Annotated in this window: 183 protein-coding genes, 6 tRNA genes, 1 other RNA gene, 2 pseudogenes and 1 riboswitch (1 of these 193 cut by a window edge); of the genes and pseudogenes, 69 read left to right on the forward strand and 123 right to left on the reverse strand. The window is 71.9% G+C overall.

Annotation, left to right across the window (positions count from 1 at the left end):
* Window positions 1–1,406 carry the 3' portion of an IucA/IucC family protein gene (locus ACIQU4_RS28925; RefSeq protein WP_403736684.1) on the forward strand. The gene continues 397 nt to the left of window position 1, outside the view, so 1,406 of the gene's 1,803 nt are visible here — the last part of the coding sequence; the start codon falls outside the window, past its left edge; its stop codon occupies window positions 1,404–1,406.
* Window positions 1,407–1,464: 58 nt separating this feature from the next.
* Here the strand turns inward: ACIQU4_RS28925 and ACIQU4_RS28930 are convergent, their stop codons facing one another.
* Complete coding sequence (locus ACIQU4_RS28930) at window positions 1,465–3,048, reverse strand: beta-N-acetylhexosaminidase (protein WP_403736687.1); 1,584 nt, start codon at window positions 3,046–3,048, stop codon at window positions 1,465–1,467.
* Between the two features lie 51 nt (window positions 3,049–3,099).
* Here ACIQU4_RS28930 and ACIQU4_RS28935 point away from each other — a divergent pair, with 51 nt between their 5' ends.
* From ACIQU4_RS28935 to glmS, 3 genes are all read left to right on the forward strand, one after another.
* Window positions 3,100–4,005 carry a DUF4429 domain-containing protein gene (locus ACIQU4_RS28935; protein WP_403736690.1) on the forward strand — a complete coding sequence of 302 codons (906 nt, stop codon included), beginning with the start codon at window positions 3,100–3,102 and terminating at the stop codon, window positions 4,003–4,005.
* A 120-nt stretch (window positions 4,006–4,125) separates the two neighbouring features.
* On the forward strand, window positions 4,126–4,401 hold the full coding sequence (locus tag ACIQU4_RS28940) for a hypothetical protein (protein WP_030008735.1): 276 nt from the start codon (window positions 4,126–4,128) through the stop codon (window positions 4,399–4,401).
* A 77-nt stretch (window positions 4,402–4,478) separates the two neighbouring features.
* Window positions 4,479–6,296 carry a glutamine--fructose-6-phosphate transaminase (isomerizing) gene (gene glmS, locus ACIQU4_RS28945; protein ID WP_403736693.1) on the forward strand — a complete coding sequence of 606 codons (1,818 nt, stop codon included), beginning with the start codon at window positions 4,479–4,481 and terminating at the stop codon, window positions 6,294–6,296.
* Window positions 6,297–6,400: 104 nt separating this feature from the next.
* Here the strand turns inward: glmS and ACIQU4_RS28950 are convergent, their stop codons facing one another.
* Together ACIQU4_RS28950 and ACIQU4_RS28955 are read right to left on the reverse strand one after the other, a co-directional pair.
* On the reverse strand, window positions 6,401–6,970 hold the full coding sequence (locus ACIQU4_RS28950) for a GPR1/FUN34/YaaH family transporter (RefSeq protein WP_403736695.1): 570 nt from the start codon (window positions 6,968–6,970) through the stop codon (window positions 6,401–6,403).
* A 99-nt stretch (window positions 6,971–7,069) separates the two neighbouring features.
* Window positions 7,070–7,600, reverse strand: coding sequence for a universal stress protein (locus ACIQU4_RS28955; RefSeq protein ID WP_385579478.1), 531 nt, complete (start codon window positions 7,598–7,600; stop codon window positions 7,070–7,072).
* A gap of 366 nt (window positions 7,601–7,966) precedes the next feature.
* Between ACIQU4_RS28955 and ACIQU4_RS28960 the strand changes: the two genes are divergently transcribed.
* The 4 genes from ACIQU4_RS28960 (at window position 7,967) to ACIQU4_RS28975 (ending at window position 10,766) form a co-directional block, all read left to right on the forward strand.
* Window positions 7,967–8,344 carry a hypothetical protein gene (locus ACIQU4_RS28960; RefSeq protein WP_403736697.1) on the forward strand — a complete coding sequence of 126 codons (378 nt, stop codon included), beginning with the start codon at window positions 7,967–7,969 and terminating at the stop codon, window positions 8,342–8,344.
* 374 nt (window positions 8,345–8,718) lie between these two features.
* Entirely contained in the window at window positions 8,719–9,891 is a 1,173-nt protein-coding gene (locus ACIQU4_RS28965; protein ID WP_403736699.1) for a helix-turn-helix domain-containing protein, read from the forward strand.
* 93 nt (window positions 9,892–9,984) lie between these two features.
* The gene (orn, locus tag ACIQU4_RS28970; protein WP_053690441.1) at window positions 9,985–10,587 is read left to right on the forward strand and encodes an oligoribonuclease; all 603 of its coding nucleotides are present in this window, start codon (window positions 9,985–9,987) and stop codon (window positions 10,585–10,587) included.
* 106 nt (window positions 10,588–10,693) lie between these two features.
* Window positions 10,694–10,766 (forward strand) — tRNA-His (locus ACIQU4_RS28975).
* A gap of 104 nt (window positions 10,767–10,870) precedes the next feature.
* On the opposite strand, the gene ACIQU4_RS28980 is transcribed toward ACIQU4_RS28975, so the two are convergent.
* Window positions 10,871–11,494: a hypothetical protein gene (locus ACIQU4_RS28980; protein ID WP_403736701.1), complete on the reverse strand. Its 624-nt coding sequence runs from the start codon at window positions 11,492–11,494 to the stop codon at window positions 10,871–10,873.
* A 9-nt stretch (window positions 11,495–11,503) separates the two neighbouring features.
* Window positions 11,504–12,361 carry an NAD(P)H-binding protein gene (locus tag ACIQU4_RS28985; RefSeq protein ID WP_403736704.1) on the reverse strand — a complete coding sequence of 286 codons (858 nt, stop codon included), beginning with the start codon at window positions 12,359–12,361 and terminating at the stop codon, window positions 11,504–11,506.
* An 80-nt stretch (window positions 12,362–12,441) separates the two neighbouring features.
* Here ACIQU4_RS28985 and ACIQU4_RS28990 point away from each other — a divergent pair, with 80 nt between their 5' ends.
* The gene (locus ACIQU4_RS28990; protein ID WP_403736707.1) at window positions 12,442–12,948 is read left to right on the forward strand and encodes a MarR family winged helix-turn-helix transcriptional regulator; all 507 of its coding nucleotides are present in this window, start codon (window positions 12,442–12,444) and stop codon (window positions 12,946–12,948) included.
* A 79-nt stretch (window positions 12,949–13,027) separates the two neighbouring features.
* Here ACIQU4_RS28990 and ACIQU4_RS28995 read toward each other — a convergent pair whose 3' ends face one another.
* The 4 genes from ACIQU4_RS28995 to ACIQU4_RS29010 all read right to left on the reverse strand — a co-directional run bounded on the left by ACIQU4_RS28995 (window position 13,028) and on the right by ACIQU4_RS29010 (window position 16,339).
* Window positions 13,028–13,324, reverse strand: a complete 297-nt coding sequence (locus ACIQU4_RS28995; protein ID WP_403736710.1) for a hypothetical protein — start codon at window positions 13,322–13,324, stop codon at window positions 13,028–13,030.
* A 90-nt stretch (window positions 13,325–13,414) separates the two neighbouring features.
* Window positions 13,415–14,089, reverse strand: coding sequence for an NADPH-dependent F420 reductase (locus ACIQU4_RS29000; RefSeq protein WP_403736713.1), 675 nt, complete (start codon window positions 14,087–14,089; stop codon window positions 13,415–13,417).
* Window positions 14,090–14,151: 62 nt separating this feature from the next.
* Window positions 14,152–15,540 (reverse strand): sensor histidine kinase, encoded by a 1,389-nt coding sequence (locus ACIQU4_RS29005; RefSeq protein WP_403736715.1) that lies wholly within the window; start codon window positions 15,538–15,540, stop codon window positions 14,152–14,154.
* A 109-nt stretch (window positions 15,541–15,649) separates the two neighbouring features.
* Entirely contained in the window at window positions 15,650–16,339 is a 690-nt protein-coding gene (locus ACIQU4_RS29010; protein ID WP_134075592.1) for a response regulator transcription factor, read from the reverse strand.
* Window positions 16,340–16,418: 79 nt separating this feature from the next.
* On the opposite strand from ACIQU4_RS29010, the gene ACIQU4_RS29015 reads away from it, so the two are divergent.
* The gene (locus tag ACIQU4_RS29015) at window positions 16,419–16,964 is read left to right on the forward strand and encodes a hypothetical protein (RefSeq protein WP_403736718.1); all 546 of its coding nucleotides are present in this window, start codon (window positions 16,419–16,421) and stop codon (window positions 16,962–16,964) included.
* 10 nt (window positions 16,965–16,974) lie between these two features.
* Here the strand turns inward: ACIQU4_RS29015 and ACIQU4_RS29020 are convergent, their stop codons facing one another.
* From ACIQU4_RS29020 to ACIQU4_RS29030, 3 genes are all read right to left on the reverse strand, one after another.
* Entirely contained in the window at window positions 16,975–17,181 is a 207-nt protein-coding gene (locus tag ACIQU4_RS29020) for a cold-shock protein (protein WP_403736720.1), read from the reverse strand.
* A gap of 133 nt (window positions 17,182–17,314) precedes the next feature.
* Entirely contained in the window at window positions 17,315–18,220 is a 906-nt protein-coding gene (locus ACIQU4_RS29025) for a spermidine synthase (protein ID WP_403736722.1), read from the reverse strand.
* Between the two features lie 17 nt (window positions 18,221–18,237).
* A complete protein-coding gene (locus tag ACIQU4_RS29030) occupies window positions 18,238–18,678 on the reverse strand; it encodes a hypothetical protein (RefSeq protein ID WP_403736725.1) in 441 nt (146 codons plus the stop codon).
* 275 nt (window positions 18,679–18,953) lie between these two features.
* On the opposite strand from ACIQU4_RS29030, the gene ACIQU4_RS29035 reads away from it, so the two are divergent.
* On the forward strand, window positions 18,954–20,249 hold the full coding sequence (locus tag ACIQU4_RS29035) for a tetratricopeptide repeat protein (RefSeq protein WP_403736729.1): 1,296 nt from the start codon (window positions 18,954–18,956) through the stop codon (window positions 20,247–20,249).
* Window positions 20,250–20,298: 49 nt separating this feature from the next.
* Here ACIQU4_RS29035 and ACIQU4_RS29040 read toward each other — a convergent pair whose 3' ends face one another.
* Both ACIQU4_RS29040 and ACIQU4_RS29045 read right to left on the reverse strand, forming a co-directional pair.
* On the reverse strand, window positions 20,299–20,640 hold the full coding sequence (locus ACIQU4_RS29040; RefSeq protein WP_403736732.1) for a VOC family protein: 342 nt from the start codon (window positions 20,638–20,640) through the stop codon (window positions 20,299–20,301).
* Window positions 20,641–20,712: 72 nt separating this feature from the next.
* Entirely contained in the window at window positions 20,713–21,309 is a 597-nt protein-coding gene (locus ACIQU4_RS29045) for a histidine phosphatase family protein (protein ID WP_403736735.1), read from the reverse strand.
* 117 nt (window positions 21,310–21,426) lie between these two features.
* On the opposite strand from ACIQU4_RS29045, the gene ACIQU4_RS29050 reads away from it, so the two are divergent.
* The 7 genes and pseudogenes from ACIQU4_RS29050 (at window position 21,427) to ACIQU4_RS29080 (ending at window position 27,584) form a co-directional block, all read left to right on the forward strand.
* Window positions 21,427–22,284, forward strand: coding sequence for a phosphatase PAP2 family protein (locus ACIQU4_RS29050; protein WP_403736738.1), 858 nt, complete (start codon window positions 21,427–21,429; stop codon window positions 22,282–22,284).
* Window positions 22,223–23,380, forward strand: a complete 1,158-nt coding sequence (locus ACIQU4_RS29055) for a hypothetical protein (protein ID WP_403736740.1) — start codon at window positions 22,223–22,225, stop codon at window positions 23,378–23,380. The genes ACIQU4_RS29050 and ACIQU4_RS29055 overlap by 62 nt, the downstream gene beginning before the upstream one ends.
* Window positions 23,368–24,933 (forward strand): hypothetical protein, encoded by a 1,566-nt coding sequence (locus tag ACIQU4_RS29060; protein WP_403736742.1) that lies wholly within the window; start codon window positions 23,368–23,370, stop codon window positions 24,931–24,933. The genes ACIQU4_RS29055 and ACIQU4_RS29060 overlap by 13 nt, the downstream gene beginning before the upstream one ends.
* Window positions 24,930–26,276 (forward strand): AAA domain-containing protein, encoded by a 1,347-nt coding sequence (locus ACIQU4_RS29065; RefSeq protein ID WP_403736745.1) that lies wholly within the window; start codon window positions 24,930–24,932, stop codon window positions 26,274–26,276. The genes ACIQU4_RS29060 and ACIQU4_RS29065 overlap by 4 nt, the downstream gene beginning before the upstream one ends.
* Before the next feature lie 168 nt (window positions 26,277–26,444).
* A complete protein-coding gene (locus ACIQU4_RS29070; RefSeq protein WP_403736747.1) occupies window positions 26,445–26,795 on the forward strand; it encodes a hypothetical protein in 351 nt (116 codons plus the stop codon).
* Window positions 26,796–26,940: 145 nt separating this feature from the next.
* Window positions 26,941–27,520: pseudogene (locus ACIQU4_RS29075) on the forward strand (hypothetical protein).
* Window positions 27,511–27,584, forward strand: a tRNA-Lys gene (locus tag ACIQU4_RS29080). The pseudogene ACIQU4_RS29075 and the gene ACIQU4_RS29080 overlap by 10 nt, the downstream one beginning before the upstream one ends.
* 54 nt (window positions 27,585–27,638) lie before the next feature.
* Here the strand turns inward: ACIQU4_RS29080 and ACIQU4_RS29085 are convergent.
* Window positions 27,639–28,874 (reverse strand): M6 family metalloprotease domain-containing protein, encoded by a 1,236-nt coding sequence (locus ACIQU4_RS29085; RefSeq protein ID WP_403736749.1) that lies wholly within the window; start codon window positions 28,872–28,874, stop codon window positions 27,639–27,641.
* Between the two features lie 429 nt (window positions 28,875–29,303).
* On the opposite strand from ACIQU4_RS29085, the gene ACIQU4_RS29090 reads away from it, so the two are divergent.
* Window positions 29,304–31,049, forward strand: a complete 1,746-nt coding sequence (locus ACIQU4_RS29090; protein ID WP_403736751.1) for a putative bifunctional diguanylate cyclase/phosphodiesterase — start codon at window positions 29,304–29,306, stop codon at window positions 31,047–31,049.
* A 112-nt stretch (window positions 31,050–31,161) separates the two neighbouring features.
* Here the strand turns inward: ACIQU4_RS29090 and ACIQU4_RS29095 are convergent, their stop codons facing one another.
* The 5 genes from ACIQU4_RS29095 to ACIQU4_RS29115 form a co-directional block, all read right to left on the reverse strand.
* Window positions 31,162–31,422: a DUF397 domain-containing protein gene (locus ACIQU4_RS29095; protein ID WP_403736754.1), complete on the reverse strand. Its 261-nt coding sequence runs from the start codon at window positions 31,420–31,422 to the stop codon at window positions 31,162–31,164.
* Window positions 31,382–32,230: a Scr1 family TA system antitoxin-like transcriptional regulator gene (locus tag ACIQU4_RS29100; protein ID WP_403736757.1), complete on the reverse strand. Its 849-nt coding sequence runs from the start codon at window positions 32,228–32,230 to the stop codon at window positions 31,382–31,384. The genes ACIQU4_RS29095 and ACIQU4_RS29100 overlap by 41 nt, the downstream gene beginning before the upstream one ends.
* A gap of 167 nt (window positions 32,231–32,397) precedes the next feature.
* Window positions 32,398–34,095, reverse strand: coding sequence for a glycosyl hydrolase family 18 protein (locus tag ACIQU4_RS29105; RefSeq protein ID WP_403736760.1), 1,698 nt, complete (start codon window positions 34,093–34,095; stop codon window positions 32,398–32,400).
* A gap of 254 nt (window positions 34,096–34,349) precedes the next feature.
* Window positions 34,350–35,462, reverse strand: coding sequence for an LLM class flavin-dependent oxidoreductase (locus ACIQU4_RS29110; protein WP_403736762.1), 1,113 nt, complete (start codon window positions 35,460–35,462; stop codon window positions 34,350–34,352).
* A gap of 175 nt (window positions 35,463–35,637) precedes the next feature.
* A complete protein-coding gene (locus ACIQU4_RS29115; RefSeq protein WP_403736765.1) occupies window positions 35,638–36,051 on the reverse strand; it encodes a hypothetical protein in 414 nt (137 codons plus the stop codon).
* A 294-nt stretch (window positions 36,052–36,345) separates the two neighbouring features.
* Here ACIQU4_RS29115 and ACIQU4_RS29120 point away from each other — a divergent pair, with 294 nt between their 5' ends.
* Window positions 36,346–37,104 carry an IclR family transcriptional regulator gene (locus ACIQU4_RS29120; RefSeq protein ID WP_403736767.1) on the forward strand — a complete coding sequence of 253 codons (759 nt, stop codon included), beginning with the start codon at window positions 36,346–36,348 and terminating at the stop codon, window positions 37,102–37,104.
* A 74-nt stretch (window positions 37,105–37,178) separates the two neighbouring features.
* Here ACIQU4_RS29120 and ACIQU4_RS29125 read toward each other — a convergent pair.
* The 5 genes from ACIQU4_RS29125 to ACIQU4_RS29145 all read right to left on the reverse strand — a co-directional run bounded on the left by ACIQU4_RS29125 (window position 37,179) and on the right by ACIQU4_RS29145 (window position 44,018).
* Window positions 37,179–37,252 (reverse strand) — tRNA-Lys (locus ACIQU4_RS29125).
* A gap of 72 nt (window positions 37,253–37,324) precedes the next feature.
* On the reverse strand, window positions 37,325–39,010 hold the full coding sequence (locus tag ACIQU4_RS29130) for an AMP-binding protein (protein ID WP_403736770.1): 1,686 nt from the start codon (window positions 39,008–39,010) through the stop codon (window positions 37,325–37,327).
* 26 nt (window positions 39,011–39,036) lie between these two features.
* On the reverse strand, window positions 39,037–39,642 hold the full coding sequence (locus ACIQU4_RS29135; RefSeq protein WP_403737115.1) for a lytic polysaccharide monooxygenase: 606 nt from the start codon (window positions 39,640–39,642) through the stop codon (window positions 39,037–39,039).
* Between the two features lie 180 nt (window positions 39,643–39,822).
* Window positions 39,823–42,600, reverse strand: coding sequence for an SPFH domain-containing protein (locus ACIQU4_RS29140; RefSeq protein WP_403736773.1), 2,778 nt, complete (start codon window positions 42,598–42,600; stop codon window positions 39,823–39,825).
* 11 nt (window positions 42,601–42,611) lie between these two features.
* Window positions 42,612–44,018: a peptidoglycan-binding protein gene (locus ACIQU4_RS29145; protein ID WP_403737117.1), complete on the reverse strand. Its 1,407-nt coding sequence runs from the start codon at window positions 44,016–44,018 to the stop codon at window positions 42,612–42,614.
* Window positions 44,019–44,267: 249 nt separating this feature from the next.
* Between ACIQU4_RS29145 and ACIQU4_RS29150 the strand changes: the two genes are divergently transcribed.
* Window positions 44,268–44,341, forward strand: a tRNA-Lys gene (locus tag ACIQU4_RS29150).
* A 58-nt stretch (window positions 44,342–44,399) separates the two neighbouring features.
* Here ACIQU4_RS29150 and ACIQU4_RS29155 read toward each other — a convergent pair.
* The 14 genes from ACIQU4_RS29155 to ACIQU4_RS29220 all read right to left on the reverse strand — a co-directional run bounded on the left by ACIQU4_RS29155 (window position 44,400) and on the right by ACIQU4_RS29220 (window position 58,422).
* Window positions 44,400–45,074 (reverse strand): class F sortase, encoded by a 675-nt coding sequence (locus ACIQU4_RS29155; protein ID WP_403736775.1) that lies wholly within the window; start codon window positions 45,072–45,074, stop codon window positions 44,400–44,402.
* A gap of 10 nt (window positions 45,075–45,084) precedes the next feature.
* Window positions 45,085–45,747, reverse strand: a complete 663-nt coding sequence (locus ACIQU4_RS29160) for a hypothetical protein (RefSeq protein WP_403736777.1) — start codon at window positions 45,745–45,747, stop codon at window positions 45,085–45,087.
* A gap of 79 nt (window positions 45,748–45,826) precedes the next feature.
* The gene (locus ACIQU4_RS29165) at window positions 45,827–46,606 is read right to left on the reverse strand and encodes an HAD-IIA family hydrolase (RefSeq protein WP_030866406.1); all 780 of its coding nucleotides are present in this window, start codon (window positions 46,604–46,606) and stop codon (window positions 45,827–45,829) included.
* Between the two features lie 140 nt (window positions 46,607–46,746).
* The gene (locus ACIQU4_RS29170) at window positions 46,747–48,288 is read right to left on the reverse strand and encodes an alkaline phosphatase family protein (protein WP_403736780.1); all 1,542 of its coding nucleotides are present in this window, start codon (window positions 48,286–48,288) and stop codon (window positions 46,747–46,749) included.
* A 170-nt stretch (window positions 48,289–48,458) separates the two neighbouring features.
* On the reverse strand, window positions 48,459–49,553 hold the full coding sequence (locus ACIQU4_RS29175; protein WP_403736783.1) for a 2-aminoethylphosphonate ABC transporter substrate-binding protein: 1,095 nt from the start codon (window positions 49,551–49,553) through the stop codon (window positions 48,459–48,461).
* A gap of 31 nt (window positions 49,554–49,584) precedes the next feature.
* The gene (locus ACIQU4_RS29180) at window positions 49,585–50,382 is read right to left on the reverse strand and encodes an ABC transporter permease (protein ID WP_403736786.1); all 798 of its coding nucleotides are present in this window, start codon (window positions 50,380–50,382) and stop codon (window positions 49,585–49,587) included.
* Window positions 50,369–51,370: a 2-aminoethylphosphonate ABC transporter permease subunit gene (locus tag ACIQU4_RS29185; RefSeq protein WP_403736789.1), complete on the reverse strand. Its 1,002-nt coding sequence runs from the start codon at window positions 51,368–51,370 to the stop codon at window positions 50,369–50,371. The genes ACIQU4_RS29180 and ACIQU4_RS29185 overlap by 14 nt, the downstream gene beginning before the upstream one ends.
* Entirely contained in the window at window positions 51,363–52,412 is a 1,050-nt protein-coding gene (locus ACIQU4_RS29190; protein ID WP_403736792.1) for an ABC transporter ATP-binding protein, read from the reverse strand. The genes ACIQU4_RS29185 and ACIQU4_RS29190 overlap by 8 nt, the downstream gene beginning before the upstream one ends.
* Window positions 52,409–53,104, reverse strand: a complete 696-nt coding sequence (locus ACIQU4_RS29195; RefSeq protein WP_403736794.1) for a phosphonatase-like hydrolase — start codon at window positions 53,102–53,104, stop codon at window positions 52,409–52,411. Before ACIQU4_RS29195 ends, ACIQU4_RS29190 begins: the two co-directional genes overlap by 4 nt.
* Window positions 53,105–53,118: 14 nt before the next feature.
* On the reverse strand, window positions 53,119–54,240 hold the full coding sequence (locus ACIQU4_RS29200; protein ID WP_403736797.1) for a TIGR03364 family FAD-dependent oxidoreductase: 1,122 nt from the start codon (window positions 54,238–54,240) through the stop codon (window positions 53,119–53,121).
* Window positions 54,241–54,387: 147 nt separating this feature from the next.
* Complete coding sequence (locus ACIQU4_RS29205; RefSeq protein WP_403736799.1) at window positions 54,388–55,152, reverse strand: GntR family transcriptional regulator; 765 nt, start codon at window positions 55,150–55,152, stop codon at window positions 54,388–54,390.
* A 33-nt stretch (window positions 55,153–55,185) separates the two neighbouring features.
* On the reverse strand, window positions 55,186–55,989 hold the full coding sequence (locus tag ACIQU4_RS29210; RefSeq protein ID WP_403736801.1) for a hypothetical protein: 804 nt from the start codon (window positions 55,987–55,989) through the stop codon (window positions 55,186–55,188).
* Window positions 55,990–56,199: 210 nt separating this feature from the next.
* Window positions 56,200–56,856, reverse strand: coding sequence for a maleylpyruvate isomerase N-terminal domain-containing protein (locus ACIQU4_RS29215; protein WP_403736804.1), 657 nt, complete (start codon window positions 56,854–56,856; stop codon window positions 56,200–56,202).
* Window positions 56,857–57,231: 375 nt separating this feature from the next.
* A complete protein-coding gene (locus ACIQU4_RS29220; protein ID WP_403736806.1) occupies window positions 57,232–58,422 on the reverse strand; it encodes an ROK family protein in 1,191 nt (396 codons plus the stop codon).
* Here ACIQU4_RS29220 and ACIQU4_RS29225 point away from each other — a divergent pair.
* Entirely contained in the window at window positions 58,412–59,509 is a 1,098-nt protein-coding gene (locus tag ACIQU4_RS29225; protein ID WP_403736809.1) for a Gfo/Idh/MocA family oxidoreductase, read from the forward strand. The two genes, ACIQU4_RS29220 and ACIQU4_RS29225, sit on opposite strands and share 11 nt — an antisense overlap.
* Before the next feature lie 81 nt (window positions 59,510–59,590).
* A complete protein-coding gene (locus tag ACIQU4_RS29230; protein WP_403736811.1) occupies window positions 59,591–60,811 on the forward strand; it encodes a hypothetical protein in 1,221 nt (406 codons plus the stop codon).
* Between the two features lie 75 nt (window positions 60,812–60,886).
* Here the strand turns inward: ACIQU4_RS29230 and ACIQU4_RS29235 are convergent, their stop codons facing one another.
* The 4 genes from ACIQU4_RS29235 to ACIQU4_RS29250 all read right to left on the reverse strand — a co-directional run bounded on the left by ACIQU4_RS29235 (window position 60,887) and on the right by ACIQU4_RS29250 (window position 63,716).
* Entirely contained in the window at window positions 60,887–61,744 is an 858-nt protein-coding gene (locus ACIQU4_RS29235; protein WP_403736814.1) for a fumarylacetoacetate hydrolase family protein, read from the reverse strand.
* A gap of 121 nt (window positions 61,745–61,865) precedes the next feature.
* Entirely contained in the window at window positions 61,866–62,477 is a 612-nt protein-coding gene (locus tag ACIQU4_RS29240; RefSeq protein ID WP_403736817.1) for a YidC/Oxa1 family membrane protein insertase, read from the reverse strand.
* Window positions 62,478–62,585: 108 nt separating this feature from the next.
* The gene (locus ACIQU4_RS29245) at window positions 62,586–62,891 is read right to left on the reverse strand and encodes a DUF6412 domain-containing protein (RefSeq protein WP_403736820.1); all 306 of its coding nucleotides are present in this window, start codon (window positions 62,889–62,891) and stop codon (window positions 62,586–62,588) included.
* A 54-nt stretch (window positions 62,892–62,945) separates the two neighbouring features.
* On the reverse strand, window positions 62,946–63,716 hold the full coding sequence (locus ACIQU4_RS29250; RefSeq protein ID WP_403737119.1) for a class E sortase: 771 nt from the start codon (window positions 63,714–63,716) through the stop codon (window positions 62,946–62,948).
* Between the two features lie 67 nt (window positions 63,717–63,783).
* Here ACIQU4_RS29250 and ACIQU4_RS29255 point away from each other — a divergent pair, with 67 nt between their 5' ends.
* Entirely contained in the window at window positions 63,784–64,788 is a 1,005-nt protein-coding gene (locus tag ACIQU4_RS29255; RefSeq protein WP_403736822.1) for an SEC-C domain-containing protein, read from the forward strand.
* Window positions 64,789–64,826: 38 nt separating this feature from the next.
* Here the strand turns inward: ACIQU4_RS29255 and ACIQU4_RS29260 are convergent, their stop codons facing one another.
* The 3 genes from ACIQU4_RS29260 to ACIQU4_RS29270 form a co-directional block, all read right to left on the reverse strand.
* Window positions 64,827–66,662, reverse strand: a complete 1,836-nt coding sequence (locus tag ACIQU4_RS29260) for a DEAD/DEAH box helicase (protein WP_403736825.1) — start codon at window positions 66,660–66,662, stop codon at window positions 64,827–64,829.
* Window positions 66,663–66,664: 2 nt separating this feature from the next.
* Window positions 66,665–68,071: a transcriptional regulator gene (locus ACIQU4_RS29265; protein ID WP_403737122.1), complete on the reverse strand. Its 1,407-nt coding sequence runs from the start codon at window positions 68,069–68,071 to the stop codon at window positions 66,665–66,667.
* Window positions 68,072–68,133: 62 nt separating this feature from the next.
* The gene (locus ACIQU4_RS29270; RefSeq protein WP_403736827.1) at window positions 68,134–68,820 is read right to left on the reverse strand and encodes a hypothetical protein; all 687 of its coding nucleotides are present in this window, start codon (window positions 68,818–68,820) and stop codon (window positions 68,134–68,136) included.
* A gap of 382 nt (window positions 68,821–69,202) precedes the next feature.
* Between ACIQU4_RS29270 and ACIQU4_RS29275 the strand changes: the two genes are divergently transcribed.
* The 4 genes from ACIQU4_RS29275 to ACIQU4_RS29290 all read left to right on the forward strand — a co-directional run bounded on the left by ACIQU4_RS29275 (window position 69,203) and on the right by ACIQU4_RS29290 (window position 71,772).
* Window positions 69,203–69,865, forward strand: a complete 663-nt coding sequence (locus tag ACIQU4_RS29275; protein ID WP_403736830.1) for a hypothetical protein — start codon at window positions 69,203–69,205, stop codon at window positions 69,863–69,865.
* Between the two features lie 148 nt (window positions 69,866–70,013).
* On the forward strand, window positions 70,014–70,220 hold the full coding sequence (locus tag ACIQU4_RS29280; RefSeq protein ID WP_403736833.1) for a hypothetical protein: 207 nt from the start codon (window positions 70,014–70,016) through the stop codon (window positions 70,218–70,220).
* A gap of 132 nt (window positions 70,221–70,352) precedes the next feature.
* Complete coding sequence (locus tag ACIQU4_RS29285) at window positions 70,353–71,303, forward strand: NaeI family type II restriction endonuclease (protein WP_403736836.1); 951 nt, start codon at window positions 70,353–70,355, stop codon at window positions 71,301–71,303.
* 67 nt (window positions 71,304–71,370) lie between these two features.
* On the forward strand, window positions 71,371–71,772 hold the full coding sequence (locus ACIQU4_RS29290) for a very short patch repair endonuclease (RefSeq protein WP_403736839.1): 402 nt from the start codon (window positions 71,371–71,373) through the stop codon (window positions 71,770–71,772).
* Window position 71,773: 1 nt separating this feature from the next.
* On the opposite strand, the gene ACIQU4_RS29295 is transcribed toward ACIQU4_RS29290, so the two are convergent.
* From ACIQU4_RS29295 to ACIQU4_RS29305, 3 genes are all read right to left on the reverse strand, one after another.
* The gene (locus ACIQU4_RS29295) at window positions 71,774–72,964 is read right to left on the reverse strand and encodes a DNA cytosine methyltransferase (RefSeq protein WP_403736841.1); all 1,191 of its coding nucleotides are present in this window, start codon (window positions 72,962–72,964) and stop codon (window positions 71,774–71,776) included.
* Between the two features lie 136 nt (window positions 72,965–73,100).
* The gene (locus tag ACIQU4_RS29300) at window positions 73,101–74,189 is read right to left on the reverse strand and encodes a hypothetical protein (protein ID WP_403736844.1); all 1,089 of its coding nucleotides are present in this window, start codon (window positions 74,187–74,189) and stop codon (window positions 73,101–73,103) included.
* Window positions 74,190–74,413: 224 nt separating this feature from the next.
* Entirely contained in the window at window positions 74,414–74,950 is a 537-nt protein-coding gene (locus ACIQU4_RS29305; protein ID WP_403736847.1) for a GNAT family N-acetyltransferase, read from the reverse strand.
* 164 nt (window positions 74,951–75,114) lie between these two features.
* Here ACIQU4_RS29305 and ACIQU4_RS29310 point away from each other — a divergent pair, with 164 nt between their 5' ends.
* Window positions 75,115–75,291, forward strand: coding sequence for a hypothetical protein (locus ACIQU4_RS29310; RefSeq protein WP_403736849.1), 177 nt, complete (start codon window positions 75,115–75,117; stop codon window positions 75,289–75,291).
* A gap of 54 nt (window positions 75,292–75,345) precedes the next feature.
* A complete protein-coding gene (locus tag ACIQU4_RS29315; protein WP_030297991.1) occupies window positions 75,346–75,645 on the forward strand; it encodes a hypothetical protein in 300 nt (99 codons plus the stop codon).
* Between the two features lie 118 nt (window positions 75,646–75,763).
* On the opposite strand, the gene ACIQU4_RS29320 is transcribed toward ACIQU4_RS29315, so the two are convergent.
* From ACIQU4_RS29320 to ACIQU4_RS29340, 5 genes are all read right to left on the reverse strand, one after another.
* Window positions 75,764–77,083: a DUF445 domain-containing protein gene (locus ACIQU4_RS29320; RefSeq protein ID WP_403736852.1), complete on the reverse strand. Its 1,320-nt coding sequence runs from the start codon at window positions 77,081–77,083 to the stop codon at window positions 75,764–75,766.
* Between the two features lie 132 nt (window positions 77,084–77,215).
* Complete coding sequence (locus ACIQU4_RS29325) at window positions 77,216–77,905, reverse strand: DUF1707 domain-containing protein (protein WP_403736855.1); 690 nt, start codon at window positions 77,903–77,905, stop codon at window positions 77,216–77,218.
* Window positions 77,906–77,979: 74 nt separating this feature from the next.
* Window positions 77,980–78,951, reverse strand: a complete 972-nt coding sequence (locus tag ACIQU4_RS29330) for an ATP-binding cassette domain-containing protein (RefSeq protein WP_403736857.1) — start codon at window positions 78,949–78,951, stop codon at window positions 77,980–77,982.
* A 5-nt stretch (window positions 78,952–78,956) separates the two neighbouring features.
* Window positions 78,957–79,880 carry an ABC transporter permease gene (locus tag ACIQU4_RS29335; protein WP_403736860.1) on the reverse strand — a complete coding sequence of 308 codons (924 nt, stop codon included), beginning with the start codon at window positions 79,878–79,880 and terminating at the stop codon, window positions 78,957–78,959.
* Window positions 79,873–80,709 (reverse strand): ABC transporter permease, encoded by an 837-nt coding sequence (locus ACIQU4_RS29340; RefSeq protein WP_403736863.1) that lies wholly within the window; start codon window positions 80,707–80,709, stop codon window positions 79,873–79,875. The genes ACIQU4_RS29335 and ACIQU4_RS29340 overlap by 8 nt, the downstream gene beginning before the upstream one ends.
* Before the next feature lie 214 nt (window positions 80,710–80,923).
* On the opposite strand from ACIQU4_RS29340, the gene ACIQU4_RS29345 reads away from it, so the two are divergent.
* Window positions 80,924–83,365 (forward strand): transglycosylase domain-containing protein, encoded by a 2,442-nt coding sequence (locus ACIQU4_RS29345; protein WP_403736866.1) that lies wholly within the window; start codon window positions 80,924–80,926, stop codon window positions 83,363–83,365.
* A gap of 25 nt (window positions 83,366–83,390) precedes the next feature.
* Here the strand turns inward: ACIQU4_RS29345 and ACIQU4_RS29350 are convergent, their stop codons facing one another.
* The 3 genes from ACIQU4_RS29350 to ACIQU4_RS29360 all read right to left on the reverse strand — a co-directional run bounded on the left by ACIQU4_RS29350 (window position 83,391) and on the right by ACIQU4_RS29360 (window position 84,603).
* Complete coding sequence (locus ACIQU4_RS29350) at window positions 83,391–83,711, reverse strand: multidrug efflux SMR transporter (RefSeq protein WP_030158619.1); 321 nt, start codon at window positions 83,709–83,711, stop codon at window positions 83,391–83,393.
* Window positions 83,712–83,741: 30 nt separating this feature from the next.
* A riboswitch (guanidine-III (ykkC-III) riboswitch) is annotated at window positions 83,742–83,819 on the reverse strand.
* A 69-nt stretch (window positions 83,820–83,888) separates the two neighbouring features.
* Window positions 83,889–84,191 (reverse strand): co-chaperone GroES, encoded by a 303-nt coding sequence (locus ACIQU4_RS29355; RefSeq protein WP_124289437.1) that lies wholly within the window; start codon window positions 84,189–84,191, stop codon window positions 83,889–83,891.
* A 94-nt stretch (window positions 84,192–84,285) separates the two neighbouring features.
* Window positions 84,286–84,603, reverse strand: a complete 318-nt coding sequence (locus ACIQU4_RS29360) for a DUF3618 domain-containing protein (protein ID WP_385579753.1) — start codon at window positions 84,601–84,603, stop codon at window positions 84,286–84,288.
* A gap of 114 nt (window positions 84,604–84,717) precedes the next feature.
* On the opposite strand from ACIQU4_RS29360, the gene bcp reads away from it, so the two are divergent.
* From bcp to ACIQU4_RS29380, 4 genes are all read left to right on the forward strand, one after another.
* The gene (gene bcp, locus ACIQU4_RS29365; RefSeq protein WP_030158622.1) at window positions 84,718–85,185 is read left to right on the forward strand and encodes a thioredoxin-dependent thiol peroxidase; all 468 of its coding nucleotides are present in this window, start codon (window positions 84,718–84,720) and stop codon (window positions 85,183–85,185) included.
* A 146-nt stretch (window positions 85,186–85,331) separates the two neighbouring features.
* Window positions 85,332–85,976 (forward strand): HNH endonuclease, encoded by a 645-nt coding sequence (locus ACIQU4_RS29370; RefSeq protein ID WP_403736868.1) that lies wholly within the window; start codon window positions 85,332–85,334, stop codon window positions 85,974–85,976.
* A complete protein-coding gene (locus tag ACIQU4_RS29375; protein WP_403736871.1) occupies window positions 85,973–86,629 on the forward strand; it encodes an HNH endonuclease in 657 nt (218 codons plus the stop codon). Before ACIQU4_RS29370 ends, ACIQU4_RS29375 begins: the two co-directional genes overlap by 4 nt.
* A gap of 52 nt (window positions 86,630–86,681) precedes the next feature.
* Window positions 86,682–86,764 (forward strand) — tRNA-Leu (locus ACIQU4_RS29380).
* Between the two features lie 63 nt (window positions 86,765–86,827).
* On the opposite strand, the gene rdgB is transcribed toward ACIQU4_RS29380, so the two are convergent.
* The 4 genes from rdgB to ACIQU4_RS29400 form a co-directional block, all read right to left on the reverse strand.
* The gene (gene rdgB / locus ACIQU4_RS29385; protein ID WP_403736874.1) at window positions 86,828–87,433 is read right to left on the reverse strand and encodes an RdgB/HAM1 family non-canonical purine NTP pyrophosphatase; all 606 of its coding nucleotides are present in this window, start codon (window positions 87,431–87,433) and stop codon (window positions 86,828–86,830) included.
* Window positions 87,434–87,471: 38 nt separating this feature from the next.
* A complete protein-coding gene (locus ACIQU4_RS29390; RefSeq protein WP_229339386.1) occupies window positions 87,472–87,858 on the reverse strand; it encodes a hypothetical protein in 387 nt (128 codons plus the stop codon).
* Between the two features lie 126 nt (window positions 87,859–87,984).
* On the reverse strand, window positions 87,985–88,710 hold the full coding sequence (rph, locus tag ACIQU4_RS29395; RefSeq protein ID WP_352215000.1) for a ribonuclease PH: 726 nt from the start codon (window positions 88,708–88,710) through the stop codon (window positions 87,985–87,987).
* 107 nt (window positions 88,711–88,817) lie between these two features.
* On the reverse strand, window positions 88,818–89,102 hold the full coding sequence (locus tag ACIQU4_RS29400) for a glucose PTS transporter subunit EIIB (protein ID WP_403737125.1): 285 nt from the start codon (window positions 89,100–89,102) through the stop codon (window positions 88,818–88,820).
* 195 nt (window positions 89,103–89,297) lie between these two features.
* Here ACIQU4_RS29400 and ACIQU4_RS29405 point away from each other — a divergent pair, with 195 nt between their 5' ends.
* Complete coding sequence (locus tag ACIQU4_RS29405) at window positions 89,298–90,599, forward strand: PTS transporter subunit EIIC (RefSeq protein WP_403736878.1); 1,302 nt, start codon at window positions 89,298–89,300, stop codon at window positions 90,597–90,599.
* Between the two features lie 294 nt (window positions 90,600–90,893).
* Window positions 90,894–92,150, forward strand: coding sequence for a PTS transporter subunit EIIC (locus ACIQU4_RS29410; protein WP_403736880.1), 1,257 nt, complete (start codon window positions 90,894–90,896; stop codon window positions 92,148–92,150).
* Between the two features lie 81 nt (window positions 92,151–92,231).
* Here the strand turns inward: ACIQU4_RS29410 and ACIQU4_RS29415 are convergent, their stop codons facing one another.
* A complete protein-coding gene (locus ACIQU4_RS29415; protein ID WP_403736883.1) occupies window positions 92,232–92,984 on the reverse strand; it encodes an MBL fold metallo-hydrolase in 753 nt (250 codons plus the stop codon).
* Window positions 92,985–93,189: 205 nt separating this feature from the next.
* Between ACIQU4_RS29415 and ACIQU4_RS29420 the strand changes: the two genes are divergently transcribed.
* Complete coding sequence (locus tag ACIQU4_RS29420) at window positions 93,190–93,609, forward strand: hypothetical protein (RefSeq protein WP_403736886.1); 420 nt, start codon at window positions 93,190–93,192, stop codon at window positions 93,607–93,609.
* Window positions 93,606–93,985: pseudogene (locus ACIQU4_RS29425) on the forward strand (DUF488 domain-containing protein). The gene ACIQU4_RS29420 and the pseudogene ACIQU4_RS29425 overlap by 4 nt, the downstream one beginning before the upstream one ends.
* A 93-nt stretch (window positions 93,986–94,078) precedes the next feature.
* Here the strand turns inward: ACIQU4_RS29425 and ACIQU4_RS29430 are convergent.
* The 7 genes from ACIQU4_RS29430 to clpS form a co-directional block, all read right to left on the reverse strand.
* Window positions 94,079–95,029, reverse strand: coding sequence for a PLP-dependent cysteine synthase family protein (locus ACIQU4_RS29430; RefSeq protein WP_403736889.1), 951 nt, complete (start codon window positions 95,027–95,029; stop codon window positions 94,079–94,081).
* Window positions 95,029–95,307: a MoaD/ThiS family protein gene (locus tag ACIQU4_RS29435; RefSeq protein WP_403736892.1), complete on the reverse strand. Its 279-nt coding sequence runs from the start codon at window positions 95,305–95,307 to the stop codon at window positions 95,029–95,031. The genes ACIQU4_RS29430 and ACIQU4_RS29435 overlap by 1 nt, the downstream gene beginning before the upstream one ends.
* A gap of 81 nt (window positions 95,308–95,388) precedes the next feature.
* Window positions 95,389–95,496, reverse strand: coding sequence for a putative leader peptide (locus tag ACIQU4_RS29440; protein ID WP_324603773.1), 108 nt, complete (start codon window positions 95,494–95,496; stop codon window positions 95,389–95,391).
* Window positions 95,497–95,573: 77 nt separating this feature from the next.
* A complete protein-coding gene (locus tag ACIQU4_RS29445; RefSeq protein ID WP_403736894.1) occupies window positions 95,574–95,996 on the reverse strand; it encodes a Mov34/MPN/PAD-1 family protein in 423 nt (140 codons plus the stop codon).
* Window positions 95,997–96,097: 101 nt separating this feature from the next.
* Window positions 96,098–97,558 (reverse strand): amino acid permease, encoded by a 1,461-nt coding sequence (locus ACIQU4_RS29450; protein ID WP_403736897.1) that lies wholly within the window; start codon window positions 97,556–97,558, stop codon window positions 96,098–96,100.
* A gap of 340 nt (window positions 97,559–97,898) precedes the next feature.
* Window positions 97,899–98,516, reverse strand: a complete 618-nt coding sequence (locus ACIQU4_RS29455; protein WP_403736900.1) for a DUF2017 domain-containing protein — start codon at window positions 98,514–98,516, stop codon at window positions 97,899–97,901.
* Window positions 98,516–98,830: an ATP-dependent Clp protease adapter ClpS gene (gene clpS, locus ACIQU4_RS29460; RefSeq protein ID WP_078622182.1), complete on the reverse strand. Its 315-nt coding sequence runs from the start codon at window positions 98,828–98,830 to the stop codon at window positions 98,516–98,518. Before clpS ends, ACIQU4_RS29455 begins: the two co-directional genes overlap by 1 nt.
* Before the next feature lie 81 nt (window positions 98,831–98,911).
* On the opposite strand from clpS, the gene ACIQU4_RS29465 reads away from it, so the two are divergent.
* Complete coding sequence (locus ACIQU4_RS29465; RefSeq protein ID WP_403736903.1) at window positions 98,912–100,240, forward strand: nicotinate phosphoribosyltransferase; 1,329 nt, start codon at window positions 98,912–98,914, stop codon at window positions 100,238–100,240.
* 109 nt (window positions 100,241–100,349) lie between these two features.
* On the forward strand, window positions 100,350–100,943 hold the full coding sequence (locus tag ACIQU4_RS29470) for a nicotinamidase (protein ID WP_403736906.1): 594 nt from the start codon (window positions 100,350–100,352) through the stop codon (window positions 100,941–100,943).
* A gap of 18 nt (window positions 100,944–100,961) precedes the next feature.
* On the opposite strand, the gene ACIQU4_RS29475 is transcribed toward ACIQU4_RS29470, so the two are convergent.
* The gene (locus tag ACIQU4_RS29475) at window positions 100,962–101,264 is read right to left on the reverse strand and encodes a hypothetical protein (protein WP_030158646.1); all 303 of its coding nucleotides are present in this window, start codon (window positions 101,262–101,264) and stop codon (window positions 100,962–100,964) included.
* 113 nt (window positions 101,265–101,377) lie between these two features.
* Window positions 101,378–103,738, reverse strand: a complete 2,361-nt coding sequence (locus tag ACIQU4_RS29480) for an immune inhibitor A domain-containing protein (protein ID WP_403736910.1) — start codon at window positions 103,736–103,738, stop codon at window positions 101,378–101,380.
* Between the two features lie 436 nt (window positions 103,739–104,174).
* Here ACIQU4_RS29480 and ACIQU4_RS29485 point away from each other — a divergent pair, with 436 nt between their 5' ends.
* A complete protein-coding gene (locus ACIQU4_RS29485) occupies window positions 104,175–104,564 on the forward strand; it encodes a hypothetical protein (RefSeq protein ID WP_403736913.1) in 390 nt (129 codons plus the stop codon).
* A gap of 39 nt (window positions 104,565–104,603) precedes the next feature.
* Here ACIQU4_RS29485 and ACIQU4_RS29490 read toward each other — a convergent pair whose 3' ends face one another.
* A complete protein-coding gene (locus ACIQU4_RS29490) occupies window positions 104,604–105,266 on the reverse strand; it encodes an RDD family protein (RefSeq protein WP_403736915.1) in 663 nt (220 codons plus the stop codon).
* 88 nt (window positions 105,267–105,354) lie between these two features.
* A complete protein-coding gene (locus tag ACIQU4_RS29495) occupies window positions 105,355–107,004 on the reverse strand; it encodes an RDD family protein (protein WP_403736917.1) in 1,650 nt (549 codons plus the stop codon).
* A 276-nt stretch (window positions 107,005–107,280) separates the two neighbouring features.
* Between ACIQU4_RS29495 and ACIQU4_RS29500 the strand changes: the two genes are divergently transcribed.
* On the forward strand, window positions 107,281–107,760 hold the full coding sequence (locus tag ACIQU4_RS29500; protein WP_403736919.1) for an SsgA family sporulation/cell division regulator: 480 nt from the start codon (window positions 107,281–107,283) through the stop codon (window positions 107,758–107,760).
* 59 nt (window positions 107,761–107,819) lie between these two features.
* On the opposite strand, the gene ACIQU4_RS29505 is transcribed toward ACIQU4_RS29500, so the two are convergent.
* Window positions 107,820–109,223, reverse strand: coding sequence for an FAD-binding oxidoreductase (locus ACIQU4_RS29505; RefSeq protein WP_403737128.1), 1,404 nt, complete (start codon window positions 109,221–109,223; stop codon window positions 107,820–107,822).
* A 114-nt stretch (window positions 109,224–109,337) separates the two neighbouring features.
* On the opposite strand from ACIQU4_RS29505, the gene ACIQU4_RS29510 reads away from it, so the two are divergent.
* Window positions 109,338–110,891 carry a hypothetical protein gene (locus tag ACIQU4_RS29510; RefSeq protein ID WP_403736922.1) on the forward strand — a complete coding sequence of 518 codons (1,554 nt, stop codon included), beginning with the start codon at window positions 109,338–109,340 and terminating at the stop codon, window positions 110,889–110,891.
* A 120-nt stretch (window positions 110,892–111,011) separates the two neighbouring features.
* Here the strand turns inward: ACIQU4_RS29510 and hppD are convergent, their stop codons facing one another.
* Entirely contained in the window at window positions 111,012–112,166 is a 1,155-nt protein-coding gene (gene hppD / locus ACIQU4_RS29515) for a 4-hydroxyphenylpyruvate dioxygenase (RefSeq protein WP_403736925.1), read from the reverse strand.
* A gap of 130 nt (window positions 112,167–112,296) precedes the next feature.
* Here hppD and ACIQU4_RS29520 point away from each other — a divergent pair, with 130 nt between their 5' ends.
* The 3 genes from ACIQU4_RS29520 to ACIQU4_RS29530 all read left to right on the forward strand — a co-directional run bounded on the left by ACIQU4_RS29520 (window position 112,297) and on the right by ACIQU4_RS29530 (window position 114,844).
* On the forward strand, window positions 112,297–112,767 hold the full coding sequence (locus tag ACIQU4_RS29520; RefSeq protein WP_383519709.1) for an Lrp/AsnC family transcriptional regulator: 471 nt from the start codon (window positions 112,297–112,299) through the stop codon (window positions 112,765–112,767).
* A gap of 113 nt (window positions 112,768–112,880) precedes the next feature.
* A complete protein-coding gene (locus ACIQU4_RS29525) occupies window positions 112,881–113,492 on the forward strand; it encodes an ArsR/SmtB family transcription factor (RefSeq protein ID WP_403736930.1) in 612 nt (203 codons plus the stop codon).
* Window positions 113,489–114,844: an MFS transporter gene (locus tag ACIQU4_RS29530; RefSeq protein ID WP_403736933.1), complete on the forward strand. Its 1,356-nt coding sequence runs from the start codon at window positions 113,489–113,491 to the stop codon at window positions 114,842–114,844. Before ACIQU4_RS29525 ends, ACIQU4_RS29530 begins: the two co-directional genes overlap by 4 nt.
* Here ACIQU4_RS29530 and ACIQU4_RS29535 read toward each other — a convergent pair.
* The 7 genes from ACIQU4_RS29535 to ACIQU4_RS29565 all read right to left on the reverse strand — a co-directional run bounded on the left by ACIQU4_RS29535 (window position 114,774) and on the right by ACIQU4_RS29565 (window position 120,981).
* Entirely contained in the window at window positions 114,774–115,571 is a 798-nt protein-coding gene (locus ACIQU4_RS29535) for a S16 family serine protease (RefSeq protein ID WP_403736936.1), read from the reverse strand. The genes ACIQU4_RS29530 and ACIQU4_RS29535 overlap by 71 nt on opposite strands.
* A 137-nt stretch (window positions 115,572–115,708) precedes the next feature.
* Window positions 115,709–116,350, reverse strand: coding sequence for an IclR family transcriptional regulator (locus ACIQU4_RS29540; RefSeq protein ID WP_030158675.1), 642 nt, complete (start codon window positions 116,348–116,350; stop codon window positions 115,709–115,711).
* A gap of 391 nt (window positions 116,351–116,741) precedes the next feature.
* Window positions 116,742–116,879: a hypothetical protein gene (locus ACIQU4_RS29545; RefSeq protein WP_403736939.1), complete on the reverse strand. Its 138-nt coding sequence runs from the start codon at window positions 116,877–116,879 to the stop codon at window positions 116,742–116,744.
* A complete protein-coding gene (locus ACIQU4_RS29550; protein WP_403736943.1) occupies window positions 116,858–118,642 on the reverse strand; it encodes a DEAD/DEAH box helicase in 1,785 nt (594 codons plus the stop codon). Before ACIQU4_RS29550 ends, ACIQU4_RS29545 begins: the two co-directional genes overlap by 22 nt.
* 117 nt (window positions 118,643–118,759) lie before the next feature.
* Window positions 118,760–119,131 carry a type II toxin-antitoxin system death-on-curing family toxin gene (locus ACIQU4_RS29555; RefSeq protein WP_403736946.1) on the reverse strand — a complete coding sequence of 124 codons (372 nt, stop codon included), beginning with the start codon at window positions 119,129–119,131 and terminating at the stop codon, window positions 118,760–118,762.
* Window positions 119,132–119,220: 89 nt separating this feature from the next.
* Window positions 119,221–119,421 (reverse strand): hypothetical protein, encoded by a 201-nt coding sequence (locus tag ACIQU4_RS29560; RefSeq protein ID WP_403736948.1) that lies wholly within the window; start codon window positions 119,419–119,421, stop codon window positions 119,221–119,223.
* An 81-nt stretch (window positions 119,422–119,502) separates the two neighbouring features.
* Window positions 119,503–120,981, reverse strand: a complete 1,479-nt coding sequence (locus ACIQU4_RS29565; RefSeq protein ID WP_403736950.1) for an MFS transporter — start codon at window positions 120,979–120,981, stop codon at window positions 119,503–119,505.
* Window positions 120,982–121,162: 181 nt separating this feature from the next.
* Between ACIQU4_RS29565 and ACIQU4_RS29570 the strand changes: the two genes are divergently transcribed.
* Window positions 121,163–121,234, forward strand: a tRNA-Cys gene (locus ACIQU4_RS29570).
* A 58-nt stretch (window positions 121,235–121,292) separates the two neighbouring features.
* Here the strand turns inward: ACIQU4_RS29570 and ACIQU4_RS29575 are convergent.
* The 13 genes from ACIQU4_RS29575 to ACIQU4_RS29635 all read right to left on the reverse strand — a co-directional run bounded on the left by ACIQU4_RS29575 (window position 121,293) and on the right by ACIQU4_RS29635 (window position 137,708).
* Window positions 121,293–121,838: a hypothetical protein gene (locus ACIQU4_RS29575; RefSeq protein WP_403736953.1), complete on the reverse strand. Its 546-nt coding sequence runs from the start codon at window positions 121,836–121,838 to the stop codon at window positions 121,293–121,295.
* The gene (locus ACIQU4_RS29580; RefSeq protein WP_403736956.1) at window positions 121,838–124,153 is read right to left on the reverse strand and encodes a hypothetical protein; all 2,316 of its coding nucleotides are present in this window, start codon (window positions 124,151–124,153) and stop codon (window positions 121,838–121,840) included. The genes ACIQU4_RS29575 and ACIQU4_RS29580 overlap by 1 nt, the downstream gene beginning before the upstream one ends.
* Before the next feature lie 11 nt (window positions 124,154–124,164).
* Window positions 124,165–124,599 (reverse strand): hypothetical protein, encoded by a 435-nt coding sequence (locus ACIQU4_RS29585; RefSeq protein ID WP_403736958.1) that lies wholly within the window; start codon window positions 124,597–124,599, stop codon window positions 124,165–124,167.
* A gap of 25 nt (window positions 124,600–124,624) precedes the next feature.
* The gene (gene mycP / locus ACIQU4_RS29590) at window positions 124,625–125,824 is read right to left on the reverse strand and encodes a type VII secretion-associated serine protease mycosin (RefSeq protein ID WP_403736961.1); all 1,200 of its coding nucleotides are present in this window, start codon (window positions 125,822–125,824) and stop codon (window positions 124,625–124,627) included.
* A gap of 9 nt (window positions 125,825–125,833) precedes the next feature.
* Window positions 125,834–127,003 (reverse strand): type VII secretion-associated serine protease mycosin, encoded by a 1,170-nt coding sequence (mycP, locus tag ACIQU4_RS29595; RefSeq protein ID WP_403736964.1) that lies wholly within the window; start codon window positions 127,001–127,003, stop codon window positions 125,834–125,836.
* A 20-nt stretch (window positions 127,004–127,023) separates the two neighbouring features.
* The gene (locus ACIQU4_RS29600) at window positions 127,024–128,475 is read right to left on the reverse strand and encodes a hypothetical protein (protein WP_403736966.1); all 1,452 of its coding nucleotides are present in this window, start codon (window positions 128,473–128,475) and stop codon (window positions 127,024–127,026) included.
* Entirely contained in the window at window positions 128,475–128,975 is a 501-nt protein-coding gene (locus tag ACIQU4_RS29605) for a DUF2563 family protein (protein WP_403736968.1), read from the reverse strand. Before ACIQU4_RS29605 ends, ACIQU4_RS29600 begins: the two co-directional genes overlap by 1 nt.
* Before the next feature lie 168 nt (window positions 128,976–129,143).
* Window positions 129,144–131,489: a xanthine dehydrogenase family protein molybdopterin-binding subunit gene (locus tag ACIQU4_RS29610; RefSeq protein WP_403736972.1), complete on the reverse strand. Its 2,346-nt coding sequence runs from the start codon at window positions 131,487–131,489 to the stop codon at window positions 129,144–129,146.
* Window positions 131,486–133,591 carry a 2Fe-2S iron-sulfur cluster-binding protein gene (locus ACIQU4_RS29615; RefSeq protein ID WP_403736975.1) on the reverse strand — a complete coding sequence of 702 codons (2,106 nt, stop codon included), beginning with the start codon at window positions 133,589–133,591 and terminating at the stop codon, window positions 131,486–131,488. The genes ACIQU4_RS29610 and ACIQU4_RS29615 overlap by 4 nt, the downstream gene beginning before the upstream one ends.
* Complete coding sequence (locus ACIQU4_RS29620; RefSeq protein WP_403736978.1) at window positions 133,588–134,490, reverse strand: FAD binding domain-containing protein; 903 nt, start codon at window positions 134,488–134,490, stop codon at window positions 133,588–133,590. The genes ACIQU4_RS29615 and ACIQU4_RS29620 overlap by 4 nt, the downstream gene beginning before the upstream one ends.
* 423 nt (window positions 134,491–134,913) lie before the next feature.
* The gene (locus ACIQU4_RS29625) at window positions 134,914–136,584 is read right to left on the reverse strand and encodes a beta-N-acetylhexosaminidase (RefSeq protein ID WP_403736981.1); all 1,671 of its coding nucleotides are present in this window, start codon (window positions 136,582–136,584) and stop codon (window positions 134,914–134,916) included.
* 249 nt (window positions 136,585–136,833) lie between these two features.
* On the reverse strand, window positions 136,834–137,118 hold the full coding sequence (locus tag ACIQU4_RS29630) for a DUF3039 domain-containing protein (protein ID WP_030161320.1): 285 nt from the start codon (window positions 137,116–137,118) through the stop codon (window positions 136,834–136,836).
* Between the two features lie 29 nt (window positions 137,119–137,147).
* Window positions 137,148–137,708: a YqgE/AlgH family protein gene (locus tag ACIQU4_RS29635; RefSeq protein ID WP_387285849.1), complete on the reverse strand. Its 561-nt coding sequence runs from the start codon at window positions 137,706–137,708 to the stop codon at window positions 137,148–137,150.
* 288 nt (window positions 137,709–137,996) lie between these two features.
* Between ACIQU4_RS29635 and murA the strand changes: the two genes are divergently transcribed.
* The gene (gene murA / locus ACIQU4_RS29640) at window positions 137,997–139,343 is read left to right on the forward strand and encodes a UDP-N-acetylglucosamine 1-carboxyvinyltransferase (RefSeq protein ID WP_403736984.1); all 1,347 of its coding nucleotides are present in this window, start codon (window positions 137,997–137,999) and stop codon (window positions 139,341–139,343) included.
* A gap of 303 nt (window positions 139,344–139,646) precedes the next feature.
* On the opposite strand, the gene ACIQU4_RS29645 is transcribed toward murA, so the two are convergent.
* From ACIQU4_RS29645 to ACIQU4_RS29680, 8 genes are all read right to left on the reverse strand, one after another.
* The gene (locus tag ACIQU4_RS29645) at window positions 139,647–139,928 is read right to left on the reverse strand and encodes an HU family DNA-binding protein (RefSeq protein ID WP_007264399.1); all 282 of its coding nucleotides are present in this window, start codon (window positions 139,926–139,928) and stop codon (window positions 139,647–139,649) included.
* A 363-nt stretch (window positions 139,929–140,291) separates the two neighbouring features.
* Entirely contained in the window at window positions 140,292–141,695 is a 1,404-nt protein-coding gene (locus ACIQU4_RS29650; RefSeq protein WP_403736987.1) for an NAD-dependent malic enzyme, read from the reverse strand.
* A 452-nt stretch (window positions 141,696–142,147) separates the two neighbouring features.
* Window positions 142,148–144,454 carry a HelD family protein gene (locus ACIQU4_RS29655; protein WP_403736990.1) on the reverse strand — a complete coding sequence of 769 codons (2,307 nt, stop codon included), beginning with the start codon at window positions 144,452–144,454 and terminating at the stop codon, window positions 142,148–142,150.
* A gap of 126 nt (window positions 144,455–144,580) precedes the next feature.
* Window positions 144,581–145,150 carry a CGNR zinc finger domain-containing protein gene (locus ACIQU4_RS29660; protein ID WP_403736992.1) on the reverse strand — a complete coding sequence of 190 codons (570 nt, stop codon included), beginning with the start codon at window positions 145,148–145,150 and terminating at the stop codon, window positions 144,581–144,583.
* A 99-nt stretch (window positions 145,151–145,249) separates the two neighbouring features.
* Window positions 145,250–145,774, reverse strand: a complete 525-nt coding sequence (locus tag ACIQU4_RS29665) for a GNAT family N-acetyltransferase (RefSeq protein WP_403737131.1) — start codon at window positions 145,772–145,774, stop codon at window positions 145,250–145,252.
* A gap of 168 nt (window positions 145,775–145,942) precedes the next feature.
* Window positions 145,943–147,112: a uroporphyrinogen-III synthase gene (locus tag ACIQU4_RS29670; protein WP_403736995.1), complete on the reverse strand. Its 1,170-nt coding sequence runs from the start codon at window positions 147,110–147,112 to the stop codon at window positions 145,943–145,945.
* Window positions 147,113–147,238: 126 nt separating this feature from the next.
* Window positions 147,239–148,609 (reverse strand): nitrate/nitrite transporter, encoded by a 1,371-nt coding sequence (locus tag ACIQU4_RS29675; protein ID WP_403736998.1) that lies wholly within the window; start codon window positions 148,607–148,609, stop codon window positions 147,239–147,241.
* A 97-nt stretch (window positions 148,610–148,706) separates the two neighbouring features.
* Window positions 148,707–149,678 (reverse strand): LysR family transcriptional regulator, encoded by a 972-nt coding sequence (locus tag ACIQU4_RS29680; RefSeq protein ID WP_403737001.1) that lies wholly within the window; start codon window positions 149,676–149,678, stop codon window positions 148,707–148,709.
* Between the two features lie 84 nt (window positions 149,679–149,762).
* Here ACIQU4_RS29680 and ACIQU4_RS29685 point away from each other — a divergent pair, with 84 nt between their 5' ends.
* Genes ACIQU4_RS29685 through ACIQU4_RS29695 form a run of 3 tightly spaced genes read left to right on the forward strand, consistent with a single transcriptional unit; the run spans window position 149,763 to window position 151,595 of the window.
* On the forward strand, window positions 149,763–151,037 hold the full coding sequence (locus ACIQU4_RS29685) for an MFS transporter (RefSeq protein ID WP_403737003.1): 1,275 nt from the start codon (window positions 149,763–149,765) through the stop codon (window positions 151,035–151,037).
* Between the two features lie 28 nt (window positions 151,038–151,065).
* Window positions 151,066–151,341, forward strand: coding sequence for a type II toxin-antitoxin system Phd/YefM family antitoxin (locus ACIQU4_RS29690; RefSeq protein WP_403737006.1), 276 nt, complete (start codon window positions 151,066–151,068; stop codon window positions 151,339–151,341).
* On the forward strand, window positions 151,338–151,595 hold the full coding sequence (locus ACIQU4_RS29695) for a Txe/YoeB family addiction module toxin (RefSeq protein ID WP_403737009.1): 258 nt from the start codon (window positions 151,338–151,340) through the stop codon (window positions 151,593–151,595). Before ACIQU4_RS29690 ends, ACIQU4_RS29695 begins: the two co-directional genes overlap by 4 nt.
* Before the next feature lie 73 nt (window positions 151,596–151,668).
* On the opposite strand, the gene ssrA is transcribed toward ACIQU4_RS29695, so the two are convergent.
* The 5 genes from ssrA to ftsE all read right to left on the reverse strand — a co-directional run bounded on the left by ssrA (window position 151,669) and on the right by ftsE (window position 155,573).
* Window positions 151,669–152,057, reverse strand: a transfer-messenger RNA (tmRNA) gene (gene ssrA, locus ACIQU4_RS29700).
* 84 nt (window positions 152,058–152,141) lie between these two features.
* Window positions 152,142–152,627, reverse strand: a complete 486-nt coding sequence (smpB, locus tag ACIQU4_RS29705) for an SsrA-binding protein SmpB (RefSeq protein ID WP_403737011.1) — start codon at window positions 152,625–152,627, stop codon at window positions 152,142–152,144.
* A gap of 18 nt (window positions 152,628–152,645) precedes the next feature.
* Complete coding sequence (locus ACIQU4_RS29710) at window positions 152,646–153,866, reverse strand: S41 family peptidase (protein WP_403737014.1); 1,221 nt, start codon at window positions 153,864–153,866, stop codon at window positions 152,646–152,648.
* Between the two features lie 67 nt (window positions 153,867–153,933).
* Entirely contained in the window at window positions 153,934–154,866 is a 933-nt protein-coding gene (gene ftsX / locus ACIQU4_RS29715; protein ID WP_403737018.1) for a permease-like cell division protein FtsX, read from the reverse strand.
* Window positions 154,867–154,883: 17 nt separating this feature from the next.
* Window positions 154,884–155,573: a cell division ATP-binding protein FtsE gene (ftsE, locus tag ACIQU4_RS29720; RefSeq protein ID WP_403737021.1), complete on the reverse strand. Its 690-nt coding sequence runs from the start codon at window positions 155,571–155,573 to the stop codon at window positions 154,884–154,886.
* 264 nt (window positions 155,574–155,837) lie between these two features.
* On the opposite strand from ftsE, the gene ACIQU4_RS29725 reads away from it, so the two are divergent.
* Window positions 155,838–156,032, forward strand: a complete 195-nt coding sequence (locus tag ACIQU4_RS29725) for a hypothetical protein (protein ID WP_030161346.1) — start codon at window positions 155,838–155,840, stop codon at window positions 156,030–156,032.
* A 121-nt stretch (window positions 156,033–156,153) separates the two neighbouring features.
* On the opposite strand, the gene prfB is transcribed toward ACIQU4_RS29725, so the two are convergent.
* Complete coding sequence (gene prfB, locus ACIQU4_RS29730; RefSeq protein WP_403737024.1) at window positions 156,154–157,263, reverse strand: peptide chain release factor 2; 1,110 nt, start codon at window positions 157,261–157,263, stop codon at window positions 156,154–156,156.
* A gap of 313 nt (window positions 157,264–157,576) precedes the next feature.
* On the opposite strand from prfB, the gene ACIQU4_RS29735 reads away from it, so the two are divergent.
* Complete coding sequence (locus tag ACIQU4_RS29735) at window positions 157,577–158,608, forward strand: isopenicillin N synthase family dioxygenase (protein WP_403737027.1); 1,032 nt, start codon at window positions 157,577–157,579, stop codon at window positions 158,606–158,608.
* Between the two features lie 74 nt (window positions 158,609–158,682).
* Here the strand turns inward: ACIQU4_RS29735 and ACIQU4_RS29740 are convergent, their stop codons facing one another.
* Together ACIQU4_RS29740 and ACIQU4_RS29745 are read right to left on the reverse strand one after the other, a co-directional pair.
* Window positions 158,683–159,939 (reverse strand): serine/threonine-protein kinase, encoded by a 1,257-nt coding sequence (locus ACIQU4_RS29740; RefSeq protein ID WP_403737030.1) that lies wholly within the window; start codon window positions 159,937–159,939, stop codon window positions 158,683–158,685.
* Window positions 159,940–160,125: 186 nt separating this feature from the next.
* Complete coding sequence (locus ACIQU4_RS29745) at window positions 160,126–161,865, reverse strand: serine/threonine-protein kinase (RefSeq protein ID WP_403737033.1); 1,740 nt, start codon at window positions 161,863–161,865, stop codon at window positions 160,126–160,128.
* Between the two features lie 473 nt (window positions 161,866–162,338).
* Here ACIQU4_RS29745 and ACIQU4_RS29750 point away from each other — a divergent pair, with 473 nt between their 5' ends.
* The 5 genes from ACIQU4_RS29750 (at window position 162,339) to ACIQU4_RS29770 (ending at window position 172,140) form a co-directional block, all read left to right on the forward strand.
* Window positions 162,339–165,953: an FtsK/SpoIIIE domain-containing protein gene (locus ACIQU4_RS29750; protein ID WP_403737036.1), complete on the forward strand. Its 3,615-nt coding sequence runs from the start codon at window positions 162,339–162,341 to the stop codon at window positions 165,951–165,953.
* A 117-nt stretch (window positions 165,954–166,070) separates the two neighbouring features.
* Window positions 166,071–167,480 carry an ABC transporter substrate-binding protein gene (locus ACIQU4_RS29755; RefSeq protein ID WP_403737039.1) on the forward strand — a complete coding sequence of 470 codons (1,410 nt, stop codon included), beginning with the start codon at window positions 166,071–166,073 and terminating at the stop codon, window positions 167,478–167,480.
* Between the two features lie 4 nt (window positions 167,481–167,484).
* The gene (locus ACIQU4_RS29760; RefSeq protein ID WP_403737042.1) at window positions 167,485–168,852 is read left to right on the forward strand and encodes a carbohydrate ABC transporter permease; all 1,368 of its coding nucleotides are present in this window, start codon (window positions 167,485–167,487) and stop codon (window positions 168,850–168,852) included.
* Window positions 168,849–169,763, forward strand: coding sequence for a carbohydrate ABC transporter permease (locus tag ACIQU4_RS29765; RefSeq protein WP_403737045.1), 915 nt, complete (start codon window positions 168,849–168,851; stop codon window positions 169,761–169,763). Before ACIQU4_RS29760 ends, ACIQU4_RS29765 begins: the two co-directional genes overlap by 4 nt.
* Window positions 169,764–169,890: 127 nt before the next feature.
* A complete protein-coding gene (locus ACIQU4_RS29770) occupies window positions 169,891–172,140 on the forward strand; it encodes a CDP-glycerol glycerophosphotransferase family protein (RefSeq protein ID WP_403737048.1) in 2,250 nt (749 codons plus the stop codon).
* A gap of 104 nt (window positions 172,141–172,244) precedes the next feature.
* Here the strand turns inward: ACIQU4_RS29770 and ACIQU4_RS29775 are convergent, their stop codons facing one another.
* Window positions 172,245–172,889: a TetR/AcrR family transcriptional regulator gene (locus ACIQU4_RS29775; protein WP_403737050.1), complete on the reverse strand. Its 645-nt coding sequence runs from the start codon at window positions 172,887–172,889 to the stop codon at window positions 172,245–172,247.
* A 147-nt stretch (window positions 172,890–173,036) separates the two neighbouring features.
* Here ACIQU4_RS29775 and ACIQU4_RS29780 point away from each other — a divergent pair, with 147 nt between their 5' ends.
* Both ACIQU4_RS29780 and ACIQU4_RS29785 read left to right on the forward strand, forming a co-directional pair.
* Window positions 173,037–173,945: an ABC transporter permease gene (locus ACIQU4_RS29780; RefSeq protein ID WP_403737053.1), complete on the forward strand. Its 909-nt coding sequence runs from the start codon at window positions 173,037–173,039 to the stop codon at window positions 173,943–173,945.
* Entirely contained in the window at window positions 173,938–174,765 is an 828-nt protein-coding gene (locus tag ACIQU4_RS29785; RefSeq protein WP_403737056.1) for an ABC transporter ATP-binding protein, read from the forward strand. The genes ACIQU4_RS29780 and ACIQU4_RS29785 overlap by 8 nt, the downstream gene beginning before the upstream one ends.
* Before the next feature lie 86 nt (window positions 174,766–174,851).
* On the opposite strand, the gene ACIQU4_RS29790 is transcribed toward ACIQU4_RS29785, so the two are convergent.
* The 3 genes from ACIQU4_RS29790 to ACIQU4_RS29800 form a co-directional block, all read right to left on the reverse strand.
* On the reverse strand, window positions 174,852–179,819 hold the full coding sequence (locus ACIQU4_RS29790) for an NAD-glutamate dehydrogenase (RefSeq protein WP_403737059.1): 4,968 nt from the start codon (window positions 179,817–179,819) through the stop codon (window positions 174,852–174,854).
* Between the two features lie 353 nt (window positions 179,820–180,172).
* Complete coding sequence (locus ACIQU4_RS29795; RefSeq protein ID WP_403737062.1) at window positions 180,173–180,856, reverse strand: HAD family hydrolase; 684 nt, start codon at window positions 180,854–180,856, stop codon at window positions 180,173–180,175.
* Window positions 180,853–181,353: a DUF6912 family protein gene (locus tag ACIQU4_RS29800; RefSeq protein WP_403737065.1), complete on the reverse strand. Its 501-nt coding sequence runs from the start codon at window positions 181,351–181,353 to the stop codon at window positions 180,853–180,855. The genes ACIQU4_RS29795 and ACIQU4_RS29800 overlap by 4 nt, the downstream gene beginning before the upstream one ends.
* Window positions 181,354–181,654: 301 nt before the next feature.
* On the opposite strand from ACIQU4_RS29800, the gene ACIQU4_RS29805 reads away from it, so the two are divergent.
* Window positions 181,655–182,038, forward strand: coding sequence for an Rv3235 family protein (locus ACIQU4_RS29805; RefSeq protein WP_403737068.1), 384 nt, complete (start codon window positions 181,655–181,657; stop codon window positions 182,036–182,038).
* 71 nt (window positions 182,039–182,109) lie between these two features.
* On the opposite strand, the gene secA is transcribed toward ACIQU4_RS29805, so the two are convergent.
* Window positions 182,110–184,899 (reverse strand): preprotein translocase subunit SecA, encoded by a 2,790-nt coding sequence (gene secA / locus ACIQU4_RS29810; protein ID WP_403737072.1) that lies wholly within the window; start codon window positions 184,897–184,899, stop codon window positions 182,110–182,112.
* A gap of 241 nt (window positions 184,900–185,140) precedes the next feature.
* Here secA and ACIQU4_RS29815 point away from each other — a divergent pair, with 241 nt between their 5' ends.
* Window positions 185,141–185,722, forward strand: coding sequence for a GNAT family N-acetyltransferase (locus ACIQU4_RS29815; RefSeq protein WP_403737074.1), 582 nt, complete (start codon window positions 185,141–185,143; stop codon window positions 185,720–185,722).
* Between the two features lie 9 nt (window positions 185,723–185,731).
* Window positions 185,732–186,901 carry a winged helix-turn-helix domain-containing protein gene (locus tag ACIQU4_RS29820; protein ID WP_403737077.1) on the forward strand — a complete coding sequence of 390 codons (1,170 nt, stop codon included), beginning with the start codon at window positions 185,732–185,734 and terminating at the stop codon, window positions 186,899–186,901.
* Window positions 186,902–186,932: 31 nt separating this feature from the next.
* Here the strand turns inward: ACIQU4_RS29820 and ACIQU4_RS29825 are convergent, their stop codons facing one another.
* From ACIQU4_RS29825 to mtrA, 6 genes are all read right to left on the reverse strand, one after another.
* A complete protein-coding gene (locus ACIQU4_RS29825; protein WP_403737080.1) occupies window positions 186,933–187,634 on the reverse strand; it encodes a response regulator in 702 nt (233 codons plus the stop codon).
* Between the two features lie 199 nt (window positions 187,635–187,833).
* Entirely contained in the window at window positions 187,834–188,529 is a 696-nt protein-coding gene (gene hpf / locus ACIQU4_RS29830) for a ribosome hibernation-promoting factor, HPF/YfiA family (RefSeq protein WP_403737133.1), read from the reverse strand.
* A gap of 262 nt (window positions 188,530–188,791) precedes the next feature.
* Window positions 188,792–189,556 (reverse strand): ComF family protein, encoded by a 765-nt coding sequence (locus ACIQU4_RS29835; RefSeq protein WP_403737083.1) that lies wholly within the window; start codon window positions 189,554–189,556, stop codon window positions 188,792–188,794.
* Between the two features lie 87 nt (window positions 189,557–189,643).
* Window positions 189,644–191,497: an LpqB family beta-propeller domain-containing protein gene (locus tag ACIQU4_RS29840; RefSeq protein WP_403737085.1), complete on the reverse strand. Its 1,854-nt coding sequence runs from the start codon at window positions 191,495–191,497 to the stop codon at window positions 189,644–189,646.
* Window positions 191,487–193,502 (reverse strand): MtrAB system histidine kinase MtrB, encoded by a 2,016-nt coding sequence (mtrB, locus tag ACIQU4_RS29845; RefSeq protein ID WP_403737088.1) that lies wholly within the window; start codon window positions 193,500–193,502, stop codon window positions 191,487–191,489. The genes ACIQU4_RS29840 and mtrB overlap by 11 nt, the downstream gene beginning before the upstream one ends.
* A gap of 70 nt (window positions 193,503–193,572) precedes the next feature.
* A complete protein-coding gene (mtrA, locus tag ACIQU4_RS29850) occupies window positions 193,573–194,262 on the reverse strand; it encodes a two-component system response regulator MtrA (protein ID WP_352217961.1) in 690 nt (229 codons plus the stop codon).
* Window positions 194,263–194,496: 234 nt separating this feature from the next.
* On the opposite strand from mtrA, the gene ACIQU4_RS29855 reads away from it, so the two are divergent.
* Genes ACIQU4_RS29855 through ACIQU4_RS29875 form a run of 5 tightly spaced genes read left to right on the forward strand, consistent with a single transcriptional unit; the run spans window position 194,497 to window position 199,954 of the window.
* Window positions 194,497–195,789, forward strand: a complete 1,293-nt coding sequence (locus ACIQU4_RS29855) for a hypothetical protein (protein ID WP_403737092.1) — start codon at window positions 194,497–194,499, stop codon at window positions 195,787–195,789.
* 7 nt (window positions 195,790–195,796) lie between these two features.
* The gene (locus ACIQU4_RS29860; protein WP_403737095.1) at window positions 195,797–196,477 is read left to right on the forward strand and encodes a DUF4129 domain-containing protein; all 681 of its coding nucleotides are present in this window, start codon (window positions 195,797–195,799) and stop codon (window positions 196,475–196,477) included.
* Window positions 196,474–197,685: a DUF4350 domain-containing protein gene (locus ACIQU4_RS29865; RefSeq protein ID WP_403737098.1), complete on the forward strand. Its 1,212-nt coding sequence runs from the start codon at window positions 196,474–196,476 to the stop codon at window positions 197,683–197,685. The genes ACIQU4_RS29860 and ACIQU4_RS29865 overlap by 4 nt, the downstream gene beginning before the upstream one ends.
* The gene (locus ACIQU4_RS29870; RefSeq protein ID WP_384712146.1) at window positions 197,682–198,644 is read left to right on the forward strand and encodes an AAA family ATPase; all 963 of its coding nucleotides are present in this window, start codon (window positions 197,682–197,684) and stop codon (window positions 198,642–198,644) included. Before ACIQU4_RS29865 ends, ACIQU4_RS29870 begins: the two co-directional genes overlap by 4 nt.
* Entirely contained in the window at window positions 198,644–199,954 is a 1,311-nt protein-coding gene (locus tag ACIQU4_RS29875; RefSeq protein WP_403737102.1) for a DUF58 domain-containing protein, read from the forward strand. The genes ACIQU4_RS29870 and ACIQU4_RS29875 overlap by 1 nt, the downstream gene beginning before the upstream one ends.
* 18 nt (window positions 199,955–199,972) lie before the next feature.
* Here ACIQU4_RS29875 and ACIQU4_RS29880 read toward each other — a convergent pair whose 3' ends face one another.
* Window positions 199,973–200,338 carry a nuclear transport factor 2 family protein gene (locus ACIQU4_RS29880; RefSeq protein ID WP_403737105.1) on the reverse strand — a complete coding sequence of 122 codons (366 nt, stop codon included), beginning with the start codon at window positions 200,336–200,338 and terminating at the stop codon, window positions 199,973–199,975.
* Window positions 200,339–200,865: the final 527 nt, after the last annotated feature.

Genomic DNA, 200,865 nt, shown 5'->3' on the forward strand with positions numbered 1-200,865 from the left:
AGCCGCAGGTCCCGTCCGCCGTGCTGGCGAAGTCCTCCTTCCAGGACATCGAGACGGGCATGACCGAGGGCCACCCCTGCTTCGTGGCCAACAACGGCCGGCTCGGCTTCGGCGTGCACGAGTACCTCTCGTACGCCCCGGAGACGGCGAGCCCGGTCCACCTGGTGTGGGTGGCGGCCCGCAAGGACGTCTCGACCTTCACGGCGGGCGCGGGCCTGGACCACGACGCGTTCATGCGCGCCGAGCTGGGCGAGGAGGCGATCGCGGGGTTCGCGGCGCAGCTCGACGCCCTGGGCCTGGACCTGGCGGACTACCACCTGCTGCCGATCCACCCCTGGCAGTGGTGGAACAAGACCACGGTCACCTTCGCGGCCGAGATCGCGAACCGCCGCCTGGTGCTGCTGGGCGAAGGCTCGGACGCGTACCTCGCGCAGCAGTCGATCCGTACGTTCTTCAACACCAGCGCCCCGAAGAAGCACTACGTCAAAACGGCGATCTCGGTGCTCAACATGGGCTTCATGCGCGGGCTGTCCGCCGCGTACATGGAGGCCACCCCGGCGATCAACGACTGGCTGCACCAGCTGATCGAGGGCGACGAGGTGCTGCGGTCGGTGGACTTCTCGATCATCCGCGAGCGCGCGGCGATCGGCTACCACCACCGCCAGTACGAGCGCGCCACCGACCGGTACTCCCCGTACCGCAAGATGCTGGCCGCCCTGTGGCGCGAGTCCCCCGTGGAGTCGCTGCAGGAGGGCGAGCGCCTGGCCACGATGGCCTCGCTGCTCCACGTGGACGCGGACGGCAGGTCCTTCGTCGGCGCGCTCATCGAGGAATCGGGCCTGACCCCGGCCGAGTGGCTGCGCCACTACCTGCGGGCCTACCTGGTGCCGCTGCTGCACTGCTTCTACCAGTACGACCTGGCGTACATGCCGCACGGCGAGAACACGATCCTCGTCATCGAGAACGGCGTGGTGAAGCGGGCGATCTTCAAGGACATCGCCGAGGAGATCGTGGTCATGGACCCGGACGCGGTCCTGCCGCCGGCGGTCGAGCGGGTCCGGGCGGACATCCCGCAGGACATGAAGCTGCTGTCCGTCTTCACGGACGTGTTCGACTGCTTCTTCCGCTTCCTGGGCTCGATCCTCGTCTCGGAGGGCATCTGCGAGGAGGACACCTTCTGGCGGGCGGTCGCGGACTGCGGCCACGACTACCAGGAGTCGATGCCGCAGCTCGCGGAGCGCTTCGAGCGGTACGACCTGTTCGCCGAGGAGTTCCAGCTGTCCTGCCTGAACCGGCTCCAGCTGCGCAACAACAAGCAGATGGTGGACCTCGCCGACCCGGCGGCCGCCCTCCAGCTGATCGGCACCCTCAAGAACCCCGTCGCGCCTTACGCATCGCGACGGTGATCAAGGGGGCGGGTGCGCTGCCGAATACGGTCCCTCGGCAGCGCACCCGCCCCTCCGGCTACGTCCAGGGGACGTCCGGCGCCCGGTAGTACGTGATGTCCTGGGCGTCCAGCCGCGGGCCCTGCGCCGCCACCCGCTGCCGGTACTCCGTCCAGTTCCGCGGGCCCGGGCTCCAGCCCAGTTCCGCGAGGCCCAGGACCCGCGGGAAGGCCATGAACTCCAGGTCGGCGCGGGTCGCGACCGTCTCCGTCCACAGCGGCGCCTCGACGCCGAGGACCGCGGACTCCGGGACACCGGCCGCGGCCAGGTACGTCCCCGGGTCCCAGTCGTAGGCCCTGCGCACCGGGACGAAGCCCGCCCACGCCAGACCCGGCTTCGTCGTCAGGTCGTACTTCATGTCCAGGTACAGCCGGTCCGCCGGCGACAGGATCAGCGGGTGGCCCGCCTTCGCCGCCGCGGCCACCGCCGCCTTCTCCGCGGCCGCCGTCCTGTCGTGGCCCCAGTACTGGAGCACCGCCCCCGGCGCCGGGCGGGCCGTGGCCAGCTGGTGCCAGGCCACCACCGTCTTGCCGTGGCGCCCGACGATCTGCTGGGCCCGGTCCATGAACGCCGCATAGTCCGCCGCCGGCGTCGAGTGCGCCTCGTCGCCGCCGATGTGCAGGTAGCGGCCCGGCGTCAGCTCGGCCAGCTCGCCGAGCACGTCGTCGACGAACTCGTACGTCCGCTCCTTGCCGACGCACAGCGAGCTGAAGCCGACCTTGACGCCGGTGTAGCGCTCGCGCGCCTTGCCGTCGCAGTTCAGCTCCGCGTAGGAGGCCTGGGCCGCGTTCACGTGCCCCGGCATGTCGATCTCCGGGAGCACGTCCACGTACCGCTCCCCCGCGTACGCCACCAGGTCCCGGTACTGGTCCTTCGTCCAGTACCCGCCCGGCCCGCCGCCGACCTCGCTGCCGCCGCCGTACTCCGCCAGCCGCGGCCAGGAGTCGATCGCGATCCGCCAGCCCTGGTCGTCGGTCAGGTGCAGGTGCAGCGTGTTGACCTTGTACTGGGCCAGCTGGTCCACGTACCGCTTGACCTGCTCCGCCGTGAAGTGGTGGCGGGCGATGTCCAGCATGGCCCCCCGGTAAGCGAACCGGGGCGCGTCGGTGATCTCGCCGCCGGGCACCGTGCCCGGACCGGCCACCGGCAGCAGCTGCCGCAGCGTCTGCCCCGCGTGGAAGAGTCCTGCCGGGGTCCGGGCGGTCAGCGTGACCCCGCTCGGGCCGGACTCCAGCCGGTACCCCTCGGCGCCGGTCCCCTGCGCGTGCTCGTCGAGCCGCAGCCGGATCCCGTCGCCGTCGGCCCCGTCGACCACCGGCAGCGGGAGCCCGCTGGGGCCCCTGAGCTGCTCCGCGAGGAGCTCGCCGACCCGCCTGACCTCCTCGCCGCCGCCCGGGCCGCTGCGGATGACCGTGCCCGCGCCGACGGCGTACCCGGGGCCTTCGGCGCGTGCGGAGGCCGGCGCCGGCAGGAGCTGTGCGTAGGGGGCGAGGGCGGCCGGGCGGCCGTCCCCGGGTCTGGCGTCGGCCTCGGGGGACGCGGCGCAGGAGACGGCCGCGCCGAGGACGAGGAGTGTGCCGAGCGTGCGTCGCAGGACTCTCATAGGGCAGGTATAGGCCAACTGGCGTGCCGGGGCCGGTGCGAGAATCGACGGATGGCGGAAATCATCCAGAAGGACGGCACATGGACCTTCGACGGGGACGCGGTGCGGATCGTGCCCGGCCGCGACAAGGGGGTGGGGCTGCTGCGCCAGACGCTGGGCGAGGTGGTCGTCCCGCTGCGCGCGCTCGCCGGGGTCAGCCACGAACCGGGCCGCAGGGCGGGCCGGTTGAGGCTGAGGCTGCGTGACGGCGCCGACCCGCTGCTCCAGGTGACGGGCGGGCGGCTGCCGGAGGCCTCCGACCCGTACCGGCTGACGGTGGACGCGGACCGGACCGGGGTGGCGGAGTACTTCGTGGACGAGGTCCGTAACGCGCTGCTGCTGGACCAGGTGGACCCCGGTCCGGCGGACGCGTACCTGCTGCCGGGGCCGGCCGTGCCGATCACGGTGGCCGCGGGGGACGGGACGGTGGCCTTCGACGGCGACCGGGTGGCGCTGGACTGGAACTGGACGACGGAGGAGGCCAAGTGCTCCGGCGGGCCGCGCGAGTTCCGGATCGCGGACCTGCGGGCGGTGGAGTGGTCCCCCTCGAAGGGCCTGGACAACGGATGGATCCGGTTCACGCTGGCGGGCGCCCCGGCGGCTCCCGCGCCCAAGTACGACCCGTACACGGTGGAGCTGTTCGGCTTCAAGAAGGATCCGCTGATGGCGCTGGTCGCGTCGGCCGTGGCGGTACGGATGCCCCATCCCCGGGGCGCCGCTGCCCCGGCCGAGCCCGCCCCGGCCCTGCCGAAGCCGCCGGTGCCGGAGCTCGCGGCCTCGGCCCCCGAGCCGGCGGCCCCGGAGGACCACGACGCCCTGCTGCGCCGGCTGCGCGAGCTCGGCGATCTGCACCAGGGCGGCATCCTCACGGCCGAGGAGTTCGCCGCGGCCAAGCAGGCCGTTTTGCGACGTTTCTGACCTTTACCTTCGCCCTTCGGTGAGCGGATTTACGCCTTCCGCTGGTCTGGACCAGAGGGATCCTGCCCGATTCCGGGCAGGATCTTTGCGTTCCCGGCCGTGGCCAGTCAGTATCTACGGGTGCTCGACCGCCGCCCGTCTCATGACGATCTCGTCGACCACCTGGTGCGCAGCACCGCGCTGCAGCGCGGCGAGGCCGCCCGGGTGGTGCTCGACGTACTCGCGTACTTCGACGAGACGACCGAGGAATTCGTGCGCCGCCGCCACCGTGAGCTCCAGTCCGGCGGCGCGGTCAACGCGGAGATCTTCGAACGGATCGCGGCCGAGCTGCCGCACCGCGCCGTGGCGCCGCCGGAGCTCTCGCTCCGGCAGCTGCGCCGCATCGTCTACGGCTGAGCGACAGGGCCGGCCGACGGCCAGGCGCGGCGACAACAGCGGCAAGGGCAACCGAACTTCAGGAGGGGCAAGACTTTATGTGCGGAATCGTGGGTTATATCGGCAAGCGTGACGTGGCACCGCTGCTGCTGGAAGGCCTGCAGCGACTGGAGTACCGCGGGTACGACTCCGCGGGCATCGTCGTCAACAACCCGAAGTCCCCCGCGCTCAAGGTGGTCAAGGCCAAGGGCCGCGTCCGCGAGCTGGAGTCCCGGGTGCCCAAGCGCTTCGCGGGCACCACCGGCATCGCCCACACGCGCTGGGCCACCCACGGCGCGCCGAGCGACATCAACTCGCACCCGCACCTCGACGCCGAGAACAAGGTCGCGGTCGTCCACAACGGCATCGTCGACAACGCCGCCGAGCTCCGCGTCAAGCTGGAGTCCGAGGGGGTCGTCTTCGTCTCGGAGACCGACACCGAGGTCATCGTCCACCTGATCGCGCGCTCCCAGGCCGACACCCTGGAGGAGAAGGTCCGCGAGGCCGTCAAGGCGATCGAGGGCACGTACGGCATCGCCGTCATGCACGCCGACTTCGCCGACCGCATCGTCGTGGCCCGCAACGGCTCGCCGGTCGTCCTCGGCATCGGCGAGAAGGAGATGTTCGTCGCCTCGGACGTCGCCGCGCTCGTCGCCCACACCCGCCAGGTCGTCACCCTCGACGACGGCGAGATGGCCACCCTCAAGGCCGACGACTTCCGCACCTACACCACCAGCGGCGCCACCACCACGGCCACGCCGGAGACCGTGGAGTGGGAGGCCGCCTCGTACGACATGGGCGGCCACGACACGTACATGCACAAGGAGATCTCCGAGCAGCCCGACGCGGTCGACCGCGTGCTGCGCGGCCGGATCGACGACCGCTTCAACACCGTGCACCTGGGCGGCCTGAACCTGGACCCGCGCGAGGCGCGCGGCATCCGCCGGGTCAAGATCCTGGGCTGCGGCACCTCGTACCACGCGGGCCTGATCGGCGCCGGCCTCATCGAGAGCATGGCCCGCATCCCCGCGGACGCCGAGCCGGCCTCCGAGTTCCGCTACCGCAACCCGGTCGTGGACCCCGACACCCTCTACATCGCCGTCTCGCAGTCCGGTGAGACGTACGACGTGCTGGCCGCCGTGCAGGAGCTCAAGCGCAAGGGCGCCCGCGTCCTCGGCGTCGTCAACGTGGTGGGCTCCGCGATCGCCCGCGAGGCCGACGGCGGCGTGTACGTGCACGCCGGCCCCGAGGTCTGCGTCGTCTCCACCAAGTGCTTCACCAACACGGTCGTGGCCTTCGCGCTGCTCGCCGTGCACCTGGGCCGGATCCGGGACCTGTCGGTCACCGACGGCAAGCGGATCATCGAGGGCCTGCGCAAGCTGCCCGCGCAGATCCAGGAGATCCTCGAAGGCGAAGAGGACATCAAGAAGCTGGCGGCCGAGTACGCCGAGGCCAAGTCGATGATGTTCATCGGCCGGGTCCGCGGCTACCCGGTGGCCCTGGAGGCCTCCCTCAAGCTCAAGGAGATCTCCTACATCCACGCCGAGGCCTACCCGGCCTCCGAGCTCAAGCACGGCCCGCTCGCGCTCATCGAGCCGGCGATGCCGACGGTCGCGATCGTCCCGGACGACGACCTGCTGGAGAAGAACCGCGCGGCGCTGGAGGAGATCAAGGCCCGCAGCGGCCGGATCCTCGCGGTCGCCCACCGCGAGCAGGAGAAGGCCGACCACACGATCCTCGTGCCCAAGAACGAGGACGAGCTGGACCCGATCCTGATGGGCATCCCGCTCCAGCTGCTGGCCTACCACACGGCCCTGGCCCTGGGCCGGGACATCGACAAGCCGCGCAACCTGGCGAAGTCCGTCACGGTCGAGTAGTCGCGGCGGGCGCGCAAGCGCACCAGGCACGCAGAACGGCCCCCGGGGATTCCCCCGGGGGCCGTTCCCGTACGTCCGCTTCCGACGTGCGCTTGCGCAGGACCTCAGCCCGCGGCCACCGCGCCGCGGCCGGAGGTCTTGCCCAGTGCGGTGGGCCAGTGGGCCAGCGCCGCGGTGGCGCCGTACCAGAACAGCAGCCCGGAGAGTGCGGCCGCCCAGCCGGCTGCCTTGGCGAGCCCGCCGCTGTCGGCGAAGGAGCCGACCGCGAGGAGCAGCAGGGAGAGGGTGAGCAGGGCGTACGCGCCCTGGCCGAACAGTCCGCTCGTGGCGCTCACGGTGAGGGTCAGCGCGAGCAGGGCGAAGAGGACCAGGAACAGTCCCGCTGCGTGTGCGGAAACCTTTCCGTCCGCCCCCGACGCCCAGGTGAACCAGAAGGCGCCGAGGCCCGCGAACGCCGTTCCGTTGAACCCGTTGCCGCCGCGGAATTCGAGGACTCCGAGGACGAACAGGGCGAGACCGCCGATGTAGGTCGCGAGTGACACGGAGTTGGCGACGGACACGCCGCTGACGACGGCGGTGTGGCCGATACCGAATGCGAGAAGGGTGAGACCCAGGGCTATGTTCCCGAGGGTCGAAGTCGAGGCCGTGCTTCCCGCAGAGACACCATTGTCCACGGCGGGCTCCCTTCGATCTGCAGTTGTTTGCTGCGTCCCAGCAGCATTTATCTACCCTTTACATGGGGGTTCACAACCGCACGAGCGACGTACAGTGGGTTACGGAATGACAACAACCGGTCGCTGCGCGCGCTTGGCCAGCCGGCCCGCCACGGAGCCGAAGATCCGGCCGACGATCCCGTGCGTCGAGCCCACCACGATGGCGTCCGCCGAGTACTCCCGGCCGACCTCCTCCAGCTCGTGGCAGATGTCCCCGCCCCGCTCCACCAGGATCCACGGCACCTCGGCGAGGTAGTCGGCGCAGGCGAGCTCCAGCCCCAGCACCTCGGTGCGGTGGTCCGGCACGTCCACGAAGACGGGTGGCTCGCAGCCGGCCCACACGGTGGTGGGCAGCCGGTTGGCCACGTGCACGATGATCAGGCCCGATCCGGAGCGGCGGGCCATCCCGATCGCGTACGCCAGGGCGCGCTCACTGGACGTGGAGCCGTCGAACCCCACCACGACCCCGTGCCGGAAGGCCGGATCGCAGGGATGACGTGTCTGTTCCGCCGCGCGCAGGTCGCTCGACGTGTGGTCGGCGAGCGGTTTGCGCTTGCGGTCCGCGGGTTCGGGAAATTCGTGACCGGCCATGGATGTCTCGGCGAAGAGGTCCTCGGGGGAAGGGACAAGGCGGCGGAGCGACGATGGGCGGAAGCAACGATTGAAAAAATGACGACTCAGGGTGACGGAGCTCTGTCCGGGAAGCATCTTCCCAAGCCCTTACCCACCAGGGTACGGCGACACTCCTGTCCTGCACAGGGCATGCCGCCCTTGGAGAGCGTCCCAGGGAGCATGCCGGAGACGGGGCTCCTTGGCAATGGCCGCTGTCCCCTACAGCCAGTGACGAGTTGCCGCACGTGCCACTCGTGCGCCACCCGTGCGCGCAGTGACCGAGCCCCGCCGCGCACCGTTGGACAGGCGTCCGACCGTCCAGGAAGAGCCCGCAGGGAGCACGCCGTGCCCGGCCATCCGGTTCACCCCGTCCAGCCCGCTCAGCCGACCGTTCACCCGTCCGTGCACCCGGCGAGACGCCCCCATGACGACCCCGCGGGTGACGTGGTCCGCTGGGCCGCCTTCAGCTGCCTGCTCGTGCCCGTGGTGCTCGTCGTGTACGGAACCTCCTTCGGCGGGGCCGCCGTCGCGACCCTCGGGCTGGTCGCGGTCACGGCGGCGTGCCGGGCGATGCTGCGCTACTCGGAGAAGGCGGAGCGGGCCGCCCTGGTTCTGGCGCAGGACCGGCTGCCGCCGGGCAGGCGCCCCCGGCATTCGCGCGCCGGGAACGGGTCCGGGGGCCGCGGCTGCCACACGTTCGGTGGAATCTCCCCAGAGGACTGACTGATTCGCACACCCACACCCGCATGTTTTCAGCCAAGTTCCCGGAACAGTGCCGGTCTTGCCGGAATGCCCCCTCAACCCCCCTACCACCAGCGACGACAGAGCGAGGGGGGCTCCGAGACCCTACGGGTACTGGCCATGGCCGGAGGGCGAGCTTCCCACTCCGGTAGCGGAGTGGAAGGCTTCCTGATCGAATGCTTTTCGCCAAGTTGCCAAGTCGACATAGCGCTGCGTGCTGAACTTGTCACGCCGACACCACGGGACGCAGTAGATTCGATCATGTATTTACGGCGGGGGATCCACGTGCAAGGCCGAGGGGAAACGTGCAGGTGCGACCAGACCAAGGAGTCGCGACACCCAAGGGGGGCTTAGCCATGAGCCAGGATTCCACCGCCGTCGTCGCGGACGCCGGCAGGAAGCTCGCGGGGCGTCGCCGCAGGGAGATCGTCGCGGTGCTGCTGTTCAGCGGCGGCCCGATCTTCGAGAGCTCCATTCCACTTTCCGTGTTCGGCATCGACCGGCAGGACGCGGGAGTTCCACGCTATCGACTGCTCGTCTGCGCCGGGGAGGACGGTCCGCTGCGGACCACCGGCGGACTCGAGCTCACCGCGCCGTACGGGTTGGAGGCGATCGCCCGGGCAGGCACGGTCGTCGTCCCGGCCTGGCGCTCGATCACTTCACCGCCGCCTCCGGAGGCGCTCGACGCACTGCGTCTGGCGCACGAGGAGGGCGCCCGGATCGTCGGACTGTGCACGGGAGCCTTCGTGCTCGCCGCCGCCGGTCTGCTGGACGGCAGGCCCGCCACGACGCACTGGATGTACGCGCCGACGCTGGCCAAGCGGTACCCGTCCGTCCATGTCGATCCGCGCGAGCTGTTCGTCGACGACGGTGACGTGCTCACGTCCGCGGGCACCGCGGCCGGAATCGACCTGTGCCTGCACATCGTGCGCACGGACCACGGCAGCGAGGCGGCCGGGGCACTGGCCCGTCGGCTCGTCGTCCCGCCGCGCCGCACGGGCGGCCAGGAGCGCTATCTCGACCGGTCGCTGCCGGAGGAGATCGGCGCCGACCCGCTGGCCGAGGTCGTCGCCTGGGCCCTGGAGCACCTCCACGAGCAGTTCGACGTGGAGACGCTCGCGGCCCGCGCGTACATGAGCCGGCGCACGTTCGACCGCCGGTTCCGCTCGCTGACCGGCAGCGCGCCGCTCCAGTGGCTGATCACCCAGCGGGTGCTCCAGGCCCAGCGGCTGCTGGAGACCTCCGACTACTCGGTCGACGAGGTCGCCGGGCGCTGCGGGTTCCGCTCGCCGGTCGCCCTGCGCGGGCACTTCCGGCGGCAGCTGGGGTCCTCCCCGGCGGCCTACCGCTCGGCCTACCGGGCGCGCCGGCCGCAGGCCGAAGTGTCCCAGGTCACGGAGATGCAGGGGGGCCCGGTGCCGCACCAGCGCACCCCGCAGCCCCAGCGGGCGGCGGCGGCCCTGGCCGCGGCCGGCCCGACGGTGACGGAGCTGTACGCCCCGAACCGGGTCCTGCGCGAGCACGCGTAGCTCCCGCCACGGGCACTGCCTGACGGAAGGTCCCCCGCATCGGTCACCACCGAAGCGGGGGACCTTCCGCGTAATCCGCATAAGCTGGGCCGCATGAACGATCGCATGGTGTGGATCGACTGCGAGATGACCGGGCTCTCGTTGACGGACGACGCACTTATCGAGGTGGCCGCACTGGTCACCGACTCGGAGCTCAACGTGCTCGGCGAAGGCGTGGACCTCGTGATCCGCCCGCCGGACGCGGCCCTGGAGACCATGCCTGACGTGGTGCGCGAGATGCACACCGCCTCCGGACTGCTCGACGAGCTGGCCGGCGGGATCACGCTCGCGGACGCCGAGGCGCAGGTCCTGGCGTACGTACGGGAACATGTGAAGGAGCCCCGCAAGGCGCCGCTCTGCGGAAACTCGGTCGGTACCGACCGCGGATTCCTGCTGCGCGACATGCCCGCGCTGGAGAGCCACCTGCACTACCGGATCGTGGACGTGTCCTCGGTCAAGGAGCTGGCGCGCCGCTGGTACCCGCGGGCGTATTTCAACAGTCCGCCGAAGAACGGCAACCATCGGGCGCTCGCGGACATCAAGGACTCCATCGCCGAGCTCCGGTACTACCGGGAGGCGGTCTTCGTCCCGCAGCCCGGGCCCGACTCGGACACCGCCCGGGCGATCGCCGCCAAGCACACCCTGTCCGCCGAATAGGACCCGGCGGGAGCCTCCGGAGGCGGGGCAGGGGAAAGGGGGGCGCGAGCACCCTCCCGGACCCTGTACCCTTTTCTTCGGCCGGTCGGTTTTCCGACCGGACATGGTGGGTGTAGCTCAGCTGGTAGAGCACCTGGTTGTGGTCCAGGTGGCCGCGGGTTCAAGTCCCGTCACTCACCCTGCGAGAGGGCCTCGGTCCGCGAAAGCGGACCGAGGCCCTCTGCATTTTCCTCTGACGCGGCTGCCCTCTCAGGCCGCACGCGTCGCCCACGCCGCCCCCTGACTAGCGGCGGCGTTGGCCCGCGTAGAGGAGGGTTGCGGCGGTCAGGGCGTAGAGGCCTGCGGTGATGCCCAGGCCGACGGGGTCGACGGCGCGGTTGTCCGCGGCCTCGATCCACGGGTCCAGGCCGCCCAGCCGGTCCTTGAAGAGGACGACGCGCCGCCCCGTCGCGAACTGGCCGTGGCAGTTCTGGATGTCGCCCAGCTCCGCGCGGCTTCCCGCGTCGTCGAGGACCCGGCAGAAGTGCCGTACGTCGCCCTTGCCGTTGACCCGCTCCCCCGCCTCCACGACCACCGCGCCCGTGCTTTCACCGAGCTGCTTGAGGTACGTCTCGTTGAGGTTGGACCCGGCGAACAGTCCCAGCGCGAACACTGCGAAGCCCACCAGGGTCGCGGCGCCCGCCCGCTTCCAGGCCGAGCCCGCCACGATCGGACCCGCCGCCGCGGCGGCGAGGACGATCAGGACTCCGACCCACAACATGCCGTAGGGGTACTGGCTGACGAAGCCGCCCACCGTGGCCGCCGTGGGAATCAGCGCGGCCCAGAACAACGTGTTCGCCGTCCGCCGCGGCCGCACGGCCGCTGCCGGTGCCCCCTCCGGACTCCCCGCCATAGCGATCTTCTGCATCCCGACACCCTAGGCGCGGAAGGCCTCCGCGTGGCCATGGGCCCAGGTTTCGAAGGAGCGGGCCGGGTGGCCGGTGAGGTGCTCGACGGCGTCGGTGATCTCGACCGGGAGCCCGTCACTGGCCGCCCAGTAGTCGAGGAGCGCGTCGGCGTAGGGGCCGGGTATGTACCCGTCGACCTCGGCCTTCCACTGCTCGGCGGTGACGGACTCGAACGGTATGGGGGCGCCCAGGACCCCGCCGAGTATCGCGAGTTGGGTCGCGAACGTCAGCGGCTGCGGTCCCGTCAGGTGGTACGCGCGGCCCGAGAGGGCCGGGTCGGTGAGGACGGCGAACGCGGCCTCGGCGAGGTCGGCCTCATGGACCGGGTCGCAGTACGCGCCCGGGTAGGGCAGGTGGACCGGGCGGCCGGACTTCAGCGACCAGGCCCAGCCGAGGGCGTTGCTCGCGAAGGAGCCGGGACGCAGCAGAGTGGTGCGCAGCGGGGAGGCCAGCAGGGCCTCCTCGACGGCGAGATGGGAGGCGGCCAGCGGGCTGCCGGCCGCGCCGGGGGCGAGCACCGAGGACGAGGACAGGAGTACGACGTGCTCGACTCCGGCGGTGACGGCCTCCTTGACGAAGGCGTCGACGGCGGAGGCCTCGGCATAGAGGAAGACGGACCGGACTCCGGCCAAGGCCCCCGGGAAGGTCGCGGGATCGCCGAGATCGCAGCGGACGGTATCTGGTGTGTCCGGCTCGCGGGAGGCGAGGCGGTGGGGGACGCCGTGAGCGGCGAGGAGGGAGACGAGACCGCGGGCGACGGAGCCGCGGGCACCGGTGACGAGGATCGACATGACGGGTTCCTGCTTCCTGTTCGTGTTCGTGTTCACGCTAGAATGAGTACCTGACACAGATTCTGCACCATAAATATTCTGCGTCACACAGATAAATTTCAGGCATGGAGAAGCCGATGTCAACCGATTCCCCTCGTTCGAGTGCGGGCGCCGGCGATGAGTGGAGCCGCGCCGAGCTGCTCGCGCGCATCGTCACCGAGAGCCAGCGGCACTACGCCGACTACTCGCTCTTCGCCCAGGCCATGGCCGACCACGTCGGCCTGCACCCCACCGACATGCAGTGCGTCGGGCTCCTCGACATGGAACCCGGCCCCGTCAGCACCGGGGACATCGCCCGCCTCACCGGCCTGACCTCGGGCTCCGCCACCCGCCTCGTCGACCGGCTGGTCAAGGCCGGCATCGTCGAGCGCCTCGCCGACCCCCACGACCGGCGCCGCTCCCTCGTCGCCCTCGCCCCCGAGGCCCGCCGGCGGATCGGCGAGGCCTGGGACACCCCCGGCCGGGCCTTCGGCGCCGTCCTGGAGAGCTACTCCGACTCCGAACTCGGCGTCATCGCCGACTACCTGCACCGCGCCGCCGAGGTCGGCCGGGCCCAGGCCCGGCGCCTGAACTCCGGCGACTGAGCCCCCGTACACGCGCCGGCGGCCGCCGCCGCGCCGCTCGCGGTGGCGGCCGCCGACCAGGCACGGGCGCGTACAGGCGCTACGCGCTCCGCATCTGCGAGAGCCCTCTCGCCAGATCGTCCGCGTTCATCACCGGGCTGATCTCGATCTCGGCGTTCAGCTCCATGAACAGGCCTTCGAGAAGCGGCGGCATCTCCGCGCTGTCCTGCATGTCGAAGACGATCCAGCAGCTCCGGACGCCCTCGGAGGGTCCGAAGTACGCGGCTTCCGGCTTTACCTTCTCCATGAGCGTCTTCATGGCCTGGGGCAGGGTGCCGGTCCTGGTGGCCTCATTGGCGGCCTGCGTGTCGATATGGGCCCGGAGCATGACTCTCATGCCTGACTCCTTCCGTCAGGCCCACACTCGGCGGGGCCACGGGCACCGGCAACATCTCCTCGGCCATCCGGCCCCGGCCCGGGGGTGTCCTCAGTCGCCCGCCGTCGCGCCCTGGATCTGGAAGTTGAAGTCGGCGTGCCCGAGCGTCCCCATCAGACGGAGCCAGATGGGCAGGAGCATCTCCGTCCCGCGGGCCGACTCGATGCCGCCGAGGTCGAGGACGCTCGCCTCCGACCAGCCGAAGGAGTAGAGCAGTTCGCGTACGGACTTCTTGGCGTCGGCGTCCTCGCCCGACAGGAACACGGTGTGCTCGCCCGGCACCCGCGCCGGTTCGACCATGACACGGCAGTTCATCGTGTTCAGCGTCTTGACCACCCGCAGCCCCGGGAACGTCCGCTGGAGCAGTTCGCCCAGGCTGTCGTCGTTCACCGGGTCGAGGGTGGGCGGGAACCCCCGCGAGAAATCGAGCGGGTTGGCGATGTCGATCAGCACCTTGCCGTCCAGGTGCGCGGCGTCCGCCTCCGTCAGGGCGGCCACGCTGACCTGCCCGCCGGTGGCGTTGACCAGGACGTCGCCCTGCCGGGCGGCATCGGGGAACGGGGCGAGGCCGACCCGCGGGTGGGCCTCCTGCCATTCGGCGTACTCGGTGCGGGCGAGGGTGGCCTCGGGGTCCCGGGTGCCGATGACCACCTCGTGCCCGAGCGAGACGAGGCGGGCGGCCACCGTACGGCCGACGATGCCGGTGCCGAGGACTGCGTAGCGCATGACCGGTTCCATTCCGTTGGGGGAAGGGACGAAGGACGACCAACAACCCCGTACGGTACGCGTCAGCCGCGCCGCTTGCGCCGGCTGACCCGACGCGTCCGTACGCCGCCCGACCCGCCCCGCGCCCGGTCGTCCAGGGCGATCCACACCCTGACCTCGGTCCCGCCGAGCATCGAGCGCCCGATCCGCACGTCGCCGCCCGTCGATTCCGCGACCCGGCGCACGATGTCCAGCCCGAGCCCCGTCGAACCGTCCCGTCCGCCGTCGTTGCCGCGCCGCAGTGCCGCGTCCGGATCGGCGATCCCGGGGCCCGCGTCCGAGACGAGCACGATGACCGCGTCCCCCGCGTCGTGGACGTCCACCGCGAACGGGGTGCCCTCCGGGGTGTGCCGGAACACGTTGCCGAGCAGGGCGTCGAGCGCGGCCGCGAGCTCCGGCCGGGCGACCGGGAGCCGTACCGTACGGTCCACGCCCGCGAGCCGGACCTCGCGGCCCTCGTCCTCCGCCAGCGCCGACCAGAAGGCCATCCGGTCGCGGATCACCTCCGAGGCGTCGCAGCCCGCTCCGGCCCCGCCGCCCGCCGCGGACGCCGGCGCGCGCTGTTCACGGGCGGTACGGATGATCGTGTCGACCTCCCGTTCCAGCTGCTCCACCGCCGCCCGGGTCTGCTCCGCGGCCGGCCCGTCGCCGAGCGAGGCCGCGTTGAGCCGCAGCACCGTCAGCGGCGTCCGCAGCCGGTGCGAGAGGTCGGCGGCCAGCTCCCGCTCGTTGGCGAGGAGTTCCACCACCTGGTCCGCCATCGAGTTGAACGCGACGGCCGCCGAACGGAGTTCCTTCGGCCCGTCCTCCGGCACGCGCGCCCCCAGCCGGCCCTCGCCCAGCTGGTGCGCGGCGTCCGCGAGCCGCTCGGCCGGCCGCACCAGCCGGGCGCCGAGCCGGTCGGCGACCGCCACCGAGCCCACGATCAGCGCCAGTCCCACGCCCGCGAGGACCACCCAGGCCGTCGCGACGCCGTTGCTGACCTCGCTCTCCGGTACGAAGATCTCCACGACGGCGATGTCCCCCGACCCCAGGGCGGTCGGCTGGAGCAGCGCCGAACCGCCCCCGGACAGCGGGGCCGTCATGGCCCGCCCCATCCGCCGGGTCTCCTCCACGGCGTGCGCCCCGGCCCGCGTGGTGCCGATCTCCACCGGCGCGCTGCCGCCGATCGCGGGCACGTGGACCGCCATCCGCCGGGCCGCGCCCATCTGCGTGGACTCGACGGCCTTGCGCAGCTGCCCCGGGTCGGTGGTGATGGACAGCGTCGGGCCGATCGTGGCGGCCTGCCGCTCGGCGTTGGAGAAGGCCCGGTCGCTGGCCATCTCCTGGACGACGAGCCCGAGCGGTACGGCGAAGGCCACGACCACCATGGCCGTGACCGCGAGGCACACCTTGACCAGTGCCCATCTCATCTCCGTCGGCTCGCTCCGCCGCGGCAGCGGCTGTTGCCACCGTCGACCGCGCGGCGCAACAGTGCGGCCACCGTCGCCGTCTGCGGCCCGGCGGCCACGCGTGCGCCGCTCACGCGGGCGGCTCCAGCTTGACGCCGACCCCCCGCAGGGTGTGCAGGTACCGCGGCCGCGCGGCCGTTTCGCCCAGTTTGCGGCGCAGCCAGGACAGGTGCACGTCGATCGTCTGGTCGTCCCCGTACGACTGCTGCCAGACCTCGGCGAGCAGCTCGCGCCGGGCCACGACCACCCCGGGCCGCCCGGCGAGGAAGGCCAGCAGGTCGAACTCCCGCCGCGTGAGGTCGAGTACGGCCCCGTCCAGCTCGGCCTGGCGCCGCAGCGGATCGATGGCCAGCCCGCCCACCCGCAGCACGCGCGAGGGCGGTTCGGCCCCGGCGGCCGCGCGGGCGCGGCGCAGGACGGCGGACATCCGGGCGGAGAGGTGCTCCACGGAGAAGGGCTTGGTCAGGTAGTCGTCGGCGCCGTCGTTGAGGAGCCGGACGATCTCGGCCTCGTCGTCGCGCGCGGTGGCGATGATCACCGGCACGTCGGTGATGCCTCGCAGCATCTTCAGTGCCTCCGACCCGTCGAGGTCGGGCAGCCCGAGGTCGAGGATGACCACGTCGAACCGGTGGTGGGCGACCTCGCGCAGCGCCTCCAGGGCCGTACCGACGCTCCGCACGGTGTGCGAGGCCTCGGTCAGGTGCCGGATCAGGGCGGAACGTACGAACTGGTCGTCCTCGACCACGAGCACACTTGCCATGGCCCGCACCGTAGTCCATTAGGGGGACCCTGCGGGGTGTCGGGCCGCCTCCCGGACCAGTGGTGCAGTATGTGCCCTGATGCACCGAGGACTTGTTCACGCACTTGCCTGGACGCTGGCGACCGGGGCGGCGGTGACGCTGTCCTGGTGGGGCGTGCACACGGTCATGTCCGGAACGGCCTACGATCCGCCGCTGGCGGTGCCGCTCACCACGCAGCCGCTGTCCTCCTCGACGCACCGCGCGGCGGCGTCCTCGCCTCCACCGGCCTCGGACACGCCGTCCCCGTCCGCCGCCTCCCCCTCGGCTTCGCCCTCCGCCGGCGCCTCCCCCGCGAAGCCCCCGCAGAAGGCGGCCCCGCCGAGCCCGCGCCAGGACGAGCAGCGGGGTGACGGCGGGGACCAGGGCAACGTGAAGGCCTATCCGGTCACGGGTGGCCGGGTGGTCTTCGACCTCGGTACGTCCTCGGCCGAGCTGGTCTCGGCGACGCCGGACGCCGGCTGGCAGATGCAGGTGTGGAAGCAGCCGTACTGGATCCGGGTCACCTTCACGAAGGCGGGCCGGGAGATGTCGGTCTTCTGCACCTGGAACGACCACCCGCCGATGGTGGAGACGTACGGGGGCTAGGGGGTGTCCGTCAGACCATGACGGTGATGTTCGTCGCCTGCGGCCCCTTCGAGCCCATGCTGACGTCGAACTGGACCCTCTGGTTCTCCTGGAGCTCCTTGAATCCGGCCCCCTGGATCTCGCTGTAGTGGGCGAAGACGTCCGCGCCGCCGTCCTCGGGTGCGATGAACCCGAAACCCTTCTCGGCGTTGAACCACTTGACGGTGCCGTTGGCCATGTTCGTGTCTCCCTTGCCTTGCGGATGCCCGCTCGCCCCGGCGGGGCGCTCGACTCGCAGACATACCCGCCCGCGGGGTGTTCGGAGCGCAAGGTCATCCGTACGAGGGCGTGTCGCGGAGGGTCGCTGCCGCTCAGCGAAAGACGGAGGGCGGGGGCTCCGGCGAGGCCACCGCCGAGGCGTCCGCGACCGGGGCCGCGCCGCCCGCGAAATCGGCGAGGGCCCGGCCGTGCTCGACCCGCCCGGGATGCGGGTCGCTCGCGACCCGGCGGGTGAACTCGCCGACCGGCAGCTCCCGGTCGGCTGCCACCAGCACCGCGTTGCCGAACCGTTTCCCCCGCCACACCACCGGGTCGGCGGCCAGCGCCAGGTGCTCGAAGCGTGACGCGGCCGTCGCGATCTGGCCCTTCAGGTGCGCGAGCGGCGGACCGTCCGCGAGGTTGGCCACGTACCACCCGCCCGGCGCGAGGGCCCGCCGTACGTCGTCCAGGAACTCGGCGCTCGTCAGGTGCGCCGGAGTGCGCGCGCCGCTGAACACGTCCGCGATCACCAGGTCGGCCCAGCCGTCCGGAACCTTCGCCAGGCCCGCCCGCGCGTCCACCGCCCGGACCCGGACCCGCGCCTGCGGGTCCAGCGGCAGGTGTTCCCGTACGAAGGCCACCAGGGCGGCGTCGATCTCCACGACCTGCTGGGTCGAGCGGGGCCGGGCGGCGGCCGTGTAGCGCGCGAGGGTGAAGGCGCCGCCGCCCAGGTGCACCACGTTCAGGGGCTGCCGGGCGGGCGCGACGAGGTCGATGAGGTGGCCGATCCGGCGCTGGTAGGCGAAGTCGAGGTACCCCGGATCGCCCAGGTCCACATGCGACTGCGGGGCTCCGTCGATGAGCAGCGTCCAGGCCTGCGCGCGCTCCCTGTCCGGAGCCAGCTCCGCCGTGCCGCCGCTCACCTGCCCGACGACCGCCTCGGAGCCCGCGCTCCCGCTTCCGCTTGCGCGCCCGCGCTGCCTACCGCCGCCGCTGCTGCCTTTGCCCTTGCCTGCCACCACCCCATTGTCGCCGGTCAGCGGCAGTTGTCCGCCGCCTCGATCAGGCGGGCGGCCTCGCCGAGCGCGGCCCGCAGCACCTCCGGGTCGGTGACCGGACCGACGGCTTCCGGGGGGAGCAGCCAGCCGGTGTCGCCGGCGGTGGGCGAGACGTCGCCGAAGCGCATGCCGCGCCCGTCGGTCTGGGTGCAGGCGCTGCCCGGCATGTCCCAGGCGTCGGCGGTGCCGGGCGGGACGAGGAAGCCGAGGGTGTCGTCGGAGCCGTCGTGCAGCACCGGGCCGACCCCGCCGGGCAGGCCGGCGGCGCGGCGGATGATGTCCACGGCCTCCAGGCCCTGCCGGGTGGGCACGGTCACCAGGTCCGGCGCCTCGGCCGGTGCGACCGCCACGGCGGTCGCGGCCGGGACGGGGATCGCACCCGAAGACGCGGGCGCGGTGTTCATTCCAGTGTTCTCCATGCCGCCCTCCACCAAGGGAACCCCTCCTCGATCCGCGTACGAGCGGGGCGGGAGTCAGCTCACACCCCGCACGGGCTCAACGCGCGAAAACGTCAACGGGTGCGGTGGCAAGACGCTGCAAAGGATGGCACTTCATGGCGGATCGCGGGTGAGATATCCCTTTTGTAGCCAAACATCGCATCAACCGTCCGCCTCTGGCGGTACGTTCATGCGCGCCGGACCCGGCTCCATCCCGCGGAACCGGCGGTGCGTCCCTTGCCAGAGAGGCCACGTCCATGGCGGCGTTCCCCCACTCACCCAATCAGACGTTCCGGCGGCTGCGCGGCCGGCACTCCCCGGCCGAGTTCGCGGCCATGGTGCGCCGGGCCGCGAAGGAGATCGGAGAAACGGTTTCCTGCGACGCCCGCTACATCGGGCGGGTCGAGTCCGGCGAGATCCGCTGCCCCAACTACGCGTACGAGCGGGTCTTCCTGCACATGTTCCCCGGCCGGACTCTGGCCGATCTGGGCTTCTCCCCGCGCGAGGCGGTCCGCGGCCGGTCCGCGCAGCGCTCCGCCCCTTTCACCCACAAGGAGAGCGACGTGCTGCGTCGCGCGTTCATGGCGGGCGGTTCCGCGACCGTGGCGGCCGCCACGATCGGCTTCACGCTGCTCGGCGACACCCGCCGGCCGCCCTCCCGGGCCGGCGAGTCCGAGGCGGCCGCGGTCGAGGAGGCCGTACGCCAGATCCGGCTGCTGGACGACCGGCACGGGGCCGACGCCCTGTACCGCAAGGCCGCCGAACCCCTGCGCACCGCCTACGCGCTACTGGACGCGGGGGCCTCCCGGCAGTCCACCGAGGACCGGCTGCACGCGGGCGCCGGTGAACTGGCCGTCTCCGTGGGCTGGCTGGCGCACGACTCCGGCCGCTTCGACGACGCCCGCTCGCACTACGCGGAGGCGCTGGCGACGGCCCGGGTCTCGGGGGACGCGGGCCTGGAGGCGCACGCCTTCAGCAACATGGCCTTCCTGGCCCGGGACTGCGGCCGGCCCCGGGAGTCCGTACGGGCGGCCCAGGCGGGCCGCCGCGCCGCCCGCTCCCTCGGTTCCCCGCGGCTGCTGTCGCTGCTCGCGCTGCGCGAGGCGGGCGGCTGGGCGGGGCTGGCCGACCGCAAGGCATGCGAGGAGGCGCTGACCCGGGCGCACACGGAGTTCTCCCGCGGCACGGCGGCCGCGGACCCGGAGTGGATGTCCTTCTTCGGCGAGGCCGAGCTGGAGTCGCTGGAGTCGCGGTGCTGGGCCGCCCTCGGGGAGTACGCCCGCGCGGCCCGGCACGCCCGCCGCGCGGCGGACCTCCAGGATCCGCACTTCGCCCGGAACGTGGCCCTCTACACGGCCGAGCTGGCCGACGACCTGGCCCGCGCGGGCGCCCCGGACGAGGCGGCCTGGGCGGGGGGACGGGTCCTGGACCTGCTCACCGAGGTGCAGTCCACCCGGATCCGGTCCATGCTCTCGGGCACGGCCCGCGTCCTGGTCCCGCACCAGCGCAGCCCCCGGGTGGCGGCCTTCCTGACCCGCCACGCGACGGTCTGACCACACGGCCACACGGCCACACGGCCACCCGACCGCGCGGCCGCTGCGCTCAGCCGCCGACGTACTCGTAGACCGCGCCGTCCGGGTGCCGGAGCACGGCCCGCCGCCCGTTCGGCGTGTCGGCGGGCGCCGCGACGAGCTCGGCGCCGGCCGCCTCGGCCGTCGCGACGGCCGCGTCCAGGTCGGTCACGCCCAGCGTCGCCGCCACCCCCTCGAACCGCTCCGCGACCGCGTCCGGTCCGGCGAAGAGGAGGAACGGGCCGACGGCCGCCAGCTGCAGACCGGCGAACGCGAACCGGTTCGCCGGCTCGCCGGTCAGCTCCTCGTAGAACGCCTGGGCCGCGTCGAGGTCGGGCACGCGCCGCCGGATCACCACGGATTCGATCGTCATGACCCCATCCTCGCAGCCGCGCCGATCACCCAACCAGCCACTCCGCCATGGGACTTCGGGCTGGGGCTTGGGCTACAGGTCCAGGTGACCCGTGTCGTTCCAGCGCTCCAGGGCGGGGGCCCCGTACGCCCAGCCCAGGACCGAGAGGGAGGTGGGCTCCAGGCGGATGCGAGCGCCGAAGGAGGCCTCCAGGCCGAGCCAGCGGGCGGCCAGGGTGCGCAGGATGTGCCCGTGGGCGAAGACCAGCACGTCTCGCTCCGCCGAGCGGGCCCAGGCGACGACCTCGTCGGCCCGGGCCGCGACGTCGGCCACGGACTCGCCGCCCGGGACCCCGTCGCGCCAGATCAGCCAGCCCGGACGGATCGCCTGGATCTCGGCCGGGGTCATTCCCTCGTAGTCCCCGTAGTCCCACTCCATCAGCACGTCCCACGGATCCGCCTGGGCGCCGAAGCCCGCCAGGTCACAGCTCTCGCTCGCGCGGACCAGCGGGCTGGTGCGGACCTCCACACCGGGCAGGCCGTTCCACGGGGCGCGGGCCAGCCGCTCGCCGAGCAGCTTCGCGCCGCGCCGGCCCTCCTCCAGCATGGGCACGTCGGTGCGTCCGGTGTGCTTGCCGAGCTGGGACCACGCCGTCTGGCCGTGCCGGGCCAGGAGGATGCGGGGGGCCATAGGGAACTCTCCCGGTAAGTAGCAGTTCATACGACTTTGGGCGATTGCGTCGTCCAACCATCATCCAACACATGAACACCAGGCAACCCATTCCGTCGTACAAGCGTCCTACAACGTATGACTAATCGGCAGAAGCCCACCCGCTGGTGGGCCGAACTGCTGCTCCTGGGGCTCGTCTACGGCGCGTACACCGGTGGCAGACTCCTCGCCCGGGGCGACGTGCACCTCGCCGTCACCCACGGACTCTCGATCCTCCGGGCCGAGGAACTGCTGGGGCTCGACTTCGAACGGCCGCTCAACCGGCTGTTCTCGCAGCAGGGGCTGCTCGGGATACCCGCCGACTTCGTCTACGCCTCCCTGCACTACCTCGTCACCCCTGCCGTGCTGGTCTGGCTGTACCTGCGCCGGCCGCAGCACTACCGCAGCGCGCGTACGTGGCTCGTCGTCTCCACCCTCCTCGGGCTCGTCGGCTTCACCCTGATGCCCACCTGCCCGCCCCGTCTGCTGGACGCCGCGCACGGGTTCACCGACACGATGGCCCAGTACAGCGCGTACGGCTGGTGGGGCGCCGAGGCCAGCGCGCCGCGCGGGCTCGGGGGCCTGACCAACCAGTACGCGGCCATGCCGAGCCTGCACGTCGGATGGGCCCTGTGGTGCGGGGTCCTGCTCTGGCGGCACGGACGCCACCCGCTGCTGCGGGCCCTCGGCATCGCCTATCCCGCCGTCACCACGCTCGTGGTCATGGGCACCGCCAACCACTACTTCCTGGACGCGGTCGCCGGAGCCGCCGTGATGGCCGCCGGGTACGCGATCACGCGCCGGCTGTCCGCGCGAGCGGCCCGGCCGGGAGCCCGAGCGGCCGGTTTCCCCGGTACCGCCCCGATTGTCAGTGGCGGATGGGACACTTCCGCCCGTGAGCTCCTACCCGCCCAGCGGCCCGCCCCCGACGACGACACTGCGGCAGCGGCTCGCTGACCTGCGCGGCCCCGCCGTGCCGCCCCGCCCGCTCGACGCCCGCGCGCTGGCGGCGCTCGCCGCCAACCCCGGATGCGGCAGACGAGCCCTGCTCGACGGCGCCGGTGTGGACAAGACCGCCCTGGCCGCCGCCCTCGGCTCACCCGCCCCCTTCGGCCAGTCGCAGTTCGCGATCGTCCGCGGGAACTCCTTCGAGGCCAGGGTCAAGGGCGACGGCGGAGCCGAGCTCCTGCGGCTCGTGCACGAGCACCTCGGCGCCGGCACCGAGCCCCCCGGCCCGGGCGCCCGCGTCCCCGACCTGACCGCCGCCGGGCCCGAGGGCCGCGCCGCCCGCACCGCGCTCGCGCTGCGCGAGGCGACCGCCGCCGGGGACGCCTCCGGGGCCGCCGCCGGAACGTGGACCCTGCTGGACCACCCGATGCTGGCCCTGGAGGTGGCGGGCTCCCCCGCCTATCTGGAGCCGGACGCCGTCGTGGTGCACCCCGACGGCCGCTGGACCGTCGTGGAGATCAAGTCGTTCCCGATGATCGACGGGGCGGCCGACGCCGCGAAGGTGGGCGCCGCCGCCCGGCAGGCCGCCGTGTACGTCCTGGCCCTGGAGAAGACCGCCGAGAAGCTGGCCTCCGCCGTGGTCGGGCACACCGTGCTGCTCGTCTGCCCCAAGGACTTCTCCAACCTGCCCGCCGCCGCGCCCGTCGACGTCCGCCGCGAGCGGGCCGTGACCCGCCGCCAGCTGGAGCGGCTGACCCGGGTCGAGGAGCTGGCCGCCGCCCTGCCCGAGGGGCTCAGCTTCGACCCGGAGCGTCCCGCCGAGGAGCTGACCGAGGCGGTCGCGGCCGTCACCGCCGCGTACGCCCCCGAATGCCTGGCCGCCTGCGAGCTGGCCTTCCACTGCCGGGAGCGGGCCCGCGCCGCCGACGCGGTGACCACGCTGGGCCGTTCCGTACGGGGGGAGCTCGGCGCGCTCACCACCGTCGAGGAGGCCCTCGCGGCCGCCGCCGGCTCCGGCAGTCCCGAGGACCCGACCGCGGCCTCCCTGCACCACGCGGCCCGGCTGCGCGCCGAGGCCCTGGAGGCGGCCGCATGTCCCTGCTGAACACCCTCGCGCGCCTGGAGGCCGTCCGGGCGGGCCGGGCCCGGCCGCTGGCGACCGTACGGCACCGGCATCTGAGCGGGCGCCCGCTGGTCCTCGTACTCCTGACGACGGCGGGCGAGGCCGGGGCCCCGCTCGGCGCACTGGTCGGCACGGACCCCGGGGAGCCGCGGCTGCTCGTGGTGCCGCAGCCGCGCGACCGGGACCTGCGCTGGGCCTTCCTGGCGGACCTGGCCGACGTGGTCCTGCCGTACGTGGACGGGTACGCCGACGACGTCGAGTACGTGGAGCGGACCGAGACCGACCCGGACACCGGCGCGAAGAGCAAGGTCGCCGCCGAGCTCTGCCTGGACGCACCGCAGCTGATCGTGCCGAGCCGGGCCGGCGTCGAGTACGTACGGCTGCTGGGGCGGTCGATGCGGTTCCGGCGGACGGCCGAGGAGGATCCGGAGAATCCGTATCCGGCGCCCACCCGGGTGCCGCTGCTGGGGCGCTGGTTCACGCACCTCGGTGAGCGCTCCCGGGTCCCGGGGGCCTCCATGCTGCTGTCGGCGACGGAGCTGCTGGGGCGGCACTGGGCCACCGGCCAGAGCAATCTGGAGGACCAGCACCTGGGCGCCCTGCTGTCGTGGATAGCCCCGCCGGAGGGGGAATCGGGCGCCGAGGCCGCCCTGCGGGCCGAACTGGGCCGCGACCGGGACGGGCAGTTGTCCGTCCCGCCCGCAGGGCCCGCCACCGACCCGGCCTTCGACAACAGGCTGCTGGCCCCGGCGATGGCCCGCTACGACGCGGCGCGCGCCGGGGACGACCCGAAGGCGGTGGACCGGGCCGAGGCGGCCGTCCGGGAGCTCGTCGCCGAGCAGATGCGGCCCACCTGGCGGGCGGTGTGGCAGTCGCTGGAGCTGCTGCGCGCGCTGCCGGCCGGGGAGCGGGCCGAGGAGCGCTGGACCCGCGACCGCTGGTCGTACACCGGCCACCGGGACCGGATCCGGGCGGGCGAGCCTCCGCAGCCGCGCCGCGACGACGCGGTGACGGCGGCGCAGAAGCTGGCGACGCGGGAGACCGAGCAGGTGCGGCTCGACGCCCAGGAGGCGCTGGACGATCCGCTGGTGATGGCGGGCCGGCGGCTGTCGGGCGAGGCCTTCGCGGGCGAGGTCACCGAGGTCGTGATGGAGTGGACGGAGTCGAAGCGTCCGAGTCCGCGCCCGCTGGTGACGGTGGCCACGGAGGACCGTCCGCAGCTCGCGGAGGGCGGCGGCGGCAAGGTGTTCCGCTCGCTGGACGGCCGCCCGCAGGCGGCGCAGTTCGTCCGCTTCGAGGAGGACGGGCGGCTCGTGCTGCGGCTGCTGGACAAGATGGGCCGCGGCCGGGAGCCGGAGCCGGGCTCGGTGCCGGAGAAGGGCGACCGGGTCTGCTGGACGCTGTTCGAGCACGACGCGCGCGGCGGCCCGAAGCTGCCGGACCCGGAGAAGACCCCGTGGACGCACGGCGGCCCGCCGGGATCCGCGACCGCCGCGCCGCCGCCCGACGCCGTGACCGATGAGGACATCCTGTGAGCACCGCATCCGACCGGGGATTCGATCCGGGTACGGCCGCCGCCGAGGCGACCGCCGCCATCCTGCGCGACACCCTGCACGGGAGCGCGCGCGGCGTGGTCGTCGACTCCCCGCCCGGGGCCGGCAAGTCCACGCTGGTGGTGCGGGCCGCCCGGGAGCTGGCCGCGGCCGGGCGCCGGCTGATGGTGGTCGCGCAGACCAACGCGCAGGTCGACGACCTGGTGCTGCGGCTCGCCGACAAGGACCCGGAGCTGAAGGTCGGCCGGCTGCACAGCAGCGACGGCGATGCGTACGATCCGGCGCTGCGCGAACTGCCCTCGGTCACCCTCTCGGCGAAGCCGGGGGACCTGGCCGAGCTGCCGATCACCATCTCGACGGCGGCGAAGTGGGCGTACGTGAAGGACGTGGAGCCCTGGGAGCACGCCATCGTCGACGAGGCGTACCAGATGCGCTCGGACGCGCTGCTGGCCGTGGCCGGGCTGTTCGACCGGGCGCTGTTCGTGGGCGACCCGGGGCAGCTGGACCCGTTCAGCGTCGTCGGCGCCGAGCAGTGGGCCGGGCTGTCGTACGACCCTTCGGCGAGCGCCGTCAGCACCCTCCTCGCGCACAACCCGCATCTTCCGCAGCACCGGCTGCCGGTGTCCTGGCGGCTCCCGGCATCGGCCGCGCCACTGGTCTCGCGGGCGTTCTACCCGTACACGCAGTTCCGCAGCGGTACGGGCCCGGGCGAGCGACGGCTGTCGTACGGGGTCGCGGGCGACGGCTCGGGCCCGGACCGGGTGCTGGACGAGGCCGCCGAGTCGGGCTGGGGCCTGCTGGAGCTGCCCGCGCGGCACACCCCGCGCACCGACCCGGAGGCCGTACGGGCGGTGGCCCTGGTGGTCCGGCGGGCGCTGGACCGGGGGGCGGTGACGGCGGACGAGCAGTCCGAGGCCCCGGCCCCGCTGACCGCCGACCGGATCGCGGTCGGCACGGCGCACCGGGACCAGGCGGCGGCCGTCCGGTCCGCCCTCGCGGACCTCGGCGTCACCGGGGTCACGGTGGACACCGCGAACCGGCTCCAGGGGCGGGAGTACGACCTCACGGTGGTGCTGCACCCGCTGTCGGGCCGCCCGGACGCGACGGCGTTCCACCTGGAGACGGGCCGCCTGTGCGTGCTGGCCTCGCGCCACCGGCACGCCTGCGTGGTGGTGGCCCGGGCGGGGATAGCGGAACTGCTGGACGACCACCCCTCCACGGAGCCGGTCCAGTTGGGCGTGACGGTGAAATTCCCCGATGGCTGGGAGGCGAACCACTCGGTCCTGGCCCACCTCGCGGAACACCGGGTCGCCTGGAGGCCCTGAGGCGCCGGGCCGACGGCGGCATGAACGCCGGACGGAGTCCGGCACGCCGCCGGAGGCGGCCAAGGGTCGCCTGGAGGCCCTGACGGGCCCGAAGGCGGCGCTCTTGCGCGGCGCTGGACAATGGAGGGTGGCCCGGAAGGATCCCGAACGCGCAGCAGGAGGACACGCATGGCAGAGCCCGAGCGGACGACCGAGCGGAAGCCGCGGCCCGCGCCGCTGCTCTTCGAGCCCTCGGAGGCCGCCACGGACCCGGAGCACTTCTTCGACCTGGAGTCGATCGAGGACCCGCGGGAGCTGCTGGCCCGCGCCACCGAGCTGACGCTCGCCTTCCGGGCGGCGCAGGAGCGGGCGGTGGAGTTCCAGGCGCTGGCCGCCGCGCAGCTCGCCGATCCGCGGCGGTTCGACCGGCTGCCGCCCGCGGAGATCGCCGCGCAGGCGGAGTGGACCGAGGACTACGCGCTCAAGATGATCGAGTTCGGCGAATCCCTCCAGCGCGAAGCGGGCCCGGACGCCCGGTAGCCGAGACCGCCGGTATGGGGCGGACATGACCTCCGGCGGCGCACCTGGCATATGCGGGGCGCAACATAGCCCACCATCCCCCGTCCTGTCCCGGTTTTCCGTAACTCCTGGAAACCGGTTCACTACGCCCGGTAGACCGGTCCGCATGACGACGCTCACGGCCGCACCCGCCCACCCCGCCCCGCACGCAGGCACCGCCACCCACGTCACCCCCCAGGGCGCCGCCTGGCTCGCCTCCGCGTCCGCGCACCCGCACAGCACCCTCGCGCGCTGGGAGGCCCGGGCCACCGCCCCCGCCGTGCTGCCCTGCGGGACCGCCTTCGACGTCGTCAACGTCCCGCTCGTCCTCGGCCGCCGCATGCTCGACCTGCTCTGGGCCGAGGGCCCCGGCTCCGGGCCCGTGGCGGTGCACCGCGGGCGGATGCTGCTGTTCACCTCCACCGGGACCGCGCACCGCCTCCCCGCGCTGCTCGCCTGGGAGGAGTGGGGCAGCTGCGTGCCCGCGCCGCTGTGCCACGGCCATGGCGACGCCGTCACCGTGCCGCCGCTCGACGCCACCCCCGGCCCGTCCCGCTGGGTCGTCGCCCCCGACACCCGCACCCCCTGGCTGCCCGGACCCGAGGCGCTCCTGTGGGCGTACCTCCGCGCCGCCCGAGCTGCGGATATCGATTTTTCCTTCCGGCCATCTCCCTGCTAATGTCTTCCTCGTCAGCAAGCGCCGCTAGCTCAGTTGGTTAGAGCAGCTGACTCTTAATCAGCGGGTCCGGGGTTCGAGTCCCTGGCGGCGCACAGACGGAAGAAGGCCCCCACGCGAGTGGGGGCCTTCTTCGTCGTGCCGAAGCGCTACGTCGTGATCTTGACCGTGTAAGCACCCGACGGGGTCCGGTCCGCCACCTCGATCCTGATCCGCTCCCCCGGCACCGTGAACGACTCCCCCACCTCCAGCGGGGCGTCCGCCAGCGGCGGGTACACCGAGCGGTCCCAGCAGGCCTCCGAGTCCGGATGCCCGTCGAGCACCTCGATCGGCCCGCCGCCCGAAGCCGCCTCGTTGCGCACCCGGTAGACCAGGACACCCTCCGTACAGGTGTCCCCGTCGTTGCCGGCGGAGCCCCGCGCCTCGACCGCGATCGCACTGCCGGGGCCCGTACGGATCACCGCGAGCCGGGTCCCGCCCGTGGCACCGGGGGCCGGGGCCTGGGCCAGCGGCAGCAGGGTGTGCAGCGAGGAGCCGGACTGCACGCAGTCCACCTGGGAGGAGGACAGCCAGCCGAGCTTCCACTTGTGCCAGGCGAACAGGTCCGGCGCCATCCCGAACTGGCTGCCCATGACGTCCCAGTCGCCGACGTACGTGTCCCAGTCACCCTTGCCGTCGGTCGGCCGGTGGTAGAGGTCGGGCAGGTCGAAGACGTGCCCGGTCTCGTGCGCGAGGACGTTGCGGTCCGGCGGGTGCCGCTCGAAGACGGTCACGATCCGCCGCAGGTCCGTCCCGTCCGCCCGGATCGGCCGGTCGAAGTTGACGACCTTGGTGGCGTCCGAGTCCACTCCGGGCGCGTCCGGGTCGGCGACGAAGTACACGACGTCGTACTGCGAGAAGTCCACCTCCCGGTCGGCGGCCGCGACCGCGTCCCGCAGGTACGCCGCCCGGTCCTGGGCCGCCCAGTCACGCTGTATCCCGTACGCCGTCGACGGCTTGGGCATCTGGGTCCACCGCTCCTGCGGGTGCGGTTCCAGACGGAACCTCCCGTACGAGGCCCGCTCGAAGAAGTCGCTGGTCGCGGGGAAGTAGTCGCCGGTCAGCTGCTCGGTCGTGAGGGTGGTCCGGTGGTCGGGGAAGGAGAGGAAGACCATGACCGCGTGGAGGGTGCGCTCCGGCTTGGGGTAGGAGCGGTTCCAGGTGTCCAGGCCCAGGGAGTGGTGCGCCGAGGTGCGGGCCAGGGCGCACGGCCCGGCCCCCGGATCGGCGACCGCGGGACCGGCGACGAGCGACATGGCGGCGAGTGCCGTCAGGGAGGTGAGCGCGGCCGCCGTGCTTCTGATGCGGGAGCGTTCCACTCCCCCGGGTGTCTGCTGTCGCGACACATCGACCTCCGGTGGTGGATTCGTACCATCTCGTCCCACCCTGAGGCGATTGTCTTACTAATGCCCTGTTCCGCTGCCCCACACGAGTGAGCGCTACGGCAAGTCGGTGACCCGGGGGTTCACCCACACGCCTACAGAACGTCACGACCGATCACGGGAGATCATCCAGGAGCTTTCGCTGCTCAGAGCCGTGCAGAAACGATCAGCCGGGATGTGGCCGGCGGGCCGTCAGCACACCGAAGTCCCGTGCCCCGCACGGCGACGCAGCTGGATAGGGCCGTACGGTGCCTCTATGATCGGCACACTTTCCTGCACGGACACTCACGAGCAATGCGGGAGCCAACGGTGAGCGGAACCTCAGAGGGAACCGGTTCGGCGGCCGACAGCACCCGATCGGCCATTACGGAGCGTCACCAAGCAGTGCCGGCCATGCCGACGACGCCGAGCTTCACCGCGTCCGAACTGCGCGATTACCGGGCCGCCTTCAACGCGGCCCACCTCGCGATGGCCGTCGTCGACCGCTCCGGCCACGTCGTCGCCGCCAACGAGGCCCTGGCTGGGCTCCTCGGGACCGAGCCGCACTCGCTCCTCGAACAGAACGCGGCCGACCTGGTCGACCTGGGCGCCGAGGCCCGCACCTGGCAGGCGTACCAGGAGGTGCTCCGCGGCCGGCAGGCCAGGCTGCGCTGCACCCGCCGCCTCAAACACCCCGACGGGCACTCCCTGTGGACCGAGGTCACCCTCGGCCCCGTGCCCGGCACCCGGGACGTGCTGCTGTCCGTCGCCGACATCAGCGACCGCCGCGACCTCCAGGCCCGGCTGCGCCACCTCCAGATGCACGATCCGGTGACCCGGCTGCCCAACCGGGCGCTGTTCTTCGAGCGGCTCTCCGCCGCCCTGGAGGCCTCCTCGTACGAGCAGGGCGGCACAGGGCGGATCGGCCTGTGCTACCTCGACCTCGACGGGTTCAAGGCCGTCAACGACACCCTGGGCCACCGGGTCGGCGACCGGCTGCTGACCGCCGTCGCGGCCCGGCTGACGCAGTGCGCCGACCAGTCCGGGTACGGGCGCACCGGCGGGCACCTCGTGGCCCGCCTGGGCGGCGACGAGTTCGCCCTGCTGGTCGAGGACTCCACCGGCACCGAGCAGCTCGCCGACCTGGCCCGGAGCGTACTGGCCGCCGTACAGGAGCCGTTCGACCTGGCCGGGCAGCGGCTGTCGGTCTCGGCGTCGATCGGCGTGGTGGAGCGGGCCGCGGCCGGGACCTCGGCGACCGGGCTGATGCAGGCCGCGGACACGACCCTGTACTGGGCGAAGGCGGACGGCAAGGCCCGCTGGACGCTGTTCGACCCGGAGCGCAACGCGCACCGCATGACCCGCCAGGCGCTGACCTCGACCCTGCGGCCGGCCGTGGAGCGGGGCGAGTTCGCTCTGGAGTACCAGCCGCTCGTGGACCTGGAGAGCGGGGCGGTGCGCGGGGTGGAGGCGCTGGTCCGCTGGAATCACCCCCAGTTCGGCACGCTGACGCCGAATCGGTTCATCGGGATCGCCGAAGAGGACGGCTCCATCGTCCAGTTGGGGCGGTGGGTGCTGCGGACCGCCTGCCGGCAGGCGCGGCGCTGGCAGATCGAACGGCCCAGCGACTCCCCGGTCTTCGTCTCCGTCAACGTGGCGGTCCGCCAGGTGTGGGACTCCGACCTCGTCGGCGACGTCGCGGGGATCCTGGCCGAGACCGGGCTGGCCCCGCAGCTGCTCCAGCTGGAGCTGACCGAGTCGGCGGTGATGGGCTCCGCGGGCCGCCCGCTCCAGGCCCTCCAGGCGCTGAGCGACATGGGGGTGCGGATCGCCATCGACGACTTCGGCACCGGGTACTCGAACCTGGCCTACCTGAGCCGGCTGCCGGTGTCCGTGCTGAAGCTGGACGGCTCCTTCGTACGGGGCTTCCGCTACGAGGAGGGCACCCACCCGAACCCGGCCGACGAGACCATCGTCGAGGCCCTGGTGCAGCTCGCGCACCGGCTCGGGCTGACGGTGACGGCGGAGTGCGTGGAGACGGCGGGCCAGGCGGCCCGGCTGCGCCGCGTCGGCTGCGACACGGGCCAGGGCTGGCTGTACTCGCGCGCGGTGGCCCCGGAGCTGATCGCCGAGATGATCGGCACCCGCCCCGGGGCGTAGGGCGCCGGGGCGGGGTCCGGGGCCGCTGCGCGGAGCTTCTCCCCGCCCCGCCCTTTCTCCGTTTCTCCCCCAGCTACCGCTGGGAGGTGCCCCCAGGGCTCCGCCCGGACCCTCAGAGGCTGCGCACGAAGGCTGAGAACGCCTCCGGGGCGACGGTGAAGGCGGGGCCTTCGGGATTCTTGGAGTCCCGGACGCGGACGAGACAGGGCTGGGCGGCCACCTCGACGCACTCGCCGCCGGTGTTACCGCTGTACGAGGCCTTGCGCCAGGCGATGGCACCGAGGGGAGCGCACTCGATGCACTCGCCGCCGGTTGTTCCGCTGTAGGACGACTTACGCCACAGCGCGCCCGCCAGGTTCTGGTTGCTTCCCATAGCGTTCCTCCATTACGCGAGCGATCAGCGTGGCCGAGCGCTCCGGGGGGAGCGCTGCGGCTTGCAGTCGAGCGTAGCCGAACGAACGTTCCTTGATCACTGACGGGTTAGCCGTCATGTGCCCCTGCGCGTAGCCCTCCTCATAAATCACTTCTGGATCGCTGTCGAAGCGGAGGAGGGTGAACGACCCGAGCATTCCAGTATGTTGTCCGGCTGAAAAGGGCAGCACTTGGATCTGCACCCATGGGTGTTCAAGGAAACCCAGCAGATGAGCGAGCTGCTTCCGCATCACGTCATGGCCGCCGACCTCCTGATGCAACACCGCCTCCGTGAGCACCACCCACAAGGCAGGCTGATGCTCACGCTTCAGGATGTGCTGCCTGTCCATGCGGGCGGCCAGAAGCTCGTCGACTTGGTCCGGTCGATCGACCCCGAGCAGGGCACGTGCGTAGCCCTCCGTCTGGAGGAGCCCATGCACCAACTGGCACTGGAACGTGGAGATGAAGGCCGCCCGGGCCTCCATCTCCGCGTACGCCTGGAACCACGTCGGCAACACGCTCCGCAGGACCAGGCCCACCAGGCGGGAGAAGTGCCCGTCCGTGCCCAGGGCGGCATCCAGCCGCTCCGAGAAGTCCCGGGTCGGTACCCGCTTCGTGCACTCCACCTGGCCGATCAGCGAGCCCGTGCAGTAGATGATGTCGCCCAACTGGGCCTGTTTCAGCCCTGCCCCTTCCCGGAGGCGGCGCAGTTCGTAGCCGTAGTAGTCCAGCGGCGAGGCGCTGGGATCGAGGTCGCGGACCTGGACCAAGGGACGGTCACCCCCATGAAGACGCGGGTCGGATTCACCTGTGGCCGAGCGTAGCGACACCGACACGGAGCGATGTCCGGAATCCGGCAACCATGTGACACACCTCCGCCCCGCACCCGGGATACGGGTGCGGGGCGGGGTGTCGCTCGGCGCGGGGTGGGGGGAGATCAGCAGGCGCCGAGGTCCTTCCAGACACCCCACTCACCCGTGGTGCCCGGGGTCTCGTTCTGCGTCCACCACTGGGCCTTGTACTTGCGGCCGTTGTAGGAGACCTCGTTGCCGCCGGTGTAGACCGTGCCCGCGACGTACGCCGGGGTCGAGCCGCAGCCCGTGGTCGGCGGGGTGGTCGGCGGCGTCGTGGGCGGGGTGGTCGGCGGAGTCGTCGGAGGCGTGGTGGGCGGGGTCGTCGGGGGCTGCGTGGTGCCGCCGAGGGAGTCCGAGATCTGGTTCAGCAGCGTGGTGTTGGCGTCCAGGCCGAGCAGGGAGTACATCATCGCGCCGGCCAGGCCGCGCTGCTTGCCGTAGTCGACCCGGGCCTGGATCGCCTTCTGGTTCAGGCCGGTGAAGAACTCGCCGTCCTTGTAGAAGTACGAGGCCTTGGCCTGGTCGTCCCAGAAGGTGGTCGCCGGGTTGTCGACGATCCCGCCGAGCTCCTTGTAGTTGGCGATGCCGGCCTGCTGGCTGGTGGGCCGGGCGCCGGAGGGGCCGGTCGCGGACTGCGCGAGGCCGTTGTTCGCCCCGGCGGGGACGCCCTTCCAGCCGCGGTAGTAGAACTCGTAGCCCAGCGTCAGCTTGTTGGCCGGGAAGCCGCCGGCGATGCCGTAGGCCGGCTTGCCGTCGATCCAGGAGTCGATGGCGTTGTCGATGCTGTACTTCTCGGTGCCCGGGGCGATCGGGTCGGTCGGGTCGCCGGCCGGGGAGTACAGCGGGGACTGGTGGTACGTCGGGCCGTCGCCGTCCCAGGCGCCGTGCATGTCGTACGTCATGATGTTCGCGTAGTCGAGGTACGAACCGATCTTGTCCGTCTCGATGTACTTGATCTTGTCCTGGCCGGCCGGGAGGGCCGCGGTCAGCAGGTACTTCTTGCCGCCGTTGGCCGCGCCGTAGGCGTCGAGCTGCTCGCGGAACTCCTTGAGCAGGAGCGTGAAGTTCTGCTTGTCCTCGGGGGCGTAGTGGTTGCCCAGGTGGCCGCCCGCGGAGCCGGGGTACTCCCAGTCGATGTCGATGCCGTCGAAGATGCCGGCCGCCGCGCCCGGACCGCCGTAGCCGCCGTCGACCGGCAGGTTGCCCTTGATGTACTGGTCGATGCAGGAGGAAACCAGCTTCTTGCGGGAGGCGTCGGTCTTGGCCGCGTCGCTGAAGTACTTCGAGTACGTCCAGCCGCCGATCGAAATATTGATCTTCAGGTTCGGGTACTTGGCCTTGAGCTGCTTGAACTGGTTGAAGACGCCGACGATCGGCTGGTCCCACTTGTCGGCGACGCCGCTGACGCTGTCCGCCGCGCCGAAGGACTTCTGGTAGTCGGCGTACGAGTCGCCCGCGCCGTCACCGGCGCTCGCGTTGTTGTCGTCGCCCGCCGCCTTGTTCGCCTCGAAACAGGTGAGGTTGGTGGGGTGGATGTTGCCGAACGAGTAGTTGATGACGTCCAGCTTGCCCGCTATGCCGCGGCTGTCGAGGTGCTTGGGGTAGAAGGCGTTCCCGTACACGCTCCACTGGTCGTAGTAAGCGATCTTGACGTTGCCGCCGCCCGCGGCGGTGGCGGAGTCTGCGGCCTGTGCGGTGCCGAGCCCCGCGAAGCCCGCCAGCGCTCCGGCTGCGAGCGCGGCCGTGGCGGCGGCCGCGATGAGGGGTTTACGGATGTGCATGAACTGCCTCCGGGGGGTGGGAGGGGGGAGCGAGAGGTTCGGGTGGGAGAAGTGATAGCGATCTCCCGAGGTCCGAGTCAATGGTTTGGACCAAAGAAGGACTAGACCACTCGCCGGGTAAATCCCCTCGTCAGAGCCCTGCACGCACGCGAAAAACCGCCCGCCACCCCGGGTGACGAGCGGTTTAAGACTGCCTTATGGCCATCTCCGCGCAAGGTTCCGGCAACAAACCAGCCGAACCGCGCTCCGTGCGGTCAGTCAGCTCGCGGAGCCTCCACCGGCATCCCGTATACATCTGCGACGAGCTCGTAGGAGCGCAACCGGGCCGCCCCGCTGTGGGCGTTGGCGGTCAGCATCAGCTCGTCGGCGCCCGTCCGCTTGGCCAGGTCGTCGAGGCCGGAGCGGACCTCGTCGGGCGTGCCGTGGACGACGTTCGCGAGCCAGCCGTCCACGAACTCCCGCTCCAGCGGGGAGAACCCGTACGCCGCCGCCTCCTCGGGCGTCGGGATCAGCCCGGGCCGCCCGCTGCGCAGCCGGAGCATCGACAGCGCGCCCGTGAGGACCTGCGCGCGGGCCTGCCCGTCGGTGTCGGCGGCGAGCGCCGAGACCCCGATCGCGGCGTACGGGGCGTCCAGTACGGCCGAGGGACGGAAGGTCTGCCGGTAGAGGTCCAGCGCGGGCAGGGTGCCGGCCGCCGAGAAGTGATGGGCGTACGCGAAGGGCAGGCCGAGCTCGGCGGCGAGGCGGGCGCTGAACCCGGAGGAGCCGAGCAGCCACAGCGGCGGCCTCCCGGCGGAACCCTGCACGGGACCCGGCACCGCGTGGACGCGGGCGTACGGGTGCCCGTCGGGGAAGTCGTCGTCGAGGAAGCGGGTGAGCTCCACGAGCTGCCGGGGGAACTCCTCGGCGGCCTCGTCGAGGCGGCCGCTTCCGCGCAGGGCGGCGGCCGTGCGGCCGTCGGTACCGGGCGCGCGGCCGAGCCCGAGGTCGATCCGGCCCGGGGCGAGCGCCTCCAGGGTGCCGAACTGCTCCGCGACGGCGAGCGGCGCATGGTTGGGCAGCATGACCCCGCCCGAGCCGAGCCGGATGCGGGAGGTATGGGCGGCGAGGTGGGCCAGGATCACCGCCGGGGAGGAGCTGGCCACCCCGGGCATGGAGTGGTGCTCGGCGACCCAGTGGCGGTGGTAGCCGCGGGACTCGGCGAGGCGGGCGATGTCGACGCTCGTACGCAGGGAGTCGTAGGCGCTGCTGCCGGCTCCCACGGTGACCAGGTCCAGGACGGAGAGCGGTACGGCCGCCCGGCCCTGCGCCACGCCGCGGATCCCGTTTCCGTACTCCTGGCCCCGCACGTCCCCGCCGTCACTCATCGCCGCTCCCGTTCCTCTTCCACGCGCGCACGACTTCCGCACGACACCGTACGAAGAACTCGAACCGTGGAGGGCCGCCGGGCATTCCCGAAGCGGGGGACCGAGGGCCCGGGACGGACCCGGGCCCCGGCTCCTCAGGCCGGACGGGCCGGCGTCGGATCGTCCGGCCGGAGCGTCAGCGCTTGCACGCCCGGGACTCGTCGCCGTCCTTGCAGATCGTGACCCACGGGCCGTCCCAGTAGTTCATGGGCCCGAGGACCGCGGTGATGTCCAGTGTGCCGGGGCCGCACTGCTTCTGCGGGGACTTGTGCCACACCTGGGGACCTCGCGGCTTGCCCATGTACGCGGCGCCGACGGAGATGGTGTAACAGGCCTTGGGGTCGGTGACGGTCAGCTTGCCCGTGGCCGTCACGGTGCCGCCGATCCCGTCCTTCCAGACGGTCGTCATCGTGCCGGAGCCGTACGCTCCGGCGACGCTCGCGTCCCAGGGCTTCGGATCGAATACGTCATCGGCGCTGGCGGTGCTCGCGGTGGCACCGATCATCAGTACGGCGCCGGCGGCCGCGGTGGCCGCCGTGAACTTGCGCATGGCGCAACGTCCCTTCGTAGTGGTGGTGTCGCGTTGGCGACACCACGCTAGGAAGGGGGCATATCGCCGCGATATCGAGGACGAACCCGCGGCCCGGGCACCCGCTCGGCGCGGTCGAGTGCCCGGAGGAAGCAAGCGGGCCGGCGCCGCGCATGACGTTGGCATATGCCGCCGGGATAGACGGAGGCAGGGGGACGTGATCGAGCCATCAATCTCATCAACAGGCGCTCCACGTGGGCCTCTTGATGGCTATCGTGGTAGGGCAAGCGGTAACAACCTGCTAGGGGGAAAACCGTGGCGCTGAAGCCCGAGCCGACCGCGCCGTTCCACTCGGTGCAGTACGCCCTGCGCGTACTCGAAACGATCGCCCGCCACACCGGCGGTGTGACCGATATACAGATCGCGCGTGAGACCGGCCTGCCCGCGGTCCATCTCGCCCCCATGCTCCTCATGCTGCGCCGCGAGGGGTACGTGCTCCAGGTGGCTGACGGCGCCTACGCCATAGGCGACTCGCTGGTGCTGCTCGGCTCCGGCATAGACCGGCAGCAGGCCCTCCAGAACAAGCTCCAGGACACCCTGGACCGGCTCCGGGACTCGGTGGGCGCGGCGGTCTACATCAGCCGGTACGTGGACGGCGAAGTGAAGATCACGCAGTTCGCGGACAGCCCGCGCACCCCGAAGGTGCACGAGTGGGTCGACTTCCGCTCCGCGGCGCACGCCAGCGCGGTCGGCAAGTGCCTGCTGACGCAGCTCGACCAGAACGGGCGGCGCGACCACCTCTCGCGGCACAAGATCGCCCGGCTCACGTCGAAGACGATCGTGAACGAGCGGATCCTCTTCTCCAAGCTGGACGCCCAGCCGGCCACGGTTCCGGTGCTGGACCTGCAGGAGTACGCGGTGGGCACCGTCTGCGCCGCGGTACCGATCACGGCCGGGGCCTCGGTGGGCTGCCTGGCCCTGTCGATGCCGGTCGAGCACGCGCACCGGCTGCGGGCCGCGGCGGACGCGCTGAACCGGAAGGCCGCTCCCCTGCTGCTGTCGCTCACGCTCTGAGGTGCGGTGGGCGGGGAAGCCCGGAAAACACTTCGGGCGGTTCCCGGTGAACCGGAAACCGCCCGAAGTACAGGTGCGCCGCCAGGGACTCGAACCCCGGACCCGCTGATTAAGAGTCAGCTGCTCTAACCAACTGAGCTAGCGGCGCCTGACAGAGAAAATACTACCTGCTCCTCAGGGGTGCTCAAAACCAATACCCGGCGGCGCCGCCGATCGCCGATCAGCGCTCCAGGAGCTCGCCCCGCCCGTGCGCCGCGTACGCCGCCAGCAGCCCGGCGAGGTCCTCCGGAGCCAGGAGGCGGTAGCCGGAGCCGCCCGGCGGGGACCACCAGACCGGGTCCGGGCAGCGGAAGCCGGAGCGGCGCAGGGCGGCCCGGTGGATCTTGTTGGTCGCCGTCGTCGGCATGGACCGAACGATCCGGACGTAGCGCGGGGACATCTTCGTGCCCAGGTCCGGCTGGGCGGCCAGGAACGCGGAGAAGGCCTCCGGCGAGAACCGCTCCCCCTCCTCCAGGGCGACCGCCGCCATCACCTGGTCGCCGGCCACCTCGTCCGGCACCGCGTAGACGGCGACCGCGGCCGCCGGGGACCAGCGCGCCAGGATGTTCTCGATCACCGCCGCGGCGAGGTTCTCGCTGTCGACGCGCAGCCGGTCGTCCGTACGGCCCGCGAAGTAGAGGAAGCCGTCCGCGTCGCGGAAGAAGAGGTCGCCCGTCCAGTACCAGCCGTCACGGGACCGCGCGGCCTGCGCCTCGGGGTTGCGCCAGTAGCCCTCGAACAGGCTTCGGCCGCGGTTGACCAGCTCGCCGATCGCCGCCGAGCCGTTGAGGAGGCGGCCCCGCCCGTCCAGGACGGCGGGCGGGCACTCCGTACCCGTCTCCGGATCGATCACCGCCAGGTCGTCGCCGGCCCCGGCCCGGCCCAGGGCGCCCGGCGGGGTGCCCGGGGTGCTCTGGACGGAGGCGCCGCCCTCGGTGGCCCCGTACCCCTCCACCAGCCGGACCCCGAACCGCTCGGCGAAGCGGGCCGCGTCCACGGCGCCGGCCTCGGTGCCGAAGCCGAGGCGCAGGCAGTGGTCGCGGTCGTCGGGGCGGGGCTCGGTGGCCAGCAGGTACTGCACGGCCCGGCCGACGTAGGTGAAGTACGTCGCCCCGTACGCGCGGACGTCGGCCAGGAACGCGGAGGCGGAGAAGCGGGGGCGCAGCGCCACGGACGCGCCCCCGGCGAGGGCGGGCAGCCAGTCGGCGATGACCGCGTTGCCGTGGAAGAGCGGCATGCAGACGTAGTGGACGTCGTCGGCGGTGACCGAGAACTGGCGGACCAGCGAGTCCGCGGCGGCGGCCAGCCGGCCCTGGCTGCACAGGGCGGCCTTGGGGGCGCCGGTGGAGCCGGAGGTGAAGTAGAGGAGGAAACGGGAGGCGGGGGCGGGGGCGGCGAGCACCGCCTCGCCCGGCTTCGCGGCCGCGTACGGGGCGAGCAGGGCGGCGTACTCCTCGGAGTCGGTCACGAGGATCCGTACGCCCGGCAGGTCGAGCCCGCGCAGCAGCGGCAGGTGGGCGCGCTCGGTGACCAGGATCCGGCAGTCGGTGTGCAGGATGTCGCGCGCCAGCTCGGGACCGCGCCGGGTGGGGTTGATCCCGGCGACGGCGGCCCCGGCGAGGGCCGCCGCGCCGAGCCAGAACGGGAACTCGGGGGTGTTGTCGAGCAGGACCCCGATGTGCGGTTCGGCGCCCTGGTCCGCCGGCAGGAGGTCGACGAGCAGCGCGGCGCGCGCGGCGGCCTCCTGGGCGGTCCGGTGGCGGCTGAGGACGGCGGTGTGCGTGCTGCCGCCGTACATCAGCCCCGGCCGATGGTCGCCCCATTGGCGCGCTATGAGCTCCGCGACTGTTCCGGATGTCGTCCGCATGCCGCCGGAGGGTAGCTGACGTACCGTCAGAACTGAACGTCGGAGCAGGAGTAGAAGGCCATGGCGGTGTCGTTGACCGTCCAGACGGCCAGGATCATGTGCCGGCCGGTCTTTCCGCCCGGCATGGTGCCCTGGTGGACCGTGGTCATGTCGGGCCGGGCGCCGTTGTAGGCGACGGTGAGGAAGGGCTGGGATTCGAGGGAGGCGCGGGTCAGGGGCTTGGTGGGGTCCCAGCCGTTCTTGGTGACGTAGTACTTGAAGTCGGTGGTGGAGTGGTTGGCGGTGAACTGCCACCGGAAGCCGTAGCTCTGCCCGCTGGTCACCTTGGTGGTGGGCCAGGTGCCGCCGCGCGGGTCGTCGAGCTGCGCGAACTCGCTGTGCCCGCCGGAACATATCTGGCCGTCGGCCGGACCGGCGGCGGGGAAGCCCTTGTAACCCTCGACGCTCTGCGGCTCCCACTGGATCGGGCCGCAGTCGGAGACGGTCTTGTTGGCGCAGAGCTTCTGGCGGCTGATGGGGGTGTCCGTGTAGCCGTGGCTGCTCGCGGTGGGGGCGGTGAGCAGCGCCAGGCCGGCGATGACGCCGAGGCCGAGCGTGGCGGCGCCGGCTCGTCCGGGCAGGTGAACGGGCATGCGGATGGGACGCATGATGCTCCTTGAACGTGGGGGGAGTCCGATGAGAGCGTGCGCATACGCGGGATTTAGGTCTAGACCAAGTACCAGGCTATTGACGGGAGTTGGCCATGTCCAGACCAATGGAAGAACGGGTGGTCCGGCAGATTCCGGCCACCCGTTCTTCGTCAGCTGCGACCGTTACTCGGGACGCCCCGTGTAGAAGGCGACGGTGAGGTCCTTCACGAGGGCCTTGCGCTCGTAGTCGTCGAGTTCGACGAGCCCGCGCGAGGTCAGCCGGTGGACGGTGTCGTCGACCGCGTCCACGACCGAGGTCAGCACCATGTCCCGGTGCTTGGCGTCGATCGCCGCGACCCGGCGCCGGCGCATGGCCTCGGCGACCTCCGGGGCGTACTCGATCCGGGTCGGCTGGGCCGAGTACACCTCGATCCCGACCGCCTCGGTCTCGGTCGCCAGCATCCGGGTCAGCGCGTCGCCGACGGCCTCGGAGTCGCGCAGCGTCGGGGCGTCCTCGTGGAAGGCGTCGGCGGGCAGCTGGGACAGGACCCGGGCCATGGCCGATTCGACCTGCTCGGCGAGGTACTCGGTGTGGTCCTCGACGGCGAGGGTGGCCCGGGCCGTGTCCTTGACCTGCCAGACGACCTGGACGACGACCCGCAGGGCCAGACCGCCGGAGTCCACGGCGGGCATGGGCTCGCTGCGCCAGTGCCGCAGCCGGACGTCGACGCGGCGGCGCAGCAGGAGGGGGCTGACCCAGGTGAGGCCGGTACGGCGGACCGTGCCGCGGTAGCGGCCGAAGAGGGTGAGCACCCAGGCGTGGCCGGCCTTGGCGCGGCCGAGTCCGCCGATCGCGAGCAGCGCGACGATGCCGAGGAAGGCGAGCGGGGGCCAGTGCGTGGCGCGGAGCCCCTGGTAGGCGCGGGGGGTCGCGCCGAAGGCCGCCACGAAGGCGGCGGGGACGGCCCCGGCCCGCCAGAGCACCGCCAGGCATCCGGTGAGGGCGAGCCCACCGACGCCGACGCCGACCCAGCCGGGCAGTACGGGCCCTCGGTGCTCCCGCAGCCGCTCGTCCCCGCGCGGCACCCGCCGCCCGGGCGCGGGCCGCGCCGCGCGGGGCGGCCCGGCGGGGGCCGGTTCCCGGGCGGGCGCCGGGGCCGGGGCCCCGACCGGGCGGGACTCCGCGGGGAACGGCAGGTGCACGGGCACCTCGGTGACGGCGGCCCCGCGCGCGGCCCCGAACCGCGGCAGATCCTCCGTGTCCCCCTCCGCCATTCCCCGCGCCACGGCCCGCGCGACGATGTCCCCCACGGCAGGCCCGGGCACGCGCCCGGCCTCGGCATCGTCCGCGATGTGCGGCTCCGGGACCCGGGGCCCGGCTTCGCCCTGCGGACCGGCGGACGGCCACGGCTCTGCGTGCCGGGTCTCAGGAGCGTCCGCCCCCTGCTCCGCCTCGGGACGGGCGGGCGGCCAAACGTGGCCGAGCGGAACCCGGCGCCCGGCCCGGGCCGAAGGCTCCGCGCCGACCTCGGCGTGCGGCTTCGCAACGTACGGGTCTTGCGCCGCGGGCTCGGACCCGCTCTCGCCGTGCCCCGCCCGACTGCCGGACTCCGCCTCGGTGTGCGGGTGCGGGGCCCGCTGCCCGGCTTCGCCCTGCGGGACGGCGGCCGGCCAGACCTGACCGAGCGGTGCCGGGGGCGCGGTCCGGGCTTCGCCCTGCAGGACGGCGAGCGGCCAGGGAGCGCCCTGCGTGGGCGCGGAACCGTCCGCCCCGGGCCCGCCGGGCGGCAAGGCCCGGGCGTGCGCGGGGTGGCCCGGCAGCGGCTGCGCCCCGGGGCCGGCCGGGGGCCAGAGCTGGGCGTGCGCGGCCATGGGCCCCGGCTGCGCCGCAGGCTCGGGGGCGGCCTCGGCGCGCACGAGGGCGGAACCGTCCGGCAGCGGCTGCGCCGCAGGCCCGGTCCCCGTACCGGTCCCGGCGTGCTGGGCGGTGGGCGTGCCGTACCGGTCCGCGGGGTGGCCCGGCAGCGGCTGCGCCCCGGGGCCGGCCGGGGGCCAGAGCTGGGCGTGCGGGGGCGGGGGTTCGGCGGGGCCGTCGAAGCCCCGCAGGCGCAGGGTGGACACCCCCGAGTGCGCCGCCGGGGCCGGTACGGAGACCGGCGGATCGGGCTCCTGGCCGTACTCGGCGCGGTCTCCGGCCCCGGCCAGCGCGTGCACCGGCTCGGGCTCGAACCGGATCCGGGCCGCCGGGACCTCGCTCACGGCGCTGTCCGCAGCCGGCCGCCCGTGCGGGAGGGCAACCCCGATCGGCCCGGCCACCATCCTGACGGGGACCCCGGCGACCCAGGCCGGCCCTGCCGGATCCACAGCGTCCCCGCCGGGAACTGCGGCCGCCACCGCGCCGAGGGCCCGCTCCGCCGGAAGCCCGGACTCGGAACGGACCTGAGCCCCGCTCGCCGCCGGAGCGGCGGCCCCGGCGGGAGCCTCGAACTCCGAACCGGACCGGGCCGCGTGCGCGAGCCGGTCCATGGCTGCGGCAGCGTCGGCAGGAGCCCCGAACGGGGCCGGGATCAGTGCCGCGGCCACCGGCTCCGCACCCGGCCGGGCCGGGTACGCACCCGGGATCGCGGCCGCGGCAGCCACCGCCGGAGGCGCCGCCTCGGGCCCGATCCGGGCCCCGGCCGAGGGGCCGGCCTCCGGCCCGGGCTGGGCCGCGTACGGGGCCGGGATCACGGCCGCGGCAGCGATCGGCTCGGCCTCCGGCCCCCACTGGGCCGCCTGCGGGAGGGGGCCGGCGGCGGCCTCGGCCGAAGACAGCGGTTCCGGAGCCGGCTGGGCCACCTGCGGTGCCGGGTGCCGGCGGAGGGCCGGGGCGTCGCCCGTGACTCGTACCGTCGGGGCCTGCGGGGGCGCGGGCGGTACACGGAAGGTGCCCGTCGTCGAGGTGGTGCGCGTGGGGTACATCGTTGCCTCCGTCATGCGAACAGCCGGCGCCAGGTTTCCGGGCCCGGGTAGCCGTCGGCCGCGGCTCCGCGCCAGCCCTGGGCGCGCTGGAAGGCCTCGACACTGCGACGGTCTGCCTCGCTCCAGCGGGGCCCCGGGCCGGACGTGTAGTTCTTGCCGAAGCCCTTCTTCACCAGCTGGCGGCCAAGGGCGGTGATCAGCGGGTTCGAGGACCCGGGGCGGAACACCGACAGCCCCGGATAGCCCGGCGGTCCGGCCGGGATGCCCGGCACCCCGGCCGGACTGCCCGGCACCCCGGCAGCGCCCGGTGCACCGGCCTGCCCCGGTCTGGGGGGAGAGCCCGGGGCGCCTTCCACCGTGGGGCGGATGTCCTTGCCCTTGTGCTCCACCAGCAGTTGCCAGGTGTGCGCGCCCGGGATGCCGTCGGCGTCCGTGCCCGTCCAGCCCTGCGCGCTCTGGAAGGCCTGCGTGGCCAGCCGGTCGGCGTCGCTCCACGCCGTGCTCGCGCCCTTCGGGTAGAAGCGCCGCCCGCCCCGCTCGATCAGCATCCGGGCCAGCTGGGCGACGTACTCGTTGTTCGCGCCCGGACCGAACTGCGTGGCGCCGGGGAAGACCGTCGGGACCGCCGGCTTCGGGTCCGTCGACGCCGGGTCCTCGGCGAGGCCGCCCGTCACCCCGTTGAACCGGTACGGGACGTACTTCGTCGCGTTGTTCCAGTAGCCGAACGGCGTGGCCCCCGTGCGCGTGTTCGGGCGGGTCTGCTCGTACGCGACGTAGTGCGTGCGCGTCTCGTCGACCCATCCCCCGAAGAGCACCACGTGCGAGCCGTTGGTCGGGTCCGAGGGGTTGTGGAAGAGCAGCATGTCCCCCGGCAGCAGCTCCTCCTTCGTGATCTTGGTGGCGAATTTGTCGAGGCTGCCGGTCCACTCGTTCGTACCAAGGTTCCAGGCCATCGAGACGTAGCCGGAGCAGTCCTGCCGGTAGCCGTCCGACCAGTACGTGGACATGCTGTACGGGACCTTCGCGTCCAGCCACAGCTTCGCCCGCGTGATGATCGACGTCCGGTCGGTCCGCTTGATGGCCGACGGCGCACCCGGCGCACCCGCCGGCTTCGCCGGGGCCGGGCGTCCGTGCAGCGGGGACCGGCCGCCCTGCGGGGATCCGGGGGTGTCGAGGGAGACCGGCCCCGGGCCGGGGACCGGGGTGGCCGCCGCCAGGGCCGCCGAGCCGCCACCGCCGAGGACCACGCCCGCCGCGGTGGCGAGCACCAACGCCCGGCGGGCGCCGCGCGCGGCCGGGTGGCCGCCGTCCCGGAGCGGTATGGCCCGCGCGCGGGCGAGGGCACGGCGGCGCTGCGCGCAGCCCAGGCAGACGCAGTCGCCTGCGGGCTCGTACTCCTCGAAAGCGGGCACCGGCATCGGCATCGCTGCCGGCTCCATCGGCGCAGGCATCTGCACATGCATCGGAGGCTGGATCGTCATGCGGTTCCGTCCACTCCCCTGCTCGTCGCTGGTCAGGCGGGCCCCACATCTGTCGGGGCATCAGATTCGGCTCGGCCCAGACATATCGTGCACGATAAACCCCTCAAACATGGGTTAATCGGACAAGGTGGGCGCGGCTGGTCACGAGCACCACTGGAGGTGGGGTAGAGTTTTCTCTGTCAGCAGGCGCCGCTAGCTCAGTTGGTTAGAGCAGCTGACTCTTAATCAGCGGGTCCGGGGTTCGAGTCCCTGGCGGCGCACAGACGAGAAGAAGCCCCCCGCAGCGAAAGCTGCGGGGGGCTTCTTCGTCATGTCCTCTCACGCCGCGGCGCCGGGCCGGACCCCTCCCGTCAGGTAGGCCGATACGACCACGTTCGCCGTGTACTCCTTGGCCGCCTTGTCGTACGTGCCCCCGCAGGTCACCAGGCGCAGCTCCGCCCGGCCCTTGATCCGCGAGCCGTACGCCCGGTGCGCGTCGAAGCGCGCCCGCTCGTAGACCCGTACGTCCTCGATCGTGAACTCGGCGACCGAACCGTCCGCCCGGACCACCCGCACCGTGTCGCCCGTCCGCGCCGTGCTCAGGCCGTAGAACACCGCCGGCTTCGACGCCGTGTCCACGTGCCCGACCAGCAGCGCGGCCCCGGCCTCGCCCGGCTTGGTCCCGCCGCCCCACCAGCCGACCGTGCCGGGACGGTCGTACGGCGGCGGCTCGATCGCGCCCTGGGCGTCGAGGCCCCGGGAGATCACCGGCGCCTGGATGCCCATCGACGGTACGTCGACCCGCGCGGGGAGGGACGCCGCCAGCGGGGTGTGCGCCGCGGGCAGCCCCGGGACCGGGAGCGCCGACCCGCCGGCCGGTGCGGACGACGGGCTCGGCGGGACGCCGGTGATCTCCCGGCCCCACAGCCACAGACCGAGCACCAGCACGGACCACGCGGCGAAGGTCAGCAGCCGCCCGCCGCCGGAGGACCTCGGCTCCCCCGAGCCCGTCACCGGCGTGCCCTCACTCGCCGCTGCGGCGCCGGCGCAGGGTCAGCGCCCGGAACGCGACGGCCAGCGTGGCCGCGGCGGCCAGCACGGCGCCGACCACGGTGTGCGGGAGGCCGGGGCCCTCGCCGCCGTGGTTCTTCCTCGCCGCCGCGGCCTGGTCCTGCGCCGCCTCGGCCGCCCGCACCGCCCGGTCCGTCGCCGCGAGCTCGGCGGACATCCCGCCGCCGCCCGCGTGGACGGGCCAGACGGGCGTCTGGTGGGGGTTCGGCCGGTCGCGGTCCCGGTCCTTTTCGCGGTCATCGCGGCGGCGGAGCACCTCGACGGTGCCGCGCAGGCGGTCCTCGCCCCCGTCGCACTTCACCTTGATGTCGTGCAGGCCGGGCTGTGCCTGCGAGCTGATCATCGCGTCACCCGAGAGCGACTTGTCCCCCTCGCGGCCGGAGGACAGGTGGACCTCCGACACGAACGCGGCGGACTTGGCGGTCGCCCATTTGTCCTCACAACCGTGGACGCGCAGCTTGACCTGCGCCCCCGGTTCGGCCTGGCGCGGATCGACCGAGACGCTGCCGCTTTTCTCCTCGCCGGCCGCCAGGGCGGTGGGCGAGGACACGGCGGTGAGCGCCGTCAGGGCGACGGCCACCCCGGTGACACGGAGAGCGAACAGAGCACTGCGCATGGTGAACCTCCTCAACAAGGAGATTCACGCGCGGCGCACCACTCCGCATCCGGAGCGCCGCGCGCTTGACCCGTTCGGATCAGACGAGATCGACCAGGTCGGCGATCGAGTCGACGGTCTTGGTCGGCCGGTACGGGAACTTCTCGGTGTCCGCGGCGGAGGTCAGTCCGGTCAGCACGAGGAAGGTCTGCATCCCGGCCTCCAGCCCGGCCAGGACGTCGGTGTCCATCCGGTCGCCGATCATCGCGCTGCTCTCGGAGTGCGCGCCGATGGCGTTCAGGCCGGTCCGCATCATCAGCGGGTTGGGCTTGCCGGCGAAGTACGGCTGCTTGCCGGTGGCCTTGGTGATCAGCGCGGCGACGGCGCCGGTGGCGGGCAGCGGGCCCTCGGTGGAGGGGCCGGTCTCGTCGGGGTTGGTGCAGATGAAGCGGGCGCCCGCGTTGATCAGGCGGACCGCCTTCGTCATCGCCTCGAAGCTGTACGTGCGGGTCTCGCCGAGGACCACGTAGTCGGGCTCGTGGTCGGTCAGGATGTAGCCGATGTCGTGCAGGGCGGTGGTCAGTCCGGCCTCGCCGATGACGTACGCGGTGCCGCCCGGGCGCTGGTCGTCGAGGAACTTGGCGGTGGCGAGCGCCGAGGTCCAGATGTTCTCGACGGGGACGTGGAGGCCCATGCGGGAGAGGCGGGCCTGGAGGTCGCGCGGGGTGTAGATGGAGTTGTTCGTCAGGACCAGGAAGGGCTTGCCGGATTCGCGCAGCCGCTTGATGAAGGCATCGGCGCCGGGGATCGGGGTGCCTTCGTGGATCAGGACCCCGTCCATGTCGGTGAGCCAGGATTCGATCGGCTTGCGCTCTGCCACTGGATTGTTCTCCGCTCTCGGTGGCCGTACCTCTGACCTGTGACCGCCGACCTGTGGCCTGTGGTCTCTACCACCCTATCGGGGCCGGGCCGCGGACGCCGAGGGCGTCCACAGCCCGGACCCCTGCCCGGTTCCGAGGATCAGCCGAGCTTGACGTTGTCGACGGTCCAGTACCAGTTGTTGGTGCCGGCGTAGCGGAAGCGGACCTGGACGTCGGTGGCGCCGGCCGGGACCTGGAGGGTCAGGGACTCCGCCTTGGCGACCGCGTCGGCGGTGTAGCTCTTGACGACCGTGGGCGCAGCGCCGTTGTAGGAGACCAGGACCTGGGCGGTCTGGCCGGCCTCGTGGTGGTAGTGGGTCTGGAAGGTCAGGTTCGCGGACGAACCCGCGGCGCCGCCCGTCACGGCCCACTTGGGGGTGATGAGGGTGGAGTCGTAGGAGCCGGTGTGGGACTTGTCGTCCCACTCGTCGGAGTCGGCGACGGCGAACACGTCACGGGAGCGGACGTTCAGCTCGCGCCACTGGTCGCGCTGGGACTGGCTCCAGAACTCGTCGGTCGCGAAGGCCCAGCCGGCCCACTCGGTGACACCGCCGGTGCCCATCTTGGAGTTGTCGATCGACCAGCCGGCCGGCGGGGTGTGCGTGAAGCCCTTCACGCCCGCCGGGATGCCCGTCTCGTCCACGCGGGCCTGGAGGTTCGGCCGCAGGGTGTCGAACGGGTCGTTGTCGTCGGGGGCGTTCAGCGCTATGCCGTCGATCGCCGGGCCGGGGTCGACCCCGACCTGCGTCATCGCGGTGGCCGCCACGTCGACGAGCTTGACGTCGCTGCGGACCGAACCGGCCGGGATGCCCGCTCCCTTGGCGATGACGAAGGTGCCGCGCTCCTGGATGGTGGAGCCGCCGTGGCCGCCCGCGTCGGTGTGCCCGTGGTCGGTGGTGACCAGGATCTTCCAGTTCTCCTGGGCGTACGTGGGGCGGTTCTGCACGGCGGTGAGCAGCTGGCCGACCATCACGTCGACGCGGCCGATCGCGTCGAGGTACTGCTGGCTGGCGGCGCCGTACGAATGCCCGGCGCCGTCGACCTGGCCGAAGTAGACGAACGCGGCGTCCGGGTTCTGGCCCTGCAGTTCGGCGGAGGCCGCGGCGGCGATCTTCGGGTCCTCGGTGCCGTAGCCGTCGCGGTCGCCCTTGAGGCTGAGGCGCTTGTCGACCTTGGCGGAGAAGACCGGGCCGCCCGCGTCGGTGGAGGTGATGGGCTCCCAGTCGGCGGCCGCGTACGTGTTGAGCGACGGCTTGGCGTTCTCGATGCGGGTCAGGAAGTCGGGGTGGGCCGTGTAGTTCTTGCCGGTGAAGGTGTTGTCCTTCACGCCGTGCTTGTCGGGCCAGACGCCGGTGGCGATGGTGGACCAGCCGGGGCCGGAGGAGGTGGCGGCCATCGGGTTCGCGTAGAGGGTGCTCTTCGCGGTGAGGCCCTGGGCCATCAGGCCCTGCAGGTTGGGGGCGTTGGCGGCCTTGACGCGGTCCAGGACCGTGCCGTCGATGCCGATGACGAGGACCTTGTCGGTGGTGGCGGCGGTGGCGGCGGTCTCGGCGGTGGCGGTGTGCGCGCCGAGGGCGGTGGCGAGCAGGGCCGTGGCGGTGGCGGTCACGGCGAGGGCGCGTCCTGACAGGACAGTGGGCACGTACTCCTCCGGGAGTAATCGTGGGGAAGGCGCGGGTGGACTTGCGTGCGGACGTGGGGGCACAGATGCGTGCGGACATGCGCGGGGTCCGGACCGAAGGCACGATCTTCGGTCCAGACCCGTTATGCAAGCGTCACTTTCCTGGTCGTGGGTGACCAGGAGGCGACCAATCAGCTGCCGGTTGCCGACTTCCACGCGTCGACGTAGCTCGCCAGGTTCTTGTCGATGTCCGCCCAGTCCGGCTCGAAGACCTCGACGCCGGTCATCAGCTTGGTGAGCTCGACGGCGTTGGCGTCGGTCGGCTTGACGTCGGTGCGCGCGGGGAAGCCGCCGCCGACCTCGCTGACCAGCTTCTGGGCTTCCTCGCTGAGCAGGAAGTCGAGGAGCTTCTTGCCGTTCTCGGTGTGCGGGGCCTTGTCCACCAGGCCGGCCGCGTACGGCAGGGCGAAGGTGGTCGGCTTGCCGCCGTCCTTGGCCGGGAACCAGATGCCCAGGTTCGGCATGGACTTCGACTGCGCGAAGTTCATCTGGACGTCGCCGTTGGCGACGAGCAGCTCGCCCTTGTCGGTCTTCGGCGCGAGCTTGCTGGTGGAGGAGGACGGGCCGACGTTGTTGGCCTGGAGCTTCTTCAGGTACTCCAGCGCCGGCTCCTTGCCGCCGAAGTCGTGCATCGCCTTGACGAGGACGGCCGTGCCGTCGCCCGCGACACCCGGGGTGGAGTACTGGAGCTTGCCCTTGTACTCCGCGTCCAGCAGCTCTTCCCAGGTCTTGGGCGCCTCCGTGAGCTCCTTCTTGTTGTAGACGAAGCCGAAGTAGTTGTTGACGACCGAGGTCCACTTGCCGTCGGCGGCCTTGTTGGTGCCGTTGACCTTGTCGGAGCCCTGCGGCTTGTAGGCCTGGAGCAGGCCCTTGCCGTCCGCCTGCTGGATGAACGGCGGGAGGGTGACGATCACGTCGGCCTGGGTGTTGGTCTTCTCGCGGACGGCGCGCTGCACCATCTCGCCCGAGCCGCCCTCGACGTACTTGACCTCGATGCCGGTCTTCTTCGTGAACTCGGCGAAGACCTTGTCGTACCAGCCGTCGCCCTTCTCGCTCTTGAGGCCGTCGGCGCTGTAGACGGTGACGACCTTCTCGCCGCCGTCCTTGGACTCGGCGGCGGTGGTCGAGCCGCCGCAGGCGGTGAGGCCGCCGGCGAGGGCGAGGCTGCCGGTGACGGCGGCGGTGACACGGAGGAGGCTGCGACGACCGTTGGGGTTTCTGTACATGGGGAAGAACTTCCTTACGGGGGAAAGGGAGTCAGCGGTACGAGGCTCTGGTGCGGACGCGGGAGACGGCCAGGAGGACCAGCAGGGTGGTGGCCATCAGGACCACGGCGACGGCGGACCCGCCGAAGAGCGAACCGCGGTCGGTGGCGGTGAAGATCCGGACCGGGAGGGGCATCCAGTCCGGCGGGTAGAGCATCATCGTGGCGCTCAGTTCGCCCATGGACAGGGCGAAGCAGAGTCCGGCGGCCGCCGTCAGGGACGGCAGCAGGAGGGGGAGCTTGACCCGCCACAGCACGTACGCGGGACGGGCGCCCAGGGAGGCCGCCGCCTGTTCGTACGCCGGGTCGAGACGAACGATGGCGGCCGAAACCGACTGATAGGCAAACGCCGTGACAAGAATCGTGTGCGCCAGGATCACGATTGAGCTGGTGCCGTTGAGCAGCAGCGGGGGCTTGCTGAACGCGACCAGGACGGCGAGACCGACGACCACGGACGGCACGGCGACCGGCAGCATGAACAGGGCGTCCAGGGAGCGCTTCCCGCGCCGCTTCAGCCGGGCGGCGGCCAGCGCGGCCCAGGTCCCGACTGTGAGCGCCAGCAGGCTCGCGGCGAGGGCGGTCACCAGCGAGGTGGTCAGCGCCTGGAGGGATTCGCCCTGCACGGCGGAAGCGTAGTTCTCGGTCGTCGGGCCGGAGGGGAAGGCCCCGGACCAGTGGGTGGAGAACGACGCGGTCACCACGACGAGCAGGGGCAGGGCGAAGAGGGGCAGGAAGAGGAGGCCGAACAGCCCCCAGGCGGCCCAGCGGCCGGTCTTGCTATGCACCAGCACGCTTGCTCACCACCCGGTAGAGGCCGAACAGGCCGACGGAAATCGCGATGTTGACGACGGCGACCACACAGGCGGCCGAGTAGTCGGACTCCAGGATCGCCTTGCCGTAGACGAGCATCGGGAGCGTCGTGACGTCCTTGGCCCCGGTGAACAGCACGATCCCGAACTCGTTGAGGCACATGACCAGGACGAGGCTGCCGCCGGCGGCGAGCGCCGGGAGGGCCTCGGGCAGGATCACGCGCCGGATGATCCGGGTGGGCTTCGCGCCGAGCGAGGAGGCCACCTCCAGCTGGGCGGTGTCCAGCTGGGAGAAGGCGGCGAGCAGCGGGCGCATCACGAAGGGCGTGAAGTACGTGATCTCCGCGAGCAGCACGCCCCACGGGGTGGTGAGGAAGTGGAACGGCCCCTCGGCGCCTGCGCTCACGTCGGTCCAGAGCCCGTTGGCCATGCCGACCGTGCCGTAGATGAAGAGGAGGGCGAGGGTGATGAGGAAGGAGGGGAAGGAGAGGAAGACGTCGATGAACTTCGCGACGGCCTTGGCCCCGGGGAAGGGGACGAAGGCGATGATCAGCGCGAGTACGAAGCCCAGGACGAGGCAGCCGACGGTGGCTCCGGCGGCCAGCCAGACCGTGGTCCCGAGCGCCTCGCGGAAGGAGTGCGAGCGGAAGACGGAGGCGTACGCGTCGAAGGCGCCGCCGCCGTTCTCGGGGCTGAAGGACTGCTGGACGACCAGGGCGAGCGGGTAGAGGAAGACCAGCGCGAGCGCGGCCACGGGCGGCAGGGACCAGAGCCAGCCGGGTACGGTACGGGGCCCGCGCGCGGCGTGGGCCGCGGAGCCGCCGGAGCCGCCGGGGGCTCCGGCCGGTCCGGCGGGCCCGCCCGGCGCGGAGCTCCGTACGGTCTGCTGCCGGGTCCGGGTCCGGTGCGGGGTCTGGTGCGGGGTCTGGTGCGGGACGGTCGTGGCGGCCGGTGCGGGGACCTCAGCCATCGGAGACTCCCGCCGACAGCAGGACCGCGTCCTGCGGCTCGAAGTGCAGGGTGACGTGGTCGCCCAGCGCCGGGGTCTCGCGCAGCTCCGGCAGGTCCGCCTTGACCCGGTGGCCCTCGATGTCCACGTACAGCCTGTGCGTGGAACCGCGCCACTGGACCTCGGTGATCGTCCCGCTCAGCGCGTTGGGACCGGCGCCGAGACCGAGCAGGTGCGGCCGTACGCACAGGGTGGCACTGGCGCCGGGGACGGCGCGCCCGCGGTCGAGCTCCAGGGCCCGCCCCGCGAAGAGCGCCCCGGACTCGGCGACGGTCACCGGGATCAGGTTCGCGTTGCCGACGAACGACGCGGTGAACTCGGTGCGCGGCGCCCGGTACAGCTCCTGCGGAGTGCCGCAGTCCTGGAGCCGGGCCTTGTCCATGACCGCGATCCGGTCGGCGAGCGTCAGCGCCTCCACCTGGTCGTGGGTGACGTACAGAATCGATACGTCGGGCAGTTCGCGGTGCAGCCGGGCCAGTTCGGCGAGCATCCCCGAGCGCAGCTGCGCGTCGAGCGCGGACAGCGGCTCGTCGAGCAGGAGCACCCCGGGCCGGATCGCCAGCGCGCGGGCGATCGCCACGCGCTGCTGCTGCCCGCCGGAGAGCTCGCGCGGGTAGCGCTTGGCGTACGCCGCCATGCCGGTCATCTCCAGGGCCTCGGCGACGCGCCCGGGTATCTCGGCCTTGGGGGCCTTCTGCGCCTTGAGGCCGAAGGCCACGTTGTCCTCGACCCGCATGTGCGGGAAGAGCGCGTACTGCTGGACGACCATGCCGATGCCGCGCTTGTGCGGCGGGAGCGCGGTGACGTCCCGGCCGCCGATCAGCACCCGGCCCGCGGCCGGCCGTACGAACCCGGCGACCGCGCGCAGCGCCGTGGTCTTGCCCGAGCCGGAGGGGCCGAGCAGCGCCATGACCTCGCCCGGCTCGACGGTCAGGTCGAGGCGGTCCAGCACGGTGTTGCCGCCGTACTCGACGCTGACCCCCTCGAAGCGGATGCCGCTCACGCCGACTCCAGCAGGACCGCGGGCAGGTCGGCGATCGACTCGATGACGTGGGTCGCGCCGTGCTCGGTGAGCGCCGCGCGGTCGTGGGCGCCGGTGAGGACGCCCGCCACGATCCCGGCGCCGGAGCGGCGGCCGCAGAGCATGTCGTACGCGGTGTCGCCCGCGACCACGACGTCCCGTACGTCGTCGGCGGCGCCGGTGCGCAGGAACGCGGCGAGCACCATGTCCGGGTAGGGGCGGCCGCGGCCGCCCGCGTCGGCGGGGCAGAGGGTGAGGTCTGCCAGGCCCTGCCAGCCGAGGGCGTCGAGGATGGCGTCCTGGGTGACGCGGGCGAAGCCGGTGGTCAGTACGACGGTGCGGCCGTCGGCGCGGAGCTTCTCGATGGTCCGGCGGGCGCCGGGGATCGGGGCGATGAGCCCGCCGTCGACGAGCTCGCCGTAGGCCTCCTCGAAGGCGGAGTTGGCGCGCTGGGCCATCTCCTCCGTGCCGAAGAGGTGGCGGAAGACGGAGATCTTCGACTCGCCCATGGTGTCGCGGACGTACTGGAGCTTGGCCTCGTGGTCGGCGGTGCCCGGCTCGACGCCGATGCGCTCGGCGGCGAGCTCGAAGGCCCGCTCGACGAGGCCGCCGTCTGCGACGGTGGTGCCGGCCATGTCGAGGACGACGAGGCCGTGGTTGTTCGTTGTGCTCACGTTGCTCATGTTCTCTACCAGCCCAGTTCGTTCGCGGTGGTCTCGGCTATGGCGGGCGAGCAGGTCATCCCGCGGCCGCCGGGTCCGGTCACCAGCCAGACGCCGTCGGCCACCTGCTGGCGGTGGACGACGCGGGTGGTGTCGGTGCATTGCGCGTACACGCCCGCCCAGCGGTGCCGGATCTTCGGCAGCGGGCGGCCCAGGAAGGACTCGACGACCTCGGTGAGGTACTCGTACGGGTCTTCGAGGGTGTCGAACGCGAAGGGGTGCTCGTACTCGTGGGTGTCGCCGATGGTCAGTCCGCCGTCCTGGCGCTGGACCATCAGCAGCTGCATCTTGTGCGCGGCGGCGACCGGCGCCTGCGCCTGCTCGGCGTTGAGGGCGTCGAGGGCGTCGCTCTTGTACGCGGGGTAGTAGCGGAAGCTGTCGGCGTCCGCGATGGAGGTGGTGAGCTTCTCGCCGAGCGGGGCGGTCTGCATCATCTGGAGCCGGACGCGGCGCACGGGCAGGTCGGGGACCAGCTCGCGGACCATGCCGGACAGCCAGGCGCCGGTGGCGAGGACGACGGCGTCGCCCTGGTGGACGTCACCGTGGTCGTCGCGGACGGCGCCGTTGCCGACGACCTCGCGCACCTCCCGTCCGGGCAGGAAGGTGTAGCGGCCGCTCGCCTTGAGGGCCTCGCGCAGGTGGAGCTGGGCGGTGCGCGGCTCGACGGCCGCGTCCCGCTCGCACCACAGGGCGGCCTCGAAGGTGCCGCGCAGGGCGGGGTTGATCTCCCGGGCCTCCGCGGTGGTGACCAGTTCGTAGCCCCGTGCGGCGGCGTCGGGGCGGGCGGCGGCCGCCTCGGCGACCGCGTACTCACGGGCGTTGCGCACCGGGGTGAGGGAGCCGATCGCACGGAAGCCCAGGCCGGGCACCTCCGCGCCGATCCGCTCCCAGAGCTCGCGGGCCCGCAGGGCGGTGTCGAGCTCCTCGCCCCCGGCCCGCCCACTGACCCAGATCTGGCCGAAATTGCGCAACGACGCGCCGCGGGCCTCTGCCTCTCGCTCGATCTGGACGACCTCGTGGCCGCGTTCGACTGCTTGCCAGGCGTGCATGGTGCCGACCACGCCGCCTCCGACGACTATGACTCTCACGTGCCCCACGGTGGCCGTGCCCCGTGGACCGGGGGGATCGCGACGGCAACGGGACGGTGAACAGACCTCGACGCTTGGACTAGACCCGTTACCTTCCCGTGACCTCCATACGCCCCTTTTTACCGCCTTGCACCGATCCGCTCGGGACTATTCGGGCCGCAGGTGGGTCGTGAAGCTGAACCGGTCACCACGGTAGAGCGAACGCACGCGCTCCAGCGGACGCCCGTCCTGGTCCCGCGAGAACCGGTGGATGAGCAGCATCGGAAGGGCCGGCGGGGTGCCGATCAGGAGGGCCTCGCGGGGGGTGGCGAGGACGGTCTCCAGCCTCTCGTCGGCGTCCCCGAAGGAGATCCCGAGCCGGTCGAGGAGGTATCCGTAGAAGGAGGAGTCGGGCGGGAACTCGCTGTCGAGGCGGGGCGCCCGCGCCACCCTGATGTACGTGCTCTCCAGGCCGACCCGCTCGTCGTCGGCGAGCAGCACGCGCTCCAGGTGCCAGACGGGCTCGCCGGGTTCGGCTCCGATGCCGGCGGCCAGCTCGGGCGGGCAGGGGAACTGCTCCAGCCCGATGAGGTTACGGCCGGGGCGGCGGCCCTGGCGGCGTACGCCCTCGGTGTAGCTCGCGAGGGAGAGGGGCTGTTCGAGCTTCGGGCCGGCGACGACGGTGCCGCGGCCGGAGCGGCGCAGCCGCCCCTCCAGGAGCAGTTCGCGCAGGGCCTGCCGTACGGTCTCGCGGGACACCTCGTACCGTTCGGCGAGATCCCGCTCGGTGGGCAGCAGGCCGCCCTCGCCGAGGTCGTCGAGAAGGTCCGCGATGAGGGCCTTGACGGCGTAGTACTTGGGGATGCGGCCGTGCTCCGGGATGCCGGAACGGACGGGCGAGCCGGGGCGGTGGTGCAGGTTCTGTTCTTCCACCCTGGGACTGTACGCGGGCCGGGTGTACGGAGATCAGCGCGCCGGAGTACCGGGGGTACCGGAGGCGCGGGGGGTGTCGGCGGAGGGCGGATCGGTCCGGGCGCGCAGGCGGCGGGCGGCCAGCAGGAGGCCGGCGCCGGCCGCGAGGGAGGCGACCCCGCCGATGCCGAGGAGCCGGTTGCGGGGGCCGGTGTCGGCGAGGGACCCGGCCTCGCCCGCCTCGCTCTCGGGGCCCTCGACGGAGAAGCGGTAGCCGTCCGCCTCGCCGACCCAGTCGCCGTCGTCGGCCTTGCGCTGCACGAGGGCGGCGTCGGCGAGGACCTCGCCGGCGGGCGTGCCGGGGGCGAACGCCAGCCTGACCTTGACCGTCAGGGAGCCGCCGGCCCGGACGGCGAAGCCGGAGAAGGCCTCGCCCCCGTCGAAGACGGCGATGATCTCGTCCCGGTCGCTCCGCTCCAGGCTGACGGGGAAGGTCCCGCCCGGGGCCTCGAACTCCATCCGGAAGTGGGCGGGGAGCAGGGCGCGGGCCTTGTCCGTGAACACCACGACGGGGTGGATGGCGGTGCACTCGGAGTTCGTGGTGTTGGTGAGGTCCAGGTACCAGGTCTGCGGCCCGCCGCCCGGCCGGTACACGGCCGGCCCGCCGCGGATCCGCGCGCCGATGGGGAAGGCGCTGCTCTTCCCGTCGCCGCAGGTGGCCTCGATCCGGGACGGCAGCGCGGGCGCGGGGCGGGCGCCGCCGCCGTTGCCGACCTCCGCGGCCGCGAGCGGCGCGGAGAGGGCGACGGCGGCCAGGACGGGGACGGCGGAGAGGGCAAGGGCTTTGCGCAGTCGCATGGAAGACCTTCGCTTCGCTGCTCGCCGGACGGGAGGACGGTGAACGGGCCGAACCGACTGAAGGCCGAACGGGCCGAACGAGCCGAACGAGCCGAACAGGCCGATCGTCGGACGAGGCGACAATCACCCCGGCCTCCCGGCACCCTCCCACGCGCCCGCGCCCCCCTCCCCCCGCCACGCCTGCCGCCTCCCGCCTTACGCCTGATCGGATCAGCCGAGGACGAAGGGCAGCCGCGCGGCCGGCGCACCGAGTTCCGCCCGCTCCGCGGGGGTCGGCGCCCGTCGGCCGGTACCCACGAGAAGCGCGTCGCGATCGGTGAACGACGCGGGGAAGACGAAGCCTGCGATCTGTTCGAGCAGCGCGCGGGACCGGGCCAGGCCTTCCGGGGGCGGTGGGGGCGCGTCGGGGAGGTGGGCGATCAGGTCGAGGTGGTGGAGCGTCCACTCCAGGACGTACGCGGTGAGGTAGTCGGCCACGGTGAGGACCTTGTCCTGCGTCACCACCCGCAGACCGGGGTCGGCGAGCTCCGCGGCGCGGCCGGCGGCGGAGCCGACGTCGTCGAGGTGGAACCTGAGCAGGCCCGGATCCTCGTACGCGGCGGCCAGCCGCACGACCAACGCATCGAGCGGATCCTCGCCGCTGGGCGGCTGGTCGCCGACGTTCCAATAGCTCGCGGCGTCAGCGGTCGGTTCCCCTGCGGCAGGAGTGACGAGAGTGATCAGAACGTCCTGCGCATCGATGACCAGATGACACACGAGATCCCGGACGAGCCACCCCCGACACCCGGAATCCCGCCCGAAGTCCACATCCGCAACCCCGTCCACGGCCTCCCGCAAGGCCGCCCAAGAACGCAAGAAGAGCCCCATACGGGCAACGTAATACAGCGTTTGAGGCGCGGAGGCCCAGGAGTCGACACCCGGCAACGGCGCCGCACCGAATTCCAGCCCCGCCGGCGTTTGAGGCGCGGAGGCGCGGGGACCGGCACCCGGCAACGGCGCCGCACCGAATTCCAGCCCCGCCGGCGTTTGAGGCGCGGGGGCAGCGCCCCCGCAACGGCGTCGCACCCGAACGGGGTCCGGGGCCGCGCCCCGGGAAACGGAGAAAGGGCGGGGCGGGGAGAAAGCCCCGCGCAGCGGCCCCGCCCCCGGCCACACCCCCCGGCGGCTCCGGCCGTAGCCATCGATGCGCAGGGGCCCGGGGGCGGACCGCCCCCCGAACACAGCGCGCCGCCAGGCGGAGCCTCACCCCCCGCGCCCGAAGAACGGCGCGAGCGCCAACTCCGCAGCCCCCTCCGCCACCCCCACCCCGGCCACGCCAACCCCCGGCACCGCGCCCCCCAGACTCCGCGCCACCAACACCCGCCGCACCCCCTCCACGAACACCCGCGGAGCGGAATCCACCACCCGTCCCCCCAACTGCACGTGGTCCACATCCAGCAGCGCCACCACGTTCGCCGCCCCCTCACCCAGGATCCGCGCGGCCTCCGCCAAGTCCCCCCGGTCCACCGCCGCCAGGCACAGCACCTCCGCGCAGCCCCGCCCCCCGCACCGGCACGGCGGCCCGTCCAGGCTCAGCACCTGGTGTCCGAACTCCCCCGCCGCAGACCGCTCCCCCCGGTACACCTCCCCGGCCAGCCGCAGCCCGGCCCCGAGCCCGGTGCCCAGGTGCACGTACAACGACGCGGCCCCGGATCCCGACCCGTCGCCCCCGGCCCCGGCCTCGACCCCGCCCCCGGCCCCGGCCGCCACCCCCGCGTTCGTGTCCTTGTCCACCACCACCGGCGGAGCCCCTGCTCCGAGCCGCCCCGCCACCGCGTCCCGCAGCGGGAACCCCTCCCACTCCGGAAACCCCGTCACCCGGCCCAGCACCCCGGTCCGCCAGTCCAGCGGCCCCGGCGCCGCGATGCCCACACCCAGCAGCAGCCCCGGACCGGCCTCCGCGCACACCCGCGCGACCCCTCGTACGACGGCCTCCACCACCGCGTCCGGACCGGCCCCGAAGTCCGCGTCCGCCCGGCACTCCGCCACGACGCCGCCCGCGAGGTCCACCCGTACCGCCCGCAGCTCCTCGCGATCCAGCTGCACGCCGACCGCGTACCGCGCCTGCGGGACCAGCCGCAGCAGCGTGCGCGGCTTGCCTCCCGTGGACGCCCCCCGGCCGGCCTCCGCGACCAGCCCCTCCGCCCGCAGCCGCGCCGTGATCTTGCTGACGGCCTGCGGCGTGAGCCCCGTACGGTCCGCGAGCTCGGCCCGCCCGAGGCCCGCGGCTCCTGCTGCGCGCAGCAGGTCCAGTACCAGCGCGTCGTTGTGCCCGCGCAGCGCCGGCAGATTCACACCACTCCCATTGCTCCTGCTACCCCAGTCCACCTGCCCATTGTCCACCCTCCTTGCACTTAAGCAACGCTGTTGCCAAAGTAGAGTCATGACCTCCATCCCCACCCCCCTCCGCGTCGGCCTCATCGGTTACGGACTCGCCGGTTCCGTCTTCCACGCGCCGCTCGTCTCGGCCACCGACGGACTCGTCCTCGACACGGTCGTCACCTCCGACCCCGGCCGGCAGGCCCAGGCGCACGGGGCGTACCCCGGCGTCCGGACCGTCGGCACGGCGCAGGAGCTCTGGGACCTCTCCCCCGCCCTCGACCTGGTCGTCATCGCCTCCCCCAACAAGACCCACGTCCCGCTCGCGACGGTCGCGCTGGGCGCCGGCATCCCGGTCGTCGTGGACAAGCCGCTCGCCGCCACCGCCGCCGAGGCCCGCGAGCTCGCCGCCCTCGCCGACAAGACCGGCACGTTCCTGTCCGTGTTCCAGAACCGCCGCTGGGACAACGACTTCCTCACGCTGCGCCGCCTCATCGCCGGCGGCGAACTCGGCGAGATCCAGCGCTTCGAGTCCCGTTTCGAGCGCTGGCGCCCGCAGCTCAAGGGCGGCTGGCGCGAGTCCGGAGCCCCGGAGGAGATCGGCGGGCTGCTGTACGACCTCGGCAGCCACGTAGTCGACCAGGCGCTGGTGCTGTTCGGCCCGGCCGTACGCGTGTACGCGGAGACCGACGTGCGCAGGCCCGGCGCCGAGGCGGACGACGACACCTTCATCGCCGTCACGCACGCGAACGGGGTCCGCTCCCACTTCTACGTCAGCGCGACCACCGCGCAGCTGGGTCCGCGCTTCCGCGTCCTGGGCTCCCGCGCGGGCTACGTGAAGTACGGGCTCGACCCGCAGGAGGCGGCCCTGCGCGAGGGGCATCGGCCGGGCGTCGGGGACACCCCGTGGGGCGAGGAGCCCGAGCACCTGTGGGGCCGGGTGGGCTCCGGCGAGTCCCCGCTGACCGGCGGCGGAGCCCCGGTGCCGACCGTACCGGGGGACTACCCGGCGTACTACGCGGCGGTGCAGGCGGCCCTGCGCGAGGGCGGCCCGGCGCCGGTCACCGCGCACGAGGCGGCGCATTGCCTGGCGGTGCTGGAGGCGGCGCGGATCTCGTCCCGGGACGGGGTGACCGTCGACCTGAGTGCCGCCATGTCCTGAAAATGGACAGTTTGAGGGTCGAATGCGATCTATCCTGCACAGGTTGTAGATCATCACATGTGTGAAGAACGGAACCTGTCTGTGAAGCTGCCCCGGATCGCATCGGCCGTCGCCACCGCCGCGATAGCCCCGGCCCTCCTGCTCGCGTCTCCGGCCTTCGCCACCGACACCTCGGCACCGGCCGCACCGACCGCACCGACCGCGCCGGACCAGGCCGCGGACGAGCCGGCGGGCAAGGAGGCGGACAAGGAAGCGGCCAAGAAGGCCGAGCAGCCGGCCGATGACCCCCAGGCCGCGAAGGACCGGGCCGCCGTCCAGGCGATCCTGGCGGACCCGGCGAGCGGGCCGGGCGTACGCGAGGCGGCCGAGAAGGCACTCAAGGGATCGGCCGCGGACCTGCGGAAGTTCCTTGAGGTGGAGTGGGCCCGGGAGCAGTTCACCGACGACCGGGTACGGGTCTCGCAGATCATCAACGCGGGCGGCCGGGCCGTACAGAAGGCCGGCAAGGCCGCGCTGAAGACGGACACCCAGGCCGCGCTGACGGAGTTCCTCCAGCACGGGCAGCACACGGCCCGTTTCGAGGACGACCGGGTCGAGATGCTGCGGATGCTCCCCGGAGCGGGCCGCGGCATCACCGAGGCGGTCAACCGGCTGATGGACAGCGGAACGCCGGAGGAGGTCCGCGAGTTCGTCGCGACGGGGCAGCACAAGATCCGGGCGGTGGACGACCGGGTGGCGCTGTTCGCGATGCTCGACGGGGCCGGCCCGGGCCTGAAGGAAGGCATCATCGACCTCCTGAAGGGGAACCCGACCCCGGCGGAGCTGCGCACCTTCGTGACGACCACGCAGCACGAGCTGCGCGACGACGACAACATGGTCCTGATCTGGGCGATGCTGAACAAGGCCGGTCCGGAGCTGAAGAAGGCCGCGATCATCGCGATCAACGGCACGCCGGCGGACCGCGCCGAGTTCCTGAAGACCGGACAGTTCACGGCCCGCGACAAGGACAAGGCCGCGGGCGACGCGCAGACCGGCAAGCCGGACGCGGGCAAGGCCGGCACCGGCACCGGCACCGGCACCGGCACCCAGCAGACCGGGACGGGGACGGGGACCACCACCGGAGCCACCGGCACGAACTCCGCCGGCAACACCCATGTGGCCACGGCCGGCGGTTCCGGCGGCGCGCTCGCGAGCACCGGCACCGAGACCGCCCTGATCGCGGGCGGCGCCGCCGCCGTGCTCGGCGCGGGCGCCGGCCTGGTCTTCGCCAACCGCCGCCGCCGCGCGTCCACGAAGGACTGACACGTAAGGGGCGGGACCACGGATGGCGGTCCCGCCCCTTACGCGTGAACATGTGAACGCGTGAACGCGTGACGACTACGCGCCCTTGAACTCCTGGCGCTGGCGCCCGAGGCCCTCGATCTCCAGCTCCACGACGTCACCGGCCCGCAGGTACGGCTTCGGCTCCGGCTGGCCCATGGCCACGCCCGCCGGGGTGCCGGAGACGATGACATCGCCCGGGTACAGCGTCATGAACTGGCTCAGGTACCGGACGACCTCGCCGACCGGGAAGATCTGGTCGGCGGTGTTGCCGTCCTGCTTGAGCGCGCCGTTGACCCACAGCTTCACGTCCAGGTCCTGCGGGTCCGCGACCTCGTCGGCGGTGACCAGCCAGGGGCCCAGCGGGGTGAACGTCTCGCAGTTCTTGCCCTTGTCCCAGGTGCCGCCGCGCTCGATCTGGAACTCGCGCTCCGATACGTCGTTGACCAGCATGTATCCGCCCACGTGGGCCAGGCCCTCCGCGGCGGAGGACAGGTAGCGGGCGGTGGCGCCGATGACGACGCCGAGTTCGGCCTCCCAGTCGGTCTTCACGCTGCCGCGCGGGATCAGCACGGTGTCGTCCGGGCCGACCACGGTGTCCGCGGCCTTGAGGAAGAGGATGGGCTCGGCCGGCGGCTCCGCGCCGATCTCGGCGGCGTGCCCGAAGTAGTTCAGCCCGATACCCACGATCTTGCCGATCCGGCCGACCGGCGCACCGATCCGCAGGCCTTCCGCGTCCAGGACCGGAAGCTCGCCGGACGCCGCCGCGTCCCGTACCCGGGACAGCACGGAGTCGTCGGCGAGCAGCGCGCCGTCCACATCCGTGATCAGGCCGGACAGGTCGCGCAGGGACCCGTCCTGGTCGAGCAGCGCGGGGCGCTCTGCCCCGACCGGTCCGACACGCAGCAGCTTCATGAACATTCTCCCGTGGTCGTGGGTGGTCGGCCCATGGGCGAGCCCGGGCCTGCCGATGGGTTGCGGCCATCGGAGAATTGGTTGATCCTCCAAGATGCCCGGCCAATCCGCAAGACCCTGTTCACAGGCTGGAACGCTTGCGGTGCTGGAGCCAGGCCCGCTCGGCCACGGACCACGCGGTGGTGGTCACCAGGTACAGCCCCGCCGCCAGCGGCACCACGGCCGCCGTGATCAGCGTCCCGAACGACAGCAGCGGCAGTACGCCGCCCAGCTTGCGCAACGCCTCCTGCTGCTCGGCGCTCACGTTGGCCGCCGCGACCGGGGCGGGCGCCTCGGCGGCGGCCCGCCGCCCCCGTACGGCACTCCACGCGGCGACCGCCGCGATGGCCGCGAACAGCCCCAGGAACACCAGCCCCTGCGCCCCGAGGAAGCCGCCCGCCCCGAGGGCATCGGTCCACCGGGCGCCGAGCGGCGCGGCGAACAGCCGGTGGTCCAGCAGTGCGCCGGGCGAGGAGAAGGCGTTGTACATGAGGAAGAACACCGGCAGCTGGAGCAGCACGGGCAGCAAGCCGGCCACCGGCGTCGCACCGCGGAACGCGGCCCGGTTCAGCGGGTGCAGGGCGAGCCGTACGAGCACGGTGAACAACACGATCGCGGCGGCGGTCGCGGACTCGGCCAGTACGGGCTCCAAGAGCCGGCCCAGCTCTTCAACAAGGCGGGTGAAAACGGACACGCGGGCCCTCCGAGGGGTCTCGTCAACGTCGAAAGAGGTGCATTTCGGCGCGACGACCACGAGGGGCAAGCCGACAGAACGAAAGGGAGAACAGGAGGAAGGATGCCCCTACGCGGCCGTCAGGACGAGACGACCGGGTGCCCTGGGCCGCGACCGGCCCGAGGCATCGGGATCGCGCTGCGGCAGGAACGCCGTGCGCTGCTCGCGATCACGTATCGCGGTGCGTATGCGGTGGGGCGGCACGGGCCGTACGAGCCGGGCGGCCAGGGCGGCGGCGCCCACGGCGACGGTGGCGGCAAGAGCGACCACGACGCCGCCCAGCCCACCCTCCCCGGCGAACAGCCCGAGGAGCCCGACGACCCCGGCGAACAGGAGCAGCGACATCAGCAGCCGCCGACGATCAAGCCGTGCCATACCGAGCCCCCCTCCCAAGATCCGATCACTACCCACCACAACCAGGAACGCGATCTATCTCCTCAGGGTTCCCCAGACCACGAGCCGATATTTGGAGGTGTACTCGGGCGTGCAGGTGGTGAGCGTGATGTACGCGCCGGGCTCGCCGTACCCGTAATCCGGCCGGAGCGTACTGCGCGGCACGGGCGCGATCACCCCGGCGTCCCGCTCGCTGGTCTCCCCCAGGGTCTTGCCGACCACGTACGTGTACCGCTGCCCCCGCACGTCGACGATCAGCTCGTCCCCGGCCCGCAACCGGTTGATGTACCGGAACGGCTCGCCGTGGGTGTTGCGGTGCCCGGCGAGCGCGAAGTTCCCCTGCGCCCCGGGCTGCGCGGTCCCCGGGTAATGCCCGGCGTACCCCTTGTCCAGCACGGCCCGCTTGTCGACGCCCTCCGCGACGGGCACGACGACGTCGAGCCGCGGAATCCGCAGGACCCCGTACGCGGACTCCCGCGCGGGCGTCGCCGCGGGGGCCGGTGCCGAGGTCCGCGCCGACGCCCCGGACGCGGGAACAGAAGGGGACGCGGGAGGGGATGCGGAAGGCGCCGGAACCACAGAGGGACCGGAATCAAGGGGGGAAGGAAGGGTCCACCGCCTCTCCAACTCCCGAACCTCCTCCTGGGCGGAGGCGAGGGCCTGACGGTTGGTCCACCACACCTGGTGCACCACCAGCAACAACACCACCACGCCCACGGTGACGGCCAGCTCGGCGGCCCCCCACAACACCCCGGCGAGACCGGCTCGCCGCCCCCGCCGGCCGCCCCCTTGCACCACCACACGCATCTGATCCCGCACGGGCCGCACCTTAAGTCCTCCCCCGTCAACAGACCAGGGCAGTACGGTGTGAACCATGCGCCCTGACACGCCTGCCGAGCACATCGCCGAAGCCGAGCGCCTCATCCGCACGGCGACCCGTTACCCCGAGGACCAGGAGCCCCTGCTCCTCCAGGCCGCGGCCCACCTCGAACTGGGTGACGCCCGGGACCGCGCCAGCGCGCTGTACGACCAGCTCCTCGCCTCCTCACCCGCCGATCCGCACCTGATCAAGGCGCTCCAGGCGGCGAACCTGTGGGAGTACGGCCACGAGGCCGAGGCCCGCGCCCTCATCCAGGGCATCCGCGCGGCGGCGCCGGCGGACCCGGCTCCCTGGGAGGTCATCGCGGAAACCCTGGAAGCGCACGACGAGTTGACCGCCTCGGAGGAGTGCTTCACCGAGGCCGCCGGCCTCCTCATCACGGAGAACGCGCCCCTCACCCAGGCCACCACGGCCCTCCTGACGGGCCGCCACCGGGTCCGCCGCCTCCTCGGACTCCCGCACGACGAGTGGGACATGGTCGCCGACACCCGCCACATCGGCCCGATCCCGCTGGACGAGCTGCACGACCCCAAGCGCATCTGGGCCCTCGGCTCCGACGACCCGGCCGAGCTGCGCGCCGAGATCGCCCGCCTCCGCGCCGAACTGGGCGACCGCCGCGCCGCCCTCTCCCGCCCGTTCCCGGTGGCGATCCTGCACTGGCCCGCCCGCGAACTGGCCGAACTCCTCACCTCGTACCCGACCCTGGCGGCGGAGTACCCCTCGCACGAGGCCCACCTGGCGCACATCGAGTCCTCGCTCCGCGCCCTGGCCGCCTCGGGCACCACGAACCTGGGCATCGTCACGGCCAGCGTCCCCTCCTACGAGGCCTTCGCGGCGTCCGAAAAAACCTCCCCGGCCTCCCCGTCCCTCCTCCCGGAGTACGCGACGACCCTGGCCGCCCGAGGCAAAGCCACCCCCTGGCCCCCCACCCCCAACACCCCCTGCTGGTGCACCTCAGGCAAGCCCTACGCCGAATGCCACGGCGACCCTCGGGCATAGGGCATAAGGGCTCAAAACAGCCGAGCTGTCCGGCACTGTCAGCCGGACGGCTCGCCCAGATGCCGGATCAGGGCATGGAGGTCGGCGGCGTCCATGCCCCAGGGGGTCACGTCTTCCTCCGGGTCCGCCAGCTCCTGCACCAGCGGGTCATCCAGGATCTTGCCCATGAACTCCAGCTTGTGCCCGAGCCGGTCATGGACGATCCCGTCGATGGTGCCGCGGGCGAGGAGGACCGTGACACGTGTTTGAGTATCGGGATCCAGCCCCAGCCTGTGGATCCGGTCCAGGCTCTGCAAGAACCTGCCCGCGGCGAAGTCCCTGTCCACATAGACCGCGTCGTGGCACACGTGATGGAGGCTGATTCCTTCGCCCAGCGTCGCGGGATTGGACAGCAGGACCATGCACTCGGGGTCTTCGCGGAACCGGCGGATCTCCTCTTCCCGATCCGGCGTTCCGCCGTGCACCACGGCCGGCCTATACCTGCCTAGTGCCCCCGCGAGCGTGGTCAGATTCCTGACGAATGTCGACCACACGAGAGTCTTCCGCCCGGCGCGCGCATTGTCAGAGACCGTCCGCAGAACGGCCTCGTACTTGGGTGAACTCTCATACCTGGGCAGATCCCTCATGAGCTCCTTCAGAGGCAGATCGTCCGAGGGGCGCAGGGGCGGCACGTAGAAGGGCAGGGGCTCGTAGCGGTCCGATCCTGCTTCCAGCAGCGCCGGATTGGTGCTCGCCATCATGAGGTAAACGAGGACTTTGCCCAGTCTGGTGAACTCCTCCTGTTCTCTGGAAGCCAGCCCGGTCAGCTGATTGCGCAGCGCCGAGTACAGCTTGCGGTGCGCTTCTGGGAGGTCGACGTACCTGACGCGAACGTCGACTGGTGGCAGCCCCAGCTCGTTCTTCGTCGTGCGTGTGAACAACGGCCTCAGGACCCTGCTCGCATGCACGAGGTCTCCGCCGGCCACAGCTCTGTCCACTGCGCTCCGGCCGTGCCCCGGCCACACGAAGGACAGCAGGCTCTCCAGGTCCTTGGCGCCGTTCGGCGCGGGCGTACCGGTCAGGATCAGCCGGTGGCTGGCCAGTGGCCCCAGTGCCATGCACGTGGCTCCGTACGTCCCCCTGACTCCGAGCTTCATCCGGTGGGCCTCATCCAGCACCATCATTGCGCGGCCCATGCTCAGCCAGTCCGCGAGCTGCGTCTGGTAGCGGCTCAGCCTCTCGTAGTTGACGAGCAGTATCTCCGCGTCGTTGTCCGGCCAGCGCTTGAAGACGCGCACCACTGGGGGTTCGGCAAAACACAGGTCTGCTTCGTCGCGCCACGCCTCATACGCGGATTTGGGACTGACGACGAGCATGCGCCGTACTGATCCGGACTGACGCAAGGCTGCGTACACGGCCAGGGCCGTGCGGGTCTTCCCCGCACCGGGCACGCTGAAGTTCGCTCCGTGCGTGAGGGACAGCAGTTTCGCGATGTCACGTGTCTGGAAGTCCGTGAGGGGCGCTATCCAGGAACCTCCCAGCATCCCCGGGACGGCGGAGTCGGCCACCATCCCTGCAACGTCCTGGCCCCGGCTGCCCGCCTTGAGCCGCTCCTCGACCGCCTGAGCGTCGCGTACGGACGCCGCGGCGAGCTCTTTGAGGTCCGGAGCGAAGGACACACCAGCCGGATCGTGCCAGTGACCGAGCAGGGTAAGACGGGACAGGAAGTCTTCGAGGTCTACCTCCGCAGCCAGATTTCCCCGCTGACTGCCGCTGTCGAACCGCGCGATCAGCCTGACCAGATGGCTCTGCCCCCCGGGGAGAGCCCGGAAAACAACCTTCGTCCTGGTTTCGTCAAAACCCAGCCGGAGCGACGGTTCCGCCGTGTCGAGCACCCTCAGCCCTCGCTCGCCTTGATCAGCCAGTCGACACCCTCGCGGCGCTTGACCACACCGCGGCTGGCCTGGCGTGCCAACTTCGTCATGCTCCCCTTCAACCGCAGCAGCGCACTGTCGAAGCTCTCCTCGTCCAGGCTGCCCTTACCCAGGGCCTGCACGAGGTCCTCGACGCTCTGGTCGATCGCGGCACGGGCGTCGTCCAACCGTTCTGCGGTGGTCTGCCGTACGCGCTTGAGCCGGTCGTCGCGCTCCGCCTCGTCGAGCGCACGCCGCATTCCCCGGCGGGCCTCTGTCACTTCCCGCTGAGCGGCTTCCCGGGTCTCGGGGGTGAGGTGGCGGGCCGATTCCAAGGCCCTGGCCCGCAGTACCCGGTCCGTCGCCGCACGGGCCTGACGGACGGGATCGGAAGCGGCGGGAACCGAGACGCCGAGCCCGGGGATCACGACCGCTGACGGCGCTTCGCCAACGTCAGCGCTCAGGAGGTCCGACAGGTTGCCTTCCAGATAGTCCGCCTGGAAGTCCGCACCGATGAGACGCGTCTTCGTCTTAGCGAAGTCGAGGAGGATGGCAACGATCCTGTTTTCTTTGACCTGCTCGGCTCGCTCCTGGCTGGCGGCCGCCACCTTCATGTACGTGCGGTGCAGCTCCTTGAGGTTCTCTTGGTGCCCTTCAAAGTCGGACAGCGCCAGCTGAGCCCCCTCCGGGGTACTGCTCCGGTCGATCATGTCCCTGATGACGCTCAGGATCCAGCGTTCCTGCTTGAACGTTTTGAGCTGGACGTGGAAGGCCCGTGCAATGTCGGCCGCATCACGGCCCATCAGCTCCTGCTCTTCCATGGCGATCAGCCGGTTGATGTAGGAATAGTCGCGGCGCTCGTCGGGCCGGAGCTGAAGGGCCAGTTCGACCGCGTTGATGTCTTCCCAGGTAAAGGACTGGGGCAGCACGCCGACCCGGATCGACGGGCGCTTCAGCTGCCGGAGTGCGGCTGCGCGAGTATTTCCGTTGACCAGGATCCCTTCGTGCGTGATCAGCCCGGGTTCCTGCTGGTCGACGGACTTGAGGCTGTCCGTCAGGGCTTCGAAGTCGGGATCGACCTCGTCCGGATTCGCCGGCTTTCCGACCAGCAGGCGGTGGAGGTACTGCTGGCTCTCCGGACTCCACGGATCTTCATCCAGCCCGCGCGCGAACTTCGGGTCGTGCCCCCGCTGGGCCCTGATCCGGTGCGTTGCCGGGTTGTAGTAGAGGGAGCGGAGCGGCACATCGATCACGCCCACGTGCAGCGGCCGGCCGTTCCAGTCGACGGTGACGGTCTCCCGGACGCCATCGGCCTCCACAAGCTCCTTGAGCCGCAGTGCGACGAACTCCGCGTTCGTCACGGCGTCCGGAGGAAGATTGAAGTTCAGCATCTCCACAGATCTCCTTGACTCGGGCATCCGCCCGTCCTGCTGCCGATCACCGCCGGCGTTCGCTACGGCTGCTCAAGTGCTTGTCGAACCGTCCCACGCGACTCCGCCGGCAGGCTCCGGTACTCCCCCCACAGCCGCTCCAGGAGGCTGAAGTCCCTGCGGTCCGCGACCACCCACTGCGCGAAGTGTTCCCGCTCCACCTGGCTCATGCGATCCAGGCGATCGAGTACGCCGCTTACGTCGGTCTGCCGACCGCGGCCTCCGATCCGGCACCGGCGGCACTCGGTCACCAGCTCGACGCTCACACCACCCGGATTGACGACCTCCCGGCGCGCAAGGTCCAGCTGAGCGGTTTCGATTCCGCCGTCGTACGCCTCGCCGGCCGCGATCCCGCACACTCGGCACAGATGATCGTCACGATCGAGGATGTCACGCCGCTGCGGGGCCGACACCACCGCAGCCGGCTTGACCCTTGACTGTCCGGGCTTCCAGACTTCCGCACCCATCTCCACGAAGCGGTGTTCGCTGGGAGTGAGTGTCGCGTCCTCCCGGTTAGTAGCGATGCGCCAGCCCCGGTCCCGCAGATCACGCATGCGGCGGTCGATCTGGGATGTCTCCGGAAACGCCTCCCGCAGCTGGGTCTTCGTGAAGACCTCCCCCACTCCCACCTCTGTGACCAGCCACAGCCCGCAGCGGACCATCGTCGAGAGCTGCCCATTACGCCATGACGGAATGCCTGCAACAGTCACGATTCATCCCTTAAGTAGCGTTCACCGCCCCACCATTTGCGGACCGGCACTCAACAACAGGACCCATTCTCGCGGGCAGCACACCATGCGGATCAAGCCCATTCGGATGTTTGCGCCGTAACGCAAACAGCTTTCGCACCACGTCACGCGAAGCGCAAACAACGGCCCGGCGCGGATGCGTGTAGCGCAAACACCTATCCACAAAATCAGGGGTTTACCGCTTGCGCACTCCACCGCTGATCACGAAAGACTGATCCTCCGTCAATCTCTTTGCCCAGGAGGATCCATGGCAGTCGCTGGTCAGGTCGGCAGCGCCTATTGGCCTGGCTGCAGCTCAGCGCGAGAGGAGTACGCGGCGAGCTTCCGCAGCCTCATATCCACCATGCCCATGACCAAGCAGGGGGCCCGCGCCAAGTACCTCGGGATCCATCCGGCCACCTTGTCCAACTACTGGACGGGGCGCCGTGTGCCGTCCGCTGTCGTGCTCGGCACGATCTACAACGCCGTGCGCCGGAGTACCGGCGCCGTTCCGGACCAGCTCGACCACCTGGAGCGGCTGCGGAAGTCCGCGGCAAGGCGGAACACGCGGCCCGTTCCGACGTGGGAGACCAGCGACATCCGTGGGGCGGGTCGGATCTCCGGCGTTCCGCCTGCCGCATCCGCCGTATCCGCCCCATCCTGCCCGTCCAGCACTGTCCCGGCGCAGGGACCGGCGCGCGACCGGCGCAGCAGCGGGAACGGAAAGGTCGGGGAAACCATCCGCAGCTTGGTTGCGGCCCAATCCGCAGGTGACCGCCGCGGCGTCATCGGCATCGCATGGTCCGCGAGCAAGGCGCTGACGCACGAGGAACTCTGTGCCGGTGCCGCCGATCTCTACGCCAGCGGGCACTCCGCTCTCGGGGAAGCACTCCTGCTCAGCGGTCGCGAGCGCAGTCACGAGGACACCATGAGGCTGGCGATCACTCTGATCCGCGCTGGCCTCACCTCTCAGGCCGAACTCGTCCTGGGCGCCGCCCTGCCGCGAGGAGGAGGCGGACAGGCGTAGCCGACAGAACACCTCGCACGTCACCACCTCTGCCGAAATCCGGCAGCGCGGAGCATGACCGGCACGCTGCTCCGCCCCTCCTTCCTGCCCGGGTACCGGACAGGGGTCCTGCACCCATGCCTTCCCTTTCAATGGAGTTGACCGTTCCATGCTGAGCATCTCGATTTCCGTACTGTTCCTCACCATCGCCATCGCCGTGGTTCTTGCTCTGATCGTCGCCGGAGCTGCGGTCGCGCTGGCACGATGGGACAACCGGTCGGCAGCGGGGGCGATCATCATGGGCTCCGTTGCGTTCGCCGGCACCCTGACCCTGGCGTTTCTGCTGCTCAGCCTGGTGATCGGAGCGGGCACCTGAGACCCGTGGGCAGACAGACCCGCCCGGACTGACCACCGGTAAGCTCGTTGTCACCCTGCGGTCGCCTGCTCTGAGACCGTGCCCCGCGCCAGACAGGTGGTCCGCTTGCTGTCTCCGGATGTCTCCGCCGCCATGATCATCCAGAATCAGGTGCTCGCCCAGGCCGACCCCGAACTGGGCCTGGTCTACGCACAACTACGCCGGCTTGACCCCGGCGGCCAGCGGTTCGCCGCGGTGCTGAGAGACACGATCGATCAGCTGCTGAACGGCGAAGTGACAGGCCGGTACGACTGGAAGTCCTTGTTCAAGACGGAGAAGACCCACGCCGGCACCGTCGTCGAGATCAATCTCCAACGCGAGTTCGCGTTCGATGACGGCGTCGACATGGACTACCGGATCAGCGGCGCGGACGTCGACTGCAAGTACTCACAGCAGTTCGGTGGCTGGATGATCCCGCCGGAAGCAGTGGGACACCTGTGCCTGCTCGTCTGGGCGGACGACTACAGAAGCCTCTGGAGCGCCGGCCTGCTTCGGATAGCTCCCGAGTTGCTCAACGGAGGAAGCAACCGGGACATGAAGCTGACCATCAAGGCGGAACACCGCACGAAAATCCTCTGGCTCTGGCGCGATGCGGAGCTCCCTGAGAACACCCTGCTCCACATGGACCCCGCTGACCGCGAGGCGGTATTCGCCCAGAAGTCCGGCCAGGCCAGACTCAACGAACTGTTCCGGCGTGCTCAGCGCCGCCGCATCGGACGGAACGTCGTGCGCACCGTAGCCCAGCAGAAGGACTACATGAAACGAGTCCGTGGAAACGGGGGGTCCAGGTCCTCGCTCAGCCGTGAGGGAATCATCATCATGGGCGACTACCGGGCACACCAGGAAATCGCCCGGCAGCTCGCTCTCCCGGTACCGCAGAAGGGCGATTTCGTCAGCGCCCGTGTCGTCCGCAGCGTCCCGGGAGACAGCAGGCCGTGCGCCGTGATCGACGGGTGCTCCTGGACCCTGGCTGAGAGCGGGGATCCTGTGATCACGGCGCCCCTCCTTCCCGCACACACGGCATCCGCCGCGTCGGAGATCTGAAGCCATGAGCGACCCATGGAAGCCTCCGGAAGGGTCTTGGGCTTCGTCAGCGGCGCGGCGCCGGAACATGCAGGCCATCCGAAGCCGCGACACCAAGCCGGAACGCCTGATCCGCAGCATGCTGCACGCTCAGGGGCTGCGCTACCGGGTGGCGGCGCGGCCCATCAAGGACCTTCGCCGGACCGCCGACATCGTCTTCGGGCCGGCGAAGGTGGCCGTGTTCATCGACGGCTGCTACTGGCACGGCTGTCCCGAGCACTACGTGCCTCCGAAGACGAACCCTGCCTACTGGTCCGGCAAGGTTGCTGGGAACATGGCACGCGACCGGGACACCAACCAGCGCCTCCGAGAAGCCGGCTGGACGGTGCTCCGGTTTTGGGAGCACGAAGCCGCCGCTGACTGCGCCGTCCGGATCGCGGCCGAGGTAGAAAAGCGCCGTGCCCGCGGAACCGGTGCGGGCACGGCCTGATTTACGCCTGCTCCTGGTCCCGCTCCCGTGCCGCCTTGAGCACCTCGATGATCGACTTGCCTACTGCCGCAGCGACGGGCGGCGGGAAGGCATTGCCCACCTGCCGGTACTGCGCGGTCTTGCCGCCAGTGAACTGCCAGCTCCGGGGAAAACCCTGAATGATCGCCGCTTGCTCAACCGTGAGCATCGGCCCGTCAGGTCCGAAGAGATCCCTGCCCTCGGATTCCTTCTTCTCACAGGTGGCGATGTCATTGGCGACGCCGAGTCCGGAGACACCGAGTTGCTTCCAGGAGGCCTTGGCCCGGCTCGGGCCTAGGTCGGCCCCCCCGTGCTTCTTGGAGCCGCCGACGAGCGTGGGCGCAATACCGCCCCCCTTGCCCCTCAGCTCGGCGTCACGGCACGTGGCCTTGTCAAGCCACGTGCCGTACTTCTTGCGCGCGAGCTCACCGTAGGCGCCGTCGAAGTAGCGCTCGTACCGCTCGTGCATGGTCTCCTCAAGCGCAGCCGCCACACTCACCGGGTCCTCGTGGGTGGGCGACGGCCACTCGTACTTCAGATCCTTGAGCACGTCGTCGCGAATCGCTACCAGAATGGCGCGCGGACGCAGCTGCGGCACCCCGAAGTCGCTGGCCTCCAGGACACCCCACTTGCACACCGTGTAGCCGAGGCCCCTGTCGTGGGCCTGCCGTCCGTCCTCTTCGCGGTAGTCGCCGCCCTGCAGCCGGGCCACGATCCAGTCGCGGTAGTCGGAGAACTTCGGGTCCATGATCCCGCGCACGTTCTCGATCATCACCGCGCGGGGCTGGAGCTGCTCGACCAGTTGCAGCATCCGCGGGAAGAGATCACGGTCGTCATCCTTGCCCAGCTGCTTACCAGCATGCGAGAACGGCGGGCAGGGAACTCCGCCGGCCAGAAGATCAAGGCCGTCCCGCCGCAGCAGCTCGCCGCTCTTGTCCAGGTCTCTGTCGGGTTCGAAGTGCTTGACGTCCGTCGGGGGAAGGAGATCGCAGTGCTCCTTCTCCCAGCTCCACTCCGGCTGCGCGTCGATGTTCGCCCGCAGCGTCCCGACCGCATGCGTGTCGATCTCCACGAGTGCTAGGTGCCTGAAACCGGCCTGATGCAGTCCGATGGCCTGACCGCCGGCTCCAGCACAGATCTCAATCGAGGTGAAATCAGCCTCAGTGCTGGTCATGCACCCTCCTTCAAACACGTACCCCGCTGGTGCCCTGTGCCACCAGCTATCACAGAGGGTGACAGACCCCACTGACAACGACCTCACCTAGTGTGCGGCATCTCCTAGACCACTCCGAACATTCCCTGGCCGGGCGTCAACCAGGGCCCGGGAAGAGGGGCAGCTGTTGGTGGCCGCGGGCTTGGGCTGTGGGTGGGGTGGGGCGGGGGGTGGTGAGGGTGAGGAGCGTGCGGAGGGCCTTGATGACCTCCTCGGGGGTGTCGCGGATCATCGACGGGGTTGCGCTGACCACCAGGATGCCGTGGGACTCCAGGCGCAGGCGGCGGTGGAGGGTGGCGTGCCAGGCGTCCCGGGTGTAGTGGTACTCCGCCGAGTCGATCTCCAGGGCCACGCCCTCGTCCGGCCAGTACGCGTCGGGGCTGGCCAGGAAGGTGCCGTCCGGGGTGTACAGGCGGGCGTTCCACAGCGGGGTCGGGAGGTCCGTCGCCGTCAGGGTGTCCCGGGCCAGGGCCTCGGCGATCGAGCGGACCCCCGCGATGAGTTCCGACGCGGCGGCGCGGATCGCCGGGCGGGTGAGGAGCCGGGCAGCCCGGAGCTCCGCGTGCAGGTCGTGCGGGTGGCACCAGCCGGCCTGGACGACATGGGCCAGGGTCGAGCGGATGCGGTCGGGGTCCTCGGCCCGGGCGGCGAAGTCGGCCGCCGCGCGCACCGGGCGGGTGCTCGGGATGCCGGAGACCGCGATGGTGCGCGGCCAGCGGGCGGTGGCCAGCGGGCGTACCTCCGGGGTGCCGGTGAGCCGGCGCGGGGCGCGGACCAGGACGTCGGCGGGGGTGTGCGGGACGTCGCGGATGCCGAGGAGGGCCAGGGCGGCGGCGCCGGTGAGGACGGCCGTGTCGCCGGAGAGCGGGTCCGCGGCGGGCTCGGCGGCGTACAGGACGGCGGCGAGGGCGCGTTGGCGGTGGTCCGGGGGGCCGGTCTGGAGGAGGTAGACCCGGGGCAGTAAGCGCTGCCAGGGCCCGCCCGGGCGGGTGCGGGAGGTGATCGTGCCCTCCGGGATCCCGGAGGCGGCGAGCTGGTGGCGGGTGGCCAGGTTCAACTGCCGACGGGCGGCGTGTGTGGCAGCCGTCTGCCCGGTTGTTTTCGCGGGCCTGCGGCCGTTCGTCTGCTGCCCGGGCCGGTGGTCAGGTTGCCGGCTCTGGTCGGTCGTCTGCTGCGTTGTGATCATGCCGGCGGTATGCCCGGCCCCGGGCCGGGGACACCTGGGCCGTGTTCTTTGGATCAGGCCGGATCAGCCCGCGGCGTCCGGCGCCGTGCATCGTAAGGCCGAGGAGGGAGTCGATGCGGAGCATTGGCGACCGACGAGAACGCGGCGAGGTGCGGCGCCAGACGCCGCGGGCCTGGGGGCACCTCCCAGCGGTAGCTGGGGGAGCATGATCCGAAAGACACGGCCTAGCGGCCCGGGTGGTCCGGGGAGAGGAAGACGATCACGCCCGTCTGCGTGCCCGGGCGGGCGGCGACCTCGTGCCAGCCCAGGCGGCGGTACGTGGCCACCGTGTCGGTGGCCAGGCGGGAGGTCAGCAGCCAGGCCCGGTGGTCCGGGGCATCGGCGGTGATCTCGGTGAGCAGGGCGCGGCCGGTGCCGTGGCCGCGCGCGTACGGGCGTACGGCGAGCTCGTCTATCTCCAGCGCACCCGTCAGGAGTTCCCGCACCCGCGCCGGACCGAGCTGCGCCGCGACCTGGGCGTACCCGCGGTCCTTGGGGAAGGCCGCCGGGGTGAGCCATCCCGTGGCGAAGCCGTCGATGCCGGTCGCGGACTGGGCGAGAGCCGTACGGAAGCCTCGGCGCCGGGTATCGGCCTGGAGGCGTACCGCGAATTGGCGAATGGTTTCTGCGTCCTCGTTCCACGGTGGGGCGGAGAAGACGTCGGCATAGGCGTCGACCAGTTCGTCCGCGAGGTCGAGGACGGCCTGTCCGTAGCAGATCACGATGTCCGAGCTCCTCTTTCTTCCCGTTTCACCCTTTGGGGTGGGAGAGCCAATTTATGCCGTTCGGGTTCCCGAAGGCACGTATCGCACGGATCCGGCGAGTGTGCGACAAATCCCCTCCCCGTCTTCCGTGTCGGGGACCGCACAGCCGCGTTGAGCAGCCCGTGGACAGACTGATTCGGGCGGCCGGCCGGTGCGTGCTCGCCTTCCTCCTCGTCCTGGGCGTGGTGGCGCTGCTGCCGCGCGCCGTCAAGGACGCCGTACCGGACGGTGTGATCGGCGGAGCGGTGTTCGTTCTGGGGGCGCTGGGCGCCCGCCGGGTGGTCAAGCCCCCGCGTTAGCCTCGTGACAGCACAAGTAATACACGTGAGATCAGACGACTTGAGGAGTTGGGCATGGCGCGCGTACCGAGTTCCGCAGTGGCGGCCGCCGGACTGGTCGGCGGGTACGCCGTCGCCCGGTGGACCAAGAAGCGCCCGCTGGGCGGCGTCGTGCTCGGCGCCGCCGGACTGGCCGCCGGGCGGGAATGGCACCGGCGCGGCGGCACCCCCGCGGCGGCCGGGCTCGGGGCGCTGTACCTCGCCGGCTTCGCGGGCGCGCACCCGCTGGCCAAGAAGGTCGGGGCCTGGCCGGCCGTCCTCGGGGCCGCCGCGGTCGTGGCGACCGCCTCCTGGGTCGTCGCCGACCGCGGCTGAGCCGTCGGCGCCGAGCGGTCTCGCCGACCGCGGCTGAGTCCTCGGCGCCGAGCGGTCTCGCCGACCGCAGCTGAGTCCTCGGCGCCGACCACGGCCGAGCCGCCCTGGGGGTGTCCGGCTACGCCCCCAGGGCCTGCGACACCGTGTAGATCAGCAGTCCGGCCAGGGCGCCGACCACCGTGCCGTTGATGCGGATGAACTGGAGGTCCCGGCCGATGTGGGCCTCGATCTTCCGCGACGTGTGCTCGGCATCCCACCCGGCCACGGTGTCCGTGATCAGCGAGGTGATCTCGGTGCGGTAGGTGGTCACCACGTACACCACCGCGCCCTCGATCCAGCCCTCCACCTTGTCCTGGAGCCGGCCGTCCGTGGCCAGCCGCGCCCCCAGCGACAGCAGCGAGGACCGGACCCGCAGCCGCAGCTCGCTGCGCTCGTCCTCCGCCGCCGAGATGATCATCGCCCGGATCGCGGTCCAGGCGGAGGCGATCACGTCCTGCACCTCCCCGCGCTGGAGGATCTCGGACTTCAGGCGCTCCACCCGGGCCCGGGTGTCCGTGTCCGACTGGAGGTCGGCCGCGAAGTCCGTCAGGAACCGGTCCACCGCCCCGCGCGCCGGGTGCTCCGGCATGTCCCGCATCTCGGTCAGGAAGCGGAGCAGCTCCTTGTACACGCGCTCGCCGACCTTGCGGTCCACGAACCTCGGGGTCCAGCCGGGTGCGCCGCCCTGGACCGCGCCCATCACCGACTCCCCGTGCGTCACCAGCCAGTCGTGGGCCTTGGCGCAGACGAGGTCGACGACGCGGCGGTGCCCGCCGTCCGCGACGACCTTCTCCAGGGTCTTGCCGATCCCGGGCGCGATCTCGGCGGTCTCGGCCCGCCGCGTGATGGCCTCCCCCACGACCGCCTGCACATCGGAGTCGCGCAGTACGGTCAGGGCCCCGCGCAGCGCGGTGGCCAGCTCGGCCGTGACCCGGTCGGCGTGCGCGGGTTCGGCCAGCCAGGATCCGAGGCGGGCGCCGATGCCGAGGGCGTGGAGGCGGGCGCGGACCACGTCCGGGGAGAGGAAGTTCTCGCCGACGAACTCCCCGAGGGAGACGCCGAGCTGGTCCTTCTTGGTCGGGATGATCGCGGTGTGCGGGATGGGCAGGCCGAGCGGGCGCCGGAACAGCGCGGTGACGGCGAACCAGTCGGCGAGCGCGCCGACCATACCGGCCTCGGCGGCGGCCCGGACGTAGCCCGCCCAGCCGCCGGCCCCGGCGTGCTCCGCCCAGGTGGTCAGTACGTAGACCAGGGCGACCAGGATCAGCAGGCCGGTCGCGGTGGTCTTCATGCGGCGGACGCCGCGGCGGCGCTCCTCGTCGGCCTCGTTGAACACGAACCCGCCGGTGCCGGTACTGGCGCCTCTGCCAGTGCCTACGACCTTGGTGCGGTGGTCCACGTGTCCTCCCTTCCCCCGGGCGCCGGTTTTGTCTGCATAGCATCCGACTCCCGGGACCCCTCAGGAGTTCCCGGCACGCCGATCCGCTCGCCGAGAGCCGCCGCCGGCGCCGCCGACGCCGCCGGACACCCCCTAGAGCTCCTTGCGGAGGTTCGGTCCGCCCTTGAGGGGCTTCGGGCGCTTCGGGGGTTTGACCTTGACCTCCACCCCGCCCCAGAAGGCCAGGCCCGTCACGACCACCCTCGGGGCGCCCGGGGCCACCGGGCCCGCGCTGTCGCCGCGCTGGTCGAAGGCGCCCATGAAGCCGAAGCCCCGTACGTCGACCTCCACGCCCGGCGGAACCGTGATCTGGATGCCGCCCATGATCGCGATGCAGTTGATCACCACCTCCCGCTCCGCGAAGTTCGCCTCGCGCAGGTCGAGCTCGCCGCTGCCCCAGAACGCCACCGCGTCCAGCCGCGGCGGCACCGTCCAGGTGCCCTTGCGCTGGAACGAGGACATCACCGCGACCGCCGCCGAGGCCGACGCCGGTACGCCGCCGCCCCCGATCCGCGAGGCCCACGAGCCGTCGGCCACCGCCGGGGCCGGGGCCGAGGCCGCGAGCGGCATCGGATGCCCGCCCGGGGCCGGCAGATCGCGGGTCAGCGGTTCCAGTTCCGCGTACGTCTTCGACGTGTACGCGACCTCCAGCCGCTCCTCGAACTCCTCCATGTCGATCCGGCCCTCGGCGACGGCGTCCCGCAGACGCTCCACCACCCGGTCGCGGTCGGCGTCCGACGCCCTCAGCTCCGGCAACGGCTTCTCCGGCCGCTCGTCAGTCATGGGGAACAGCCTATGTAGTCGTACGGAAGAGTTGTATGGCCCAACCCTGGTAACGGCCCCCGCTCATCCCTGATTTAACCCTGGCCCTGGCCGTACATCCGCGCGATCACGTCCTCGATGTCCGGCTCCCGCACCGACAGGTCCAGCAGCGGGTACCGCGCCGCCACCTCCGCCACCAACGGCGCCGCCGAGGCCCCCGCCGGGAACGCCAGCCACTGCCGCGGCCCGTCCACCTTCACCACCCGCGCCCCCGCCACGCTGATCTCCGGAAGCTCCCGCTCCAGGTCCACCACCAGCGTCCGCTCGCCGCCGCCCTCCCCCATCGAGTGCAGACCGGCCAGTGCGCCGTCGTACATCAGCCGCCCGTGGTCGATCACCATCACCCGCTCGCACAGCTGCTCGATGTCCTGGAGGTCGTGCGTCGTGAGCAGCACCGTCGTGCCGAGCTCCGCGTTCAACTGCCGCAGGAAGGCCCGTACCTTCGCCTTGCTCACCACATCGAGCCCGATCGTCGGCTCGTCCAGGTACAGCACGTCCGGATCGTGCAGCAGCGCCGCCGCGATGTCCCCGCGCATCCGCTGCCCCAGCGACAGCTGCCGTACCGGTACGTCCAGCAGCTCGGCCAGGTCCAGGCGGTCCACGCACCGCTCCAGGTTCTCCTTGAACCTGGCCGGCGGGATCCGGTACATCCGCCGCATCAGCCCGTACGAGTCCTTCAGCGGCAGGTCCCACCACAGCGTGGTCCGCTGCCCGAACACCACCCCGATCCGGTGCGCCAGCCGCATCCGCTCCCGCGCCGGGTCGATGCCCGCGACCCGCAGCCGGCCGCCGCTCGGGGTGAGGATGCCGGTCAGCATCTTGATCGTGGTCGACTTCCCGGCGCCGTTGGGCCCGATGTAGCCGACCACCTCTCCCCGCGCCACCTCGAAGCTGATCCCGTCCACGGCCCTGACCTGCCGTTTCTCCCGGCGCATCAGACTCACCCGGCGCCGTACGTCGAAGACCTTCTCGACCCCGTCCAGCTCGATCAGCACATTCCCGCCCACGCCGCTCAGCTCCCCGTACTCCGGTACGAACGAAGTCCCGCGCGCCACGCCAGCGACGCGGGTACGAACACCACCACCGCCACCAGCGGGCTCACGAACGCCACCCACCCCGGCAGCCCCAGCGGATACGGCTGCCCCAGTACGTACAGGGCCGGCAGCCAGTTCACGAAGGCCAGCGGAACGATGAACGTGACCCCGCGCAGCAGGTCCTTCGCGAACACCGTCGGCGGGTACTGGAGCATCGTGTTCCCGCCGTACGTGAAGGAGTTCTGCACCTCCGCCGCGTCCCCTGCGACGAACTGGAAGGCCGCACCGGCCACCATCACCGCCCCGAAGATCGCCGCCCCGGCCAGCACCATCACGGGCACCAGCAGCACCTTCCCGGCCGTCCACTCCACGTCCAGCTCCGAGACCGCCCAGGCCAGCACCGCCAGCCCCTGCCCGATCCGGCCCACCCGGCGCAGCGCGAAGCGGTCGGCGGCGACCTGCGCGAGCACCGGGACCGGGCGCACCAGCATGGTGTCGAGGGAGCCGTCGCGGATCCGGACGCCGATCCGGTCCGTATTGCCGAGGAGCAGGTCCGCCAGGCCCAGGGAGGCCGAGGAGGACCCGTACAGGAGCGCGATCTCGGGCAGCGCGAAGCCGCCGAGCACGTCCACGTGCGAGAACATGATCCAGATCGCCACGAAGTCGAGGAGCGTGATCGCCGCGTTCCCGAAGGTGGAGAGGAGGAACGACGTCCGGTACGCCATCGTCGACCGGACCCACATCGCCACGATCAGTCCGTAGCCGCGCAGCCCCTCCACGGCCCGGTTCCGTACCGGCACGTACAGCGGCACGTCCACCGGTCCTCCGGGCCGCGCCGGAGCCGCCGCCACAGCCTCCGCGGCCTCCACGGCCTCCACCGCCCCGGCCTTGAGCTCAGCCACCCTGGACGACCACCTTCCGTGTCGCGGCCGACTGCAACAGCCGCCCCGCGCCCAGCAGTACGAGCGCCCACGCCGACTGGAAGCCCAGCGCCCGTACCGCGCCCCCGGCGCCGGCGTGCACGCCCATCAGCACGTCCAGCGGCATCTGGAGCATCGCCGCCCACGGCAGGACGCGGACGAACTCCCCGAAGCCGCCCGGGAACACCGTCAGCGGCAGCAGCATCCCGGAGAAGAAGACCGTGACCACGACGGCCATCATGTTGATCCCGGTACCGTCCATCAGCCAGAACGCGGCCAGCCCCAGCAGGTACCGCACCCCGAAGCTGACGAGCAGCGCGAGCACCACCGACACCAGGAACAGCAGCCAGCGCAGCGGGTCGGCGGGCAGGGCCAGTTGGAAGGCCAGCGCCCCCGCGAGCAGCGGCACCACCCCGCGCCCGAGCAACTGGAAGCCCGCCCTCCCCAGATCGGCGGCGAGCCACCACATCTGGAGGTCGGCCGGCCGGTACAGGTCTACGGCGATGTCACCCGTCCGGATGCGCTCCTGCATCTCCTCCTGGAAGCCGCCGCCGATGAGCGCGCCCGCGGCGAGCAGCGACTGGCTCACCCAGACGAAGGTCAGCGCCTGCGCCTGGTCGTAGCCGCCCAGCCCGGGCCGCTCGTCCCACAACGCGACGTACGTGTACGCGAGGACGAAGCCGAAGACGGTGTTGGTGAACACCCCTGCCGCCGTCGCCGTCCCGTAGGTGGCGTAGCGCCGGAACCCGCCCGCCGCGACGGCCGGATAGAGCCACGCCCTGCGCACCGTTTCGCGAGCCGTTCCGCGCACCGTTCCACGAGCCGTTCCACGAGCCGTTCCCTGGCGCACCGTATCCCTCCGTTTTCCCGGTCGTTCCTACGTCGGCCAAAGCGCGCGAGCTTAGTGCGGAGGGGCGATCCACGCGACCGATTTATGCCCGTCCGACGCGGAACGAGCGGCCGATCGGGTAGACAGCATGAGGTACAGACGTGGATATTTCGTACGGCGTCGAGGAGTTCTGTCGATGAGCGACCAGTCACCACCACCGGGCTGGACGCCTCGCGACCCGGACACCCCCGCAGGCTTCCCTTCGGCGGGGCAGCCACAGACACCGCAGAAGCCGCGGAAGCCGGCCGGCGAGAGGCAGGCCCGCCGAGCCGCCAAGAAGGCGGAGCGCAAACGGAAGCGGACCGGCTGGCGCCGCCTCGTCCCCACCTGGCGCATGGTGCTCGGCGCGCTCCTGCTGCTCGCCCTGCTGATCGTCGGCGCCTTCGTCGCCGGCTACCTGCTGGTGCACATCCCGCCCGCCAACGCCGCCGCCACCGCCCAGTCCAACCTCTACCTCTACGCCGACGGCTCCCAGCTCGCCCGCGACGGCGAGGTCAACCGCGTCAACGTCCCGCTCTCGCAGATCCCCCGTACCGTCCAGGAGGCCGTACTGGCCGCGGAGGACCGGGACTTCTACTCCGAGCGGGCCGTCGACCCCAAGGCGATGGTCCGCGCCGCCTGGAACACGGCGACCGGCAAGGGCACCCAGTCCGGCTCCACCATCACCCAGCAGTACGTCAAGAACTACTACCTGGGCCAGGAACAGACCATCAAGCGCAAGGTGAAGGAGTTCTTCATCGCGATCAAACTCGGTCGCGAGAAGTCGAAGGACTACATCCTGGAGGGCTACCTCAACACCAGCTACTTCGGCCGCAACGCGTACGGCATCCAGGCCGCCGCCCAGGCCTACTACGGCAAGGACGTCGACAAACTCAACCCCGCCGAGGGCTCGTACCTCGCCACCCTCCTCAACTCCCCCAGCGCCTTCGACGTCGTCGCCCACCCCCAGAGCCGCGACCGCGCGCTCGCCCGCTGGAACTACGTACTCGACGGCATGGTCAAGAAGCAGTGGCTGCCGGCGGCCGAGCGGGCCGCCACCCGCTTCCCCGAACCCGGCAAGGTCCGCCCCGCCGCCGGGCTCTCCGGCCAGCGCGGCTACCTCGTCGAGGCCGTCAAGGACTACATCGTCGAGCACAAGATCCTCGACGAGAAGACCCTCGCCGAGGGCGGCTACCGCATCACCACGACGATCGACAAGCGCCGGCAGAACGCGTTCGTCGACGCCGTCGACGAGAAGATGGTCAGCCGGCTCGACCCGGAGAAGCGCAAGGCCGACCGCGTCGTACGGGCGGGCGGGGTCTCCATCGACCCGGCCACCGGCAAGGTCGTCGCCATGTACGGGGGCATCGACTACACCAAGCAGTACGTCAACAACGCGACCCGGCACGACTACCAGGTGGCCTCCACCTTCAAGCCGTTCGTGTTCGCGGCCGCCGTCGAGAACGACTCCCGCACCCAGGACGGCCGCCTGATCACCCCCAACACCATCTACAACGGCGACAACAAGCGCCGCGTGGTCGGCACCCGGACCCCCTACGCCCCCGAGAACGAGGGGCAGATCTCGTACGGGAACATCACCGTCAACACCGCCACCGACCTCTCCGTCAACGCCGTCTTCGCGCAGATGGTCGTCGACGTCGCCACCGCCAAGGTCAAGCGGACCGCGATCGGCCTCGGCATCCCCGCGGACACCCCGAACTTCGACGCCGGCCCGGCCATGGCGCTGGGCACCATGCAGGCCAGCGTCCTGGACATGACCCAGGCCTACGCGACCCTCGCCGACCACGGGCGCTACACCCCGTACACCTTCGTCGAGAAGATCGAGAAGGCCGACGACGACGTCCACCTGCCCGACCGCACCCCGAAGCAGGCCGTCAGCCGCGAAGCCGCCGACACCACCACGTCCATGCTGGTCAGCGTCGTCGACAACGGCACCGGTACGGCCGCCCTCGCCGCCGGGCACCCGGCCGCCGGCAAGACGGGCACCGGCGAACTGGACCGCTCCGCCTGGTTCGCGGCGTACACCCCGGACCTGGTCACGGTCGTCTCGATGATGGGCCAGGACCCCGATACGGGCGCCCTGGAATCCCTGTACGGGGCGCTCGGCGAGGACAGGATCGGGGGCGGCGGATACCCGGCCCGGATCTGGGCGCAGTACACGAAGTCGGCCCTGGAGAACAGCGACCCCCTGGACTTCGACCTCGATCTCCAGCCCGGCGCTGCCCCGTCCCCGCCGCCGTTCGTCCCGAGCAGCCCGGAGCCGTCGGAGGGCGAAGACACCCCCGAATCCCCGCCGCCGCCGAGCCTGCCGAACCGCCCGGGCCGGCCGACGCCGCCCACCGGTGGCCAGGACCAGGGCGGCCAGGACCAGGGGCAGACCACCGGGGGCCGGACCACGGAGGGCGACACCACGGGAGGCCGGACGGACGCGGGCACGTCCACCGGGACGAGTACCGGAACGAGTGCGGGGACGAGTACGGGGGCGATCGCCGGCACCACGTCGGGCTCCACGGCGGGCGCCCTGGGCGGCGTGACGGGCGGCCTGCGCAGACGCCCGCCGTCGGAATACCTGGAGTAGCCGCCGCCAGGGGGGCTCCGGCGGATCAGTGACCGGAGGTCGCCTTCAGCCCCACCACGGCGACCAGCAGCAGGCAGATGAAGAAGATCCGGGCGGCGGTGACGGGCTCACCCAGCACCGCCATACCGAGCACGGCGGCGCCGGCCGCGCCGATGCCCACCCATACGCCGTACGCGGTACCGATGGGCAGCGTCTTGGCGGCGTACGAGAGCAGCACCATGCTGGCGACGATCCCGGCACCGGTGAACACACTGGGCCACAGCCGGGTGAAGCCCTCCGTGAACTTCATACCGATCGACCAGCCGACTTCGAGCAGACCGGCGACGAGAAGCAGAACCCAGGCCATGACAGGCACCTCCGGAACGAGAGCGAACGGGGTGCGTCGTCTTGTCGTCCAGCCACGGCTACCCGGTACGGCGCGTCTCGTCGGGGTTCCCCACCACCGTAGCAAAGCCCATGCGAAAGGGCCGGTGACACCGGTCACCGGCCCTTCGACGTCGGTCCTTCGCGGGAAACCGCTCTCCTACAGATAAAGCCCGGTGGAGTCCTTGGACCCCTCCAGCCGCTCCGCGGCCACGGCGTGCAGGTCCCGCTCGCGCATCAGCACGTACGTCGCACCCCGCACCTCGACCTCGGCCCGGTCCTCGGGGTCGTACAGCACCCGGTCGCCCGGCTCCACACTGCGTACGTTCTGCCCGACCGCGACCACCTCGGCCCAGGCCAGCCGCTTGCCCACGGCGGCGGTCGCCGGGATCAGGATGCCGCCGCCCGAGCGCCGCTCGCCCTCCGGCAAGTCGGACTTCACGAGCACACGGTCGTGCAGCATACGGATGGGCAGCTTGTCGTGGGTGGTGGTGTTGGTGTCGTCGCTCACGCCACGAACCTACCCGTCCGCGACCGGCCCGTACGCCGCAGGGTCATCAGCGCTTGCGCCGTGCCGATACGACGAGCAGGCCGATCACACCGGCCGCGACCAGCGCGACCGGCACGATCCGCTCGAAGCGCGGGGCGCCGTCCTCGTGGCGCAGGCCCTCCCGTACGTCCGTCAGGAGACGGTTCACGGCGACGACGGCCCGCCCGGCGGTGTGGTCCACGGTCGAGGCGACCCTGGCCTTCGCGTCCCCGATGATCGTCTTCGGATGCACGCGCACGCCGATCTCGTCGAGCGTCTCGGCGAGCTGCTCGCGGCGGCGGACGATGTCCGCCTCGATCTGTGCGGGGGTCCTGGCTTCGGGCACGGGCACCGCGCTGCCTCCGTCGTCGTCGGGTCGAGTAGGGGGCGTAGCCCACCATGAACAGTCTGTCAGCTTAGTCTCGGACCGTACCGATCCCCTCCCGAGGAGACTGTTGACATGAGCGAGCGACTCCAGCCGGGCGACACCGCCCCCGCCTTCACCCTGCCCGACGCGGACGGCAACGAGGTCTCGCTCGCCGACCACAAGGGCCGCAAGGTGATCGTGTACTTCTACCCCGCGGCGCTGACGCCGGGCTGCACGAAGCAGGCCTGCGATTTCACGGACAACCTGTCGGTGCTGGCCGAGGCCGGCTACGACGTGATCGGCGTGTCCCCGGACAAGCCGGAGAAGCTGGCGAAGTTCCGCGAGAAGGAGCACCTGAAGGTCACCCTGGTCGGCGACCCGGAGAAGAAGGTCCTTGAGTCCTACGGCGCGTACGGCGAGAAGAAGCTGTACGGCAAGACGGTGACAGGCGTCATCCGATCCACGGTGATCGTGGACGAGGAGGGCAAGGTCGAACGCGCCCTCTACAACGTCAAGGCCACGGGCCACGTAGCCAAGATCATCAAGGACCTCGGCATCTGACGACGCTCACCCTCCCCGGCAGCGGCCCGCACCCACCCGGTGCGGGCCGCTCCGCTTATCGGACGAAACAACCCGTAACTGTCCGACTATCGCCCCGTTGCTCCGTACGAGAGCCGCACACGCGGCCGGGAATGGAGAGGGCCGGGATGCCGATCAGCCCGTACACGAAGGAACGCCTCGCACAGGCGGCGAGCACGTCGCGGACGCTGACGGAGGCGCTGGAGAAACTGGGGGTGGACCCCAAGAGCGGCTCGCGGCGGTACCTGCTCGATCGCATGCGGAAGCTGGGCGTGGAAACGTCGCACTTCGAACGCGAGGAACCCGTCAAGTGGACGAAGGAGGTCCTCGCCGCGGCGGTCGCCGACTCCACGAACATGTGTCAGGTCCTGCGCCACCTCGGCCTCGAGGTCGTTGGGGGCAACCACACGCACATCAGTAGGCGGGTCAAGGCGTTAGGCATAGACACCTCCCATTTCGCACTGCCCTCGCCGGCGGGACGACCAAAGACCCGGCGGAGCCCGGAGACCCTCCTGGTCAGGCAGGAAGATCCCCACGCCAGGCGCTCACAGGACGAGCAGTTGAAGCAGGCCCTGACCGCACTGGGTGTTCCGGAGGTCTGTCAGATGTGCGGCATTCCGCCGACTTGGCAGGGGTACCCGCTGCCTCTGGAGGTGGACCACCTGGACGGTGACTGGCGGAACAACCAGCCTCAGAACCTGCGGCTGCTGTGCCCCAACTGCCACTCCACAACCGACACGTACCGTGGGCGCGCCAAGGGGCGCCGCCGATGAGCGCCGGGAACCGCTACACGCGCGAAGTCCTGGCGGAGGCTGCGGAACGGGTTGGGTGTGTGAACGACCTCATCCCCCTTCTCGGCACCAAGCCCTACCCGCGACTTGGCCGGTACTTGTTGGAGCGATGTCGCCATTTCGGCATCGACGTGTCCCATTTCGACCGCCGGGACCGCAAACCCCGGGTCAGGCCGGACCGGGAGGAACTGTGCGCGGCAGTCGCCGCTTCGTACTCGCTGGCCGAGGTTCTCCGGCGACTGGGCCGCCCCGCGTCGGGGAGCCACCGCGGCTCCTTGAGACGGTGGATCCAGGAAGAGGGCTTCTCCACCGCCCACTTCCTCGGACAAGCGCATCAGCGCGGCAAACAGGGACCAGTTCCTGTGAAGTCCGCAGCGGAAATTCTGATCAAGCATGACGGCAAGCGGCGGACACGCACCCACCTGCTGCGGCGGGCGCTGTGTGAGGTCGGTGTGCCTGAGTGCTGCGACACGTGCGGGACGCTACCCGAGTGGGGCGGGCGGCCCATGACCTTGGAGATCGACCACATCAACGGCGACTGGAGCGACGACCGCCGGGAGAACCTGCGATTGCTGTGCCCCAACTGCCATGCCATCACCAGCACCTGGTGCAGGGGAGGGCGCCGCCGCCGATAGAGGCACAACTGGGAACACAAAGCGCCGCCCTCCGGCTAAGATTACGGCGCGAGCGGTCGTTGCTGAATGGTATAAGCGGAGGTTTTAGGTGCCTCTGGGCGAAAGCCCATGTGGGTTCGAATCCCATCGGCCGCACAGGCCTTGGAAACGAAGGCCCCGGCTCACGAGAGTGAGTCGGGGCCTTCGTCGTCTCCGGGCTCAGCCCACCAGGGCGCGGATGAAGGGGACCAGGGCGCGGAAGGCGTGGCCGCGGTGGGAGATGGCGTTCTTTTCCGCCGGGGTGAGTTCCGCGCAGGTGCGGGTGTCGCCCTCGGGCTGGAGGATCGGGTCGTAGCCGAAGCCGCCCGTGCCCGCCGGGGTGTGGCGGAGGGTGCCGGGGAGGCGGCCCTCCACGACGCGTTCGGTGCCGTCCGGGAGGGCGAGGGCCGCCGCGCACGCGAAGTGGGCTCCGCGGTGCTCGTCGGCGATGTCCCCGAGCTGGGCCAGCAGGAGGTCCAGGTTCGCCCGGTCGTCTCCGTGCTTGCCCGCCCACCGCGCCGAGAAGATGCCGGGGGCGCCGTTCAGGACGTCCACGCAGAGGCCGGAGTCGTCGGCGATCGCCGGCAGTCCGGTGGCCTGGGCCAGGGCATGCGCCTTGAGGAGGGCGTTCTCGGCGAAGGTGACGCCGGTCTCCTTGACGTCCGGGATCTGCGGATACGCGTCCGCGCCGACCAGCTCGTACGGCAGGCCGGCGTCGGACAGGATGGCGTGGAGCTCGGCGACTTTGCCCGCGTTGCGGGTGGCGAGGATCAGGCGGCTGGTCATGGACCCCATTATTCCGGCCGGCTGGGAGCGGGCTCGGGTCAGCCCGGGGTGCAGACCTTCGAGAGTTCCTTCGCGGCGTCGGCGACCGGCTGGATGTCCGGGTTGGCGTTGCCGTTCTCGATGGCCGTGCGGACGTTCTTCACCGCCGTGGTCATGGAGGAGACGGCCTTGCTCAGGTCGGCGTTGTCCGTCTGGTCGCCGACCTTCTTGAGGTTCGTCTCGATCTGGTTCAGCGCGTTCTGGGCGTCCTGCGGGCTGTTGCCGGCCTGGGAGACCGCCTGCTGGAGGTCATTGGCGCCGTCGGTGATGGCCACCGCCGTGTTCGCGCAGTCCATCGCCGTCGAGATCGCGTCACAGGACGTCAGCGCCGGGACGGCCAGAGCCGCGGCGAGCACGACCGCCGCTATGCGGTGCTTCGGGTTCATGGTTCGGGTCTCCCAGGAATCGACACGGATGCGAGATACGAGATACGAGATACGAGGACGGGCGCACGGCTTTGACACCGTGCGCCCGTATGCAGGGAGACGCGTGGTCCCCCTCTGCGGTTCTCCCTAGAGCTGGAGCGCGCCCAGCTGGATGGCCTCCAGGTCGGCGCAGCCGCCGGCGGCCAGGTCCAGGAGGGCGTTGAGCTCCTTGCGGTCGAAGGGCTCGCCCTCGGCGGTGCCCTGGACCTCGACGAAGCGGCCGTCGCCGGTGCAGACCACGTTCATGTCGGTCTCGGCGCGCACGTCCTCCTCGTAGCAGAGGTCGAGCAGCGGGACGCCGTCCACGATGCCGACGCTGACGGCGGCGACGGTGCCGGTGAGGGGCTTGCGGCCGGCCTTGATCAGCTTCTTCTGCTGGCCCCAGGCGATGGCGTCGGCCAGGGCCACGTAGGCGCCGGTGATGGCGGCGGTGCGGGTGCCGCCGTCGGCCTGGAGGACGTCGCAGTCCAGGACGATGGTGTTCTCGCCCAGCGCCTTGTAGTCGATGACCGCGCGCAGGGAGCGGCCGATGAGGCGGGAGATCTCGTGGGTGCGGCCGCCGATCTTGCCGCGTACGGATTCGCGGTCGCCGCGGGTGTTGGTGGAGCGGGGCAGCATCGAGTACTCGGAGGTGACCCAGCCTTCGCCGCTGCCCTTGCGCCAGCGCGGGACGCCTTCGGTGAAGGAGGCGGTGCAGAAGACCTTGGTGTCACCGAAGGAGATGAGGACGGAGCCCTCGGCGTGCTTGCTCCATCCGCGTTCGATGGTGACCGGGCGGAGCTGTTCGGGCGTACGGCCGTCGATGCGAGACATGCGTCCGAGCCTAGTCGGTGGCCGGGTACGCGAGAGCCGGGTACGCGAAGACCCCGTCCGGGTGGGTCCGGTACGGGGTCTGGCGGAGGTTGGAGCGGGAGCTCAGCTCACATCATGTCTTCGATGTCGGCGGCGATCGGGTCGGCGTCGGTGCCGATGACGACCTGGACAGCGGTGCCCATCTTCACGACGCCGTGGGCGCCGGCGGCCTTCAGAGCGACCTCGTCGACCTTGCTGGGGTCGATGACCTCGGTGCGCAGGCGGGTGATGCAGCCCTCGACCTCTTCGATGTTTTCGATGCCGCCGAGCCCGGCGACGATCTTCTCAGCCTTGGTGGCCATGTGTTTCTCCCTGAGTTCTACGAAGAACGAGTCTCGGCGGTCCTGGTCCAGCCAGCGCGATCCGCTTTGTCACGGTAGCCCACTGTTGGCCCAGCTACGCGAGCGTGGGTCCAGCTTCTGCCGAATGATGACGATCAGCAGCAACCCGCCCTCCGGGCGGGTGAATGCGACCGCATCATAAGTGGTCTACACCAGTGTGCCGCACGGGACGCACCTGCCCAAACGGGCCTGCCAGGGAGGACGCCGATGAGCGCGAGCAGCGCCGCAGCAGCGCCGCAGCCGAAGTGGTGGAGCGGCTTGTACCCGGGCCTTCAGAAGATGGGGCGCAGTCTTCAGCTGCCGATCGCGGTGCTGCCCGCGGCCGGGCTCCTCAACGGGCTGGGGCAGCCCGGCGTATTGGGCGAGGAGGGCCTGAAGTGGACGATCGTGTCGAAGGTGATGGTGGCCGCGGGCGGCGCGCTGCTGAACGCGGACATCGGCCTGCCGCTGCTCTTCTGCATCGGTGTCGCGATCGGCATGGCCAAGAAGGCGGACGGTTCGACGGCCCTCGCGGCGGTGGCGGGCTTCCTCGTCTACAGGGGCGTGCTGCACGCCTTCCCCAACGACTGTCCGATCGGCACCAAATCCATCGGCGGCGGCTGCATCGGGCCGAACAACACCTTCGTGGAGTTCACGTACCAGAACCCCGGCGTGTTCGGCGGCATCATCATGGGCCTGCTGGCCGCCTGGTTCTGGCAGCGGTTCCACCGGGTGAAGCTGGTCGACTGGCTGGGCTTCTTCAACGGCCGCCGGCTGGTCCCGATCATCATGTCGTTCGTGGCGATCGGGTTCGCGGCGATCTGCCTGTGGATCTGGCCGCCGGTCGGCAGCGCGCTGGAGTCCTTCTCCGACTGGCTGGTGGGGCTGGGTTCCTGGGGTGCCGGCATCTTCGGCGTGGCCAACCGCGCGCTGCTGGTGATCGGCCTGCACCAGTTCCTGAACGTGCCGGTGTGGTTCCAGTTCGGCAGTTACACCAAGCCGGACGGGACGACGGTGCACGGTGACATCAACATGTTCCTGGCGGGCGACCCGAACGCGGGGCAGTTCCTGACCGGCTTCTTCCCGATCATGATGTTCGCGCTTCCGGCGGCGGCGCTGGCGATCACGCACTGTGCGAAGCCGCAGCGGCGCAAGGAGGTCGGCGGTCTGATGCTGTCGGTCGGCCTGACCTCGTTCGTCACGGGCATCACGGAACCGATCGAGTACTCCTTCCTCTTCGTCGCGCCGGTGCTGTACGCGATCCACGCGGTTCTGACGGGCGTGTCGATGGCGGTGACGTGGGCGCTGGGCGTCCACGACGGCTTCAGCTTCTCGGCGGGCCTGATCGACTACGTCATCAACTTCGGCCTGGCGACGAAGCCCTTGCTGATCATTCCGATCGGCCTGTGCTTCGCGGTGGTGTACTACGCCGTATTCCGCTTCGCGATCACGAGGTTCAACATCCAGACCCCGGGGCGGGAGTCGGACGAGGAGATCGCGGCGATGCAGGCGGACAACACGAAGGCATAACGGTCCCCCGCGTCGCGCGCGGCCCCCGGATCCACGGATCCGGGGGCCTTCCGCTTGTCCCGGGCCGGTCGGGGGCCGGTACCGCACGCCCGGCCGCCCCCGCGGGCGAGATGTGGCGTAGACCACAGGAAATCGAAGGTTCCTTATCTATCCCCGACCATGCTACAACTGGTCTACACCACCCATTGGTGTAGACCACGCAAGCCCGGTCCGGAGCTCGCGTACCCCCATTTTGAGACGCCGCCATCCCCCGTTGCACTCGCTGGGCGGCGCCTTGCCTTCTGGAGGAACCTCATGTCCACAGCCACCGCTGCGGAAAAGAAGAAGGGCGCGGGCGTGATGGCCGTCATGCAGCGCATCGGCCGGAGCCTCATGCTCCCCGTTGCGGTGCTCCCGGCCGCCGCGCTGCTCGTCCGCCTCGGCGACAAGGACATGCTCGGCGACCCCTCGCTGCCGACGTTCCTGACCAAGATCGCCGGATACATGTCCGCCGGCGGTGGCGCGATCCTCGACAACATGGCGCTGCTGTTCGCCGTGGGCATCGCGATCGGCTTCGCCAAGAAGTCCGACGGCTCGACCGCGCTCGCCGCGGTGACCGGTTACCTGGTCTTCAAGAACGTGCTCGCCACGTTCACCGACTCGAACCTGCCGAAGATAGCCAAGGCGGTCGACGGCAAGGTCGTCATGCTCGACGCCCCGGTCGACGCCAAGGTGCTCGGCGGTGTCGTCATGGGCATCGTGGTCGCCCTGATCTACCAGAAGTTCTACCGGACCAAGCTGCCCGAGTGGGCGGGCTTCTTCGGTGGCCGCCGTCTGGTCCCGATCCTCTCGGCCTTCGCCGGTCTCGTCATCGGTATCGTCTTCGGCCTGATCTGGCCGGTCCTCGGCACGGGTCTGCACAACTTCGGTGAGTGGCTCGTCGGCTCCGGCGCCGTCGGCGCGGGCATCTTCGGTGTCGCCAACCGTGCGCTGATCCCGGTCGGCATGCACCACCTGCTGAACTCCTTCCCGTGGTTCCAGGCCGGCGAGTTCCAGGGCAAGAGCGGCGACATCTCCCGCTTCCTGGCCGGTGACCCGAGCGCCGGACAGTTCATGACCGGCTTCTTCCCGATCATGATGTTCGCCCTCCCGGCGGCTTGCCTCGCGATCGTCCACTGCGCCCGCCCCGAGCGCCGCAAGGTCGTCGGCGGCATGATGTTCTCCCTCGCGCTGACCTCCTTCGTCACCGGTGTGACCGAGCCGATCGAGTTCACGTTCATGTTCATCGCCCCCGTGCTGTACGCGATCCACGCGGTGCTGACCGGTGTCTCCATGGCGCTGACGTGGGGTCTCGGCATGAAGGACGGCTTCGGCTTCTCGGCCGGCGCCATCGACTACCTGCTGAACCTGGGCAAGGCCACCAACCCGCTGGGCCTGGCGGTCGTGGGCCTGTGCTTCGCGGCGGTCTACTACGTGGTCTTCCGCTTCGCGATCACGAAGTTCAACCTTCCGACGCCGGGCCGCGAGTCCGACGAGGAGCTCGCCGAGCTGCTCAAGGCCGAGGCCAAGTAGGAACAGCCGCATACGGCGAAGCCCCCGCTCTCCCTTCCGGGAGGGCGGGGGCTTCCTCGTACGTACGGCCGAGAGCCGTGCTCAGACCTCGTAGACGGCGCCCGCGTACGCCAGGTCCACCGGGCCGTCGTAGACCGCGCGGGCGTCGGCCAGGTTCTGGCGGGCGTCCGTCCACGGCGGGATGTGCGTCAGGACGAGCCGGCCGACCTTGCCGCCGCGCGCGAACTCCCCGGCCTCGCGGCCGTTGAGGTGGAGGTCCGGGACGTCCTCCTTGCCGTGCGTGAAGGAGGCCTCGCACAGGAACAGGTCCGTGCCCTCGGCCAGCATCCCCAGCTCGGGGCAGGCGCCCGTGTCGCCGGAGTACGTCAGGGAGCGGCCGCCGTGCTCGACGCGGATGCCGTAGGCCTCGACGGGGTGGCTGACCCGCTCGGCGCGGACCGTGAACGGGCCGATCTCGAAGCTGCCGGACTTCAGGGTCCGGAAGTCGAAGACCTCGCTCATGGAGCGCTCGTCGGGGACGTCCTCGTACGCCGTCGTCAGGCGCTTCTCGGTGCCGTCGGGGCCGTAGACCGGGATCGTGCCGCAGCGGCCGCCCTCGTGGCGGTAGAAGCGGGCGACGAAGTACGCGCACATGTCGATGCAGTGGTCCGCGTGCAGATGGCTCAGGAAGATCGCGTCGAGGTCGTAGAGACCGACGTGGCGCTGCAGCTCGCCCAGGGCGCCGTTGCCCATGTCGAGGAGCAGCCGGAAGCCGTCGGCCTCGACGAGGTAGCTCGAACAGGCCGATTCCGCGGACGGGAACGACCCCGAGCAGCCGACGACGGTGAGCTTCATGGAGCGAGAACCTCCGGGGACGGTCCGTGGACGGAATGCGGGCCGTGCGTGGGTCGAGCGTAAGGCGCGAAACGTCAGGTCGCTCCTCCGCGGCAGGCCGTTGTGGGGGGAATCACCTGTGCTGTCACCCGGGGGAGCGACGGTGGGCACGGGCGTGCCGGTGCACTGCCGTGCCGGGGTGCGGGGGCGCGGCTACCTTCGGAATATGGACACGTCCTGGTGGCCCGCGGCGGTCGCGGTGGTGGCCGTGGTGCTGGTGGTGCTGGTCGCGGGGCGGCGGCCGGGGCGCGCCCGGCGGGCCCCGCCGCCGCACGGGCCGGGCGCGGCACCGCAGCCGCGCGCCGGTGAGCTGTGGTGTCTCGCGGACGGGCGGCTGTGCCTGGTGCTGGCGGTGGCGTCCGTACGGGCCCACCGGGCGCGGGTCGCGTGGATCAGCGGGAAGTACGACGACCGGCGGGCCGGGGTGATCCCGCTGCCGCCGGGGACGGTGGGGGCGCAGGGCCGGGCGAGCTTCCTGGAGGCGGACCGGCCGGAGGAGGTGTGGGTCTGGGAGTTCCGCAGCCGGCTGGGAGTCCTGGATCCTGCGGTGTGGGACGAGGTCAAGGGACTCGGAGGTGGCGGCTGATGGTGCGGGTGCGGCGGGTGTACGAACCCCCGGAGCCGGGGGCGGACGGCTGGGGGTCCCCCCGGACGGAGTCTGGGGGAGGGTGCTCGTGGACCGGCTGTGGCCGCGGGGTCTGGCGGAGGCGGCGGCCGCGGTGGACCGGTGACCGAAGGCGGTGACCCCGTCCGGGGAGCTGCGCACGTGGTTCCACGGGGGCGGGGGCTCGGCGCAGGAGTTCCGGGCCCGCTACGAGGCGGAGCCGGCGGAGCCGGAGGCGGCGGCGGAACTGGCCCGCCTGCGCACGCTGGCCGAGGCGGGCCCGCTCACCCTCCTGACCGCGGTCAAGGACCCCGCCGCCGGCCACGCCGCGATCCTGGCGGACCTGCTGTCCGGGTGACGGCTCCGCCGGGTGACGGCTCCGCCGGGTGACGGCTCCGCCGGGTGACGGCTCCGCCCCGGGCCCGGGGCGGAGCCCCGGGCCACGGAGGGGTCAGGCCCAGAGCTGGCCGTGGAGGGCTTCGATCGCTTCTTCGGTGGTCTTCGCCGTGTAGACGCCCGTCGACAGGTACTTCCAGCCGCCGTCGGCCACGACGAAGACGATGTCCGCGGTTTCGCCCGCCGCGACCGCCTTGCGGCCCACGCCGATCGCCGCGTGCAGGGCGGCGCCGGTCGAGACGCCCGCGAAGATGCCCTCCTGCTGGAGGAGTTCGCGGGTGCGCGTGACCGCGTCCGCCGAGCCCACCGAGAAGCGGGTGGTCAGGACCGAGGCGTCGTACAGCTCCGGGACGAAGCCCTCGTCCAGGTTGCGCAGGCCGTAGACCAGGTCGTCGTACCGCGGCTCCGCCGCGACGATCCGTACGCCCGGCACGTGCTCGCGCAGGTAGCGGCCCACGCCCATCAGGGTGCCCGTCGTGCCCAGGCCCGCCACGAAGTGGGTGATCGAGGGGAGGTCCCGCAGGATCTCGGGGCCCGTCGTCGCGTAATGCGCGCCCGCGTTGTCCGGGTTCCCGTACTGGTAGAGCATCACCCAGTCGGGGTGCTCCGCCGCCAGCTCCTTGGCCACGCGGACCGCGGTGTTCGATCCGCCCGCCGCCGGCGAAGAGATGATCTCGGCTCCCCACATGGCCAGCAGGTCACGCCGCTCCTGCGAGGTGTTCTCCGGCATGACGCACACGATCCGGTAGCCCTTGAGCTTGGCCGCCATCGCCAGCGAGATGCCGGTGTTGCCCGACGTCGGCTCCAGGATCGTGCAGCCGGGGGTCAGCCGGCCGTCCTTCTCGGCCTGCTCGACCATGTGGAGCGCGGGGCGGTCCTTGATCGAGCCGGTCGGGTTCCGGTCCTCCAGCTTGGCCCAGATGCGGACGTCGTCCGAGGGCGACAGCCGGGGCAGCCGGACGAGCGGCGTGTTGCCGACCGCGGCCAGCGGGGAGTCGTAGCGCATCAGACGGAGCCGCCGGCGACCGCCGGGAGGATGGTGACGCTGTCGCCGTCCTTGAGGGCGGTGGAGATGCCGTCCAGGAAGCGGACGTCCTCGTCGTTGAGGTAGACGTTCACGAAGCGGCGCAGCTTGCCGCCGTCGACGATGCGCTCCTCAATGCCCTTGTGGCGCCTCTCCAGGTCCGCGAAGAGCTCGGACAGGGTGGTGCCCTCACCGCTGACGGCCTTCTCGCCGTCGGTGTAGGTGCGGAGGATGGTGGGGATGCGGACCTCGATGGCCATGGCAGGCTCCAGTGGTGAAGTAAGGCGGGAGGGGCGAAAGGGCGCGCGGCGCAAGGGCCCCCGCGCGAGGGGCTGTGGTGCTCAGGCGGCAGGACAGATGCTGCTGGCGAGACGGCACAGGTCGACGTGCAGCCGCGCCACGAGCAGCAGCCTGCCGGGCGTCTCGATGCTCACGTCGTGGGGAACCATGCGGTCATGTTAACGATTCCCGGTCCCCCGTTTGGAGTGTGATCCCGCATCGTGGACGCAAACCGCTCACATCGTGGTCAGTAGCCCGCTACGACCTGCACTTCTTCCTCCGTGATGACGCCTTCGACGATCCGGTACGAGCGGAACTGGAACTCGCCGAGGCCGTCGGTGTCCGCCGTCGAGACCAGGACGTAGTGCGCGCCGGGCTCGTTCGCGTAGGTGACGTCCGTACGGGAGGGGTAGGCCTCGGTCGCGGTGTGCGAGTGGTAGACGATCACGGGCTCCTCGTCCCGGTCGTCGAGCTCGCGGTAGAGCTTCAGCAGATCCTTCGAGTCGAACTCGTAGAACGTGGGCGAGCGGGCCGCGTTGAGCATCGGGACGAACCGCTCGGGGCGGTCGGTGCCGGCCGGTCCGGCCACGACGCCGCAGGCCTCGTCGGGGTGGTCCTTGCGGGCGTGCTCGACGATCCGGTCGTACAGCGTCTGGGTGAGGGTCAGCATGGTCGACAGGATAAGCAGACGGGCCCTCCCGTACCGAGGTGTGGTACGGGAGGGCCCGGATGCTGGACACGGGGCCGTTGGGGACCCGAGCGGGGCGGCGACTAGGCGGCCGGCTCGGAGACCTTGTCGGCCTTGTTGAAGGCGGCTCCGGCCGGGTTGCGCTTCTTGAGCACCAGGTACGAGACGCCCAGGATCAGGCCCCACAGCGGCGCGCAGTACAGCGAGACGCGGGAGTCCTTGTCGATGCCCATCATCACGATGACCATGCCGATGAACAGCAGGGCGAACCAGCTGCTCCACGGGGCGCCGGGGGCCCGGAAGGGGGACTGCGGCAGCTCGCCGCGGTCGGCCTTGGCGCGGTAGCGGATCTGGCAGACCAGGATCATGATCCAGGCCCACATGCCGGAGATGGTGGCGAAGGAGACGACGTAGTCGAAGGCCTTGCCCGGGGCGACGTAGTTGATCCAGACGCCCACCAGCATCAGCGCGGCGGAGAAGGTGGTGCCGACCAGCGGGGTGCCGCTCTTGGTGAGCTTGGTGAAGACCTTCGGGCCCTGGCCGTTGAGCGCGAGGTCGCGCAGCATGCGGCCGGTGGAGTACATGCCCGAGTTGCAGGAGGAGAGCGCGGCGGTCAGCACGACGAAGTTGACGATCGCGGCGCCGACGCCGAGGCCCATCTTCTCGAAGGCCAGCACGAACGGGCTCTCGCCCGCCTTGAAGTTGGACCACGGGATGACCGACATGATCATGATGAGCGCGCCGACGTAGAAGACGGCGATGCGCCACGGCACGGTGTTGATGGCCTTGGGCAGGGTCTTCTCGGGGTCCTTCGACTCGCCGGCGGTGACGCCGACCAGCTCGACCGCCAGGAAGGCGAACATGACGATCTGCAGCGTCATCAGCGTCTCGCCGATGCCGTTGGGGAAGAAGCCGCGGTCGCTCCAGAGGTTGGAGACGGAGGCGGTGGCGGCGGCGTCGGAGAAGCCGACGGTGAGGATGCCGGCGCAGATCAGGATCATGCCGACGATGGCGGTGACCTTGACCATGGAGAACCAGAACTCCAGCTCACCGAAGAGCTTCACGGAGATCAGGTTGGCGGCGTAGAGGATGACCGTGAAGATCAGCGCGTAGGCCCACTGCGGGAAGCTGTCGTGGGTCCAGTACGACATGTACTTGGCCGCCGCGGTCACCTCGGTGATGCCGGTGACCACCCAGAAGAGCCAGTACGTCCAGCCGGTCGCGTACCCCCAGAAGGGGCCGAGGAACTCCCGGGCGTAGTCCGAGAAGGAGCCCGAGACCGGGCGGTACATCAGCAGCTCGCCGAGGGCGCGCATGATGAAGAAGATGACCAGGCCCGCGATGGCGTAGGCCAGGATCAGGCTCGGTCCGGCCTTCGAGATCGCCTTGCCGGCGCCCAGGAAGAGGCCGGTGCCGATGGCTCCGCCGATCGCGATCATCTGGATCTGGCGGGCTCCGAGTGCGCGGTGGTATCCCTCGCCGCCCTCGGCCGCGGCGCCCTCGCCGGGCGTCTTGTCGTGCTGCTCGACCTGCACAGAGGTCATGTCTTGGTGCGCCTTTCTCCACGCCGACCCGCGCCTTCGAAGGCAGCGGATCGGGTCCTCGATCCCCCCGGATACGGATGGAGTTGCACCCGGCGGTCAGCCGGTTCAAGCGGGCCGGGGGACATGGGTGGCGCCCCGTCGGCGGTCGTGAAGATTTATCACGGGCTTACGGGTGCCTGAGGCATGGAAAGGTGACCTGGCGCACAATAAATTCAGGACATAGGTCCTGGAACGCATCAGATCACCGCATCACGGTGATCTGATCGTTATCCGGATTTGAGCGTCCGCTGAGCGAACGGCGTTCGCTTCAGCGGCTGCTCCGTTGGTTCACTGCGGGGGCTCAGAGCGTTTCGATGAGCGTCTCCTGGAGGCCACCGAGCCACAGGTACGCCATCACCATCGGCTTGCGCGGATCGTCGTCCGGCAGCCGGAACAGCATGGCGCTCTCGTCGTCCTCGGTGATGTCGAGCCGGGCCGCGATGGTCAGGCGCAGGTCGTTGAGCGCGCCCAGCCAGCGCAGCGGCAGCTCTCCGCTGAGCTCCAGCACCGCCGCTCCCTCGCCGCCGGGCGTGAGCCCGTCCAGGCTCCGTACGACGGCCAGCGCGTCCTCCCGCTTGCGGGTGCGCAGGTCGTTCTCGGTGAACCGGCGGAACTCCGCCGACCGGGCGGCCAGCTCGGCCGGGTCGACGCCCTGGTCCTCGGGGCCGGGGCCGCCGTAGGCGTCGGGGAAGAGCCGGATCAGCGCGGGGTCGGAGGGCCGCTCGGTGGGCCCCTGGTTGCCCTCGGCGAACAGCACGGCCAGCGGGTCGGCGTCCTCTTCGGGCTCGGGCGCGCCCGGTCCGACGAGCTCCAGCAGCTGCACGGCCAGCGAGCGCAGGATGGAGATCTCGATCTCGTCCAGCGCGATGACGGCGCCGCCGCCCTTCAGGGCTTCGAACATCCCGGTGGAGCGCCCCATCAGAAGCGGTCCTGGGAGAGGGTCGCCCACAGGCCGTAGCCGTGCATGGCCTGCACGTCGCGCTCCATTTCCTCGCGGCTGCCGCTGGAGACGACCGCGCGCCCCTTGTGGTGGACGTCGAGCATCAGCTTGTGCGCCTTGTCCTTGGAGTAGCCGAAGTACGCCTGGAACACGTACGTCACGTAGCTCATGAGGTTGACCGGGTCGTTGTGCACCAGGGTCACCCAGGGGACGTCGGGTTCGGGGACAGCGAAGGTCTCTTCGGCCGACTCGGTGCGTTCGATCTCAATGGGAGCAACACTCACTTGTCCCATGCTGCCACTGCTAACGGCCGGTCGCACAAACGGGTCCCGAGATCTCGTCACTTTGACGAAATGTGCGCTAGCATCCGAGGCATGAACCCTGCGGACCTGGGCCTGCCGGTGGACGTGCCGTCGACAGCGCTCTTCACGGATCATTACGAGCTCACGATGCTGCAGGCCGCCCTGGCGAACGGCACCGCCGACCGCCGGTCGGTCTTCGAGGTCTTCACCCGGCGACTGCCCGAGGGGCGCCGCTACGGGGTGGTGGCGGGCACCGGCCGCGTCCTGGACGCGGTGGAGAACTTCCGCTTCGACGCGGCCGTGCTGGAGTTCCTGCGCGAGCGTGCCGTCGTCGACATGCGGACGCTGGACTGGCTCGCCTCGTACCGCTTCTCGGGCGACATCTGGGGCTACCCGGAGGGCGAGGTCTACTTCCCCGGCTCGCCGATCCTGCGCGTCGAGGGCAGCTTCGCCGAGTGCGTGCTGCTGGAGACCGTGATCCTGTCGATCCTGAACCACGACTCGGCGATCGCGGCCGCCGCCTCCCGGATGGCCTCGGCGGCCGGCGGGCGGCCGCTGATCGAAATGGGCGCGCGGCGCACGCACGAGCTGGCGGCGGTGGCCGCCTCGCGGGCTGCCTACGTCGGCGGCTTCGCCTCCACCTCGGACCTGGCGGCCGGCTTCCGGTACGGGATCCCGACGGTCGGGACCTCGGCGCACGCCTTCACGCTGGTGCACGACACCGAGCGGGACGCCTTCCAGGCCCAGGTGGCCTCGCTGGGCAGCGGGACCACGCTGCTGGTGGACACCTACGACGTGGCGGAGGCCGTACGGACGGCCGTCGAGGTCGCCGGTACGGGGCTGGGGGCGGTCCGGATCGACTCCGGCGACCTGCTGCTCGTCGCGCACCGGGTGCGCCACCAGCTCGACGAGCTGGGGGCGACGGGGACGCGGATCGTGGTGACCTCGGACCTGGACGAGTACGCGATCGCCTCGCTGGCGGCGGCGCCGGTGGACGCGTACGGGGTCGGCACGCAGCTCGTGACGGGCAGCGGGCACCCCACGTGCTCGATGGTCTACAAGCTGGTGGCGCGGGCCACGTCTGCGGACCCGAAGGCGCCGCTGGTGCCGGTGGCGAAGAAGTCCACGGGCGGGAAGACCTCGATCGGCGGCCGCAAGTGGGCGGCGCGACGGATGGACTCGGAGGGGGTCGCGGAGGCGGAGGTGGTCGGGACCGGCGCGGTGCCGGCGGCGTTCGCGGACACCCAGCTCCTCGTCCAGCTGGTGAAGGCGGGCGAGGTGGTGGCCCGCGAGCCCCTGGAGGCGGCCCGCGACCGACACCGCGAGGCCTGCGCAGGCCTCCCCCTCTCGGCGACGCAGCTCTCGCGCGGCGAGCCGGTCATCCCGACGGAGTACGCCTAGCCCCGGGGTGCCGCCCCGGGGCCGGGGGTGCCGCCCCCGGTTTCGGGAAGGGGCGGGGCGGGGGAAGAGCCCGCGCAGCGGCAAACACGACAACCGAAGGACACGCGACATGCACCGCGCACTGATCGTCGTCGACGTACAGAACGACTTCTGCGAAGGCGGCAGCCTCGCGGTCACCGGCGGGGCCGATGTCGCCGCCGCCATCACCGAGCTGATCGGCCAGGCCACGGCCGGCTACCGGCACGTGGTCGCGACCCGCGACCACCACGTCGACCCCGGGTCGCACTTCGCGCACCCCCCGGCCGAGCCGGACTACGAGACCTCCTGGCCGGTCCACTGCGTCGCCGGGACCGAGGGCGTCGGGTTCCACCCGAACTTCGCCCCCGCCGTCGCCTCCGGCGCCGTGGCCGCCGTCTTCGACAAGGGCGCGTACGAGGCCGCGTACAGCGGTTTCGAGGGCGCCGACGAGAACGGCACCCCGCTCGCGCAGTGGCTGCGCGAGCGGCAGGTCACCGAGGTCGACGTCGTCGGGATCGCCACCGACCACTGCGTACGGGCCACGGCCCTGGACGCCGCCCGCGCCGGCTTCGCCACCCGCGTGCTGCTGGACCTGACGGCCGCCGTCGCCCCCCACACCGCCGCCCGGGCGGTCGAGGAGCTCCGCTCGGCCGGCGTCAAGCTGACGGGCGAGAGCCTCCGCTAAGGCCCCGTAAGACACCTCCTAGTGCCCCAGCAGGGCCCGGATCGGGTGCCAGAGCTCCTGCGCCCGGTCCGGGGCGCCGCGCCACAGCAGGCCGTCCGGGTGGTGCAGGACGGCCGTGACCTCGTCCGGGGTCGGCGGCTGTGCGTTGCCGCGCAGGTACACCGCCCGCATGCCGAGGTTCCGCAGCCTGGTCAGGGCGCGGGCCCGGTTCGCGGCGTGCACCAGGACGCGGACGTTCCCGCCCTCGCCGCAGGGCCGCGGCAGCGTGAGTGCGACCACCACGCTGCCGCCTGGCAATCTGACGAAACCTCCACCGGGCATGATCTTCAGCTCCCCCGTCAATAAGAAAAACTCGCACCCGCATCTAAACGCGATCGGCCGCCGCCCGCTAGGGGGCGACGGCCGATCATGTTTTGACCTGCGGGTTTACCGAATTACTTGGCGGCGGGGCCGACCTCGACCGTCATCTGGAGACCGTCGTACGGCTCCTTCACGATCTTGATCTTGGTGTTGGTGTCAGTGACCTTCACCGAACCGGTCGGGTTCTCGTCGTAGTAGTACTTGCCCTTGTGGTCGTCGAAGACCAGGTTCGCGGGCTTCGGCTTCAGGAACAGCGCCTCACCGTTCTTGTGCAGGGTGAAGGCGTCCGTCGAGTACGCGCTGAAGGTCGCGTCGTACGGCTGGATCTTGTTCCGCAGCAGGGTGCCGTCCGACCACTTCATCGGCTTGGCGTTGGCGTCGATCGGGAGGATCAGACCCGAGCCCGGGTGCTGGCTGGTGTTGTTGTCCTTCTGGGACTTGTCCCACAGCCAGATCAGCAGGCCGTCCTGGTACGGGTAGTGCTCGACCCAGCCCGGCTTCGTGTTGGTGAAGCCGAAGTTGTACGGGCCCACCTTGAGGGTGGAGTCGTACGAGACGTAGCGGCGGTTCTCCGCGATGTAGTACTGCGGGTAGTCCTTGGTGAAGCCGGCGCCGATGCGCGAGAAGCCCTTGCCGGTCCAGCCGTTGTCGCCGTTCTCGGCGCCGTCGGTGAACAGGGTCTGGCCGTCCGCGGTGATCTTGAAGGCGTCACCGGTGAAGCCCTTGCCGCCCGCGCCGCCGTCCGTCTGGTAGCGGAAGCGCAGGTCGATCTTCTTGCCGGCGTAGGCGTCGAGCGGGTAGTTCAGGTCCTGCCAGCCGGCGGAGGCGTCGGTCAGACCGGCGTTGCCCGCGGCGTCGGCCGGGATGGCCTTGCCGTTGGCCGTGCCGTTCAGGACGGTCCAGGTGGCGCCGCCGTCGGTGGACACCTCGGCGTAGAGGTAGTCGTAGTCCTTCTCGATGTCCCACCAGCCCTTGAGGGACACGGCGGCGGAGGACTTGCCGGTCAGGTCGACCGGGCGGGCGAGGGTGTTCTTGAGGTCGTCACCCATGTTGCTCCACCACTGCGAGGAGCCCTCGGCGGGAGCGACGATGTCGGTCTTGACCTGCTTGTTCGGCAGCTCGACGACCAGCGCCTGCTTGTCCTTGGTGTTGTACGCCGACACACCCAGCTTGTGGGTGGACTTCGTCGCGGCCTTGGCCGTGTCGTAGTCCAGCCAGCCCAGCTGGAGCTTGTCCCAGGCAGTCATGTCGCCCGGGAGGTTGCCTATGGAGTCCTTGCCGTCACCGAGCCAGGAGCCGGCCGACATCAGGGACCAGAAGCCCACCGAGTTGTCGCTGGCACCGGTGGTGTCGTAGAGGTCCGGCAGACCGAGGTCGTGGCCGTACTCGTGCGCGAAGACGCCGAGGCCGCCGTTCTCCGGCTGCATCGTGTAGTCGCCGACCCAGATGCCGGTGTCGCCGATCTGGGTGCCGCCGGCCTTGTTGTTCGCCGGGCCGGTCTTGCCCGCGTCGGTGCCGTAGGCGTACCAGCGGTGCGCCCACAGCGCGTTGGTGCCCTGGACACCGCCACCGGCCGACTCGTCCTCGCCCGCGTGGACGATCTGGAAGTGGTCGATGTAGCCGTCGGGCTCGTTGAAGTTGCCGTCGCCGTCGAAGTCGTTGCGGTCCCACTGGTCGTACTGGGCCAGCGTGGCCTTGATCTCGGCGTCGGTCTTGCCGGCCTTCTTCTGGGCGTCGACCCACGCGTTGACACCGTCGCGGACGGTGTCCCACACGTTGGCGCAGTTGGTCTGACCGCAGTAGTTCGAGCCGTAACGGGCCTCGTTGTACGGGATCTTGACCCAGTCGGCGACCTGGCCCTCGACCGAGTAACGGCCCGAGGAGGTCTTCTCGTAGTAGGTCTTCAGCGAGTTCTTGCCCTGGCCGGTACCGAAGTACAGGTCCTGGAAGTAGTCGCGGCTGAAGTCCTTGCGCCAGGCGGTGCTGTTGTTCGTGGCGCGGTCCGGCTCGGCGATCTGGTTCCGCGCCGGGCCGGCGTTGCCGCCGTACTTCGGCACCGCGGGCTTCGGGCCGTCCGGACCGTCCGGGTCGAACATGGTCGTGTTGTCGACCTGGTCGCCGAACTCGACGAGGATCGTGAAGATCTTGTCGGTCTTCTCGCGGCCGAGCTCGACGTACTTCTTGTCGTCGAGCTTGACGACCTTGGAAGCGCCCCGCTGCTCCACGGTCTTCTTGCCGGACAGGACCTGGTCCAGGGCGGCTTCGCGCGCCTGCGCCTGCTGGTCGCTGAACGGGCCCTTCAGGTTGTGCTGGACCGCCTCCTTCGCCGAGGCGGTCGGGTCCTGCCGGTCCGAGGCGGGCGCGGTCGACGGCGCCTCGGAAGCCTGGGCGGTGACGAGGAAGGCGCCGGAAGCCGCGGTTGCGGCCAGGGTCACACCGACGGCTGCGGCGCGCAGCGCTCGTCTGCTAGCGGAATTGCTGGTCACTTGATGTCGTTCCCCTCCCGCGGCCGCGACACAGGTCGGAACATCTCCGTTGGAGTGGGGGGTTCCGCGCGGCGCGCGTCTCAAGTGACGACATTTGACCGGAGAGTCGAGGGAAAAGACAGACCTTGACTTGTTCCTTACAACTGCACTATGCGGTCAGGGAGTTCCGGTATACGGACGTTCCTCTGCCAGATGGGACGAAGGCCGCGTCCCGACCCCCGCCGTGTGACGGGCGAGTGATCCCGTACGCCCCCCGTGCGCCGGGCACCGTGGGTTAGGTCACGCTTACTGGCGGTTCCGCTCGGGAATCCCCCGACGTAGAGTCGCCAGACGCGCGACCTAGTTGAGCAGACTCCCCCTCCCCGCCTTGAGGACGGATACCGCCATGCCGCGTCCGACTGCAGCCCAGTTGTTCTACGGGTCCGCCACCGTCGTCGTGTCGACCATCGCCATGCTTCTGCTCTCGCAGACGAGCACGGGGCGCGGGATCGCCGTCATCGCCACCGCCGCACTGGCCCTCGGACTGCTCGTCGCGCTCACCGCGGCCAGCCCCCGCCGGCGCGGCCGGCACGCGGCTCCGGCCGGGACGGCCCGGGCCGCCGCCCGCACCCCCCGCGTTTCCCCCGGTGTTACCGAAATCACGCCCGGAATCACGCCCGGAATCACCCCCGCCGCCCCCGGGAGCGCGCCCGAGCCGGTCCCCGCGGACGCGACGGCGGCCGCCCGGGTGCATGAGCCCCGGACGGCCGCCGTCGAACAGCCGGTGCACCACTGAGTCGTACGCGGTCCTGCCGTACGCCGGTGCGCTCCGCCGCTATGCGCTGACCACCACGGTCTTGCCCGCCTTGTCGTGGAGGCCCTGCTTGTACGGCTTGTCCACGAGGATCGACACGATCAGCACGATCTCCCACAGGCAGGGGCAGCAGATGAGCGCCGGCAGCCAGAGCACGGCGGCGCGGCCGAGCGACGCGCCCGACTGCGGGACGCTGCCGTCGTTGAGCATCGCGACGCGCAGCCCGAGCGCCCTCTTGCCGATGGTCCTGCCGTCCTTCTTGGTGAACCACCAGTCGTAGCCGACGAACAGGACGATCGAGATCAGCGTCATCACCAGGCCGCTGCCGCTGTACGACTTGGTGAAGACCTCGCTGACGTCCTCCCCCTTGTTCGTCTCGACGTTGTACCGGTTCGTGCCGAACGCCAGCTGGATGAGGAACAGCGGCACGAGCACGATGACGACGTCGATGATGCGGGCCCCGAGCCGCTTGCCGAAGTCGGCCAGCGGGGGCATGCCGGCGAGCGGGTCGGGCATGCCGTAGCCACCGCTCCCGCCGTACGGGCCGCCGGGCGGTGGGGGTGGCGGGCCGCCCGGGGGCCGGTCGTACGGCGAACCGCCCGACGGAGGCGTCGGTTCCTGGGGCTTCTTGAGGAACGGGTCGTCCTCGGGCGGCTGGCCCGGCGGCGGCTGATCGGTACTCATGGCCCGAGTCGAACCCGGCTCCGCGAACCCCGCAACGGGACGGCGTCCGTTCGGGGGAAGGGGTCTCCCTCCGGCCCGCGGGCGGGCGTCAGCGGGCCACGTACGTCTTGGCCGCCCGGTCGTGCCAGCCCCGGCGGCAGGGCCGGTCCCCGAGGCACCAGAGGCTGCCGGGGAGCCCGAGGATCGCGTACACCAGCCAGCGGCGCAGGGCGGCGCCGAACGTGGGCGGGCGCAGGGTGGCGGCGGACAGCACCCGGATCCCGAGGAGCTTCTTGCCGGGCGTGCGGCCCCAGCGGGCGGTGGGGAGCACCTCGTAGAACACCCCGAAGAGCAGTACGGCACCCAGGACGAGGCCGAGGTATCCGGCGACGGTGGTGTCGAACAGCCATACGGTGGTGGTCCGGCCGCTGCCCTTGGCGGCGTCGACCTTGGCCTCCAGGTGGGCGGTGGCCGCGGGGACGAGGGGCCGGGCGGTGCCCGCCGCGACCGCGGCGAGTACGAGGGTGTCCAGCGCGCGGGCCACGGCCCGGCGTACGAGCCCGGCGGGCCGGGTGACCCGCTCCGCCATCCGCTCGAACACGGCCCGCTCGGTGACCCGGGGCACGCCGCGGCCGGCCGCCGGCGCCGAACCGGCTTCGAGGCCGTGATCCGCTTCGGCGGGGGCGGCGGCCCGGCGGGGGGCAGGCGCGGAGGCCTGGCCGGTCGGGGCGGGGCGGCGGGCCGCCGGGGCCTGCGCGGCGGACGACGCCTCCGGCGCGAAGGGGTCCGCCTGCGCCTCGGACTGGGGCCGGGCGGACCGGTCGCGCCACGCCGGCACCGCGGGCTCGGGGTCCGCCGCCGGGTCACGGCGTACCGGGGTCGGCGACCACGGGGCGCGGTCCGCCGGGGCCTCCGGCTCGGGCCGGGCGGCCGGGGCCCAGCCCGCCGGGGCGGCCGGTTCGCGGCGGGGCGGGGCGGCTGGTTCGCGGCGGGGCGGGGCCTGCGACCACGGGGCGGGGTCCGCCGGGGCCTCCGGCTCGGGGCGGGACATCGGGTCCCAACCTGCCGGGATCTCCGGCTCGGGGCGGGGTGACGGGTCGCGGCGGAGGGGGGTCTGCGGCCACGACGAGGTGAGGCCGGACGGGCCGGCGCTGCCGCCGGGGGCGTCGGGCCACTCGGGCTCGACGGGAAAGGGAGCCGGGGCCGGGGCGGCCGGGGAGCGGGCCGACAGGATGCCCACGTTCTCGGCGGAGCCCCGTACGGCGGCCTGCGCGGGGAACCGCTCCGCGGTACGGGCGAAGGACACCCCCGGCCCGCGCTCCGCCCGTTCGGCCGCCTCCAGCGGCTCCGGGCGCGGCCCGCGGCCCGTCGAGACCCCCGCCGGAGCCGAACGGGCGGGCGCGTGCCCCCCGTCGGGCTCCGGCTGCGCCGGGCCGCCCCAGGACACCCGGTGGTCGCGCGGCCCGCCGAAGCCGGACTGGTGCAGGGGGTCGGCCTGCCACGAAGCCGCGGGCCCCGCGGGGGCGGCCGGCTCCGGCTCCGGCAGCGCCTCGGTCACGCCGGTCTCGTCCAGGAACACCGGCCCCGTCTCGTCGGACCGGGCAGGGGCGGCGGCGGGGGCAGGGGCGGCAGGGGCAGGGCGGCTCGTACCCGGAACCCAGTTGAGGCCGTTCCAGTACCGGACGAACCCGGGGATGGACGGATCGGGGTAGTAGCCCTCGCGGGCCGCGTGCTCGCCGTCACCAGGGGAGGCCGTCAATGTCCCCAACTCCGATCGTGGCTTGAGGCTTGTGCAAGGGGAGGACCATAGCCAAGAACCGTGCCCCGACAGGTCCGGTAACGGGAGAATCCAAGCCTTTGAGCGAACGCCGCGCCCTACGGCTATTTTCGGTCACCCGACAGGATCCGGCCAATCCCCGATCCGGTGCACGAAGTCGCGTCATACCCGGGCACATCGGCGCTCTCTCCGGGTGTGGGGCGCGAACCCGGCCCCGCACCACGAACCGGAGAACCGAAGAACCGAAGTGAGGCCGCCATGCACCACCCCGTCGTCGAGCGCGAGCTGGAACTCAAGCTGGTCCTGTCCCCCGAGCGCAGCGTCGCCGTCCCGGCCCGGCTGGTCTACCTGACGGACGACCCGTACGCGGTGCACATCACCTTCCACACCGGCTCCAGCACGCCGGTCAACTGGACCTTCGCCCGCGAACTGCTGGTCGAGGGGGTGTTCCGCCCGTGCGGCCACGGAGACGTCCGGATCTGGCCCACCAAGGTCGACAACAGGGCCGTCCTCTGCATGGTGCTCACCTCCCCCGACGGCGACGCCCTGCTGGAGGCCCCGGCCTCCGCCGTGTCGGCGTGGCTGGAGCGCACGCTGCGCGTGGTCCCGCCCGGCACCGAGGCCGACCGGCTGGGGCTGGACGCCGCGCTGGCGGAGCTGCTCGCGCCGACCCCGGCCGACGACCTGTGGATGCGGGACCCGTGGCCGTCGGACGAGTCGGCGGACGGGGACCTGTGATCATGCGGATCCGCCACCTCCGTCTCGTCCACCCCGCGCCCTCCATACCCGGCGTACGGTCAGAAGAGCTTGCCGGGGTTGAGCAGGCCGAGCGGGTCGAAGGCCTGCTTGACCGCGCGCTGCATCTCCAGCCCCACCGGTCCCAGTTCGCGCGCGAGCCACTCCTTCTTGAGGACCCCGACCCCGTGCTCGCCGGTGATGGTCCCGCCCAGGGCCAGCCCCAGCGCCATGATCTCGTCGAAGGACTCGCGGGCCCGCCGCGTCTCGTCCTCGTCGGCCGGGTCGAAACAGACCACCGGGTGCGTGTTGCCGTCGCCGGCGTGCGCGCAGACCCCGATGAGCAGGTCGTACGCGCGGGCGATGGCGGCCGTCCCGTCCAGCATCTCGGCGAGCCGCGAGCGCGGTACGCAGACGTCGTCGATCATCGTCGCGGGGCGCAGGGCGTCCAGGGCGGTCAGCGACATCCGGCGGGCCTGGAGCAGCAGTTCGGACTCGGCCTCGTCCTCGGCGGGGACCACGGCGGTGGCCCCGGCGGCCCGGCACAGCTCCCCCACGGCGGCGAGGCCGTCGGGCGCGTTCGGGGTGTCGAAGGCGGCCAGCAGCAGGGCCTCGGTGGTCTCGGGCAGGCCCATCTTGCCGAGCGCGTTGACGGCGCGGACGGTCGTACGGTCCATCAGCTCCAGCAGCGAGGGCGTGAGTCCGGCCTCCATGACGGCGCAGACGGCCGCGCAGGCGGCCGCGGCCGAGGGGAACTCGGCGGCCAGCGCGAGCTGCCGGGGCGGCGCGGGGCGCAGGGCGAGTACGGCCTGGACGACGACGCCGAGGCTGCCCTCGGAGCCGACGAAGAGCCGGGTGAGGTCGTATCCGGCGACGCCCTTGGCGGTGCGCCGCCCCGTACGCAGCAGCCGTCCGTCGGCGAGGACCACGTCGAGGCCGAGCACGTACTCGGCGGTGACCCCGTACTTGACGCAGCACAGGCCGCCGGACGCGGTGCCGATGTTGCCGCCGATCGTGCACTGCTCCCAGCTGGAGGGGTCGGGCGGGTAGAACAGGCCCCGGTCGGCGACGGCCCGTGAGAGCACCGCGTTCACGACTCCGGGTTCGACGACGGCGATGCGGTCGACGGTGTTGATCTCCAGGATCCGGTCCATCTTGACGAGGGAGAGCAGGATGCAGCCGTCGGAGGCGTTGGCGGCGCCCGACAGGCCGGTGCGGGCGCCCTGCGGGACGACGGGGACCCGCAGGGCGGTGGCGGTGCGCAGCACGTGCTGCACCTGTTCGACGGTGCGGGGCAGGACCACGGCCGCCGGGGTGCCGGCGGCGCAGAAGGTGGCCATGTCGGTGGCGTAGGAGGCCGTCACCTCGGGGTCGGTGAGGAGGGCCTCGGCCGGGAGCCCCTCCAGGAGGCTCGCGCGCAGACGCGGGGAGAGATCGTCTTCCCCTGCGCCGTCCATGACATCCATGACATCCATGACATCCATGAGCCCAGCGTGGCACCGGGGGCCATCGGTGTGAACACGGCCGCGACGGGCTTCGGACACCTCGGCGAACTCTTCATATTGACGCACAGTGACCCCATGGACCGTGCCACCCGTACCGCGCGTATCGCCCGTATCGCCCGTACTGCTCGTGCTGCTCGCGCCGCCCGCATCGAGGAGGAAGCACAGCAGCCCGCGCCACCCGTGACCTTCACCGGCCGCAAGACGCTCGTGGCGGCCGGGGTCGCGGTGGTGCTGATCGCCGGGGCCCTGGTGATCCGGCCGGCCCGCCAGGGCGACGACGCCCGCCCGCCGGGGCCCACGGAGCGGGCCGCGTCGGCGGTCGGCATGGGTGCGCCGGCGGCGGCGGTGGACCTGACGGCGCTGGTCGCGGACCGGGAGAAGTGGGTCGCGGGACACGAGAAGGACGAGGCGTCCTGGGCGGTGCTCGGCGCGGCGTACCTGGAGCAGGCCCGCCGGACGGCGGAGCCGGCCTGGTATCCGAAGGCCGAGAAGGCGCTGAAGCGGTCGCTGGAGCTCCGCCCTGCCGAGAAGGGCAACTTCGACGCGATGACGGCCATGGGCACGCTGGCCAATGCCCGGGGGGACTTCGGGACCGGCAGGAAGTGGGGCGAGCTCGTACGGGCGCAGGCGCCGAGCCGGTGGACGGCGTACCCGGTCCTGGTGGACGCGTACACGGGCCTGGGCGACTACAAGGCCGCCGAGCGGTCGATGGAACGGCTGCTGGACCTGAGGCCGGGGCTCGCCGCGTTCATCCGGGCCTCACAGGTCTACCGGGACCGCGGCTGGCGCGAGGACGCGACGATGGCGATGGAGCACGCGGGGGGCGCGGCGAAGGCGCCGGCGGAAAAGGCGTACGTCCTGTTCCGGCTCGGGGAGCTGTCGTGGGAGCGGGGCGACGTGGCGGAGGCGCTGCGCCAGTACGAGGGCGCGCTGCGCGCGGACCCGGCGCAGGCGCAGGCGCTGGGCGGCCGGGCCAGGGCGCTGGCCGGGCTGGGCCGGGGCGGGGAGGCGGTCCGGGACTACCGGATGGCGCTGGGCCGGGCGCAGGTGCCGAGGCTGGCGCTGGAGCTGGGCGAGCTGCTGGACGCGCTGGGGCGCGGGGACGAGGCGAAGGCGCCGTACGGCATGCTGCGTACGGCCGCTGCGCGGGGCGCGGCGGACGGGGTGAACGAGGCGGTGGTCCTGGGCCTGTTCGAGGCGGACCACGGGGATCCGGCGGCGGCCGTGCGGCGGCTGACGCAGGAGTGGTCGCGGCACAAGGGCATGGAGGTGGCGGACGCGCTGGCGTGGGCGCTGCACAAGACGGGTGACGACACGGCGGCGCTGGAGTACGCGAAGAAGTCGACGGACCGGGGGATGCGGAGTGCGGAGTTCGCGTTCCACCGGGCGATGATCGAGCGGGGCCTGGGCGATGAGGCCGGGGCCCGGAGGCACTTGCAGGAGGCGCTGCGGACGAACCCGCGGTTCTCGCCGGTCCGGGTCCAGCAGGCGAAGGCGGCCCTCGCCACGATCGGCCAGCCGCCGGCGGGCGGTCCGGAGAACATGCAGCCGACCAAGCCGTGGGTGGCCCCGGACCTCCCGAAGGCGGCCAAGCCGAAGCCGGCGAAATCCGGCCCCGCCGGCGTATGAGGCCTCGGGGTCCGGGGGCAGAGCCCCCGGCAGCCGGGCCGCACCCGTATTCGCCACCGCGGCCCGCACGGGTCGGGCCCCCGACGCCGACTGCGGCGCCAAGGGCCCGGAACCCGCAACCTACAGGTTGCCCCGCTTGGCCTGCTCCCGCTCGATCGCCTCGAACAGCGCCTTGAAGTTGCCCTTGCCGAAGCCCATCGACCCGTGCCGCTCGATGATCTCGAAGAACACCGTCGGACGGTCCTGCACCGGCTTGGTGAAGATCTGCAGCAGGTAGCCGTCCTCGTCGCGGTCGACGAGGATCTTCAGCTCGCGCAGGGTCTCGACCGGCACGCGGGTCTCGCCCGCCCACTCGCCGAGCGTGTCGTAGTACGAGTCCGGGGTGTCCAGGAAGGCCACGCCCGCCGCCCGCATCGACCGTACGGTCGCCACGATGTCGTTCGAGGCGAGCGCGATGTGCTGGACGCCGGCGCCGCCGTAGAACTCCAGGTACTCGTCGATCTGCGACTTCTTCTTCGCGATCGCCGGCTCGTTGATCGGGAACTTCACCTTCAGGGTGCCGTCCGCGACCACCTTCGACATGAGCGCCGAGTACTCGGTAGCGATGTCGTCGCCCACGAACTCCTTCATGTTCGTGAAGCCCATGACCTTGTTGTAGAACCCGACCCACTCGTTCATCCGGCCGAGCTCGACGTTGCCCACGCAGTGGTCGATGGCCTGGAAGGTGCGCTTGGCCGGGCCCTCGACCAGCGGGTCGACGGCGACGTAGCCAGGCAGGTAGGGGCCGGTGTAGTCCTTGCGCTCGACCAGCGTGTGGCGGGTCTGGCCGTACGTGGCGATGGCGGCGAGCACGACCGTGCCGTGCTCGTCCTTCACCTCGTACGGCTCGTCCAGGCCGCGCGCGCCGTGCTCGACGGCGAACGCGTACGCGGCCCGCGCGTCCGGGACCTCGATCGCGAGGTCGACCACGCCGTCGCCGTGGTCGGCGACGTGCTCGGCGAGGAAGCGGCCGTGGTCCGTCGTCGCCTTGATGACCGAGGTCAGGACGAAGCGCGCGGCGCCGTTGGTCAGGACGTAGCTGGCCGTCTCGCGGACGCCGTTCTCCGGTCCGGAGTAGGCGACGAGCTTCATGCCGAACGCGGTGGAGTAGTAGTGCGCGGCCTGCTTGGCGTTGCCCACGGCGAAGACCACCGCGTCCATGCCCTTCACGGGGAAGGGGTCTGCCTCACGCGCGGTGTGCGGGACGGTTTCGAGGTTCGCCAGAGACTCAGTCATGAGCGCAGAGTCCCGCCGATCCACAAGCTGCGCAATAGTTTCCTGTTTGGCTGTACAGGCTGCCCAGTCGAGGCGGAGGATTGCTGAGAGATCTGTGCAGTATGACCACCCCCGCGCCCGGGAGGCACCCATGGGGATCGACGAACTCGACGGCCGGCTGATCGTCCTGCTCGCACGCGAGCCACGGATCGGGGTCCTGGAGGCCTCGCGCCGGCTCGGCGTGGCCCGCGGCACCGTGCAGGCCCGGCTCGACCGGCTCCAGTCGAACGGGGTCATCCGCGGCTTCGGCCCCCAGGTGGACCCGGCGGCCCTCGGGTACCCGGTGACCGCATTCGCGACGCTGGAGATCAAGCAGGGCCAAGGGGCCGACGTGCGGGCACACTTGAACGGCGTGCCGGAGGTACTGGAGCTGCACACCACCACCGGGCACGGGGACATGCTGTGCCGGCTCGTGGCCCGGTCCAACGCCGATCTGCAGCGGGTCATCGACCGGGTGGTCGGGTTCGAGGGGATCGTGCGCGCCTCGACGGCGATCGTCATGGAGAACCCGGTGCCACTGCGGGTGATCCCCCTGGTGGAGCAGGCGGCGCGGGAGGGCTGAGGCCTTCGATTGGTTCTTCGAGTGGTTCTTCGAGTGGTTCCGACGCGTGATTCCAAAGAACACGTTGCAAATAAACCCTTGCATAGAAGTCTTTGCAACTCTACGGTCGGCCCATGCCCGAAGAGCGCAACCCCGAAGAGCCCAACCCCGAAGAGCCCAAGGTCCGCACCCTCGACGCCCGCTCCCTGCGCGGCCTCGCCCACCCGCTGCGCATCCGCATGCTGGCCATGCTGCGCCATGAGGGTCCGGCCACGGCGTCCCAGCTGGCCGGGCGGCTCGGCGAGTCCAGCGGCTCCACCAGCTACCACCTGCGCCAGCTCGCCGCGCACGGCTTCGTCGAGGACGCGCCGGAGCAGGGGAAGGGCCGCGAGCGCTGGTGGCGGGCCGCCCACGACGGCACCCGGTTCGACGAGCGGCTGCTGTACGCCGAGGACCCGGCCACGCGCGGCGCGGCGGACCTCTTCCTGCACGAGATCGCGACGATCCACACGCAGGAGATGAGCACCTGGCTCGGCACGGCCCACGCCTGGTCCCAGGAGTGGCGGCGCGGCTCGGACATCAGCGATTTCACGCTGCGCCTGACCGCCGCGCAGAGCCTCGAACTCATCCACAAGCTCCACGAGTTGATCGACGGCTACCGCGACCTGCCGCCGGCGGAGGGCACGGAGACGGTCCGCATCCACACGCACGCCTTCCCGCGCGCCGACAGCACCGACGCCGCATGAGCCGGCGGCCGTTCGCGGCGGTCCTGGCCGCCAACACCATCTCCATAGCCGGGAGTTCCGTCACCCTGATCGGCGTCCCGTGGTTCGTGCTCCAGACCACGGGCAGCGCCGGCCGGGCCGGGGTCGTCGCCTTCTGCGCCACCCTGCCCGTCGTCATCGCCGCCCTCGTCGGTGGCCCCGTCATCGACCGGCTGGGCCGCCGCCGGGTCTCGGCCGCCTCCGACCTCGTCTGCGCCGCATCGGTCGGCTCGATCCCGCTGCTGCACTACGCGGGCGTGCTGGAGTTCTGGATGCTGTGCGCGCTGATGGCCGTCGGGGGCCTCGTCCACACGCCGGGCCTGACCGCCCGCAGCGTCCTGCTGCCGAACCTCGCCGAGCACGCCGGCACCCCCTTGACGCGGGCGGCGAGCCTGTACGACGCGGTCTCGCGCGGAGCCCGGATGATCGGGGCCGCGCTGGCCGGCGTACTGATCGCGGTCTTCGGGGCCGAGTCCGCCCTGCTGCTGGACGCGGCCACCTTCGCGGTCTCGGCGCTGCTGGTCGGCGCCTTCCTGCGCGGGGTCCCGGCCGCCGAGCCGCAGCCGGCCGCCGGGAAGATCTCCTTCGCCGGCTACCGGGCCGAACTGGCCGAGGGCTGGGCCTTCCTGACCCGCGCCCGGCTGCTGATGGGCATCACGCTGATGGTGATGATGACCAACGGCCTGGACCAGGGCTGGTCCGCCGTCCTGCTGCCCGTACACGGCCGCGAGGCCCTGGGCGGCGCCACGGCGGTCGGCCTGCTCGTCTCCGTCTTCGGCGGCTTCGCGCTGCTGGGCGCCCTGCTCTACGGAGGGTGGGGGGAGCGGTTCCCGCGCAGGGCGGTGTTCACGGTGGCCTTCCTGCTGTGCGGGGCTCCCCGGTACGCGGTGGCCGCCTTCACCGACACCCCGCTGCCGCTCGCGGTGACGATGGCGCTGTCCGGGCTGGGCGCGGGCATGCTCAACCCGATCCTGACCACCGTGGTCTACGAGCGGATCCCGGAGGAGCTGCGCAGCCGCGTCTCGGGCGTGACCACGGCGGGCTGCGAGCTGACCATGCCGCTGGGCGGGCTCGCGGCGGGCCTGCTGGTCGACGGGTTCGGGGCGACGCGGGCGCTGCTGCTGTTCGGCGGCACCTACCTGCTGGTCACGCTCTCGCCGCTGGTCTTCCCGGCCTGGCGGACGATGGAGCGCCTGCCGGGGGCCGAGCGGGAGCCGGTCGAGCGGGAACCGGTCGAGCGGGAACCGGTCGATTCGGCGGAGCTCAGCAGGACGGAACCTGCTCTCCCCGGGTCAGCGCACGCAGCGCCTGCACCGCGTCCGTCAGCGAACTGACGGGGACCAGCCGGAGCCCCTCGGGGAGTTCGGACTGCGCGTCGGAGCACTCCGCCTCCGGTACGAGGAACACGCTCGCCCCGTCGCGCTGCGCGGCCTGGGTCTTCAGGGCCACGCCGCCGACGGCACCGACCTTGCCGTCCGCGCTGATGGTGCCCGTACCGGCGATGGTGCGGCCGCCGGTGAGATCGCCGCCGCTGCCGTCGCCGTCGAGCTTGTCGACGATGCCGAGGGAGAAGAGGAGCCCGGCGCTCGGGCCGCCCACGTCGGCGAGGTTCAGCTGGACCTTCACGTCCTTCGGGTCCTTGTGGAGGTAGCCGAGGGCGGCCTGGGTGGCCGTGGACTGCGACGCGGCCATTTGCTCCAGGTTGTGCGCCTCGATCTCCTTGTCGCTTCCGCCGGTGGGGTAGACCGCCTCCTTGGGCATGACCGCCCGGGTGCTGTCGAACCAGTCGTCGACGAGCTCGGGCAGGGTCACGGTGGTGGAGGGACCGGTGGCCTGGATGGTGGTCATCCGGAGCTGACCGGTGGTCTGCCGGGTCGGGGTGCCCGTCACTGAGATCACGGGCTTGCCGTCGCGGTCGCCGAGCACGTCGGCCGTGAGGCCCGGCTGGGCGATCACGAAGGGCAGCGGCGCGAAGGCCGCCGCGGCGAACAGCCCGAGCACGGGCACGGCGCAGACGGCCAGGGCGGCGGGACGCGGCAGACGTGTGAGACGAGAGAGCACCCGGCCAATGTATCGGGCGCCCCCGCCGCCCCCGCGCCCCACCATGCGGGACGCGACGGGACGCGACGGGACGCGGCAGGACGCGGGGGGCGGCAGGACGCGGTGGGCCCGGTGGGGCAGCCTTCCTCCCGTACGGCTCAGCGCAGGGCGTCGGCCACCTCGCGTGCCGCGTCCACGACGCGCGGGCCGACCCGCTCCGGCACGGCGTCGGCCAGCATCACGACTCCCACGCTGCCCTCCAGCCCCGTGATGCCCACGAGCGGGGCTGCCGCGCCGCTGGCGCCCGCTTCGAGCTCTCCATGCGTCAGCGTGTACCCGGGCTCGGTGAGCGTGCCCTGACGGGCGGCCAGAATGGCCCGCCCGGCGGCCCCCCGGTCCAGCGGGTGGCGGAAGCCGGCCCGGTAGGCGACGTGGTAGTCCGTCCAGGTGGGCTCCACGACGGCCACGGCGAGGGCCTCGGTGCCGTCGACGAGGGTCAGGTGCGCGGTGGCGCCTATGTCCTCGGCGAGGGACCGCAGCGCCGGCAGGGCCGCCTCGCGTACGAGCGGATGCACCTGCCGCCCGAGCCGCAGCACGCCGAGCCCGACGCGGGCCCGGCCGCCGAGGTCGCGGCGGACCAGGGCGTGCTGCTCCAGGGTGGCCAACAGGCGGTAGACCACGGTGCGGTTCACACCGAGGCGGTTGGAGAGCTCGGTGACGGTCAGACCGTGGTCGGTGTCGGCGAGCAGTTTGAGGACTCTGAGTCCTCGGTCCAGAGTCTGGGAGGTTTCCGCGGTCACGACGCCTCTCCCTCTCTCGGTGAGCGGCGGTGACTCTCGGGGTGGATACGGCGCCGGTCCCACGGCGACGCACGAGAGGCCGCCGGTAGCGGCCATGGCACCGGCTGCGCTCCCGCGGCGGCTCTGCCACGGGGCGTTCGATGCGGGGACATTAGCGAGCGGGTCCGCTCAGCGGAAGGGCTCGTCCAGAATCCGGGCGCCAACTACCCCTTTGTGCCGGTTAACGATCGCCGCCGGGGTCGTTTCGTTACCTCGGCCGACCGGCGGGGCCTGTGCGATCGGCCGACACGGATCACGGGTTCCGCGCCCCGGGCGCGGCCGGACCCGCCCCCGGACCCGGACACGGAACGTGACGGCGCCCCCGTACGAAACTCCGCCGGACGCCCGCCCCTCAGTCCGTAGAAACGGTGGACGGAGGAACGGGAAGCGGTGGACGGACGAACAGGGTCAGGGTCAGGGTCAGGGTCAGGGTCAGGGTCAGGGTCAGGGTCAGGAACAGGAACAGGGTCACCGCATCCGGGTGGCCCACTCCTGCACCTTCTTGATCCGCTCCCGCAGCTGCCCCGCCGTCGCCTCCGCGCTCGGCGGCCCGCCGCACACGCGCCGCAGCTCGGTGTGGATCACCCCGTGCGGCTTGCCGCTCTGGTGGACGTACGCGCCCACCATCGTGTTCAGCGACTTCCGCAGCTCCAGCAGCTCCTTGTGCGAGACCACCGGCCGCCGGTCGGCCGGCAGCTCCAGCAGGTCCGCCTCCGCGTCCGGCTTGCGGCGGCTGTGCGCGATCTGCCGCGACTGCCGCTTCTGGAGCAGCATCTGCACCTGGTCCGGCTCCAGCAGTCCCGGGATGCCGAGGTAGTCCTGCTCCTCCTCGCTGCCCGGGTGCGCCTGCATGCCGAACTCGGCGCCGTCGTAGAGCACCCGGTCGAAGACGGCGTCGGACTCCAGCGCCTCGAAGGACATCTGCTCGTCCTCGCCGGTGTCCTCGTCCTCCTGCCGGTTCGCCTCGTCCATCTCCTTCTCGGACTCGGCGTACGGGTCCTCCTCGCCCTTCTTCTTGGGCTTGTCGAGGACGTGGTCGCGTTCGACCTCCATCTCGTTGGCGAAGCCCAGAAGATAAGGAATGGTCGGGAGGAACACGGAGGCGGTCTCGCCGCGCCTGCGCGAGCGCACGAAGCGGCCGACGGCCTGCGCGAAGAACAGCGGCGTCGAGATGGTCGTGGCGTACACGCCCACCGCGAGGCGCGGTACGTCGACGCCCTCGGACACCATGCGGACGGCGACCATCCAGCGGTCGTCATTGGCGCTGAAGGTGTCGATGTTCTTCGATGCGCCGGTGTCGTCGGAGAGCACCAGGGTGGCCTTGGTGCCGGTGATCTCGCGGATCAGCTTGGCGTACGCGCGCGCCGAGTCCTGGTCGGAGGCGATGACGAGCCCGCCCGCGTCCGGGATGCCCTTGCGGACCTCGGTCAGCCGCCGGTCGGCGGCGCGCAGCACGTTCGGCATCCAGTCGCCGCGCGCGTCCAGCGCCGTGCGCCAGGCCTGGGAGATGGCGTCCTTGGTCATCGCCTCGCCGAGGCGGGCGGCGATCTCGTCGCCGGCCTTGGTGCGCCAGCGCATGTTGCCGCTGTAGGACAGGAAGATCACGGGCCGCACGACACCGTCGCCGAGGGCGTTCCCGTAGCCGTAGGTGTAGTCGGCGGAAGAGCGCCGGATCCCGTCGTTCCCTTCCTCGTACGTGACGAAGGGGATGGGGTTGGTGTCGGACCGGAAGGGCGTACCGGTCAGCGCGAGCCGCCGGGTCGCCGGGTCGAAGGCCTCCAGGCAGGCCTCGCCCCAGGACTTCGAGTCACCGGCGTGGTGGATCTCGTCGAGGATGACGAGGGTCTTGCGCTGCTCGCAGCGGTTGCGGTGCAGCATCGGGCGTACGCCGACGCCCGCGTACGTCACGGCGACTCCGTGGTAGTCCTTGCTCAGCGGCCCGGCGGAGTACTCCGGGTCCAGCCGGATGCCTATCCGGGCGGCGGCCTCGGCCCACTGCTTCTTCAGGTGCTCGGTCGGCGCGACGACGGTCACCTGCTGCACGACGTGGTGGTGCAGCAGCCAGGACGCGAGCGTCAGCGCGAAGGTCGTCTTGCCCGCGCCGGGCGTCGCGACCGCGAGGAAGTCGCGGGGCTGGGTCTGGATGTACCGGTCCAGCGCACCCTGCTGCCAGGCGCGCAGCTTGCTGGCGGTACCCCAGGGGGCACGGCCGGGGAAGGCGGGTGAGAGGTGGTGGGAGGCGGTAGTAGTCACGGTCTCCGGTTCGGGCTCTCGGTGGCGGTCGTACGTAGGACAACCGGGCCACCCTACCGGGGCCGGCCGACCCCTCGGGGAGGGACGTGCCCGTGACCTCGGCGGGTGCGGCGAGCGTCACATTCGGCGCAACCGCTCGGCGATGCGGGCGACATCGGCCTCGTCGCCGGCGGCGACATCGATGACCAGGTCGTACGCGGCGTCCTGGTCGACGTCGGCGAGGTCGATGCCGTTCACGGCCAGGAAGGTCGCGGCCGCGAGCCAGGCCGTCCGCTTGTTCCCGTCGACGAGGGGGTGGTTGATCGCGATCCCGTGAAGCAGCGCGGCGGCCTGCTCGTACGGGTCCTCGTACGCGGGCGTACCGAACATCCGCGCCCGCGGCCGGTGCACGGCGGACTCCAGCAGCCCGGGGGCGCGCAGCTCGACGCTCTGCTCCGGGCAGGCGAGCCCGGCCAGGCCGACCACCTCGGCGAGGGTCAGGTACCGCACGCCCGTCCCGGCGCTCCCGCTCCCACTCCGACTCCCGCTCCCGCTCCCGCTCCCACTCCCGCTCCCGCTCCCGCTTCCGTTGGTGCCGCTCACTGGCCGAGCCGCTTCAGCAGCGCGTCGTGCCGCTGCGCCAACCGCGCGGCCTCGCTCCCGACCCGCGCCCGCTCCGCCCGCAGGTACTGCCGCACGGCATCGCGCGCCACTTCCTCGGGTGCACTCCCACTGGCATCGGCAAGATCGGCGAGCTCGGCCCGGTCGCCACGATCAAGCCGAATGATCAAGTTCTCCACCCGCGCAGCGTACGCACCCGCTCCCCCGCCCCTCACCACCCTTCGAGCCCGGCCGGGGCCGTGGCCCGGGCGGCAGCCCGCTCACGCGCGCGCGGCCACCGGCTCCGGCCCTCGCACATACAGCCGGGTCGCGACCCACGCCCCCACCAGCGCCACGCAGGCCATCGGCAGGAAGACCACGACGAACGCGGCGGGGTGCGAGGAGGCCGCCCCCTCGGCGGCAACGGCATGCGCGGCCGCCCCCACCGCTCCCCCGCCCAGCGCGGCGAACGCCGCGCCCCCCGCCGCCAGCAGCACCACATTGGCCAGCGCGTCCGAGATCTGCAGCGCAGCGGAATTGGCCCCCGCCTCCTCCGGCGCCGACAGCTCCAGCAGCAGCACGCTCGTCGAAGCGGTCACCAGCCCCATCCCCAGGCACCCCACCGCCCAGGCGACCGCCAGCGTCCACACCGGCACGGACTCGATCAGCACCGCCGGCGCGGCCGCGATGGCGAAGGCCACCAGCACCATCCCCGCCACCATCAGCCGCTCCCGGTACGGCGCCATCCGCCCCTTCGACTGCAGCCACGAGCCGCCCGCCCAGGTCAGCCCGCCCGCCGCCAGCGAGAACCCGGCCAGCGTCGGGCTCAGCCCCCGCTGGGTGACCAGCATCAGCGGCACGAAGCTCTCCGCCGAGATGAACGACCCCGCCGCCACCCCGCGCAGCAGCACCACCGAAGGCAGCCCGCGCCGGGCCAGGTACGTACCGCGCGGCAGCAGCCCCCGTACGGCGGGCACCAGCAGCCCCGCACCCGCGGCGGCCGGCAGCAGCGACAGCCACCGAAGGTCCTGGGCGGCGTACTGCAACAGCGCCGCCCCGACGGAGATCCCGAGCGCCAGCCGGATCCGCCGCCCGTCGAAGGCGGCGGGCGGCGCGTCCGGATCCACCGGCCCCGACGCGGTGCGCCGTATCGCCGGCAGGGCCACGACCAGCGGTACGACGACCAGCACGGGTATCCCGATGAACACCCAGCGCCAGCCGAGGTGCTCGGTCACGGCCCCCGAGGCCAGCGGCCCGACGATCGACGGCACCACCCAGCTCGCCGCGAAGGCGGCCATGATCGCGGGCCGCAGCCGCTCCTCGTAGGCCCGGCTCACCACCACGTACAGCGCGACGATGACCAGCCCGCCCCCGAACCCCTGCACGGCCCGCCCGAGGACGAACACCCACATGTCCACGGCGGTCCCGGCGAGGAGGAGCCCCGCGGCGAAGGCGGCGATCCCGACGGCGAGGGGCCACAACGGCCCCTTCCTGTCGGCCCACTGCCCGGACAGGACCATCCCGAAGAGGCTGGTGGTGAAGTATGCGGAGAAGGCGAAGGCGTAGAGCCCGATCCCGTCCAGCTCCCGCGCGGCGACGGGCATGGCCGTCCCGACGGCGGTCGCCTCGAAGGCGATGAGGAAGACGACGGAAATGATCCCGATGCTGAGCGCCCGGTACGCAGACCCCAGAATCCCGCCCTCCGGCTCCGGCGGGACCGGCACACTGCGCTGCGACACACGGGCTTCAGGGGCACTCATCGCCCCAGAGTAAGCCCCTCTCCTGGGCTACGCCCCTGTCAATTGGACGTATCCCGCGCTCATCCCCAAGCCCTAGGACCCGCGGCCCGTAAACGCAGCATGGCAATCACATTGCACCCGCCACGCACACCTTCCGCCGCCCCGGATCCCACCCGTACGGTCACACCCATAACCACCCCACAGCCGTGTGCCCGAGTGGTTGAGGGACTCGCCTGCAAAGCGAGTTACGCCGGTTCGATTCCGGTCACGGCTTCTCCCGAAGGCCGCTCAGGAACCCCTGAGCGGCCTTCGCGTCGTATGCGGCAGTCGGGTCAGGGAGCGCAGTCGAGCTGCTTGCGGGTGGATCCCTGAAAGTCCTTCATCAGCTGGGTGTCCAGCGCCCTGACCTTCGCGCTGTCCAGGTCCGACGGAACATGGCTGATCTTCAGCTCCAGCTCGAATGCCTCCGTGGGGGTCCGGCACGTGGTGAGGAGCGTCGCGCCGAAGTCCCACACCAGGCCCTTGCGCCCGAAGTCGAGCTTGTCCGGATGCAGCGGGTCGAAGGACTGCCAGTACGCGTCACTGCCCAGCGGCGTGCGTCCGATCTGGGCCGTGAACAACGTCTTCCCGTCCAGCTGAACGCGGCACGTGATCGTCTTGAGGTCGGTCGCCAGGGAGAACGCGTCCCGGGTATCTTCTGCGATCTTCCTTCCGCCCCCCAACAGAGGTGCCACGGCCTTGCCCTCGAAGGCTCCCCAGCACAGCCGCTGCGGTACCTCGGGGGTCGCGACCTTCTCCTGCTTGCCCGAACAGCCTCCCAGCAGGGCACCGGCCACCGCCACCGCAGCAACGGCGCGCGACGATCTCGCCACGAACATCAGGACGACCCCTTCGAGCTGTCCACCAGGTCGCGGCCAACCGAGTGCGCGACCGACGACTCCTTGGACGCCACACCGGCAAGAGTATTGATGTCCTGCTGGGACATGCCCGATCCGGCAGCTGCATGCAACACGGCTTTCCGAGCCGATTCGCTCGTCGCCCTGTCCGCCTCTGAGTACATTTGCCCGACCGCCTTCTCGGTACCTGCGGTCTTCTCCTTGCCCTTGTCCTTGGCGTCCTCGACGAAGTGCTCAGTGACGTCCTCCTGGACCCATTCCACGATGTCACCGGCCAGCGGCACCATTTCCAGGTACTTGCCGCCGGCGGCCGAGACTCCGCGGTTGATCCACTTGGCCCCGTCCTCGACCCCCTTCACGTACTCCTCGTTCGTGTGGGCGGTCTCGGCGTGCATGCCTTGGGCACGGGCCTCCGTCATCATGCCCGCGATCTGGCCACCGGGCTGTACGGCTACCCCCATCGCATCGCCCAGCAGGGTGTATTCGCCGCGGTGCTGGACGATGTCGTTGACCAGCACCGCCGTGAACGCCTGGTTGGCGTTGGTGATCGCGCCATACGCCTCGGGGTCCTGAGCGACCGCACCGAGGAATCGGGCCATGGTGGACTCATTGAAATGCGCCATCGTGCCGGTGACCTTGATCTGGTTCCCGCCGTTCTCGGCGGACGCCTGGAGGTCCGGGATGTATTCCGCCGCCATGTTGCCGAAGTGCCCCGCCAGGGCGCCCAGCCTCGGCTTCTTGTCCTCGTCGTCCGGGTCCTGCGCCACCAGGGACGGGTCGTCGCCGACCATCTCGACGACGCGTTCCATGATCGCCGTCATTTCCTTGGTGTGGGGGATGGACTTCGCGTCCTCGTCGCCCGGCACGCGGCCCGAGACCGCCGCTTCGAGGGCGTTGCCGAGTGCGTCCTGGGCCGGGCCCGCTTCGCCGTAGGGGTGGCTGGGCGTCCGGTCGAAGGCGTCGGCCCACGACTCCTTGTCCAGCATGTAGTCGACCATGCCCCGCGCCTTGCCGTGCTGGCCGGACACGACCTTGTCGGCCGTGGTGACGATGCCGTCGCCGTTGCTGTCCTGGCGGACCGGCTCGTTGAAGAACGCCGTCGCCGCGTCCGGGTTGTGGGACATCGCGTCCATCAGGCCCGTCAGCGGGTAGAAGCCCCGGCTGCCGTCCTTGCCCTGGCTGAGCACCGTCTTCGGGTCGTACGGAGACCCGTGCTCCCAGGCCTTCGGGTTCTCACGGTCGAACGCGACCATGTCCCGGCCGACCGAGGTCAGGAAGTCCTTGTCGTACGTGCCCTCGTGGAGCAGCGCGCCCAGCGCCTGGTAACCGTAGATCTTGCTGGTCAGATCGCCGGTGACCTGCATCTCCTTGCGGCCGGCCTTCATCAGGCCGGTCGTCCACGCCGCATCCAGGTGGTTCGGCGAGCTCGTCTGCGTGGCGAGTCCCAGCATCGCGCCCATGTCGTTCTGGATGTTGCCGACCATCGCCAGGCGGTCCTTGCCTGCCTCGCCCAGGGTCGACGCGTCGATGGACAGCTTCGCGTACGCCTCAAGCGTGCCTTCGGGGCCGAGCCTGCGGTAGAAGTCCGTCGAGAATTCGGCGTCGTTGCGGTTGTCGTCGAGCAGGTCCTCCAGCTCGCGCAGCGCCTCGGGGTTGCGGGCGACGCCGCCCTGCTCCTTGCTGAGTTTCTTCATCAGCTCGGCCGCCCGGTCGGCCTGTTCCCCGTCCAGGGTGGTGTACTTCGGCGCGGTGAAGTCGTGGTCGTCCGAGACGTTCGCGCGCAGTGCGCGGGCCAGGGAGTCGTCGGCGTCCGCGCAGTCCTCGACGAGCCGGTCCACCCTCGCCTGCCAGGCTTTGCGGTCCTCCTCCTGCTTGCGCTTGAACTCGGGGTAGTCCGGGTCGTGCCGGGCCGCGTACTCGGTCTTCGGGTCCATCGGGACAGCCGAGACCTTGCCGGTCGCGTCCACGCGGAAGCCGGCGGCCAGGGCCTCCTCGTCGGCGGCCTTCTTGAGCGCGTCCCGGGCCGTCTTGATGGTGGTGTGGCCGTCGCTGAGGAGCTGGTGGACGCCCTTGGCCTCCTTGGCCGCGTCCTCGAACTCCTTGGCCGTCTTGTCGACGAACGCCCGCCCGACGCCGGCGGTGACGCCGCTCCACTCGGCCTTGTCGGCCTTGGCCTTCATGCCGTTGCGAGCGGTCTCGGCCATCTCGTCCAGCTTGTCGGCCATGGCCTTCCAGTCCGTGGCCGCCGTCAGGAGCTTGTCCAGTGGCACGTTCATCACGTTCTCGTACGTCAGCATGGGGGCGCCGCCTACTTCAGGTACTTGTCGATCGCGGACGTGGTGAAGTCGGCGTGCAACTGCTCTTCGTCCTTGGCGTGGGAGGAGAGCGAGTAGTTGAGCCCGTTGGAGATGTTCGCGCAGGCGGCCACGAGGGTCTTCACCTGGCTCTCCCACACGGAGTTGAGTCTCAGCAGCGCCGCCCCGCTGACGAAGCTCTCCTTCGTGAGCGCCCCGGCGGCCTCGCCGGTGGCGGTGGCGGCGTGCTTGCCGTCCGTCTGGAGCCGGGTGTGCAGCTTGTACGCCTCGGTGCCGATGGCGCCGATGTGGTCCTGGTTGAGCTCCAGGTCACTGCCACTGCCGCCGCCACCGCTGCCGCCGGGCTCGACGGGTACGTGGTTGAGCCGCATGGAGACGTTGGCGGCGGCCGTGGCGCGCGCGGCGGACCATTCCTCGTCGAACGACATGACGTGCGTTTCTCCTTGTGTCACATCAGCGTCTAACACGCTGATGTACGCCTGTGGTTACGGCTCCGGCAACGAGCAGGCAGGCTCCCATCCCGAGGACGGCCCAGGGAAGGAGCCTGCTGCTGGTTGTCTTGTTCTGTACGTGGGATGCGGCCGCCGGGGCCGGTGCAGGTTTGGGCGGGCCCGGGGCTGGGGACACCGCCTCTTCCGCCGCGGCGAGATCGGGGAGCGGGTAGACGTCCGCGGGGCCGGGGTCGCCGGGGGTGGGCAGCGCGATGACGGGGCGGACGACTCCGTAGCCGAGGTGGTCGTTGCGCTCGATGCCGTGGACGGGGTCCGGCTTCTCAGCCGTGTTCAGCAGGACGCGGAGTACCTGGTTGTTGGTCCAGTCGGGGTGGACGGACCAGAGCAGGGCTGCGGAGGCGGAGGCGAGGGCGCTGGCTTCGCTGGTGCCGTGGTTGACGCAGAGACCGGAGTCGACGGAGTCAGGGGAGTCACCGGCGCAGCTGGTGGCGATGTCGACGCCGGGGGCGGACAGGTCCACCTGAGGGCCGTGCTGGGACTCCTTGGTCGCCACACCGTCCGGGCCGACGGCGGAGACGCCGACCACTCCGGGTGAGCCGGAGGGATACATGACCTCGTTGGGCCCCTCTCCGTCGTTGCCGACGGAGGAGAAGATGAGCTTGCCTTTGTCCAGGGCGTACCTGACGGCGGCGTCGAGTTCCTCGCTCCTGCCCGGGCCGCCGAACGAGATGTTCAGGACTTTGGCTTCCGAGTCGGCCGCGAAGCGGATCGCCTCGGCGATCGACTGATGGAGGCGGAGGTTCCCGCCGCCCTCGGAGACGCGGAGGGGAAGGATTTTGGCCCCGGGGGCCAGCCCGAACGCCCCGCCGCCGCCGGACGGGCGCTTACCCGTGCCGGCGATCAGGGCGGCGATGCCGGTGCCGTGATCGCCGTAGTCGGTGCGTTCGTCGCCGTCGTAGCCGTGGGAGAAGTCCCTGCCCTGGACCACTTGGCCGTCGAGCTCGGGGATCCGGCCGACGCCGGTGTCGATGACGGCGACGGTGACGCCTTGGCCGGTACTGACCTTCCAGGTGTCCTGGGCGTGCATGGCACCGAGATGCCACTGCTCCGGCCGAGCGGTGTGGGCGTCGGCGGCCGGGGCCGCAGCGACCCCGGCCAGCAGGAGGCCGACCAGGGCCGAGGTGGTCCGACGCGGCCGCACGGACCGCCGTCAGGCGTTCCTGCGCCGCACGACGACCGCGGTGACGGCACCCCCGATGAGCACACATGCGCCAAGCCCGAGCCCGATCCAGAGGACGGGACTTCCGCCGTCCTTCTTGGCCTCGGCCTGGGGCGCACCGGACTCGGGCTTCTTACCGCCGGCCGACGGGGAGGGCGAGTTCTTGGCATCCGCCGCAGCCAGGTCGGGCAGCGGATAAACATCGGCGGGGCCGGGGTCACCGGGCGTGGGCACCGCAATCCGGGGACGCACCACGCCATAGCCGAAGTAGTCGTTCCGCTCGCCATCGTCGGACTTGCCTGCTGTGTTCAGCAGGACCCGGAGCACCTGATTGTTGGTCCAGTCGGGGTGAGCAGACCAGAGCAGCGCGGCGGAGGCCGATGTGAGGGCGGTGGCGTCGCTGGTGCCGTGGCTGTTGCAGAGACCTGTCCCCCCGTCACATCCGGTGACGATGTTGACGCCTGGAGCAGATAGGTCTACGGAAGCATTGTGCTGCGATTCCTTGGTCGCGGCGCCGTCCGGGTCAACGGCGGCAACGCCTACCACTCCGGGCGTCGCAGCGGGGTAATAAATCTCGTTTGATGTATCCCCGTCGTTGCCAGCACCGGCGAAAATCAGCTTGCCTTTGTCCAAGGCGTACTTGACCGCCTTGGTGAGGTCCTCGCTCGTCCCATCACCAACGATCGAAATGTTGAGGATCTTGGCGTCTGAATCCGCTGCGTAGCGGATGGCCTGGATCATCGACTTGAAGATGGGTCCGCCATCGCCACCACGATCGATTCGTAGAGGCAGGATCTTCGCATCGGGTGCTAGGCCGAACGCGCTGTCCGTGCCACTGGGGCCCTTGCCATTACCTGCGATGATCGCAGCCATGCTCGTGCCGTGATGGCCATAGTCAGTACGTTCATCGCCTTCGTAGCTGGGCGCCGCGAAGTTCTTGCCTGGGAGAACCTGACCCTCAAGCTCGGGAATTCGCGCAACACCTGTGTCGATCACTGCAACGGTGACACCCTTGCCGGTACTGATCTTCCAGATGTCGTCGGCCTTCATGGCGTCGAGATGCCATTGCTTGGACCGAACCGTCTCCGCGTGGGCCGGGGTCGCGGCGACCCCGGCCAGCAGGAGGCCAACCAGGGCCGCGGTCGCCTTACGCATGCGCATCCCGTGCAATGTCCGTTCTCTCAGTCGATCACCGGCGGAACAACGCGATCGTTGCCCTGCCAGGTCTCTTCGTCTTCGGCCAAGTAGTCGGGGCGTTCGCCCCCGCGCTCGTCACGCCGGTTACCCGGAGCGTGGACGCCCGCACCCGCCTGCCCCATCGTGCCGCGGGCCGAACCGGCCCCGGAACCATTGCGCACGAGACCCGATCCGCCCTGTGTGAAGGGCTGACCTCCAGTGGTCGGACGACCGATCGCGGCGGATTGACGCCCGCCGACAACACCGCCGGGCTCCATGGCCAGGCGACGGCCCATCCCAGAACCGCTTTGGCCGCCGTGGGGGCCGCCCCCGCCGCCAGGGTGCATTCCGCCGCCCATGCCGCGGCCGAGCCCCTGCTGACCGCCGCCTTCCTGGCCGATGACCGTGCCACGCGGGATACCGGCGCTCGGCCCGTTGGTAGTCACCGGGCGACCACCCATAATCCCGGTGTCGCGCGGCATCAGGCCGCCGGTGCCACCGGCCTTGCTGAGGGGAGGAGTCGTGACCTGGAACTTGCTGCCGGGTCCGCCACCTGCCGGAATCGGCGTACCGATGGGCGGGAGAGTGACAGGGGGAGTGAAGACGGGCGGGGTACCGCCGGTGGTCGGACTCGGCCCGGGAACGGTGGGCAGGCCTGTGACCGGGGGAAGCGTCTTGTCAGGAAGGGTCCCGACATGGTCGAGATCCACACTTGCATCCCGATCCGGAAGCCCGGGAACCGGTGCCGGTCCCGTCGACGGGAGCGGCGTGCCGTCCGGCTGGTGGCCAGTCACCAAGCTTGGCGAGTCTGAGGGACCCTCACCGCGCGGTGCCGTCGGTGCGAAAGACGAGCCACCGGAACCAGAACCACCGCCAGAACTAGCGCTCGACCGCCCGATATAGGAGTCGCTGGAGACATCGTCCGACGGGCGAAACACACCCGGCGGCGGCGGGAAAGTCGGGATTTCCGCCTTGCTCATCTGCGTCGTCGACTGGTCGTACGAGCCCGCAAGCTTCGTCAGCCCGTCGACCGCCTTCTGATGGTCGCCGCTCAGCTTTGTGTGGGCCTCCTGGCCCATCTTCTGGGCGTCCGGGTCGTTGTGGTAGTCGTGGGCCGCCTTGAGGTTGGCCGCGGCGTCCGTGTCGTACACCGGCATGTTCTTCTTGACCTCGACCATGGTCTGCGCGGCCTCGGTCATCCACTTGCCGCCGGCCTCGCTGTAGTCGCCCAGCCGCAGCGTCGCGCTGCCCGCCTGGCCGACCCAGTTCTCGAAGGCCGTGGCAGCCTCGCCCTCCCAGCCCTTCACGCGGTGCTTCTTGAGGCTCTCGCCGATCTCCTTGATCGTCTTAGCCGCCTCCGTCAGCTCCGTGCCCCGGGTCTTGACCGTTTCCGCGTCAAGGGAAGCGACCATGGCAAGCAGCTGCTGGTGCGTGTAGCCCTCGAAGTTCGTTGCCATCAGATCTTGCCCTTCCCCGTCGGAGCCGGCTGCGCGGCCTTCTCCTTTTCCTTCTCCTTCTCCAGCGGGTCACGCTCAGGAACGTAGTCCTTCTTCGACTGCGCGACGATGGCGCGCATCCGCGCCTCCGTCTCCGCGTCGACCCCGCCGTAGCCCTTGCCCGCCGTCAGGATCGCGATGCCCAGGGCCTCGATCTGCCCCGCCAGGCCCTTCGACAGGTTCTGCAGCTGCGTGTGCACCGTCGTGTACGTCTTGTGGAGGGCTTCCGCCTCCCCGAAGCCATGACCCAACGACCCCTCGGGCAAGGTGCCGTGGGCCAGCTTCTTGTCGTCCGCCTGGGAGCCGTCGAGCTTGTCCAAGAGCTCATCGACCCGGTTCTTGAAGTCCTTCATCGACTCGAACTCGACCTCGAGCGCCTTGGCCTGCGCCATGATCGCGTCCGCCACGCCCGTATTGATACCGCCCAGCCCCAACAGGCCAGGCGCCGACTCCTCTGCCACGATGGCCTCCCCGACTCCCCGTAATCCCCGGGGTCGCGGCGCTTCCGCCGCGGCCCCTCCCCGTTCGCACCCGTTCAATCGCGCACGTACTACGTCTTACCGATCACTCTAGCGACCGGCACCGACAGTCCCAACCTCGGGGTTGCACGTGCAATGCGGGTCACACGGTCACGAGTTGGGCGTTGCGACCGCCGCCGAGGGGCGGATCGGGAGCCTGTTCACCGGGCGGCCCGTGGCCGAACGTACCGCTGAGGCTACCGCCGCCGGGGCCGTCACCACAGGGATCGCGCTCGCCGCCTTCGCGCCGAACGGGGCCACCACGTCCCGCTCTTCGACCAGTTTGACGATCCGGACCACCGGCGCGTCCAGCGACGTCGGCAGCGCATAGCCCGTCAGGTCGGGGTGGCGGACCAGGCCCGACACCGACCGGAGGTTCTCGCTCAGCGCCGCGCCCACGCCCTGCGTGACGCCCGCCTCGATACGGGCCTCCAGCTGGCGGGGGTTGAGGATGCGGCCCACGTCCTGGGCCACTGCGAGTTCCACGACCCGCACCGAGCCCAGTTCGATGTCCACGTCCACCACCGCGCGGATCGCGCAGAACGCCAGGCCCACGAAGGCGTCGCCCTGCCCGTCGCCGTCCAGGGGCTCCGTCGGATGGGGGCGGCACTGGGCCGTCGCCCAGAGTTCCTTGCCCGCCATGGCCTCGGAGACCGTCGTGGAGAAGGCTCCGTCGTACGAGGTGACGCGGCCGTCCTGGATCTGCAGGAGTTCCGTCGACATGCCCAGCTTGTGGGCCATCGGCTGGAGGAGTTGCGTGCGGACCATTTTTGCCGCGCGCTCCACCGCGCCACCCGAGACCCACGTGTGGCGGCCGTGCGCCGCCGGGCCCGCCGGCGGCTGGTCCGTGTCGACCGGGGCCGTCACGACCTCGTCCACGCCCAGCGTCTCCTGCACGATCTGGCGGGCCAGCGTGGCGAAGCCCTGGCCGGTGTCCACGGCCGCGCAGATCACCGTCGCCACCCCGTCGACGACCTTGACCGTCGCCGTCGAGACCTCGTCCGTGCCCTCCGCGCCGAGCATGTGGACCATGCCCACGCCGTACCCGACCCCGCGCCGCACCGCGCCCGGCTCGCCCGCGCCCTCCGGGCCGCCCGGCAGCAGCCACTCCTCCTCCGGGGTGTCCTTCGGTAGCGAGGGGAGCGGGTAATCGCGTACCGCACGCAGGAGTTCCGCCACGGGGGCCGGGCAGGTGACCGTCTGGCCCGTCGGGAGCAGGTCGCCCGTCGCCAGTACGTTGCGCAGGCGCAGCTCCGCGCCGTCGATGCCGAGGGCGGCCGCGAGCTTGTCCATCTGGCCCTCGTACGCGGCGCAGACCTGCATCGCGCCCTCGCCCCGTACGTGGCCCGACGGCGGGTTGTTCGTACGGACCGCCCAGCCCTCGACGAAGGCGTGCGGCACGACGTACGGGCCGCAGGCGAACGCCACCGCCGCGGCCAGCGACTCGGAGGACGAGTCGGCGTAGGCGCCGGCGTCCATCAGGATCTGGGCCTCGACCTTGACCAGCCGGCCCTCCGCGTCCGCGTGGTGGCGGTAGCGCAGCAGCGTCGGGTGGCGGTGGGTGTGGCCGAGGAAGGACTCCTCGCGGGTGGCGGCCAGCTTGACCGGGTAGCCGGTGCGCAGGGCGAGCAGCCCCAGCGGCAGCTGGAAGGCGGCGTCCTCGCGGTCGGCCGTGGCGCCCGGGACGCCGGTCACCACGACCCGTACCCGGTCGGGTTCGAGGCCGAAGCAGGCCGCCGCCAGGTCGCGGTCCAGGTGCGGGTCGGTGGAGGCGGTGTAGATCTCCACGCCGCCGTCGGGCCGCGGCACGGCCAGACCGGCCTCGGCGCCGATGGGTGCGGGGTCCTGGCGGCCGATCCGGTACAGGCCCTCGACGACGACCTCGCCGGTGGCCTCCGGGTCGCCGTAGCGGAGCGGGATGTGCCGGATCAGGTTGCCGTCGGGGTGCAGGGCGGGGGCGCCGAAGGCCTGCTCGGGGTCCGTCACCGCGTCGAGCAGCTCGTACTCGACGGCGATCGCGGCGGCGGCGAGGCGGGCGGTGTCCGGGTGGTCGGCGGCGACGGCGGCGATGGGCTCGCCGTGGTGGCGGACGACGTCGTGGGCGAAGACGGGCCGGTCGGCGATGCGGCGGCCGTGCGTGGTGGCGCCGGGGACGTCGGCGTGGGTGACGACGGCGCGCACGCCGGGCATGGCGGCGGCCGCGGAGGTGTCGACGGAGAGGATGCGGGCGTGGGCGTGCGGGGAGCGCAGGACGGCGGCCCAGAGGAGGCCCTCGGCCCACAGGTCGGCCGCGTACGGGAAGGTGCCCTCGCTCTTGGCGCGCGTGTCGGCGGCGGGCACGGAGGCCCCGATTCCGCGCGGCACCTCCTGCTCGCCCGCCTCGGGCGGCGCGGCGGCCGAGGCGCCCGCGGAGACCGATACCGTCGTCGTGGCCGTGGCCGCGTCGTGCCCGCTCACGCCATGCCTCCGTTGTGGTGGATCCCGCCCTCGCCGGGCGGCGCCTGGTGCGGAATACGCGCCTCCGCGCCAGAGCCGTTCCCGGCCCCGCTCCCGGTAGCGTCGGCCGAGGCTGAGGCCGACGCCTCACGCTCGGCGACGACCTCGCGGACGGCCTCGATGACGCCCTTGTAGCCGGAGCAGCGGCACAGGTTCCCGCACAGGGCCTGCCGGGTCTCCAGCTCGCTGGGGGCGTGGTTGCCCTCCAGCAGGTCGTGGATGGTCATGGCCATGCCGGGCACGCAGAATCCGCACTGCACCGCACCCGACCTGCACAACGCCTGCTGCACGTCCGAGAGTTCCCCGCCCCCGGCGAGCCCCTCCACGGTCCGGACCTCGCTGCTCGCCGCCGTCGCGGCCGGCACCAGGCAGGAGGCGACGAGCCGGCCGTCGACCTGCACCGCGCACGCCCCGCATTCGCCCTGCGAGCAGCCGTCCTTGGCGCCGGCGAGGCCGAGGCGCTCGCGCAGCACGTAGAGCAGGGACTCGCCGATCCACGCGCCGGTGACGGGCCGGTCGGCGCCGTTGACGCGCAGGACGTAGGAAGCCAGCGGGTGCTCGTGATGGGCGACGGCCTCGGCAGTCGCGTTTTCTTCGTACGTCGGCCCCTCGGCCGGGAAACCTTCGGCGCTTCCCGCATCCGGCGTCGCCACAGCGATGTCCGCGGTGTCCGCAGTCGGCATTCCCGGAGCCCCGGCTTCGCCGAAGCCGCCCCCGAGACCCCGCCCGTCCGTGTCGGCGGGCTCCGCGGCGGGCTCCGCCGTGAACCCGTGCTCACTGCCCGGCCCGGACTCCGCCCCGGCGGGGCCGTGCCCGTGGCCGGATGCCGTGAACCCGTGCCCGTCGGTGTCCCCGGGCTCCCCGAAGCCACCGGCGACGCCGCCGACCCCCGGACCGCCCGACAGCGCGTACTCGGCAGCCGCGACGGGCGTCGCCGCGCGCTCCCGATCCGCGTCGGCGCGCGAAGCCACCTCGGCGGCCTCCGCCCCCGGATGCGGCCGTTCCGCCGTGACCGGCGTCGGCGCCGGGCCGTGGGCGGCCTCGATGTCGTGCGGAGCCGGATGCACCGGCTCCGGCTCCGGCGCCTCCGGGAGCGTGCCCACGCCGGGTCCGCCCAGTACACGGGGGCCGCGCCCGGGGCCGCCGACGCCGGGGCCGCCGAGCCGCCGCAGGACCCCGCCCGAGGTGCCGGTGTCGCCCGCGTCGGGCCGCGCCTCGGGCAGCACGCCCGAGCTCATCGCGGCATCCGGACCCGGACGCGCGGCTGCCGCCGCCTCGAAGTCGGGATGGGTCGCCCAGGGGGCCGCCGCGCCGCCCGGCAGCGTCGCCGGAGCCTGGCTCCAGTCGGCCGCCGCGGCACCGAGGCGGAACTCCCCGGTCTGCTCGGGCAGTTCCGGGAGGGTCCACTGGCCGGTGGTCACGGGCTCGGAGTCCTGGACCGCCTCCGGGAACCGCCACTCGGCGGTCGCACCGGAATCGTGCGCACCCTCGGCCGAAGCCGATAGCTGACCCGATACCTGACCCGGCGCCGAACCCGGCACCTGACCCGAAGCCATGGCCTGGCCCGAACCGGGCGCCTGGCCCTGCTCGGCACCCGAAACCCGGACGGGATCCTGACCCGCGCCCTCGAACGCCGCCGCCACGGAGGCCGGAATCGGGATCGAAGCCGGGATCGGCCCGCCGACCGGCGCGGGCGTCGGCGTACCAGCACCAGCACCAGCACCCGCGCCACCGGAAGCACCCGCACCGCCACCGGTGTGCGGCGCCGTGCCCGCCTCCGGCCACTGCACCGGAATCGTCCACATCCCCGTCGCCGCCGGATCCGCACTCGCCGAACCCAGCGGCACGATCATCGGCGGCGGCACGTAGCCGTGCCCGGGCGCCGCGAGCGGCTCCCCGGTGCCGAGCGCGTCCAGCATGTCCTGCGGCAGCTTCACGAAGGCCGTCGCGTCGGAGTCGTACTCGCCGCCCTGCGGGACCGGCTCCCAGCCCCAGCCGGTGCCGGTGTGGCCCGCGGGACCCGCGTCCCCCGTCGTTCCGCTCACGTTCTCGTTCTCACTCATGAGGTCAGCGCCCTCCCCAGGGCCCTCCGTGCCAGCACGGCGACCGTCCGCCGCAGATGCAGTACCCCGGGTGCCACCGGTTCGCCCTGGTCGGGCACGCAGGCGGCCGCGACGTACTCGCCGAAGGCCTCCAGCGCCTCGGGAGCCAGGGTCCGCTCCCCGTCCCAGTCGATCAGCGAGGCCACCCACTGCTCGGCCTCCAGCGGCCGCAGCGGCATGGGCGCGACCGCGCCGATCGCACAGCGCACACCCCGGCGCGCGGGATCCAGTACGAGCCCCACGGACGCCACCGCACGCCCCGGGCCCGTACGCCCCGTGGCCTTCAGGAAGACCTGCGGCGCGTGCAGCAGCGGGACCCGTACGAAGCCGATCAGCTCGCCGGGCCGCAGCATCTCGCGGCCGGCCAGCAGGTGCGAGACCGGGATCTCCCGGCGCGAGCCGCCCGGGCCGTGGATGACGAGGATCGCCTCCAGCGCCGCCAGTACGGGCAGTGCGTCGCCCGTCGGCGCGGCGGTGGCGATGTTGCCGCCGAGGGTGCCGGCGTTGCGGATCTGCGGGGGCCCGGCGGCCCGCGCGGCCGCCGCCAGCGCGGGGATCAGAGCGGCGAAATCCGGCCGTCCCATCCGCGCGTGGGTGAGCCCGGCGCCGAGCAGCGCGTGCCCGTCCTGGTACTGCCAGCCGCGGATCTCGTTGATCCGGCCCAGGCCCACGAGCGCGGCGGGCCGCAGCAGCCCGGCGTTGACGGAGGCCATGAGGTCGGTGCCGCCGGCGACGGGCACGGCGGCGGGCATGGCGGCGAGTGCCGCCACGGCCTCGTCGAGCGAGGCCGGCAGCGTCACGGACTGCGCCGCTTGCGGCGCCTGAGATGAATGCAGTGCATGCGGTGCGTGCGTGGTCAACCCAGCTGCCCCTTCCCGATGTCCCGGTCCCGGCGCTCACGCCTGTCCGCCGTACGGTACGTGCTCACCGCCGGGACGTGGCAACTCTGGCACATCTTCCCCACCGCCCGGCGCGAGGGTCCGGCGGGCGCCCCCTGGAGCTTCAGGACGTCCGGTTTCCCCCGTATCCACCGAATCAACCGAATCGATTCAGATCCGCCGAATCCCCCGAAATCGAGCAAGAGTTCCTGACCGCCCCCAAGAACGAAGGACGTCCCGGAACCCTCGGGAGTTCCGCAGAAGTCCGAAGAGTTCCGATCGGCGCCGAAACAGTACGGAAAGGTTCCGGCCACCTCCGGCCAACCCCCTGTCACCCCCTGCCGCCCTCTGCCGCCCCCGTCGTCCCTGCCGCCCCCCATTCGCCCTCCGACCGCCCCGCCCGCATCACACGTTCGGGGGCTCCCCCTCGATCGGCCGTCCGAGCACCCCCGGCCGCCGCTGCCACGGCAACGGCCCGCCCGGCGGCCGGTAGTCGACGCCGAGCGCGTCGAGCCGCCGGTAGTGCCCGCCCATCCGGGCCTCGAAGCCCGCGTAGTCCCGCTCGCCCGGCTCCGGCAGCCGCGACCACACCACCTCGGCGAAGGCCGCCAGCCGCGGGAACACCTGGTAGTCCACCCGGCCCTGGTTCTCCATCACCTCGGTCCACACGTTGGCCTGCGCGCCCAGTACGTGGGACGCGGCCTGCGGCGACAGCTTCGGCGGCACCGGCTCGAAGCGGTACACGTCCTCCAGCGAGCGCACGTACCCGATCGGCATCGGCTCGTCCCCGCCGCCCGCCTGACGGTGGTCCAGGTACACCTGCTGCTCGGGGCACATCACCACGTCGTGCCCGGCCTCGGCGGCGGCGATCCCGCCCGCGTACCCGCGCCACGAGGAGACCGCCGCCCCCGGCGCGAGCCCGCCCTCCAGGATCTCGTCCCACCCGATCAGCCGCCGGCCGCGCTCCGCGAGCCAGCCGTCGAAGTGCCGGATGAACCAGGACTGGAGCCCGTCCTCCCCGTCCACCCCCAACTCCCGGATCCGTTCCTGCGCGAGCGCCGACGCGCGCCACTGCCCCTTGGGGCACTCGTCGCCGCCCACGTGCACGAACGGCGAGACCTCCGCCGGGAACAGCTCCAGCAGCTCCTCGAAGACCCCCTCGTAGAAGCGCAGTACGGCCTCGGTCGGCGCGAGCACGTTCTCGTTGATCCCCCAGTCGTCCCACACCTCCAGCGCGCCGGTGTCCACGACGTCGGTGTTGCCGAGCTCCGGGTACGCGGCGATCGCGGCCTGCGAATGCCCCGGTACGTCGATCTCCGGAACCACCCGCACGTGCCGTTCGGCGGCGTACGCGACGATCTCGCGGATGTCGTCCTGCGTGTAGAAGCCGCCGTGCGGGGTCTCGTTCCACAGCGGCGAGGCCCGGTGCCCCCAGCGGCTGCGCGGCCGCCACGCGCCGACCTCGGTGAGCCGCGGGTGGCGTTTGATCTCGACCCGCCAGCCCTGGTCGTCCGTCAGGTGCAGGTGCAGCACGTTGAGCTTGTGCGCGGCGAGCAGGTCGACGTACCGCAGCACCCCGTCCTTCGGCATGAAGTGCCGGGCCACGTCCAGCATCATGCCGCGCCAGCCGAAGCGGGGCGCGTCCTGGATCCCTCCCACCGGCAGCCGCCAGGCGCGCCCCGGCGCCGTGGGCGCGCGCCGGTGGGCCTCGGGCCCGAGCAGCTGGCGCAGCGTCTGCGCGGCGTAGAAGAGACCCGCCGGGCCGGCGCCTTCGAGCAGGACCTCGCGCTGGGCGACGTGCAGCTCGTACGACTCCGCGCCGACGCTGTGGGCCAGGTCGGGGCGGAGCACCAGCCGGATCACCGTACGCCCGCCGTACGCCTCCCCCGCCTCCCCCTCCTCCCCCGCGGCCGGCGCGGGCAGCTCCCAGCCGGTGGCCGCGCCGAGCTCGCGGCGCAGCCAGCGGGCGGTGGCCTCGGCGCCGGGGCCGACGTGGAGCAGCGGATCGTCCAGTACGCACTCGCCGGCGTCGCGGGCGAATCGCGCGTACCGCGGCTCCGGAATCAACTCGGGCATGGCCTCGGCCCCTCCACCGTCCAGCCGTTGCGCGATGCGCAACGCGCGTTCCACAAGGCGCCCGGCGCCCGTGCGGCCGACCCTAGTCCGCCCCCCGCGCACGGCAAAGGCCCCCGGACGCGCATCAGCGCATCAGGGGGCCTTCGAGGGCCTCGGTCCCGCCAAGGAGGGGCCGAACGGGCCGAACGGACCGGACAGCTCGGGCCGAACGGACCGAACCGGACCGGACCGGACCGGACGGAACCGGACCTACTTGTCCTTGCCGCCCTTGTCCTTGTCCCCGCCGGGGCCCATGGACTCGTAGATCTCCTTGCACATGGGGCAGACCGGGTACTTCTTCGGGTCCCGGCCCGGTACCCACACCTTGCCGCACAGCGCGACGACGGGGGTCCCGCCGAGCGCGCTCTCCATGATCTTGTCCTTCTGGACGTAGTGGGCGAAGCGCTCGTGGTCGCCGTCGCCGTGGGACACCTGCGGCGTCGGCTCTACGAGGGTCCCCGTACCAGTCCCGCGCTCGGGCTCAAGAGTGCTCATAAAAGCCAGGGTACCGACCCGTGCGCGGGTCAGTTGAGCGACGGGTCGTCGGGATACGTGGCGACCATCGCGAGCTCGCTGCGCTGGCGGCGCAGCACCGCCCGCCACAGCCTTTCGGGATCCGGGTACGACACGTCCCCGGGCTCCGATTCCACGACGTACCAGGCGCCGTCGCCGACCTCGACCTCCAGCTGGCCCGGGCCCCAGCCCGAGTAGCCGGCGAAGATCCGCAGCGAGCCGAGGGCCGCGGCCAGCAGCTCCGGCGGGGCCTCCAGGTCGACCAGGCCGATCGCCCCGTACACGCGGCGCCACCCGAGCGGCCCCTCCTCGCCGGGGATGACCGCCACGCCGAGGGCCGAGTCCAGGCCCACCGGCCCGCCCTGGAAGACGACCCCGGGATCGCCGGCCAGGGTCGCCCAGGGCAGCAGGATGTCGCCGACCCCCACGGGGGTGGGCCGGTTGAGGACCACGCCGAGCGAGCCCTGCTCGTCGTGGTCGAGCAGGAGCACCACCGCGCGGTCGAAGTTCGGGTCCGCGAGGGCGGGGGTGGCCACGAGCAGCCGCCCTGTGAGGGAGGACACCTCGGTCATGCCGACATGATCTCGCACAATCGCCCTTCAGGGGGAGCGGGCGGGCGCACCGGATCGCACGCAGTTCAGGGCGCACGGCAGCAGGGAGGAGCGCGCGCCGCCGGCGATGGCGGAATGCGACACTCCGCCATGAGGTGGGCACTGTGGGTGTTGTGGCTGATTCATGACAGTCCTACGGCCGCGTCAGCCTTACGAACAAGGGGGTGCTGCCCCTTACCCTTTTCCCTGGCCCCCTGCCCACCCTCCTCTGGCCTCGCCGGGGGAGCCCCTCTCCGGAACGCGAGATTCATGACCGGCACAGACAGAGACGACGTACTACTTGTCCATGGCGGTACCCCGCTCGAGGGCGAGATCCGTGTCCGCGGTGCGAAGAACCTCGTGCCCAAGGCCATGGTCGCCGCTCTGCTCGGCAGCGGACCCAGCCGGCTCCGCAACGTTCCCGACATCCGCGACGTCCGCGTCGTACGCGGGCTGCTCCAGCTGCACGGGGTGACCGTTCGCCCCGGCGAGGAGCCGGGTGAGCTCGTACTCGACCCGACGCACGTCGAGAGCGCGAACGTCGCGGACATCGACGCGCACGCGGGTTCGTCGCGCATCCCGATCCTGTTCTGCGGCCCGCTGCTGCACCGCCTCGGCCACGCCTTCATCCCGGGCCTCGGCGGCTGCGACATCGGCGGCCGGCCGATCGACTTCCACTTCGACGTGCTCCGCCAGTTCGGCGCGACCATCGAGAAGCGCGAGGGCGGCCAGTACCTGGAGGCCCCGCAGCGCCTTCGCGGCTGCAAGATCCGCCTGCCCTACCCTTCGGTCGGCTCGACCGAACAGGTGCTCCTGACGGCCGTCCTGGCCGAGGGCGTCACCGAGCTGAGCAACGCCGCGGTGGAGCCGGAGATCGAGGACCTCATCTGCGTCCTGCAGAAGATGGGCGCCATCATCTCCGTGGACACCGACCGGACCATCCGGATCACCGGTGTCGACCGCCTCGGCGGCTACAACCACAAGGCGCTCCCGGACCGCCTGGAGGCCGCCTCCTGGGCTTCCGCGGCGCTGGCGACCGGCGGCAACATCTACGTCCGCGGGGCGCAGCAGCGCTCGATGATGACGTTCCTGAACACGTACCGCCGCGTCGGCGGCGCGTTCGAGATCGACGACGAGGGCATCCGCTTCTGGCACCCGGGCGGCCCGCTCAACGCGATCGCGCTCGAGACGGACGTGCACCCCGGTTTCCAGACCGACTGGCAGCAACCGCTGGTGGTCGCCCTGACCCAGGCCGCGGGCCTCTCGATCGTCCACGAGACGGTCTACGAGTCCCGTCTGGGATTCACCTCCGCGCTCAACCAGATGGGTGCACACATCCAGCTGTACCGGGAGTGCCTGGGCGGCAGCGCCTGCCGGTTCGGGCAGCGCAACTTCCTGCACTCGGCGGTCGTCTCCGGCCCGACGAAGCTGCAGGGCGCCGACCTGGTCATCCCCGACCTGCGCGGCGGGTTCTCGTACCTGATCGCGGCGCTGGCGGCCGAGGGCACCTCGCGGGTCCACGGCATCGACCTCATCAACCGCGGCTACGAGAACTTCATGGAGAAGCTCGTGGAGCTGGGAGCCAAGGTCGAGCTTCCGGGCGGCGACCTCGTCTGAGCCGTACGGCCGACCGAAAGCCCCCCGGGCCCACCAGGGTCCGGGGGGCTTTCGCATGCGCTCACCGGCCCGCACGCGGCCGTTCACCGGCCCGCACGCGGCCGTTCACCGGCCCGTACGAGGCCCTCGCGGCCCGTACGGCGCCGCGGCCCGGCAGAACCCCGCAGAACCCCGGCGGGACCTCGGCGGGACCCCGGACAGGCCGAAGGGCGGCCTCCCCGCCCGGGGATGGCCGCCCTTCGCCAGTACTGCGTACTGCTCCGCCGCTCCGAGGGCCCGTACGGGCCCCGGTACGGGCAGGACTTACTTGCCCTTGGCGGCTTCCTTGAGCTTGGAGCCCGCGGAGACCTTCACGCTGTAGCCGGCCGGGATCTGGATGGGGTCGCCGGTCTGCGGGTTGCGCGCGGTGCGAGCGGCACGGTGGGTGCGCTCGAAGGTCAGGAAGCCGGGGATGGTGACCTTCTCGTCGCCCTTGGCGACAATCTCGCCGACGGTCTCGGCGAGCGCGGCCAGAACGGCGTCGGCGTCCTTGCGGGTCACCTCGGCGCGCTCGGACAGAGCGGCCACCAGCTCACTGCGGTTCATGTTGTACTCCCGTGTTCAACTTGCCTTAGAGGCGTGAGATCGAAGCCGATGCTGCCAGGGCCCTCGGACAGTCCCCGGACCCGGGTCTGAACGTCAGACCCTCTCGCCCGGTTACGCATCCTGCCCCCACCAGCGGCGGGAAAGCCAATCCGGCACCCGCCAGGGTCACACGAAAAGCGCCACAGTCACGCCGCGGTGACGCTCCGTCCGCACTTGGTGGATGCGGACCGCGGACCTCGCGGGCATCCCCGCAACCCTAGAGGCGGCCCGCCGGGCCCGCATCTCGCGACGCGCCGGGATCGGCAAGCCGTGAGGGCCGTCACAGCGGCGGCCGGACCCGGCGCGGCTTCGCCCGACACCGCGTCAGTTCGCCGAGGCGGCCTTGCGGACGGCTCCGGCGACCGCGCCGGCCACCTTGTCGTTGAACACCGACGGGATGATGTAGTTGGCGTTGAGCTCGTCCTCGCCGACGACGTCCGCGAGCGCGGTCGCGGCGGCCAGCATCATGTCCGTGTTCACGGTGCGGGACTGGGCGTCCAGCAGGCCGCGGAAGACACCCGGGAAGACCAGCACGTTGTTGATCTGGTTGGGGAAGTCGGAGCGGCCGGTGGCCACGACGGCGGCGGTCTGGCGGGCGACGGCCGGGTCCACCTCGGGGTCCGGGTTCGCGAGCGCGAACACGATCGCACCCTCGGCCATGGCCGCGACGTCCTCGCCGGACAGCACGTTGGGGGCGGAGACGCCGATGAACACGTCGGCGCCGACCACGGCCTCCTTCAGAGTGCCCGTGTAGCCCTCGGGGTTGGTGTTGTCGGCGATCCAGCGCAGCGGGGAGTCGGCGGCCGCGTCGACCAGGTCGTTGCGGCCCGCGTGGACGACACCGTGGATGTCGGCGCTGACGACGTTCTTCACGCCGGCCGCGAGGAGCAGCTTGAGGATGGCCGTACCGGCCGCGCCGGCGCCCGACATGACGACCTTGACGTCGCCAACCGCCTTGCCCACCACGCGAAGTGCGTTGGTGAGGGCGGCGAGGACGACGATGGCGGTGCCGTGCTGGTCGTCGTGGAAGACGGGGATGTCGAGGGCCTCGCGCAGGCGGGCCTCGATCTCGAAGCAGCGCGGCGCGGAGATGTCCTCCAGGTTGATGCCGGCGAAGCCCGGGGCGATGGCCTTGACGATCGCGACGATTTCGTCGGAGTCCTGGGTGTCGAGGCAGATCGGCCAGGCGTCGATGCCGGCGAAGCGCTTGAAGAGGGCCGCCTTGCCCTCCATGACGGGCAGCGCGGCCATCGGGCCGATGTTGCCGAGGCCCAGTACCGCGGAGCCGTCCGTCACGACTGCGACGGAGTTGCGCTTGATGGTGAGGCGGCGCGCGTCCTCGGGGTTCTCGGCGATGGCCATGCACACGCGGGCGACGCCCGGGGTGTAGATCATCGAGAGGTCGTCGCGGTTGCGGATGGGGTGCTTGGACGCCATCTCGATCTTGCCGCCGAGGTGCATCAGGAAGGTTCGGTCGGAGACCTTGCCGAGGCTGACGCCCTCGATGCCGCGCAGCTTGCCGACGATCTCGTCGGCGTGCGCGGTGGAGGTCGCGGCGATGGTGACGTCGATACGGAGCTTCTCGTGACCGGAGGCGGTCACGTCGAGGCCGGTGACCGACCCACCGGAAGACTCCACGGCGGTGGTCAGCTGGGAGACCGCGGTTCCGCTCGCGGGCACTTCCAGGCGGACCGTCATCGAGTACGAGACGCTGGGCGCCGTTGCCATGGCCGTGTTCCTCTTCTGTCCCTGGTTTTTTGTACACACACAGGGCCCCACGCACGGCAGGTGCGGCAGGACCTGTTGTCCGATCGTCCCACCTACCAGCCAGTACAAGGTAACCAGCTACAAATTTCGGAAAGACACTTCCACCATACGAGATAGATCAGGTGCGCGGAAGCGTAGGCCCGTACGAAAAAGGTCCGCGCCCCCCGGAATCCGAGGGGCGCGGACCTGTATGAACGTCTATGACACCGACCCGCCATGCTCGCCTCGCGGCAAGTGGTCGCTCTAAGCGACGAAGGTTGGGCCCGGGGGCTTGGATCGAGTCGGTGCCGCACCCAGGCTAACAAAGGATCGCCGGAAGCGATCCCCCTCCAGGGGGTTGACCTCGTCTCACCACGCGTGTGGCCGCGAGCCATCCGTGCCACGTGGTCCCACGGAGCGCGGACCCGCGCGGCCTACGGCTTCAGCAGCGCCGGCACCCCGTCCTCGCCGGGCTCGTCGCGGCCCGCGGAGACCACCGTCAGCTGCTGCGTCGCGCGGGTCAGGGCCACGTACAGCACCCGCAGGCCCGCCGGGGACTCTTCCGCGATCTCCGCCGGGGAGACGACCACCGTGGCGTCGTACTCCAGGCCCTTGGCCTCCAGGCTGCCGAGCGCGACCGCCCGCTCCCCCAGGTCCGCCAGCCAGCCCGCGGCCTCCGCGCGCCGGTCCATGGCCACGACCACGCCGACCGTGCCGTCGACCTGCTCCAGCAGCCTGCGCGTCTCCTCGCGGACCGCCGCGCCCAGATCGCCGCCGGCGGCCGTGAAGCGGGGCTCCAGGCCCGTGGAGCGGACCGCCGTCGGCGGCTCCATGCCCGGCATCGCCAGCCGCAGCACCCGGGCCGCGACCTCCGCGACCTCCGCCGGGTTGCGGTAGTTCACGGTCAGGGTGAACCGCCGGCGCGGCCGGGAACCCAGGGCCTCGTCACGCGCCGCGGCCGCCTCCTCCGGGTCCGTCCACGAGGACTGCGCCGGGTCGCCGACCACCGTCCACGTGCCGTGCCGGCCGCGGCGGCCCACCATCCGCCACTGCATCGGCGTCAGGTCCTGCGCCTCGTCGACGATCACGTGCGCGTACTCGGTGCGCTCCGCCGCGATCCGCTCCGCCCGCTCCCACTGGGTCTCCTCGCGGGTCGGCATCAGCTCCTCCAGCCCGCTGAGCTGGTCGAGCGGGTCGAGCTGCCGCTTGCGCCTGGGCCGGGCCGGCGCGCCGAGCAGCAGCTGGAGCTCGTCCAGCAGCGCCACGTCGTGCACCGACAGCGGACCCTTGCCGTCCGGGCCCACCCGGCGCAGCGAGCGCGCCAGCTGGCGGGTCTCGCGCGGGTTGAGGACCCGCCGCGACCAGCGGCCGAGCCGGCGCTCGTCGGCCATCGCGGCGAGCACCCCGCGCGGGGTCAGCTCGGGCCACCAGGCGTTCAGGAAGTCGATGAACGCGTCCTCGGTGGAGATGTCCTCGTCGAACGCGGAGCGCAGCTCGGCCGCCAGCTCCGGATCGCTGTGCCGGCCGGTCCCGCCCGATCTCGCGTACAGGGCGTCGAGGAGCAGCTTGCGGGCGCGCGGGCGCAGCAGGTTCACCGGCGCGGTGCCGCTGAGCACGTTCTGCCGGATCCGGTTCAGCTCGTCGGCCTCCAGCTCCTGGCGCCGCCCGAAGGCCACGACGCGCAGCCGTTCCGGGGCGTCACCGAGTTCGAGCGCGCCCCGTACGGCCTTGTGGAGCACCTTGCGCATGCGCGAGGAGCCCTTGACGCGGGCCACGGCCGGTTCGTCGTACGTGGTCGCCTCGGCGCCGTCGACCAGCGAGCCGAGCGCCCGGATGGCGACCTGGCCCTCCTCGCCGAGCGAGGGCAGCACGCCCTCGGTGTACGCGACGAGCAGCGGGGTCGGCGAGACGATCAGGATGCCGCCGGAGTAGCGGCGCCGGTCCTGGTAGAGCAGGTAGGCGGCGCGGTGCAGGGCGACGGCGGTCTTGCCGGTGCCGGGCCCGCCCGCGACCTCCGCGACCGAGGCCGCGGGGGCCCGGATCACCATGTCCTGCTCGGCCTGGATGGAGGAGACGATGTCCCGCATCGAGTGCGTACGGGCCCGCCCGAGCGCGGCCATCAGGGCGCCGTCGCCGATGGCGGGCAGCTCCCGGCCGTCGAGGGAGGCGGTGATCTCGGGGCGCATCAGGTCGTCCTCGACGCCGAGCACCTTGCGGCCCTTGGAGCGGATGACGCGGCGCCGTACGACGCGGCCCGGGTCCTTGGGCGTGGAGCGGTAGAACGGCGCGGCGGCCGGCGCGCGCCAGTCGATGACCAGCGGCGCGTAGTCGGCGTCGAGCACGCCGATGCGCCCGATGTGGAGCGTCTCGGCGATGTCGGCGGTGAGGTCCCCGCGGATCGCGTCGTCGGCGGGCTGGACGGAGGTGTACGCGCCGTCGGGCCCGCGCTCCCCGTCCTTGCCGAGGACCAGGTCGATCCGGCCGAAGAGGAAGTCCTCGAACTCGTTGTTCAGCCGGTTCAGGTGGATACCCGCCCGGAAGACCTGCGCGTCGCGCTCGGCGAGCGCGCCGGGCGTGCCGACCTGACCGCGCTTGGCCGCGTCGTTCATCAGGAACTCGGCCTCGTCGATCTTCTCTTCGAGGCGGCGGTACACCTGGTCCAGATGCGTCTGCTCGACCGCGATCTCCCGATCGCGGACGGAATCCGCCGTGCTGTCGACAGCGGCATTCTGCGCGGCCACCAAGGCCCCCTTCTGATGTGCATGGGCGACCGTCAACCGTACGCGAAGCGGCACCCTGTCCGCACGCCCGTTCCGGTGACCGGGCGAAGATCACTGCCCGGCCGCCGCCCTGTCGCCACCCGATCGCTACCCGGGACGGGCCGCGAGGACCCTGCGGCGGTGCCGGGCGACCCGCTCGCGGTTGCCGCACAGCTCACTGGAGCACCAGCGCCGCCGGTGCCCGCGCGAAGTGTCCAGGTAGACCCGGGTGCAGCCGTCCCCCTCGCAGGAGCGCAGCAGGTCCCGCTCGCCGGGATCGGTGAGCAGTTCCACGGCGTCCCGGGCGACGGCGGCGAGCAGCGCACCGCATTCCACGCCGCCGCACAACTCCCGCACGAGGTGCCCTTCTTGGTCCTGTACGGCACACAGTCCCGGGGGTGGACCGGCGGCCAGCGCGTTGACCCGGGCCAGCGCGCCCTCGTCGGGACCGGCCCCGGCGAGCTCCGCCCGTACGAGGCTCCCCACATCGCGGCGCAGCGCCCGGAAGGCCTCCACCCAGTCGGGGCCCACCCGGGCGATCGGCGTCCGGTCGGGCACGAGCCCGGCTCCGGCGAGCCACAGCCGCAGCTCGTCGCCGTCTTGGATCTCCTCGGCGCCCGCGGGGGCGGCGAAGGTGGCCACCAGGTCCAGGCACACCCGCCCGGATTCGAACCACATGCCCGTCACCGCCTCTTGCCTGCGTGCCTCTCAGAGTGCCGGGCGCCGGGGCGATGCGGAACCCCCCGTACGGGGGCCAGGGCTCGCGTAGGACACCCCCTAGAGCGGCGGGTCGTCGTGGAGGAGGCGCTGGAAGAGGCGGTGGTCGCGCCAGGCGCCGTCGATGTGCAGGTAGCGGGGCGCGAGCCCGTACTGCTCGAACCCGGCCTTCGCCAGCACCCGCTGCGAGGCCACGTTGTCGACCAGGGTCCCGGCCTCGACGCGGTGCAGCCCGATCTCGTCGCGGGCGATCCGGCAGACCTCCTCGACGGCGGCGGTGGCCAGTCCCCTGCCGTGCCGGGCCCGGTCGACCCAGTAGCCGATGCCGCCGCTGCGGAAGGGCCCGAGGGCGATGCTGCCGAGGTTGATCATGCCGACGGGCGTGCCGGAGCCGGTCTCGACGAGCACGTAGGACGCGGTGCGCCCGGCGTCGCGTTCGGCGAGCAGCGCCTCGATCCGGGCGGCCTGCCCCGCCTCGGTGAAGAACACCTCGGACCGCCACGGCTCGAAGGGCGCCATGTACGCCCGGTTCCGCGTCAGCGTGTCGGCCAGCCCGGCGGCGTCCCCGACCCCGACGCCCCGCATCTCCACCCCGTCAATGATCACCAGGGCACGCTAACGAACCTCAGCACGCACATCCAGCCCCGCCGATTCCAGCCCCGCCGATTCCAGCCCCGCCGGCGTTTGAGGCGCCCTGACACTCACGGGGCCCGGGCGGAGCCCCGGGAGTGCCAGGGCCGCACCCGACCCCGTTCAACCGGCGGAGTCCGTGTGGCATTCACCCGCGTCCAGCGCCAGCCGGTACCCCCGCTTGACCACCGTCTGGATCAGGTTCGGCGCCCCCAGCGCCCCCCGCAGCCGTGCCATCGCCGTCTCCACGGCATGCTCGTCCCGCCCCGCCCCCGGCAGCGCCCGCAGCAGCTCCGGCCGCCCCACGACCCACCCCGGCCGGCGCGCCAGCGCCCGCAGCAGCGCCATCCCCGCCGGCGGCACCGGCCGCAGCTCCGCGTCCACCAGCACCGCGTGCCCCCGGATCTCCACCCGGTGCCCCGCCACCGGCAGCACCCGGGCCCGCCCCGGCAGCTCCTGGCACAGCAGCTGCACCAGCGGCCCCAGCCGGAACCGCTCCGGCTGCACGGTGTCCACCCCGCGCGCCTGCAGCGGCAGCGCCGTCACCGGCCCCACGCACGCCGACAGCACGTCCCCCCGCAGCCCCGCGAGCACCGCCTCCGTCATCCCCCGCTCCTCCGCCCGCGACAGCAGCGAAGCCGCCGCCGGAGCCGAGGTGAAGCTCACCGCGTCGATCCCGCCCCCGGCCACCGTGTCCAGCAGCCGGTCCATCGGCGCGAGGTCCTCCGGGGCCATCCACCGGTACACCGGGACCACGACCACGTCCGCCCCGCCGGCCCGCAGCGCCTCGACGAACCCGGGCAGCGGCTCACCGTGCAGCTGGAGGGCGATGCGCCGCCCGGCGACCCCGCCGGCCAGCATCCGGTCGAGCACCTCGGCGAGGGACTCCGACTGCGGGGACCACGTCTCCACCAGCCCGGCGGCCCGGACGGCCCCCTTCACCTTCGGCCCGCGCGCCAGCAGTTCGGTGGCCCGCAGCCGCGCCAGCAGCTCCTCGCCGACGCCCCAACCGTCGGCGGCCTCGATCCACCCGCGGAAGCCGATCGCGGTGGTGGCGACCACGGTGTCCGGCGCGCGGCCGATCAATTCCTTCGTGGCGGCGAGCAGTTCGCCGTCGTCGGCCAGCGGCACGATCCGCAGGGCCGGGGCGTGTACGACGGTGGCCCCCCGCCGGCGCAGCAGGGCGATCAGCTCGTCCGCCCTGCGGGCCGCGGTGACCCCCACGGTGAACCCCGCGAGCGGACCGGCCGCGGGAGCGGCCGTCGGGGCGGCGGCTGTGCGGGTGTCGTCCATGGTGACCTGCCTTGCCCAGTGGGTCGTCGTCACTTCGCGCGATCACGTGTCGCGAGAACGGAACCGAGCCTGTCAAGTCGGCGTGTCGGGCTCGGTTCCGCCGTATTTCGTGTCCGTAAACCGCCGTTACACCGATGTGAGCTGCGGCTTCGCCCCGGCGCCGGCCGCCGGGAGCACCGCGGGGGCGGGCCGGCGAAGGTATACCGCCCACGTCACCGCGCAGCAGGCCGCGTAGAAGCCGAGGAAGGTGACGAAGGCGGCCGTCCCGGACCCGGAGGTCGAGAACGCCTCCCGGAAGGCCAGGTTGATGCCGAGTCCGCCGAGGGCGCCGACCGCGCCGATGAGCCCCATGGCGGCTCCGGACAGCCGGCGCCCGTAGGCGGCCGCCGCCTCGCCGCCCATGCCCCGCGCCAGCGCCTTGGCCTGGAAGATGCCGGGGATCATCTTGTACGTGGAGCCGTTGCCGAGCCCGCTCAGCACGAACAGCGCGACGAATCCGACGAGGAAGACGGGCAGCGACTCCTCGGCCGAGGCGTATACGACGACCCCGGTCGCGGCCGCCATCGCCACGAACGTGGCGAGGGTGATCCGGGCGCCGCCGAACCGGTCCGCGAGGGCGCCGCCGACGGGCCGGATCAGCGAGCCGAGCAGCGGCCCGACGAAGGTGAGCGAGGCGGCCTGGAGCGGGGTGCGGCCGAACTGCGTCTGGAGGACGAGCCCGAAGGCGAAGCTGTAGCCGATGAAGGACCCGAAGGTGCCGATGTAGAGGAACGCCATGATCCAGGTGTGGGCGTCCCGGACCGCCTCGCGGACGGCGCCGCCGTCGTTGCGTACGGGCGCCAGGTTGTCCATCCGCAGCAGGGCCAGCACGGCCGCGGCCACGATCAGCGGCAGGTAGACCGCGAGCAGCAGCCGCGGGTGCCCGGCCCCGGCGGTCCCGATGACCAGCAGGGCGACGAGCTGCACCACGGGCACGCCGATGTTGCCGCCGCCGGCGTTCAGGCCGAGCGCCCAGCCCTTCTTCCGCAGCGGGAAGAAGGCGTTGATGTTGGTCATGGAGGAGGCGAAGTTCCCGCCGCCCACGCCCGTCAGCGCGGCGACGGCCAGGAAGGTGCCGTACGAGGTCCCCGGCTCCATGACGACCAGCGCGGCCGCGGTGGGCGCGAGCAGCAGCAGGGCGCTGACGACGGTCCAGTTCCGGCCGCCGAAGCGGGCGACGGCGAAGGTGTACGGCACCCGGACGAACGCGCCCACGAACGTGGCCGTCGCGATGAGGAAGAACTTCCCGGCCGGGTCGATCCCGTACGCGGGGCCCATGAACAGCACCATCACCGACCACAGGGTCCAGACGGAGAACCCGATGTGCTCGCTGAGCACGGAGTAGAGCAGGTTCCGGCGGGCGATGCGCTCCCCGGACTCCTTCCAGAAGCCCTCGTCCTCGGGTTCCCACCGCTCGATCCAGCGGCCCCCCTTGCGCGGTGCGGTCGTTCCGGTCATCACACGCCTCCACAGCTGTCGCGTCCGTGGTGACGACCGTAGGAACGGCGCGTTTCGGCCCCGGTCCCCACCGGATGACCGGTGGGAAACCTTGCACTCACGCGCCGCCGGGGCCGCCTGTGAGCGCGGCGGGGCGCCAGCTCGCCGGGGGCACGTCGAGCCAGCCGTGCCCGGCGGCGAGGGCGGCCGCGGCCTGGTGCAGCGCGTCGAGCCCGGGGTGGCTGAAACCCTTGCGCCACACCATCGACAGCGGGGACAGCGGTACCGGGTCGATCAGCGGCCGCTTCGCGCACCCGGGCAGGTCGAGGAAGTCCACGGTCACCAGGACCGGATGGCGGGTCTTGGCCATGACCCGGCGGAACTCGTCCTTCCCCATGGCCACGGGCGCGGGCGGCGCGAGTGCGATCCCGCGGCCCTCGAACAGCTCGCGGGCGAGCCCGGTCCACTCCAGGGTCCGCGGATTGCCGGCCCCGGCGTACACGGTCTCCCCGGCCAGCGCGTCCAGCGGTACGTCGGCCAGCGCGGCCAGCGGGTGCCCGTCGGGCAGCAGCACCGCGAGCGGTTCGTACCGTACGGGCCGGTGCGCGAGGCGGGCCCGCAGCGCCGGGTCCAGCCCGTCGGCGTAGCCGAAGGACACGTCGAGGCGGCCGGCGGCGACCTCCGCGGCGGCGTACGTCAGCCCGCTCTCGAAGCGGGCCATCAGCTCGCAGTCCGGGGCGAGTTCGCGGGCCCGCTCCAGCACGGTGCGGGCGGTGCTCGGCCCGTCGGTGTTGAGGTCGACGAGCAGCGGCCGGGGGCCCGCGGAGGCGAAGGCGGCGGCGAGCGCCTCGTGCGCGGCCAGCACCCGCCGGGCCAGGGGCAGCAGCCGCTCCCCGTCGGCGGTCAGCTCTACGGCGCGGGTCGTCCGTACGAACAGCCCCGCGCCCAGGGCGGTTTCGAGCCTGCGGATGTCGCGGCTCAGCGCCTGCTGGGCGACGTACAGGCGGGCGGCGGCGCGGGTGAAGTGCAGTTCCTCGGCCACGGCGACGAACCCGCGCAGCAGCCGGGGTTCCACATCACGGGGTATCACCCGGGGAGACTAACAACGGAAGCCGGTGAATGGCTCCGGAACAGGTGTTGGACGGCCGGGGACCCCGCGCCGGAGCCTTGGATCATGCCGCAGACCTCCTCCGCCCCCGCCCCGCTGATGACCGTGACCGGCTCGACGCTGGTGATCGCCCCCGCCCCGTGCCGCCGCCGGGCGCCGCGCACGCCGGGCCCGTACGGCAGGCTGTTCACGCTCCCCGGGACCCGGGCCTTCACGGCCGGAAACCTGCTGGCGCGCCTGCCCATGGGCATGTTCGGCATCAGCGCGGTCATGATGATCGCCGGCCAGCGCGGCTCGTACTCCCTCGCCGGCGCGGTCACCGCCACCGGGCTGGCCGCCACCGCGCTGGTCGCGCCGTGGACCGCCCGCCTGGTCGACCGGTACGGCCAGGCCCGGATCGCCGTCCCCGCGACGCTGATCGCCGTGCTCGGCTCGGTGGGGCTGGTCCTCTGCGTCCGCAACCACGCCCCCGCCTGGACCCTGTTCGCCTCGTACGCCGCCACCGCGACCACCCCCAACATCGGCGGCATGTCCCGGGCCCGCTGGACCCACCTGCTGCGCGGCTCCCCCGCCGCGCACCACACGGCGATGTCGTTCGAGCAGGCCGCCGACGAGCTGTGCTTCATGCTCGGTCCCGTGGTGGCGGCGTTCCTCTGCTCGGCCGCCTTCCCGGAGGCGGGCACCATCACGGCGGCCGCCCTGCTGCTGACGGGCATGCTGGTCTTCACGTCCCAGCGGGCCACGGAACCGCCGCCGACGCGGCCCGGCGGCGCCCCCGCCCCACTGCGCGGGCTGATGCCGTTGCTGGCGCTGTTCGTTCCCCTGGGCCTGCTGTTCGGCTCGATGGAGGTCACCTCGATCGCCCACCTCGGCGCCCGCGGCCTGGGCGCCGCCACCGGCCTGGTCCTGGGCCTCCAGGCGGCGGGTTCCTGCGCGGCCGGCCTGCTCTACGGCACCCTGCGCCCGCGCAGCCTGCGGACCTGCCTGATCGCCCTGAGCGCGGCCCTGGCCCTCCCCTGGGCGGCGGCGGCCACGGGCTCCCTCCCGCTGCTGGCCGCCGCCCTCCTCCTGGCGGGCATGGCCACGGCCCCGACGATGGTCACGGCGATGTCCCGCGTCCACGCCCTCGCCCCCGAGGGCCGCCTCAACGAATCGATGACCCTGGCGGTGACCGCCATCCTGGCGGGCATAGCCCTCGGCTCGGCCACGGCAGGCACCCTGATCGACCACCTGGGCCCGACAACCCCCTACGCCCTCCCTGCCGCGGCGGCCCTCCTGTCCCTACTGGTCCTCCCGACCCTCCAAACGGTACGGCTTTCCGGTACGACTCAAGTACCGTGAACTCGTACCACAACCGGAGGAGCGGACCATGTCCATAAGCGCCAGCGAAGCCAGGGCGACCCTGTTCCCCTTGATCGAACGCGTCAACACCGACCACGCCCCGGTGCGGATCACCTCCAAGAACGGTGACGCCGTCCTCATGTCCGCCGACGACTACGACTCATGGCAGGAAACCGTCTACCTGCTGCGCTCCCCCGCCAACGCCCAGCGGCTGACGGAGGCCGTCGCGCGCGACCGCGAGGGCGCGTCATCGGTCACCAAGAACATGGACGAGCTGAGGCAGTTGGCCGGAGGGGAGGAGTGAGGAGCGTTCACTTCGATCCGGCCGCCTGGGAGGACTTTCAGTTCTGGCTCTCCTCCGACCGGAAGACGGCCCGTCGGATCACCCGCTTGATCGGCGAGATCCAGCGCGACCCGTTCACCGGGATCGGTAAGCCCGAACCGCTGAAAGGCGAACTGTCCGGGTACTGGTCTCGCCGCATCGACGACGAACACCGACTCGTGTACCGGGCGGACGACAAGGAAGTGAAGGTGCTCAAGGCTCGGTACCGCTACTGATGCCGAGAGCCCGGGCCGGGCATGACGAAGGCCCCGCAGCCTGGCGGCTGCGGGGCCTTCGCCCACATGGGATGAGTGGAGATGGCGGGAATCGAACCCGCGTCCAACGGTGCAGAAGCAGGGCTTCTCCGAGCGCAGTCCGCTGCGCTTTTCTCAGCCCCGGAGATCACACGGACAAGTCTCCGACGGGCTCAGTCACTGTTTGGTTTCCCTCCAACCCCCGTGACCGGGGCTAGAGGTTTAGATCCCTAATTGACGCCAGGATCCGGACCGGGACCACTTCCGGGCTGACGCTCCTCACAGAGGCTTCAGCTCACTGTTATTAGGCAGCGAGGGTGAAGCGGGAGTTATCGCTCTTGGAGTTGGCGATTATTTTTTGCGACATGTGGTTAGCGAGATCATTGCCGCTTCCTCGGCTCGCTTCCCCTGCATCGACATCCGCTGTCGAAACCGATCATCCCCATGTTTTGTTTACAAGCTGCTCCGACCCCGGAGGGGCGGTGCTGACGCCATGGTACGCGAAGTGGACCACGGGATGCCAGGAGATTACAGCTGACCGCGCTCCTTGCGCTTCACGGCCGAGATCACCCGGTTCGTCTCGCGCGTGTCCTGCTTCTCCCGCAGGGTCTGGCGCTTGTCGTACTCCTTCTTGCCCTTCGCCAGCGCGATCTCGACCTTCGCCCGGCCGTCCTTGAAGTACAGCGAGAGCGGCACGATCGTGTTGCCCGTCTCGCCGGTCTTCGAGTCCAGCTTGTCGATCTCCTCGCGGTGCAGGAGGAGCTTGCGCTTGCGGCGGGCGCTGTGGTTGGTCCAGGTGCCCTGGCTGTACTCCGGCACGTGCACGTTGTAGAGCCAGGCCTCGCCGCTCTCCACCGACACGAAGCCGTCCACCAGCGAGGCACGGCCCTGGCGCAGGGACTTGACCTCGGTGCCCGTGAGCACGAGGCCGCACTCGTAGGTGTCGATGATCGTGTAGTCGTGCCGCGCCTTCTTGTTCTGGGCGATCAGCTTGCGCCCTTTTTCCTTAGCCATAGTGCGGTCATTTTCGCACTACGGACCCACCCCGAGGCCACCCAATACCGTGCGGGCCCGTTCCTCGACCCCGTCGCCCGCCGCCAGGTCCGGGGTGATGCCGCTGCCGTCGAGGCTGCGGCCCGCCGGGGTGCGGTACGTACCCACCGTCAGCTCCGCCACCGAGCCGTCCGGGAGCGGCGTCGGCATCTGCACCGAGCCCTTGCCGAAGGTCCTCGTGCCCACCGCCACCGCGCGGCCGCGGTCCTGGAGGGCGCCCGTCACCAGCTCGGCCGCGCTCATCGTGCCGCCGTCGACCAGCGCCACCAGGGGGCTCGCGGTGTCCCCGCCCGGGCTCGCGTACAGGGCGCGCTGGGCCCCCCGTACGTCGTACGTGGCCACCAGCCCGCCGTCCAGGAACGCCGAGGCGGCCGTCACGGCCTCGGTGACCAGGCCGCCCGGGTTGCCCCGCAGATCGAGCATGAAGCCGGCGCCGGGCGGGGCCGCGCGCACGGCGGCCCGGACCTGTTCGCCCGATCCGCGGCTGAAGGAGGCGACCTTGATGACGGTGATCCCGCCCGGGAGCTCCCGTACGGTCACGGGCTCGGTGTGCAGCTGCTCGCGGCGCAGGGTCTCGGTGAGGTCGGCGCCGTCCCGGGTGAGGTGCAGGACGACCGGGGTGCCGGCGCCTCCGCGCAGCAGGGCGACGACGTCGCAGACGCGCAGGCCGGTGACGGGGCGGCCGTCGACGCTCAGCAGCCGGTCCCCGGCGCGCAGGCCGGACCGGGCGGCGGGGCTGCCGGGCTGAACCCTCTCGACGGCGATGCGGTCGTCCCGGCGGCTCTCGATCCAGAGCCCGACGCCGGTCCAGCGGCCGTCGAGGTCGTCGGTGAAGGCGGCGTACTCGCCCTGGTCGTAGACCATGCCCCAGCGGTCGCCGCTGCGGCTGACCACCTCCTGGGCGGCCTTCTTGCCGGACTTGCCCTCGGCGGCGGCTTCGGCCGCGGCGCGGGCGACGGCCTCGCGGTCGGCGGTTGCGGTGTCCCGGGGAGCCTCGGGCACGGCCGCGGGGTTCTGCGTACCGGCGGCCGCTAACGCGCCGCCCGCCGCGCCCGCGGCGCCGACGGCGTCCGCGCGGTCCCAGCAGCCGGTGCCCGCCGCGGCGCCCACGGCGGCGACGAAGGCCAACGTCAAAGCGGCCCCGCGACGCAGGTCGCGGGGCCGGAGACAGAAGGCGGGAATACTCGGCAAGCCCAGCATGGCGCCGAGTCTAGGACAAGCCCCGTGGAGGCACGCCGGGTTGGGCGGACCTCACACGGGGCGCTTGTCACACCTTCAGGTACTTGCGCAATGCGATGAAGGCGGCCAGCGAGGGCATCAGCACTCCGATGACCAGCACCAACGGCAGCTTCGTCAACACGGAGTCCCAGCCGATGAAGTTGATCAGCTCCATCTTCGTCCGCAGCGAGGCGCCGTGGTCGATGACGAAGTACTGGCCGGCGCCGAGCATGCCGCAGGCGAACACGGCGCCGATGAGGCCCGCGAAGGCGGCCTCCATGATGAACGGCACCTGGATGTAGAAGCTGGAGGCGCCCACGAGCCGCATGATCCCCGTCTCCCGCCGCCGGCTGAAGGCGGAGACGCGCACGGTGTTGACGATCAGCAGCAGGGCCACGATCAGCATGATCAGCATGATGCCGAGGGCGGCCCAGTTGAGGTAGCCGAGCATCGTGAAGAGGTTGTCGAGCTCGGTGTGCTGGTCGGCGACCGACTGGACGCCGTCGCGGCCAGCGAAGGCGGTCGTGATGACCTTGTACTTCTCGGGCTGCTTGAGCTTCACCCGGAAGGAGTCGGGCATCTGGTCCGGGGTGATCACCGAGGCGAGCGCGGTGTGCCCGAAGCGCTCCTTGTAGTGCGTGTAGGCCTCGTCGGAGGACTCGTAGTGGACCGTCTCGACCAGGTCCATCTTCTTCAGGTCGGTCTCGATCTGCTGCTTCTGCTCGGGAGTGACCGCGCCCTTGGCACAGGCCTTGCTCCCGCTCTCGCTGGTGTCCTCCGCGTCGCTCTTGTTGCAGAGGTAGATCGAGACGTTGACCTTGTCGTACCAGTAGCCCTTCATCTTGCTCACCTGGTCGCGCATGAGCAGGGAGCCGCCGAACAGGGCCAGCGACAGGGCCACGGAGATGATGACCGCGAAGGTCATGGTGAGATTGCGACGGAGACCGACGCCGATCTCCGACATGACGAACTGGGCGCGCATGACGTCTCAAGGGCCTTTCAGTGCTGGTAGCCGTAGACGCCGCGCGACTGGTCGCGCACGAGTCGGCCCTGTTCGAGTTCGATGACGCGCTTGCGCATCTGGTCCACGATCTGCTGGTCGTGCGTGGCCATGATCACGGTGGTGCCGGTCCGGTTGATCCGGTCCAGCAGCTTCATGATGCCGACCGAGGTCTGCGGGTCGAGGTTGCCGGTGGGCTCGTCCGCGATGAGGAGGGCCGGCCGGTTGACGAAGGCGCGGGCGATGGCCACGCGCTGCTGCTCACCGCCGGAGAGCTCGCCGGGCCTGCGGTCCTCCTTGCCGCCGAGGCCCACGAGCTCCAGGACCTGCGGGACGGCCTTGCGGATCTCGCCTCTCGGCTTGCCGATGACCTCTTGGGCGAAGGCGACGTTCTCGGCCACCGTCTTGTTGGGGAGCAGGCGGAAGTCCTGGAACACGGTCCCCAGCTGGCGCCGCATCTGCGGGACCTTCCAGTTGGAGAGCTTGGCGAGGTCCTTGCCGAGGACGTGGACCTGGCCGTGGCTCGCCCGCTCCTCGCGCAGCACCAGCCGCAGGAAGGTGGACTTGCCGGAGCCGGAGGAGCCGACCAGGAAGACGAACTCGCCCTTCGCGATGTCCAGGGAGACATCTCTGAGTGCGGGGCGGTTCTGCTTCGGGTAGGACTTGGAGACGTTGTCGAATCGGATCACGGGTGCACCACGGTCGCCGGGAGTAGGTGTGCGGAGTCGGTGTGCGTGACCATACGCGAACGGGCGGGGGGTGGGGGCCCGGCGTCCGGAGTTGCCCGATATATCCCCTGGTCCGGGAGGGGATCGTTCCGGGATGGTCCGTGATTGCCCGGACGGGCCGCGCCGAATGTCGCCAGAGCTGGCACAGTGGTAGGGGAACGCAGTCGTTCCTTCGGACGTTGTTCAAGGTGTTCGTTGTTCAAGGGGACGAGAGGAGGAGAGCGCATGACGTATGACCGGCTCGTGTGCGCGAACTGCGCCGCGCCCGTCAGCCAGGGCCGCTGCCCGGTGTGCCGGGCCAACCGGGAGCGCCTCCAGCAGCAGGAGGGCCCCTTCGGCGGTCTGAACCCCCTGGCGCTCATCGTGCTCCTGGTGGTCCTTGTCGCGGCTCTGGCCCTGTTGGCACAGCAGACGGCGTAGCTCCCTCGCCGCGTCCCGATCATCGACGCAGACACATCGACGCAGACATACGGCGAAGGGCCCGGACACCTGAGGTGTCCGGGCCCTTCGTGCGTCAATGCGTCAATGCGTCAATACGTGCTTACGCGGTCTGCTCCTGCTGCTTGCGCCAGCGGATGCCGGCCTCCAGGAAGCCGTCGATCTCGCCGTCGAGCACCGCCTGCGGGTTGCCGACCTCGAAATCCGTCCGCAGGTCCTTGACCATCTGGTACGGGTGCAGGACGTACGAGCGCATCTGGTTGCCCCAGGAGCTTCCGCCGTCCTTGAGGGCGTCCATCTTGTCCTTCTCCTCCTGGCGGCGCCGCTCCAGCAGCTTGGCCTGGAGCACGTTCATCGCGCTGGCCTTGTTCTGGATCTGCGAGCGCTCGTTCTGGCAGGAGACGACGATGCCGGTAGGCAGGTGCGTGATGCGCACCGCCGAGTCGGTCGTGTTGACGCCCTGGCCGCCGGGGCCGGAGGCGCGGTACACGTCGACGCGCAGCTCGGTCTCGTCGATCTCGACGTGGTCGCTGGTCTCGACGACCGGCAGCACCTCGACGCCCGCGAAGGAGGTCTGGCGGCGGCCCTGGTTGTCGAAGGGCGAGATGCGCACGAGGCGGTGCGTGCCCTGCTCGACCGAGAGCGTGCCGTAGGCGTACGGGGCCTTGACGACGAAGGTGGTCGACTTGATGCCGGCCTCTTCCGCGTACGAGGTCTCGTAGATCTCGGTGGAGTAGCCGTGGCGCTCGGCCCAGCGCAGGTACATGCGCTGGAGGCGCTCGGCGAAGTCGGAGGCGTCGACGCCGCCGGCCTCGGCACGGATGTTGACCAGCGCCTCGCGCTCGGCGTACTCGCCGGAGAGCAGGGTGCGGACCTCCATCTCGTCCAGCGCCTTGCGTACGGAGACCAGCTCGGTCTCCGCCTCCGCCAGGGTGTCCGCGTCGTCCATCTCCTGGGCGAGGTCGAACAGCACCGCGAGGTCGTCGATGCGGCCGCGCAGGGTCTCGGTCTTGCGGACCTCGGCCTGGAGGTGCGAAAGCTTGCTCGTGATCTTCTGAGCGGCCTCCGGGTCGTCCCACAGGGACGGCGCGGCGGCCTGCTCCTCGAGCACGGCGATTTCTGCCCTCAGCTTGTCGAGGTCCAGGACGGCCTCGATCGACCCCATGGTCGAGGAGAGGGACTTCAGCTCTTCGGAAACATCGACGACTGCCACGGGTCCAGCGTAGCCGGTCCGCGGGCGGCACTGTCCGGGCAGGCCGGATCACCCGTTCTGGTGAGTGGGCGAACGGGCGTACCCTCACGGTATGACTCTGCTCCTCGTCAAGCGCCGCCATGTGGACCACATGCGTGTCACGACGACGAGCTGTCTGCCGCCGGACCATCCCCAAGCCTGATCCACCCCGATCCGACTTGGTCCTGTACGCGGCCCAAGCGGCTCCGGCGCCATCCCTGCCGGCGGCCCTCCCCATCCGCTGCCCCGACACCTCTGGGGAACAGGACCCCGTGACATCCGAAACGGAGCCGTCATGCCGTCCGCGCACCACGATCTCTCTGCCGATTCCGCAGTTCCCGCCCTTCCCGTCATCGACCTTTCCCAGGCCGACGACCCGGCCCAGCGGGGCGACTTCCTGAAGAAGCTGCACGCCGTGGCCCGGGACACGGGCTTCCTGTACCTCACCGGGCACGGGATCACCGAGGCGGAGACCGCCCGCATCCTTGAGCTGACCAGGGCTTTCTTCGCCCTGCCGGAGGCCGACCGGCTCGCGGTGAGCAATCTGAACTCGCCGCACTTCCGCGGGTACACCCGCATCGGCCACGAGCTGACCGGCGGGGCCTCCGACTGGCGCGACCAGCTGGACGTCGGCGCCGAGCGCCCGGCGCCGGCGCTGGGGCCGGACGACCCGGCGTACCTGTGGCTGGAGGGCCCGAACCAGTGGCCGGCGGCCCTGCCGGAGCTGCGGCCGGTGGTGCTGGAGTGGCAGGCCCGGCTGGCGGCGGTGGCCCACCGGCTGCTGCAGGAGCTGCTGACCTCGATCGGCGCGCCGTCCGACTTCTTCGACGAGGCGTTCGCGGACCGGCCGCACCTGCACACGAAGCTGATCCGCTACCCGGGATCCGCCCCCTCCGGGACCGACCAGGGGGTCGGGGCGCACAAGGACTACGGGTTCCTGACGCTGCTGCTGCAGGACTCGGTGGGCGGGCTCCAAGTACGGCAGGGGGACGGGTTCCTGGACATCCCGCCGCTGCCGGGGGCGTTCGTGGTCAACCTGGGCGAGCTGCTGGAGATCGCGACGGAGGGGTACCTGGTGGCCACGGACCACCGGGTGGTCAGCCCGCCGGGGGCGGTGGAGCGGTACTCGGTGCCGTTCTTCTACAACCCGCGGCTGGACGCGGTGGTCGAGACGGTGCCGGGCGAGTACCTGCGGTCGGCTCCGGGGGTCGCGCACGACGCGTCGAACCCGCTGCACGCGGAGTACGGCCGCAACGAGCTCAAGGGCTGGACCCGGGCCCACCCGTCGGTGGCCCGCCGCTGGCACCCGGAACTGGTCGAGGCGTAACCCCGGCCCGCGCAGCGGCCCCGGCCCGCTCGCCGGTCCGGTCCGGTCCGGCTGCAGGCCGGGTACGGCTACGGCTACGGCTTCGCCGGGGTCGAGTGCTTCGTGTCCTGGGGCGGCGCCTCGTCGCCGGACGCCGCCAGCCAGGTGCCCACGCCGAGCGCGGCGGCCAACACCACGGCCCCCGCCGTCAGGGCGAGCCGCCGCTTGCGGGCCGTCTCCGCACGGTGGCGGGCCGACCCCGGCCGGTGGCCGCCCGCAGGGCGCGGCACCCGGGCCGTGCCCAGCGCGCCCCCGGCCAGCTCGTCCGGTCCCGGAACCCTCATCGAGGTGTGCGTGTCCCGGTTCGAGTCGGTCGCGGAGCCCGGCACCAGCGGGACCACGCCACGCCGCCGCACCGGGTCCGCCTCCGAGACGGACTCCGCCGGCTCCGGATCCGGGTCCGGTTCGTACGGCTCGTCCACGTCCAGCGGCGGCATCCCGGCCAGGAGCGGGAGCAGGTCCCGCAGCCGGGCCGAGAGCTCCGAGGCCCGCAGCCGTGAGGCCGGCGCCTTCGCCAGGCACTGCACGATCAGCTGCCACAGCTCGTCCGGGATCCCGGGGAGCGGGACCACCGTCTCCGTCACGTGCCGCCGCAGCACCGCGCCCGGGTGCCCGCCGCCGAACGGCGTGAAACCCGCCAGCAGCTCGTACAGCACGGTGGCCAGGGCATATATGTCAACCGCCGCCCGCGGCGGCAGGCCCTCCACGATCTCCGGAGCCAGGTAGTCCGGCGTGCCGATGATCCGGGTCGTCGGGGCCGAGGCCCGCGCGCCCGGCGCCCCGGACGCCCGCCGCGGCGAGTCGATCAGCTTGGCCACTCCGAAGTCGGTCAGCAGCGCCGGATGCGAGCCTCCGGGCCCGAGCGGCCCCTGCATGTCCAGCAGGACGTTCTCCGGCTTCACGTCCCGGTGCACGACCCCCGCCGCATGCGCCGCCGCCAGCGCGTCCGCGACGTCCGCGACGATCGCCACGGCCGCCTCGGGGGCGAGCCGCCGCTCCCGGTCGAGGCGCGTGCGCAGGTCCGTACCGCGTACGAGGTCCATGACCAGGGCCAGGTCGTTGCCGTCGACGACGAGGTCGCGGACGGAGACGACGTGCGGGTGGTCCAGGCCGAGCAGCGCGCTGCGCTCCTGGACGAAGCGTCCGACCAGCTCCTGGTCGGACGCGAGGTCCTCGCGCAGCAGTTTGACGGCGACGGGCCCGTCCGGCCCCTCGCCCAGCCACACCGTGCCCGCGCTGCCGCGCCCCAGGATCTGGTGCGCGGTGTACCGGCTGCCGATCTTCCGTGCCACGACTGCTCCCTCAGCGGCTGGCGTACGCACCAAAGCTACGCGGCCGGATGGGGGTTGAACGCCCCGGAACGCGGCGACCTTCACTTCTGGGGGCGAAATCACGTCCCAGAAGTCGACAAATCCACAACCCAGTCCGCGAACCTGCCTGCGAACCGGTCCCCGAAGCCAGCGCTACGGGGCCCCGGTTCAGGGCGTGCCGCTGCCCGAGCCGCCGCTGCCCGTGGAGTCGCCGATCGCGCTGACCCAGTCGGCGATGTCGGAGCCCCAGGTCCACAGCTGGTCCCACCAGCCCTTGCCGGTGCCGACCCACTCCTGGAGCGGGGTGAGTTCCCAGACCAGCCAGCCCGCCACCACGAACAGCAGGATCAGGACCAGGCAGCCCTTGAGGCAGCCCAGGCCCGGGATCTTGACCGGGTTGGCGCTGCGGGGGCGCGGTTCGCGCGGCTCCCGGGGGGCGCGCGGCGGCGGGGCCTGCGGGGGCTGCTGCTGCGGGGGCGCCTGCCGCTGGGGCTGGGGCTGCCGCTGTGGCTGCTGGTACGGGGCCTGCTGCGGCTGCTGGTATTGCTGGGGCGGCGGCTGCTGCTGGTAGTACGGCTGCTGCGGGGGCTGCTGGTACTGCGGCTGCTGCTGGTACTGCTGGGGCGGCGGGCCCTGGCGGTACTGCGGGGGCTGCTGGGGCCGCTGCTGCGGAGGCGGGGGCGCCTGCCGCTGCGGACGGCGGCGCAGCGGGTCCTCGGCCGGGTCGAGGTACTGCATCTGCGTCTGCTCGTTGCGGTCGCGCGCGGCCTGCATCTGCGACTGCCACGGGTGCGGCTGGTCCGGCCGCTGCACCGGGGGCATGACCGAGGTCGGGTCCGCCCCGGGGCCGCCGGGGCCGCCCGTGCTGGGCAGCACCGAGGTGGCGTCGGCCGCACCGACCGGCGGGAGCACGCTGGTCATGCCGTTCGGGTCGTACGCGCCCATCGGCGACGCGGCGGCGACGCCACCGCCCGCGCTCCCGGGGACCGGCGCCGGCGAGGGGTCGGGTGCCAGCAGCGCGCCGACTCCGAGGGCGGCCTCCACCTCGGAGGGGGCGCTGTGCACGCCGATGCCGGAGGCGACCACGCGCAGTCCGCGGGCCAGGTTCTCGGCGCTGGGGCGCTCGTTCGGCTCCTTGCGCAGGCAGCGCTCGATGACGATCCAGAGCGGCTCGGGCACGTTCGGCGGCCGCTGCGGGTCCTCGCTGAGGTGGCGGTGGAGGACTTCGAGGGCGGTGCCTCCGGCGAACGGCGGGCGGCCGGTGACCAGTTCGTAGAGCAGGATGCCGGCGCCGTAGATGTCGACGGCGGAGGTCTGCGGGCGGCCCTCGGCGGATTCGGGGGCCACGTAGGCGGGGGTGCCGACGAACTCGTGCGTGCGCGTCAGGCCCGGGGAGTCGGCGAGGCGCGCGATGCCGAAGTCGGTGAGCATCGGCTTCATCTGGCCGCCGCGCTCGTCGAGCAGGACGTTGGCGGGCTTCAGATCGCGGTGGACCACGCCGTCGGCGTGGCTGGCGGCGAGCGCGTCCGCGATCTGGGCGGTCAGCAGGCTCGCGGCGACCGGCGTGAAGGGGCCGTTCTGCCGGATGTACTTGTGCAGGTCCGGGCCGTCGATCAGGTCCATGACGAGGGCGAGCAGATCGCCCTCGACGACGAGGTCGCGGGTGCGCACGATGTTGGGGTGCGTCAGGCGCAGCAGGACCGAGCGCTCACGCAGGAAGCGCATGACGATGTCCGCGTCCTGGGCCAGCTCCTCCTTGAGGACCTTGATGGCCACGGTCTCGCCGGGCTGCCCGGCGACGGCTGCCTCCGCGCCGGCGGTCTCCCGCTGGCGGGCACGCCAGACGGTGCCCGTGGCGCCGCGTCCGAGCGGCTCCTCGAGCAGGTACTTGCTGCCGACTGGCCGCACGTCTCGCGCTCCCTGCTGTCGTCCTGCTGTGGTTCGTTTGTGGTTCGTTTTGCGGTTCGTTTTGTGGTTCGTTTTTCCGGCCCACTCTAGGGGGTGTCTCCGGGGAAGACGCGGGGTGCCGGAGGTTGGTTGCCGCACATTTGTACGAAGGGTGAGGTTTGGGGGGTATGCCGGGGGCGATTTTCCCCGGCCGTCCGCGAGTTTTCGGCCGGGCTCCGCGCCCGGGCGTGTACGCGACACGCGCAGGGGTGTGATCATTCAAGATCATTTATTGCCGGGTGCCGGGCGTGTTGTCAGTGACAGGTGCGAGGATGCACCCGTACGGAACGGCCGGGACGGGAGCCCGCGTTCCGGGCAGACCTGACCGGACGACGCGCCGTGCCGGGTGGGGGGTTGATCGGGGCAGCCATGCCCCGCCGTACCCCTGCCGGGCGCACGCACCGCGCACCGCGCAGAAGGGACCGCTGACGGCGATGCAGATCCGGCTGACCGTCCTTGGGTCGCGCAGCGGCCACCAGACCGCGCCCGCCGGCTGTGACGTGCTCGTCACCGCGCCCGTGGGCACCGCGCTCGCCGCCGTGGCCTCCGGGCTGGCGGCGACCGTCGGCGGGCCCGACACCGGCGGCACGGTCGTGCTGTACGCCGGTACGGAGCGGCTCGACCTCCAGCGGCGGGTGCTCGGGGAGCCGCCGCTGGTGGACGGGGCGGTGCTGGGGCTGCACGCGCCGGTGCCGGGCGTCCTGCCGGACGGGGACGTCCTGCCGGACGGGACGGACGGCGCGCAGCTGCACGTGGTGGCGGGGCCGGACGCGGGCGGGGTGCACCTGCTGCACCCGGGGGCGATCCGGATCGGGCGCTCGGCCGACGCGGATGTCCCGCTGGACGATCCGGATGTCTCGCGGCTGCACTGCGCGGTGACGGTGATGCCGGACGGGCGGGTGGCCGTGGCCGACCTGGACTCGACGAACGGCACGACGGTGGACGGCGCCGTGGTGGGCGCGCGGCCGGTGGCGCTGGCGCCGGGGGCGCTGCTCCGCATCGGCGAATCGACACTCCGCCTGGCCCCCGACACCCCGGCCCCGCTCCGGGTGGTCCCGGACCTGGAAGGCCACCTGTCCCTCCCGGCCGCCCCCGGCGGCGACTCCGCAGCCGGGCACTACGGCGAGGCCGGTCCCGGCGCTGGGCGCCCCGGCGAGGCCGGTCCCGGCACGGGGTGGACCGGCGAGGGCGACGGGCGCCGGGGAGCCGGCTCGGGCCGGGAGCCCGGTGCGGCCGCCGGCGCCTCCGGCGCGGGGTGGAGCGGTGGGACCGGCGGCCCGCAGGGGTCGTTCCCCCACCCCGCCCCTTCCCGAAACGGGGGCTCCGCCCCCGACCCCGACGAGCACCGCCCGGGGCTGCGCCCCGACGCGGCTTCGCCGTCCCACCCCGGCTCCTCGGGCGCCGGGTGGACCGGCGGTCCCGACTCCGGCCGATCGCCCGGCACAGCCGCGCCCGCCACCCCGTCCGGCGACGCGTGGGCCGGCGCGGGGCGCGGCCGTTCCGTGCCCGGCTGGAGCGGCGCGGCCGCTCCCGGCGGCACCGGCCGCCCCCCGGCCGAGCCCGGTTCCGCTTCCGGCGCCGACGCACCCCGTACGGCACGGGAGACCGGCGCAGCCGGGGCCGGACGGGGCGGCGCGGCCGCAGCAGAGTCGGGCTCAGCACCCGGCGCAGCCGGGGCCGGACGGGACGGCGCAGCCTCACCCGGCATGGGCAGGGAGACCGGCGCAGCCGGGGCCGGCCGTACGGGCGGGTCCGGGGCCGGGTGGGGCGGCTCAGCCGCACCCCGCACGGCACGGGAGGCCGGTACCGGCGGGGCCGGCGCCCGGTGGGCCGGCGGACCCGACTCCGGCGCCGCCGGGGCCGGGGGGAGCGGCGCGGGCGGCTCGGGCTCGGGCGGGTTCTCCGGGGTCGTTCCGGGCGGCGGCGTGCGCATCGGCGCGCCCGGCACGGACCAGGCCGAGGCCGGCAGCGGCGGGCAGCGGGCGCGGAAGCGGGGGCTCGGGGCCTGGGCCCGGAAGTGGGTGCGGGGGGAAGAGGACCCCGGGTACGGGAGCGCCGCCGCCGAAGCCGTCGCGGCCGCCGCGCCCGATGCCGATGATCCCGCCACGCTGCTGCTCGCCGCGCTGGGGCCCACCCGGCGGCTCTGGTCCCGGGGCCGGGGGCGGCTCGACGTCGGGCTCGGGGCCGGGAGCCGGGTCGCGTTCCAGGAGGTCGGCTCGCTCGGTATCGCCGGGCCCCGCGCCCGGCTGACCGGGGTCGCCCGGTCCGTCGTCGCCCAGCTCGCCGGCCTGCACGGGCCGGGCGAGCTGGAGATCGTGCTCCTCGCCGCCGACCGCGCCCGAGGCCTCGCCGAGCGGCGCGCCGACTGGGGCTGGCTCGGCTGGCTGCCGCACGTACGGCCCGCGCACGGCCAGGACTGCCGCCTGCTCCTCGCGTACGACCGCGACCAGGCCGCCGCCCGCACCGCCGAGCTGACCCGCCGCCTCGACGAGGGCCCCGTCGGTGAAAGCCCCGTCGGCGAGGCCCATCAGGGCCCGTACACGCTCCTCGTCGTCGACGGCGATCCCGGTGCGGGCGCGCTGCGCGACATCACGGGCCGGCTCACCGCCCACGGCCCGGCCGCCGGGATCCACCTCCTCGTGCTCGCCGAGACGCCGGCCGCCACGCCCGGCTCCCCGCTCACGCAGACGTACGAGGCCGCCTGCGCGAGCAGCCCCGCCTTCCGGGGCTGCGGCGCGGCCGCCCTGCTCAGCGGCGATGTGGCCACCACCGTACGGACGTTCACGGTGACCGGCGGCAAGCCGTCCCCGCCCGGGACCACCGCCACCGCCGACGCCGTCTCCGCCGCCTGGGCCGAGCGCTTCGCCCGGGCCCTGGCCCCGCTGCGCGCCGAGCCCTCCCCCGCCGGGCCCCGCCCGGCCCTCGCCGCCGCGCTCCCCAACACCGCCCGCCTGCTGGACGAGCTCGGCCTCGCCCGGGCCACCCCGGCCTCCCTGATGGCCCGTTGGGCCGCCACCACCGACCAGGGGCAGGGGGTCGGCGGCCGCGCCGAGCTCGTGCTCGGCAGCGGCCGGCGCGGCCCGATCGGCGCCGAGCTGGTCCAGGACGGCCCGCACCTGCTCATCGAGGGGCCCGCCGGCAGCGGTCGTACGGAGCTGCTGCGCTCGGTGGCCGCCTCGCTCGCCGCGGCCGCCCGGCCCGACCGGCTCGGGCTGGTCCTCCTCGACGGGGCCGGCGGCGAGCGCGGCGACGGGCTCCAGCCCTGCACCGAGCTCCCGCACGTCTCCGCGCACCTCGTCGCCTCCGACCCCGTCCGCATGCGGGAGTTCGCCCAGGCCCTCGGCGCCGAGCTGAAGCGCCGGGCCGAGCTCCTGGACGGGGTCCCGTTCGCCGAATGGCACGCCCGGCGGGAGGTCTCCGACCGGATGGTCACGCCCCGCCGGCCCAGCCCCGGCGAACTGCTCGGCGACCTCGACCCGCAGCGCACCGGCACGCTCCGGCTGCGCGCCTCCGCCGTGCGCACCGACCCGGCGGGGCCTAGCCCGCTACCCCGTCTGGTGGTGCTGGTGGACGACTTCGACGCGCTGGTCGCGCCGGGGCTCGGCAGTACGGGCCGGCCCGCCGCCGGATCCGTCGTACGGGCGCTGGAGGCGGTGGCCCGCGACGGCGCCCGGCTCGGGGTTCACCTGGTGGCCACCAGCGCCCGCCCCGACCGTACGGCCGACACCGAGCTGGCCCGTACGAACCCGCTGCGGATCGATCTGGACGGCCCCGACCAGCCGGGCCCCGGCCGCGGCCGGCTGCGGTACGCCGACGGGCGGACGGTCCCGTTCCAGGGCGGCCGGGTGACCGGCCGGATCCCTCGGACGGCGACGCAGCGGCCGACCGTGGTGCCGGTGGAGTGGGAGCGGATGGGCGATCCCCCGGCCCGCCGGCCCGTGCGCGAGCTGGGCAACGGCCCCACCGACCTGGCGCTGCTGGCGAGCGCCCTGGACCGGGCCTCGCATCTGGTCTCGGCGATACCCGTGCTGTTCCCGCCCTCCCCCTGAGCCGGCCCGGAAGACCGCGCCGCGGTTCGACGCGGTATTGCGGGGGTGCGCGGCTCGGCGTAGACCTTGTGGGACGAGTCACACCACGGGCACACCACGGGCATCGGGGGCAGAGCCATGCGAAGGCACGGAACGGGCCGTACGAAGAACCGTAGCCGCACGGGCAACCGGAGAAGGAGCCGTGCCGCCGTCTGGACGGCCCTCGCGGCCGCGGGCGCGCTGGCCCTCGCCGGCTGCGGGGACGGCGGGGACGAGAAGGCCGACCCGCCGCCGGGCGGGGAGTCGTCCCCGCAGGCCCGGCCGCCGGTCGAATTACCGAAGCTGCCCGGCGAGAAGCTGGAGGTCGCGGCGGTCTGGACGGGTCCGGAGCAGGCGAACTTCACGAAGGTCCTGAAGGAGTTCGAGAAGCGTACGGGTGCCACGGTCACCTTCGTCCCGGCCCAGGACCCGATCGTCACCTTCCTCGGTACGAAGATCGCGGGCGGCCAGCCGCCGGACGTGGCGCTGCTCCCGCAGGTCGGGGCCCTGACCGCCGCCGTGCAGAACAAGTGGGTGCAGCCGGTCGGCCCGGAGGCCAAGGCGCAGCTCGACGCGAACTACGCGGACGGCTGGAAGAAGCTGGGCGCGGTCGACGGCACCCAGTACGGCGTGTACTACAAAGCCGCCGACAAGTCGCTGATCTGGTACAACGCGAAGGCCTTCAAGGCGGCGGGCGTGCAGCCCCCGAAGACGTGGAAGGAACTGCTGGAGGCGGCCGACACCCTCTCCGCCTCCGGCACCCCGGCGGTGTCGGTGGCCGGTGCGGACGGCTGGACCCTCACCGACTGGTTCGAGAACGTCTACCTCTCCCAGGCGGGTCCGCAGAAGTACGACCAGCTGGCCAAGCACGAGATCAAGTGGACGGACGCCAGCGTCAAGCAGGCGCTGACCACGCTCGGTGAGCTGTTCGGGCGCAAGGACTTCCTGGCGGGCGGGGCGAGCGGGGCGCTGTCCACCGAGTTCCCGAAGTCGGTGACGCAGACCTTCACCGGCGGCGACCGCCCGGCGGCCGCGATGGTCTTCGAGGGCGACTTCGTGGCGGTGAACATCGCGCAGACGGAGGCGAAGGTGGGCGAGGACGCCCTCGTCTTCGACTTCCCGGCGGTCGGCGCCAAGCCGCCCGTCATCTCGGGCGGTGACGTGGCGGTCGCGCTGAAGCCGTCGAAGGGCGCGCAGGCGCTGCTGACCTTCCTGGCGTCCCCGGACGCGGCGGAGATCCAGGCTCGCGAGGGCGGGTTCATCTCCCCGAACAAGGCGGTGAATCCGGGCGCCTATCCGAACGCCATCCAGCGGGACATCGCCAAGTCCCTGATCGCGGCGGGCGACGACTTCCGCTTCGACATGTCGGACCAGGCCCCGGCGGCGTTCGGCGGGACCCCCGGCGCCGGCGAGTGGAAGGCGCTCCAGGACTTCCTGGCGAACCCGTCGGACGTGGCGGGCACCCAGGCCAGACTGGAGGCGGACGCGGCCAAGGCCTACGGGAACTGATCCCGTGGCAGCCAAGACCACCTCGCCCACCAGGGCCACGGCCGCCAAGGCCAGGGCCGCCGCGACGGCACGGTCCGCGGAGATCCGGCGCCGGCGCCTCGTCGCGGCGGCGTTCCTCCTGCCCACCCTGGTGCTGCTGGGCGCGCTCGTCGTCCACCCGATCGGCTACTCCCTCTACCGCAGCTTCTTCGACCGCACCGGCGACACGTTCGTGGGCGGCGGCAACTACACGGAGATCCTGCACGACGACACGATCCGCACGGCCCTGAGGAACACGGCCCTGTGGGTGGTGCTGGCCCCGACCACCGCCACCGCCCTCGGACTGATCTTCGCGGTGCTCACCGAACGCGTGCGCTGGGGCACGGCGTTCAAGCTGCTCGTCTTCATGCCGATGGCCATCTCGATGCTGGCGGCCGGCATCATCTTCCGGCTCGTGTACGACCACGATCCCGACCGGGGCATCGCGAACGCGGTCTGGGTCGGGGTGCACGACACCTTCGCGGAGTCCTCGGCCTTCCCGAAGGCCCGCCCGGGCCGCGACTCCCCGCTGGTCCCGGCCGCGGGGTCCGACGCGGGCGGCTTCACGACCCGTGATCCCGTACGGGCGGGCGTGCCGGTGCTGCTCCCGCTGGTCGGCGTGGCCCCGGAGGACCTGCCCGGGGGGACCCGTACGGCCAGGGCCGCCCCCGCCGAGCCCGGCAAGGTCACCGGGACGGTCTGGCAGGACTTCACCCGGGGCGGGGGCGGTCGTACGAACGCGGTCGACCCGTCCGAGTCGGGGCTGGCCGGGATCCGGGTCGAGGCGGTCAAGGACGGCCGGGTGGTCGACTCGGCGACGGCCCGCCCGGACGGCACGTTCACCCTGTCCGCGAAGGCCGACGGGGCGCTGCTGCGGCTGCCCGCGTCGAACTTCCGCGAGGCGTACGCGGGGGTGGAGTGGCTCGGCCCGACGCTGGTGACGCCGGCGGTGATCGGGGCGTACGTATGGATGTGGGCCGGTTTCGCGATGGTGCTGATCGGGGCCGGGCTGGCCGCCGTACCGCGTGAGCTGCTGGAGGCGGCGCGGGTGGACGGGGCGAACGAGTGGCAGGTGTTCCGCCGGGTCACCGTGCCGCTGCTGGCGCCCCTGCTGGCGGTGGTCCTCGTCACCCTCGTCATCAACGTGATGAAGATCTTCGACCTGGTCTTCGTGATCGCGCCCGGCTCGGTGCAGGACGACGCGAACGTCCTGGCCCTCCAGCTGTACCGCACCTCCTTCGGCACCGATGCCGATCCGGGGCTGGGCAGCGCCATCGCGGTGCTGCTGCTGGTGCTGGTGGTCCCGGTCATGCTCTACAACATCCGCAGGCTGCGGAAGGAGAGGACCCGATGAGCGCCGCCGCGCAGGCCCGCCCGGGGGCACGCAGCACCGGGGCCCGTACCGCTGCCCGGGCCGGTGCCCGGGCCGGCCGGCTCGCCGCCGGGGCCGCGGCCGGGGCCGTCCGGGTGTTCCTGGTACTGGCCGCGCTGTTCTGGCTGGTGCCCACGCTCGGGCTGCTGATCTCCTCCTTCCTCTCCCCCACCGACCTGAACAAGGGCGGCTGGTGGCAGGCGCTGACCGCCCCGACCCGGCTGACGGCCGACAACTACGGACGGTTGCTGGCCAACGACACCATCACCAGCGCCCTGCTCAGCACCGTGGCCATCGCGGTCCCGGCGACCCTGCTCGTGGTCACCCTGGGCTCGCTCGCCGGATACGCCTTCGCCTGGCTGGAGTTCCCGGGACGGGACTGGCTGTTCCTGATCGTGGTCGGGCTGCTCGTCGTCCCCGTACAGGTGGCGCTGATCCCGGTCTCGGAACTCTTCGGCGCCATCGGGCTGTTCGAGACCACGGCCGGAGTGGTCCTGTTCCACACCGCGTTCGGGCTGCCGTTCGCCATCTTCCTGCTGCGCAACTTCTTCGCGGAGATCCCGCGCGAGCTGCTGGAGGCGGCCCGCCTCGACGGAGCGGGCGAACTACGGCTGTTCGCCCGGGTGGTGCTGCCGCTGGGCGCTCCGGCGATCGCCTCGCTCGGCATCTTCCAGTTCCTGTGGGTGTGGAACGACATGCTGGTGGCGCTGGTGTTCGCGGACTCGGCGCACCCGCCCATCACGGTCGCCCTCCAGCAGCAGGTACGGCAGTTCGGCAACAACATCGACGTGCTGGCCCCCGGCGCGTTCCTGTCGATGCTCGTCCCGCTGGTCGTCTTCTTCGCCTTCCAGCGGCAGTTCGTCTCGGGGGTGATGGCGGGAGCGATCAAGTAGGACACACGGACACGCCGGTTGACGTGCGACGTTGACGCTGGGTAACCCGAATGCCACACGCTGCGTAACCCGATCGCCACGCCGGGGGTTCCTTGGCAAAATGCCCGCGCCGACCCCTGGATGTGCCGTGCCCCGGTTCAGCGTCATCGTGCCCGCGTACAAGGTTCAGGCGTACCTCCAGGAGAGTCTGGACTCGGTCCTGTCCCAGTCGTTCCCGGATCTGGAACTGATCGCGGTCGACGACGCCTCCCCGGACGCCTGCGGTTCGATCATCGACGAGTACGCGGCCCGGGACCCCCGGGTGACCGCCGTGCACCTGGCGCACAACCTCGGCCTGGGCCCGGCCCGCAACGCGGGCCTGGCCCGGGCCACCGGCGATTACCTGCTCTTCCTCGACGGCGACGACACCCTCGCCCCCGGCGCCCTCCAGGCCATCACCGACCGGCTCAAGGACACCGGCTCCCCGGACGTCCTCGTCTACGACTACGCGCGCACCTTCTGGACCGGGGAGCTCGTACGCAACCGCCTCGCGCACCGGCTGTCCGAGGAGGGCCCGGCCAGCTTCCGCCTCGCCGACCGCCCGGCCCTGCTCGGCATGCTGATGGTCGTGTGGAACAAGGCGTACAGCCGCGAGTACGCGGAGCGCGAGGGCCTGGAGTTCCCGCCCGGCTTCTACGAGGACACCCCCTGGACCTACCCGGCGCTGCTGGCCGCCGAGTCCATCGCCGTCCTGGACCGGGTGTGCGTGCACTACCGCCAGCGGCGCACCGGCTCGATCCTGACCACCACCAGCCGCCGCCACCTGGAGATCTTCGACCAGTACGACCGGGTCTTCGGCCACCTCGGCACCCGCCCCGAGCTGGAGCGCTGGCGCCCCACCGTGCACCGGCGGATGGCCGAGCACTTCTGCGCCCTGTACGCCGACCCGCGCCGCCTCCCGCGCGCCTGCCGGGCCGAGTTCTTCCACCGGGCCTCCGCGCTGCTGCGCCGCTACCGGGCCGTCGGCTCGCCCCCGCTGTCGCTGTCGCGCACCGACCGGATCCGGCACCTGCTGATGCGGCTCGGCGTGCGCCGTACGTACCGCACTCTGTCGGTGCTCCGCTCGGCCGCGCCGGCGGCGGGGGGCGCCGGGGTGTCGCTGTGGCGGGGCCTGCGCGAGAGCGCGCTGCGGCTGCACTACCGCTGCCAGCGGCTTCTGCCGCTGCGCCCGGAGCTGGCGGTGTTCTCCGCGTACTGGCACGGCGGCTACGCCTGCAACCCGGCGGCCATCGAGGCCAAGCTGCGCGAGCTCGCGCCCCGGATGCGGACGGCGTGGATCTGCGATCCGCAGCACGCGGCGACGCTCCCGGCACAGACGGCCGTGCTCCGCCCGGGCTCGGCGGCGTACTGGACGGCGCTGGCCAGGGCCACGTACCTCACCACGAACGTCAACTTCGAGCGCGCCCTGGTCAAGCGGCCGGGCCAGGTCCTGCTCCAGACCCAGCACGGCACCCCGCTCAAGCGGGTCGGCCTGGACCTCCAGGACCGGCCGGCGGCCACCCCGACGACGGATTTCGCGGGCTTGCTGCGCGGGGCGGACCAGTGGGACTACCTGCTGTCCGCGAACCGCCACTCCACCCTGGTGTGGGAGAAGGCGATCCCGTCCTCGTACACCACGCTGGAGTACGGCTACCCGCGCAACGACGCCTTCCACCGGGCCACCCTGGACGACGTGGTGGCGCTGCGCGAGCGCCTGGGCATCCCGCTCGGCTCGACGGCGATCCTGTACGCGCCGACCCACCGCGACTACCGGCGCAGCCGGCCCGAACACCTGGACTTCGAGCGGGTGCTGCGGGATCTGGGCCCGCGCTTCACGATCCTGACGCGTACGCACCTGACGTACGCGGACATGCCCGGCCTGCCGGTGCGCCACCCGCGCCTGGTCGACGTCTCCGGGTACCCGTCGGTGGAGGAACTCTGCCTGGCCTCGGACGCGTTGGTGACGGACTACTCGTCGCTGATGTTCGACTACGCGGCGCTGGACCGGCCGATCGTGATCCACGCGGACGACTGGGAGGCGTACGAGGCCGCCCGCGGCACGTACTTCGACCTGCGGTCCCGCCCGCCGGGGGCGATCGCCCGCACGCAGGACGAGCTGGTCGACATCTTCACGACGGGCCACTGGCAGGGCTCGCGCTCGGCGCAGCTGCGCTCGGCGTTCCGCTCCCGCTTCTGCTCGTACGACGACGGCCACGCGGCGGAGCGCGTGGTCCGCCGGGTCTTCCTGAACCAGCCGACGGCGATCCCCCCGATCACGCCCCTGGAGGACCGCCACCCGGCCCCGACAGCCCCGCCCCTCGCCCAGGAGTCCACGCTGACCGTGAGCCTCCGGCCGTAGCGAAAATCAGCCCCGCCGGCGTTTGAGGCGCGGGGGTCCGGGGGCGGAGCTCCCGGGAAACGGTGAAAGGGCGGGGCGGGGGAGAGTCCCGCGCAGCGAAGCCGTCAGCCGGCGGAGGCGGTCAACCCCGCCACCACAGACCTGGCCAGGTCATCGAGGTACCCCGCCGGGACGGCATCCCGCACGACCACCTGCCGCCAGTACAGCGGCCCGATCGCCAGATCCAAGGCCCGCCCCGGATCCGTGCCCTCGGCCAGTTCGCCCCGCGCAACGGCCTCCGACACGATCCCCTCCGCCATCCGCCGCTCCCCCTCCAGCAGCGCGCCCCGCACGGCATCCGCGATCTCCGGATTCCGCGCCGCCTCCACCAGCAGGTCCGGGATCACCGCCGATGCCACCGGATGCCGCAGCACGTGTGACATGACCTCCAGCAGGGCCCGTACGTCCCCGTACAGCGAGCCCGTCGCCGGTACCGGCAGGCCGTCCACCGCGAAGGCCCCCACCAGGTCCAGCACCAGGTGCAGCTTCGACTTCCAGCGCCGGTACACGGCCGTCTTGCCGACCCCCGCCCGCCGCGCGATGCCCTCGATGGACATCCGCGAGAACCCGACCGCGGCCAGCTCCTCCAGCACCGCGGCCCGGATCGCCTCGGTCACGTCCTCGCGCAGGACGGCGGCCCCGGCGGGGGCCCGGCGGGCGGTGGCGGCGGGAGCGGAGGCGGGTGCGGCGACAGGGTCCGTGGAGGTCATGCACCGAGCATAGCCGCGCACGCCGTCACCCACCCGTCACGACGATACGGTTGCGTTCCGTCGAATCGCCCCCTAATCTCGCCGTAGCGACGATACGGACCCGTCCCATCGCCATCCGACGCCCGACCCCCGTCGAAAGCGACCCCCGTGACAGTGACCACCCACCCCGCCGAGCCGGCGACGACATCGGCCGCGCTCGCCGATCTGGCGGCGACCCACGGCCTGACCGTCAGCGGCGCCCGCCCCTCGCTCACGAGCTACGTGCGCCAGCTCTGGGGCCGGCGCCACTTCGTGACCGCGTACGCCACCGCCCGGATGCACGCCACGTACAGCACGGCCAAGCTGGGCCAGGTCTGGCATCTGGTGACCCCGCTGCTCAACGCTGCCGTCTACTACTTCATCTTCGGCATCGTCCTGAACGCCAGCCACGACGTGCCGGACTACATCCCGTTCCTGATCACCGGCGTCTTCGTCTGGGACTTCATCGGCAGCTCCATCAACGCCTCCACCCGCGCCGTCCACGGCAACCTCGGCCTGGTCCGCGCCCTGCACTTCCCGCGCGCCAGCCTGCCCTTGTCCACGGTCGTCCAGCTGTTCCAGCAGCTGCTGGTCACCATGGGCGCGCTGGCCCTCCTGCTGCTGGCCTGTGGTCAGACCCCGTCCCTCAAGTGGCTGATGGCCGCGCCCACCCTGGCCCTGATGGCCGTCTTCTGCGCCGGCGTCGCCATGGTCATGGCCCGCATCGGCAGCAAGAGCCCGGACATCAGCCAGCTGATGCCGTTCATCCTGCGCACGTGGATGTACTCGTCCGGGGTCATGTGGTCCATCGACTCGATGCTCAAGAAGGATCACCTCGCGCACTGGGTCACCGTCGTGCTCAAGACCAACCCGGCGGCCGTCTACATCGACCTGATGCGCTACTCGCTGATCGACAGCTTCAACGCGCACGCGCTCCCGCACCACGTGTGGGCGATCGCCGTCGGCTGGGCCCTGCTCGCCGGCGTCGGCGGATTCATCTACTTCTGGAAGGCTGAGGAGGAGTACGGCCGTGGCTGACACCAAGACCGCACCCGCGACCACACCGGAGACGCCGGCGACGCCGGTCCCCGACAACCGCGTCCCCACCGTCATCGCCGACGGGGTGCACGTCATCTACAAAGTGCACGGCGCCGGCAGCCGCAAGGGCAGCAGCGCCACCGCCGCCCTCAGCCGGATCTTCTCCCGCAAGCCCGCCCCCGGCATCCGCGAGGTGCACGCCGTCAAGGGCGTCACCTTCGTCGCGTACAAGGGTGAGGCCATCGGCCTGATCGGCTCCAACGGCTCCGGCAAGTCCACCCTGCTCTCCGCGATCGCCGGCCTCCAGCCCGTGGCCCGCGGCCGGATCTACTCCCACGGCCAGCCCTCGCTCCTCGGCGTGAACGCGGCCCTGATGAACGATCTGACCGGCGAGCGCAACGTGGTCCTCGGCGGCCTCGCGATGGGCATGTCCAAGCAGCAGATCCGCGACCGCTACCAGGGCATCGTCGACTTCTCCGGCATCAACGAGAAGGGCGACTTCATCTCCCTGCCCATGCGGACGTACTCCTCCGGCATGGGAGCCCGGCTGCGCTTCTCCATCGCCGCGGCCAAGGACCACGACGTACTCATGATCGACGAGGCCCTCGCCACCGGCGACGCCGCCTTCCAGCGCCGCAGCCAGGCCCGCATCGAGGAGCTCCGCGAGCAGGCCGGCACCGTCTTCCTCGTCAGCCACAGCATCGGCACCGTCCGCGAGACCTGCGACCGGGCGATCTGGCTGGAGTCCGGCGTGCTGCGCATGGACGGCCCCGCCGACGAGGTCTGCGACGCGTACGAGAGGTTCACCTCCGGCCGCTGAGGCGGCGGAACGACCGACAGGGGACGCGGAAGGGCGGCCCGGGCCGAAGCCCGGGCCGCCCTTCTTCCGTCACTGCCCCGCAGGGACTATGCGTGCGTCCTCAGCAGCGAACGCATCGTCCGCATCGCGACCGACAGGTTCGCCAGGTCGAAGTCGTCCGAGCCCCGGATCTCGTCCAGGGTCGTCCGCGCCCGGCTGATGATCGCCGCGTTCTTGTCCTCCCACGCCTTGAAGCGGTCCTCGGGAGTCGAGTTGCCGTTGCCCACCGCCAGCACGTCGGCGGTCAGCGCCGCGTGCGCCGCGAACAGGTCCTCGCGGATGGAGGCGCGGGCCATCGACTGCCAGCGGTCGGCCCGCGGCAGCTCGATGATCCGGTCCATCAGCTGGGTGATGTTCAGGCGGTCGGCGAGGTCGTAGTACACCTCGGCGACGTCCAGCGGGTTGACGCCGGTACGGTCCGAGATCGCGACGATGTCCAGCGTCGGGAAGGCCGAGGAGAACCCCGCGACCTTGGCCGCCAGCTCCTCCGGAACGCCCTCGCCGATCAGCTCGTCCATGATCGACTGGTACCACTCCAGGTCCGCACCGCGCACCAGCTTGGGCAGCTCGGCCCAGACCTCGCTCACCCGGTCGGAGAACAGCTCGATGGTCTCGGTGATCTGGAGCGGCTGCGGCCGGTTGTTCAGCAGCCAGCGGGTACCGCGCTCGACCAGGCGCCGCGAGTGCAGCCGCACCCGGGTCTGGACGTCGGCCGCGACCTTGTTGTCCAGCGACTCGACCGCGTCCCACACGTCGGCCAGGCCGAAGATCTCGCGGGCCGCGAGCTGCGCCCGGACGATCTCCTCCGTGGAGGCTCCGCTCTCCTCGCGCAGGCGGTGCAGGAAGGTCGAACCACCGGTGTTGACGGTGTCGTTGACCAGCAGCGTCGTGATGATCTCGCGGCGCAGCGCGTGCGCGTCGATCTGCTCCGGGAACTTCGCGCGCAGGGCGCCCGGGAAGTACGCGTGCAGCAGGCGGCGCAGGTACGGGTCGTCCGGCAGCTCGGTGGCGATGAGCTCGTCCGCCACCGTGATCTTGGTGTAGGCGAACAGGACGGCCAGCTCCGGCTGGGTCAGCCCCTTGCCGGCGCTCAGCAGCTCGCGGATCTGCCGGTCGGTGGGCAGGAACTCGATGCCCCGGTCCAGCCGGCCGGCCGCCTCCAGGCGGCGCATGAAGCGCTGCTGGGCGTGGAGCAGGCTGGGGGCCTGGGCGATGCCGTTGGCGAGGGCCGTGTTCTGCGCGTAGTTGTTGCGCAGCACCAGGTGGCCGACCTCGTCGGTCATCTCCGCCAGCAGCTTGTTGCGCTGCTTGACGGTCATGTCCCCGTCCGCGACGACCGCGTTCAGCAGGATCTTGATGTTCACCTCGTGGTCGGAGGTGTCCACGCCCGCGCTGTTGTCGATGGCGTCGGTGTTGACCTTGCCGCCCTCGCCGCCCGCGCCGATCCGGGCGAACTCGATCCGGCCGAGCTGGGTCAGGCCGAGGTTGCCGCCCTCGCCGATGACCTTGGCCCGGACGTCCGCGCCGTTGACGCGGATGGCGTCGTTGGCCTTGTCGCCGACGTCGGTGTGCGTCTCGGAGCTCGCCTTGACGTACGTGCCGATGCCGCCGTTCCACACCAGGTCCACGGGGGCCTGGAGGATGGTCTGCATCAGCTCGGCGGGGGTCATCTTGGTGACGCCCGGCTCGATGCCGAGGGCCGCGCGCATCTGCGCGTTGACCGGGATGGCCTTCGCCGAGCGCGGGTGGACGCCGCCGCCCGCGGAGAGCAGTTCCGCGTTGTAGTCGGCCCACGAGGAGCGCGGCAGCTCGAACAGGCGCCGGCGCTCGGCGTACGAGGTCGCCGCGTCCGGGGTCGGGTCGATGAAGATGTGCCGGTGGTCGAAGGCGGCGACCAGGCGGATGTGCTCGGAGAGCAGCATGCCGTTGCCGAACACGTCGCCGGACATGTCGCCGACGCCGACGACCGTGAAGTCCTGGGCCTGCGTGTCGTGGCCCAGCTCGCGGAAGTGCCGCTTGACGGACTCCCAGGCGCCGCGGGCGGTGATGCCCATGCCCTTGTGGTCGTAGCCGGCCGAGCCGCCCGAGGCGAACGCGTCGCCCAGCCAGAAGCCGTACGACTCGGCTACGCCGTTGGCGATGTCGGAGAAGGTCGCGGTGCCCTTGTCGGCGGCGACGACGAGGTAGGTGTCGTCCTCGTCGTGGCGGACCACGCCGTTCGGCGGCACGACCTCGCCGCCGACCATGTTGTCGGTGATGTCGAGCAGCGCCGAGATGAAGATCTTGTACGAGGCGATGCCCTCGGCGAGCCAGGCGTCGCGGTCCACCGACGGGTCCGGCAGGTTCTTGGCGACGAAGCCGCCCTTGGCGCCGACCGGCACGATGACGGTGTTCTTGACCATCTGCGCCTTGACCAGGCCGAGGATCTCCGTACGGAAGTCCTCCCGGCGGTCGGACCAGCGCAGGCCGCCTCGGGCGACCTTGCCGAAGCGCAGGTGGACGCCCTCGACGCGCGGGGAGTACACCCAGATCTCGTACGCCGGGCGCGGCGCCGGCAGCTCCGGGATGGCCTGCGGGTCGAACTTCATCGACACGTAGGAGTGCTGCTCGCCCGCTTCGTTGAGCTGGAAGAAGTTGGTGCGCAGCGTCGCGTTGATGAGGGTGAGGAAGGACCGCAGGATCCGGTCCTCGTCGAGCGAGGCGACCTGGTCCAGGGCCCCGGCCAGCTCCTCCAGCATGGCGTCGATGAGCTCGGTGCCGGCGGACTGGCGGCCGGGCGACATCCGGGCCTCGAAGAGCGAGACCAGCAGCCGGGTGGTGTGGACGTTGTTGCGGAGGGTGTCCTCCATGTAGTCCTGGCTGAAGTTCACGCCGGCCTGGCGCAGGTACTTCGCGTACGCGCGCAGCACCACGGCCTGGCGCCAGGTGAGCCCGGCGGACAGCACCAGGGTGTTGAAGTTGTCGTTCTCGGCGTCGCCCTGCCAGACCGCGGCGAAGGCGTCCTGGAAGCGCTCGCGGGCATCGTCCCCGAGGTGGGCGTCGCCGTTGCCGGCGGGAAGCGGCATCCGCAGGCCGAAGTCGTAGATCCACGCGTTGGTGCGGTCGCTGCAGCGCAGCTCGTACGGGCGCTCGTCGGTGACCTCGACGCCCAGGCGCTGGAGCACGGGCAGGACCGCGGACAGCGAGACCTGCTCACCCGTGCGGTAGATCTTGAACCGGCGCTCGCCGGGGCCGGCGCCGACCGGCTCGTACAGCGAGAGCGCGAACTCCCGGTCGCTGGCGGAGAGCCGCTCCAGGTGGCAGAGGTCGGCCACGGCCGCGCGCGGCTTGTGGTCGGCCTTGTAGCCCTCGGTGAAGGAGGTGCCGTACTTGCGCAGCAGCTCGGCGGCGCGCTCCTCGCCCACCTCGGCGACCAGGGCGTCGGCGAAGCCGTCGGCCCAGGAGCGGGCGGCCTCGACGAGACGGGCCTCGATGCGCTCGACGTCGCCGTCCGTCAGGACGGGCAGTTCCTTGCCCTGCGGGACGCGGACGACGAAGTGGATGCGGGCCAGGATCGACTCGGTGTTCCAGGCGGTGAAGTCGACGCTGCTGCCGTCGAGCTCCTCCTGGAGGATCGCGATCAGACGCAGCCGCACGCCGGTGGTGTAGCGGTCGCGCGGCAGGTAGACGAGCGCCGAGTAGTAGCGCCCGTACTCGTCCTGGCGCAGGTACAGCCGCAGCCGGCGGCGCTCCTGGAGGTACAGGACGGAGGTGGCGATCTCGCGGAGCTTGTCGACCGGGGTCTGGAACAGCTCGTCGCGCGGGTAGGTCTCCAGGATCTGGAGCAGGTCGCGGCCGTCGTGGCTGTTCGGCGAGAAGCCGGCGCCGTCGAGGACCTCGGCGACCTTGCGGCGGATGACCGGGACGCGGCGGACCGACTCGGTGTACGCGGCGGAGGAGAACAGGCCGAGGAAGCGGCGCTCGCCGACGACGTTGCCCTCGGCGTCGAACTTCTTGACGCCGACGTAGTCGAGGTACGAGGGGCGGTGCACGGTGGCGCGGCTGTTGGCCTTGGTCAGCACCAGCAGGCGGTGCTCGCGGGCCTTGGCGCGGGCGTCGGCGGGCAGCCGGTTGAAGGACGGCGAGACGGGGTGGTCGTCCTCCTGGCCGCTGTGGTGCGGGTCGGAGCGCAGGATGCCGAGGCCGGTGCCGGGCACGGCGGCCAGGGCGTCGCCGTCGACGAGGTTGTACTCGCGGTAGCCGAGGAAGGTGAAGTGGTCGTCGGCGAGCCAGCGCAGCAGCTCGCGGGCCTCTTCGAGCTCGTACTCGCGCAGGTCGGTGGCGGTCGGCTCGTCGGAGAGGTCGTCGGCGATGCGCAGCGCGGCGTCGCGCATCTTCTCCCAGTCCTCGACGGACTCTCGGACGTCGGACAGGACGCGGCGCAGGTCGTCGGTGATCTGCTTGAGGTCGGCGCGGTCGGTCTCGCGGTCGGTCTCGACGTGGATCCAGGACTCGACGAGGGAGTCGTGGGGGCGCGCGGTCTTGGGGCCGTGCGCGTCGCAGTCGGGACCGAGGATCTCGATCAGCTTGCCGGTGACGTCACGGCGGACGACGACCTGCGGGTGGATCACGACGTGGATGCCGCGGTTCTGCCGGGACAGCTCGTTCGTCACGGAGTCCACGAGGAACGGCATGTCGTCGGTGACGACCTCGACGACCGAGTGGCTGGAGGTCCACCCGTTCTCCTCGACCGTCGGGGTGTGCACGCGTACGTTCGCGGTGCCCTGCGGCCGGTTCTCGGCGAGCCGGTAGTGCGAGAGAGCCGCCCCGAACACGTCGACCGGGTCCCGGTCCAGGAGGTCCTCCGGGGCGGTGTGCAGGTAGTAGCGCTGGAGGTAGGCGAGAGTGGTGTCCCGGTCGGGACGCTCCCCCTGCTCGGACCCAGTCGGAAGTAGCCCCCCGGCCGGGCTGTGCTCAGCTACCCGGGCCGCCCGCGCGAGCAGCTCGGCCTTTGCTTCGTCCAGCTTGGTCTGCATGTCCTCTGGCTCCTGTCGCGCGCCATTGCGTGACGTAGGTGAAGGAAGGAATGGCATGGCGCCGCGACGCGGGGTGACCGCTGGGGATCGGCGCTGTGCCGTGGTGAGAGCCGACCGGGAGGGAACTGGCCATGATCGGCTGGGGCTCCCGGCAGCAGGGATCAGCGAAGGCCCGGGCACGGTCGTGCGCCGGGCGCAGGCCGGAGGCTGCGACGCCTCCGATGACTATCGCGCTGATCACGGGTACCAGGCTATCTCGCCGGACCCCCTGTCCGTCACGCGCTGGATCTGTACAAAAGCAGGTCTCGAACTTTGACGATGTGCGCAGTGACGGGGGCATATTCTGGGCGTACTTATTCGGCCAGACGGCGAGCAGCGGATACGGCCTCTGCCAGCGTGTCGACGACCTCGACCCCTGCCGATTCCAGACTGCGCCGGCTGTGCGAACCACCCGTGTAGAGGACGGCCCGCGCGCCGATGTGCCGGGCTGCCAGGGCATCGTCCACGGCGTCCCCCACGAGGACCGTACGGGCGGCGGTCACACCCGCCTGCTCCAGGGCGGCCATATGGCGTACGAGATGTCCTGCCTTGCTGGTGTGTGAGGGCCCGATCCGGCCGTCGACGCGCAGGAAGTGGCGGTCGATGCCGTGTGCCTGCACGAGGGGTACGAGCTTCTCGTGGGGCGCGAGGGAGAGCAGGGACTGCGTGCGCCCGCCCGCCTGCCAGTCGCGCAGCAGCTCGCGGGCCCCGTCGGTGAGCCCGGCGGCGTCGGCCGCGGCCCAGTAGTGGCGGTGGAAGGTCGCGTCCATGACCTCCCACTCGGCGTCGGTGGGCAGCCGGCCCATCAGCCGCTCGTAGAACTTCGGCACCGGTACGACGTACAGGTCGCGGTAGCGCTGCAGCGTGATCGGCGCGAAGCCGAACTCGGCGAAGGAAGCGTTGGTGGCGGCGATGACGGCGTCGATGTCGTGCAGGAGCGTGCCGTTCCAGTCCCAGACTATGTGGAGCGGGACGACGGGGGTGGCCGGAGTGCTCACTTCAGCAGCCCCGGGATCTCCTGGACGCCGAACCACAGCAGCTCGTGGTCCTCGGCGCCGTCCACGGTGAACTGTGCGTCGTCGTCCCCGGCGTCGGCGGCCTCCAGGGCGACGGCGGCGGCCGTCACGTCGCCCAGGGCGTCATCGGCGTCCACGTGCACGGCGGCGGCCACGGAGAGCCGTACGGCCGCGGCGAGGGTCACCTGGCCCAGGGTGGCCTCGTCGACCCCGGGGGTCGCGGCGGCGGCCTTGTCGTCCACGTCGACGGCTACGACGACGCGCTTGCGCGGGGCGCCCCCGTCCGCGGCGAGCATCCGCAGGGAGGCGGCGGCGGCCCGGCCGAGGGCCGCGTACTCCAGCTCCTCCAGGTCGTCCGACACGCACCACTCGCGCAGCCCGGGCGTGACGGCGTACGCCCGCAGCGGGGCGGGGCCCAGCTCACCCGCCTTGTGCGCCTCGGCGAGCCCGGGGAGGGTCAGGGGGACGTACACGCGCATGGCCGGCTGCTTTCGGTAGTCGGAAACGCCCTCAGGATACGACTTGACGGGGCTGCGCCGGGTGACGGCGGCGGTCCCCCTTCGGACTCCCGCCCGCCGACCGGAATCCGTCCACGGCGCGCCCCTGCGCGCCGCGGGACCGGCCGGGGGCCACGCGGGCGCCCACCCGGATAGGTGAAGACGCGCCCGCCCCTCCCGCCCCCGGAAGCTGCTTGCGGAGGGTATCCGCGGACCGTAGAAGTCCCCTACCAAGTTACCGCCCGGTATCGCTCCGGGCCCGGACTTCTCGGGGACGACCGCCATGACCAGGAACACCACCCGGCCCCCCGGCCGCCACGACCAGCGCCGCCCCCACTCCGCCCGCACCCCGCGCGGCCCCCACGACTGGTTCGCGGAGCGGCTGCTGGCGGTGGTCAGCGGCCAGCGCCCCGTCCACTCGCTGCTGGGCCACACCATCGGCCCGGCGTACGACCAGCTGGTCACCCTGGCCCCCGCCGCCCCTCTGCGCGACCGGCTCCGCCCGGTCCTGCGCCAGTGCGGCCGCTGCCACCCCGGCCCGGGCGTGATCGAGGCCTTCGCCCGCATCGCGACGGGCGACCGCGTCACGGCGATGGCCTTCCGCCTGGAACAGGGCCCGGACCTCCGCTGGCGCTGCGCGGCCATCGAAATGAGCCCCCTCGCGTGAGCGCGAAACGCCGCCGGGCCGGACACCATGCTTGGTGTCCGGCCCGGCGAGGGTGCCCGTACGGGCGGGGGTTACTTCTTGCGGCGGCGGCCGCCCGCGGCCTTCTGGGCCTTGCGGCGCTCGGCACGCGTCATGCCGTCGCCCGCCTCGTCGGCGTCGAAGTCACCCTCGACGACCCCGCCCTCCCCGTCCACCGTCGGGGCCGAGAAGTGCAGCCGGTCCGGCCGCTGCGGGGCGTCCAGGCCCTTGGCCCGGATCTCCGGACGCGCGCCGGCCGGCTCCTTGGTCAGCGAAGGCGCCGCGTCCTGCACCGGAACCTCCTCGACCTGCTGCTCGACCTGGACCTCCAGGTTGAACAGGTAGCCGACGGACTCCTCCTTGATGCCCTCCATCATGGCGTTGAACATGTCGAAGCCCTCGCGCTGGTACTCGACCAGCGGGTCCTTCTGGGCCATCGCCCGCAGGCCGATGCCCTCCTGCAGGTAGTCCATCTCGTACAGGTGCTCGCGCCACTTGCGGTCCAGGACCGACAGGACCACGCGCCGCTCCAGCTCGCGCATGATGTCGGAGCCCAGCGCCTTCTCGCGCTCCTCGTACTGCTCGTGGATGTCCTCCTTGACGGACTCCGCGATGAACTCGGCGGTGATGCCCGCGCGGTCGCCCGCCGCGTCCTCCAGCTCGGCGACGGTGACCTTGATCGGGTAGAGCTGCTTGAAGGCGCCCCACAGCCGGTCCAGGTCCCACTCCTCCGCGAAGCCCTCGACCGTCTCGGCCGCGATGTACGCGTCGATCGTGTCGTCCATGAAGAAGCGCACCTGCTCGTGCAGGTCCTCGCCCTCCAGGACGCGGCGGCGCTCGCCGTAGATGACCTCGCGCTGGCTGTTGAGGACCTCGTCGTACTTCAGGACGTTCTTTCGCGTCTCGAAGTTCTGGGTCTCGACCTGCGACTGGGCCGACGCGATCGCGCGCGTCACCATCTTGTTCTCGATCGGCACGTCGTCCGGCACGTTCGCCATCGACATGACGCGCTCCACCATCTGCGCCTTGAACAGGCGCATCAGGTCGTCGCCCAGCGACAGGTAGAACCGGGACTCGCCCGGGTCGCCCTGACGGCCGGAGCGGCCGCGCAGCTGGTTGTCGATACGGCGCGACTCGTGCCGCTCGGTGCCCAGCACGTACAGCCCGCCGAGCGCCTTGACCTCTTCGAACTCGGCCTTCACGGCCGCCTCGGCGCGCTTGAGGGCGGCGGGCAGCGCGTGCGCCCACTCCTCGATGTGCTCCTCGGGGTCGAGGCCCTGCTGGCGCAGCTCCGCCTCGGCGAGGTCGTCCGGGTTGCCGCCGAGCTTGATGTCGGTACCGCGGCCGGCCATGTTCGTGGCGACCGTGACGGCGCCGCGGCGGCCGGCCTGGGCGACGATCGAGGCCTCGCGCTCGTGCTGCTTCGCGTTGAGCACCTCGTGCGGGACGCCCCGCTTGGAGAGCTGCTGCGAGAGGTACTCGGACTTCTCGACCGAGGTGGTGCCGACGAGGATCGGCTGGCCCTTCTCGTGCTTCTCCGCGATGTCGTCGACGACGGCGGCGAACTTCGCGACCTCGGTCCGGTAGATCAGGTCCGGCTGGTCCTTGCGGACCATGTCGCGGTTGGTCGGGATCGGGACGACGCCCAGCTTGTAGATCTGGTGGAACTCGGCGGCCTCGGTCATGGCCGTACCGGTCATGCCCGACAGCTTGGAGTAGAGGCGGAAGAAGTTCTGGAGGGTGATCGTCGCGAGGGTCTGGTTCTCGTCCTTGATGTCCACCCCTTCCTTCGCCTCGATCGCCTGGTGCATGCCCTCGTTGTAGCGGCGGCCGGCGAGGATACGGCCGGTGTGCTCGTCGACGATCATGACTTCGCCGTCGATGACGACGTAGTCCTTGTCCTTCTTGAACAGTTCCTTCGCCTTGATGGCGTTGTTCAGGTAGCCGACGAGCGGGGTGTTCACCGACTCGTAGAGGTTCTCGATGCCGAGCCAGTCCTCGACCTTGGCGACACCGGCCTCGTGGATGGCGACGGTGCGCTTCTTCTCGTCGACCTCGTAGTCGCCGGTCTCCTCGATGCCCTTGAGGGGCTCGCCGGGCTCGCCCTTCTTCAGGCGGGTGACCAGCTTCGCGAAGTCGGCGTACCACTTCGTGGCCTGGTCGGCCGGGCCGGAGATGATCAGCGGGGTACGGGCCTCGTCGACGAGGATCGAGTCGACCTCGTCGACCACGGCGAAGTTGTGGCCGCGCTGGACGAGCTCGTCCTGCGACCACGCCATGTTGTCGCGCAGGTAGTCGAAGCCGAACTCGTTGTTCGTGCCGTACGTGATGTCGTTGCCGTACTGCTCCCGGCGCTGGGCCGGGGACATGTTCGCCAGGATGCAGCCGACCTCGAGACCGAGGAACTTGTGCACCCGGCCCATCATCTCGGAGTCGCGCTCGGCGAGGTAGTCGTTCACCGTGATCAGGTGGACGCCCTTGCCGGACAGAGCGTTCAGGTACGCGGGGAGCGTGCCGACGAGGGTCTTGCCCTCACCGGTCTTCATCTCGGCGACGTAGCCGAGGTGCAGCGCGGCACCGCCCATGATCTGGACGTCGTAGTGCCGCTGGCCGAGGACGCGCTTGGCGGCCTCGCGGACGGTCGCGAACGCCTCGGGCAGCAGGTCGTCCAGGCTCTCGCCGTCCTGGTAGCGCTGCTTGTACTCGTCCGTGAGCGCCCGCAACTCGGCGTCGGAGAGGTTGACGAAGTCCTCTTCGATGGAGTTGACCTGGTCCGCGATGCGGTGCAGTTTGCGCAGGATCTTGCCTTCGCCTGCACGCATGAGCTTGTTGAAGACGGACACCGAGGTTTGTCTCCTTGCCGGTCGGGCCTGGCACTGGTTCGTACACGGGCACGGAGGGTGGGCCCCACCGCAACGGCCATCGTAAGCGAGGACGCGGCCGCGCCGGGAGGCCCGCCGTATCCCGCAGGGCACGGGCGCCCTCAATGAGAACGTACGAGGTACCTGGAAGGTGCCGGGGTCCTCGACACGTCTTGCCCGAAAACTGCTCGCCCGACCCGCCCCGGCCGCGCAGAATCCGTACATGGAGCCCACGACACTGAACACGGCCCGACTGCATTTGCGCCCCTTCGTCCCGGCCGACGAGGAGGAGGTGTACACCGCGGTGCAGGACCCGGAGATCCAGCGCTGGACGATGGTCCCCTCCCCCTACTCGCGCGAGCACGCGCGCGGCTTCGTCCTGGAGACCGTCCCGGCCGGCTGGCGCGAGGACACGGCGTACAGCTTCGCCGTCCGCCTCGGGGCGGACGGTCCGCTGGTCGCGGCCGTCGGCGTGCACGTGCGCGGGCAGGGCTCGTACGAGATCGGCTACTGGGCGGCGAAGGAGCACCGGGGCCGCGGCTACATGGCAGAGGCCGTCGCCGCCGTCTGTCGCTGGGCCTTCACCGAGGTGGGCGCCGTACGGCTGGAATGGCGCGCGGAGGTCGGCAACGCGGGCTCCCGGGCCGTCGCGGAGAAGACCGGCTTCCGCTTCGAGGGCGTACTGCGGGCCGCGGTGCTCCGGGGCGGCACCGCGCGGGACTCCTGGGTCGGCGCCCTGCTGCCCGCGGACCTCGGCCTGACCCCCTCACTTCCGTACCTGCCCGCTGTCAGTGGCAGGTCCTAGGCTGCGGCCATGACCCTCGCAGCCTCCGTGTCCCTGTCCGCCGACGACGCGCGCCGGATCGCCCTGCGCGCGCAGGGCTTCCTCGGGGCGCCCGACCGCCGGGGCGGGGTGCGGGGCGTCCTGCGCCACCTGGGCGCCGTCCAGCTGGACACGATCTCCGTGCTGGCCCGCTCGCACGAGCTGATCCCGTACGCGCGCCTGGGCGCGGTGGGCCGGCCGGCGGTGGAGAAGGCGTACTGGTCCGACCGGCACGCCTTCGAGTACTGGTCGCACGCGGCCTGCATCCTGCCGATCGAGGAGTGGCCGCACTTCGCGTTCCGGCGCCGGATCAAGCGCGCCCACGGCTACCGCTGGCACAAGATGAAGGACAAGGAGGCCTCCTGCCGGCTGGTCCTGGACCGGCTGCGGGCCGAGGGCCCCCTGACCTCGACGGAGCTGGGCGGCGCGAAGAACGGCGGCCCGTGGTGGGACTGGTCCGAGACCAAGATCGCGGTGGAGTGGCTGCTGGACGCCGGTGACGTGGTCGTCACCGAGCGCCGCGGCTGGAAGCGGGTCTACGACCTGCCCGAGCGGGCGGTCCCGGACGCACTGCTCCACGACGACCTGGACGACCGCGAGTGCCTGCGCCGCCTGGTGGCGCTGGCCGGACAGAGCCTGGGTGTCGGCACCCGCGCCGACATCGCGGACTACCACCGGCTCAAGGGCGAGCAGGTCGACTCGGTGATCGCGGACTCGGGGCTGGTCCCCGTCGCGGTCGAGGGCTGGTCCAAGCCGGCCTGGGCCGATCCGGCCGCGCTGGCGACGACCCCCCGCGGCCGCCACCGCACCACCCTGCTCTCCCCGTTCGACTCGCTCGTCTGGGACCGGCCGCGCACGGAGCGGATCTTCGACTTCACGCACCGGCTGGAGGCGTACGTCCCCAAGCCCAAGCGGATCCACGGGTACTTCGCGATGCCGCTGCTGGCGGGCGGACGGCTCCAGGGCCGGGTCGACCCGGCCCGCGAGGGCTCCACGCTGGTGGCCCGGCAGCTCTCCCTGACCACCCCCAAGGCGGCCCGCCCGATGGCCGAGGCGCTGCGCGAGGCGGCGCAGTGGGTGGGCTGCGACGCCGTCCGCGTCGAGCGCGCGGCCACTGCCGAGCAGGCGGCAGCGGTCACGGCGGAACTGGCCGCGCTCTGAGCACCGCAAACGCAACCGCCCTCGGCCGGCCTCAGCGGATTTCGAGGATCTTCTCCCGCATCGCGTAGACCACGGCCTCCATCCTGGAATGCAGCTGGAGCTTCTCCAGGATGTTGCGGACGTGGTTCTTCACGGTGTTCTCGGAGATGAACAACTGCTTCGCGATGTCGCGGTTGTTCATGCCGGTCGCCACGAGCTTGAGCACTTCCAGCTCGCGGTCCGTCAGCCTCGGCGCCGGCACCAGCCGCCGCTCGTCCGTCCGCTGGATCATCGACTTGAACTCGGTCAGGAGTTTCGACGCCATCGACGGGCTGATCTGCGACTGCCCGTCGGCCACCGCGCGGATCGCCGTCGCCACCTCGTCGGTCGAGATCTCCTTCAGGAGGTACCCGGTGGCGCCCGCCTTGATCGCGTCGTAGAGGTCCGCCTCCTCGTCGCTGATCGTCAACATGATGATCTTCGCGGAGGGGGCCACCTCCTTGATCGAGGTGCACGCCTCGATCCCGCCGCGCCGGGGCATCCGCACGTCCATGAGCACGATGTCCGGCAGCAGGTCCGCCGCCTTGTCCACCGCCTCCGCGCCGTCCCCCGCCTCACCGACGACCTGGATGTCCTCCTCCTGCGCGAGGACGATCTCCAGCCCGCGCCGGAACAGGGCGTGGTCGTCGACGACGAGCACCCGGATCGGCTCGCCGCCGTCATCACTGCGCACCGGCCCGAAGCTGTCCGCCATCGTTCCTCCCCCTGCATGTACCGAGCTGCCGGGTCAACCGGACGGGAACTCCCGCCGGTTGACTGCCCGCCATGATTCCATGCCCGCGCCACCCGGCGGGGAGCCAGCCACGGCCACCTGGCGTATACGAGTCATACAGAGGCCCCCGGGGACGCCTCGGCATCCCCGGGGGCACTTCACCGAAAATCAGGACGCGGCATCAGCCGCCGAGCGCCCCGCCCGCACCGGCACCGGGCTCGGCCGAGCTGGAGGCCTCGTCGGAGTTGAGGTGGATCACGCCGTAGTCATAGCCGTGGCGCCGGTAGACGACGCTCGGCATCTTGGTGTCGGAGTCGACGAACAGATAGAAGTCGTGACCGACCAGTTCCATCTCGTACAGCGCCTGGTCGAGCGGCATGGGTGCCGCGGAGTGCGTCTTCTCGCGGACGATGAGCGGGCCTTCGCCCTGTACTTCCAGCGATCCGATCCGGGTGGTGGGGATCGCGTCCCCCGGCTCCTCCGTGACCGGCTGGCCGCTGCCGTTGAGCCGGGCCACGCCGGGAACCACGTCGGCGACCTCGGCCGCCGAGAGCCGGCCGTTGCCACGGCGCGTGTAGCGCTTGTCGTGCTGCTTGCGCAGCTGCGCCTCCAGCTTCTCCTGTGCCAGGTCGAGCGCCGCGTACGCGTCGGTGGCGGCGGCTTCGGCGCGGACCACGGGGCCCCGCGAACGCAGGGTGATCTCCACGCGGTCGGAACGGTCGGCCTGGCGCGGGTTGTGCTCCTTGGACACCTCGACGTCCAAGCTGATCACCTTGGCGTCGAGCTTCTGGATCCGCTCGGGATTCAGCTTCTCGGCCACGTGCTTGCGGAACCGCTCGGGCACCTCGGTCTTGCGGCCCTTGACGACGATGTCCACGCAGAACTCCGTTCCCGGATAGCTCCGCCTCATGGGGCGAAGCGTCTCCCTTTCGCACCAGGCCCCGGTGAACACCGGAGCCACGGACTTGGCGACATTCACCTCCCGATCCGGTGCGTGTGGCCAGGACTCGCCAGTTCCTTACAACCGAACATATCCCTCCATGCCGGTTGTCGGCACCCGCTACCGGACCGTACCTCCGTTCAGGTGGCTGTTCTCTCTTACTACCTGCAACGATGCGCCTTCCCCGAGAGTTCCAAATCTATTCACAAGAGCGTTGCTCTGTACGGGTTGTCGACCGATTTCTTACGAAGGATCCTGCCGGTGCGGCGACGACGGCCGCCCCCGCCACCGGTCCGATCGACGCCGCCCGCAGCGCCCGGGCAGCCTCCGCGAGCGTGGCCCCCGTGGTGATCAAGTCGTCCACCAGCACGATCCGTGCTGCGGCCGGAAACCGCGCCCCGGCCCCGCGGCACACCCCCAGCGCCCCCGTGAGGTTCTCCCGCCGCTCCCGGGCCCCCAGGCCCGCCTGATCGGCCACCGGCCGGACATGGCGCAGCACGGACGCCACCCGCGCGCGTACACCGGCCCGCCGCAGCCGCGCCGCGGCCGCCAGGGCGGTCCTGCGCGCCGGATCGTGCCCGCGCGCCCGCACCTGCCGCCGCGCCGAGGGCGCGGGTACGAGGACCAGCTCCTCCCCCGCCGCCGCGGCGGCCGCACCCACGCCGACGGCCCCTTCGACGGCCCTGGCGGCGGCCGCCGCCAGGGCGGCGCCGAGCGGCCCGGCCAGCGGCAGCGCCCCGCGCTCCTTGTGCGCCAGTACGACCTCCCGTACGGCGCCCTCGTACACCGCGGCCGCGTACACCACGGGCAGCCCCGCGGGCCGCGGAGACGGCCTCACACGGCCCGCAGCGGCACCGCTCAGCGCCTGCGCGCAGCCGGCGCACAGCAGCACCCGGGCAGCCCCGCAGCCGCCGCAGTCGGCCGGCAGGACCAGCCCGGCGAGCTCCTGCCACCACCCCCGCATCCGCCCACTGTGCCGGGCCGGCCGCCCACCGCGCCACCCCTGTGGACAACGTACGACCGGCCGCGAAAGCGAGGGCGAAAGGGCAGGTCAGCCGGGGTAGACCGGGGCCCGGCCGCCCGGCGCCACCGTGCGCCACTGCGCCCCCGGCGGCAGCCACACGATCCCGTCCTCGTCCGAGTGCGCGACCACCGGCTTCTTCTCGTCCTCCGTCGCCGCGACCGCGTCCAGCCCCGTCGCCCCCGGCAGGCTCGCCGCGACCATCGACCCGTCGGCCAGCATGTACCGGGCCTGTACGACCCCGCCGTTCTCGCGGCCCACCACCAGCAGCCGGCCGCGCGGCGCCCAGCTCAGCGCCGTCACGCTCGCCATCTGCGGGGCCGCCGGACGCAGCTCGCGCACCGACACCGCCACCGCGTCGGTCTTGCCCTCGGGCCGCTCGATCCGCCCGATGTACAGGTTCTTGCTGTTCCCGGACTGCACCAGCAGCGCGATCCGCACCCCGTCCGGCGACGCCTTCAGCGCGGTGATCCGCCCGCCGTCGAGTCCGGACACATCGATCTTCTGCGGGACCCCGGTCCCGCCCGGCACCCGGTAAAGCGCCGGATTCTGCGGATCCTGGTCCGCGATCCACAGGTCGCCCGCCGCGTCCCAGCTCGGCGTGCCCAGCCCGTTCGGCTTGGCGCCCTTGCCGGTCAGCACCGGCTGCGGCATGGGCCCGGCCGTCGTCAGGTTCACCAGGTACAGCCCGTGCCCGTCCTCGGAGACCACCGCCGCGCGCTTCTCGTCGTACGAGACGGCCGCGGAGCCGACCTTGAACCCGGGGTTCCCGGCGCTGGGGGACAGCGGCCCCGGCACCTGCTCGGGCCGGTACTGCTGGTCCTCACCGGTGACGTCGAGCTTCATCCGGACGAACCGGCTCTCGGCGTCGACGTAGTACTGGTACTCCGGGCTCGGCGGCCGGTGGGCGATCGTCGCCGCGGCCGCCTCGGTCACCGAGCACAGCGAGGACCGGTCCGAGCGCAGCAGCTCGACCCGCGCCATCCGAGAGGACGTCAGATCCTGCACGGTGTACATGAGTTGCGCGGCCATCTTCTCGCACTGCGGCTGCGCGACGTTGTCGACCTTGTCGTTGAGCGGCACCTTCAGCACGTTCTGCCCGTCGTACGCGAGGGACTTGGTGCCCTCCCGCAGTTCGGTGCCGGTCGGGAAGCTCGAAGTGACCACGGGCCCCAGCCACTTGGACGGACCGGCCAGCAGCGACTGCACGGTCTGCGTGGTGGGGTCCATCCGCGAGTCGGGATCGCTGCGCTGGCGCACGTACACCGGGTCGGCGACGAGGCTGCCGCCCGCGAAGTAGTACTTGTTGACCGGCATGTAGATGCGCTGGAAGTCGGACTCGCTGAGCACGAGGCCGCTCGGCGGCGTCGCGATCCGCCACTGCTTGTTCTCCTGGACCAGCTGGAGGTAGTCCTCGTAGCGCCGGCCGGAGGGCTCCGGCTGGTACGCGCTGCGCTCGTCCACCGTCGCGAGCTTCTTGCCGGTCATCTTCCAGCGGGGGCCCGGGGCGTCCTTCTCGTTGCCCACGGAGAACCGGTCGATGCCCGCGGAGAGCACGGTGACGGCGGAACCGGGCTTCCAGTTCTTCGCCGCCTCCTCGGTGAGGTACTTGCGGGCGGTCTGCAGTTGCGGGTCGTCGCTGGTCATGGCCTCGAGGAAGCCGTCGACGATGTCGGCGGGACCGGCCTTGTCGGCCGGCGGCACCCCGAACACCCGCACCTGCGAGTCGACGCCCTGCGAGGCCTTCACCTCGCGGATCTCGCCGTGGTCGGGCATGGAGGCGCAGCCCGCCAGCAGCAGCCCGGCCGCGCCGAAGGCGTACGCCCGCACCGCCCGCCACCGGCGGCGGCCGTCCCTGCGCACCCGTGCGGGCTCAGCGTCCACCTGCGCCATCCTCCTGTGCTGCTGCTGCCTGCTCGGCGCCGGCCTCGGTGTCCGCACCGGTGTCGACGTCCGTGTCGACGTCCGTGTCGGCAGCGCGCTCCGCCGCCGCCCGGTCCGCCGCCGCCTGATCGGGATCGGCCGGACGGGCCACGACGCGGGCCCCGCTGCCCGGCAGGGCCGTCGGGTCCGCGGGCACCGGCAGCGCACCGGCCACCGCCGACCGCGGCGGTATCGGCGACCGGTCGCCCCGGCCCGGGCCCTGCTGCGCCTTCGGGGACGCCTGCGCGCCCGCCGCGTCGGCCGCGGCCCTGGCCCGGTTGGACCGGGAGTCCTCCGGCTCCAGCGGGATCGGGGATCCGCGCAGCGGCTCGTCGGCGGTCCGCGGCAGGGTCAGCCGGAACTGCGAACCGCCGCCCGGCTCGCCCCACGCCTGGAGCCAGCCGCCGTGCAGCCGCGCGTCCTCGACCGCGATGGACAGGCCCAGGCCCGTCCCACCCGTCGTACGCGCCCGCGCCGGATCGGCCCGCCAGAAGCGGTTGAAGACGCGGGTGGCCTCGCCGGGCTTGAGCCCGACCCCGTAGTCCCGTACGGCCACCGCGACGGCCCCGCCCGCCGAAGCGAGCCGGACCACCACATCGCGCCCCTCGCCGTGCTCCACGGCGTTGACGACGAGGTTGCGCAGCACCCGCTCCACGCGCCGGGAGTCGGCCTCGGCTATGACGGGCTGGGTGTCGCCCAGCACCCGGATCCGGGTGCCCTTGTGCTCGGCGAGCGGCTCGGCGCCGTCGATGACCCGGCGTACCACGTCCCGCAGATCGATCGGCTCCGCCTCCAGGGCCGCGGCCCCCGCGTCGAACCGGCTGATCTCCAGCAGGTCCGCGAGCAGCGACTCGAAGCGGTCGAGCTGCCCGGCGAGCAGCTCGGCGGAGCGGGCGGTGATCGGGTCGAAGTCGACCCGGGCGTCGTGGATGACATCGGCTGCCATCCGTACGGTCGTCAGCGGCGTGCGCAGCTCGTGCGAGACGTCGGAGACGAACCTGCGCTGCATCCGCGACAGGTCCTCCAGCTGCTGGATCTTGAGCTGGAGGTTCTGCGCCATCTTGTTGAAGGCCTCGCCCAGACGGGCGATGTCGTCCTCGCCGGTGACCTTCATCCGCTCCTGGAGCCGCCCGGCCGAGAGCCGCTCGGCGATCCCGGCGGCCATCCGCACGGGCGTCACGACCTGCCGTACGACGAGCCAGGCGATCGCACCGAGCAGCACGACCACGAACACGCCCGCAGTGGCGATGGTGACCTTGATGAGGTTGAGGGACTCCTCCTCCTGCGTGAGCGGGAAGAGGTAGTACAGGTCGTACGGGTCCCCGTTGATGTCGGTGAGCCGCTTGCCCACGACCAGCGCGGGCTCGGGCGCCTTGTCCCCGGACCCGGCGGTGTACCGGATCTGAGAGAAGGTCTTGAAGGTCCCGGTCGCGTGGTTGACGTCCCGGCGCAGCGCCGCGGGAACGCTCGCCGTCGGGTCCACGTTCCCGGAGGCCCGGGCGCCCTTGACGCCCGAGACGAACGGCCCGCTCGGCTGCCCGCCGGGCTGCCCGCCCGCATCGGGGCCGGCGCCGAGCGCGACCACCTCGAAGGCGGTCTGGCCGCCACTGGCGAGCTGCTTGACCAGCGAGTTCATCCACGTACTGGCGTCCCGGCCGACCTTGTTGTCGGTGGCATCGGGCCCGTCCACCGCCGAAGGCGTGTTGGCCTTCTCCTGCGCGACGGCGAACCCGCCCGCGGCCTGGCTCTGCGCGGCCTCCTCCTTGGCGTCGAGAAGCCCCTTGCTGACCTGGGCGATCACCACGAACCCGAGCGCGAGGACCACGGCCAGCGACATCAGCAGCGTCGCGGCGACCACCCGCAGCTGGATGTTGCGACGCCACAGCCGGACAGCCGGAAGCAGCGGGCGCCGTACGAGACGTACGAACAACCGCAGCACAGGGCCGCCCGGCGCTCCGTCAGCCATCTGACGGAGCTGCCGGCCTCCCCGCAGGACTCCTCGGCGGGAGCCGCTGTGGGGCTTGCCGGGCGGCACGTCAGCTCGGTCCGGCCTTGTAGCCGACACCGCGCACCGTCACGACGATCTCGGGGCGCTCCGGGTCCTTCTCCACCTTGGAGCGCAGCCGCTGCACATGCACGTTGACCAGGCGGGTGTCCGCCGCGTGCCGGTAGCCCCAGACCTGCTCCAGCAGCACCTCACGGGTGAACACCTGCCAGGGCTTGCGCGCGAGGGCGACCAGCAGGTCGAACTCGAGCGGGGTCAGGGCGATCGAGACGCCGTCGCGCTTGACCGAGTGCCCGGCCACGTCGATGACCAGGTCACCGATGGCCAGCTGCTCGGGCGCGGGCTCCTCCGACCGGCGCAGGCGGGCCCGGATGCGGGCCACCAGCTCCTTCGGCTTGAACGGCTTGACGATGTAGTCGTCGGCCCCGGACTCCAGGCCCACGACCACGTCCACCGTGTCGCTCTTCGCGGTGAGCATCACGATCGGCACGCCCGATTCGGCCCGGATCAGCCTGCAGACCTCTATGCCGTCCCGTCCGGGCAGCATCAGGTCGAGCAGCACGAGATCCGGCTTCGCCTCGCGGAAGGCAGCCAATGCCTTGTCGCCGTCCGCTACGAACGACGGCTCAAAACCTTCTCCACGCAGCACAATGCCGAGCATCTCGGCCAGCGCGGTGTCGTCGTCGACGACAAGGACTCGTCCCTTCATGCTTGACATCATCCCATTAGCTAATCGTTACCTGGCGGTGAGCTGTCCCACAGCCAAAAGGGCTGGAATTCGCCCCTCAGACCTGCGTGGAGATCAGGGCGACCAGTCTGCCCCGGATCCGGGCGACAATTGAAGGCGCGGGCCGCCGAAGATCCGGGGGGACGGCCGGTCCGCTCAACGTTCCCACGTGGCACGATGGCAGCCGACCAGCGCCCCCCGCCCCGCAGTGCACGTGAAGGAGCGACGATGAACGACTCTCCGGGCTGGGCCGTGCCCGGACCCTCCCCGTCCGACGGCGAGCGACCGGGCGCACCCGACGGCCAAGGCGGCACCGAGGGCGCCCAGCCGCCCGCGCAGCAGCCGCCCGCCGGCGGGCCGAAGTGGTCCGCCGAGCAGCCGCCGCCCGGCGAGTGGTCGAGCCCCGGCACCCCCCAGGCACCGCAGAGCCCGCAGCCGCCGCGCCAGCAGCCGCAGCCGGGCGCGGGCTGGGGATCGTACGCGGGCCCCCAGAGCGGCCAGGGGGGCGGCCAGTACGCCTACCCCGGCGGCCCCGGCCAGTGGGGCAAGCCCCCCGCCGCCAAGCCCGGAGTGATCCCGCTGCGTCCCCTGGACCTGGGCGAGATCCTCGACGGCGCCGTCGCCACCATGCGCAGCCACTGGCGCTCGGTCCTGCCGATCACCCTCGTCGTCGCGACCGTCGTCCAGGTCATCAGCGTGCTCGTGCAGAAGTACACGCTCTCCGACCTGCCCGCCCCCTCCAACGACGAACCGAACCTGAGCGAGCTCGTCAACACCCTCGGCAGCAGCATGCTCGCCCTGGTCGCGAACGGGTTCATCCAGCTCATCGGCACCATCGTGGCCACCGCCATGCTCACGATGATCTTCAGCCGCGCCGTGCTCGGCCACAGCTCCACGATCGCCGCCGCCTGGCGCGAGGCCCGCCCCCAGCTGCTCCGCCTGCTCGGGCTGACCCTCCTGCTCGGGATCGGCGGCGCCCTCCTCGTCGGCGTGCTGATCCTGCCCGGCATCGCCCTGCGCAGCCTCGGCCTCGGCCTCCTCGGCGGCTTCGCCGCCCTCCCGCTCCTCCTCTGGCTCGGGATCAAGTTCAGCCTGGCCTCGCCCGCGCTGATGCTGGAAAAGAGCAGCGTGGCCACCTCGCTGCGCCGCTCCTCAAGGCTCGTCCAGGGCGCGTGGTGGCGCATCTTCGGCATCACCGCCCTGACGGGCGTCATCACCACCATCGTCTCGGTCGTCATCGTCTTGCCGCTGAGCGCCCTCGGGCTCGCCATCGGCCTCGCCGACGGCGGAGTGTCGGGCCTGGAGAACGGCACCGCCACCACCGGCTGGGCCGCGCTCGCGCTCTCGGCCGTCGGCGCGATCATCGCGCAGACCGTCACCATGCCGATCCAGTCGGGCGTCACCGTCCTCCTGTACGTCGACCAGCGCATCCGCCGCGAGGCCCTCGACCTGGAGCTCGCCCGGGCGGCGGGCCTGGAGAACTACGGCTCGGACCCGGCCGCACCGCCGACCGGAGGCTGATGCACCGATGATGAGTACGGGGGGCCTCATCACACGCTCCGCGGCGCTCCTGCCGGCCGCGGAGAAACCACCGGTGGCGACACCGCGCGACCCCGCCCGCGAGGCGGCCGAACGCGAACTGTCGAAGCCGCTGTACCACCAGGACGACCCGGGCCTGCTCCAGCGCGCCCTGGACCGGTTCTGGGAGTGGGTCGGCAACCTCTTCGACCACGCCTCGGGCGCCACCCCCGGCGGCACCCTGGGCCTGCTCGCGATCGCCGCCCTGGTCATCCTCGCCGTCGCCGCCCTGTGGTGGAGGCTCGGCTCCCCCCGCCGGACCGCCACCACCGCGGCCGGGGTCTTCGACGGCGCCCTGCGCAGCGCCGCCGACCACCGCACCGCCGCCGACGCGCACGCCGCCGCCGGCCGCTGGACCGAAGCCGTCCAGGAGCGCATGCGGGCCGTCGTCCGCTCCCTGGAGGAGCGCACCGTGCTCGACCCCTGCCCCGGCCGCACCGCCGACGAGGCGGCCGCCGAAGCCGCCGTCTCCCTCCCGGACCACGCCGAAGCCCTCCGCACCGCGGCCCGCACCTTCGACGACGTCACGTACGGCGCCCGCCCCGCCACCGCCGAGATGTACGCCCACCTGCGCACCCTGGACCTCACCCTGACCCACGCGAAGCCCCTCCTGACGGGCCCCCGGTCATGAGCGCCCCCACCCCGGCGCCGCCGGGCCCCCCGGCCACCAGCACGCCCCGTACGACCCCCCGCGCCGCATGGCGGCGGGGACGGGGCTTCCTGATCTGCCTCGGGATCCTGCTCGTCGCCGCCGTCACGCTCGCCACCCTCGCCTCCGGCAGCCGGCACGGCCGGCTCGACCCCCGCTCCGCCGACCCCGACGGCAGCCGGGCCATATCCGAGCTGCTCCAGGCCCGCGGAGTCACCACCCGCGTCGTCACCACCGCCCGCGAGGCCGCCGCCGCGGCCGGCCCCGGCACCACCCTCCTGGTCACCGACCCCGACCGGCTCGGCGAGACCCAGCGCCGCGCCATCCGCTCCGCCATCGACCTCTCCGGCGGCCGCACCGTCCTGCTCGCCCCCGGCAGCCTCAGCCTCCCCGACCTGGCCCCCGCCGCCCGCACCAAGGGCACCGCCTTCGACCAGAACCTCGACCCCGGCTGCCCCCTGCCCGCCGCCGTCTCCGCCGGCCGCGCCACCACCGGCGGAGACCACCGCTACACCACCGACGGAGCCACCGCCGCGGCCTGCTACCCCAGCGGCGGCAACCCCACCCTCCTCGTCCTGCCCACCGGCACCAAGGGCGGCGACACCGTCCTCCTCGGCTCCGAGACGATCCTCCTCAACAAGAAGCTCGCCTCCGAGGGCAACGCCTCCCTCGCCCTCCAACTCCTCGGCTCCCGCCCCGACCTCGTCTGGTACCTGCCCTCCCTCGCCGAGGTCCAGGACGAGGACCCCGCCCAGGAGCAGAGCTTCCTCGACCTCCTCCCCCGCGGCTGGAGCTGGACCCTCCTCCAGCTCTTCGCCGCCGCCGTCCTCGCCGCCCTCTGGCGCGCCCGCCGGCTCGGCCCCCTCGTCACCGAGCAACTGCCCGTCGCCATCCGCGCCTCCGAGACCACCGAGGGCCGCGCCCGCCTCTACCGCAAGTCCGGCGCCCGCGACCGCGCCGCCACCGTGCTGCGCGCCGCCGCCCGCGAACGCCTGGCCGCCCTGGTCGGCGTACCGCCCGCCCAGGCCCACGACCCCGCGACCCTGCTCCCCGCCGTGTCCGCCCGCCTGACGGAGAGCCACCAGGACCTGACCGGCCTCCTCTTCGGCACCACACCCACCACCGACGCGGCGCTCGTCGCGCTCACCGACCACCTCGACGCCCTCGAAAGAGAGGTCCGCACCTCATGACGGCCACCACGGACAGCGCCCGCTCCTCCCTGGAAGCGATCCGCACCGAGATCGGAAAGGCCGTCGTCGGCCAGGACTCGGCCGTCACCGGTCTCGTCGTCGCCCTCCTGTGCCGCGGCCACGTCCTCCTCGAAGGCGTACCCGGCGTCGCCAAGACCCTCCTCGTACGGGCCCTCGCCGCCTCCCTCGAACTCGACACCAAGCGCGTCCAGTTCACCCCGGACCTGATGCCCAGCGATGTCACCGGCTCGCTCGTCTACGACGCCCGCACCGCCGAGTTCTCCTTCCAGAACGGCCCGGTCTTCACCAACCTCCTCCTCGCGGACGAGATCAACCGGACCCCGCCCAAGACCCAGTCCTCCCTCCTCGAAGCCATGGAGGAGCGCCAGGTCACCGTCGACGGCACCCCGCGCAAGCTGCCAGAGCCGTTCCTCGTGGCCGCCACCATGAACCCCGTCGAGTACGAGGGCACGTACCCGCTCCCCGAGGCCCAGCTCGACCGCTTCCTCCTCAAGCTCACCGTGCCCCTCCCCTCCCGCGAGGACGAGATCGGCGTCCTGACCCGGCACGCCGCCGGCTTCAACCCCCGCGACCTCCACGCCGCGGGCCTGCGCCCCGTCGCCGGCCCGGCCGAGCTCGAAGCCGCCCGCGAGGCCGTCGCCAAGGTGTCCGTCTCCCCGGAGATCGCCGGGTACGTCGTCGACGTCTGCCGCGCCACCCGCGAATCCCCGTCCCTCACCCTCGGCGTCTCCCCGCGCGGCGCGACCGCCCTGCTGGCCACCGCCCGAGCCTGGGCCTGGCTCACCGGCCGCGACTACGTCACCCCCGACGACGTCAAGGCCCTCGCCCTGCCTACCCTGCGCCACCGCGTCCAGCTCCGCCCGGAGGCCGAGATGGAAGGGGTCACGGCCGACGCCGTCATCACCGCGATCCTGTCCCACGTCCCCGTCCCGCGCTGATGGCCCTCACCGGACGCGCCGCCCTGCTGGCGGCCCTCGGCAGCCTCCCCGTCGGCATCCTCGAACCGAGCTGGACGGGGATGCTCGCCGTCAACGGCACCCTCGCCCTGGCCTGCGCCGTCGACTACGCCCTCGCGGCCCCGGTCCGCGGACTCACCCTCACCCGCTCGGGCGACACCTCCGTCCGCCTCGGCGAGCCCGCCGAGGTCCACCTCACCGTCACCAACCCGGGCACCCGCCCGCTGCGCGCCCGCGTCCGCGACGCCTGGCCCCCCAGCAGCTGGCTCCCGGGCACCGAGACCGACGCCTCCCGCCACACCCTGGCGATCCCGGCCGGCGAACGCCGCCGGATCACCACCCGGCTGCTCCCCACCCGCCGCGGGGACCGGCGGGCCGACCGCGTGACGATCCGCTCGTACGGGCCGCTCGGCCTGCTCGCCCGCCAGGGCACCCACACCGTCCCCTGGACAGTCCGGGTCCTGCCGCCCTTCACCAGCCGCAAGCACCTCCCCTCGCGCCTGGCCCGCCTGCGCGAACTGGACGGCCGTACGAGCGTCCTGACCCGCGGCGAGGGCACCGAGTTCGACAGCCTCCGCGACTACGTCCCCGGCGACGACACCCGCTCCATCGACTGGCGGGCCACCGCCCGCCAGAACAAGGTCGCCGTCCGCACCTGGCGCCCGGAACGCGACCGGCACATCCTGATCTGCCTGGACACCGGCCGTACCTCGGCGGGCCGCGTCGGCGACGCCCCCCGCCTGGACTCGGCCATGGACGCGGCCCTGCTGCTGGCCGCGCTCGCCTCCCGCGCCGGCGACCGCGTCGACCTGCTGGCCCACGACCGCCGCACCCGCGCCCAGGTCCAGGGCCGCTCGGCCGGCGACGTCCTCCCCGCCTTCGTCAACGCCATGGCCACGCTGGAACCGGAGCTCGTCGAAACCGACGCCCGAACGCTGGTCTCCACCATCCTCCGCAACGCCCCGCGCCGGTCCCTGGTGGTCCTTCTGACGAGCCTGGACGCCGCCCCGACAGAGGAAGGCCTGCTCCCGCTCCTCCCTCGCCTCACGCAGCGCCACACGGTCCTGCTGGCCTCGGTGGCGGACCCCCGCGTCGAGGAGATGACACGGTCCCGCGGCACGCTCGACGCGGTCTACGAGGCCGCGGCAGGCACCCAGTCCCAGGCCACCCGCCGCCGCACGGCGGACCAGCTGTCCCGCCACGGAGTCCACGTGGTCGACGCCACCCCGACCACCCTGGCCCCCGCCCTCGCCGACGCCTACCTGTCCCTGAAGGCCGCGGGCCGCCTGTAGCCGTCCGGCCCTCGGGGCTCAGCCGGTCTTGGCGTACCCGAGGGCCTCGATGATCAGACCGTCGCGTACCCGCATCACGTTGACGCAGCGGACGTACTCCTTCTCGCCCGGTCCGAACACCAGCTTCCAGCGGATCACCGACAGCTCTTGCGCACAGACGACGTCCTCGACCTCGAAGTCGTTGGCCGGGTCTGTGGCGAAGTCGCTCCAGAAGCGGATACACTCCTCGGCCCCTTCCACCCGGGTTCCGCCAGGAGCCGGCGAGAGCCCTTCCATGACACAGTCCGCGCCGACCAGGGCGGCGAGCCCGGAGGGGTCCCGCTGCTGGAAGACCTGGTTGAAGCGCTCGATGACCTCGGCAGTGGACGGCGTGGAACCAGACATGACGTGCCTCCTCGTGAGTGGTGATGCACTGATCGTCCGCCGCCCCCCTCCCACCGGACAATTCCCGCCAGGGTATGAGCGGGGCATGGCGACGCTGCCGCGGGCCGCCTGTAGGGCTGTCCGACTGGCTACGCTGGTCGGGCACCCGCCAGGAGGACCACCATGGCCGACCTCACCCCCGAGCAGATATGCACGACTTCGCGGAGCAGCTCGCGGAGCTGGCCGAGCACCAGGAATTCCGGTGGAAGGTACAGACCACCGACGGTCAGATCTTCCTCACGATGACGAGCCCCACGGCTCCCCACGGGGGTCCCCTACGCCTTCGGGGACACCGTCACCGCCGGCCGCCGGCCGCTCGACACCAGCAGCCTCAAGAGCTACCCGGCCGACTGGTAAGGAATGCGTGGCGGGACTGCATCCACGCCGAACGGGCCGTAAACGCAGAAAAGCCCCGTACCGGATACCCGGTACGGGGCTTTCTACAATGATTGTTCGGCGGCGTCCTACTCTCCCACAGGGTCCCCCCT

This window comes from Streptomyces sp. NPDC090741 (genome assembly GCF_044769045.1).
Lineage (GTDB): Bacteria > Actinomycetota > Actinomycetes > Streptomycetales > Streptomycetaceae > Streptomyces.

Excerpts from the sequence above, each read along its gene's own strand:
- ACIQU4_RS28930 (WP_403736687.1), bottom strand. The coding sequence starts at position 3,048 with ATGAGAGTCCTGCGACGCACGCTCGGCACACTCCTCGTCCTCGGCGCG.
- ACIQU4_RS28935 (WP_403736690.1), top strand. The coding sequence starts at position 3,100 with ATGGCGGAAATCATCCAGAAGGACGGCACATGGACCTTCGACGGGGAC.
- glmS (WP_403736693.1), top strand. The coding sequence starts at position 4,479 with ATGTGCGGAATCGTGGGTTATATCGGCAAGCGTGACGTGGCACCGCTG.
- ACIQU4_RS28955 (WP_385579478.1), bottom strand. The coding sequence starts at position 7,600 with ATGGCCGGTCACGAATTTCCCGAACCCGCGGACCGCAAGCGCAAACCG.
- ACIQU4_RS28965 (WP_403736699.1), top strand. The coding sequence starts at position 8,719 with ATGAGCCAGGATTCCACCGCCGTCGTCGCGGACGCCGGCAGGAAGCTC.
- orn (WP_053690441.1), top strand. The coding sequence starts at position 9,985 with ATGAACGATCGCATGGTGTGGATCGACTGCGAGATGACCGGGCTCTCG.
- ACIQU4_RS28980 (WP_403736701.1), bottom strand. The coding sequence starts at position 11,494 with ATGCAGAAGATCGCTATGGCGGGGAGTCCGGAGGGGGCACCGGCAGCG.
- ACIQU4_RS28990 (WP_403736707.1), top strand. The coding sequence starts at position 12,442 with ATGTCAACCGATTCCCCTCGTTCGAGTGCGGGCGCCGGCGATGAGTGG.
- ACIQU4_RS28995 (WP_403736710.1), bottom strand. The coding sequence starts at position 13,324 with ATGAGAGTCATGCTCCGGGCCCATATCGACACGCAGGCCGCCAATGAG.
- ACIQU4_RS29000 (WP_403736713.1), bottom strand. The coding sequence starts at position 14,089 with ATGCGCTACGCAGTCCTCGGCACCGGCATCGTCGGCCGTACGGTGGCC.
- ACIQU4_RS29005 (WP_403736715.1), bottom strand. The coding sequence starts at position 15,540 with ATGAGATGGGCACTGGTCAAGGTGTGCCTCGCGGTCACGGCCATGGTG.
- ACIQU4_RS29010 (WP_134075592.1), bottom strand. The coding sequence starts at position 16,339 with ATGGCAAGTGTGCTCGTGGTCGAGGACGACCAGTTCGTACGTTCCGCC.
- ACIQU4_RS29015 (WP_403736718.1), top strand. The coding sequence starts at position 16,419 with ATGCACCGAGGACTTGTTCACGCACTTGCCTGGACGCTGGCGACCGGG.
- ACIQU4_RS29020 (WP_403736720.1), bottom strand. The coding sequence starts at position 17,181 with ATGGCCAACGGCACCGTCAAGTGGTTCAACGCCGAGAAGGGTTTCGGG.
- ACIQU4_RS29030 (WP_403736725.1), bottom strand. The coding sequence starts at position 18,678 with ATGGAGAACACTGGAATGAACACCGCGCCCGCGTCTTCGGGTGCGATC.
- ACIQU4_RS29035 (WP_403736729.1), top strand. The coding sequence starts at position 18,954 with ATGGCGGCGTTCCCCCACTCACCCAATCAGACGTTCCGGCGGCTGCGC.
- ACIQU4_RS29040 (WP_403736732.1), bottom strand. The coding sequence starts at position 20,640 with ATGACGATCGAATCCGTGGTGATCCGGCGGCGCGTGCCCGACCTCGAC.
- ACIQU4_RS29045 (WP_403736735.1), bottom strand. The coding sequence starts at position 21,309 with ATGGCCCCCCGCATCCTCCTGGCCCGGCACGGCCAGACGGCGTGGTCC.
- ACIQU4_RS29050 (WP_403736738.1), top strand. The coding sequence starts at position 21,427 with ATGACTAATCGGCAGAAGCCCACCCGCTGGTGGGCCGAACTGCTGCTC.
- ACIQU4_RS29060 (WP_403736742.1), top strand. The coding sequence starts at position 23,368 with ATGTCCCTGCTGAACACCCTCGCGCGCCTGGAGGCCGTCCGGGCGGGC.
- ACIQU4_RS29070 (WP_403736747.1), top strand. The coding sequence starts at position 26,445 with ATGGCAGAGCCCGAGCGGACGACCGAGCGGAAGCCGCGGCCCGCGCCG.
- ACIQU4_RS29090 (WP_403736751.1), top strand. The coding sequence starts at position 29,304 with ATGCCGACGACGCCGAGCTTCACCGCGTCCGAACTGCGCGATTACCGG.
- ACIQU4_RS29095 (WP_403736754.1), bottom strand. The coding sequence starts at position 31,422 with ATGGGAAGCAACCAGAACCTGGCGGGCGCGCTGTGGCGTAAGTCGTCC.
- ACIQU4_RS29105 (WP_403736760.1), bottom strand. The coding sequence starts at position 34,095 with ATGCACATCCGTAAACCCCTCATCGCGGCCGCCGCCACGGCCGCGCTC.
- ACIQU4_RS29110 (WP_403736762.1), bottom strand. The coding sequence starts at position 35,462 with ATGAGTGACGGCGGGGACGTGCGGGGCCAGGAGTACGGAAACGGGATC.
- ACIQU4_RS29115 (WP_403736765.1), bottom strand. The coding sequence starts at position 36,051 with ATGCGCAAGTTCACGGCGGCCACCGCGGCCGCCGGCGCCGTACTGATG.
- ACIQU4_RS29130 (WP_403736770.1), bottom strand. The coding sequence starts at position 39,010 with ATGCGGACGACATCCGGAACAGTCGCGGAGCTCATAGCGCGCCAATGG.
- ACIQU4_RS29135 (WP_403737115.1), bottom strand. The coding sequence starts at position 39,642 with ATGCCCGTTCACCTGCCCGGACGAGCCGGCGCCGCCACGCTCGGCCTC.
- ACIQU4_RS29140 (WP_403736773.1), bottom strand. The coding sequence starts at position 42,600 with ATGTACCCCACGCGCACCACCTCGACGACGGGCACCTTCCGTGTACCG.
- ACIQU4_RS29145 (WP_403737117.1), bottom strand. The coding sequence starts at position 44,018 with ATGCCGGTGCCCGCTTTCGAGGAGTACGAGCCCGCAGGCGACTGCGTC.
- ACIQU4_RS29160 (WP_403736777.1), bottom strand. The coding sequence starts at position 45,747 with ATGCGCAGTGCTCTGTTCGCTCTCCGTGTCACCGGGGTGGCCGTCGCC.
- ACIQU4_RS29175 (WP_403736783.1), bottom strand. The coding sequence starts at position 49,553 with ATGTACAGAAACCCCAACGGTCGTCGCAGCCTCCTCCGTGTCACCGCC.
- ACIQU4_RS29185 (WP_403736789.1), bottom strand. The coding sequence starts at position 51,370 with ATGGCTGAGGTCCCCGCACCGGCCGCCACGACCGTCCCGCACCAGACC.
- ACIQU4_RS29210 (WP_403736801.1), bottom strand. The coding sequence starts at position 55,989 with ATGCGACTGCGCAAAGCCCTTGCCCTCTCCGCCGTCCCCGTCCTGGCC.
- ACIQU4_RS29215 (WP_403736804.1), bottom strand. The coding sequence starts at position 56,856 with ATGGGGCTCTTCTTGCGTTCTTGGGCGGCCTTGCGGGAGGCCGTGGAC.
- ACIQU4_RS29225 (WP_403736809.1), top strand. The coding sequence starts at position 58,412 with ATGACCTCCATCCCCACCCCCCTCCGCGTCGGCCTCATCGGTTACGGA.
- ACIQU4_RS29220 (WP_403736806.1), bottom strand. The coding sequence starts at position 58,422 with ATGGAGGTCATGACTCTACTTTGGCAACAGCGTTGCTTAAGTGCAAGG.
- ACIQU4_RS29235 (WP_403736814.1), bottom strand. The coding sequence starts at position 61,744 with ATGAAGCTGCTGCGTGTCGGACCGGTCGGGGCAGAGCGCCCCGCGCTG.
- ACIQU4_RS29245 (WP_403736820.1), bottom strand. The coding sequence starts at position 62,891 with ATGGCACGGCTTGATCGTCGGCGGCTGCTGATGTCGCTGCTCCTGTTC.
- ACIQU4_RS29250 (WP_403737119.1), bottom strand. The coding sequence starts at position 63,716 with ATGCGTGTGGTGGTGCAAGGGGGCGGCCGGCGGGGGCGGCGAGCCGGT.
- ACIQU4_RS29255 (WP_403736822.1), top strand. The coding sequence starts at position 63,784 with ATGCGCCCTGACACGCCTGCCGAGCACATCGCCGAAGCCGAGCGCCTC.
- ACIQU4_RS29265 (WP_403737122.1), bottom strand. The coding sequence starts at position 68,071 with ATGCTGAACTTCAATCTTCCTCCGGACGCCGTGACGAACGCGGAGTTC.
- ACIQU4_RS29275 (WP_403736830.1), top strand. The coding sequence starts at position 69,203 with ATGCCCATGACCAAGCAGGGGGCCCGCGCCAAGTACCTCGGGATCCAT.
- ACIQU4_RS29280 (WP_403736833.1), top strand. The coding sequence starts at position 70,014 with ATGCTGAGCATCTCGATTTCCGTACTGTTCCTCACCATCGCCATCGCC.
- ACIQU4_RS29285 (WP_403736836.1), top strand. The coding sequence starts at position 70,353 with ATGATCATCCAGAATCAGGTGCTCGCCCAGGCCGACCCCGAACTGGGC.
- ACIQU4_RS29290 (WP_403736839.1), top strand. The coding sequence starts at position 71,371 with ATGCAGGCCATCCGAAGCCGCGACACCAAGCCGGAACGCCTGATCCGC.
- ACIQU4_RS29295 (WP_403736841.1), bottom strand. The coding sequence starts at position 72,964 with ATGACCAGCACTGAGGCTGATTTCACCTCGATTGAGATCTGTGCTGGA.
- ACIQU4_RS29300 (WP_403736844.1), bottom strand. The coding sequence starts at position 74,189 with ATGATCACAACGCAGCAGACGACCGACCAGAGCCGGCAACCTGACCAC.
- ACIQU4_RS29315 (WP_030297991.1), top strand. The coding sequence starts at position 75,346 with ATGGCGCGCGTACCGAGTTCCGCAGTGGCGGCCGCCGGACTGGTCGGC.
- ACIQU4_RS29325 (WP_403736855.1), bottom strand. The coding sequence starts at position 77,905 with ATGACTGACGAGCGGCCGGAGAAGCCGTTGCCGGAGCTGAGGGCGTCG.
- ACIQU4_RS29345 (WP_403736866.1), top strand. The coding sequence starts at position 80,924 with ATGAGCGACCAGTCACCACCACCGGGCTGGACGCCTCGCGACCCGGAC.
- ACIQU4_RS29350 (WP_030158619.1), bottom strand. The coding sequence starts at position 83,711 with ATGGCCTGGGTTCTGCTTCTCGTCGCCGGTCTGCTCGAAGTCGGCTGG.
- ACIQU4_RS29355 (WP_124289437.1), bottom strand. The coding sequence starts at position 84,191 with ATGCTGCACGACCGTGTGCTCGTGAAGTCCGACTTGCCGGAGGGCGAG.
- bcp (WP_030158622.1), top strand. The coding sequence starts at position 84,718 with ATGAGCGAGCGACTCCAGCCGGGCGACACCGCCCCCGCCTTCACCCTG.
- ACIQU4_RS29370 (WP_403736868.1), top strand. The coding sequence starts at position 85,332 with ATGCCGATCAGCCCGTACACGAAGGAACGCCTCGCACAGGCGGCGAGC.
- ACIQU4_RS29375 (WP_403736871.1), top strand. The coding sequence starts at position 85,973 with ATGAGCGCCGGGAACCGCTACACGCGCGAAGTCCTGGCGGAGGCTGCG.
- rdgB (WP_403736874.1), bottom strand. The coding sequence starts at position 87,433 with ATGACCAGCCGCCTGATCCTCGCCACCCGCAACGCGGGCAAAGTCGCC.
- ACIQU4_RS29390 (WP_229339386.1), bottom strand. The coding sequence starts at position 87,858 with ATGAACCCGAAGCACCGCATAGCGGCGGTCGTGCTCGCCGCGGCTCTG.
- rph (WP_352215000.1), bottom strand. The coding sequence starts at position 88,710 with ATGTCTCGCATCGACGGCCGTACGCCCGAACAGCTCCGCCCGGTCACC.
- ACIQU4_RS29405 (WP_403736878.1), top strand. The coding sequence starts at position 89,298 with ATGAGCGCGAGCAGCGCCGCAGCAGCGCCGCAGCCGAAGTGGTGGAGC.
- ACIQU4_RS29410 (WP_403736880.1), top strand. The coding sequence starts at position 90,894 with ATGTCCACAGCCACCGCTGCGGAAAAGAAGAAGGGCGCGGGCGTGATG.
- ACIQU4_RS29415 (WP_403736883.1), bottom strand. The coding sequence starts at position 92,984 with ATGAAGCTCACCGTCGTCGGCTGCTCGGGGTCGTTCCCGTCCGCGGAA.
- ACIQU4_RS29420 (WP_403736886.1), top strand. The coding sequence starts at position 93,190 with ATGGACACGTCCTGGTGGCCCGCGGCGGTCGCGGTGGTGGCCGTGGTG.
- ACIQU4_RS29430 (WP_403736889.1), bottom strand. The coding sequence starts at position 95,029 with ATGCGCTACGACTCCCCGCTGGCCGCGGTCGGCAACACGCCGCTCGTC.
- ACIQU4_RS29435 (WP_403736892.1), bottom strand. The coding sequence starts at position 95,307 with ATGGCCATCGAGGTCCGCATCCCCACCATCCTCCGCACCTACACCGAC.
- ACIQU4_RS29440 (WP_324603773.1), bottom strand. The coding sequence starts at position 95,496 with ATGGTTCCCCACGACGTGAGCATCGAGACGCCCGGCAGGCTGCTGCTC.
- ACIQU4_RS29445 (WP_403736894.1), bottom strand. The coding sequence starts at position 95,996 with ATGCTGACCCTCACCCAGACGCTGTACGACCGGATCGTCGAGCACGCC.
- ACIQU4_RS29450 (WP_403736897.1), bottom strand. The coding sequence starts at position 97,558 with ATGACCTCTGTGCAGGTCGAGCAGCACGACAAGACGCCCGGCGAGGGC.
- ACIQU4_RS29455 (WP_403736900.1), bottom strand. The coding sequence starts at position 98,516 with ATGGGGCGCTCCACCGGGATGTTCGAAGCCCTGAAGGGCGGCGGCGCC.
- clpS (WP_078622182.1), bottom strand. The coding sequence starts at position 98,830 with ATGGGACAAGTGAGTGTTGCTCCCATTGAGATCGAACGCACCGAGTCG.
- ACIQU4_RS29465 (WP_403736903.1), top strand. The coding sequence starts at position 98,912 with ATGAACCCTGCGGACCTGGGCCTGCCGGTGGACGTGCCGTCGACAGCG.
- ACIQU4_RS29470 (WP_403736906.1), top strand. The coding sequence starts at position 100,350 with ATGCACCGCGCACTGATCGTCGTCGACGTACAGAACGACTTCTGCGAA.
- ACIQU4_RS29475 (WP_030158646.1), bottom strand. The coding sequence starts at position 101,264 with ATGCCCGGTGGAGGTTTCGTCAGATTGCCAGGCGGCAGCGTGGTGGTC.
- ACIQU4_RS29485 (WP_403736913.1), top strand. The coding sequence starts at position 104,175 with ATGCCGCGTCCGACTGCAGCCCAGTTGTTCTACGGGTCCGCCACCGTC.
- ACIQU4_RS29490 (WP_403736915.1), bottom strand. The coding sequence starts at position 105,266 with ATGAGTACCGATCAGCCGCCGCCGGGCCAGCCGCCCGAGGACGACCCG.
- ACIQU4_RS29500 (WP_403736919.1), top strand. The coding sequence starts at position 107,281 with ATGCACCACCCCGTCGTCGAGCGCGAGCTGGAACTCAAGCTGGTCCTG.
- ACIQU4_RS29505 (WP_403737128.1), bottom strand. The coding sequence starts at position 109,223 with ATGGATGTCATGGACGGCGCAGGGGAAGACGATCTCTCCCCGCGTCTG.
- ACIQU4_RS29510 (WP_403736922.1), top strand. The coding sequence starts at position 109,338 with ATGGACCGTGCCACCCGTACCGCGCGTATCGCCCGTATCGCCCGTACT.
- hppD (WP_403736925.1), bottom strand. The coding sequence starts at position 112,166 with ATGACTGAGTCTCTGGCGAACCTCGAAACCGTCCCGCACACCGCGCGT.
- ACIQU4_RS29520 (WP_383519709.1), top strand. The coding sequence starts at position 112,297 with ATGGGGATCGACGAACTCGACGGCCGGCTGATCGTCCTGCTCGCACGC.
- ACIQU4_RS29525 (WP_403736930.1), top strand. The coding sequence starts at position 112,881 with ATGCCCGAAGAGCGCAACCCCGAAGAGCCCAACCCCGAAGAGCCCAAG.
- ACIQU4_RS29530 (WP_403736933.1), top strand. The coding sequence starts at position 113,489 with ATGAGCCGGCGGCCGTTCGCGGCGGTCCTGGCCGCCAACACCATCTCC.
- ACIQU4_RS29565 (WP_403736950.1), bottom strand. The coding sequence starts at position 120,981 with ATGAGTGCCCCTGAAGCCCGTGTGTCGCAGCGCAGTGTGCCGGTCCCG.
- ACIQU4_RS29575 (WP_403736953.1), bottom strand. The coding sequence starts at position 121,838 with ATGTTCGTGGCGAGATCGTCGCGCGCCGTTGCTGCGGTGGCGGTGGCC.
- ACIQU4_RS29580 (WP_403736956.1), bottom strand. The coding sequence starts at position 124,153 with ATGCTGACGTACGAGAACGTGATGAACGTGCCACTGGACAAGCTCCTG.
- ACIQU4_RS29585 (WP_403736958.1), bottom strand. The coding sequence starts at position 124,599 with ATGTCGTTCGACGAGGAATGGTCCGCCGCGCGCGCCACGGCCGCCGCC.
- mycP (WP_403736964.1), bottom strand. The coding sequence starts at position 127,003 with ATGCGCATGCGTAAGGCGACCGCGGCCCTGGTTGGCCTCCTGCTGGCC.
- ACIQU4_RS29600 (WP_403736966.1), bottom strand. The coding sequence starts at position 128,475 with ATGGCAACGAACTTCGAGGGCTACACGCACCAGCAGCTGCTTGCCATG.
- ACIQU4_RS29615 (WP_403736975.1), bottom strand. The coding sequence starts at position 133,591 with ATGAGTGAGAACGAGAACGTGAGCGGAACGACGGGGGACGCGGGTCCC.
- ACIQU4_RS29625 (WP_403736981.1), bottom strand. The coding sequence starts at position 136,584 with ATGCCCGAGTTGATTCCGGAGCCGCGGTACGCGCGATTCGCCCGCGAC.
- ACIQU4_RS29630 (WP_030161320.1), bottom strand. The coding sequence starts at position 137,118 with ATGAGCACTCTTGAGCCCGAGCGCGGGACTGGTACGGGGACCCTCGTA.
- ACIQU4_RS29635 (WP_387285849.1), bottom strand. The coding sequence starts at position 137,708 with ATGACCGAGGTGTCCTCCCTCACAGGGCGGCTGCTCGTGGCCACCCCC.
- murA (WP_403736984.1), top strand. The coding sequence starts at position 137,997 with ATGACCGGCACAGACAGAGACGACGTACTACTTGTCCATGGCGGTACC.
- ACIQU4_RS29645 (WP_007264399.1), bottom strand. The coding sequence starts at position 139,928 with ATGAACCGCAGTGAGCTGGTGGCCGCTCTGTCCGAGCGCGCCGAGGTG.
- ACIQU4_RS29650 (WP_403736987.1), bottom strand. The coding sequence starts at position 141,695 with ATGGCAACGGCGCCCAGCGTCTCGTACTCGATGACGGTCCGCCTGGAA.
- ACIQU4_RS29660 (WP_403736992.1), bottom strand. The coding sequence starts at position 145,150 with ATGTGGTTCGAATCCGGGCGGGTGTGCCTGGACCTGGTGGCCACCTTC.
- ACIQU4_RS29665 (WP_403737131.1), bottom strand. The coding sequence starts at position 145,774 with ATGCGGGGCGTCGGGGTCGGGGACGCCGCCGGGCTGGCCGACACGCTG.
- ACIQU4_RS29670 (WP_403736995.1), bottom strand. The coding sequence starts at position 147,112 with ATGGACGACACCCGCACAGCCGCCGCCCCGACGGCCGCTCCCGCGGCC.
- ACIQU4_RS29675 (WP_403736998.1), bottom strand. The coding sequence starts at position 148,609 with ATGACCGGAACGACCGCACCGCGCAAGGGGGGCCGCTGGATCGAGCGG.
- ACIQU4_RS29685 (WP_403737003.1), top strand. The coding sequence starts at position 149,763 with ATGCCGCAGACCTCCTCCGCCCCCGCCCCGCTGATGACCGTGACCGGC.
- ACIQU4_RS29690 (WP_403737006.1), top strand. The coding sequence starts at position 151,066 with ATGTCCATAAGCGCCAGCGAAGCCAGGGCGACCCTGTTCCCCTTGATC.
- smpB (WP_403737011.1), bottom strand. The coding sequence starts at position 152,627 with ATGGCTAAGGAAAAAGGGCGCAAGCTGATCGCCCAGAACAAGAAGGCG.
- ACIQU4_RS29710 (WP_403737014.1), bottom strand. The coding sequence starts at position 153,866 with ATGCTGGGCTTGCCGAGTATTCCCGCCTTCTGTCTCCGGCCCCGCGAC.
- ftsX (WP_403737018.1), bottom strand. The coding sequence starts at position 154,866 with ATGCGCGCCCAGTTCGTCATGTCGGAGATCGGCGTCGGTCTCCGTCGC.
- ACIQU4_RS29725 (WP_030161346.1), top strand. The coding sequence starts at position 155,838 with ATGACGTATGACCGGCTCGTGTGCGCGAACTGCGCCGCGCCCGTCAGC.
- ACIQU4_RS29735 (WP_403737027.1), top strand. The coding sequence starts at position 157,577 with ATGCCGTCCGCGCACCACGATCTCTCTGCCGATTCCGCAGTTCCCGCC.
- ACIQU4_RS29750 (WP_403737036.1), top strand. The coding sequence starts at position 162,339 with ATGCAGATCCGGCTGACCGTCCTTGGGTCGCGCAGCGGCCACCAGACC.
- ACIQU4_RS29755 (WP_403737039.1), top strand. The coding sequence starts at position 166,071 with ATGCGAAGGCACGGAACGGGCCGTACGAAGAACCGTAGCCGCACGGGC.
- ACIQU4_RS29765 (WP_403737045.1), top strand. The coding sequence starts at position 168,849 with ATGAGCGCCGCCGCGCAGGCCCGCCCGGGGGCACGCAGCACCGGGGCC.
- ACIQU4_RS29775 (WP_403737050.1), bottom strand. The coding sequence starts at position 172,889 with ATGACCTCCACGGACCCTGTCGCCGCACCCGCCTCCGCTCCCGCCGCC.
- ACIQU4_RS29790 (WP_403737059.1), bottom strand. The coding sequence starts at position 179,819 with ATGCAGACCAAGCTGGACGAAGCAAAGGCCGAGCTGCTCGCGCGGGCG.
- ACIQU4_RS29800 (WP_403737065.1), bottom strand. The coding sequence starts at position 181,353 with ATGCGCGTGTACGTCCCCCTGACCCTCCCCGGGCTCGCCGAGGCGCAC.
- ACIQU4_RS29805 (WP_403737068.1), top strand. The coding sequence starts at position 181,655 with ATGACCAGGAACACCACCCGGCCCCCCGGCCGCCACGACCAGCGCCGC.
- ACIQU4_RS29815 (WP_403737074.1), top strand. The coding sequence starts at position 185,141 with ATGGAGCCCACGACACTGAACACGGCCCGACTGCATTTGCGCCCCTTC.
- ACIQU4_RS29820 (WP_403737077.1), top strand. The coding sequence starts at position 185,732 with ATGACCCTCGCAGCCTCCGTGTCCCTGTCCGCCGACGACGCGCGCCGG.
- ACIQU4_RS29825 (WP_403737080.1), bottom strand. The coding sequence starts at position 187,634 with ATGGCGGACAGCTTCGGGCCGGTGCGCAGTGATGACGGCGGCGAGCCG.
- ACIQU4_RS29835 (WP_403737083.1), bottom strand. The coding sequence starts at position 189,556 with ATGCGGGGGTGGTGGCAGGAGCTCGCCGGGCTGGTCCTGCCGGCCGAC.
- mtrB (WP_403737088.1), bottom strand. The coding sequence starts at position 193,502 with ATGGCTGACGGAGCGCCGGGCGGCCCTGTGCTGCGGTTGTTCGTACGT.
- mtrA (WP_352217961.1), bottom strand. The coding sequence starts at position 194,262 with ATGATGTCAAGCATGAAGGGACGAGTCCTTGTCGTCGACGACGACACC.
- ACIQU4_RS29855 (WP_403737092.1), top strand. The coding sequence starts at position 194,497 with ATGAACGACTCTCCGGGCTGGGCCGTGCCCGGACCCTCCCCGTCCGAC.
- ACIQU4_RS29860 (WP_403737095.1), top strand. The coding sequence starts at position 195,797 with ATGATGAGTACGGGGGGCCTCATCACACGCTCCGCGGCGCTCCTGCCG.
- ACIQU4_RS29865 (WP_403737098.1), top strand. The coding sequence starts at position 196,474 with ATGAGCGCCCCCACCCCGGCGCCGCCGGGCCCCCCGGCCACCAGCACG.
- ACIQU4_RS29870 (WP_384712146.1), top strand. The coding sequence starts at position 197,682 with ATGACGGCCACCACGGACAGCGCCCGCTCCTCCCTGGAAGCGATCCGC.
- ACIQU4_RS29875 (WP_403737102.1), top strand. The coding sequence starts at position 198,644 with ATGGCCCTCACCGGACGCGCCGCCCTGCTGGCGGCCCTCGGCAGCCTC.
- ACIQU4_RS29880 (WP_403737105.1), bottom strand. The coding sequence starts at position 200,338 with ATGTCTGGTTCCACGCCGTCCACTGCCGAGGTCATCGAGCGCTTCAAC.